The sequence below is a fragment of the Pantoea sp. USHLN256 genome (assembly GCF_037149875.1).
Lineage (GTDB): Bacteria > Pseudomonadota > Gammaproteobacteria > Enterobacterales > Enterobacteriaceae > Pantoea > Pantoea nemavictus.
Window position 1 is genome coordinate 1 of the sequence record NZ_JBBCQO010000004.1, and the last position, 229,874, is coordinate 229,874.

Consider the following 229,874-nt stretch of genomic DNA (forward strand, 5'->3'; position numbering starts at 1 on the left):
ACCATGGCTGTTTTCATCAGCCCAGACAGAGGTAATGACCGGCACTGGCGGGGCTGGCGGGGCATAGTAAATATCGTAAGGTTCGCTGGAAACACCCTGCGATTTCACCACGATCTGGTTGCGACCTTCACCCAGTGTGAGGTTATAAGACCAGTTGCCGAAATTATCGGCCTGAACGGTATCGATGCGTCGACCATGCTGCCAGATTTCCACCTCAGCAAAACTGCCGACGTTATGACCACGCATGAACAGTGTGTCGTCATCAGTGGTGTCACCATGAGCAATCTCACCATAGGTATTGTCGTCAGCCCAGACAGAAGTAATGACCGGTACCAGCGGGGCAGGTGGTGCATAGTGAATATCGAAAGGCTCGCTGGCGATTCCGCCGGCTTTTACCACGATCTGATTTAAGCCTTCGCTCAACGTCGGCGAATATGACCAAAAGCCTACATTGTTTGCCTGGGTTGTGGTAACAAAGCGGCCATTGATCCAGATTTCAACCTCAGCGAATGGACCGGCATTAATGCCTCGAAGTTGCGGAGTTGCGTCATCGGTGTTGCCACCGTTAACGATCTGACCATGACTGTGTTCGTCAGCCCAGACGTTGACGATGGCTGGCGCTGGCGTGGCTGCGGGATCAAAGTGAATCTCGAAGATCTCACTGGCGATGCCCTGCGTTTTAACCACGATTTGGTTCAGCCCTTCACGCAGCGTCGGCGTGTATGACCAACTGCCGTTGACGCTGGCAGCGGTGGTATCGACCAGTTGACCATTCAGCCAGATTTCTACCGAGGCATACTTGCCGGCGCCGCCGCTGATGACCGGAGTAGCATCATCGGTGGTGCCACCGTTAACAATTTGGCCGTAATTGTTTTCATCTGCCCAGACGGTGTGAATTTCGGGTGGTGTCAGGCTGGCGGCGGGGGCGTTCACCACCCATGGTGCGCTGCTGGCGTTTTCAGAGCGCAGCGTCAGGCTGTTTTCGCCCGGCAGCAGGTCAACAAAATAGGTCCAGTTGCCCTGGGCGTTAGGGATAACGTCAGTAATGAACTTATCACCTGACCAGAGCGACAGCATGGCGCCAGCAGGACCGGTGCCGCTAATGCGCACCTGCTGACCGGAGAGGGATCCGTTCTCATCAATCACCTCAAAGGTGTTGCCATCAAGGATCAGTCTGATTGCCAACTCAACTTCTGGGGCAGGCGTGTAGTTGACCTCAAAGATTTCACTGGCAACGCCCTGAGATTTCACCTGGAACTGGTTCAGGCCTTCGCTCAGCGTTGGCGAGTAGGTCCAGTCACCTGCACGGTTCGCCATGATGGTTTCGATGTGCTGACCGTTCAGCCAGATTTCAACCATTGCGTAACGGCCGACATTCACGCCTTGAATTTGCGGAGTGGCATCATCGGTGTTGCCACCATTCTCAATATTGCCGTAGGTGTTTTCATCGGCCCAGACTGCGGCGATTTCCGGTACGGGTAGGGCAGGTGCAGTGACAGTGATGGTCACCGGCTCACTCTGCTGGCCCGGAATGCGCAAGGTAATCGCGTTCTCACCGTGAGGCAGCGTCAGAACGGTTTGCCAGGTTCCGGTGCGACCTGCTGGCACGCTTTTAATAAAGGTGTCACCCGACCAGATCTCAATCAAGCGCGAGGCTGGACCAACACCGCTGAGGCGAATCTCGGTGCTGCTCGTGGAGCCATTTGGATCGATAACGTCACCGGTCATAAAATCGCTGATGCGCAAAATCGACAGTGGCTCGTCCACAGGCGGGGCTGGTGGCGCGTAATGCACTTCTACCGTTTCACTGGCGACGCCCTGAGTAACCAGATGAATACGATTCATACCTTCAGACAGGGTTGGCGAATAGTTCCAGTTGCCCAAATCATCGGCCTGCAAGGTATCCACATGCTGGCCATTCACCCAGACTTCAACTGTCGCATTGCGGCCGGCGATGCCGGACATCTGCGGGGTGTTGTCGTCGGTGCTGCCACCGTTGTTAATCAGGCCCGGTGTATTCTCGTCAGCCCAGATGCTGTGGATCTCAGGCGTTACCGGCACGGGAGCAGGGACAGTGATCATTACTGCTTCGCTGCGCTCGGTGCCGTTGCGCACGGTCAGCTCATGATTGCCCTGCGGAATGGTCAGCATCTGGCTCCAGTTGCCGTTCATGTCCGTAAAGACATAACCGATGAACTGGTTGCCGGCGTAGGCCATAAGGCGCTGATCGGCTGGGCCGGTACCGCTTAGCTGCACACTGTTACTGGTCGCGGCGCCGTTCGGGTCAATCTGTTCACCGCTCATCACATCACGCATAAACGTAATAGCCAGATCCGGTGCGACGGGTTCAACCGGCTCAGCAGCCGGCTGATAGAACACTTCCCACGGCTCGCTCTCTTCGCCGTTAGTGATCACGGTAATAACGTTGCGGCCTTCCTGCAGAGGCAGGTTCAGCGACCAGTTATTGAAGTCATTGGCAACGGTGGAAGTGACTTCCTGGCCGTTAATCAGCACTTTCACTTCTGAACCGGCCAGCGCGTAGCCACGTACGATAGGATCGGCATCGCTGGTGGTGGCAGCTTGATCAATGAATTCCCACGCATAGCTCACTTCGTCGTCATAAATTTCGTGAATAATCGGACGTGTTTCGATGGGGGCTTCAGTGCGGGTAAAGTTAAAGCTGTCGCTAAGGTCGGTTAATGGAATAGCGACTTTGATTTCAATATCGCCCACACGCGGCAAGTGGTGCGAAACCCAATTCCCCTCTCTGTCAGCGCGAACCTGGAAGCGCGTTTCATTGACATAAATGAAGAAAATCTCATTAGGAAGGGCAGTACCACGTACGGTGAATAAAACACCATCGGAGGTGCCGTTTTCTGTAACTACATCGTTATTGTCACCGTTCATTACAGTGACACTATCGATGCGGATAAAACGCTCACCTTCATTCAGAGGTGTCATGTTGTTTAGCGGCAGTGCACTATTTAACTGATGGGTTAAATCGCGATCTTTATTATTGTTCAATCCATTCATCCTTTTTACGGGGATTAACTATTACACGCTGTGCCGTGGCCGGTTCCTTGCGTGCAGACTTAAATCCCCGGCATTATCGAATAGCCAATTTCAATTCCAACAAGATGGGTCTTTGTTTGATGTTGTGGTGATTCAGGATATTGATATATATAGTTATATTGACGTGGTAAGTATAACTACGTAAATATGGCTGTAGTTAACAAATATAATTAATGATTGGTTGTTTTGGCGGGTATTCCTGGTGTTAATCAGCCATATCCTGGTTTGATCGTTTAGTGGCTTAAAACGATATAAAAAAGATGTTTGTGTTTCTTTTTTATAATCTAAAGAATGCGTTTTTGATGTGCGGTTTAGCAGTCTTGTCTGCTTGTCTTTACTAATTTAAATAAATGTAAATGGCCGGCGTAATAAAATGATGGCTTAAATCAGTAAATGTTATGTATTGACAGGTATTTCGGATGGGAGCCATTACGTCTTGCGTAAGATGTCACTTGCGGATATTCGTTGTCACTTGGCTATGGGGCATTCTTAACAAACCTGGTAAATAATCAGAAAACTCATTAAGAGTTATGCCGACGCGCGGAAGTCAATATGCGGGGCGGGCAATCAGTGCGGTGCCCACCCTTTTAAAGATCAACGTTAATCAGCATCCAGCGACAGTGACGATGACAAATCACGCAGCGCGTTAGCCTGTTCACCCAGTGATTTGGCTTTAGCTTCGAAGGTTTCAACTGCATCCGCGCCGGCCGCGAAACGCGCTGGTGGGTTCTCAAGCCTGGCAAGCTTAATAAGGGCCTCGGCTAATTTTTCCGGGTCGCCACCTTGTTTACCGTTCATGCCACGCCAGGCTGATTTTGTTGCCTGGGTTTCTGCGGCGTAGTCAGGAATGGACAATTCCGCATATTGGGTTGAGTCATCAGAAAGCAGTTCGGTGCGGAAGAATCCGGGCTCAACCAGCATGCTGTTAATGCCAAACTTCTTCACCTCCAGCGCCAGAGACTCCATCCAGCCCTCCACACCAAATTTTGCCGCACTGTACGCGCTGCAAAATGCGATACCCGTAATGCCCGCGGTCGACGATAACGTGATAATAAGACCTGACCGCTGGCTTCTCATCGCCGGTAAGACCGCTCGTGTGACGTTCATAGGGCCAAAGAGCAGGGTTTCCATCTGGTTGCGCACCTGGTTCTGGCTCAGCTCTTCAAAAAATCCGGCGTAAAAATTACCGGCGTTATTGACCAGCACATCAATCCGGCCGTACTTTTCAGTAACAGTTGACACGGCCTGTTCAGCGTCGGCAAAACGGGTGATATCCAGTTTCAGAGTGATGAGTGAATCATGTTCACCGAGTGCACTGGCGATTTTTGCCGGATCGCGCCCCGTCGCGACCACAGTGTGACCAGCGGCCAAGGCTACTCTGGCAATATCCAGACCCAGGCCGCGACCGGCCCCCGTAATCAGCCAAACTTGTTTATCTGTCATTAATGTCTCTCCATATAGAGTTCAAAAAACGGTAATTGCCGTTGCGTTCTTTTAGGTGTTTTACGTGCTCACTAAGCGTTTAGCTGCTGGCAAGATTTTGGCGAAAGAAGGGGGCAAGCTGACGGGCGGCTTTGTTAGCACCTTCACCATCATAAAGATCCATATGCGTGGCTCCGGGAATAATAAACAGCTGTTTGTTTGCCGATGCAGCGCTCTGGTTTAGCTGCTGGCTATGCCACAGCGATCCCGCTTCACTACCGGCCACCATGAGCAGCGGCTGCGTGATATAAACATCTGCGCCTGCAAAGCCGGTGAAAGAGGCGAGTGTGCTGATGCTGGTCATTAACATCTGATTGGTTGATGTCGGATAATGACCGCGAGGTGTTAAATAGTAGTCTGCGGCTTCCTGCAGATCGCGCGGAGCAGACGTATCCCCGAGCTTAGGCACATAATTAACGTAGACAGCGGCACCACCCGCCGCCTCAGACTCGCGCTGTTTAGCCACGGCTTCAAGGGTGGGAATCAGCTCAGATTCCGCGGTCTTCCCCTCCCAACCTTTACGAGTAGCGGCACCCACGTCTACCGCACTGACCGTCGCCAGCGCTTTAATCCTGCGATCGGTCATGGAGGCTTTGACGGTAATACCGCTGCCTGCGCACACGCCCAAAGCACCCATGCGGGTACTGTCGACATAAGGCAGCGTGGCGAGATAATCCACCGCGCTATAAAAATCGACGACCCTTTTCATCGGGTCATCAACAAAGCGTGGCAGGCCGCCGCTGGCTCCCTGGTGAGAAGCATCAAAGGCAAGAGTGATGAATCCTTCTGCGGCAAGTTTCAGCGCATAAAGGCCGGCGGTCTGCTCCTTAACGCCGCCGCCAGGATGGACCACCACAATGCCGGCGTAACGTCGGGCTGGGCTGAACGCTTTAGGCAGGTAGAGATTCCCGGACATCATGATTTCATTATTTCTGAACATGACGCTCTGAATGGTCACGCCGTCCACGCGTGTCGTCGTTCCGGAGAGCCGCGGCGTGGGAACCAGCGCAGCGCGTGTTTTCGCTGCCATCAGAAGCCCGGCGGAGGCGACTGAACCTGCAAAAATTAAATTACGGCGGCTTAGCCCGCCAGGGGTTTTGCTCATTGTCAGACTCCTTCAGGGATACGATGACGGCTTCACGACGGGGGGACGTTAATGTGTCGTTTCTGTCAGTCATCGTACTGCCTGCAGGATTAAGTGATTAGACGCTTAATTTTGCATGAGCTTAGAAGGCTATTTTCTTAATCCTGACCTGGACGGTGAGAATTAGCGCCTGCGGTAGCGCAGGGCGTCCAGCACCAGCTGGAAAGCGGGGGAGTGCTGCCGACGGCTGGGATAATAAAGATGATAGGCCGGTCGGGGCGGGCACCAGTCAGCAAGTACCCGGATCAGCTGACCCTTCTCAAGCAACGCCTCAACGCTATCCTCAGGAAGATAAGCGAGTCCGATCCCATCCAGCGCGGCCTGCAGCATCATATTGATGGTGCTAAACGTCCCCCGACCATTAACACGCACCTTGATCTCGCTGCCGTGCTGATAAAATTCCCATGCATAAAAACCGCCATGCGTCGGTAACCGTAAGCGGATACAGCTGTGGGCATTGAGATCGCGCGGAGTCAGCGGCAAGGGTTTATCAGCAAAATAAGCGGGCGAACCCACGACGGCAAAGCGGGAGTCTGCTGCGAGAGGGACAGAGATCATATCTTTATCGACCTGCTCACCGAGCCTTACGCCAGCATCATAACGTTCGGCGACAATATCTTTGAGGCCGTACTCACTGATGATTTCGATATTGATATCCGGATATTCCTGCAGCACCGGGGCAAGCCTTGGCCAGAGAAGCGTTTCGGCTGCATGCTCTACGGCGGTAATGCGTACTGTACCGGCTGGCTTTTCCCGCATTCCGCTTAGCGATGCAATTTCATATTCAATATCATCGAAATGTGGACCGATACGGTTGAGCAGGCGCTCGCCGGCTTCCGTCACAGACACACTTCTGGTGGTACGTGTCAGGAGGCGCAACCCTAAATGCGCTTCAAGCGTTCTGATGGTGTAGCTCAGAGCGGATTGCGATACGCCCAGCTGAGCCGCGGCTCTGGTGAAGCTTTGCTCGCGCGCAACGGCGATAAAAGCCTGGTAATCGCTGATATTCTTCCGGCGCATTGATAACCCTGTTTTGTTAATCTGCGCTGAATATACCATTCAATAATTTAATTGAGCGCGCTGATATTTATGATGGCTATGAATTAAAGCGTCATCACCCGATAAGTAACGTTATTGAAGAATTTATGTCCCCTCTGTAACGCCAGTACGCCTATTTCCCCGTTTGTGAAAGTCCGCGATGATGCGCCTCCGTTACGTTCCGGCCATAACGCATTGAGGTTACGTCCAGCTATTTGGCTTGCCTTTTTTCATTTGCAGTTCTTCCACAAGGGTATGTTATGCAAAATAAAAGCTCACTGCTTTTACTCGCGCTGTCTGTCGCCGTTTTCGGCGTGATCACCACCGAAATCGCCATCATTGGCCTGTTACCAAAACTGGTCTCACAGCTGCACGTGACGCCCACGCAGGTCGGCTTCCTCGTCAGTATTTATGCCATCATCGTGGCCATCACCGGACCGTTTATTACCCTGATGCTGTCAGGTTTTAATAAGAAAACGGTGCTGCTGAGCATTCTGGTGGTGTTCATTATTTCCAACCTGATCTATGCCACCACCGACGTGTTTAATCTGATGCTGCTATTTCGCATTCTGCCGGCGCTGGCGCATGCGGTTTTCTTCGCCGTTGCGCTGGTGGTGGCCGCCAGCTCGGTGCCGAAAGAAAAAGCCGCTGGCGCAGCTGCCAAGGTATTTGCCGGGGTGGCGATCGGTCTGGTGCTGGGCGTTCCGCTGAGTTCACTCATTGCGGATCATCTTTCGCTGGCGGCCGCGTTCTACTTCGGCGCCGCTGCCTGTGTAGTGGCTTTCGTTGGCGTCCTGCTCTTCATGCCTTCAATGCCGGCGAAACATAAAGTGTCTTATGCCAGCCAGGTTTCCGTGCTGCGCAATGGCAAGCTGTGGCTGACCATCTCCACCGTTACGCTGGTGTTTGCCGCGATGTTCTCCGGCTTCAGCTACGTTGCTGATTATCTGGCGCGAGTGACGCATCTCAGCAATAACGCCATCAGCGCAATGCTCATCCTGTTTGGCCTGTGTGGTTTCACCGGTAACTTTGTCTTCAGCAGCTTGCTGCAGAAAAACGTGGTGAAAACCACCCATGTCTATCCGCTGCTTTACACGCTGGTTTTCCTGCTGGTGTGGTTGCTGGGCTTTTCGCCGCTGGCGATGTGTCTGCTGACCGTATTCTGGGGTGCATTTCACTCATCCGGGCTGGTGGTCAGCCAGACCTGGCTGATGCGTGAAGCCAGCGAGGCCCCAGAGTTTGCTAACAGCCTGTACATGTCATTTTCTAACCTGGGGATCACGCTTGGCTCGCTGACGGGCGGATGGTTTATTGCCCGCCTCGGTACCCACTCCGTGGTGCTCAGCAGCGTGATCTTTGCTCTGCTGGCGTTCGCCAGCATCGTCATCAAGCACCGCGCTGATGTGAAAACGGCACCTGTTGCGCAAGAGCTGGCGTAAGCATAGCCGCATTAATGTAGAACTTATGGAACATCTGTTCGGAACAGACAGGTGTTCCCTAACCTGCTCACGGCACCCATCATGGAGGTGTCTACTGAAAGGAGCAAAATATGGACAAATTGTTTACCTCATACCCGCTCGGTGACATCACGCTGAACAATCGGGTGGTGATGGCCCCGATGACACGTTCACGGGCAAGGGCGGGGGATACCGCTGACGAGTTGACGGCGAAGTACTATCAGCAGCGGGCCTCGGCGGGCCTCATTATCACCGAGGGGGCGCAGATCTCCGTGCAGGGTCAAGGCTATCTCTTCACGCCGGGCATTTTTAATGACGAACAGGTGAAGGGCTGGGAAAAAACCACCCGTGCCGTGCACGCGGCGGGCGGCAGGATTTACCTGCAGCTCTGGCACGTTGGGCGCATCTCTCATACCAGCCTGCAGCAGGATGGTCAGCTCCCCGTCAGCGCTGTTGCCGTCAGGGCAGAAAATTCAACCTGCTATGCGCGCGATGAGCAGGGAAATGCCGGTCCAGTGCCGGTGTCTTCGCCGCGTGCGCTGACCCCGGCAGAAATCAGCGCTGTGGTTCAGGACTACGTCAACGCGGCAAAAAATGCCATCCGCGCGGGCTTTGACGGCGTTGAAATTCATGCCGCCAACGGCTATCTGCTGGAGCAGTTCATTAACGGCGGACTGAACACCCGAACCGATGAGTACGGCGGCCCGCAGCATGAAAACCGTCTGCGCTTCGTGCTTGAGGTAACCGACGCGGTACCGCAGGCCATTGGCGCAGATAAAACCGGCATCCGGCTGGCGCCTTTTGGTCGCCTGTTTGATATGCACGCCTTTCCGGGTGAAGAGGAGACCTGGCTGCTGCTGGCTAAAAACTCAGCAGCCGTTCTCTGGCCTATGTGCACCTCAGCGATCAGCAGACGCTGGGTGAGCAGGCCATCCCCGCCGGTTTCATTGAGAAATTCCGCGCCGCCTATGACGGCACGCTGATCATCGCCGGCGGCTTTGATAAGGCGCTTGCCGAAAGCTACCTGCAGCAGGGCAAGGCCGATCTGATTGCATTCGGGCGGCCTTATATTGCCAACCCGGATCTGGTGGAAAGGATGGCGAACGGCTGGCCACTGAGTGAAGTCAACCCGGCTACGATGTACGGTGGTTCGGAAGAGGGCTATACCGACTACCCTGCGTACCAGCAACTCGCCTGATCAGTCGAGCGCGCCGTCTTCTGCCGCCTGAACCAGCGTGTCCACGACATAGCGGATTTTAGGCAGCAGCTGACGGCTTTTTGGCCAGAGCGCGCTGATGGGCATCTCTCCACCGGAGTGGCCCGGCAGAACTTCCTGCAGTTCGCCACTTGCCAGATAGTCACCGACCAGCCATATCGGCAGCTGCGACAGACCACATCCCGCCAGGGTGGCGGTCAGCATCGCATCGCCGTCGGCAAATTCATGGGTGGCAGGCGGTATGAACCGCGTTATCTCTCCCTCCGCGTCCTTCAGCAGCCAGGAAATGGGCTGATTGCGGCGAAACCCGACCACGCACTGATGTTCGCTTAACGCGTCCGCCGTGACCGGCGTGCCATGATAAAGCAGGTAGTCTGGTGAGGCGCAGATCACCAGTTTCTGGGTCGTCAGCCTGCGGGCGACCAGACCGCTGCTGTCGGCCAGCTCACCAATGCGAATAACCAGATCAATGCCTTCCTCGATAAGATCGACAAACCGCTCGCTGAAGGTCACCGTCAGGGCGAGCTCAGGATAGTTGCGCGTAATCTGCAGCAGGACGGGCAATATACGCTGCCGCCCGAAGGCGGCGGGTAAATCCACCCGGAGTCTGCCGGCGGGCTGGCAGATATGAGACGTCAGCTCGGCCTCCGCCTGCTCCAGAATATCAATGGCGTTCTGGCAGCTGTTCAGAAATCGCTCGCCGTCCGGCGTCAGGCTGAGGCGGCGCGTGGAACGCTGAAAAAGCTTAAGGCCGAGGCGATCCTCAAGCCGGCTGACGCTTTTGCCTACCGCGGATTTGGTCAGCCCCAGACGCTCAGCGGCAGCGGTAAAGCTGCCCAGCTGCGCCGTGGTGACAAATGCGGTGATCCCGCCCAGATGATCGGTTTTTCTCATGGTTTATCTTCGTGTCTCTGACAGGTTTGCCTGGTTTACCGACGCTACCATACACCGAATGTCGTCGGTTAATTATAGAATCTATGTCTACACAGATCCGAGTGAAAGCGGATTTATCATCATGGGGAAAACAATCATAGTGATTTCCGAACTTACTGTTTCGCCACGTAACCACTGAAACGAGGCTAAGGAAATCTTCATGAAAGACGCGAACATCCCTCTGTCACTGCTGGATCTGGCTCCGATTACCGAAGGCCACAGCCTGGCTGACGCTATCCACAACAGCGTGCGTCTGGCCAGAGCGGCTGAAGACGCCGGTTATCATCGCTTCTGGATGGCCGAACATCACAATATGGTGGATATCGCCAGCGCCGCCACAACGGTGATCCTGAGCCACATTGGTGCCCGCACCGATAAAATCCGCATCGGCTCGGGCGGCATTATGCTGCCGAATCACGCGCCGCTCGTCGTCGCTGAACAGTTTGGTACGCTTGAAACCCTTTATCCGGGCCGCGTGGATCTGGGGCTGGGACGCGCGCCCGGTACCGATCAGGAAACGCTGCAGGCGCTGCGGCGTGAGAGTCGGGCAAGAGGTCTGGACTTCCCCGACATGCTGGAAGAGCTGCAGCATTTTCTCGCCGAGCCGCGTCCCGGCCAGCGCGTGACGGCGGTACCGGGTGCCGGACTGCGTATTCCGCTCTGGCTGCTGGGTTCCAGTACTTTCAGCGCTCAGCTGGCGGCACAGAAAGGTCTGCCGCTGGTTTTCGCCTCTCACTTTGCGCCCGATGCCATGCTGGCAGCCATTGATACCTATCGGGCCGGTTTTAAGCCGTCAGAAACCCTCAATGCGCCTTACGTCATGGTGTGCGTAAACGTTGTGGCGGCGGAAACGCAGAAAGAGGCTGACCGGCTGGCCACCACCGAGTTGCAGAAGTTCGTCAACCTGGGACGCGGCGTAGATATGAAGCTGCCCAAACCCGTTGATGACATGAATACGCTATGGCACCCGACCGAGGCGCAGCGGGTGCTGACTCAGTTACGCGAATCGATATGGGGCACGCCTGATGTGGTGCGTGCCGGACTTCAGGATCTGGTGCGCCGCACCGGCGCAGATGAAATCATGGTGAACTCCTGGATCCACGACGCCGATGCGCGTATCCGTTCGCATCAACTGATCGCGGGCTGTTGGAATAGCTGAGGAGGGGGAGCTGTGCCTGCGTCAGCCTCACAGCAGCGTTAGCTGAGCGGTAAGTCAGTAATTTAATTCAGTCGCTATCAAACATTAATCTCTCAGGAGAACGTTATGACACCCACTAAAGGTTTTAAGCACGTCGGCTTTATCACCCGTAAAAAAGGACAAAGCTTTGAAGAGTTCATAAAGTACTGGGATGAGGTTCATACCGAAATTGCCCTGCGGCTGCCGGGGCTACGCGGCTATGTTCTGAATCCTGTGGATCGCGAAAAATATCCTGACTCACCCGTCGATGGATTTTCAGAGTTATGGTTTGACTCGCTTGAAGACGCAATCGCTGCGTTCAGCTCCCCGACAGGTATCGAAGCCTATGAGGACGTGCCCAACTTCGCCGACCACGTCGCCGTTACTTACATTACTGAAATCAGAAAGCGTTAATGTTTATCGTACTGCTGATAATGGACAGGGAAGGGTGTGGCGCAACGCTTACTTTTGCTTAAAAGCAGTAAGGAGAGTGTCGTCCCTGACAGGTTCTCCGGCCGGTATACGTTCGCACGTAACCGATGAGGTCATTCGCTTCGTCGTTTTCCGGCCGGAGCCGGACTACTTCCTATGGCATCAGTTCGTTAACGGTTAGTTCAGCGCTCAGTTCAGGCCCGCAAGGGTCTGCAGATACGGCACCTGCTTTTCGGCGACCTCGGGTGAATCAAAACTCATCAGCCAGTCTCTGGCCTTATAGATCTGCTGCAACCTTAAGGTGCTGTTCTCCGATTTCGCCATGCGACCAAGCTGCGCGAAAAGTGATGCAATGCTGATCTCTTTCTCGCACAGGGCCAGGCTCAGTGCCGCTTCGCCAATAATGGCGTGACCTTTCTCGTGGTTTTGAAATAACACAGAAATTCCTCCATTAGTACGAATGAATAATAACCTCACCCGTGACTGTAGACGTTCGCGGGGGAATCGCACGGCGCTTAATCCTAAAAGCTCAGGATTTACCGTAATTAATCAGCACTATTATGTATGCGGCGAAATTCAGTTGGCGTGAGAATGAATCGTTGCGTAAACGCCCTGCTGAAAGATTCGGGTGAATTAAAACCATTGCGCTGCGCCACGGTGCTGAGACTGTCTGCGGTTTGCAGGAGTTCTGCATACGCTTTTTCCAGACGCTGATTGCGGATATACGCAATCAGCGTTGTCCCTTTAACACGCCGAAACATTCTCTGCAGATGCCATTTTGTATAGCCCGATCGAAGGGCGATCTTGTCAATGGTGAGAGGTTTACTGAGACGGAGATTGATCCAATCCGTTAGCCCTTCAATAATTTTCTGCGAATTAACCACGGGATGTTCTCGCTTCTCAAATAAATTCCATCAATCTGCACTGAGATTAACTGGCTGATAAGTAGATGAATTAAATGCGGATGAGCCCTCATTCCTCAGAGGTGACCGGCTGCGTAAGGATATGCAAAAGTGTGATCTACCTAAATGTAACCTATAAAGTAATCGATTACATTCTTGCCTTACCTAAATGTAATCGATTACTTTTCTCTGGGAAGGTTCACCATGTCGACATCACAAAGTACCGAAGTTGTTATCGTGCAGCACCGGCTTTTGGTTCCCCGGCTCTCTCTCATGATGTTTATGCAGTTCTTCATCTGGGGCAGTTGGTCAGTCACGCTCGGACTGGTGATGACGCAACACAACATGTCGCTGCTGATCGGCGATGCGTTTTCGGCCGGGCCGATCGCCTCCATCCTCTCACCGTTTGTACTGGGAATGCTGGTAGACAGGTTCTTCCCGTCGCAAAAAGTGATGGCGGTGATGAACCTGGCGGGGGCGGTGATCCTGTGGTTTGTGCCCTCTGCGCTGGCGGCTGAAAACGGTACGCTGCTTATCGCGCTGCTGTTTGGCTACACGCTGTGTTTTATGCCGACCTTAGCGCTGGCCAATAACATCGCCTTCCACAGCCTGAGCAACAGCGATAAAAGTTTTCCGGTGGTCAGGGTATTCGGCACCATCGGCTGGATTGTGGCCGGCATCTTTATTGGTTTCACCGGCATTTCTGCCAGCACCTCAGTCTTTATCGTTGCGGCCATCTGCTCTGTGGCGCTGGCGATTTACAGCCTGACGCTGCCACATACGCCGGCACCGGCGAAAGGTATGCCACTGAAAGTGCGCGATCTGTTCTGCGCAGATGCCTTCGCACTGCTAAAAATCCGCCACTTTTTTGTCTTCGCACTCTGCGCCACGCTGATCTCCATTCCGCTCGGCACTTATTACGCCTATACCGCGTCATGGCTGGCCGATGCCGGTGTAAGCAACGTCAGCACCGCCATGTCCTTCGGTCAGATGTCTGAAATCTTCTTCATGCTGGTGATCCCGCTGCTGTTCCGCCGTCTGGGCGTGAAATACATGCTGCTGGTCGGCATGCTGGCTTGGTTTGTGCGTTACGCGCTGTTCGCCATGGGCATGGGCGACGAGGGCCGTGCGCTGATCTATCTCGGCATTCTGCTGCACGGCGTCTGCTACGACTTCTTCTTCGTGGTGGGCTTCATCTACACCGACCGCGTCGCGGGCGAAAAGGTGAAAGGGCAGGCGCAGAGCATGGTGGTGATGTTCACCTACGGCATCGGCATGCTGCTGGGCTCGCAGATTTCCGGCGCACTGTATAACCGCCTGATCGCCGGCCAGGCCAGCGCAGAAAACTGGGCAACTTTCTGGTGGATCCCCGCCGTTGCGGCGGCGGCGATCGCCATTCTTTTCCTCTTCACCTTTAAATATCGGGATGAAGCGGCTTGATTAACTGGAGGTGTACGTGAAAACGTTAAAAGGACCGGGTATTTTTCTGTCGCAGTTTATCGGACAACAGGCACCGTTTAATTCGCTGGAAGGTCTGGCGCAATGGGCGTCGGCACTGGGTTACAAGGCTTTGCAGATCCCCTGCAATCATCCGGCGATTTTTGACCTGGATCGGGCGGCAACCAGCCAGACCTATTGCGATGAGGTCAGCGGATTGCTGGCAACCTACGATCTTCAGGTGAGTGAGTTATCAACCCATCTTGAAGGGCAGCTGATTGCCGTGCATCCGGCGCATGACGTGGCCTTCGACGGCTTCGCGCCGGCGCAGGTGCGCGGCAATAACGGCAGGCGCACGGCGTGGGCGATTGAGACGGTGAAAAAGGCGGCGGCGGCATCGGCGAAGCTGGGGCTGCGCGCGCACGCGACCTTTTCGGGGTCGCTTGCCTGGCCTTATCTCTATCCGTGGCCGCCACACAATCCGGCGCTGCTGGAAGAGGCGTTCGCCGAGCTGGCGCGCCGCTGGCTGCCGGTGCTGGACGAGTTTGATCGTCACGGCGTTGACGTCTGTTATGAACTCCATCCGGGCGAAGACCTGCACGATGGCGTGACCTTTGAACGTTTTCTTGCTGGCGTGAATCATCATCCACGCTGCAACATTCTGTTCGATCCCAGCCATCTGCTGCTGCAGCACATTGATTATCTGCAGTTTATTGATATCTACCATCAGCGCATCAAAGCATTCCACGTAAAAGACGCCGAGTACCTGACTAACGGGCGCAGCGGCGTGTACGGCGGCTATCAGCGCTGGATCGATCGCGCCGGGCGTTTCCGTTCCCTGGGCGATGGCCAGGTCGATTTCAAAGGGATCTTCAGCAAGCTGGCGCAGTACGACTACGACGGCTGGGCGGTGCTGGAGTGGGAGTGCTGCTTAAAAGAGAGCGAAACCGGCGCGCGTGAAGGCGCCGAATTTATTCAGCGCCACATTATACCGGTGGCCGATCGCGCCTTTGATGATTTTGCCGCGCAGGGCGACCAGCAGGCGAGCGTGCGGGCACAGCTGGGTCTGGAACAGGGGAGTGTTAAATGATCAACGTAGGCATAATCGGCACCGGCTTTATTGGCCCCGCGCATATTGAAGCGCTGCGCCGCCTCGGCAATATCAACGTGGTGGCGATATGCGATGCCAGCCAGCGTGGCGCTGCCGCGCGTGCGGCAGAACTCAATGTGCCGCACGCCTACAGTGACGTGGCGACGTTTTTACAGCATGAAGGGCTGCACGCAGTACATAACTGCACACCGAACCATCTGCACGCCGCTATCAACCGGCAGATCATTGGCGCCGGTAAGCATGTGTTCTCGGAAAAGCCGCTGTGCATGACCATGGATGAAGCGCACGAACTGGTAGAACTGGCCGAAAAGGCGGGCGTGGTACACGGCGTCAGCTTTGTCTACCGCCAGTTTGCCATGGTGCAGCAGGCGGCGAGCATGGTGCGTTACCAACAGCTGGGGCAACTGTTCTCAGCGCAGGGCAGCTATCTGCAGGACTGGATGCTGGAAGAGACCGACTACAACTGGCGGGTGGATGCGGAGAAGGGTGGTGCATCCCGCGCGGTGGCGGATATTGGTTCGCACTGGTGCGATACCATCCAGTTCGTCACCGGACGCAAAATTGTTGAGGTGATGGCCGACTTATCGATTGTCTGGCCGACGCGCAAGGCCAGCCTTGCCGGTGCTGCCACCTTCGGCGCGCAGGGTGACGAAACGCAATATGAATCGCGCCCGGTGACCACCGAGGACATGGGCTTTGTGCTGTTCCGGTTTGACGACGGTAGCAAAGGCAGTTTCAGCGTGTCGCAGGTGTCCGCCGGGCGTAAAAATCGCCTTAGCCTGGAAGTTAACGGCAGCCTGGGCGCGCTGGCCTGGGATCAGGAAACGCCGCAGCAGCTGTGGCTGGGACATCGCCATAAAGCTAACCAGCTGTTGTCGGACGATCCCGCGCTGATGAATCCGGATGTGGCGGGCCGGGCGCGTTTTCCCGGCGGACACATTGAAGGCTGGCCGGATGCGTTCCGCGCGATGATGCAGCAGTTTTATCAGGCGGTGGAGCAGGGCAAATCGCCCGCAACCCAGGCGGCTGGGTTTGCCACCTTCCACGATGGGGCGCAGGTGATGGCGATTGTTGATGCCATTGTGCAGAGCCATCAGCAGCAGCGCTGGGTGCGCGTCAGCGCCTGACGCTTAGCCCGAACGGCAGCGCGCTGGTCGGGCTAACTTATTGTTCACGCAGATTTATGGTAGCCTGCGTGTCATCTGATTTCGTATGAGTTGCTGCCATGTCCATTCAAAAAATCGCTCGTCTGGCGGGCGTTTCCGTCGCCACGGTGTCACGCGTGTTGAATAACAGCGACACGGTTAAAGACAAAAATCGCGAGAAAGTGCTGCAGGCGATTAAAGAGAGCAACTACCAACCCAATCTGCTGGCGCGCCAACTGCGTACTGCTCGCAGCTCGATGATTCTGGTGATGGTCTCCGACATCTCGAACCCGTTTTGTGCCGAGGTGGTGAAAGGTATCGAAGAAGAGGCGGAGAAGAACGGCTACCGCATTCTGCTGTGCAACTCCGGCTCGGATATCGAGCGCTCGCGTTCCAGCCTGCAACTGCTCTCCGGCAAAATGGTCGATGGCATCATCACCATGGACGCCTTCAGTAAATTACCGGAATTGAGTCATCTAATAGCCAGCACGCCGTGGGTGCAGTGCGCCGAATATGCCGATGCCGGAGAGATCTCCTGCGTGGGCATTAACGATAGCGATGCGTCTCAGGAGGTGGTGCGCTATCTGGCGGATAAAGGGCGAAAACGTATTGCGCTGATCAATCACGATCTCAGCTATAAATATGCCCGCCTGCGCCAGCAGGGATATCTGCAGCAGCTGGAACAGCATCAGCTGGCGTGGCAGGCAATCGGTTATGCCAGCGAGCTGAGCTTCAACGCCGGTAAACACGCCATGATGGCACTGTTAGCCGGTGAGGAACGCCCGGATGCGGTGTTTGCGGTGTCAGACACGCTGGCGGCTGGGGCGATGGCGGCGATTCAGGCGGCAGGACTCAGTGTGCCTGAGGATATTGCCGTGGCTGGCTTCGACGGTACCGAACTGGCCGAGATGGTCACGCCGCCGCTGACCACGCTGGCGCAGCCTTCACGCGACATTGGCCGCCAGGCCTGCAGGCTGGTGCTGCACAAAATTGACCAACCAGATTCCGCACCGGAACGGGTGATTATGCAGGGGCACCTGATTGAGCGTGCCAGTGCCTAAAATAGCTTAGTGCGGCAGCGTTTGCAGCGCTGTGCGCAGGTTGCGCAACGATGTGGTGATTATGCTCCACGCATCTTTGGGTTTGTCATGTTCGATGATGAACCATTTCACCCCGCTAGCCTTTGCCGCAGGCAGAATTGCTGACCAGTCCAGCAGACCCTCACCCAGTGGCGCGAAGTTCATTTCATCATCACGGATACCGATCGAAGCATTGTCCTTGGCGTGGATGGCGTAAATCCGGCCCGGATATGCCCGCAGAAAACGCACCGGATCCTGACCACCGCGCGATACCCAGGCGGCATCCATCTCCAGCTTCAGGTTGTCACGCGAAGTGTGATTCAGGATGATTTCCAGCGCGGTTATGCCAGCATACTTTTTCATCTCAAAGTTGTGATTATGATAGCCCAACTGTATGCCGTCGTGGCGCAATCTGGCGCCCATTGCGTCCAGGCGCTGGGCATAATCTATCCAGCCTTGTGTGCTGTCTGGGCGATCTTCCGGTTCAATCCACGGCACGATGATGGTGCGGTTGCCGACCGATTTATTAAAGGCAACGGTCTGCGCATAATCGTTTTCCAGGGCAGCGAGCTGAACGTGCGATGACGTGACGGTGAGGTGATTTTTCTCCAGCAAGGCGCTGAGTTGTTTAGCGCTCAGGGCATGGGTGCCGACGATTTCGACATGTTTAAAGCCAGCTTCATGCGCCATCGCAAACTGCTTCTCGGCCGGACCAACGTTGCGCAGGGTATACATCTGCAGGGCAATTTCGTTATCCACCCCAGCGGCCGCTGCAGAAAACGAGCAGAGCGCAGCGGACGCCACCAGGCAACTACTGATAAGTAATCGGGCTAACATAATCTCTCCATAAAGTTAAAAGTAATCGATTACAAAGCTACAATAGAAAGTAATCGATTACTTTTAAATCGTCCTCAGTTTTTGCAAAAATGTGATGGAGTTCAAATCAGCCTGATTGAAACGACATGGCGTTGTGAAAGAGTGTAACTGATTCAATTTTAACGATTGATAAGGGAGAGAATTCGCTGAAAAGGATGGCTTAAGTACGCCCAGCTTCAACGTTTTTGAAGAGAATAGGCAAAAAAAAAGTCTGAACGTAAGTTCAGACTCTTCTTTAGAATGTGGCGGTGAGAGGGGGATTGATTCGCTACGCTCACCCTGCGGGCAGCGTCGCAGGCTCCGCTGTCCAACTGGCTGCGCCAGTTGTCGAACCCCGTCGGGGCTTCTCACCCCCTCTCTCTGCAGAATATGCAAAAAAAAAGTCTGAACGTGAGTTCAGACTCTTCTTTAGAATGTGGCGGTGAGAGGGGGATTCGAACCCCCGATACGTTGCCGTATACACACTTTCCAGGCGTGCTCCTTCAGCCACTCGGACACCTCACCACATTTTTTTGCCAACCGCGCTGGGTCAACGGGGCGCTACTATAGGGAGATCGCTGAAAAGGGTCAAGCGCTATTTTCTCCTTTTGTTCTATCCGCTTAAGCTCTGAGCGGATTGCCTTTACCCTGCTCAGAATGTCGATTCTGTCATCAAACTATTCCTTTTCCGTCACAAAAATGTCACCGCATTGTCGCAGACTTGTCTGCGGAAACATTTGGTTATATCTATGGATAAGGATGCTTATAAATGAAACACATACCTCTCTTTACGGTTACGCTGCTGGCTTCTCTGGTCGCGACGTCAGCAATGGCAGAAGAGTCCAATTATTCACGCGCCGCCACCGGTGATGTGACCGAACACGGCGGGGCGCGTCGTCTTACCGGCGATCAAACCGAGGCGCTGAAAGCCTCATTAATCAATAGCACCGCGAAAAACGTGATTTTGCTGATTGGTGACGGCATGGGCGATTCGGAAATCACTGCGGCACGCAACCAGGCGCGCGGCGCTGGCGGTTTCTTCCCCGGCCTGGATGCATTGCCGCTCACCGGCCAATACACCCATTACTCGCTGGACAAGAAAACCCACAAGCCTAATTACGTGACGGATTCAGCTGCGTCGGCCACCGCGTGGGCTACCGGCACCAAATCCTACAACGGTGCGATTGGCGTCGATGTTAATGGCAAAGATCAGGTGACGATTCTTGAGTTGGCGAAAGCCGCCGGTAAAGCCACCGGCAACGTCTCGACCGCTGAACTGCAAGATGCCACGCCAGCTGCGTTAATGGCGCATGTCACCTCGCGCAAATGCTACGGCCCGGAGAAAACCAGCGAGCTGTGCCCCGGCAACGCGCTGGAGCAGGGCGGTAAAGGATCGATTACTGAACAGATGCTGAAAACCCGCCCAGATGTCACGCTGGGCGGCGGTGCGAAATCCTTTAGCGAAACCGCGAAAGCCGGCGAGTATCAGGGCAAAACCCTGCGTGAACAGGCGCAGGCGCTGGGCTATCAGTGGATTGATAATCTGCAGGACATGAATGCCATTCAACAGGCCGATCAGAGCAAACCGGTTTTGGGTCTGTTCGCCGATGGCAACATGCCGGTACGCTGGCAGGGACCAAAGGCCAGCTATCACGGCAACATCGATAAACCGGTGGTGACCTGCGAGGTGAACAAAGATCGTCCGGCTTCCGTGCCGACGCTGGCGCAGATGACCAAAAAAGCCATCAATCTGCTGAGCACCAATGACAAAGGTTTCTTCCTGCAGGTGGAAGGTGCATCGATTGATAAGCAGGATCACGCGGCCAATCCGTGCGGTCAGATTGGTGAAACCGTCGATCTGGATGAAGCGGTGCAGGAAGCGCTGGCGTTTGCGCGCGAACACGGCGATACGCTGGTGGTAGTGACCGCCGATCATGCACACAGCAGCCAGATCGTGGAAAACGGCACCAAAGCACCGGGCCTGACGCAAGCGGTGAATACCAAAGATGGCGCGGTGATGACCATCAGCTACGGCAATTCAGAAGAGGATTCGCAGGAGCACACCGGAACGCAGGTGCGCATCGCGGCGTACGGTCCGCATGCGGCGAACGTGGTGGGATTAACCGATCAGACCGATCTGTTCTTTACCCTGAAGGACGCAATGGGACTTAAGTAACAGCTCAACGATTCAATAACCGCACATTCCGTAGCGGCGCGATTCATCGCGCAATAAATTGCGCCGCTACAATGTGTGCTTTCGCTGGCATAGACTGCGCGAAAGACGAACCTAAAATCACAATCCACGTTTCGCCATCAGGCGCGCTAAATCCACCAGACGATTAGAGAAGCCCCATTCGTTGTCGTACCAGGCGAGGATTTTCACCAGATTGCCGCCAATCACCAGCGTGGAGAGTCCGTCGATAATCGATGAACGGGCATCGCCCTGATAATCGCTCGAAACCAGCGGTTCATCGCTGTAGCCCAAAATCCCTTGCAACGGCCCTTCCGCCGCCGCGGCTTTAAAGGCGTTATTCACCTCTTCTGCGGTGACATCGCGTTTCAGCGTCACGGTTAAATCGACAATCGATACCACCGGCACCGGCACGCGCAGCGAATAGCCGGTCAAACGACCATCCAGCTCAGGAATCACCCGTCCCAGCGCCTTCGCTGCACCACTGGAGTAAGGCACAATCGACAGCGCCGCCGCCCGCGCACCGCGCAGATCTTTCTCTGGCTGATCGTGCAGCACCTGGCTGTTGGTGTAGGCATGGGTGGTGTTCATTAACCCGTGCTCGATACCAAATGTCTGATGCAGCACCGCCGCCGCCGGCGCCAGGCCGTTAGTGGTACAGCTGCCGTTACTCACCACAAAGTGCTGCTGCGGATCGTAGCGTTGATCGTTAACGCCCAGCACAATCGTCAGGTCGTCATTTTTACCGGGCGCGGAGATAATCACGCGTTTGGCGCCGCCGCTGGTGATATGCACGGCGGCTTTGTCGCGCTCGGTAAAGAAGCCGGTGGCTTCAATCACGATATCGACGCCGACATCCTGCCAGCGAATATTGGCCGGATCGCGCTCGCTGAAGACGCGCACAGATTTGCCATCAATACGCAGTTCGCCTTCACCCGCTTCTACTTCAGCGGGCAAGCGGCCGAGCAGCGAGTCGTGTTTCAGCAGATGGGCGAGGGTTTTGCTGTCAGTGAGATCGTTAATGGCGACGATTTCAATATCGTCGCTGCCGAGTGCTGCGCGAAAAACGTTACGTCCGATACGGCCAAAGCCGTTAATGCCGATCTTAGTCATGATTGACTCCTTTTCCGAAGATGCTGGAGTCACTCTAGGCCGATGGCGCGTTGGCGTAAACGCCAAATAACGATCACTTTACGCCAACTTTTTGCAGTGAAAGCGCTGGCGATATTCGCCTGGCGTGAGATGCAGCTGACGTTCAAAGCAGCGACGTAGATTGATGCTGCTGCCAAAGCCGGTCGCCAGCGCGATGCGTTCCAGCGTGTCATGAGTTTGTTCTAAACACTCACGCGCGGCGGCGAGGCGCGCTTCCGCCACATAGCGCGCGGGCGGTGCGCCGGTTTCGCGGGTAAAAACGCGGGTGAAATTACGCGGACTCATGGCGACGCGCTCGGCCAGCTTCTCCACCGCCAGATCTTCGGCGAGGTTGGCGCGGATCCAGCGTTGCAGTTCACTGATTGGGCCAATGCCGCTCGGCGTTTGCAGATGGAAGCGGCTGAACTGCATCTGCCCGCCGGGACGGCGCAGATACATCACCATGTCCTGCGCAATATTGCGCGCTACGCTGAAGCCGAAATCTGCTTCCACCAGCGCCAGCGTCAGGTCAAAGCCGGAGCTGACGCCGCCGGAGGTCCAGATCGGACCATCCTGAATATACAGCGGACCGCCCTCCACCTGGATCTGCGGAAAACGCGCTTGCAGGGTATCGAGCAGGCGCCAGTGCGTGGTGGCGCGGCGACCCTCCAGCAGGCCCGCTTCGGCTAGCAGCATCGCGCCGCCGCACACCGAAACCACGCGGCGCGCCTGCGGTGCCGCCAGCTTAATGAAATCGACCACCATATTGCCCTCTTCAGCGCTGTCGCCGCGTCCAGTGATCATAATGGTGTCCCAGGCGGTGCGCGGATCAACGTCCGCCAGTTTTAGGTCGGCTAACAGGTTGAGGCCGGATTGACCGTGGATCACCTGATGCGATTGGGTGGTGGCGAGGCTAACGCGATAGCGTGGTTGATCGACGCCCGCCGGTAAATGCTGATTGGCGCGCATCAGAATATCGGCGATGCCCGCCGCTTCGAACAGCATGCCGCCGTCGGGCACAATAATCAGAAAAGTTTTCATGGCGTAAAAAAGACACTTTAACGGAATAAGCCAAAGTGTCGCATGAAGTCAATCTTTTGCACAATCTGTAGCGGCGCAATTTATTGCGCAATAAATTGCGCCGCTACGGGATGATGAGGTTATCAATATCGATTAGACAGCGGAATTATCCGCCACACCAATCCGCCACTGCTCCGGCGGTAGAGTGCCATTCACCGCAAAATCCCCGACGATGCGATCTTTGTAAATACGTGGATTGTGTGACGAAAGGGTACGTGCATTGCGCCAGAAGCGATCCAGTGCCAGCGGTTTCAGCGTCGCGGATGCGCCTAACGCATCGAACAGCGTCGAGCTGGCATTAAGCAGCAGATCGCTCACCACATTGAGCGACTGCGAGACTTCCAGCTCGGCAATCGCCACCGCCTGGTTTTCCTGTTCCTGATCGCCGCTCAAGTGCGCATCAAACGCGCGTTGCACCGCGCTGGCGGCGTGCAGCACTATCGCGCCGCTGCTGTAGGCCGCACCGCGCAGGCGTCCAACCACCTGTAAAACCTGCGCATCCTGAGCGGCGCGCGGCGCATTACCGTTACTGTAAGTGCGCGTGCGCGCAGCCACCTGCAGCGCCACTTCGCCGCTTTGCGCGCGGCCAATGCCGGCCAGCGTTGCCAGATGGATCAGCTGGTAGAACGCCGGTGAATAGCGGAAATGCACCTCTTCGTTGAGGTCATCGGCGCCGATGGCCACCTTGTCGAAAATCGCCGTGCCGCTGGCGGTCAGCGTCTGGCCAAAGCCATTCCAGTCATCCAGCACCGTCACGCCAGGCGCGTTGCGCGCAACGGTTACCGACACGCCTTTGCCATTTTCATCGGTGATGCCAACGTCGATCCAGTCCGCATACAGCGAACCGGTGGTGTAAAATTTCCGGCCGTTTAGCTGCCAGCGGTCGTCGTGGCGCTCGATGCGCGTAGAGAATTCAGACTGGCGCGCATCGCCGGTTTCGCTCCACGCCGGGCCGACAATTTCGCCACGTCCCAGTCGTGTCAGCCACGTCTCCCGATAGCTGCCGCTGGCGCTGTTCAGCACATTTTCGACAAAGCCGAGATGACCGCGAATCGACTGCACCAGATTGGAATCCGCCTCGCCGAGTTCTATCAGCAGATTAAACAGTTCCGGCAGCGTGGCGCCAAGTCCACCGGCGCTCTCCGGCACCCGCAGCGCGGTGAAGCCACTCTGCTTTAGCCAGGCGATCTGCTCCAGCGGCAGTTGACGCTGCAGTTCACGCTCAATCGCGCCTGCACGGATTTTCTCAAACAGCGGACGGAAGCGCTCCGCCAGCTGTTCATAACGGGATGACGGACCCGCCCCCCAACCTGATTCGATTTGCGACATGACGCGGCTCTCCAGCAAAGAAATTTGCCTTCACTATGTCATCGCCGTCGGGCGCTAAATAATGCTTTTTCTCACTAAGCTATTTCACTGGCTAGCTATCAAAACGCTATTTCACTATGTGGAACAATAAATCCGCTTTCGCATATTCACTGCCGATATTGTTATTTGCCGCGCTGATTATCTGTGCTCTATTCAAACGCTATTCCAAAAAATACCCATTAAATTTCCAGATAATATCATTTCACGCGGAATAGGTCCGCGGGGGAAATAGATGATTGGCTTGCATTAGGGAAACGGTAGCAAAATGATCTCAAAGCCCATTCAGCGATTAATCATTCCAATAATGGCGGCACTCAGCGGTGCGGCGCTGCTGCATAACGCCAGCGCCGCGACCTCGGCACCGACCAGCAGCGACGGTACATTAGTCTATCTGCACGAGCAGGAGCCGCCTTGCTTGTGGGGCGGATGGGTGCAACAAGCGTATTTGTCGCGTCAGGTATTTGATTATTTAGTCAGTTATGACAACGGACAAATTCGGCCGTGGCTGGCTTCCAGCTGGAGTGAATCCGCCGATCGTAAAACCATTACTTTTCATTTACGTCATGACGTGAAATTTACCGATGGCGATATATTTAATGCCGATGCGGTGATAGCTAATTATCCAGCGTGGCAAAAAGGAATTGGCTGGCACGGATTCACTTATATGACCGGATTTACCAAAGTCGATGATTATACCGTGGCGCTGCATTTATCTGAGCCCAATCCGGAAATATATAATGTTCTGGCAAATGGTCATTATGGTTTTCAATCGCCGGATTCGCTGGCGCATAACAGCAGCGAACAGAAGTGTTTACGCCCGGTGGGCACCGGCCCCTGGAAAGTGGCGCGCTGGGTACGCGGCGAGGGTATCAGCTTTGTGCGCAACGATGATTATCGCTGGGCGCCGCCGAATGCGCACCACAACGGCCCGGCCTATATCAAACATCTGGAGTGGAAATTTGTGCCGGATGCCACCACGCGCTGGGGCGCGCTAGTCAGCGGCGGTGCGGATGTCATCTATCAGCCGCCGTCGGCGCAGTGGCAGGCACTGCAGCGCCAATATCAAACGCTGTCGTATGTCGCCACCGGGCGGCCGCAGGCCTTCTCCTTTAATGTGCAGCGCGGTCCGTTCACCGATCGGCGCGTGCGCCAGGCATTTGCCTACGCGCTGGACCGCAAGCAGATCGTCAAAACCGTATTTAAAGGCGCGGTGCCGTATGAGGGCAACGGCTCGCTGAGTAAAAGCACGCCGCTCTATCTGAATGTTGACGATCGCTACTCGCTGAACATTGCCAAAGCCAATCAGCTGCTGGATCAAGCGGGCTGGACCGGGCGCGATGCCGCCGGTTATCGCACCAAAGACGGTCAAACGCTGGATGCCCGTTTGCCATTTATCCAGGCGATTATCGACCAGGAGGGCGCGCTGATGCTGCAGGCGGTGCAGGATCAGGTCAAGCGCGTCGGCATCAAGCTGGATCTGCTTCCGCTGACGCAAACCGAAGGTTTTGCCGGTGCGCGTTCGCGTCCGGCGGATAAGGAAATCAGCTTTGGCTACTGGGTGTGGCCATCGCCCAATATCCTCGACATCGTCTACAACCATGCGCTGAACGGCGCGTTCAACGGCAACAACACCAGCTTTTTCAACAATCCCGAGGTGGAAGCGCAAATCCTTGATGCACAGCGCGAGCCCAATCCCCAGCTGCGCCAGCAGAAGTTCGACGTGCTGCAAAAGTGGTTTGACGATCAGGCGATTGCCATCGGCGGCTACAACTTCACCTACAACGTCGCCATCGCCCATAACATCCGCGGGCTTTGGCAGGATCAGGGCAACGGATTGCTGAACTTTAACGATGCGTACTTCGTGCAGGAGAAGCCATGAGTGAATTAACGTCCGCGCCGCAGAGCAGCGCTAGCCGGGTTGAGGATCGGGCCGCAGCGCGCAGCCGCAGCGTGACACTGTTGCGCAGCGTAAGCGTGCGCATCGCCTCGGCGCTGTTTGTATTGTGGGGCACTATCACCGTGACCTTTTTGGTGCTGTCGGTGCTACCGGGCGATCGCGCCACCATCCTGCTGAATATCACCTCCGGGCAGGTGATTGAACGCACCCCGGCGGAGCTGGCGCCCATCAACGCGCAGTACGGTTTCGATAAGCCGATCGCTGAGCAGTATCTGCACTATTTCTGGCAGCTGCTGCACGCCGATTTTGGTTTCTCATTCGAGTTGCAGCGCCCGGTGGTGCACATCATCGCCGAGCAGCTGCTGCCGACCTTTACGCTGGCGATAGCCGCGCTGCTGCTGGCATGGATGATCGCCATTCCGTGGACGCTGCTTACCGCCGGGCGCCATCGTCGTCTGGCGGCGTTTGGCTCGGCGCTGGAAACCATCATGGCCGGATTGCCGCAGTACTGGATTGGCATCCTGCTGCTGATTGTCTTCGCCATCGGGTTACGCTGGTTCCCGGTGGTGGGCGGCACCAGCCTGCTGGGTACGGTGCTTCCGGCGATCACGCTGGCGATTCCATTGGCGGGCTTTCTTGGTCACGCGATTCGCGACGAGTTTGAGCGCAGCATGCAGCAACCGTTTGTGCTGTCGGCGCGGGCGCGCGGCATGAGCCTGGCGGGCGTGCGATGGCGTCACGTGTTGCGCCACGCGCTGATTCCCGCCATCACCTTAAGCGGCTGGGCGATTGGCAACCTGCTGTCGGGTGCGGTGCTGGTAGAAGCGGTGTTTGCCCGCCCGGGACTCGGCAACGTGCTGGTCAATGCGGTTAGTAATAAGGACTTCGCGCTGGTCTCCGGCATCGTGATTCTTATCAGTTTCCTCTACATCGTGATTAACCTGGTGGTTGACCTGATTTACCTGATCGTCGATCCCCGTCTGCGAGGTCGTGTATGACGACTCATCTCACTGCATATGCTGGCGCGCAGACACAACGCGCCCGCTGGCAACTGCCGCTTTCGGTGCTGCTTTCCGCCGTTGTGGCGCTGTTCTTTATTCTCGCGGCGGCGGTGCCCGGCGTGTTGGCGACGCACGATCCGTTCGCCACCGATCTCTATCGTGCGCTGCAAGCGCCTTCGTGGGCCAATTGGCTCGGCACCGATGATATTGGCCGCGATCTGTATAGCCGCATTATCTGGGGCACGCGCCAGTCGTTGCTGATTGGTATCGGCGCCATGGCCATCGCGCTGTTCGGCGCCATTCTGTTGGGCTTCAGCGCCGCGCTCGGTCCGCGCTGGCTGGCCGAGCCGGTGAATCGCCTGCTGGAGATTTTGCTGGCGTTTCCCACCCTGCTGCTGGCGCTGCTATTTGTCGCCTTGCTGGGGCCATCCGCCAGCAGTTTGCTGATCTCGGTGGGCATTGGCACCGCGCCGGGCTATGCGCGTTTAGTGCGGGCGCAGGCGCTGCAGGTGAAGCAATCCGGCTACGTCGAAGCGGCGCGTGCGCTTGGTCATCCGTGGCATCGGCTGTTTCTTCAGCACATCGCGCCCAACGTGTTCCGACCGCTGTTCTCGCTGGTGGCACTGGGCATCGGACAATCGGTGGTGTGGGCATCCGGCTTGTCGTTTCTCGGTTTAGGCGTGGTGCCGCCGTCGCCGGAGTGGGGCGCGCTGCTCGAAGCCGGAAAAATTAACGTCACCGTGGCGTGGTGGCTGGAAGTGTTGCCGGGCATTGCGATTGTGCTGGTGGCGCTGTCGTTTACGCAAATTGGCCGCTACATCCAGCAGCGAGCTGAAGGAGAGAAGCGCTGATGAGCCATAACGTGATTGAAGTCCGTGATCTGAATATCTGGGCGCGCGCTGAGAACAGCGCGCCGCGCCATATTGTGAAGAACGTTAGCTTTGCGCTGCAACGGGGCCAATGTCTGGCGCTGGTCGGTGAATCAGGTTCAGGAAAAAGCGTCACGGCGCGCGCCCTGGTGGGATTAGCGGGCGATCAGCTGCAGGTGCAGGCCGACACGATGAACCTCAATGGTGAGACGCTGCTTGGGCGCAGCGACGGCTGGTGGCGACGCGTGCGCGGCAGCAAAGTCGGTTTTATTTTGCAGGATGCGCTGGTGTCACTCGATCCGCTGCGACCGGTGGGTAAAGAGATTGCCGAAGCGCTGGCGCTGCACGGCTGGGGTAACGCCGTCAGCCGTCAGCAGAAAGTGCACGCGCTGCTGGAAGAGGTCGGCGTGCCGCAGGCGGCGTATCGCGCCAGCCAGCGACCGGGCGAGTTGTCTGGCGGCCTGCGCCAACGCGCGCTGATCGCTTCGGCGATTGCGTTGCATCCGCAGGTCCTGATCGCCGATGAACCGACCACCGCACTGGATGTGACGGTGCAAGCGCAGGTGCTGGAGGTGCTGCGGCAGATGCTGGATCGCGGCACCAGCGTGATTCTGATCAGTCACGATCTGGCGGTGGTGGCAAAAATTGCCGATCGGATTCTGGTGATGCAGGGCGGTGCGATTGTGGAAGCGGGCGCCGCGCAGCAGGTGCTACAACAGCCGCAACATCCGTATACCCAGGGTTTGATCAACGCCATTCCCAGCGAGCACACCAAAGGGCAGCGCCTTTCCGGCAGCGTCCCCGGCGCACCGGCGCCAGCGGTGGCGAAATCGGCGGAGGTGCTGCTGGAAGCGCGCCATATCGTGAAGCGTTTTCGCGGGCACAGCGCGGTAGCCGATGTTTCGTTTACGCTGCGACGCGGCGAAACGCTGGGCATTGTGGGTGAATCGGGTTCTGGCAAAACCACCTTGTCACGCATAGCACTGGCGCTGGAAACGCCGGACAGCGGCGAGGTGCGGTTTGCCGGCCAGCCGTGGAGCCACGCGTCCGCCGCCGCTCAGCGTGCGATTCGCCGCCAGATTGCCGTGGTGTATCAGGATCCGCTGTCATCTTTCGACCCGCGCTGGCGGGTAGCCGACATCCTGCTGGACGCGATTGCCTTAGATCAGCATCCGGCAACGCACACCCCGCATGAGCGCGCCATCAGCCTGCTGCAATCGGTTGGACTCGGCGCGGAACATCTTAACCAATGGCCGGCGCGCATGTCGGGCGGCCAGCGTCAGCGCGTGGCGATTGCCCGCGCCATCGCCACCCATCCGCAGGTCATCGTGCTGGATGAGGCGGTCTCGGCGCTGGACGTCACCATTCAGGCGCAGATTCTTGATCTGCTTAGCGATCTGCAGGCGCAGCTTGGCGTCAGCTATCTGTTTATCTCGCACGACCTCGGCGTCATTCATCACATGAGCGATCGCGTGCTGGTGATGCAAAACGGCCTGGCCGTCGAGCAGGGCGCCGCCGATGAGGTGTTCTATCGCCCGCGTCATCCCTATACCCAGAAGTTACTTGCCTCGCTGCCACGTCTGGCCGCGCGCGAAATCGCCTAACTTTGCTACTGGAGCGAACATGTCACGCGAACTGATTTATAACGGATTTTTGCACCTCACGCCCAATCACCACAGCCACGGCTACTGGCGCACGCCGGAAGGCCAGGTGCAGTACGGGTACAACCAGCTTGATGCCTACGTGAAGACGGTGAAAACCCTGGAGAAAGGGCTGTTTGATACCTTGTTCATTGCCGATGTGGTGGGGGTGTATGACATCGAGTATGGCGATGGCAAAACCACCATCAGCGCTGGCACGCAGTTCCCCGAACCCGATCCAATCACCATCCTCTCGGCGCTGGGTCTGGCCACGGAGAACCTGGGACTGGTGGTGACCAGCAACGTGATTCAGGCGCATCCGTTCTCGTTTGCGCGCCAGATCTCCTCGCTGGATGAGTTTACCCGCGGGCGCATTGGCTGGAATATCGTCACTTCGTATCTCTCCAACGGCTTTCGCAACTACGGCTATCAAGACATTGTGCCGCACGACGAGCGCTACGAGTGGGCGCAAGAGTATCTGGATGTGGCGTACAAACTGTGGGAGCTGTCGTGGGAAGAGGGCGCGGTGCTGCACGATCCCGCCACTAATCGCTTTTTCGATGCCGATAAGATTCACAAAATTAACCACGTCGGTAAGCGCTATCGCGTGGAGGGGCCGCATATTGTTGAGCCGTCGCCGCAGCGCAGCCCGGTGTTCTTCCAGGCCGGCAACTCCGACGCTGGACGACGCTTTGCCGCACGCAATGCCGAAGTCACTTTCCTGCCGTCACAAACGCCGGATACCGCGCGCAAAGATATCGCCATCCTGAATCAGGATGTGGTGGATTACGGTCGCCAACCGGAAGATTTGAAAAAGCTGGTGATGCTGTCAACCGTAATCGGATCCACCGAGGAGGAGGCGAAGCGCAAGCAGCAATATCTGTTCGACAACATCGATATCAACGCGCTGCAAGGGTTCTACAGCGGCGGTTCCGGCATCGATCTGGCCAATATCGATCCCGACACGCCGCTGACTGAGCTCAGCCGTCGCGAGGCGTTCAGCCAGCATATGCGCTCGAAATTCCGTATCGCGGTAGATGCAGATTACGGCCAGGGCCGCGTACTGACGTGGCGTGAATACCTGATCCAGCACGCGTTGTTGCCGGGCCGTTTTGCCGGTACGCCCGAGCAGATTGCCGATCGCGTGCAGCAATTTGCGGACGCCGGTGTTGATGGCTTTAACGTGGTGCCCGTTACCACGCTCGGCTGGTGGGATGAGTGGGTCGAGCATGTGGTGCCGGTGCTGCAGAAGCGCGGTCTGGCGCAGACGGCGTATAAGCCAGGCACGCTGCGCGAGAAGATTTTCGGCAAAGAGAGCCGGCTGCCCGCGTCGCATCCGCAAAGGAAGTTGACGTTGGGTTGAGTGGCGGCTTTAGTCAAAATGTGCTGGCTATCCCCTCCCGTCCGTGCGGGCTGTCCCCCTCCTCGGTCCTCCCCCACAAGTGGGGGAGGAAGATGCTGTTATATGTTAGTTCTGAAGCTGCATGTCGCAGCGTCTCCTTCCCCCAGTTGTGGGGGAGTAAGATGCTGCTATATGTGAGTTCTGTAGCTGCACGTGGCTGCGTCTCCTTCCCCCACCTGTGGGGGAAGGCCGGGATGGGGGACAGCCAGCACGGACCGAGGAGGGGGACAGCAGCACTATCCATTTATGGCGACCGCTAATTAATGAATCCTACTCATAGAGCCAATCCTCTTTCAGGCCATTATCTTCACTATCCCATCCGCTACTATGGGCGAATTCGATCTCTCTGGAATTCAACATGGATCACGCTTCAACGCGTTCGCAATCCTTCACCGTCAAATCAAGCGGTTTGCCCTTTATCCTCATTCTCAGTGCGTTGATGGCGATCACCTCGTTATCCACGGATATCTATCTGCCCGCCATGCCGCTGATGGCGCAAGAGCTGCACGGCGACGCCGAGCTGACCATTACCGGATTTCTCATCGGCTTCTGTATTGCCCAGCTCATCTGGGGACCGCTCAGCGATCATTTTGGCCGCAAAGTGCCGCTGTTTATCGGATTGGTGCTGTTTGTGATGGGTTCTGTCGGCTGTGCGCTCTCCAGCGACATTACGCAGATTGTGTTCTGGCGGGTGTTTCAGGCGCTGGGTGCCTGTACCGGGCCGATGCTGGCACGCGCGATGATCCGCGATCTCTTTGCCCGCACCCGCGCTGCGCAGATGCTCTCCACGTTGATGGTGGTGATGGCGATTGCACCGATTGCCGGGCCGCTGCTGGGCGGGCAGATGATCAAAGTCACCTCGTGGCACACGATTTTTTGGCTGCTGGCGGCCATAGGCTGCGTCATGTTGATACTGATGTGCTGGTTGCCCGAAACCTTACCGGCGGACAAGCGGGTAAAGGCGTCGCTCACCGGGGCATTTAGCAACTATCTTGCCCTGCTGAAAAACCGCCATTTCATGCGCTTTACGCTGTGCGTGGCGTTCTACTACGTGGCGGCTTACGCCTTTATTACCGGTTCGCCGTTTGTCTACATCACCTATTTCGGCATTGATGCGCAGCATTATGGCTGGCTGTTCGCGCTGAATGTGGTGGGGTTAATGGCGGTAAGCATGGTGAACCGGCGTTTGGTGCACCGCTATCCGCTGGAATCCCTGCTCAAAATGGCGGTGACCACCGCCACCCTCGCTGCGTTAATTTTGGCGCTGAGCGCCAAACTGGACTTCGGCGGCATCCTGATGATTATTCTGCCGGTGTTTGTGTTCTTCTCGATGAACGGCATTATCGCGGCAACTTCCACGGCCGCCGCCATGGATACCGTGCCCAATATGGCGGGTTCCGCCTCAGCGCTCATCGGCTCGCTGCAATACGGCAGCGGCATTATCTCGTCGTTGCTGCTGGCGCTACTCAGCGATGGCACGCCCTGGACCATGGCGTGGATTATCGCACTGTTTACCGTGGCAAGCGCGGTGATGGCGCTCAGCGCCGCCACGGTAAAATCTCTCGGTTAAATGTTTTGGTCGAAGAACGGATCGAGTTGGCCCATCGCCTGATCGACATAACGCGGTACCCAATACGTCTCGATGTGCGTTGCGCCTTCAATCAGATACAGCTTTTTGTTGGTGGTGCCGGTGGCTTTGCTAAACGCACTTTGTGTCATGTACAGCGAATCAGCTTTGCTGCCCGCCATCATCAGCAACGGCTGATTAATCAGGTCCATGTTGCTTTGAGCGTCAAAGCGCATCAATTCCAGCAGGCTGCTGGTGGTGTAGCGGAAGGTTGAATTCGGATGTGCATGGGTTTTCCAGTAGTACTCGTAGCCCTGGCGATAGAGATCGAACGGCAGTTTAGCGATCTGCTCATCTGTCAGATTGGCATCGCCGGAGTAGGTGACTTCACCGGTGGTGGCTTCTTTGCTGCGTGCCTCGGTTGCTGCCCGCAGGCGATCCTGAATCGTCGCGAGCTGTGAATCCTGATAGCCGTTACGCCGCACCTGGCCGGAATCAAACATGCTCAGGGTGGCCAACGCTTTAAAACGTTTATCGGTCTGCGCGGCTTTGAGGGCATAGCCGCCGCCACCGCAGATACCCAGTAAACCGATGCGTTTCGCATCCACGCCGGGATAGCGACTCAGGTAATCCGCCATGCCGTGAATATCTTCGATACGGTTAGCCGGTTTATCTACGCTGCGCGGCATGCCGCCACTGGCACCTTGATAGGCGGCATCGGCGGTGATGGTGATGTAGCCGTGCTCGGCAAGACGCTGCGCGTAGAGGCCGGCAACTTGCTCTTTCACACCGCCGTTAGGATGAGCGACCACGATGGCCGGATAGTGTTTCGCCGGGTCGTAATTGGCGGGTGTATAGACGTTGGCAGCGATTTGCAGCCCGTGCAGATCATACTTCACCGGATGGATGTTGACCTTGCCCGCCATGTTTTGCGTGATGGCGCCGTGATAAACCAGGGTGAAAGGGTTCTGTGGGTCGTTAGCGGCCTGTGCACTTACGGACATTGCCGCGATCAGCAGGGCATGGATAGCAGTGAGTTTCATCTTCGCTCCCGGAGAAAAGTCGCGGCCTGCAAAGTGGGCTCGCGAGAGTGATATCGTCGGGTGAGCTTAAGGCGCCCAGGCTGTCAGCATCATGACCAGAAGATAACAACCCTGTCAGTTTCACCGGTGCGTTGGCTGACAGCGTTGTCAGCAAATTGTCAGGTTACTGTTGGTAAGCTGCCGGCAAAATACCGTTCAAAGGTTTACATAAGGAAGCCCCCGCGATGCGCATATTGTTGGTTGAAGACGAAGAGAAGACCTCCACTTACCTGAGCCGGGCGTTGGGTGAATCGGGTTTTACCGTTGATGTCTCAGCCGACGGCGCAGAAGGCCTGCACTTTGCGCTGGAGTTCGATTATGACGCGGTGATTCTTGATGTGATGCTGCCGGGCATCGACGGTTACCGCGTGCTTGAAGGGATTCGTAGCAGCAAACAGACGCCGGTGCTGATGCTCTCGGCGCGCGGCTCGGTGGATGAGCGGGTAAAAGGGCTGCGGCTGGGGGCGGATGATTATCTGCCCAAACCCTTTTCGCTGATTGAGCTGGTGGCGCGCATTCAGGCGCTGGTGCGCCGTCGCAGCAGCGATGGCGCCGACATCACGCAACTGCAAATCCATGACCTGCATCTCGATCTGCTGGCGCGGCGGGTTTTTCGCCACGGCAATCGGCTTGAGCTGACGGCAAAAGAGTTCGCGCTGCTTAGCCTGCTGGCGCGGCATCAGGGGGAAATATTGTCGAAAATGATGATCGCCGAGCAGGTGTGGGACATGAATTTCGACAGCGATGCCAACGTGGTGGAGGTGGCCATTAAGCGGTTACGCGCCAAAATTGATGCACCTTTTACTATTAAGCTGCTGCACACCGTGCGCGGCATGGGTTACGTGCTGGAAGTGCGGGAGCCTCACCATGATTAAACGTTCCATTTCCGTACGTCTCGCACTGATGTTCGTGCTGAGTATTGTGCTGATCGTGTTGACCATCGGCTTGCTGCTGCGCGCTTCACTGCATGACTCATTGCAAAAGCAGATGCATAACGAACTGCTGTTTCGTGAATCCTTAATGAGTCCGTGGATCACGGCGCGCACCTCAGACGATGGCTGGGCGACGTTGGCCCGAAAATTTACCGATTTAACCAGCGCCGAAGGCGAACGCGTGCGTTACTGGATTTTGAGCGATGATGCGCGTTTTAGCCTCGGCGGCGCGCCGCCGTTGGGCGTGGATTGGGCTTCCTTGCGGGAAGGGTTTAATAAAGTGCCCGGCGCAACGGATGACGCCTGCTCACTGTTTCTGCTGGTCAAAACCCTTGCGGCTCGCGGTGAGCGACCCGCGTTGCGCTACGTGGTGGCCATCGACTCAACGCCTTACATGGGTACGCTTGATGCTTTCACGCGTACCTTGCTGATCGTTTCGTCCATCGGCGTATTTATCGTGGCGCTACTGGGCTATGCCGTATCCCGTATTGGTTTGCGTCCGGTTGGTGCACTGAGCCAGCAGGCGCATCAGCTGGCACCGGGCGATCATACGCAGCGACTGGATACCGACAGGTTACCGGATGAGCTGCAGCCGCTGGCTGCCGCCTTTAATGGTGTGCTAGAGCGGCAGGCGATTGCCTGGCGACAGCTGGAGAGTTTCAATGCTGATGTCGCACATGAATTGCGCACGCCGCTCACCAATTTGATTGGTCAGACGCAGCTTGGGCTAGCGCGCCGACGCTCGCCGGCAGAGCTAGAGGATCTACTTGGCTCCAACCTCGAAGAGCTGGAACGCATGACCTCTATCGTCAACGACATGCTATTCCTGTCGCATGCGCATGCCGGGGAACATGCTTCACAGCTGACGCGCGTTTCCCTGCGCGCAGAGACAGTGAAAACCGCCGAATATGTTGAACCCTCCTTCGCCGAAAAACAGTTGAAATTGCAGATCGAAGGCGATGTTTGGGTGCATATCGACCGCCGCTTATTCCACCGTTCGCTGGCGAACCTGCTGGAGAACAGTGCGCGACATGCGGCACCGCACAGCACCATTAGCGTTAACTTCAGTGAAAACGCCGGTCAGGCGGTGGTTGCGGTCACCAATCCCGGCGCCGCCATCGCGCCCGAACATCTGCATCGACTGTTTGAACGTTTTTATCGGGTTGACTCTGCGCGCGCCAAAAGTACCACCCATCACGGGCTGGGGTTATCGATTGTGCGCGCGGTCGCCATCATGCATCGCGGTGATGTGTTCGCGCGCAGTGAAGGTGGAATGAATACCTTTGGGCTGACCTTTGCCTTAACGCCTGAGCGTAAGCCGCTGTCAGCTGCCGCTCGCGATGTCGCAGCGATCAAAACTGACAGCATTGTCAGCAACCCGTCAGCATGACGACATCTGCGCCTCGTTAGAATCGATGCCTCGCAGCATCCACGTTCAATAAATAAAGGACGCATTGCATGACAGCAAAATCGGGCTTTCTGGGGCTATTACTGCCCCTTGCTTTCTCATCTTTTGCTGCCGAGCCGGTAGTAAAGATTACACCGGCCGGCAGCCAAGCGGCGCTTTCGGGTCCGGCGCAACATTTTACCGGCCAGGTACGCGTTGATCCGCTGTTTGTGGCGGATGACCAGATCAATGCTTCGGCTGCTTATGTCACCTTCGAACCGGGTGCGCGATCGGCCTGGCATACCCATCCCGCTGGTCAGCGCCTGATTGTCACCTCGGGCGTAGGGTTAACCCAGCAGGAGGGGCAGCCGGTGCGCACTATTCGCGTTGGCGATGTGGTGTCGTGCCCGCCAGGCGTCAAGCACTGGCACGGTGCCAGCGCCGAGAGTGCCATGACGCACCTCGCGGTAACCGGCAGAGTGGATGGCAAAAGTGTGAGCTGGCTGGAGAAAGTGACTGATGAACAATACCGTGCCGATTAAGTCCTTCACCTTCGCCATACTCATGCTTTTTGCCGGTAACCTGACAACCTATGCTGCAACTCACCAGGGAGTAACACCTGCAATGAATGAGTCATCGAATCAGTCCGAAACCCTCTCCGCACGACAACAAGCCATTCCTCTGATGGCGGTATTTATGGCAACCAGCAATATGAAAAAACTCGATGCCGCGCTGAATCAGGGGCTGGATGCTGGCTTGACGGTCAGTGAAGCCAAAGAAATTCTGGTGCAGCTGTATGCCTATACCGGATTTCCACGCAGTCTCAATGCGCTGAGCGCGTTGATGAAAGTGACCGAAGCGCGTAAGCAGCGCGGCATTAAAGATGAACCGGGTAAAGAGCCGGTGCAGCCCATTCCGGTGGGGGATGCGCTGCGTCAGCTAGGCACCGCTAACCAAACCAAAATTTCTGGCGCGCCAGTGCAAGGACCGCTGTTTGATTTTGCGCCGGTGATCAACCAGTTCCTGCAAAGTCATCTATTTGGCGATATTTTTGCCCGTGACAACCTTGACTGGCAAAGCCGCGAACTGGCGACGGTAGGTGCCTTAGCCGCCACGCCGGGTATTGAAGCGCAGCTGCTATCGCATACCCGTGCCAGTTTGCGAGTAGGGCTAACGCGTGGGCAGCTGCAGCATCTGGCGCAAATTTTACGTGCCAGCGGGGAAGAGCAGGCCGCTGCGCGCGCGGAAGCCGCACTGCGCGCGGCACAAGATACGCCATAAATTTCATGTCAGAGGAGCGAAGTCATGTCAGATGCGCATGATGCTAACCGCAGAGTGCTACTCAGCGCGCTGGCGGGCGCGGCGTTTTCCGCTGCCGTGCTTAAGCCGGCGTTGGCTAACACCGTGCCCGGGCAAAATAACCGCGCGACGCTGGTGGTGTATTTCTCCCGCAGTGGCAACACGCGGGTACTGGCAGGTGTTATTCATCGTCAACTCAACAGCGATATTTTTGCCATTGAACCGGCAGTGGCCTATCCCGAGGACTATTTTCAAACGGTTGAGCTGGCGAAAAATCAGCGCGATCGGCAGGTGAAACCGGCGTTAAAAAACCGCGTTGCGGACTTTGATCGCTACCACACGATTTACCTGGGCTTTCCGATTTGGGGCACCACGGTGCCGCCGGTGGTGCAATCGTTTCTCAGCAGCCATGATTGCCGTAATAAACGCATCATTCCGTTTATTACCCACGGTGGTTACGGCATCGGCGACAGTGAAGCGATTCTCGCTACGCTGGCTGCGGCGGCGCAACGAGAAAAACCGCTGGTGCTGGAGTGCGATCAGGAGAGAAGAACCACCGAGACCGTCACCCATTGGTTAGCGACGGTTGGCAGCTAATACACAACATAAAAGAGGGACAGCGTGTGAAGAGAACGGTAAAAATCTGGGGTGTAGGTTTGCTGGTGGCGGGGTTTATCGCTACCAGCCACGCCGAACCGTTAGTGATTCAGGCACAAGGCAGCTTCGCTGCGGGCGGCACGGTGGTGACAGCGCCGGGACAATTTGATGCCAAAAAACCGCTGGATGCGGCGGGCCAGACCTATCATGGCGACCACGCCGCGGTGTTTTATCAGATTCCGCAACATCCGCATAAATACCCCATCGTGATGCTGCATGGTGCCGGACAGTTCTCGCGTACCTGGGAAAGTACCCCGGATGGACGCGAAGGTTTTCAAAATATTTTCCTGCGTCGCGGATTTGCCACCTATCTGGTTGATCAACCGCGCCGGGGTGCGGCTGGTCGTAGCACGGTAGCCACCACCGTCACACCAAAACCGGATGAACAGCTGTGGTTTAACCAATTCCGCCTGGGCGTATGGCCCACCTTCTTTAAAGGCGTGCAGTTCTCTCAGGATAAAGAGGCGCTGGACCAATACTTCCGCCAAATGACCCCTAATACGGGGCCGTTTGACGTCAACGTCATCTCCGATGCGATGTCCGCGGTTATCGACAAAAGCGGTCCCGCCATTCTGTTTACCCATTCACAGGGCGGCGGGCCTGGCTGGTATACCGCGATGAAAAACAGCAAGGTTAAAGCCATTGTCGCCTTTGAACCGGGCAGCGGCTTTGTGTTTCCCGAAAACGAATTACCGGCCCCGATGCCCAGCGCGTTCGATACGCTGAAAGGCGAGCCGGTGGCGCTGGACAAGTTTATGGCGCTGACCAAAATTCCGATTCTGATTTTCTATGGCGACAACATTCCGGATAAAGCGAGCAGCATGCCGGCGCAGGACAGTTGGCGGGTAAGGCTGGCGATGGCGCGCCAGTGGCGAGATGTGGTCAATAAACACGGTGGCGATGTGCAAGTGATCCATCTGCCGGAGATTGGCATTAAAGGAAATACGCACTTCCCGTTCTCCGATCTGAATAATGTGCAAATTGCTGACCAGGTTAGCGCGTTTTTCCAACAGAAGAATCTGCAGTAGCTGGCCAGCAGGGTTGATTGATTCATGAATTGAATTAATAAACCCTAGCTGATTACCGGGTCTAATCAAAACAATCCTCAGGCGTTATGCTTTCGGAAACTAACGAAAGGATAACGCCATGCAAAACATAAAACTGAATAACGGTCTCGAGATGCCGCTGCTGGGCTTTGGTGTATTTCAGATGACCGATGCTGCGGAGTGTGAGCGCGCGGTGATGGATGCCATCGAAACCGGCTATCGGCTGATTGATACCGCCGCCTCATATCAAAACGAAACTCAGGTTGGCAATGCCATTAAGCAGAGCGGTGTGGCACGTGACGCGCTGTTTGTCACCACCAAGCTGTGGCTGCAGGACACCAGCTACGAAGGCGCCAAAGCGCAGTTTGAGCGTTCGCTTAATCGTCTGCAGATGGACTATGTCGATCTCTATTTGATTCACCAACCTTACGGCGATGTGCATGGCGCCTGGCGTGCCATGGAAGAGCTGCATGCAGCCGGCAAAATTAAAGCCATTGGCGTCAGTAACTTCCAGCCCGATCGCCTGGCCGATCTCATCGCGTTCAATAAAGTGGTGCCGGCGGTGAATCAGGTTGAAGTTAACCCCTTCAACCAGCAACTGCACGCGGTGCCGTGGATGAAGAGCCGCAACATTCAACCTGAAGCCTGGGCACCGTTTGCCGAAGGCAGAAACGGGTTGTTCCAGCATCCTGTCCTGACGGCGATTGGCGAGAAATATGGCAAAAGCGTCGGGCAGGTGGTGCTGCGCTGGATCTTCCAACGCGGCATTGTTTCGCTGGCCAAATCGGTCCGCAAAGCGCGCATGGCAGAAAATATTAATGTGCTGGACTTTGCACTCAGTGACGCCGAAATGCTGCAAATCACCGCGCTGGATAGCGCGACCAGCGCCTTCTTCTCGCACCGCGATCCAGCCATGGTTGAGTGGCTCACCGGCCGCAAACTTGATGTGTAATTACGCACCCTAAAACCTAATGGAGTGACACATGCAAAATCGTTATCTCGGCAACGCCAAACTCGAAGTTTCCGCGCTGGGCCTGGGCTGCATGGGGCTCAGCCATGGCTATGGTCCGGCCACAGACCGGCAGCAGGCGATTAAGTTAATTCACGCTGCAGTAGAGCGCGGCGTGACTTTTTTCGATACCGCGGAAGTGTACGGGCCGTATCTAAATGAAGAGGTCGTGGGCGAAGCTTTGCAGCCTTACCGTGACCAGGTGGTGATCGCCACAAAATTTGGCTTCACCTTTGGCGACGATAATAAGCAGCAAATATTGAACAGCCGTCCCGAGCATATCCGTCTGGCGGTTGAAGGTTCACTGCGCCGTCTGAAAACTGACGTGATTGATCTGCTGTATCAGCATCGCGTAGATCCTAATGTGCCGATTGAAGATGTGGCCGGCACGGTTAAGGATCTGATCAATGAAGGCAAGGTTAAACATTTCGGTTTATCGGAAGCGGGTGCCAATACCATTCGTCGCGCCCACGCCGTGCAGCCGGTCACGGCGCTGCAAAGCGAATACTCAATGTGGTGGCGTGAACCGGAGCAGGAGATTCTGCCGCTGCTAAACGAATTGGGTATTGGTTTCGTGCCGTTTAGCCCGCTAGGCAAAGGCTTTTTAACCGGTGCAATTAAATCAGGCACCACGTTTGGCGAGGATGATTTCCGCAGTAAAGTGCCACGTTTTACTGCTGAAGCGCTGGCCGCCAATGAACAACTGGTGACCTTAGTGGCGCAGCTGGCGGCGGAGAAAGGCGTGACGTCGGCGCAGATCGCGCTGGCCTGGCTGCTGGCGCAGGCGCCGTGGATTGTGCCGATTCCGGGCACTACCAAGCTGCATCGTCTGGAAGAAAACCTCGGCGCCTCTGACATCGCGCTCTCCTCTGCCGAGTTACTCAAACTGACGCAGGCTTTGGAAACCATCAAGGTGATCGGTGAACGTTATCCTGCTGCGCTGCAGGCGCGGGTAGGCGGTTAACCTCAACCACTTTTGCGGCGCGTTCCTCGCGCCGCAAGCCATTCTTATGATGTAGTTTCGATTGCATCGACGCTTTTTTATATTTGATGTTTTTTACTCATTGGGTATGCTCTGCGCAGTCAGGATCCTCCGGCCAGGGTTGGTTTAGACGGTGACAGAGAGCCCATGAAAAACAGTAATGACAAACAGTTAAGTGACGTGGTGATCGGTGATGCGGTGATTGAGTTATTCACTCACGATGCCGCAATTTCGCGTACTACGCTGATCGCCCAGTTAGAGAAGATGATTCAGGCGGGTGGAACGCCAGAGCGTATTCGCGTTGCCAGATTAGCCTTAGCAGAGGTTAACCGCAGCAGCCAATGCGATGAAGAAGAGTCAGACGAGGGTGTGATCAACATGTTGGCCAAAAGCGCGGTGGCGGACGACAGCACCAAACACTGATTGAGGCATGCCGGACAGGGGTTGTCCGGCACGTTCGAGCGGTTTACCAACGGTATTTATTGGAATCTTCCCACTCTTTTACTTCTTTTTCCGCGCGGTCTTTTTCATAACCATAGCGTTCCTGAATTTTACCGACCAGCTGATCGCGTTTCCCTTCGACCACGGTCATATCATCATCAGTCAGGTCGCCCCATTTTTCCTTCACTTTTCCCTTGAACTGCTTCCAGTTGCCGCTAATACGATCTTCGTTCATTGTCGATCTCCCTATTTAGTCGTTACCGGTTACTGAATGATCACCGTTTGGCCGCATGCCAACGGATGTATTAATTCTGGCACAGAATTTGCGGTTTGCTGCGCTGCGGTGTGAGCTGACTCAAATATCTGATATTGAATAGTAGGGTGATTGCATAACCCTCTGTGATATAAGGTGTTATTCTCGCCTGGGTATACAGACTTGTCTCTGCTGGTATATAGTGAACGCCGAGATGATTTTCAGTCAATTTTTTTTGGAAACCCGCACTGCCTGATGTATCCGCTATGAGCAAAAAGTTAGCCACAGAAACGAAAAACCGCGAACGGGGCCGCCCAAGAGAATTTGATATCGAACAGGCTCTGGACAAAGCCATGATTGTTTTTCGGCAAAAGGGTTTTCATGCCGCTTCGCTGAGTGATTTGGGTGAGGCGATGGGGCTAACCGCGGGCAGCATTTACAAGGCTTTTAAAGATAAGCGCAGCCTGTTTCTGCTGGTATTTGAGCGCTATCTTTCGGTGCGCAATGCCGACCTGCGCCAGCGGCTGGCGCAGTTCACCACCGGGCGCGAAAAGCTCACCGAACTGCTGCAGTTCTATCTCGATTCTGCCCGTGCGGTTGAAGGCCGTACCGGTTGTCTGGTGGTGGGCAGTACGGTGGAGCTGCAGGTGCTGGATGAAGATCTGTCGCAGTTAGTGAGTGAAGCGGTGATCCGCAATAAAAACTTTCTCGCTTCTCTGCTGAAACTCGGCCAGGAAGATGGCTCGGTCACACAGCATCTGGATATTGACAGCGCAGCGGGCTTGATACTCTGTATTGCCTTTGGCATGCGCGTAGTGGGCAAGATCACCGATGTAAAAGATGAACCCGCGACAATCAAGCTGGTGATGAAGCTGCTGGACTAAAATTTGTCTAATTAGGAGGTGGATACTTCCTAAATAAGCGAAGCGTGAAGCCGGAGGGCAAGTGAAAGACGAAGATTCAGACATTACGGAAGAGATTCGCGCATTGGTGGGGAGAGTGGTGACACGCATTCTCCGTCCTGATGAAGCGCTTACCGTTCAGGAACTGATTGGCGCGCTGTATCGCCTGAGTTTGCGCTCAACAGACAGCAAAACCAAAAGTGCCTGCGAGAAAGCCATTCGTATCCTGGCGAAAAAAATGCATTAATTCGGTCGCGCGTGCCGCGCCGTATTACTCCTCTCTGCGAAAGTCTGGCAATCCCTCGCCAAACAAAACCCGGGTGATTACAGCGGTCGATGCGCTGTTTCTTTCGCTTTCCACAGCGCGAACAGCGTAATCAGTAACGCCAGGCTGACGTACAGTGACACCCACAGCGTGCTACCCATCTCTTTGTAGAGCGAAGTAATGATCAGCGGAGCAAAACCGCCACCGATAATCCCCGCCAGCGTATAAGCCAGCGACGATCCGGCATAGCGCACATGGCTGGGGAACTGCTCCGTGACAAACGCCGCCTGCGGTCCGTACATCACCGCATGAATCAACAGCCCGCCAATCACCGCCAGCACAATCAAAATCGGCTGCGAGCTATCGAGCAACACAAAGAACACAAACGACCAGACGATGGCCAGCAGCGCACCGCCGATATACACCGGCCGACGGCCTAACTTGTCGGAGAGCGCGCCAAACATCGGTACGGTAATCGCATTACCAATCGCGCCCAGCATGGTGGCCATCAACGCCAGCGGACGCGGCAGCTGCAACACCGTGGTGACGTAAGTCAGGGTGAAAACCACCACCAGCGCATACAGCACATCCGAACCGATGCGTGAGCCGCCGGCAATCAACAGCTCGCGCGGATAGCGCACAAACACCTCTTTCAGCGGCGTATGGGTGGTTTTCTCTGCCTGCTGCATCGCCACAAAGGTCGGTGTCTCTTCGACGCCGCGACGCAGCCAGAGGCCAAACATCACCAGCAGCAAACTTAGCAGGAACGGAATGCGCCATCCCCATGCCTGGAACTGCTCGCCGCTCAAAGCCACCGTCACCAGCGTGATGAAGCCGGTGCCAATCAAGGTACCGCAAGATGGACCCACCTGGGCAAACGAAGCGTTGCGACCGCGCTTATCCGCGTCGCCATGCTCCATCGACAGCAGCACCGCGCCGGCCCATTCGCCGCCGAGGGCAATGCCCTGAATAAAGCGCAGCGCCACCAGCAGCACCGGACTCCAGATGCCCCACACCGCATAGCCCGGCAGCAAGCCCATCAGCGCGGTGGTCACACCCATAATCACCAGCGTGGTGATCAGCACCGCTTTTCGTCCGGCGATATCGCCAAGATGGCCGAAGATCAGGCCGCCCACCGGACGCGAAACGTAACCGACCGCATAGGTGGAAAACGCCAGAATGGTGCCGACCAGCGGATCGAAACTCGGGAAAAACACATGGTTAAACACCAGCGCCGCCATGATGTTGTAGACCGTAAAGTCATACCACTCCAGCGCCGTGCCAATCGAGCTGGCCGCTGCGAGGCGACCGGTTTTGGTATGGCTGGCTGGCTCGCCAGTGGCGTGCTGCAATGTCGAATCGGTATTAGCCATGAGCCATCTCCTGTTTCGTTAACTGCCAGCTGAGGGCATAAAGTTGTACATCCGCGTTGAGGATGGCGGCGGCAGCGGCGGCCAGCGTTTTGCACACCTGCGCATCGCGACAGGTCAGCAGCAGCATCGGCTGCATCGGGCGGCTTTCGCGATTTTCGCGCGGCAGCGGTGAGCTCAGCGTGGTGTCGGGCGTCAGCAAACGTGAGGCGATGTAGCCCGGCGTGTGCTGCACGCTGCTTTGCCAGTCGCCCAGCAATGCAACATCCGTACCGGCTGGCAACGTCAGCACCGCCAGATGGCTGCCGTTGCCTTGACCATGCTGGTGAGAGATGGCGCATACCCGGCGCATCGGGTTGATCATCTTGTTGAGGTTTTTCACCGACCATTCGGTCTGGCGCGTGAAGGCAGCGTGATAATCGGCGCTGGTAAAGGCTTCCAGCGATGCGGTCTCATACAGGCCGAGATACTTACGCTCGGCATCGATCGACTGATAGCGCGTGCCGCTGAGAAATCCAGCGATCGCCACGCGCTCTTCAACGTGCTCATGGTCATACCATTGGTTGAAATCCGCTTCATCTGCAGCATCGATATTGGTGGCGACAAACAGCATGCCGTGGGGTTGAGTCATGATCAGCTACTCCGTTTCAGGGTGGTTTCAAGCGCGGCAGCCCAGCTGAGTAATGCAGCATCGTTGCCATGGGTTGAGGACAGCATCAGGCCAACCGGCGCAGCGCCGGGTTGATGACAAGGCAGAGAAATTGAGCAGCCATCGAGCATGTTGATCACGCTGGTGTTACGCAGCATCAGCATGTTGACCTGCATGTAACGCGCAGGGTCGTCGAGTTCGGCAAGGGTAGGGGCGATCAGCGGCACCGTCGGCATTAAGATACCGTCGAACGGCGCCACGGCGTTTTCCACGCGCTGCTGCCAGTCGGCGCGCCGCTGATAAAGCTCGGCGGCATCCTCGGCATTCAGCAAGCTGCCGCGTTTGATGCGCGTCAGAACCTGCGGATCGTAGGCGTCAGGCTGGGACAGCGCGTACGCCTGATGCCACTGCCAGGCTTCCCAGGCGGTAATTCCGCCGCGCGCGTTCAACGTATCCAGCTCCGCCAGCTCATCGAGCGGCAGTTCGGTGAGCTGCACACCCTGGGCGCGCAGCACCTCGAGCGCGCGTAGCCAGGCCGCACTGACGTGCTGGTCGAGCCCCGCCAGCACGCGCGTTTGTGGAATGACGAAATGCGCATCAGAGAGTTCACGCTGATCCATCACCAGTGGTTGGTCGGCAATCACACTATCGAGCAGCCAGCAGCTGCGCACGTCGTGCGCAATCACGCCGATGCTGTCGAGCGACGCCGCCAGCGGCAGGGTACCGCGCTGGTCGATGCGGCTGGCGCTGGGTTTAAAGCCGGTTAATCCGCACAGCGCCGCAGGAATACGCACCGAACCACCGGTATCGGTGCCGACTGCCGCCAGACACATGCCATCGGCCACCGCCACCGCCGCGCCCGACGAGGATCCGCCCGGAATACGCTTCTCAGCACGCTGCCACGGATTGGCGGGCGTGCCGTAGTGCGGATTGATGCCGAGGCCGGTAAAGGCGAACTCGGTCATGTTGGTTTTGCCGACGAGGGCCGCGCCGGCCTGTTGCAGCCGTTCAACCATGCTGGCGTTGGCTGCGGCCGGAGTGCCGTTGCTGAGTAAATGTGAGCCGGCGAGCGTCACTTCTCCGGCAACGTCAAACAGATCTTTGATGCTGATCGGCAGGCCATCAATCGGGCTGCGCGCCTGACGCTGCTGCCAGCGCGCGCTGGCCTGTTCCGCCTGCTGCTGCGCCTCGGCGGCATACACGCGGGTGAAAACTCGCTGACCTTCGCCGGGTTCGGCGGCGATGGCACTCAGCGCATCCTGCGTCAGTTCTGCGGCAGAGCCTTGTCCGGCGAGCAGCTGCTGGCTCGCTTGCCATAACGTCGTCATAAAGAATCCTTATCAGGCGATGACCGGCAGCGCGCCGGTAATGTAGGTGTGTTCCAGCGTGCGATTCAGCACCGGATCGTGCAGTGCCATGCGGAATTCACTCGCTGGACGAATGCCGCCGATGGCGCTCAGCGTGCCGCACGACATGGCAAAGCCTTCCTCCACCTGGCGATCGGCGAAATAGCGCTGCAACAGATCGATTGGCGTGAGCAGCGATGACAGCGCACCCTGTTGATAGGTGACCCAATCGCCTTTCACTCTGATCCAGGCGCGCAGTTCCAGCTGGTCCCAATGCGCTTTCACTTCGGACATGCGCCAGGCATGACCGGCCACCGGCTTGATGCACGCCTGTTTAGATAGCGCCACGCTGAAGGTTTCCAGATGGCGATCGGTGTGATCGGAAATCAGCGAAACCCAGTATTCGCCGCGGTGGAAAAACACAAAGGGTTCGGCTTCGCCAGAGGTCTGTTCGCCGACCACTTCCAGCCGGGTTTGCTGAGTGAGCTGGTTAGTGGCGACGCGGTAAAACAGCGGCACTGCACCAGGAGCGGGCACGCCAAGTGCCTCGAGCTCCCTGATATGGTGCAGTACCGCAGCCTGATCGCGGCCAACCCAGCCGGCAATCACCAGCGCATTAACCTCTACATCCAGCACTGCGGCGTCTGCGTAATCAGTCGTGAAGCGTAATTGCATGGGCTAAATCTCCAGAGTTGAAATGCGTGTGAAATTTCACAGTAATTTCAATCTAGCCATTTTCATGCCAGGTTTTTGTGTAAGATGTCTCAGTTACCTAATAAGGATGCGCGTGATGAGTAATGATATTGCTGAAAATGTGAGCTCGCCGACCCAGCCGAAGAGCCTTTCTCTCAACGAACGGGCGTATCTGGCGTTCAAGCACCGGCTGATCACGCTGCGTTACAAGCCCGGTGACTATCTGAATATCGCGCAGGTGATGGATGACCTTGAGATGGGCAGAACGCCGGTGAATCAGGCGGTGCATCGGCTGGAAACGGAAGGGTTACTGCAAATTATTCCACGCAAAGGGGTGATGGTTTCACCGCTATCGATTGATGATGCGCTGGAGTTAATTGAGGTGCGTTTAGTCAACGAGGCGCTGTGTTTGCGTTTGGCCTCGCAGCGCGTTAATCCGACGCAGATTGCTTATTTGCGCGCAATGAATCAGCGCATTGCCGACGCCAGCGCGGCGCGCGACCGGGAACAGATGATGTTGCTGGACCGCGAATTCCACCAGCTGCTGGCGGACATCGCCGCCAATGGACGCCTGGCCGATATCCTCAGCATTATCCATGCGCAGGCGCAGCGTTTCTGGGCGACGACGCTATCCAGCGCTGCGCATATGAATGAAGTGATCGCCGAACATGAAGCGATTATCGCCGCGTTGGAGCAGGGCGATGCGGAGCAAGCGGAAGCCGCCGCGCGGGTGCACATCTATTCGTTTAAGCAGGCGCTGCTGAATAATTGACGGTGTTTGTGCGCGGATTAACGCTGAGATCAATACTCTGCTTCTTCGCCTGGCAAAGGCACCGAGAGTTCCATGCCCGCAACGCCGGCATAGAAAATAATCAGCTCGGCACTCTCATCGGTAGTGAATCCGCGATGCGCGATGTCGATGGATTCATTAAATGCCTCGCCGGCACGGAAGGTTTTACTTTCACCATTGTCTTTGTCCTCAATGGTGAGCGATCCCGACAAAATATAAGCGCTGTTAGGCATCGGATGGGTATGCCACGGTAACTCAGAGTGAGCAGGAATGGTCATCTTCATCACGGTAATTTCCGGCTGACCCGTCGGATAATTTTCTAATCGCTGACCATTCCAGGCATGCCCGCTCTGGAGCAAGGTTTCCGCTGTATTGTGGTGGTGGTTGTCAGAACGGCTCATTGGCACTCCCGCGCAAGTTAGTGATAAATTCCTTATGCACAGGATAGTGGAAATTGACGTGGCCGCTTATTCAGTCAAAAAGTGATTAATCGCTACGCGTTACCCGCAATCCTGCGGGTAAACTGTTGCTCGGTCAGTGAGCTTCCCCACTGATCGCTTTACAGATTTGTCAGCGGGATTAAGGAATAGTTGAGATTTGATGAAATAAAAAATCCACGCAATTGCGTGGATTTGAGGGTGTTTGTCAGCCTGAAGGAGATTCAATGAAATCTCATGCGACCGCTGCGGCCATTTAGACGTTGAACAGGAAGTTCATCACATCGCCATCTTTAACGATGTACTCTTTACCTTCTGAACGCATCTTGCCGGCTTCTTTCGCGCCTTGTTCGCCTTTAAAGGCAACAAAGTCATCAAAGGCGATGGTCTGCGCACGAATAAAGCCTTTCTCGAAGTCTGTATGGATTTTACCGGCTGCCTGCGGCGCAGTTGCACCCACTGGGATGGTCCATGCACGCACTTCTTTCACGCCAGCGGTGAAGTAAGTTTGCAGGTTCAGCAGTGCATAACCGGCGCGAATCACGCGGTTCAGGCCCGGCTCTTCCAGACCCAGTTCAGCCATGAACTCGTCGCGCTCGTCATCTTCCAGCTCGGCGATGTCCGACTCAACCGCAGCACACACCGGAACGACGACAGAACCTTCGGCTTCGGCAATGGCACGTACCTGATCGAGGTACGGATTGTTTTCGAAACCGTCTTCGTTGACGTTAGCGATGTACATGGTCGGTTTCAGCGTCAGGAAGCTGAGGTAGCGAATCGCCGCTTTCTCGTCAGCATCCAGCTTCAGTGCGCGCAGCATGCCGGCTTCAGACAGATGCGGCAGGCATTTTTCCAGCGCAGCCAGTTCAGCTTTAGCATCTTTGTCGCCGCCTTTGGCTTTCTTCTGGCAACGCTGAATAGCACGTTCGCAGGTGTCGAGATCCGACAGCGCCAGCTCGGTATTGATGACATCAATATCTTCCGCCGGGTTAACTTTGCCCGCAACGTGGATGATGTTGTCGTTCTCGAAGCAGCGCACCACGTGGCCGATGGCTTCGGTTTCACGGATGTTGGTCAGGAACTGGTTACCCAGGCCTTCACCTTTAGATGCGCCTTTTACCAAACCGGCGATATCGACGAATTCCATGGTGGTTGGCACCACACGCTGTGGTTTAACAATCTCGCTCAGCTGATCGAGGCGCAGATCGGGCATTGGCACCACACCGGTGTTTGGCTCGATGGTGCAGAACGGAAAGTTGGCTGCTTCGATACCCGCTTTGGTCAGCGCGTTGAACAGGGTGGATTTACCGACGTTCGGCAGGCCCACAATACCGCATTTAAATCCCATGGTCTGATTACCTTTCTCACTGAGTGCGCAGCGCTGCAGAGCAGCGCCGACAGATTCAAAAAATTTCGCGCATTATACACAGAATTGCCCTGCGCGGCGCGGGAATTGGCCTTAGCCAGCCTTGAAGGCGTGCAGGCGGTTCATCGCCTTAATCTTGTCTTCTTTCAGCCACAGCTCGGTGCAGCGCACCGCTTCATCCACGGCATCGTCGATCAGCTTTTGTTCGCTGGCCGGCGGTTTGCCCAGTACAAAACCGGTCACTTTATTGCGATCGCCCGGATGGCCGATACCGACGCGCAAACGGTGAAAATTATTGTTATTGCCCAGTTTGCTGATGATATCTTTCAGGCCGTTGTGACCGCCGTGGCCGCCGCCTTGTTTGAACTTTGCCACGCCCGGCGGCAAATCCAGCTCATCGTGCGCCACCAGAATCTCCTCCGGCGCAATGCGATAAAACGTCGCCAGCGCCGCTACGGCTTTGCCACTCAAATTCATAAAGGTGGTGGGCACCAGCAGGCGCACATCTTCGCCCGCCAATGATAAGCGCGCGGTGTAGCCGAAGAATTTGGGTTCATCTTTTAACGACTGATTGTTACGGCTTGCCAGTAAATCCACATACCAGGCTCCGGCGTTATGGCGCGTTGCGGCGTACTCGGCGCCCGGATTGGCTAACCCTACAATCAGTTTAATGCTGCTCACGATGTTTATCCTGCCTTGCTGCGGAAAGGGCGATAGTTTACTGCCTGACGACACGGATGACAAAGGCCACAAACAGCAGATGATGCCGCTGTGTGACTAATCAATTTCTATCGAAATCAAGGCGCTGGCAGTAAAGATTTGTCAAAGGTTGTGAAGGATCTGTGATCCTGTACGCAACTTAACCGGCAGGTATTGCCTAAGCTTATGGCTAGTTAACCATATGTGCTGTTTTGCTTTTTATAAGGATGGAGGTGGATCATGAAACGTCAAAAATGCCGCGTGGTAGGTAATGGTTTGATGTGTCTGGGTTTACTGACGATGGTGCTCGGTGTCGGTTATTCCATTATTAATCAGCTCCCTTCACTTAACCTGCCGCAATTTCTCGCGCACGGCGCCATGTTCAGCATCTTTGTTGGCGCGTTGCTGTGGCTGGTGGGTGCCCGCGTCAGCGGACGCGAAAGAGTTGAAGATCGTTATTACTGGTTGCGTCACTACGGCGACAAACGCTGCCGTCGCAATCACACTTCACACTAAGTGAGAGCGGTTTCCTGGCGTGGCTGTAACTGTGCAAGATAACGTTCGATACGGTTACGGCCGCTGGCTTTAGCGTGATATAGCGCTTCATCAGCCAGCGCCAGCAGCGGTGGAAAAGGTTGGCCGGGCTGCAGAGCAGTGGCGAAACCAATACTTACGGTGTAGCGCACGTCGTTAGGTTGCGACAGCTGCGTTGCCAATCGGATACGTTCACACACCCGCTGCGCCTGCTCGGCATCGCCTGGAATAATTGCTGCAAACTCCTCACCGCCCAGACGGGCAAAATGACCTTCCTCCGGCAATAACGCCTGTACCACCTGACAAAAATCGACTAAAACCTGGTCGCCTTGCTGATGCCCAAAGCGATCGTTGATGCTTTTAAAATGGTCCAGATCGAAGAGCACCGCGCTGTAAATAAATGGCTGTGACTGACGTGCGCTGCGTAGCACCATTTTATCGGCCTGTTCGAACAGCGCGCGGCGGTTCCACACGCTGGTGAGCGGATCGTGCATCGAGGCCAGCTTATGGGCGATTTGCGTGCGTTCATTGACCATGGCCAGAATGGTGAAGGTGAGGCCGATGACAAACAAAATCGATTCAAGAATCACATACACCGAGAAGCTGGAGCCGCCAATGGCGCCGCGTACCGGTGAAGCCACCGCATCATCGAGAAAGATGCGCGCCACGTGAAACAGCAGATGAATCCACAGCAGAATTTGTGCGGGCCAGAAGGTAACGGTTAACGACGCGCGTACGCGCCACAGCAAGCGGATCAGCGCTCCGGTATAGATGATGCACAACAGGCACACCACCAGCACGCGCTTCGGCTGGCTGTAATAAAACTCGGGGAATAGGCACAGAATGGCCCACAGCAATCCGCCGCCTAACCAGCTGAGTCCAAGGGGTTTTGCACAAAAAATACGGAAGGCATTCAGTAGATTACCGTAGGCAAGCAGCAGCATCACATTGCCAAGCGCCACCGGCAAAAAATGCAGACCAGCGCTGCGTAAACTGCTGAGAAGCACCGCGGCAAAGGTTAAAACCAGCGCCAGCGTGGTACAGCCCAGCACGCGATCGTATTGCGCACCGACCCAGGCAAAAATCAAAATGATACTTAAAAACCCCAGCACATAGAGCTCGCAAACAAACAGTGTGTAAATGTCGAGAGTCATAGTGGTCGGAGCTCTTAGCTAAAGTGTGGAGAAAAATACCATTAATCATTGGACCGCTAAAGGGCAGCAATGCGCGTAGGCAGAAAAGAGTGGATGGCAGCGAGAATAGCGGATTTTAACGAAATTTATCGCGGAAATATCAGCGGGGAAAGTGGCTTAATCGGTGAGTAAAATGATGGCGAGCAGGCAAAGAAAAACCGGGCACAGGGCCCGGTTTCACACGATGAATTAATGCTCAAACATCGCGGAGATGGATTCTTCGTTGCTGATACGACGAATCGCTTCGGCCAACATGCCAGACAGCGTCAAAGTACGCACGTTTGGCAGTGATTTCATCTCTTCCGACAGCGGAATGGTATCGCAGACAATCACCTGGTCGATCACCGATTTACGCAGGTTTTCTACTGCATTACCGGAGAAGATGGGGTGAGTGGCATAAGCGAATACGCGTTTCGCGCCGCGCTCTTTCAGCGCTTCAGCCGCTTTGCACAGCGTACCGCCGGTGTCGATCATATCGTCGACCAGTACACAGTCACGGCCGGCAACGTCGCCGATGATGTGCATCACCTGAGAAACGTTCGCACGCGGGCGGCGTTTGTCGATGATAGCCATATCGGTGTCGTTGAGCAGTTTGGCGATAGCGCGAGCGCGCACTACGCCACCAATGTCTGGGGAAACGACAATCGGATTTTCCAGACCAATCTGCAGCATATCTTCCAGAAGAATTGGGCTACCAAATACGTTATCCACCGGAACATCAAAGAAGCCCTGGATCTGTTCAGCATGCAGGTCAACGGTGAGAACACGGTCAACGCCTACGCTTGAAAGGAAATCGGCAACCACTTTGGCGGTGATTGGCACACGAGCAGAACGCACACGGCGATCCTGACGCGCATAGCCAAAGTAAGGAATTACAGCAGTAATACGACCAGCAGAAGCCCGACGCAATGCGTCGACCATCACAACCAGCTCCATCAGATTATCATTGGTGGGGGCACAGGTGGACTGGATGATGAAAATATCACCACCGCGTACATTTTCGTTGATCTGTACACTTACTTCACCATCACTGAAACGGCCAACAGCGGCGTCTCCGAGGCTAGTGTAAAGGCGGTTGGCAATACGTTGTGCTAGTTCCGGGGTGGCGTTACCAGCAAATAGCTTCATATCAGGCACGAGAAGAACCTCAGGCTTGGCGTCCAGAGAATGAACGGCTCTAGAGTAACCGGCGAATACCAAAGAGCATGTTCATACGGGTGTGTTAATGCGCAACGTGCAGTATCTGGAACGTGTGACACTGTCACGGAAACGCTTATAGCCCAGAAAGTGTGCGCTGCAACGGCGAGATATTAAGCCCGCGCGCCACAAATCCGCAAATCCATTTCGGGGCAAGCTCCAGCACCTGACGTGCGGCGGACTCGGTGTCAAATTCAGCAAACACACAAGCTCCGGTCCCAGTCAGGCGCGACGGCGCGTATTCTAGCAGCCAGGAAAGCAGCTCATCAACCTTACGAAAACGTTTTCTTGCCACAGCCTCACAATCATTGTGAAAAGGACGCTGCAACAGTTCATCTAATGTGCGGATTGGTGAATCACGCGTCAGATCGGGATCGCGAAACAGATCGGGCGTGGCGATGCTAACGCCGGGATGCGCCACCAGATACCATTTTTCCTCAGGTGTCGCGGGTTGTAACTGTTCGCCAACGCCCTCGGCAAAGGCGGCGTGTCCGCGCACAAACACTGGCACATCCGCGCCCAGTTTGATGCCAATCGTTGCTAAGTCATCCACGCTCAACTGGGTGTGCCACAAATGGTTGAGCGCTACCAGCACCGTGGCGGCATCAGAAGAGCCACCGCCTAATCCGCCGCCCATTGGCAGCACCTTCTCCAGCGCAATGGTTGCGCCGGCATGCACTGGCAAGGTGCCGCGGGCGGCAGCGAACTGTTTCAGCGCCTGGGCGGCACGCACAATCAGGTTCTCTTCATCCGGCACGCCATCCAGCGGCGTGAGCAGCGTAATCTTGTCGCTGCTATCGGCTGCAATCTGTAACGTGTCGCCGTAATCAAGAAACTGAAACAGCGTTTGCAGGTTGTGATAGCCGTCTGGACGACGGCCGGTGATGTATAAAAACAGATTCAGTTTTGCTGGCGCAGGCCACGTGGTGATCATTGGGTGGTCCAGCTATCCATGCGCAGTTTGATACGTTGACCGCCTTCAGTCAGCTCCAGATTCGCCGGCAGTGGCGGGTTAACCTTGCTGTCGTAATCCGAGATATTCACCTTCCACTGCTGGCCATTGCGGCTGTAGTTCAGGCTTTGCAGCTGATAGTGGCTGTTGAGCTGATAATCGCTGGCATCGCCGGGCAAGCCCATCATCCACTGACGCAGATTGGCGAGCGGGATATCCATGCCGGTAAGCTGTGAAATCATCTTCTCAGCATCGTTGCTCACGTAACGCTTGCCTTTATTATCGACGATCTGCACCACCGAGCCCTGCGCATCAAGCTGCAGTTCGGTGCTGCCGAGCGGATTGGTCAGCAGTAGGCGATAGCGATCGGCGGCGGTTTGCTGCCAGTTAAAGCGCGCATACACCTTTTGTTTATCAGAAAGATAAGCGAACGCACCGCGCGTCTGATACTGGCTGATTTTGGTTACAGCCTGCTGGTGCTGCTGCCATTGGGGTGACGTGGTGCTTGGGCCCGGACCTTGTGGTTTGTTAATGGTACATGCAGCCAGTAACACGCTGGCAAGGGGTAAAAGGCGCAGTAACTTGCGCGGGGGCAAATGCATCACGTGGTCATCTCCTCAGACACGTTTTTACTTCGTAACCGGTAACGCTAACCATCCGCAGGTAAGCCGTCAATGCTGTTATGGCAATAATTGCGCACGATCAGTTTAATCTTATTACAGTCATAGGCTTTGTATGGCTTTTCTTGACCTGTGGCATCTTGTAGAATGCGCAGCACAAAACCCTGACAACTATTGGGATATCCCAACCCGAATCACATGACGCTGCTTGCACTCGGAATCAACCACAAAACTGCACCTGTTGCGCTACGCGAACGCGTTGCGTTTACACCAGACACGCTGGAACTGGCGCTGAATAGCCTGCTGTCCCAGCCGATGGTGCAGAGCGGTGTGGTCCTTTCGACCTGCAACCGTACTGAACTCTACCTCAGTGTAGAGCAGCAAGCCGACCTGCAGGAGAAGCTGGTGCGTTGGCTGTGTGACTACCACGATCTGCGTGAAGAGGATGTGCGTAACAGCCTCTACTGGCATCAGGATAACGCGGCGGTCAGCCATCTGATGCGCGTTGCCAGCGGGCTGGATTCGTTGGTGTTAGGTGAACCGCAGATTTTGGGTCAGGTAAAGAAAGCCTTTGTTGACTCGTCACGTGATCATGCGTTGAGCAGTGAACTGGAGCGCATGTTCCAGAAAACCTTCTCCGTGGCCAAACGCGTGCGTACCGAAACCGAAATCGGCGCCAGCGCGGTGTCCGTGGCCTTCGCCGCCTGTTCACTGGCACGCCAAATCTTTGAATCGCTCAGCACCGTTAACGTGCTGCTGGTCGGCGCCGGTGAAACCATCGAGCTGGTGGCGCGTCACTTGCGCGAACATCACGTGAAAAAGTTGATGATTGCCAACCGCACCCGCGAACGTGCGCAGCTGCTGGCCGATGAGGTTGGCGCGGAAGTGATTGGCCTGGCCGATATCGAAACGCGCCTGGCCGATGCCGACATTATTATCTCTTCTACCGCCAGCCCGCTGCCGATTATCGGTAAAGGGATGGTGGAGCGCGCGCTGAAGGCGCGTCGCAATCAGCCAATGCTGCTGGTCGATATTGCCGTACCGCGCGATGTCGAGCCTGAAGTCGGCAAGCTGGCGAATGCCTATTTGTACAGCGTCGACGACCTGCAGGCGATCATCGAGCAGAACATGGCGCAGCGCAAAGCGGCTGCCGTGCAGGCTGAAAGCATTGTGGTGCAGGAGAGTGGCGAATTCATGGCCTGGCTGCGCGCACAAAGCGCGGTAGAAACCATCCGCGAATATCGTTCACAAGCCGATGAAGTGCGTGCCGAACTGCATGAGCGCGCCTTGATGGCGTTGCGTCAGGGCGCTGACGCGGAAAAAGTATTGCAGGAACTGGCCCACAAGCTGACCAACCGTTTAATTCATGCACCAACCAAATCACTGCAGCAGGCCGCGCGCGACGGCGACAGCGAACGCCTGCAGATCTTACGTGACAGCCTCGGTTTAGAGTAATCTGGTCAGTCACGACCTATCACTGGGATACCCGCTATTACATGAAGAGCTCTATTGTTGCCAAGCTGGAAGCGCTCCAGGAACGCCACGAGGAAGTGGAAGCGTTGCTGGGCGATGCCGGCGTGATTGCCGATCAGGATCGTTTCCGCGCGTTGTCACGCGAATATGCCCAGCTTAGCGACGTCACCCGCTGTTTCCGCGAGTGGCAGCAGGTGCAGGAAGATGTTGAAACCGCCGAAATGCTGCTGGAAGATCCGGAAATGCGCGAAATGGCGCAGGAAGAATTGAAAACGTCACGCGAGAAGCGTGAAGAGTTAGAGCAGCAGCTACAAGTGCTGCTGCTGCCGAAAGATCCCGACGATGAACGTTCGTGCTTTGTCGAAGTGCGCGCCGGCACCGGCGGTGATGAAGCCGCGATTTTCGCTGGCGATCTGTTCCGCATGTATAGTCGTTACGCAGAAGCGCGTCGCTGGCAGGTGGAGATCATCAGCACCAACGAAGGCGAACACGGCGGCTATAAAGAGGTGATCGCCCGTATCAGCGGCGACGGCGCTTATGGCCGCTTTAAGTTTGAATCGGGCGGCCACCGCGTGCAGCGCGTACCGGAAACCGAATCGCAGGGGCGTATTCACACCTCAGCCTGTACCGTTGCGGTGATGCCGGAACTGCCAGAAGCTGAAATGCCGGAAATCAACGCGGGCGATTTGAAAATCGACACCTTCCGTTCTTCCGGTGCCGGTGGACAGCACGTTAACACCACCGATTCCGCGATTCGTATCACCCACTTGCCAACCGGTATTGTGGTGGAGTGTCAGGATGAGCGCTCACAGCATAAAAATAAAGCCAAAGCGTTGGCGGTGCTGGGCGCGCGTATTCATGCCGCTGAAACCGCCAAGCGTAATGCCGCTGAAGCCTCCACGCGTCGTAACCTGCTGGGCAGCGGCGATCGTTCTGATCGCAACCGCACCTATAACTTCCCGCAGGGCCGCGTCACCGATCACCGCATCAACCTTACCGTTTATCGCCTCGACGAAGTGATGGAAGGCAAGCTGGATGCGCTGATTGAGCCGATTGTGCAGGAGTATCAAGCCGATCAGCTGGCGGCACTGGCTGGTCAGGACTAATGATCATTCGTCGCTGGCTACAGCAGGCTGTGGTAACGCTCTGTGGCGGCGACAGCCCGAAGCGCGATGCGGAAATTTTGCTGGGTTTCGTCACGGGCAAGACCCGCAGCTGGCTGGTGGCGTTTGATGATGCGGAACTGGATGCGGCGCAGCAGCAACTGCTGAATACGCTGCTGGCGCGGCGTGTTAACGGTGAGCCAATTGCGCATCTGGTGGGCGAACGTGAGTTCTGGTCGCTACCGCTGCGCGTCAGCGATGCCACGCTGATCCCGCGTCCGGATACCGAAGTGCTGGTGGAGCAGGCGCTGGCGCATCTGCCAACCACCGCCCGCTCCGTGCTGGATTTAGGCACCGGAACCGGTGCGATTGCGCTAGCCTTAGCCAGCGAGCGGCCAGCGTGTCAGGTTATCGGCTGCGATCGCATTGCAGCGGCGGTGGAACTGGCGCAGGACAACGCGCAGCGCCTGCACATCAATAACGCCACCTTTATTCTCAGCCACTGGTTTGACTCACTTCCCGCCCAACGTTTTGACCTGATTGTCAGCAATCCGCCCTACATTGATGCCGCCGATGAACATCTGCAGCAGGGTGACGTACGCTTTGAGCCGCTCAGCGCGCTGGTGGCGGACGATCAGGGTTTAGCCGATTTACGATTCATTATTCACACCGCACCGGGCTGGTTGCAGTCTGGCGGCTGGCTGCTGTTGGAACATGGCTGGCAGCAAGGCGCAGCCGTGCGTGCCATCATGCTGCAGCAGGGTTACCAGGCGGTGAGTACCGTTGACGATTACGGCGGAAATCCGCGCGTCACGCTAGGACAATTTTTAATTAAGGAATAACGATGGCGAGCTGGTATCCCCTGATCAAACATTTTCATCTGCTAACCGTGGCCCTGACCATCAGCCTGTTTTTGCTGCGTTTTTACTGGCAGTGCACCGGCTCAGCCATGCTACAGCGTCGCTGGGTGCGGATTGCGCCGCACGTTAACGACACGTTTTTGCTGTTAAGCGGTGCGCTGTTAGTGATGATTACCCACTTTTCTCCGTTCACCCCGCAAGGAAGCTGGCTGACGGAGAAGCTGTTAGCGGTTATTATCTACATCGCCTTAGGTTCCGTGGCATTGAGCCGTCGCCCACGTAAAATGGGGACACGTTGGATCGCCTGCCTGATTGCAATCGTAGCTTTACTGTTTGTGATTAAGCTGGCGATGACCAAAATGCCGTTATTGGGGATTGTATGACCTCGCCAGAGCAACTCGATTACAGTGAAACACCGTTGAGTGAAGCGGTGATTGGCGCCACATGCGCCATACGCAATGATTTTTCTGCGCCTTCTGTGCAACAACAGTTGGCCGCGCTGGTTGATGAAGCCCGTGAGTTCGTTAGCAGTGAACAGGACGCCGATCTGCAGCTGGGTAAGCTGTTGGAACTGTTCTATCGCCAGTGGGGATTTGGCGGCGCCAGCGGCGTCTACAATCTCTCCGATGCGCTGTGGATTGACAAAGTATTGAAGAGCCGCCAGGGCACCGCGGTATCGTTAGGCGTGATTCTGCTGCATATCGCCGATGAGCTGGAGCTGCCGCTGATGCCGGTGATTTTCCCCACTCAGCTGATTCTGCGTGCCGACTGGCTCGACGGCGAAATGTGGCTGATCAATCCGTTCAACGGCGAGACGCTGGATACGCATACCTTGGAAGTGTGGCTAAAGGGCAACATCAGCCCAACCGCCAAGCTGTATAACGACGATCTCGATGAAGCCAAGACCATTAACGTGATGCGCAAGATGCTCGACACCTTGAAATCCGCGCTGATGGAAGAGAAGCAGATGGAACTGGCGCTGAACGTCAGCCAGGTGCTGCTGCAGATTGATCCGGACGATCCTTATGAAATCCGCGATCGCGGGCTGATATACGCGCAGTTAGAGTGTGAACACATCGCCCTGACCGACTTGACCTATTTCGTTGAGCAATGTCCTGAAGACCCGGTCAGCGAAATGATTAAAGTGCAGATTCACGCAATCGAACAGAAACAGGTGACGCTTCACTAAGCGTCACAAGATATAAGGAAAGATCATGACACAGAAAGTAGTGAATATTGGCGATATCAAGGTCGCAAACGATCTGCCATTCGTTCTCTTCGGCGGCATGAACGTGCTGGAATCGCGCGATCTCGCCATGCGCATCTGCGAACATTACGTTAAGGTCACCGATAAACTCGGTATCCCCTACGTGTTCAAAGCCTCTTTTGATAAAGCAAATCGCTCTTCCATCAAGTCTTATCGCGGTCCAGGCCTGGAAGAGGGCATGAAGATTTTCCAGGAGCTGAAGCAGGCTTTCGGCGTGAAAATCATCACCGATGTGCACGAAGCTTCACAGGCGCAGCCGGTGGCTGACGTGGTTGATGTCATCCAGCTGCCCGCTTTCCTCGCACGCCAGACCGATCTGGTGGAAGCGATGGCGAAAACCGGCGCAGTTATCAACGTGAAGAAGCCTCAGTTTGTTAGCCCTGGCCAGATGGGCAACATCTATGACAAATTCGTCGAAGGCGGCAACGATCAGGTTATTCTGTGCGACCGTGGCAGCAACTTCGGTTACGACAACCTGGTGGTCGACATGCTCGGGTTCAACGTGATGAAAAATGTCACCCACAACAGCCCGGTGATCTTCGACGTCACCCATGCGCTGCAGACCCGTGACCCGTTCGGTGCTGCGTCCGGTGGACGTCGTGCGCAGGTTGCTGAGCTGGCGCGTGCCGGTATGGCGGTTGGCATCGCGGGTCTGTTCATTGAAGCGCACCCAGAGCCAAACAGCGCCAAGTGTGATGGCCCATCCGCGCTGCCGCTGGACAAACTGGAGCCGTTCCTGGCGCAGATGAAAGCGATTGACGATCTGGTGAAGCGTTTCCCAGAGCTGGATACCAGCAACTGATTGTTATCAGATGTGAAAAAGGCGCCGCTGGCGCCTTTTTTATTGCCTGGTCGCCAGCAAGGGCGATCGGTCACTTACAGCATAATCGTCAACAAATACCCGGCAAACAGCGCCAGATGCGCGGCCCCGTTCAGCACGTTGGTGCGTCCGGTTGAGAACGAAATATGGCACAGAATCAATACGGCGCTCATGATCACCATTTGTGGCGGCTCAAGGCCGAACACCAATTGCTGGTCGGTCAGGGTGGCAATAATGGTAACCGCCGGAACGGTAAGAGAAATGGTCGCCAGCACCGAACCGAAGAACAGATTCATCGCGCGCTGCACCTGGTTCATCAACACGGCTCTAATCGCGCCTAAACCTTCCGGCGACAGAATCAGCAGCGCCACCAGGAACCCGGTAAACTGCGCCGGTGCGTTCAACTCGGTCAGCAGGCTTTCCAGCGGGTTAGCGTTCATCTTGGTGACGGTGATTACCGCAATCAGATGCACAATCAGCCACGCGGTATGCCACAGCGAACTGTGCGCTGACGGCTTGCCGTGGTGCGGATCGTCACCATCATCTTCGTGCTCATATACAAACAGACTTTGGTGAGTTTTGGTTTGTATCAGCAGGAACACGCCATACATCGCCGCAGAGATGGCCGCAATAATCAACGCCTGCGTAGTGGTGAAATTACCGCCCGGTAACGCATTGGGAAACACCAGCACCAGAATCGCCAGCGGGAAAATGGCGATCATGTACTGCTTAACGCCCGCCAGGTTGACGTACTGGGTAGCAAACTTGCGGCCTCCCAGCAGCAGGGCGAAGCCGACTAAACCGGCGGTCACTATCATGATGATGGAGTAGAGCGTATCGCGCATCAGCGCAGGCGCGGCATCGCCGGTGGCCATTAGCGCGGAGATAAGGCTAACTTCAAGAATCACGACCGAAAGGCTGAGAATCAGCGAGCCGTAAGGTTCACCTAAACGGTGCGCCAGTACGTCGGCATGACGTACAACGCTAAAAGCGCTAAAGAGGATGGCGACCAGCGCCAGCAGGTTGATGCCGATCACCGGCAGAAGCGCTGTCTGGTTGCCAAAGAAGCTCAGCACCGCCAGCGCAGCAACGGGGAAAATCAGTGAGTACTCTGTGTGACGGGTTTTCTCATGTGCAGGCATTTACCATCCTCTCCGGAAAAAAGAACCAAGCAGGCAATCATTGCCTGATAAATATAATGAGTTTTCTGACGCAACGCAGTGTAACTTTTCATCAGCTGTGCTGCTGTGACTTTACGCGATTTTACTAAAAGCGGTTATCAAACATAACACGACAAAAGAGTGAGTTATTGCAGGATTACGTCACATATTCATTGTGTTGCGATAGTGACAAACTCACTTATTAACGATATTCATCCCGTTAATTCTCCTTCATGCTCTGTTTTATAGTGGTTTAACCCTCTTTTATCGTTGTTGCCAGTAAAAGTGTGGGTTTGCGTTTTAGCGCAGATGTTCCAGGCTTAACGCTTAGGGTTGAAACAGGAGGAACTATGCCTTATTCAGCAAACCGTGAGCTGCCGGACAGCGTGCGTCATGTCTTGCCGAGCCACGCGCGAAGAGGTTGCCCATAAAGTCGCCTGGTCAGCGGTAAAGCAAGAGTACGCTAAAGGTGAAGACGACAAGTGGCACCCTAAACATTAATTTCCCCTGCGGGCTAATGCGGCCCGCCGCGCCATTTCCCCTCATCATTCAAGTTCCCCGCCAGGCAGCCGATGCTATTTACACAGAATTTCCCTTTTGTGATCGGGGTCAATCTTGAAATTTTTGTTAAAAATGAATTAATGTCTTCTCTTAAGTCGATGCAACGCGCGTCGCCTGTAGACATCAGTTTTCAGCAAACACACCGGCAAGATGTCAGTGCAGCAGAGGAGGTACAGTGTTAACGCGGGAATTTTTATTAAAAGCAGATTGTAAAACATCATTTGGCGATATTGATGAAGCACTGTTCTGGAGTTGCGAAAAGCGTGCGGCATCGCTCTCTGCCACGCTTGCCTGTCGCCCTGACCAAAGTCCGGTGTGGATTTTTGGCTACGGTTCGCTGATGTGGAATCCGATTTTTGAAGCGGCCGAAGTCGCACCGGGCCGGTTAGAAGGCTGGCATCGCGCCTTTTGTCTGCGTCTGATTGCCGGACGCGGCACCGTTACCGCACCCGGCCGCATGCTGGCGTTGAAAGAGGGCGGTTCAACCAGCGGACTGGCGTTCCGTTTGCCGGAATCGCGTCTGCACGATGAACTGGAGCTGCTGTGGAAGCGTGAGATGATCACCGGCTGCTATCTGCCCACCTGGTGCGAACTGCAGCTGGAGGATGGTCGCAACGTTACCGCGCTGGTGTTCATCATGGACCCGCGTCATCCGCTGTATGAAACCGACTCCTGCCGCCGCACCATCGCACCGCTTATCGCGCAAGCCAGTGGCCCGCTGGGCACCAACGCACAGTATCTGTATGCGCTGGAGCAGGAGCTGGGTAATCGCGGGATGCAGGAAGAGGCGCTGACGCGCCTGGCGGCAGAAGTCAGAGCGCTGCAGAGTTCCGCAGCGCGCTAAGACTTATTACTGTGCGGGGTTGATCAGCCAGGTTCCAGGCTGATCGATGGTCAGTGATTGGCTATAAACCTGGTTGCCGTTACGCACTTCGATGCGATAGTTACCGGCAGCCAGATTCAGCGAGGCAAATCCGCTGCTCGAGGGTTTCACATCTTTGGCTTCCCCATTTAGCATCACATTCTCGCCCGCCTGCAAGCGCAGATAAACCGTTGCCACCGTGGGCGAACTGCTCACCGCACTACTAACTTGCGCAGCAGGCGCTGCCGGAGCGGTGGTAGCCGCGACGGGCGGCGCTTCGCTGTGACGATTCGCTTTCCATACCACCACCACCACCGCCAGAATGGCAATCGCGGCGGCTGCCACTAATCCAGGCGATAAGCGGCGCACGTTGCGCGGGGTTAAGGGCTCAACGGCTGCTGCAGCGTGATTGACCGCCAAAACCTGCGGTTCCGTTGTGACCATGACCGGCTCTGCTGGCGCAGGAGGCTCAGCCACCGTCGGTAAAGTTGTCGAGAGCGCTTCGACATCGCTGACCGGCAGGTCGATCAAACTGGCAAAGGCATCAATGCTTTGCGGACGATCCTCGGGCTTCATCGCTAACGCGCAGTCAATGGCGTGCAGCAACGGCAGCGAATAGCCTTCCGGCTGGCGCTCTACCAGCGGTTGATAGTTATCTTCGATACAGCGCACCACGCTGACCGGCGGCGCATGACCGGTGATCAGATTGTGCAGCACCGCACCGAGGGCGTAAATATCGGTCCACGGACCTTGCTCGATTTCGCCTTCTTCACTGTATTGTTCGATCGGGGCAAAGCCGGGCTTCAGCATGATCTCAGTTTCGTCGGAAAGGTTGCCAATCTCTTTGCGCGCCGAACCGAAGTCGAGCAGCACCGGCAGCTGATTTTCCTGAATCTGGATGTTATCCAGCGAGATATCACGGTGCAGATAACCGGCGGTATGGATGGTATCAATCGCCCCAAACAGCGGCGGGAGCAGACGACGGATCCAGCTTTCATCGATGCTGTCCGGGCTGGTGATCTGCCACTCTTTCAACGTCATACCGCTGTAATAGAGCGTGCCCATATAAGCGGTACCGTTCTCTTCCCAGAAGCGCAATACGTGCAGCAAGCCGGGATGATTGAAGCGCGCCAGCAGGCGCGCCTCCTGAATAAAGCTGTTGCGTCCTGCGGTAAATAACTTATGGAAACGCTCACCGCGCAGTTCCAGCGACATATCCGCCGCACGTACCGCCAGCGACACCGGCATGTACTCTTTGATGGCGATAGTGCGCTCCAGCTGATGATCCCAGGCACGGTAAACAATGCCAAAGCCGCCGCCGCCAATCACTTCCTTGATTTCAAATTCATTAAACCGGTAGCCCGCAGGAAGGGCGTTAGGTGTATGGTTTTCGTTTGCCGACATAGTGAACTCTCTGAACACGTCCTGAAGCGCCCCGTCATACGATTGACGGCAGGCAACGACCGCTAATTAATTAATGTTACGCCAGGCACCAATCGCCGGATCGGCGAGATCCGCATGCAGGGTGTCAATCAGTAACACAGTCACTTTTTGCTGTGGCATAAACTGCGGCGACCAAACGCCGCGTAATGTTTCAACCCGCTTCTTCAGAACATCGTTATCCTGGTCAGCGGTTTTGTCCATCTTCACTAATAGCGTGCCGCTAAAGCGCCACACATGTTGTTGGGCATCAAAGGGCAGCACCAGCCAGCTATCATCGGCATCCGGACGCGTAACAATCATGCGCTGGTTATTGACCGAAACCACTTCCAGCGGCGGACCGCTCATTTTCAGGTCAACAATGGGATAGCCCTGATAGAAGTTGAGCGCCACTTTGTGCGCTTTGCCTGCGCTCATCAGCGTCATGTCGCTGGGGCCTTCCAGCCAGCCTTCCGTAGAGCAGTGCTGTTGTGGATTATCCGGAATAAACAGCGATTCGCCTTTATCGTCCCACCAGGTACGGAAGTGGCAGCCGCCGGGCAGCGCAAAATGCTGCAGCGGTGTGCTATCCGCCGGGCGCGACAAATCGAGTGGCGCCGCATTAGTACTGGTGGCGCTGACGGTGGCATCGTTTAACACGATCGGCCGCCAGTTCTGCAGTTTGGCCGCGCTGCCGTTTGCCAGCACGCTGCCCTCTTTGTTGGTCATCTGCCACGGCAGCTCATCCAGCAAACCGCACTGATTTGCCAGCAGCGTACCGACGCGCGGCAGGAAGCTGGTTAAAATGCTGGAGTCGGTACTTTTGCCGGAAACGATGCGCAGCGGCAGCGTCTCTTTACACCAGTCATTGGGCGCCTTACTGGCCACGTCATCGATATAGACTTCCAATGACAGGCTCGGGGAATACACCACGCGATAATCTTCTGCCTGCGCATTTAAGGCCAGCAACAGGGTTGCGAAGCCCGTCAACCACACTTTCATAAGAATCCTTGGATCAATAACGTGACGGCAGAAAACGTGCCGCATCAGCCTGGGAGTAAAGCAGCGTCGCTTCCTGCGGTTCGCCAATCCAGACTGCAAGAGCGCTGAGATTGTCGCTTTTCACACTGCGGTTAACGGCTTGTTCCATCAAAGTCAGCCACTCTTCGCAGGCATTTACCATGCGCAGTGCCAGTTCCATTTCGTGGGTGGTGAGATTGAGCCAGAATCCGTCGCTGCAGACGAGAAACGCGTCGCCATCGGTGAGTGAAATAACCTCACTAAACGTGGCCGGGCGTGCAGGCTCCACACCGAGCGCATTATAGAGTAAATTACTGTTAATGCCGGTATTTTCATAGCCCGCCTCACGTAACTGCTGGGCCAGACTGTGGTCACGCGTCACCTGATTCAGCACTCCATGACGGAAGTGATAAACCCGGCTATCCCCGGCGTGCGCCCACCATGCGCGCTGTTTTTCGCGGTCGATAAACAGCGCGGCGAGGGTGGTGCTCATGCGTGAAAAATTCGGATTTTTTCCCTGTGCCTCAATCAGCACCTGCTGGCAGTGTTCGATGGCGGCGCGCGTGCTTTCCGGGGTAAAGGTCTCGCTGTGCTGTAACTGCGACAGTAAGGTATCGCGCACCAGCTGAGCGGCGATATCACCGCCAGGCAGACCGGCAACGCCATCACACACCAGGAAACAGGCTTTGTGATCGTCCAGTTCGGCGCCGGTACGGTCCTGATTTTCGTCGCGCATACCTTGCTGGCAGCGGCTGGCAAACATCATCTTCATGCGTCTTCGGTCCGCGTCTGAGAATCTTTGTATTGATTCACTTCCATATCATAGGCATGCAGGAAGGCTTCGCCGAACAGCGTGTGGAAGTCATCTTCAATTTCACCGGCGGTGCGCTGATAGTGGCGCGAGAAATAATCCCACATTGCCGCTTTGCGACCGCTGCTGAACCCGAGCTTTGGCAACACGCCATCTTTACGCGCCTCCTCTTCAAGGCGCTGCGGGCTAAACGATTGCAACATCGCGGCGATAATGGCGCGGATACCGGCAATCATGCCAAGCTGATGCGCCTGTAAATCCACCAGCGCATCACGCACCGCCGGTTCCGGCGGCATAAAGCCGGGCATCTGGCTTTGATACATCTGCATCAGCACGGTTTTACCCGATGGCAGAATTTTAAACGGGTTATTGGCTTCATTGAGGATCATCGTCATGTCGGCTTTCACGCCGCGCTTCAGAATCGAGCGCGAGGAGAGCAGGGCGACGGTGCCTTGCGAGAACAGACTTAGCATGCGGCCGGTCACGCGCATCTGCTCTTCGGTGATGGTGGTTTGCTGGCCGTTGTTCAGCCCCATGCCTTCCAGCAGCGCGGCGATCAGCTTGTCCTGGCTGGCACCAGGCAACACGTTCGGTAACGTCGGCGCATCGCTTTGCGGGTCGATAGCCAGACGCGGATCGTTGCGGCGCTCAGCGCGGGCGACAGGTTCGGGGATGGCCTCCGGCTGCTGTAACATGCCAAGCGGATCGTCAGTGTTATCGGCAAAAAAAGCCAGCGGATCGCCCCGACTCGCGTTGAGGTTATTGGGATCGCGCACCTCAAGCCCGTACTCACCGATTTGTAGCGTATCACCATCTTGCAACGCCACTTGCGAACCGCGTTGCAGCGCGACGCCATTCAGCACCACCGAGGTGACGCTGCCTTGATTGGTTAAACGGCACTCGCCTTCTGGCGAAAGGTGTACCAGCGCCTGCAGACGCGATATCGCACGCGATTCGTCGGGCAGTACCAGATCGTTATCCTGACTGCGGCCGATGGTGCCGCCGGGCGGTTTGAAATCAACCGTTTTTGCCGGCACATCCGTATTGCACTGCACAATGGTAAATTGCATGAGTCTTCCCGTTAACAAGGCAAACGCTGCGGCCTATTCAAACATCGGTGGATAGAGGCCGTTGCGGCCCGGCTGTGCACCAGACGCCGGGTTAAACAATAACGTAAACAGTTGCGCAGTAAGCGGGCCACTGTGCTTATGCGTGGCATGGCTAAAACCGTCACTGCGATTACTCCACCAGTAGCTGATGTGCTGCTGCGGATCGAACCTGTCGGCCACTTCACGCCAGCTTAGCGTGCAGGGCAAATCCTCAAAACCAATCACGTCCATGATGTCGCTGCGCTGGGTATCCGGCACCATCAGCGGCGACAAATACTGCATTTGCTGCTCCAGTGCATCGGGGTTGAGCCGATCGCGTACCGCGTGCAGCAGCAGCGCGCCAAGCTCCTGAAACCAGTCGCCGGACATCGCCAGCTGTGCACTGTGCCAGTGGCTCAGTGGAAAACTACGCAGCGCCAGCAGCGGCCAGGCACGGCCCACGCGATCGCTCGAGGGCAGCAGACAGCCCATCTGCACCTGCTGGCGCAGCGGCGAAAGCGGTAAAACAAAATTCCACACCGGCGCCTGCAAAAACTGCGCGGTGCTGGCACCCGGCTGCTGATGCCAGTGCATCAATCCTTGTTGAAACCAGTGGCTCCACGGCGTCACGGTATGTTCGCTCAGACGCTGGCGCAAAAAATCGCCGGTAGCCGGTAACTTGCCGTACCAGCCCGGCGCAGTGTGTGTCGGCATCGTTACCTCACCATTACTCACTGTGTCTGGTCAATCGCTGCGCAGCGGCATGCGGCGCAATCGCCAGCGTATTGCTACTTTCACCGGCATTTTTCAGATTCTCCGCAAGCTTGCGCATCATTAATGCGTTATCGCGTGCATACGGCGAAGATTGAATCTGCTGATCCAGCAGCTGGCTAAGATGCCAGTCGAGCTGCTGCAAATCACGCGCGCTGACATCACTGGGCAGCGTACGCTGCAGGTTTTGCATCAGCCAGCCACGCAGAAACTCGCCGTCATAATTGCGCGGCTGATACAGCATCTGATAGGCACGCAGCGCATTGCGACTGTATTCGTTATCGTTGCCCGGATCGTCACGCAGCAAATTAGTGATCTGCTGGGCCACGCGTGGCAACAGGAGAGACTTAAGCGCATTTTGATAAAGCGCCCACGCCGCATCGCTTACCTGGGTACCACGATACAAACCCACGCGCATGGTAAGCGGTGGATTGTCGAGGGAAAAACGCTCAGACAACGGCAGTTTTACCAGGTTATTTAAGAAGGGTAGCAGATCAAAAATATTATCGGCGGGCTGATGAATCACCTGCTGACTTTGCACGGTGATCGGCGCAATGCGCTCAGCTACCTGATCCAGATAACGCTGATTCTGCACGTAGCTGGTGAGCCACAAACAGGAGAGTAGCAGCAGGGCGCCGGTGAGCACGCCATAGCCAATCCAGTGGAACAGGCGGTTACGGTATTCCCAGTGGCGATTGCTGCCTGCTAAACCACTTTCGCGAAACACCAGGTCACTCAGCAAATCACGGATAAAGAAACTCTGGCCTTTATTACCGGGAATCGGGCTGCTGCGATTGACGCTATCCCAGGCTGCCAGGCTGCTTTCGCCGGTATGCGGCAGCTGCAATTTGCGGTTCAGCTCACCCATGATGCGGTCAAACGGCAAACCTTCCTGGGTGCCGCTGGTAAAGAATAAACCGCGCGCCGACCAGGCAATCGGCTCCTGATGGCTGGAGAACACCACGTCGAGATACTCATTCAGCAGCGGACGCAGCGAGCTGAACTCCTGCGGGAACAGGAAGCTGTCGGCGCGCTGCGTCAGATCGCGTTCGCTGGCCATCACGTTGGCCAACTGCTGCTGCAAACGCTGCTCTAAGTGCTGATATTGCTGGCTAAAGCTGCGGTGCCAATCATCTTTATGCGGTTTGCCCGGTTCCCACGGAAAGGTAAAGCCCCAGATGGCATCGCGCTGCGGCTTGCTCTGGCTGCCGTAAAAGCTCATAAAACCTTTCAGCAGATCGGTTTTGGTCACCATCACGTATACCGGGAAATGAATGCCGGTGTGCTGATGCAGTTCCGCCATGCGCTCACGCAGCGCGCTGGCCTGCGCATGGCGCGCCTCCGCCGAATCGGTGAGCAGATCGGAGACGCTGATAGTCATGATCACACCGTTGATTGGCTGGCGAGTGCGATAGCGTTTCAGCAGGTTGATAAAGCTTTGCCATTCAGCGCCGTCGCGCGCGCGCTGACTCTCCTGCAAGGCGTAACGGCCAGCGGTGTCGATCAGCACCGCGCTGTCGGTAAACCACCAGTCGCAATGTCGCGTACCGCCGACGCCGCGGATGGCCGCTTTGCCGAGGCTGTCAGTCAGCGGGAACTCTAATCCGGCGTTGAGCAGCGCCGTGGTTTTACCGGCACCCGGTGCGCCAATCATCACGTACCACGGCAACTGATAAAGGTAGTGACTCTGAAAGCGTGCCAGCCAGCTCTTCTGATGACGACGACCAAATTGCGTGCGCTTGAGGCGCAGTGCTGCTTCGCTGAAGCGCTGCGCCAGCAGCGTTTCGGTGGCCTGACGATCGGATAACTCTTCCTGGCTCATCTGCTGCAAGCGATTAAGCAGCTTGCTGTTGAACCAGCCGCGCCACAGCGCCGGAATAAACTGGAACAGCAGCCACAGCAAGAACAGCAGACCCACCACCAGCTGACGCGGCAATACCGGCTCGAGCGGCCGCGTATCGCCCCAGCTCCACAGCGGGCCGAGCATCCACAGCACGCAGCTGAGCGCGGTGACGCCAATCAGGCTCCACAGTAAGCGATGGGTTAAGAGATGTTGCAGTGATGCGCGCATCATTGGCCTCCCTGATGATTGCCGAGGGTTTCCGGTGTCGCAAACAGGGTGATTTCCACCCGGCGATTGCGCGCGCGGTTTTCATTGCTGTCATTCGGCAGCAGCGGATTACTGTCGCCGCGACCTTCCGCTTTCACGCTGTGGCCTTCAGCTAACTGCGGATTAAGCAGCTGCGTCACCGCGCGTGCGCGGGCAAAAGAGAATTCGTAGCTTGAGGCGAAACGGCCGTCGACCGGGCTATTATCGGTGTAGACCGAAACCAGCACCGTGCCTTTCACCGTCTTCATCGCGCTGGCAACGTGGGCCAAAAGCGCGCGACCCACCTGATTCACCACGGTGCCATCACTGGAAAACAGTTTATCGGCGGGAATGATCACTTTGCTGCCGAATGCGCCGTCGCTCACTTCCAGCTGGCCGGCGGCAATTACATCATTAAGGCGTTGATGGAGATCGAGCAGCGCCTGCGGCGAAGTAGGGCGACGACCGGGCGTGATTTGGGGCAAGGGAGTTTGATAGATAGTACGTAACAGCGGTTCAGCCGCGTTGCCCAGTCGCCAGTTCAGTCCGCTATAAATCAGGCTAGCCACCAGGGTCGCTAAGGTCACGCAGGCCCATAGCGGCACCATCGGACGCGTTAAGGTGCTCACCAGCGGATGCACTTCCACCAGCGGTACCGCGGCATTCGCGCTCGACGGGCGGTTTTCAGCAATCAGTTGCGCCAGACGTTTCCGGATGGCTTCGCACTGCACGCGGCCATTCTCACTGCCGCGATAGCGCCCTTCATAGCCGAGCAGCAGGCAATAGTGGATCAGTTCCAGCAGCCAAAGATGCTGCTGTGGGCTTTGTGACACGCGCGAAAGCAGCTGGAAAAATTTCTCGCCGCCCCAGCTTTCATTATGAAAAGTCACTAACATGCCGTTACCAGACCACACGCCGCGCGTGCCCCACGGCGTTTGCGCCGCGGCTTCATCCAGCACGCTGCACAGGCAGTAGCGCGCGCCGATGATCATCTCAAACGGCAGCCCCGCTTGTTTACAGCGCTGCTCAAACTGACGGATCTCTTCGATCAGTAACTGACGCAAACCGGCAGGATCGTCATGCGTGGCGGCCTGCCGTATGCGGACGACGGCATTCAGAATCGGTGCTGCGGCATTAAGCAAAAGGTTATCATTGCCCGCGACAATGCCATCGCGAGCAAGGGAATCCTGAGTCATTAAATCTTGGTTATCCAGGCAAGGGCGAAAATCACAGCCATATCAACAAGCACTGTGCGCCGGATTGCATTATCAGTCTAAGATCCAGGTCGCGGTATCGTTAGTGCGACAAGCTTTACTGGCGCCCCCAACGGCCACACAGACCTGTTTGCTGTTACGGCGAGGACGTGGACGATCGCTACGGATGGTCGCGTCATAACGGCTGCTCTCCACGCCGGCTTTTGGCGGAATATAGCCGATCAGCTGACCATTCGGCTCATCAGCCACCGCAAGCCAGCTGTGTTCAACACGACCCAGAACTTCAAACGGTTTGGCGTTATCGAGATAGCGCACCACCTTGCCACCAAAATCAGGCGTGGTCATCACGGAAGCCGCATACAGTGCGCGATAGCTCTCATTAACCGGCGTGAACTCAGCAGGTGCTGCCACCGCATGACGATGGACCAGTTGCACGCCATTCACTTCGCTGGTTACCAGTGTGTCATCAGTAACGGGCGGCGGTGGCGCTTTACAAGCAGCCAGACTTAACACCGCGAGTAAGACAAGCACGAGACTCTTATTCACCATGATCCTCAAATTTCATCAGATTAGCTGCAGAGTAATCTGCGGCACGGGCCGGTTAGGCAGGCAGATTAGGCAGCAAGAAAGCCATCAAAAAAACAGACAGATTACAGAAAGATAGTGCTGAACTAAGTCTACCTAAGACTTTTGAGAATTCAAACCATTGCACCACGAGAAATCCCGTGCTAGCGGGCGAAAAAGCAGCGCAGGCCGATGATATAAAACACATAGTCACGGTGATAGATAAGCTCAGTTAATTTATTCGGTGCGGTAAGCGATACACGTTGGCGTAACGGCTTTTAGTGGCTGCTAGTGCCAATCATAAATGGTAAATAAGATTAATCTATTTATGTGAAATAAAAAAGATTGCCCAGGGAAACAATTTTCTCAATTTCGGAATTTCCGCGCCCGATTCTGCCGTTTTTTATCCTGGTACGGCACGGGTTTTGCTTAATCTCTCATTTCAACGCCAACCTTAGCTTTGCACAATTTATGTGCATCCTACGCCTTCAGACAGTGCAAATTGGCGGCTTACTGCCCGTTTTAGCCGTGATCCGGCGGAAAGTTAAGGCAAAATCATTGGCACACCGTTTGCAATATCCCACTGACATTGCGCATTTGCTTCACGTTGCTGCTGAGGCGAGTGCTTTGGATAAAGGCGTCCTACCCATGTTGAACTCATGGCACAGGACGCCTTTTTTTATGCCTTTATCACAACGTCCGCTGGCGCTGGCTGCACACAATTTCACTTATGGCTAAATAAACTCACATTTCTCCCCTTTAATCCGCGCTTTAGCCTGAGCGGGTTTTGGCATTCTATGCTCAGAATTCCTGCCAGCTGAGGTGCGTTGTGGCTGAAGAGAGTAACGAGGACAAAACAGAATCGCCCACACCCCACCGACTTGAAAAAGCGCGTGAGGAGGGGCAGATTCCGCGTTCGCGCGAGCTGACTTCAGTGATGATGCTGTTGATTGGGCTGCTGATTTTGTGGGTCGGCGGTAACAGCATGGCGGAGCGCCTGGCGAGCATGGTGGCCACCGGTTTTCGTTTTGATCACGGCATGGTGAACGATGACAAGGTGATTATTGGCCACATTGGCAGCCTGATTAAACAAGCGGTGATTGCGCTGCTGCCGCTGATGGGCGGTTTAGTGGTGGTAGCCCTTGCCGGACCGATGGCGTTGGGTGGTCTCAACTTCAGCGGTAAATCCATCAAGTTCGATCTCAAGAAGCTCAATCCGTTAACCGGCATCGGCCGCATGTTCTCCGGACAAACCGCAGCCGAGCTGGTGAAGTCGATCATGAAAGCGGTACTGGTTGGCGTGGTCGCCGGTTGGTACATCTGGAGCCATTGGGAAGAAATGCTGCGCCTGATGAGCGAATCGCCGGTCAACGCGCTGCACCACGGTCTAACGCTGATGGCAGCCTGCTGCGGGCTGATCATGCTGGGATTGTTCCCGATGGTCGGTTTTGACGTGTTCTGGCAGCTCTACAGCTACTTCAAAAAACTGAAGATGACGCGACAGGAAATCCGCGACGAGCATAAGCAAAACGAGGGCGATCCGCACGTCAAAGGGCGTATTCGTCAGGCGATGCGGGCCGCCGCACGTCGCCGCATGATGGCCGATGTGCCCACAGCGGATGTCATCGTCACCAACCCGACGCACTACTCGGTGGCGCTGAAATATCAGGAAGGCAAGATGAATGCGCCAAAAGTGGTAGCGAAAGGCGCGGGCGATATCGCACTGAAAATTCGTGAATTAGCCAAAGAGCACCGCATCCCGATTCTGGAAGCGCCGCCGCTGGCGCGTGCGCTGTATCGACACACGGAAATAGGTCAGTTCATTCCCGGCGCGCTGTATGGCGCGGTGGCAGAAGTGCTGGCCTGGGTTTGGCAGCTACGACGCTGGAAGCGTGAAGGCGGCCTGATTCCAAACAAACCAAAAAACCTGCCGGTTCCGGCAGACATGGACTTTGCAGGAGAGAACAGAAACGATGGCTAATTTAGCCGAGAAGCTGCGTTTACCGGGCAACTTTAAAGACACGCAATGGCAGGTGCTGGCGGGGCCGGTACTGATCATGTTGATCCTGTCGATGATGGTGCTGCCGTTACCCGCATTCATTCTTGACCTGCTGTTCACCTTTAACATTGCGCTGTCGATCATGGTGCTGCTGGTGGCGATGTTTACCCAGCGCACGCTGGAGTTCGCCGCATTCCCGACCATTCTGTTGTTCTCGACGCTGCTGCGTCTGGCACTGAACGTCGCTTCCACGCGTATCATCCTGCTGGAAGGCCACACCGGCGCCGATGCCGCCGGACGCGTGGTGGAAGCCTTTGGTCACTTCCTCGTCGGCGGCAACTTCGCTATCGGTATCGTGGTGTTCATCATCCTCGTTATCATCAACTTCATGGTCATCACCAAAGGTGCTGGACGTATCGCCGAAGTCGGCGCGCGTTTCGTGCTGGATGGTATGCCAGGTAAGCAGATGGCGATCGATGCCGACCTTAATGCCGGTTTGATTGGTGAACAAGAAGCCAAACAACGCCGTACCGAAGTGACGCAGGAAGCCGATTTCTACGGCTCGATGGACGGTGCGAGTAAGTTCGTGCGCGGTGATGCCATCGCCGGCATCCTGATCATGGTGATTAACATCATCGGCGGCCTGCTGGTCGGCGTGGTGCAGCACGGTATGGATCTCGGTCACGCCGGTGAAACCTACACGCTGTTAACCATCGGTGACGGCCTGGTAGCGCAGATCCCCGCGCTGGTGATTTCCACCGCGGCAGGTGTCATCGTGACGCGCGTGGGCACCGATCAGGATGTCGGCGAGCAGATGGTGACCCAGCTGTTCAAAAATCCGCGTGTGCTGATGTTGAGCGGCGGCGTGATTGGTTTGCTCGGTCTGGTGCCGGGCATGCCGAACCTGGTGTTCCTGCTGTTCACCGCTGCGCTGTTGGGCCTGGCCTGGTGGCTGCGCGGTCGTGAAATGCAGCCGAAGAAACCGGCAGAATCCTCAGGTTTGGTCAAACCGCAGGAGACGCCAGCCACTGTGGAGGCGTCATGGACCGATGTGCAGCTGGAAGATTCGCTGGGGATGGAAGTGGGCTATCGTCTGATTCCGATGGTCGATCACCTGCAAAACGGCGAACTGCTGGGCCGCATCCGCAGTATACGTAAGAAGGTGGCGCAGGAGGTCGGTTTCCTGCCGCCGGTGGTGCATATCCGTGACAACATGGAGCTGCCGCCCGCGCGTTATCGCATCCTGATGAAAGGGGTGGAGATTGGCAGCGGTGATGCCTATCCGGGCCGCTGGATGGCGATCAACCCAGGCACCGCCGCCGGTTCGTTGCCGGGTGAGCCGACCGTCGATCCGGCCTTTGGTCTGGCGGCGATCTGGATCGATAGCGCATTGAAAGAGCAGGCGCAGATTCAGGGCTTTACCGTGGTTGAAGCCAGCACTGTGGTAGCAACCCACCTTAATCATCTGATTGGCCAATACGCCAGCGAGCTGTTTGGTCGTCAGGAAGCGCAGCAGCTGTTGGATCGCGTCACCCAGGAGATGCCGAAGCTGACCGAAGATCTGGTACCGGGCGTCATTACCCTGACCACGCTGCACAAAGTGCTGCAAAACCTGCTGACCGAACGCGTATCGATTCGCGACATGCGCACCATTATTGAGACGCTGGCAGAACATGCGCCGGTGCAGAACGATCCTCAGGAGTTAACCAGCGTGGTACGCGTGGCGCTGGGACGAGCCATCACCCAGCAGTGGTTCCCGGGCAACGGCGAAGTGCAGGTGATTGGCCTCGATGCCACGCTGGAGCGTCTGCTGCTGCAGGCATTGCAGGGCGGCGGTGGACTCGAGCCGGGTCTGGCCGATCGCTTACTGGTGCAGGCGCAAGGTGCGCTGCAGCAGCAAGAGATGGCGGGCGCGCCGCCGGTATTGCTGGTGAATCATCCGCTGCGTGCGCTGCTGGCGCGCTTCCTGCGCCGCAATCTGCCGCAGCTGATCGTGCTGTCGAATATGGAACTGACCGACAACCGTCAGATCCGCATGACCGCCACCATTGGAGGCAAGTAATGCGCCGCTGGTGCTGGGCATTAATGATGTTGCCGATAATGGCGATGCCGCTCGCGGCCAACGCGGCCAGTGGTGCCTGGACCGCCAACGCCAGCGGCCCCAGCCTCGGCGTGCGCGGTAACTGGCTGAAGACGCCGGCGCTGCGTGCGCCGTCATCCGCACCGGGCACTATTTCTGTGGTGAACTGGCGCTATCAGCTCAGCCGTCCTGCGCCGTCGGGTTTGCTGGTGCGCTTATGTGCCGCCGATCGCTGTGTCGAAATCGAAGGGGCCAGCGGCAGTACGCGGGGTTTAGCCAACGTCGCCGCAGAAGAGACGCTGCATCTGGCCTTTGGTTTTCAGGGCAAGGGCGCATTGCCGCCGGGCTTGCGCGTGGTGAGCAGTGAAGTGACGGTGAATTATCAGTAACCATTAAACTATCGGCGACGCTTATGGCGCCGCCGATAGTCTCAATTAAGGTTTATCCCCCTGACTGAAGAGGGGTGGATAAGCCAGCTTTGCATCCTGCCTTAATTCCTTAACCTGCTTCGCACTCACCTTGGCCGCTGCCGGATTACCAAACTGCTGACTGACAAAGTTACTGACGTCAGCCACCTGCTGATCGCTCAGCTCCGGCGCAAAGGCGGGCATAAACACGTCGCCTTCCGTCATGTGACGATGCACACCATTGAGGATCACTGACACCACGTTGGGTGCATCTGTCGCACCGGTGCTGGTGTGGTGGAACAGCGATGGATAAGCATGGAAGCCCGTGCCCGATCCCGCACCTTCCGCACCGTGACAGCTGGCGCAGTTGCCGGCAAACAGCACCGCGCCGGGCTGCGCGTTGCGCGTTGCGTCATCTGCGCCGCGCAGTGCAATCAACGCGGTTGACGCTTGTCCCCAGCTATCACGCGGCTTGGTTTGCTGCTTATCCGCCTGTGGCTTGACGCTGCGCAGATAGGTAGCGATATCTTGCAAGTCACTGTCCGGCAGATATTGCAGGCTGTGCTCAATCGCTTCGGCCATCGGGCCGGAGGCGCTGGCTTTGTTAGCGACAAACCCGGTTTTCAGGTAGGTCACCAGCTGCTGCTGGCTCCAGTTACCAATGCCTGCCTGCTTGTCCGGCGTAATGTTGTACGCCGTCCAGCCACCGAGATCGCCACCGGCCAGCGCGTGATCGCTGTCCATGCCCATGGTCAAATTACGTGGTGTGTGACAGGTGCCGCAGTGCGCCAGCGCTTCGACCAGATAGCGACCGTTATTCCACTGCGCGCTCTGCTGCGCATCGTTCTGTAATTCGCCCTTATCGAAGTTAAACCACTTCCAGAAGCGCATGCCCCAACGCTGGTTGAATGGGAACGGCAGGTCGGTTTGGGGTGAGGCCTGATGTACCGGCGGCATCGACAGTAAATAGGCTTTAATCGCCAGCACATCGTCGCGCTTCATTTTGGTGAAGGAGTCATACGGCATTGCCGGATAGAGCTGCTCACCATTTTTGCCAATGCCGTCGCGTACCGCGGCAACAAACTGATCGTCACTCCAGCTACCAATTCCGAACTGCTTATCGGCGGAGATATTGCTGCCCCAGATCTGACCGAAAGGCGTACTGACGGCAAAGCCGCCGCCAAACAGCGGACCGTTGGTGGCGGTATGGCAAGCGGTACAGTCGCTGGCGCGTGCCAGATATTCACCGCGTTTAATCTGCGCGGCGTTGTCTGCCGCCTGAGCCACGGCACACTGCATCAGGACCAGCGCGATAGCGGCCTGAAGAAATACAGGTTTCATCGGGTAATCCTTATAAGCTTGCCAGCACGCTGTCGGCCATGCGTAGCGCCAGCGCGGTGCCGGTCAGGGTGGAGTTCACCGTCGACGCTGAGGGCATAATGCCGGTGCCGGCGATAAACAGGTTCGGGTGGTCGTGAGTGCGGCAGTGGCCATCCACCACCGAATCCTGCGGATTGCTGCCCATGATCATGGTGCCGGTGATGTGCTGATTGTTGTCGTAAACCCCGCGTGGGCTGTAAATCGCCTCGGTTCCGCCCATCTGTTTAACCATGCGCTGGAAGTCGACCATTGACTGGTCATAGCCGCGATGCACGTATTCCGGGAAGCTGTAATGAACCTCGAGACGAGGAATGCCCCAGGCATCCTTTTCCGTTTTGCTCAGGGTGACGCGGTTCTGCGGTTCCGGCAGCATCTCCAGCAGGCACTTCAGCTGGACAAAACGCTCGGCCTGGAAAGCCAGCTTGTCATTGAGCGCCTGGCCGTAATAACCCTGACGCACCAAGCGTTCGGTGAGATAGCGCACCGGCGAGGTGTTGGAGAGGTCGATACGCAGCGCCGAACGTTCAGCGCGGAAATCACCGTCACGCAGATTATTGATACTGCCGGGACGCATTGGGCCACGACCAAACCACACTGGCTCATCGGCGTAGAACTCCACCGACGATCCTGGATGATCCATCAGATTACGCCCCACCATACCGGAACGATTGGCGATGCCGTCCGGATAGCGTTCGCTGGCGGAGAGCAGCAGGATTTTCGGGCTCTCGATGCCGTTCGCCGTCAGGACAAACTGTTTGCCGGTGACGCGATGGCGCACTTTGTTTTGATCGAGGTAATGCACCGCCTGAATGGTGCCTTTATCGTCGGCTTCAATGCGAAACACTACCGCGTTGGTGACAATTTTCACCCCGGCATCCAGCGCCTTGCGTGCCGCTATGCCGCCGTGATACTGCGCATCAATCGGGCACACTGGCATGCAGTTATTATTGCCGCAGCAGGCTGGACGACCGTCATAGGCGATGCTGTTGCGCGCCTGTGGACCAATGCCAACCTCATAACTCAGCGGACCGAGACGCTGCTTCAGGCGATCAAAACCGTACGGCAGCGGGATGCCTGGCAGCGGGTAAGGGCGTGAGCGTGGAGAAGCCAGATCGCTGTCGCCGGATACGCCCATCTGATACTCGGCGTCACAGTAATAAGGCTCCAGCTCGGCATAGCTGATCGGCCAGTCACGACCAACGCCGTACAGCGACTGAATACGCATATCGTTGGGTAACAGGCGGAACGCCTGGCCAGCCCAGTGCCACGTGGTGCCACCGGTACCGCGCAGATACTGGGCGCGATAGGGATCGGGGCCTTTCTGGATCAGATAGTTATTATCACTGGGAATAAATTTTGGCTGCGGTGCCCACGGCTGCGGCGGATAGGGTTCAGTGAAGTCGCCTTTAAACGGCGAGTTGCGGAAATATTCCACCGCGCGATCGCGTTTGATCTCCGGCCCGGACTCCAGTATCAGCACCGACGCGCCGGCGTTAGCCATCTTCAGTGCCGCCAGAGAACCGGCAATACCGGCACCAATCACCACCACATCGGCGCTTAATGAATCAGACATGTGCTCTCCTTGCTGGCGGTTGCGTCCAGAAGTTAGGTTGCCCCGGCGCGTAGCTCGGTGGTAACAGCCAATCGCGTACCCGCTGATAGCTGACAATATTTTCGAAGGCGATGCATTGCGGCCGTGGCAGCGGGCCGACGACGCCCAGATACCAACCGGAAACCAGCGCCTGATAAAGGTCGTTCAATGCCTTGGGCTGGGAGCTCAACAGCGTCAATAGCGTGCTGCCGTTGGCGGCGGGCTGCTGCTGCAATAGCGTGCTGAGTGTATCGAGTTGGCTATCAAGCTGCGGGACATGCTCGTGCAGCCAGCTGTACAGGCGCTGGGCCAGTAGAGCATCCGGCTGTGCCAGCCCGGTGAGGGTGACGGAAATTGCGCGAAAACTGGCGGAGGGCGCAACCGCGGCGGCCAGCGGGGGTGCCGCGAAAGCGAGGTTGCCGGGCAGCACCTGCGTCAGGACGCCAGCCACCAGCAGGCCCGCCGTGCCGGTCAATAGCCGGCGGCGTGAAAGAGTCATCAGAAAAGGTTCCTTGAAGTTACTTCAGCGCCTGAGCGGCAGCCTCTGAAGCCTGATTATCCAGTTCCTGTTTGGGGGTGCTGACGCCGACGGCGCCGACCACTTCACTCTGCAGCTGGAGCGGGTAGCCCCCGCCGAGTGCGACAGTATGCGGGATCGCGAGAACGGTGGTTTCACCGCTCTGCAGACGCTGCATAAATTTCAGTGAGGGGACGTGATACAGCGCCGAGGTGCGGGCTTTACCTATTGCGGCATCCACACAACCCGGCGACGCGCCGTCAAGGCGCTGGAAGGCCAGCAGCGTGCCGCTGGCATCGACCACCGCCACGCAGCCGGTACTGTGTTGCGCGCTGATGCTATTTTTCACACTGGTCATGACCTGGTTGGTGTGGCTGGCGTCCAGCGCGGCGGCGCTGGCCTGGCCGATACCCGCTGCCAGCAGCAGGGAAAGGGCGACAGATGCTCTACTCTTCATTTTTTGCTTCCGATATTTATTGTTTTAAACCTGCTTCTCGTCTCGCTTACGCTACGCTGTTGCAAAAATGTAAACAATTGCCGATAAACAAAACGCATACCTCTATCCGTATAACTCATTGAGGTGAATAGATCTTATCCAGCGTCTCTTGCCAGATGAACGGTGTCAGTTGTTGATAGCGCAGGGAACGTGCGTTTAACGCATCAATCAGCCCTTGCTGTGTCGCAACAATTGCTGCGCTCATCGCGGCTGGTACGTTGACGTCTTGCAGCGTTTTCACCACTTCCTGCATCTCTTCAGCGCGGCGCTGGCCGTGTTCCGCCACGCGGCTAATCAGGTAGTGCGGCAGCTGATCGTTCCAGCCAAGCGAAGGAAAACTGGCGTGCAGCGAGTCGAGCACCGCTTCTTCAACGCCGTACTGCCGCGCCGCACTCAGACATTCGGTGGTCAGCGCTTCCAGTCCTTTAATCATGACGCTGCGGCACATCTTAATCGCCGAGGCTTCACCCACTTCGCAACCCAGCAGGCGGCTGTTGCAACCGAGTTGTTGCAGCAGCGGCTGCACTTGAGCAGCCTGAACGCCGCCAATCAACAGCGGCGTGGCCAGGCGCTTTGGCGGTACCGGCGCCATCACCGCCACGTCGACGTAGCTGGCATCGCTGGCGCTAATCACCTCCGCCGCAACGCGTTTGGTATGCGGTGCCACGGAATTGAGATCGAGAAAATGCTGGCCATTGTGTAATAGCGCTGCGGCCTGCTGCGCCACGTTCAGTGCCTGCGATGCGGTGACCGTGGAGAACACCAGCGCGGCATCCTGCAGCGCTTCAGCCAGCGAGTTGGCTAACCGCACGCCGCTGTGCTGCGCTTTTTGCCGCAACGCGGGCAGGTTCTCCGCCTCAAGGGCTTTGCGATCCCATACCGTCACCGAATTGCCCTGCGCCTGTAAGTCATGGGCCAGAATGCCGCCCGCTTCACCAAAACCGATAAACGTGATGTTCATCCATTACTCCTTGCTGAATGGCCAAATCGCCGCCGGAATCAACACCTCACCGGCAAAAATGGCGCGCGCGGTGCGCAGCAGACCGCAGCCCGCCAGCGGGTTATCACCGCTGCGCTGCAGCAGCACGCTGAACTCACCGCTCGGATGTTCCACGCTCAGACGCTGCTGAGGCGCATCGCTGGTACGCGCCAGGCCGTCGGCGACGCTACCCGGAATCAAACAGGCGCTGGCGACACTCACCGCGCCGAGCACGCCAATCGAGGCGTGGCAGCGGTGGGGAATAAAGGTGCGTGAGCTGATCGCACCGCCGTGACGTGCTTCAGCCAGCAGGGTCACTTTCGGCACCGTGCGCTGGCTGACATCACCCAGATTCATGCACGGCCCAGCCTGCAGGCGAATCGACTCCAGCCGCTGTTTCAGCTCGCTGTCGTTATCTAATTCGTCGCGGCTTTCATAGCCGCTGCGATTGACATCCGCAGCTCGCACCAGGATCACCGGCATACCGTTGTCGATGCAGGTGACGTCGATGCCGTCAAAGCGATCGCGCGGTTGACCGGTCGGCAGCAGGGCGCCACAGCTCGATCCCGCAATATCGTTGAAGGTGAGGGCGATCTCGCCCGCCGTGCCCGGTACGCCGTCAATGCGCAGTTCGCCGTCATAGTCGACTTCCCCGCCGGGCGTGGCGAACGTTGCTTCGGCAATTTGCCCGGTGTTGTGCATAAAAATGCGCACCGTGGTGCATTCACGGCCCGCCGCAACCAGCCAGCGCTCGACCGCGAAGGGCCCAACGGCAGCAAGAATGTTGCCGCAGTTTTGCCCGTAATCGACGCTGGGGCGATCGACATTGACCTGGGCAAACAGATAATCGACATCGGCATCGTCGCGGCTGGACGCGCTGACGATCGCCACTTTGCTGGTCAGCGGATCGGCGCCGCCCAGGCCATCTATCTGACGGATATCGGGCGATCCCATCACCGCCAGCAGCACCCGGTCACGCGCTGTGGGATCGGCTGGCAGATCCTGAGCCAGAAAGCAGGCGGCTTTTGAGGTGCCGCCGCGCATCAACAAGCAGGGAATGCGACGCTGGCGCATGGTTTACTCCTCCAGTTGCTCAAGCGTGTCGAGATAGCGCAGGCCTTTCTCCGCCAGGCGCGGGCGCATCTGGTAAATATCCAGCCCCAGTTCACCGTCTGCCAGGCGGGCACGTTTGCTCTCCTCCAGCGCTTCACGCTGACGCGCTTTTTCTGCCACGCTGGCGGCGTCACTGCGCGGCACCACCACCACGCCGTCGTCATCGGCCACGATCACGTCACCAGGCCAGACCAGCTGTCCGGCGCACACGAGCGGGACATTGACCGAACCGAGCGTCTCTTTCACGGTGCCTTGCGCATATACCGCACGCGACCAGACCGCGAAACCCATTGCGCGCAAGGTGCGGCTATCACGCACCCCAACATCCGCCACCAGTCCGCGTACACCGCGCGACTGAAGCGAGGTTGCCAGCAGATCGCCAAAAAAGCCGTCGCTGCACGGTGAGGTGGGCGCTACCACCAGCACATCGCCCGGCTGACACAATTCCACTGCCACGTGGAACATCCAGTTATCGCCTGGTGCCACCAGCACGGTGATCGCACTGCCAGCAATGCCACAATCCTGCTGAATGGGGCGAATGGCGGGATCGAGCAAGCCTGTGCGCCCCTGCGCTTCATGCACGGTGGCGACACCTGAACGGGCCAGGGCATCGATATCCACCGCAGCAGCACGTTGAATATGGCGTACCGCCACGCCTTTTTTACCGATGAGGCTCATGCCAGATCCTCCGTTACGCGCGGGAAGATGCTTTGATAACCTTCGCCATAAACGATATCGCGCTGACTGGTGATCCCGACGTTACGCTTGGCCTGCACGCCACGCTGCTGCGCGACGCGCGTGTAGTATTCCCACAGATGTTCCTGCCCGGCCATGCACTGAATCGCCTGATATTTTTTATCCCACACCGAGGTGATATCCAGCAGCACATCCGGTTTCCAGTTGCACTGCTCTGGCTGGTGCGGTTCGAAGCAGTAGACCGGCGGTGCACCGACGATTTTTTCGCCCGGACGATAACCTTCAGCCTGGGCAATAATGCGTGCTTCCTGCGCCAGATGCGTGGCCATCGGGTGATCGTAGTTGTAGGGATCCTGCAACGAGTGCGTCAGGACAAAGTGCGGCTGCACCCGGCGATAAACGTCGGCCAGGCGGAACAGGGTTTCTTTGTCGGCGCGCAGCGGATAATCGCCGAGGTCAAAAAATTCGATGCTGGCACCCAGAATGTCGGCCGCCGCCTGCGCCTCGCTGCGCCGGGCCGCTTTCACTTTCGCCTCACTCATCTCACCTTTACGCCACAGCTTGGCCGATTCACCGCGCTCGCCAAATGAGAGACAGACAACGTGAACCTCATAGCCCTGCGCATGATGAAGCGCGATGGCGCCACCCGCGCGCCAGACGAAATCCGCTGAGTGAGCGCTGACCACCAGCGCGGTTTTTTTTGGGATGTTATCAGTCATGGCATACTCCTCCGCTGTTTTTTCCATGCTGTCACTGCCGGCGCGGTGCGGATAATTCATTTGATTGCAGCGGGTATGCGTTTTATTTATATTGCGACATCGATCGGTGGAGAAAGTGGGCAGGGAAAGATGGCGGAAAATGCGAGTCAGGAACTGACAAACCTGATGCAAATCAGAGCCTTTTGTCAGGTGGTAGCGCAGGGCAGTGTTTCTCGTGCGGCAGATGAATTATTTCGCACCCAGTCGGCGATTACGCGTGCCATTCGCGACCTGGAACTCACGTTAGGCGTCACGCTGTTTGAGCGCCACGCTGGCGGCATGATGCTAACTGACTTTGGCAAATGTGTTCTGCCGCGCGCCTTACGCGCGATTGAGGAGTTGCATCAGGTACCGCAGCGCCTGGCAAAACTACAGGGGCGCGGCGCACAACGTAACGATGCGGAACCGCTGTGGCTGTTTAACGTGCGTCGCCTGCAAATTTTTATCACCTTGTGTCAAACGCGGCATATGCAGACGGTGGCGGCGCGTCTCGGACTCAGTCAACCGGCGGTGAGCGCCGCGCTGCGCGTGCTGGAGAATGGCGCCGGCCTCGCGCTGCTGGAGCGTACGCCACATGGCATGATGCCCTCGCTGGCCGGGCGTGAAATCGAGCCTTACGTACGGCGTGCTCTGAATGAACTGCGCCATATTCCGGCCGATATTGCCGCGCGTAGCGGGATTCTGGAGGGGACCGTACGCGTTGGTGCGCTGCCGCTGGGACGTACGCGCATTCTGCCGCAGGCGATCGTGATGCTGACGGCGCGTTATCCGGGCGTGCGCGTGGTGACCAGTGAAAGTGCCTTTGGCGTATTGGCCGCAGAAATGCGCTCTGGCGATATTGATTTTATCTTTGGTGCGCTGCGCCGTGATGAAGACGCGCTGGACGTCACGCGCGAAACGCTGTTCTCCGAGCGTATGGTGTTGCTGGCGCGCCACGATCATCCGCTGGTGGGACGCGAGATTGCTACCGACGATCTGCGTGCTGCGCGTTGGGTTCTGCCGCGTTCGGCAACGCCAGCGCGCTATCTGCTGAATAACAGTTTCCAGGCGATGGGCATTCCGGCGCCCGATCCGCTGGTGGAAACCGGCGATCTGGCACTGGTGCGAGGCTTGCTAATGCAGTCGGATATGCTGGCGGCGGTCTCCGCTCATCAGCTGGAAGTTGAGCTGGCATCCGGCGCGCTGGTGGCGTTGCCGGTGCCTTTACCGGATACCGAACGCGCCATCGGGCTGACGGTGCGCGCGGGCTGCCTGCACTCTCCGGCAGCGGATGCGTTGATCCGCTGCCTGCGTGAAGTGTGCGGGCAGGGCGAATAATTAGCCTGCGCGTGCTGCTTCCATCAACGCATAGCGATAGCCGCGAATGCCGTAGCCGCAGATGACACCCTGCGCGACGTCCGAAAGATAGGAGTGGTGACGGAAGGGCTCACGTTTATGCACGTTAGTGATGTGCACTTCCCATAGCGGCAGCGCCACGCCGGTGACCGCATCACGGATCGCCACCGAGGTGTGCGTCCATGCCGCCGGATTGATCACCAGCGCCTGCGCCTGCAGGCGTGCCTGCTGGATCCACTCGATCATTTCACCTTCGTGGTTAGTCTGACGAAACTCAATGGCAACGCCCAACTCTTCGGCCGTCGCCCGGCACAGCGCTTCCACGCTCTCGAGCGTATCGGCACCGTAAGTTTCCGGCTCACGGGTACCCAGCAAATTGAGGTTCGGGCCGTTCAAAACGTAGATGGTTCTCATCGTGACTCCTGTGATTCAGTAAAACCAAACAGCCGCTTTGGCGTGTGCCACAGCACCTGGCGGCGGCTCTTTTCGTCGGGGATCAGCTGTTCGATGAGCAGCAGTTGCGTGCCCATATCCATGCGTTCGCTGGCGCGCAGGAAGGGCCAGTCGGATCCCCACAGGCAGTTTTCGGCACCGAACGCCTGCAGCAGTGCCAGCAGATAGGGATGACCATCGCTGAAGGGATAAGGCTGGCGGGAAAATTTCGCCAGCCCGGAGAGTTTCACGCTGGTGCGCTGCTGATCGGCCAGCGACAGCAGCGCCTGAAACGCCGGTTGCTTCAGGACTGCGCTGACGTCCGGTCGACCTGAGTGATCAATCAGCAGGCGCGCGCGGGTCCGTGACAGCAGCGGCATCAGTGCCAGCAGCTGGTCGTTCTGCACCTGGATTTGGGCAAACAGATCCAGCTCCGCTAGCCTGCCCATCAGGCCATCCAGCTGGATAAACGGTTCGGTGCCCAGCATCGCCACGTTAAGCGCGATCCCGACAATGCCCTGCGCTTTCAGGCTGGCGAGCGTATCGCTATCGACATCACGCGGCGTGACCGCAATCCCCTTGAAACGGCCTTCACCGCGCTTGATGGTATCCAGCAGGCAGCGGTTGTCGGTGTTGTAACCCGAGGTCGGACCGACAATCAGCGAATGGCGGATGTTGTAGGCCTGCATCACGGCGCGATAGTAATCTGGCGTCGCCAGCTCGTGCCCGTCCGGGTTATAGGCGCTTTCGGGCGCCCAGGGAAAGTTTTTGGGATCAAAAACGTGGTGATGGCAGTCAATGACCGGTTGCGTAAACATCAGTCTGCTTTCCCCGCCACAGAGTAGAGCACCTGTTGATTGCGCGTCTGCTGGAACTGCTCCAGCGTTTCGCCACGCATCGCCGAGTAGATATGCAGGTTAGACACGCCGACCACTGCACCCAGTTTTTCCAGCAGGAAGAAGCTGACGCCGTAGTGGATCATGCCACGCCAGTCGAGCTGGGTGATGAGCGCCTGCTCTTCAGCGGTCAGCCCGGCTTCCTGATACAGCGCCTGCGGCTCCTCGCGGAAACGCTTACGCCATTCCGGTTGAATCATGCGGTGCAGGAAGCGGTTGATTCGCAGCGCTTTCAGGCTGCGCGCCTGAGTAAAGGGATAGGTGCCTGGCAGTTTTTCCACCCCGCTGAGCTGCAGGTTGATCTTATCGCGCTGGCGCTGATGCACATCTACCGGTGCCTCGCGCGATTGGTTTTCGAGGATCAGCGTGGCGATGCCGGTCATTGACGGCAGATAGTAGTCCTGATGCAGTTTCTCAACGTTAGCCGACAGCGCACCGCGCATGATCAGCCACATGATCACTTCGGCGCCTTCCAGACCACCGAGCGTGGCGTATTCCGCCAGAGTGATTTCGGTCAGACGCTCAGGGTCGTTGATCAGCAGATCGATAAACTGGGCATCCCATTCTGGATTGTTGAAGCCGCAGCGCTCGCCGTGTACCTGATGTGAGACGCCACCGGTCGCTACCACGGCAACCTTCAGGTCTTCGGGGAAACTCTCCACCGCGCGTTTCAGCGCCTGGCCCAATTTATAGCAACGGCGTGCCGTTGGAATCGGGAACTGTAAAACGCCCACCGCCAGCGGAACTACCTGCATTGGCCAGCCGCCTTGCCACGGCGCCAGCGCCGACAGCGGAGAGAACAGGCCGTGATCCAGCGCTTTGTCCTGGAAGAATGACATATCGAACTCATCGGCCATCAGGCTGGCACCAATATGTTGCGACAGCGCCGCATGGCCTTTTACCGGCGGCAGATCGCGCGCGCCACCCCCCTCATCGGCGACGGCATAGTCGTCATCAATGCCCAGTACAAAGGCTGAGTAGTGATCGAAAAAGAACGAGGTGACGTGATCGTTAAACACATACAGCAGCACGTCCGGTTTCTTCTCCTCCAGCCAACGCTGCATTGGCGCAAAGCCATCGAATATCGGTGCCCAGGCACCTTCCTGCTGCTTGTTGTGATCGACCGCAAAGCCAATGGTAGGTGTATGAGAAACTGCCAGACCGCCTATGATTTTAGCCATGAGTTGTGACCTCTATTTCATCGATTATTCAGGGTACGCGACAGGGACGGCAGGTCATTAAGGTCGATGCCTTTGACCTGACGGGCCACCTGCGCAGGGTGATGTCGGGTGATGGAGAGTGCCGCCAAAACTGCCGGGAGCGACAAAACGATAAAAATAGCTGTTTGCCCAGGAAATACGCCGAGCAGCACGCCGCCCAGAGAGGAGCTGATAATGGCACCGCTGCGGCCAATACCGTGCATCCAGCACACGCCAGTGGCGCGCATTTCGGTGGGGTAGAAAGCCGGAGAAAATGCCTGTAAGCCGGTTTGCGCCCCGTTGATGCAGATACCTGCCATGAAGACCAGCAGTGCCAGCAGATTAGGGCCAAAGCCCCAGATTCCCTGCGATACCAGGCAGAAGCTGCCGAGTAGATAGAACAGGGCAATAACATATTTAGCTTTAAAACGGTCCATCAGCCCACCGACCAGCAGGCCGCCAACCGTTCCACCCAGCTGGAATAAGCCGGCAACAATTGCAGCGCGCTCCAGCGTCACACCGCCGGACCGCATAATGGTCGGCAACCAGCCGTTGAGCAGGTAGATGACAAACAGTCCCATAAAGTAGGTCAGCCACAGCACCAGCGTACCGCCCGCATAACCACGGCTGAACAGTTGCAGCACCTGGGCTTTCTTCGGGATCACCGGTGCATTAAGCACAAAGGCGGTCCCTGCGGCAAACTCACCGCCAAGGCGCTTAAGCACGGCGGCAATTTTGTCGCGACTGACCTTGCGTACCACCATATACATGGCCGATTCGGGTAACAGCCACAGCAGGAGGGGTAACATCAGCAGTGGCAGCAGGCCGCCAAAGCCCAATACCGCTTGCCAGCCATAGTGCGGCAGCATGCCAGCAGCAATGAATCCGCCCAGCCCGGAACCAATATTAAAGCCGCTGTACATCACGGTGATCATCAGGCTGCGGCGGCGCTCCGGCATATATTCCGACACCAGCGTAACGCAGTTTGGCATCACCGCACCCAGACCCAGACCGGTGAGAAAACGTAACACACCCATTTCCAGCGGCGTGCGGGCGAATGCGCTCAGCAGGCTGAAGCAGGCAAACACGGCAATCGACAGCAGCAGCACGCGCTTGCGCCCCAATTTGTCCGACCACGGCCCAGCGATCAGCGCGCCAATCGCCACGCCAAACATGGCGGCACCAAGAATAGGTCCCATTTCCGCATGACTAATGCCCCAATCTTCAATCAGGGCCGGTGCAATGAAACCCATTGCTGCCGCGTCGTAGCCATCAAACATGATGATGATGAAACACAGGGCGAGGGTCAGCCACTGGTATCCGGTGATCGGGCGGGCGTCGATCCAGCCTTTTACATCGATAATGTCGTGATTGCTCATAGGGTACGCTCTGATTTTTTTATTAATTACGTCGCCGGGTTAAGACTTTTCTCTGCGCTAATGGACATCAACGGCATCACTTTAACCCGACAGCAGGGAGAGTTATTATTATTTTTTGCTGTTAAAACAGCTTGTTAAAGGTATTTTTGTTTCGACTTCGATTACCAAATTAGGGGGGGAGCGTAAGTTTGTCTGCCATAAAATGGTTATCAAGGTATGAGTTTTGTTTATTTGGTGAGCTGTGTCGTAAATTTTGGCATTGGCAAATTCACGGGGAAATTGCCAATGACGGGCGGATAAAAGCGGGTCAAAAAGGGTATTGAGGAAAGTGGACTATCGGCTGGGAAAGTGAGGATAAAGCGTAAGGCGTTGGCGGTGAGTTTGAAATCGAAATGGGCGGGTGGGAAACAAAAGGTTAGCGGAGAATGTCCTTAGACACGCTCCGCTAAAAAGGTATTACATGCGCTCGACGGTTTTAATGCCCAGCGTATCCAGACCTTGCTTCAGTGTCTTCGCGGTTAAGGCGGCCAGCTGCAGGCGGCTGTTGCGAATAGTCTCATCTTCGGCGGAGAGAATAGGGCAGTGCTCATAGAAGCCAGAGAACTGACCGGCCAGCTCATACAGGTAAGCACACATCACGTGTGGCGTGCCGTCGCGTGCCACCTGAGTAATCACCTCTTCGAACTGCAGCAAGCGGGTGGCCAGCTGCGCTTCGCGCTCTTCAGTCAGTACCATGTCGCCGCTCAGGCTATCGGCATCAATGCCGGCTTTGCGGAACACCGATAACACACGCGTGTAGGCATACTGCATGTAAGGCGCGGTATTGCCTTCAAATGCCAGCATGTTGTCCCAGTCGAAGATGTAATCGGTGGTGCGGCTTTTTGACAGGTCAGCGTATTTGACCGCGCCGATACCGACCACTTCTGACAGATCTTTCAGCTCTTGCGCCGACATCTCTGGATTCTTCTCGCTTACCAACGCATGCGCGCGCTCAACGGCTTCATCCAGCAGGTCCGCGAGGCGAATGGTGCCGCCGCTGCGGGTTTTGAACGGACGGCCATCTTTGCCCAGCATCATGCCAAACGCATGGTGTTCCAGCGGAACCGATTCTGGCACATAACCGGCTTTGCGCACGATGGTCCACGCCTGCTGCAGATGCTGATGCTGACGCGAATCGATGTAGTACAGCACGCGATCGGCATGCAGGGTTTCGAAGCGGTATTTGGCGCAGGCGATGTCGGTGGTGGTGTAGAGATAGCCGCCATCTTTCTTCTGAATGATCACGCCCATCGGTTCGCCTTCCTTGTTTTTAAACTCATCAAGGAAAACCACGGTGGCGCCTTCGCTGGTAACCGCCAGACCTTTTTCACGCAAATCAGCGACGATGCCCGGCAGCATGTCGTTGTACAGGCTTTCGCCCATCACGTCTTTGCGCGTCAACGTTACGTTCAGGCGGTCGTAAACCAGCTGGTTCTGACTCATGGTGATATCGACCAGCTTCTTCCACATGCTGCGGCAATACTCATCGCCACCTTGCAGTTTCACCACGTAGCTACGCGCGCGTTCCGCAAAGGCTTCGTCGGCGTCATAGGTGATTTTAGCTTCGCGGTAGAAGGCTTCTAAATCGGCCAGCGCGATCTCTTCGTGATTTTCATTCTGCTGCTTTTCCAGATAGGCAATCAGCATGCCGAACTGCGTGCCCCAGTCACCGACGTGGTTGGCGCGAATCACCTTGTGACCGAGAAACTCCAGCGTACGCACGGCAGCATCACCGATGATGGTGGAGCGCACGTGACCGACGTGCATCTGCTTCGCCACGTTCGGCGCGGAGTAATCCACCACGATAGTTTGCGGCGCAACGGTGCTTACGCCCAGGCGCGGCAGCTGCAGGGCCTGCGCGGTTTGCGCCGCCAGCCATGCACGGTCCAGAAAGATGTTGATAAAGCCGGGACCGGCAATTTCGACCTTGCTGGCGATGCCGATGAGGTCCAGGTGCTGAATCACTTGCTCAGCCAGTTGGCGCGGTGCCTGACCCAGTTTTTTCGCCACGGCCATGATACCGTTGGCCTGGTAATCACCGAACTGCACTTTCGCAGACTGACGAACCTGAGGTTCGCAATCGGCAGGCGCACCCGCCGCTACCATTGCCTGACTGACTTTGTCGGAAAGAAGAGCCTGAATATTCACCGCGTTACCTTCATATGCTGAAAAGGCCCGCCTATTGGCGGCGAGCCGATGTCGTCATCCCGCAACTGCGCGGCGGGACGGAAAAATAGGAGGGGAAGTATACGTGAAATGTTAAAGTGAGTCAGCTTTTCGGTATGCTGTAAGGCGCAACATCGGGCCCTCAGCGCCGATTAACGGCGCCGTGGGTGACGACGAGGATTTTTAACGCTTTTGTCTTCACGCACCTTCCAATGGCGGGAAATTGCAAATCCCATTAATGCAATCAGGACCGCGACAACAATGAGCATAGACATAAGGCCGTTCCTTGTAGTTGTGAAACCCAAATTTATAAGAAAGGGTTTCTGGCTGCAATTGTTTGCAACTTAAATAAGAGTTATCTCATTGTATTAACTATTTTCAATAATAACAGTAGTTTAAGTCACTTTCATAAAGTAACTGCTGGACCTGATTTGACGATAAATCCGAAATGAATGGGCAATTTATGCGGTTTTGAGCCTTTTTGATGCGGAAATCGGATGAATCCGACAATTTTGTCAAGCGGAATCAATACTTATCAATTTTCAAAACGATTAATAAACCTGAACAGATGTAGAGGTAAAAGCGTGACGCAGACCAACTTTCCTATGGAACTGGATGATTTAAAACAAGACTTGACTCATTTTGAGCACTCTTTGCAAGATTTTGCAGAACGCTTAGGTATTCGGTTGGCTGAACATGAGGCCGATCACGTTGCGGTGCGCTGCCATCAAATCGCCACGGCGGAGCGCTGGAAAGCGGGATTTTTGCAAATTGGGAGCCAATTCTCTGAAGCGATCATCAATGGACGCCCAATCTGCCTGTTTAAACTGCATCAGCCATTGCAACTGGCGGGATGGCAAGTCGATGTGATTGAGCTGCCGTGGCCGGGGGAGAAACGTTATCGCCACGAAGGTTGGGAGCATGTGGAGATTGTGTTGCGCGGCGAACCGGAAACGCTTGGCATGCGCGCGATGGCACTGCTGTCAGATGACGCTTTGACACAGCCTGGTATCTCTTTCAAAACCAGTGCGCCAAAAGGGGAGAATGAGCGGTTGCCCAATCCGACGCTGGCGGTGACGGATGGGCAAACCACGATAAAATTTCATCCGTGGCGACTGGAAGAGATCGTCGCCAGCGAACAAGCTTAACGCTGCGCGGCGACCGCGCGCTGCAAGCGCGTGACCGCTTGCTCTAGCGTGTCGCGCGTACAGCCAAAGTTGAAGCGTACGAAATGATCGTCACCAAAATCATGGCCAGGCGAAAAGCCGAGTCCGTGCTGTTCAAAGTAGAGCGCGGGGCTGGCGACCGCTAACTGGCTGGCATCTATCCAGCCAAGATAAGTCGCTTCAGGCACCGCCATTCGCAGCTCCGGCAGGGCATTAACCTGCGCGACCAGAAAGTCACGGTTGGCGCGCAGATAATCCAGCTGCGCCGTTAGCCAGGCTTCGCCATCACGCCACGCCGCTTCCGCCGCCACTAACGCCAGAATATCAACGCCTGGCACGATACCTTCACGTACGCGTTTGAAGCGCTGGCGTAATTCCGCATTGGGTATAATCGCCATCGAGGCGCCTAATCCAGCAATATTGAAGGTTTTCGAAGGAGATAGCAGCGTAATGCTGCGCTGCGCGGCATCTTCACTCAAGGCGGCAAAGGGAATGTGCTGCACTTCCGGGGATAACAGCAGATCGCAATGGATCTCATCAGAGCAGACGATCAAATCATGTTGCTGCGCAAAGGCCAGCTGGGCTTCCAGCTCCTCACGGCGATAAACCGTACCACCGGGATTTTGCGGATTACACAACATCAGCAGGCGCTCATTGCCCTGCATCTCCGGAGCGTTGAGATCCATTACCCAGCGGCCGTCCTGTAAACGCAGCGGCAGGTTCACCTGCGCGCGATCGGCTAATTTTGCCGCGCCGCGAAACGGTGGATAGATTGGCGTGGGTGCCACCGTCGCTTCGCCTGACTCTGTGAATGCGCGGACCGAAAGATTCAAACCGCACACTACGCCAGGCAATAACACAATCCATTCCGGCTGAATATGCCAGTTGTAGCGCTGCGCTAATCGGGAAAGGGTGATATCAATCAAGCCGGTTGGTGTTGCGCCATAGCCAAAAACACCGTGTTCGGCGCGCTTTTTTATGGCCTCAATCACGCACGGCGGTGAACGAAAATCGCTGTCCGCCACCCAGAGCGGCAGCACATCACGATCGCCATATTTGTGCCATTTCAAACTATCGCTGTGACGACGGTCTATCCATTGATTAAAATCGAATGCCATTGTGCGAGTTCCACGTAAACTATCCAATTGAGCAGACTAACTGAAGCATTCCTCCCGAGCCAGAAGTCATGAAAAGGAGCAGGGTATGACGATACTGGAAATTTGTTGCTACGGCATCGACTGTGCAATGACTGCGCAGCTGTCCGGTGCCGATCGCGTGGAGCTGTGCAGCGCACCGCGCGAAGGTGGGTTGACGCCTTCAGCTGGCGTGCTGGAAGCCGCACGACGTGAAATTTCGATCCCGGTGCATCCTATCGTCCGTCCGCGCGGCGGCGATTTTTGTTACACCCACCATGAATTTGAATCGATGAAATCCGACGTTGCGCTGATGCGTGAACTGGGTTTTCCTGGGCTGGTCATCGGCATGCTGGATGAAGACGCGCATGTTGATATCGCCCGCATGCAGCAAATTATGAAGCTGTGTGATGGCATGGCCGTCACTTTCCATCGCGCCTTTGATTTGTGCCACAGCCCCAAACGTTCGTTAGAGGTGCTGGCTGATTTAGGCATCGCGCGTATTCTCACTTCCGGACAGCAACAGAGTGCCGAAGCAGGAATTGCATTATTACGGGAACTAAATGAACACAGCACGGGTCCGATTATTATGGCGGGTGCGGGCGTACGTTTGAGCAATATCCAGAAGTTCATTGACAGTGGATTGCAGGAAGTTCACAGCTCCGCCAGCCGATTAGTCGCTTCGCCGATGCGCTACCGTAAAGCCGGTGTTTCTATGTGCTCCGAAGCGGAAACCGATGAATTCAGTCGCTACTGCGTTGATGGTGATGTTGTTGAAGCCATGAAAAGCATGACGCAGTTGACCACCGTCCGGGTAGCCTGATTTCACGCCGATTTTGCCGCGCAGCACGCCAGTTCTAATGACGTGATGTTTGCAAGTACCAACCCCAGTTATTCTAACTGGGGTTCTTTTTGCCTGGCATCTTCATACTTCAAGTTACAGATGCGTTGGCTGCGTGCGTTCGCTCCAGTCACTTCCGGGTGTAATCACCTGGGGATTTGCGCACTTGCCGCCTTGCTGTCGTTCGCATTATTTTGGCGAAAGAGTTCACGTCGGCATAGCGTATTCCAGCAAACGATGCTTTGATTACTTATGGCTTCGTACGGATAACCTTCATGAAATCCTTCCCTTGTGCCGTTTTAGTGCTGCTTCTGCCTTACTGCGGCGTCGCGCTGGCGGTCAGCACTGCGTGTCCACCGATGAGCACAAACATTACCAGCAGCAATAACTGGATCATGCTGGGTGGTGATGCCAAAGGCGCGGTACGTCAGGTGGTGGCGGGCGAATTCGGCAAAGATGTGAACTCGCAAAAGCGCGTGCTCGGCCAGTTTGATCAATGCGGCGACTTGATGGTGGCCGATATCTCCTATGACAAAAATGAAGGCAACGTCATGCTGACGATGGAGCAGCATATTGCTCGCGTACAGCGCGGTTGGGTGGCGGAGTATGCTTATATCGTCAAAGTGATCAAGGCAGGGCAAGAGGAAGTGGTCGACAACCGGCAGGGCACCATTAGCTGGCAAATCGGACAGCATGGCAACATTGTTAGCTCGTCTGATAAATTTACCAGCATGGGTAAAGACGGCTTTACCGATACCACTTATCGTTACGATAAGCAGTTCCGAGTGGAAAAAAGCGTGGCTCGCGGCAGCGATACCATGACCAACGGCGAAAACAGCTGGCGCTGGAATCCGCAAGGATTGGTCACCTCATCCAGCAGCGCGCGCAGTAAAGATACTTACAGCTACGATAACCAGTGGCGGGAACTGCGCCTGAATGGCACGTCGACCACGCCGGTTAGCACGTTGCGCTCGGTCGATGAGTGTCAATTGTGGGATGAAGTGGGCAACTGCACATTGAGTTATCTGCATGAAACTGAAGTGTTTGCTAAAGGCACCATTGAACGCCATCTCAGCTCAGCTTATAAATACCAATACTGGAATTCGCCAGACGAATCAGCCACCCAGGATTAACGCCAAACGCACCGGAGTAAGAGAGAACATCGCATGACACTTATCCTTTCATTCCTCTTCGCCATCACCATTCTTACGCTTACACCCGGCTTTGATACTGCATTAGTGCTTCGTTCCGCCGCCGCGCAAGGCTGGAGACGCGCCTCGGTAACGGCGCTGGGCGTCACGCTGGGTTGTCTGGTGTGGGGCGTTGCGGTGGGACTGGGTTTGGGCGCGCTGCTGCTGGCCTCGGAAATGGCTTATAACCTGCTCAAATGGGTTGGCGCGGCTTATCTGCTCTATCTCGGCATCAAACTGTTAATCCATCCGCGCACACAGGCGGAAGAAGGCCAGCGCACCCAGAGCAAAGAACAACGTTATTTCGCCTGCTTCACGCGCGGTTTATTTGGCAACCTGTTAAATCCCAAAGTCGGTGTGTTCTACGTCACCTTCCTGCCACAGTTCATTCCAGCGGGCGCTTCGGTGCCGCTGTGGTGCACGCTAATGGCGCTCACGCATATGCTGATTGGTTTGGTGTGGAATGCGGTGCTGATTGGTAGCAGCCAGTACTTTGCCACGCATCTGCGTCGCCCGGCGGTGCTGAAAGTGATGGATCGCCTAACCGGCTGCGTCTTTATTGGTTTTGCCGCGAAGCTGGCGCTGTCGCGGCGTTAAGCGTTACGGCTTGCGGGCGACGAGCACCGCGCGCAGCGGCGCGGGATAACCTTCGATGGTTTTGCTGCTGTCATTAGGATCAAGGAATTCGGCCAGCGACTCGCTGGTCATCCAGCTGGTACGTCGCTGCTCTTCCACCGAGGTCACCGCATAATCGACAATGCGCACATCGACAAATCCACACTTCTCCAGCCAGCTTTTCAGGGCCGCCGCAGAGGGAATAAAGTACACATTTCGCATCTGCGCATAACGTTCACCCGGCACCAACACCGCGTTCTCGTCGCCTTCAATCACCAGCGTCTCCAGCACCAGCTCGCCTTCACTGACTAACTGATTTTTCAGCTGCATCAGGTGATCAAGTGGCGAACGACGGTGATAAAGCACGCCCATGGAAAATACGGTATCAAACGCCTGCAACGCCGGTAACTGCTCAATACCCAGCGGCAGCAAATGCGCCCGACGATCGTCGCCCAGCAACTTACGTACCGCTTCAAACTGGCACAAAAATAGCTGCATGGGATCGATGCCCACCACCAGCTTGGCTCCCGCGCCAATCATACGCCACATGTGATAACCGCTGCCGCAACCGACATCCAGCACCGTGCGATGCTGCAAAGGAGAAATGTGCGGTAACACGCGATCCCATTTCCAGTCGGAACGCCATTCGGTGTCGATCTCGGTACCGTACAGCGAATAAGGGCCTTTACGCCACGGCATCAAATTGCGCAGCAGATTCTCAATGCCAAGGCGTTGACGATCGGTCAGATCGTCAACATCAGCGCTCACGCTGTGCAATAAATCCAGCTTCTGTGGAGTCAGCAGCGGCAGATAATCGACCGACTTCTCCCAATCGCGAAACTTGCCGTGCAGGTTTTCACGCTGCCATGCGGCGACCTGAGCAGGTAATACTTCCAGCCAACTGGCGAGCGGGCCGGTGGCAATCTGCTGATAAAAACGGCCAAACTCAATCATTTCAACGCCACCAACGAACCAAAATTAAAGCACTGGAACCACAGCTCCGCATGTTTGAAACCGGCGGTTTTCAGCCGCGCTTTATGCGCTTCTACGCTATCAGTCAGCATCACGTTCTCCAGCATGCTACGTTTCTGGCTGATCTCCAGCTCGCTGTAACCGTTCGCGCGTTTAAAATCGTGATGCATATTGAACAACAGCTCGCCGACCTCGGCATCCTCAAAGCTGAACTTCTCTGACAGCACCAGCGCACCGCCTGGGTTCAGCCCTTGCACAATCTTCTTCAGCAGCGCGAGACGTGCCGGCGGTTCTAGGAATTGCAGGGTAAAGTTCAGCACCACCAGCGAGGCGTTCTCAATGTGGATATCCTGAATATCGGCTTCAATCACCTGCACCGGCGTATCCGCGCGGAAGGCGTCGATGTGACGACGGCAGCGCTCAACCATCGCCGGCGAATTATCGACGGCAATAATCTGGCAGCCCGGCACATGAATATTGCGGCGAACCGACAACGTGGCGGCACCCAGCGAGCAGCCGAGATCGTAAACCTGGCTATTCGGTTGAACGAAGCGTTCTGCCAGCATGCCAATCATCGAAATGATGTTGGAGTAACCCGGCACCGAGCGCTGAATCATATCGGGAAAGACTTCAGCCACGCGCTCGTCAAAGGTCCAGTCGCCCAGCTTATCGATGGGCGCGGAAAATAGCGTATCGCGATCAGACATAATGAAAGGTCCGGAGAGAAAACGGAAAGGGCGCTATTTTGGCAGAAACGCGGGCAGGCTGCACCCTTTGCGTTGCGTCTAGAACAGGCTCGACTGCTGCGGCCAATCGGGCAGATCGCGCAACGAGGGTTCCAGCTGCTGCAACTGCGGCCACAGCGCCTGAATCAGGGGAAACACCTCGCCCATATCTGGCGTGTGAATAAACAGCATCGGATCACATTCAGCCTGCCACGCGGCGATTTTGCTGTGCCACGGCTGAAACAGCGGCACGCTCTCCGCCACGCTATCGCTGCCGATAAAACGCACCATGGGTTGCGAGCCGGTTTGCACCGCATGTGGCGGCACGCGCGGCTTCTTCGCTCTGGCCTCAACGGCGGCGGCGGTTTGTGAAGTCGAGGCATGTACCGGGCGGCTATCCAGAATCACCCGATTCACCCCGCGCTGCAGCAAACCGCGATTCAGCGCGCGCTCGGCTTCACCTTTGGCAAAAAACGCCGGATGGCGCACTTCAACGCCGTACTGAAAGATACGCGGCAAACTATCAAGAAATGCCCATAAATCGCTGAGCTGCGCCGGTGAGAATGCGGCGGGCAGCTGTAACCAATATTGGCCGATGCGGTTGCTGAGTGGATCGAGCATGCGGAAAAATTCCGTCAGCAGCTCATCGCAGTTTCGCAGCGCGGCTTTGTGGCTGATGCTATCGGGAAACTTAAAGCAGAAGCGGAAATCGTCATGAGTCATATCGCGCCAGCGCAGCACCACTTCCGGCTTCGGCAGCGCATACAATGTGGTGTTGCCTTCAACGCAGCCAAACAGCTGTGCGTAATCGGCTAACGTCGCTAAACCGAACTGTTTCCAGTGCGCATGCTGCCATTGCGGTAATCCAATGCGAAGTGTCAAACGCGAACTCCTGAATCCTTTTGGGCGGGAAAGGGCGGCTTAATGTAACCTGTTTTCATGTCGGCAGGAAAAACAGCGCGATAAAACATAATGTTTTGTCCGCTTTGATCTGGCTCCACTTATCCTGCCTGGGTTTTTCCATTATAATAGCCGCCTTTTTTGCGACAGCATCTCAGAAGGTTACGCGGCCTGATGCTGTCTGGCAGCAGCGGCGAAGTTAAAAGGATACGTTATGCGTACAGAATATTGCGGACAGCTCAATCTGTCTCATGTGGGTCAGCAAGTCACTCTCTGCGGCTGGGTAAATCGCCGTCGCGATCTGGGTAGCCTGATTTTTATCGATATGCGCGACCGTGAAGGTATCGCACAGGTGTTCTTCGATTCCGACCGTCAGGACGCTTTCCAGCTGGCATCTGAGCTGCGTAACGAATTCTGTATCCAGATCACCGGCACCGTTCGTGCACGTGACGAAAAGAACAAAAACAGCGACATGGCGACTGGCGAAGTGGAAGTGTTTGCCCATGAGCTGAACATCATCAACCGTGCAGAACCGCTGCCGCTGGACTCAAACCAGACCAACAGCGAAGAAGCGCGTCTGACGTATCGCTATCTGGACCTGCGTCGTCCGGAAATGGCACAGCGTTTAAAAACCCGCGCTAAAATTACCAGCTTCGTGCGTCGCTTTATGGACGACCAGGGATTCCTTGATATCGAAACCCCGATGCTGACCAAAGCCACGCCAGAAGGTGCGCGTGACTATCTGGTGCCGAGCCGCGTGCATAAAGGTAAATTCTACGCGCTGCCGCAGTCGCCACAGCTGTTCAAACAGCTGCTGATGATGTCGGGTTTTGACCGCTATTATCAAATCGTTAAGTGTTTCCGCGACGAAGATTTGCGTGCTGACCGTCAGCCTGAATTTACCCAGATCGACGTTGAAACCTCTTTCATGACTGCCGAGCAGGTCCGTGAAAAGATGGAACGTCTGATTCGTGAATTGTGGATTGACATCAAGGGCGTCGATCTCGGTGACTTCCCGCAGATGACCTTTGCCGAAGCGATGAACCGTTACGGCTCCGATAAGCCAGACCTGCGTAATCCTATGGAGCTGGTGGACGTTGCTGACCTGCTGAAAAACGTTGAGTTCCAGGTGTTTGCGGGTCCAGCCAACGATGCGAAAGGTCGCGTTGCTGCGCTGCGTGTACCGGGCGGTGCAGCGCTGACGCGTAAGCAAATTGATGAATACGGCAAGTTCGTTGAAATCTACGGCGCCAAAGGTTTGGCGTGGATGAAGATCAACGAGCGCGCGAAAGGTTTCGAAGGCGTACAGAGCCCGGTAGCGAAATTCCTTACTGCAGAGATCGTTGAAGCGATCCTGAACCGCACATCCGCACAAGATGGCGACCTGATCTTCTTCGGCGCCGACCGCGCTAAAGTGGTCGCCGATGCGCTGGGCGCACTGCGTCTGAAGGTTGGCCGCGATCTGCAAATCACGGATGACAAAGCCTGGGCGCCGCTGTGGGTGATCGACTTCCCAATGTTTGAAGAAGATGAAGAGGGCGGCCTGGCAGCGATGCACCATCCGTTCACTTCGCCGAAAGAGATGAGCGCTGAAGCGCTGGCGACCGATCCGGTACAAGCGGTAGCCAACGCTTACGATATGGTGATTAACGGTTACGAAGTGGGTGGCGGTTCGGTACGTATCCACAGCGGCAAAATGCAGCAGACGGTATTCAGCATTCTCGGCATTACCGAAGAAGAGCAGCGTGAGAAGTTTGGCTTCCTGCTTGATGCGCTGAAATACGGCACGCCGCCACACGCGGGCCTGGCGTTTGGTCTGGATCGTCTGACCATGCTGCTGACCGGCACCGATAACATCCGTGATGTGATCGCGTTCCCGAAAACCACCGCCGCAGCGTGCATGATGACCGAAGCCCCAAGTGAAGCTAATCCAGCGGCGCTGCTGGATTTAGGCATTCTGGTGGCACCGAAGAAAGAAAAGTCAGAGAACAAGTAATGGGCTTTAAACATCCGGTATCGGTGCTGGTGGTGATTTTTGCGCGAGATACCGGCCGGGTGTTAATGCTGCAGCGACGTGATGACGATAGCTTCTGGCAATCCGTAACCGGCAGCCTGGAAGCGGGAGAAACCCCGCGCCAGGCGGCGCTGCGTGAAGTGTTAGAGGAGCTCGCCATCGACATTGCCGATGAAAAGTTAGTGCTGGACGATTGCCACAAACAAATTGAGTTTGAAATCTTCCCGCACTACCGTCATCGCTACGCACCGGGCACCACGCACAATCGCGAACACTGGTTCAGATTGGCGTTACCTGCAGAGCGCGACCTGCTGCTCACTGAGCATCTCGCCGCGCGCTGGCTCGATCCCGTCGCTGCCGCAGCCCTCACCAAGTCCTGGAGTAACCGCCAGGCAATTGAAGAATTTATCTGAATGCTCGCCGCCGCGCGTTATTCCAGCGGCGAATGATTTAAATTCTATGAATCGGGTGAGTTTTCAATAAACGCACCGAACAATATCGAACAGTCAGGCGTAATCGGCGCCGCGAGGTTGTCCACCGCCAGCGCACAGCAACCGGAGCGTACTTATGTACGTGAGGATTGCGAGCACTGCCGGGGGACAAGATCGCAAGTAAGATAGCCTGCACCCAGTAAAAGATCGGAGAATATGCAAGATGGCTGGACACAGTAAATGGGCGAACACCAAGCACCGCAAGGCTGCTCAGGACGCTAAGCGCGGTAAAATCTTCACCAAAATCATTCGCGAGCTGGTGACCGCCGCGAAACTCGGTGGCGGCGATGCCGGCTCCAACCCGCGTCTGCGCGCCGCAATGGACAAAGCGCTGTCTAACAACATGACGCGTGACACCATGAACCGTGCGATTGCACGCGGCGTGGGCGGTGAAGATGATTCCAACATGGAAACCATCATTTATGAAGGTTACGGTCCGGGCGGCTCAGCGGTGATGATTGAGTGCCTGAGCGACAACCGCAACCGTACCGTGGGCGAAGTGCGTCATGCCTTCACCAAAACCGGTGGCAACCTCGGAACTGACGGTTCAGTTTCTTACCTGTTCAGCAAGAAGGGCATTATCTCCTTCGCGCCTGGCCAGGACGAAGATGCGGTAATGGAAGCGGCGCTGGAAGCCGGCGCAGAAGATGTCGTTGCCTATGACGACGGCGCGATCGATGTGTTCACCGCGTGGGAAGAGATGGGTGCGGTGCGTGATGCGCTGGAAGCGGGCGGCCTGAAAGCGGATAGCGCTGAAGTTTCAATGATCCCTTCAACCAAAGCCGAAATGGATGCTGAAACTGCGCCGAAACTGCTGCGTCTGATCGACATGCTGGAAGACTGTGATGATGTGCAGGAAGTTTACCATAACGGTGAAATCTCTGATGAGATCGCAGAAACGCTGTAATGGCGTTGCTTAAAACCCCCATCACCGGAGACGCGCTGTGGCGATAATTCTCGGGATCGATCCCGGCTCGCGCGTCACCGGTTACGGTGTCATCCGCCAAACCGGCCGCCAGCTTACCTATTTAGGCAGCGGCTGTATCCGCACTAACGTCACCGATCTGCCGTCACGTCTCAAACTGATCTATGCAGGCGTCAGCGAAATTATCACGCAATTCTCACCCGACTACTTCGCTATTGAGCAGGTATTTATGGCGAAGAATGCCGACTCAGCGCTTAAGCTGGGCCAGGCGCGCGGCGCGGCGATTGTCGCCGCGGTGAATCATGATTTGCCGGTGTTTGAATATGCGGCGCGTCAAGTTAAGCAAACCGTGACCGGAACCGGTGGCGCAGAGAAAAGCCAGGTGCAGCATATGGTGCGCACCTTGCTGAAACTGCCGGCCAATCCGCAAGCCGATGCCGCTGATGCACTGGCCATTGCCATTACGCATTGCCATATGAGTCAAAACGCTGCACGTATCAGCGATAGCAAATTGGTGATGACGCGTGGTCGTATGCGGTCGGGTTAGCGGAAACCTAATACACAGCGAAGCTGGATATTCATCCAGCTTTTTTTATGGTATATACACAGGCTTACTTATCAGATTAAGGAACTGCTCAGGTGATTGGTCGTTTACGAGGCAATATTCTGGAAAAACAGCCGCCGCTGGTGTTAATTGAGGCGCACGGTGTCGGTTATGAAGTGCACATGCCAATGACCTGCTTTTACGAGCTGCCGGAAATTAATCAGGAAGCGATCATCTTTACCCAGTTTGTGGTGCGTGAAGATGCGCAGCTACTGTTCGGTTTCAATAACAAGCAGGAACGCACGCTGTTCCGCGAGTTAGTGAAAGTAAATGGCGTAGGACCAAAACTGGCGCTGGCGATTCTGTCTGGCATGTCGGCACAGCAATTCGTTACTGCGGTTGAGCGACAAGAGATTGCATCACTGATTAAACTGCCGGGCGTGGGCAAAAAAACCGCCGAACGTTTGATCGTGGAAATGAAGGATCGCTTCATCGGTATGCATGGTGATCTGTTTGGTGGTGATTCAACCTTTACGTTAACGACGCCATCTGCTGCGCAGGATAACAATGATGCTGAAGCGGAAGCGGTTTCGGCGCTGGTTGCCCTTGGTTATAAACCACAGGAAGCCAGCCGAATGATCAGTAAAGTGGGTAAACCGGATGCGGATTGCGAAACCCTGATTCGTGAAGCCCTGCGCGCAGCTATTTGAGGTAAAGCATGATTGAAGCCGATCGCCTGGTCTCGGGCAGTTCCTTTAATGAAGAAGAAACGCTCGACCGCGCCATTCGCCCTAAGCTGCTGACGGAATATGTTGGCCAGCCGCAGGTGCGCGAGCAAATGGAGATTTTCATCCAGGCCGCGAAATTGCGTGGCGATGCACTCGATCATCTGCTGATTTTCGGCCCACCGGGATTAGGTAAAACCACGCTGGCCAACATCGTGGCCAACGAAATGGGCGTTAACCTGCGCACCACTTCGGGGCCGGTGCTGGAAAAAGCCGGCGATCTTGCGGCGATGCTCACCAATCTTGAACCCCACGATGTGCTGTTTATCGATGAAATCCATCGCCTGTCGCCGGTGGTGGAAGAGGTGTTGTATCCGGCGATGGAAGATTATCAGCTAGATATCATGATCGGTGAAGGTCCGGCTGCGCGTTCGATCAAGCTCGACCTGCCGCCGTTTACCCTGATTGGCGCCACAACGCGCGCCGGTTCATTAACCTCACCCCTGCGCGATCGTTTCGGCATCGTCCAGCGCCTTGAGTTCTATAACGTGCCCGATTTGCAACACATCGTCGGTCGTAGTGCGGCTTGTCTGGGACTCGCGCTGAGCGAAGAGGGTGCGTTAGAAATTGCGCGTCGCGCGCGCGGTACGCCGCGTATCGCCAATCGCCTGTTACGCCGTGTACGTGATTTCGCTGAAGTTCGCGCCAACGGCAACCTGAGCGGTGAAGTGTCAGCCAGCGCGCTGGATATGCTTAACGTCGATAGCCAGGGCTTCGATTATATGGACCGCAAGCTGCTGCTGGCGATTATCGACAAGTTCTCGGGTGGTCCGGTTGGGCTTGATAACCTGGCGGCGGCGATTGGAGAAGAGCGGGAAACCATCGAAGATGTGATTGAACCCTTCCTCATCCAGCAAGGGTTCATACAGCGCACGCCGCGCGGCCGGATGGCAACGCAGCATGCCTATAAACATTTCGGTATCAGTCGCGAAGAGTAAACCGGCGCTAGGCCGCCGGTTTTTTTGCCATGCTAAAGATGAACAGCACCGCAGCGCATAACACCACTGAAGGTCCGGCTGGCGTATCGTAATTAGCGGAGAAGGTCAGTCCGCCGGTGACGGCGATAATACCGATAATCACTGCGTAACCCGCCATCTGTTCCGGCGAGCGCGAGAAGCGCCGTGCCGTGGCTGCCGGAATAATCAGCAACGAAGTAATGATCAACGCACCAACAAACTTCATGGCTACACCGATGGTTAACGCCGTCACTAACATCAGCATCAAGCGTGTGCGTTGAATATTAACGCCATCCACCTGCGCCAGTTCCGGACTGATCGTCATTGACAGCAGGGAGCGCCATTGCCACGCCATTACTGCCAGCACAATCGCCACGCCGCCGCCCATCATCCAAAGATCATCTGGGGTTACCGACAGCAGGTCACCAAACAGATAGGCCATCAAATCCACACGCACTCCTTGCATCAGGCTAACCACCACTAAACCCAGCGAAAGCGCACTGTGCGCCATAATGCCGAGCAGCGTATCAATAGCCAAATGCGGACGACGTTCCAGCCACACCAATCCTAACGCCAGACACACGGTAACCATAATTACCGCGTAATAGGGATTAACGTTGAGCAGCAAACCAAACGCCACGCCAAGCAGCGATGCGTGGGCGAGGGTATCGCCGAAGTAGGACATGCGGCGCCAGACGACAAACGAGCCGAGCGGACCGGCCGCCAGCGCCAGCAAGACGCCGCCCAGCCAGCCAGGTAATAACAGTTCAATCATGACGAGCCATTTCCTTTGCGCAGAACAATACGTCCCTGTAAATCGTGACGATGATTATGGTGATGGCGATAGATCGCCAACTGCTGCGCGCCGCGTGGGCCAAACATCGCGATGAATTCCGGATGCTGTGACACCGCTTCCGGCGTGCCGGAACAGCAGATGTGATGATTGAGGCACAATACCTCGTCGGTTTTCGCCATCACCAGATGCAGGTCGTGTGAAACCATCAGCACGGCACAGTTCAGCTCGCGACGCAGCTGGTCGATCAAATCGTACAGCGCAACCTGGCCATTGACGTCAACGCCCTGCGTCGGCTCATCCAGCACCAGCAACTGAGGTTCATTAAGCAGGGCACGCGCCAGTAAAACGCGCTGGGTTTCACCGCCGGACAGTTTTTGCAGCGGCGCATTGAGCAGATGCCCGGCCTGCACGCGTTTTAGTGCGGGTAAAATGGCATCGCGCTTGGTACCGCGTGAAAGATGCATAAAGCGCTCAACGGTGATGGGGAGAGTGGGATCGATATGCAGTTTTTGCGGCACATAACCGATGCGCAAATCAGCGGCTCGCTTGACGCTACCGCTGGTAGGTTTAAGCAACCCGAGCACCGCACGCACTAGCGTAGATTTGCCGGCGCCATTTGGGCCAAGCAGCGTGAGAATTTTTCCCGGTTCGAGTGTCAGGCTAACGCCTGCAAGCACCGGACGCTGGGAGAACTTCACGGAAATGTTTTCAAGGGTAACAAGTGGCGACATGATATTTACGGTTGCATTGAATTTCGAATGTTATAATATCACATTCCATCACCGGGTCACGATGGAATGACGTATTATGTTACACATTAAAAAGCACCTTGTTTTCACCCTTACTGCTGCGGCAATCGTTGCCTCAAGCGCACTGCCCGCGCGTTCAGCGGTAGTGGCATCAATCAAGCCAATCGGATTTATCGCAGCCGCCATCGCTGATGGCATTACGCCTGTTGAAGTATTGCTGCCTGATGGCGCATCAGAACATGATTATGCCTTACGTCCTTCCGATGTAAAACGTATAAAAAACGCAGACTTAGTCGTTTGGGTTGGACCAGAAATGGAAGCCTTTTTGACCAAGTCAGCGGCAGAATTACCCGCCAATAAAAACCTCGAAATTGCTGCTTTGCCAGGCATAAAAACTCTGTTGATCAGCGGCGATGAAGATGATGATGAACATGAGCACGATCACGATCATAACCATGCCTCAGAAAATTCTGAAGACCAGGACGCGTCTCATGCACATCACCACCATGGGCAGTTTAATATGCACCTGTGGATGTCACCTGACATGGCCATACAATCTGCGGTTGCAATCCATGGAAAATTATTGGAACTTATGCCGCAAAGCAAAGCCAAACTTGACGCTAATCTGCAGGAATTTAAGGCAGAATTAGCCGATGCAGACAAACACATCGGCGCGCAACTCGTGCCTGTGCGGAACAAGGGTTATTTCGTTTTTCACGACGCTTACAGCTACTTTGAAAAACATTACGGTTTGTCGCCTTTAGGGCATTTTACCGTTAATCCTGAGATTCAGCCGGGCGCTCAGCGTTTACATCAAATACGAACACAGTTGGTTGAGCAGAAAGCAGTATGCGTTTTTGCTGAGCCACAATTCAGACCGGCCGTCATCGATGCCGTGTCCCGTGGCACTAGCGTGCGTAAAGGTACGTTAGATCCGCTGGGAACAGACATCAGCTTATCTAAAGACAGCTACGTGAAGTTTCTCACAGAGTTGTCGAGCCAGTATGCGAGCTGCCTGAATGGAGCATGAGGAATAAGTAAAAGTGCAGCAGATAGCCCGCTCTGTCGCCCTCGCATTTAATAATTTGCCGCGCCCCCACCGCGTTATGCTGGGTTCATTAACCGTAGTCACTTTGGCCGTCGCTGTATGGCGGCCTTACGTTTATCATCCTCGTGATGTTGCGCCCATCGTGAAAACCATCGCGCTGGACAAAGACGAACTACGTACACTGTTGCCGGAAGCCAGTGAACCGATCGATCAAACCACGGAAGAGCCGGAAGAAGATATTCCTGCTGACGACATTGATAAAGATGTCCCGGACAATCCTAACATCCACGATTACACCATTTCTTCGGGTGATACGCTAAGCAGCGCCCTGAATCAGTACGGCATTGAGCTGGGTGATATCAACGCGTTGGTAAGCAGTGATAAAGATCTGCGTAATATGCGCGTCGGTCAGCAGCTGAGCTGGACGTTGGATGCGGATGGCCAACTGCAAACCTTCAGCTGGGAAATCGATCGTCGTGAAACCCGTACTTATCAGCGTGCAGATAACGGCAGCTTTAAGATGCAGCAAGAGCTGCAAAAGGGTGAATGGCAGAACAGCGTGCTGAAGGGTGAAGTGCGCGGTAGCTTTGCTGCCAGCGCTCAACGTGCAGGCTTGAGCAGCGCTGAGACCAGTAACGTGATCAAAGCGATGCAGTGGCAGATGGATTTCCGTAAACTGCGCGCCGGCGACGATTTTAGTGTGCTGATGTCGCGTGAAATGCTCGGTGGAAAAAGTGCGCAAAGTCAGCTGCTGGGCGTACGTTTACGCTCCGGTGGCAAAGATTATTACGCTTTCCGCGCCGAAGATGGCAAGTTCTACGATCGTAATGCATCGGGTCTGGCACGCGGCTTTATGCGCTTCCCTACGGTTAAGCAGTATCGCGTTTCCTCAAACTTCAATCCACGCCGCCTCAATCCGGTGACGGGCCGTATCGCACCCCATAAAGGTGTCGATTTTGCGCTGCCGATTGGTACGCCAGTGTTGGCCGTTGGCGATGGTGAAGTGGTGATGGCGAAGAACGGCGGCGCTGCCGGTAACTACGTAGCGATTCGTCATGGTCGTCAGTATATGACGCGTTACATGCATCTGAGCAAAGCGCTAGTTAAACCGGGGCAAAAAGTGAAGCGTGGCGATCGCATTGCGCTTTCAGGTAACACCGGACGTTCGACCGGTCCACATCTGCACTACGAAGTGTGGATCAATAACCAGGCGGTGAATCCACTGACGGCGAAGTTGCCGCGCATGGAAGGCCTGACAGGTAAAGATCGCAGCACGTATATGGCGCAAGTCAAAACCTGGTTGCCGCAGTTAACGTTGAAATAACGCATCATTGTGCGCAGACGGGAAAAACCGACGGATTCTTCGTCGGTTTTTTGCTATCTGGCGCATGAAGATTGCAAATTTAATCATCGTCACTATTATTGACCGGTCATTGACAGAGGCGAGTGCATGGAAACCCGAAAGAAAAATAACAGTGAGTTTATTCCCGTTTTTCAACGTTCATTTTTAAAGCCGAAATACTGGGGCAGCTGGTTAGCGGTTGGCGCGCTGGCTGGTATGGCATTACTTCCCGCCAGCGTGCGCGATCCGATTCTGGGCGGATTGGGCAAGTTCGCCGGTAAGCTGGCGAAAAGTGCGCGGCGTCGTGCGCTGATCAATCTCTACTATTGCCTGCCGGAACTGAGTGAGGCGCAGCGCGAAGAGATTGCTGATCGTATGTTTGCTACTGCACCGCAGGCGATGGCCATGATGGCCGAGCTGGGCCTGCGCAATCCTGAGCATGTGCGTAAGCGTGTTGAGTGGCACGGTAGGGAAATTATCGAGCAACTGCAGGCAAATAAAGAAAACGTCATTTTCTTAGTGCCGCACGGTTGGGGCGTGGATATTCCGGCTATGCTGCTGGCGTCTGAAGGCCAAATGATGGCGGCAATGTTCCATAACCAAAGCGATCCGTTAATGGATTACCTATGGAACACGGTGCGGCGTCGCTTTGGTGGTCGCATGCATGCACGCAATGATGGCATCAAGCCGTTTATCGCGTCCGTACGTCAGGGATATTACGGCTATTATCTGCCCGACCAGGATCACGGCGCAGAACATAGTGAGTTTGTCGATTTCTTTGCTACTTACAAAGCCACATTGCCTGCCGTTGGGCGCCTGATGAAAGTGTGCCGCGCGCGCGTGGTGCCGTTATTCCCGGTGTATAACAGCAAAACTCATCGTCTGGAAATCTATGTGCGTCCACCTATGGACGATCTGCTGGATGCCGATGACCACACATTGGCACGCCGTATGAATGAAGAAGTGGAAGTCTTCGTGCGTCCACATCCTGAGCAGTACACGTGGATTTTGAAGCTGCTAAAAACGCGTAAGGAGGGAGATATTGAACCTTATGCGCGTAACGATCTTTATCCACGCAAGAAATAAGAAAAGGGGCCGTTTGGCCCCTTTCTCATTCTACCTCTGCGACATGACTGCGACGTTTACGTTCCCGCAGGAACAGCGTCACCAGCGCAAACCACAGCACGCCAGCCGCAAAGTTAATGCCGCTAAACCAGGGTGTTCCGCCGCTGAAGTAGCCACTTTTTGCCAGTTCAATGCCGATCGCTAACGTCAGGATACTGATCATGCCAAGCATCGCCGCAACGCTGCCTTTGCCTTCATTACTGGAGTAGAGCGTCAGGCGATACAGACCGGCGTTTACCATGCCTGCGCCAAATGCGTACAGGCTTAAACCGGCGGTGAGCAGCAAATAAGTATGGCTGTCGAGCAGATTGGCCAGCAGTGAAATGCTTAGACCAATCAGAATTGGCCAGGCGGCAAATTTCACCGGTTGCTCAATGGGTACGCGACCCGCCAATTTACCCAGCGTGATATTGCCGGCAATCATTGCCAGAAATACCGGCAGCTGTAGCAGCGCGTACTGCATCCGCGATAATCCTTCATCGTGCATTAAAATCACTGGCGAAAGCGCCACCCACGTGAGGATCGGGATAAATACCAGGCCGATCGCGAACGATCCGTACATCACCTGGCGATCGCGTGCTAAGCGGGCATAGCCGCGCGCCAGGGTCGGCAGGGCGATAGAGTGGCTGCGGTCGCCAGCGGTTTCGGGCATTACGCGCCACAACAGGGCAAAAGCAACCACGCTGCAAATGGCAAACAGCCAGAACATGCTGCGCCACTCGCCAACGGTAAGCCACGCCGCTCCGGCCAGTGGTCCCGCTAAAGGTGCCAGCAGCGCAACGTTAGCCATCAGCGCCATCATGCGTACCGCCAGGGCTTCCGCAAAAGCTTCCTGCACTGCCGCGTAGCTGACTGCGCCAATGAAGCACAGGCTAATGCCCTGAATGAAGCGTAGCGCGACGAACTCTTCAATGCTGCTAACCCAGGTGGTCAGAATGCAGGCGGCTGCAAAGAACAGAATGCCAAACAGTAATACCGGGCGGCGGCCATATTTGTCAGAAAGCGGGCCCAGCAGCCATTGCAGTACCACGCCGCCCATGAGATAGGCGGTCAACGAAGTGGATACCCATTCGGGGCCGACGCTGAATTCAGAGGTAACCAGCAGCATGCCGGGCTGAATCATGTCATGCGCGATATAGGTCGCAAATTCAAACAACACCAGGGCGAGCGGAAACAGCAGCACGCGCCCGGTAAGTTGGGTTATAGGTTGATAGCGGGCCATTTGGCCTCCTTGTCAAAAAAATAAAAACGCGACTGCCAGGCAGTCGCGTTTGTCCATGTTGTTACAGCCGCTGTCAGACGTGCGTATTAATCTACGCGCAGCACACGGCTGGTATTGGTGGTGCCGGTGGTCGACATCACGTCGCCTTGGGTGACAATCACCAGGTCGCCTGAAACGAGGAAACCTTTTTCGCGCAGCAGGTTCACTGCATCGTGCGCGGCGGCAACGCCATCATTATTGCTGTCGAAAAATACTGGCGTAACGCCACGGTACAGCGCGGTTAGATTCAGCGTACGTTCGTGGCGTGACATAGCAAAGATCGGCAAACCCGAGGTGATACGTGAAGTCATCAGCGCAGTGCGGCCCGATTCGGTCATGGTGATGATGGCAGAAACCCCTTGCAGGTGGTTGGCTGCATACATCGCCGACATGGCAATCGCCTCTTCAACGTTATCGAACTGCACCTCAAGGCGGTGCTTAGAAACGTTAACGCTCGGGATTTTTTCCGCACCAAGGCACACTTTTGCCATCGCTGACACGGTTTCTGCCGGATATTGACCCGCTGCGGTTTCTGCTGACAGCATCACCGCATCCGTACCATCCAGCACGGCGTTTGCCACGTCCATGACTTCTGCACGCGTAGGCATCGGATTGGTGATCATCGATTCCATCATCTGCGTTGCGGTAATGATGGTGCGGTTCAGCTGGCGCGCGCGACGAATCAAAGCTTTCTGAATACCGACCAGTTCAGGGTCGCCAATCTCCACGCCCAGGTCACCACGCGCCACCATCACCACGTCAGAAGCCAGGATGATGTCATCCATCGCTTCCTGCGAGGCAACCGCTTCAGCACGTTCAACTTTAGCCACCAGCTTAGCGTCACAGCCCGCATCACGCGCCAGGCGACGCGCATAATTCATATCCTCGCCATTGCGCGGGAAAGAGACGGCCAGATAATCAACGCCGATTTTGGCGGCGGTAATAATATCGACTTTGTCTTTCTCCGTCAGCGCATCTGCTGAAAGACCACCGCCGAGTTTGTTGATGCCTTTATTGTTGGAAAGCGGGCCGCCGACGGTGACTTCGGTGAACACTTTTACGCCCTGAACTTCCAATACTTTCAACTGAACACGACCATCATCCAGCAGCAGGATATCGCCCGGCACCACGTCTTCTGGCAGGCCTTTATAGTCGATACCGACTTTCTCTTTATCGCCTTCGCCTTTGCTCAAATCGGCATCCAACAGGAAACGATCGCCGACGTTGAGGAACACTTTGCCTTCTTTGAAGGTCGATACGCGAATTTTAGGACCCTGCAGGTCACCCAGAATCGCCACGTGGCGGCCAAGTTTTGCGGCAATTTCACGCACTTTATTGGCACGCTGCTGATGATCTTCTGGGGTGCCGTGGGAGAAGTTGAGTCGTACAACGTTTGCACCTGCCGCGATGATTTTTTCGAGGTTGTTGTCGCGATCGGTAGCTGGGCCGAGGGTTGTAACGATCTTGGTTCTTCTGAGACGTCTGGACATGAAGGACTCCGTTAGCAAAGTATCGTGTCGCTCTCAAGTGACACGTAGTGTTCATCTATTCTATATGATCGATGGGCTGTGATTCGACTCACATTGTGAATGTGATGTTAATTATTTTCCTGCACCTGCTTTTCCAGGCGCGAATCTTTCAGCGCTTCTTTGACCCGTTTCAAATTCTCACGGAAAGAGGCGCCGCGCTCAAGGGTAAACCCTGTCGCCAGAACATCCACCACGGTTAATTGTGCCAGGCGGGAAACCATCGGCAGGTAGATATCGGTATCTTCAGGCACATCCAGCGTCAATGCCAATGTGGCTTCCGCCGCCAGCGGGGAACCTGGAGAAGTGATAGCCAGCACAGTGGAAGCGTTTACACGCGCCAGGCGAGCCAGTTCTATCATATTTTTGGTGCGGCCAGTATGCGAGATGAGAACAAATACATCATTTGGTCCACTATTTATGCAACTCATGCGCTGGATCACAATATCCTCTGACCAGATGACCGGCAGATTAAAGCGCAGAAATTTGTTGGTGGCGTCGTGTGCCACCACGGCTGACGCACCAAGGCCGAAGAAGGCGATTTTATGTGCCTGCGTCAGGGCCTGAACGGCCTGACGAATGACCTGTGAATCGAGTTGCTGGCGGACGCGACTCAAACCCGCCAGCGCGGAATCAAATATTTTATGGCTGTAACTTTCGACACTGTCATTTTCTTCCACATCGCGGCTGACCCAGTTCGGACTTTTGACCAGGCTCTGCGCGAGCTGCAGTTTGAAATCAGGAAAGCCGCGCGTTCCCATGCGGTGACAGAAGCGGTTTACCGTTGGTTCGCTCACCTCGGCAGCACGCGCCAGCGTGGCGATGCTGGAGTGCATCGCCTGTTGAGGCGCGGCAAGAATTTGCTCTGCCACTTTGCGTTCTGATTTACTCAGCGCGTCTAATTGCGCCTGAATCTGTTCCAGCATGGTTTAACCTAATGAGCGTCAATCACTTTTCAGCGTTCATCAATCAATGAAATCGCTGCCAATTGACAAGAATATACCGTGTAATAGCACCTCGCACGCAGCGGAGGACAAATGTAAACGCGAATTTTTTGCGATACTTTGATCGCTGACGTGTTTTGCCTCGACAAATATCGAAACAGAAAATGTGGCCAAATGGCACGCGACACCACACTTAACACCTTTATTACGTTCACAGTTAACGCCAGCAAAGCGCCGTGTTCGGGTTGTCCTGGCGCGGCGAAAAACGTACATTGTGCTGTAAGAAAATTACAATAAGGACCCGGCGTGATGAGAACGCTCAAGCCGGGTATATCCTGCAACGAGGAGAGGAAAATGGCGGTTACACAAACAGCCCAGGCATGCGATCTGGTGATTTTCGGTGCCAAAGGCGATCTTGCACGCCGTAAACTGTTGCCATCACTGTATCAGCTGGAAAAAGCCGGTCAGATTCATGAAACCACTCGCATTATTGGCGTGGGACGCGCGGACTGGGACAAAGACGCGTATACCAAAGTGGTGCGTGAAGCGCTGGAAACCTTCATGAAAGAGAAGATCGATGAAGCGCTGTGGGATACGCTCAGCAGCCGTCTCGATTTTTGTAACCTCGACGTTAATGACACCTCGCATTTCACCAAACTGGGCAAAATGCTTGACCAGAAAAATCGCGTCACCATTAACTACTTCGCTATGCCACCCAGCACCTTTGGGGCGATTTGCGACGGACTGGGCGCGGCTAAGCTGAATGCTAAACCGGCGCGCGTGGTGATGGAAAAGCCGCTCGGGACGTCATTAGAAACCTCGCAAGAGATCAATGACAGCGTGGGCAAATACTTCGAAGAGAGCCAGGTATTCCGTATTGACCACTATCTTGGTAAAGAGACGGTGCTCAACCTGCTGGCGCTGCGTTTCGCCAACTCTATCTTCGTGAATAACTGGGATAATCGCACCATTGACCACGTGCAAATCACCGTGGCAGAAGAGGTCGGCATCGAAGGCCGTTGGGGTTACTTCGACAAAGCCGGTCAGATGCGTGACATGATCCAGAACCACCTGTTACAGATCCTCACCATGATTGCCATGTCGCCGCCGTCCGATCTCAGCGCCGATGCGATTCGTGATGAGAAAGTAAAAGTGCTGCGTTCACTGCGCCGTATTGATCAGACCAACGTGCGTGATAAAACCGTGCGCGGCCAATACACCGCAGGCTTTGTGCAGGGCAAAAAAGTGCCGGGCTATCTGGAAGAAGAGGGCGCGAACAAGCAGAGCGCGACCGAAAGCTTCGTTGCTATCCGCGTGGATATCGACAACTGGCGTTGGGCTGGCGTGCCGTTCTATCTGCGCACCGGCAAACGCTTGCCGACGAAATGCTCTGAAGTGGTGGTTTACTTCAAGAATCCAGAGATGAACCTGTTCAAGGATTCGTACGCTGAGCTGCCACAGAACAAGCTGACCATTCGTCTGCAGCCGGACGAAGGCGTGGATATCGAAATCCTGAACAAAGTGCCGGGACTCGATCACAAGCATAAACTGCAGACCACCAAGCTGGATTTGAGCTACTCCGAAACCTTTAACCAGTCGCATCTGGCCGATGCTTATGAGCGTCTACTGCTGGAAACCATGCGCGGTATTCAGGCGCTGTTTGTCCGCCGTGACGAAGTTGAAGCGGCGTGGGGCTGGGTCGATTCCATCATTGACGCCTGGAACGCCGATGCCGAGGCGCCGAAGCCATATCAGGCCGGCACCTGGGGGCCGGTTGCCTCTGTCGCGATGATTACGCGCGATGGCCGTTCCTGGAACGAGTTCGAATAAGCGCACCAAACCAAGCCCGCCGAATGTGCGGGCTTTTTTTCGTCCAAAATTCATTTTTCTGAAAAGTGAACCCGGGTTTCAAAAAATTTTGATATCCGATGGACGCCGCTCCAGCCAATCTTGTATGGTAGAGCCCAATTATTGACAGCGTGGCCGTGCGCCGGGCTGATGCAACTAAGGAAACGTGATGAAGAACTGGAAAACAAGTGCTGAACAGATCCTGAAAACGGGCCCGGTCGTGCCGGTCATCGTGGTTAATAAGCTGGAACACGCGGTGCCGATGGCAAAAGCGCTGGTGGCTGGCGGCGTGCGTGTGCTGGAAGTGACACTGCGTACGCCGGTAGCGATGGATGCGCTGCGTGCGATGATTAAAGAAGTGCCAGAAGCGGTAGTAGGCGCTGGTACGGTGATTAACACGCAGCAGCTCAAAGAAGTCACGGATGCGGGTGCGCAGTTTGTTATCAGCCCAGGTTTGACTGAGTCGTTGCTAAAGGCAGCGGTGGAAGGTCCGGTACCCTTAATTCCAGGTATCAGCACGGTGTCAGAATTGATGACCGGTATGGATTATGGATTGCGTGAGTTCAAGTTCTTCCCGGCGGAAGCGAATGGCGGCGTAAAAGCGCTGTCGGCGATTGGTGGCCCGTTCCCACAAGTGCGTTTCTGCCCAACCGGCGGCATCTCGCCGGCCAATTATCGTGATTATCTGGCGCTGAAAAGCGTGCTGTGCATTGGCGGTTCGTGGCTGGTGCCGAATGATGCGCTGGAAACCGGTGACTGGGATCGGATTACGCGCCTGGCGCGTGAGGCGGTTGAAGGAGCAAGAACGTAGCGTCATTTAACAGGTGCGCAGGGTATGCGCACCTTACGGCTTCGGGTCGCCACGCATGGCGACCTGTTAACCTAACCTTCCACTCTCACTGCTGCCGCACTGGCAACAGCGCGCGCGATAGCGTCATCGGTGCTTTCACCGGTCGCTAATGCGACACCCAAGCGACGCTGACCTGCGATTTCCGGCTTACCAAACAGGCGCAGCTGCAAACCTGCACCCAGCGCGGCTTCGATATTAACAAACTGCACGTTCTGGCTGTTCAACTCCGGCAGGATAACGGCCGAAGCCGCCGGGCCATATTGACGAATGCCGCCAATTGGCAGGCCGAGGAAGGCGCGTACATGCAGCGCGAACTCCGAAAGATCCTGCGAAATCAGCGTTACCATACCGGTATCATGCGGACGCGGTGACACTTCGCTGAAGATAACCTCATCACCGCATACGAACAGCTCCACGCCGAACAGACCGTAACCGCCGAGCGCTTTCACCACCTTAGCGGCGATATCCTGTGCGCGTTGCAGCGCCAGTTCACTCATCTGCTGCGGCTGCCACGATTCACGATAATCGCCATCTTCCTGACGATGACCAATCGGTGCACAGAAGTGGATACCATCTACCGCGCTGATGGTCAGCAGGGTGATTTCGAAATCAAACTTCACCACGCCTTCGACGATGACGCGGCCCGCGCCGGCACGTCCGCCTTGCTGGGCATAATCCCAGGCTTTATCCAGCTGGCTGGCTTCGCGGATAAAGCTTTGGCCTTTCCCGGATGAGCTCATCACGGGTTTTACGATGCACGGGAATCCAATGGCATTCGCCGCAGCGACAAAGTTCGCTTTGCTATCGGCAAACTGGTAGGTCGAGGTCGGTAGGGACAACTCTTCCGCCGCCAGACGACGAATGCCTTCGCGGTTCATGGTCAGCCGTGCAGCGCGCGCGGTGGGCACCACTTTCTGGCCTTGAGCTTCCAGTTCCAGCAGTTTTTCGGTGGCGATAGCTTCAATTTCTGGCACCACAAAGTGCGGCTGTTCCTGCGCAATCAGCGCGGCCAGCGCATCACCGTCCAGCATATTGATTACGTGGCTACGATGCGCAACGTGCATGGCGGGCGCATCGGCATAACGATCCACCGCGATCACTTCCACACCAAGACGTTGGCACTCCAGCGCCACTTCTTTGCCTAATTCGCCTGAACCTAACAGCATGACACGCGTAGCGGCAGGGCGCAGCGCGGTTCCGAGAGTCGTCATAATTTCACCTTAGCAGTCAAAATGCGCGCGCAGTATAAACGAAAACGTTTGCGTACTCACGCTTTCAGCTTCATCAGGTTTGCCATACTTTTCTCGCTCTGACGTTAACTGACACAGCCTGCGGCAGCATGGTGAGCGGAAATTTAAACGGGAGTTAAACAATGAGCAATTGGCTGCAGCAAATTCAATCGGTGCTGGCGAAAAAGAGTGGTGAGGGAAAATCCGGTGGATTGAGCGATATGTTGGCACCTGGCGCGTTAGGCGGTCTGGCGGGCTTGCTGGTCGGCAGCAAATCCACGCGTAAGCTGCTGACCAAATACGGCGGCAAAGCCTTGCTACTAGGCGGCGGAGCGGCGGCTGGTGCGCTGCTGTGGAATAAATATAAGCAGCGTATCCGGGAAACTCATCACGATGAGGCCGGTTTCGGCCAACTGCAAACGCCGATGGATCAACGCGCTGAACGCTTAGTGACGGCGCTGGTTTTCGCGGCAAAGAGCGACGGTCATATTGACGATGCCGAGCGCGCGGCGATTGAACAAAACATTCAACAAGCCGGCTATGGCGCACAAGCCGAAGCTTTGATTCAGCAGGCGATGAACCGTCCGCTGGATCCTCACTGGCTGGCGGCAGATGTTAAGAACGAAGAAGAGGCGCTGGAACTCTATTTCCTAAGCTGTGCAGCTATTGATGTCGACCACTTTATGGAGCGCAGCTATCTCTCCGCGTTAGGTGATGCGCTAAAAATTCCGCAAGATGTACGCGATGGTATCCAGCGCGATATCGACGCGGAAAAAGCCGCGTAATATGCTGCAAAGGCTGCGTTCGCAGCCTTTATTTTTGCTGGTTGGTTTATCCTGCGCTGGGTGATGATGCTTGCAGCTTGGCATCATGCGCGATTAGTGCCACGCTTGCTGGATATTGTCTTTCAGGGAGAAGAGCCTAAATGAATCAGCCCAACGCGAAAAAAATTCCCCATGTGATGAGCCTGCACGGTGAAACGCGCACCGACAATTATCACTGGTTGCGCGATGACGATCGCGAAAATCCTGAAGTGCTTGCCCACCTGCACGCTGAAAATGATTATGGCCGCGCGATGATGGCCTCGCAAAATTCGCTACAGGATCGGGTGCTAAAGGAGATTGTCGATCGTATTCCCCCGCAGGATCACTCGGTGCCGTATGTGAAGAACGGTTATCGCTATCAAAGCCGCTATGAAGTGGGTAACGAATATCCAGCCTATTTCCGTCAACCGATTGAGGCACCGCTTGATGAGCCGTGGCAACTGCTGCTTGACGGCAACCAACGTGCGTCCCACAGCGACTTTTACACCATGGGGGCGTTGGCAATTACGCCGGATAACCAGGTGATGGCGCTGGCGGAAGATTTCCTTTCGCGCCGTCAATACGGCATTCGTTTCCGTAATCTGCAAAGCGGCAGTTGGTATCCGGAAGTGCTGACGAATGCTTCCTCCAGTGTGGCCTGGGCCAACGATTCGCGCACGCTCTATTACGTGCGTAAACACCCGAAAACCCTGCTGGCTTATCAGGTATGGCGTCACGAATTGGGGCATCCGCAATCTGACGATCAGCTGGTGTACGAGGAAAAAGACGATACTTTCCATCTTAGCGTGCACAAAACCACGTCAGAGCACTTTATTCTGGTGGCGTTGTACAGCACCACCACCAGTGAAATCCTGCTGATCGATGCGGAATATCCCGATGCGCAGCCGCAAACGTTTTGTCCGCGGCGTCGCGATCACGAATACAGCATTGACCACTACAACCACCAGTTTTATATCCGCTCGAATCGGGATGGCAAAAACTTCGGCCTATACCGCAGTGCGTGGCTGGCCGAAGCGCGCTGGCAAGCGTTAATTCCAGCGCGGGACAACGTAGTACTGGAAGATTTCCAGCTGTTCCGTCATTGGCTGGTGGTGGAAGAGCGCCAGCACGGCGTTAATACCTTGCGTCAGATTAACTGGGAGAGCGGGGAGAGCTTCGGCATCGCCTTTGACGATCCGGCGTACGTGACCTGGCTGGCGTATAACCCTTCGCCGGAGAGCGACACGCTGCGCTACGGCTATTCATCGATGACCACGCCGACGACGCTGTTTGAGTTGAATATGGAAACGGGCGAACGTCGCGTGCTGAAACGCACGTCGGTGCCGGGCTTTAAATCAGAGGATTTCAAAAGCGAGCATCTGTGGATCACGGTGCGTGATGGTACGGAAGTCCCGGTTTCGCTGGTGTATCACCGCAAGCACTTCCAGCGTGGCAACAATCCGCTGCTGGTTTATGGTTACGGCGCCTATGGCAGCAGCATGGATGCCAGCTTTGGCACCAGCCGCATCAGCTTGCTCGAGCGTGGTTTCGTCTACGCGATTATTCATGTGCGCGGCGGCGGTGAACTCGGTCAGCAGTGGTATGACGGTGGCCGCCTGAAGAACAAAATCAACAGCTTCACCGACTTTATCGATGTCACCGAAGCGCTGGTGGCAAAAGGTTACGGAAATCCACAGCGGCTGTACGCCATGGGCGGCAGCGCCGGAGGGTTACTTATGGGTGGTGTCGTGAACATGGCACCGAATCTGTTCCACGGTGTGGTGGCACAGGTACCTTTTGTGGATGTTGTGACCACCATGCTCGATCCATCGATTCCGCTTACTACCGGCGAATACGATGAGTGGGGCAATCCCGAGCAGGAAGAGTTTTACCACAGCATCCGCCAGTACAGCCCGTATGACAACATCGAAGCAAAAGCCTATCCACACTTGCTGGTTACCACCGGGCTGCACGATTCTCAGGTGCAGTATTGGGAACCGGCCAAGTGGGTGGCGAAACTACGCGAGTTAAAAACTAACGATTCGTTGCTGTTACTGTGCACCGAGATGGATTCCGGCCACGGCGGTAAATCGGGCCGTTTCAAAGCCTATGAAGGCGTGGCGCAGGAGTTTACTTTCCTGATAGGCCTGGCGCAGGGGAGCTTGCCAGACCGTACCGATTACTGATCGCTTTTAACGTACTTGCGAAGCGCCTGCCGCAACGGTGGGCGCAAATCGCGCACATTTTCCAGCACCCAGCGCAGATAGCCGGGATCTTTACGCGCAATGCTGCCAATGCTTTGACCGCGATACTTCCCGAACGGGAACACATCACCACTCACGGCTGCCGGTTGGCACAAGTTCGCCATCTGCTCGGCGTTCCAGCCCGACGTTTCCATAATGCGGATCAGTAGCGCGGCGGTGACGTAGCAGTCATACAACGCGCGGTGTGCATGCAGCTCGGCTGGAGGTGTGACGTCCAGCTTCAGGCTATGACGCAATGCTTGATTGCCGTATTTGATGCCTGGCCACAACTGACGCGCCAGCGTCATGGTGCAGATCCATTCGCCCGGCATGGTTGGCAGCATACGGCGATCAAAACTGGCATTGTGCGCGACATAATGCGGGCTGCCGTGATAGCGGCCAATCGCTTCTTCGATAGTCGGTTTGCCAACCACCATCGCTTCAGTAATACGATGCACCGCCATCGCCTGGCGGCTGATCGGGCGGTCCGGGCAGATCAAATCACTCATGGGATTGACGATTTGACCGTCAATGACATCCACTGACGCCACTTCAACCACGCCGCCTTGCAGGCCACAGGTTTCGGTATCGATAACACGTAACATAGATTACTTCTGCTTAGGTTCGTAGGGCAGGCGTGACAGGCTGAGCGATGCCTGGCGGTAGTTCATCAGACGTTGACGAAACCATTCACGCAGCGCCTCTGGTTGCTCGCGCTCCACCATTTCGGCAATCACGGGCATATTGTAGCGCTCTTTAAAAGCCACGCCCGCGGCGGCCAGATCGACATTCACTTTGTCTTTCTCTTCCTGCGACAGCAAGGCAAGGTTTTGACTCATACTTTCCTCCTGATAATCAGGGGCAAAAGTAATGGTTTCGGACCGAGGGATCAAGGAAATTGGATCGCACCGCCAGTCTCGACACCTGCGGATCGGCGGCGTATCCTGCTGCCACGTTTGCGGTGCACTGCCGCAGTTAAAAGGGAAGAAGTGATGAAGAAAACTGCGTTTACCCGAGTTGTGGCGCTGTTGCTGGCGTCATCAACGCTGGCCTTCAGCCAGTTTGCGCTGGCTCATGCTCACCTGAAAACGCCGGTTCCGGCGGATAAAGCCGTGGTGGAGCATTCCCCGCAGAATTTAACGCTGACCTTTACTGAAGACGTTGAAGCCGCGTTTAGTGGCGTAGAAGTGCTCAACGCGCAACATCAACCCATGCCGGTGGGGAAGGCCAGGCTTAACGACAAACAGCACGATCAGCTGATTGTACCGATCAGCCAACCGTTGCCGTCGGGCAACTATCAAGTGAACTGGCATGTGCTGTCTGTTGATGGCCACAAAACCAAAGGCAGCTACGCATTTAGCGTGAAGTGATCAATGAGTTTGAGCACGCTGTGGATTGGCCTGCGGGCGCTGCATTTCTTGTCGGTGTTACTGCTCGCTGGCAGCGCCTGCTACACCGCGCTGCTGGCACCGCGTCGCTATCGCCTGGTGCTGGCGCAGCGTTTAGATTTTATTTTACGTACCAGCGCGCTAGTGAGTTTGCTCAGCGCCGTGCTGATGTTAGCGACACAAACCGGTTTGATGAGCGGTGACTGGCGAAACGTTAGCGATAGCGAGACGTGGCGCGCTGTGCTGAATACGCGTTTTGGCATGGTCTGGCGCTGGGAAATTGTCTTCGCACTGCTTGGCACGCTGGCACTATTGCTACGTGGCAGCCTGCGTCAGCAATTGCTGCTTGTTAGCGGTGTATTGCAACTGATCGCTCTGGCAGGCGTAGGACATGCAGCAATGCGTGATGGCTGGGCCGGCATGCTGCAGCAAGCAAACCATGCGCTACATCTGCTTGCCGCCGCGTTCTGGGCGGGCGGTTTACTGCCGCTGCTGTTACTGATGCGTGAAGCACGACAGATCGAATTCCGTGCCGATGCTATTCGCTGCATGATGCGATTTTCCCGCTACGGACATTTAGCCGTTGCGCTGGCGTTGTTCACTGGAATCGTTAACAGTCTGCTAATAGCCGGTTCACCGCGCGATTGGCAAGTTACACCGTGGAGCGAGCTGCTGGTGGTGAAAGTGCTGCTGGTATTGTTGATGATCGCTATCGCGCTGACCAACCGCTATCTGCTGGTTCCGCGTTTCCGCCGGGCGGCCAGTCATGCATCGCATCTGTTTATTCGCCTGACGCAGCTAGAGCTGCTGCTGGCCATTATTGTTATTGGGTTAGTGAGCGTGTTTGCCACACTCTCACCGGCCTGAATGTGTCATTAAAGAAGATGAAATGAGGTCGATATTTTGCTGAAGAAACTGATTCCAGCTTGCGTATTGATGGCGCTGTGCAGCCAGGCGATGGCCGCACAGATTATTACCGTCAGCCGTTTTGAGATTGGCAAGGACAAATGGCCCTTCACCCGTGAAGAGGTGATGCTGACCTGCGAAAAAGACGGAGCGCTGTTTGCTATCAATCCCGGCACGTTATTGCAGTATCCGCTCAACGATAAAGCCTACGCGCGCAAGACCGCCGGGCAGGGCACGCTGCAATCCATCGACACCATCGTGGCCGAAGACAAAGCGCATCCAGGTCAGAAAATGAGTCTGCAGCCGATCGTCGATCGCGCACAGCAACTGTGCGGCAAGTAATCTCGGTATAAATCAGGCGTGGCGCACATTTCTTCCGCTACGCTTGTTCTCAGGTTATGTCAACGCGATCACAGAGTTGATACCTTTGCTTACCGAACAGCGCAGTTGGCTGGAAAACCACCAATCCTGGTCTACCATTAAATGGCAAGGCGTCCTCGCCTGCAAAAATGCCAACTTTTAGCGCACGGCTCTTAAAGAGCCATTTCCCTGGACCGAATATAGGAATCGTATTCGGTCTTTTTTTATGTCTTTGATTTATAACGTAAAATTAAGGGGTGTCCCGAAATTTTCCCGAAATAATCATATCCGGCCTATACCATTACATATTCTTGACCGCGGGAATCCAAATACTTTTTGGTCATTGCGATGTTTTTATGACCGAGCAATCTTTGCGCAAAATCCTCTTCATTTCCTACAGCGTATAACCGACTTGCACATCAACGCTTAAACCTGAATACGACCGTGCACTGTCCCAATCTTCCAGAATGTTGTGGAGCAGGTATTGTTCGCCAACTTTAATTTCTTCAAGTTCTACACGTATTACTTGTACTGTGATTTTCATCCATCGCCCTCTTGTCAGTGTTTACTGGCCTAGCGCCTCACCGATATCCCGGTTCATGCCGAAGTATTTTGCTGTTGTCATTCTCGGTCGTCCGTTCTGCTTCCGCCGCGCTGCACACCGCCGTGATGTTGTTCATCCATAACAACGCTATTTGAGTCAAATTTCCCGCCACTGTGCTCGACGTCACCGATCATCTTTCCGCCCCATGTAAACTCAAACGTTCTGGCTTTCAGATGCGCTGAGCATTCAACCTCTGGCGTACTCAGCAGGATTTATACTGCAGACGCATTTGTTGTGGTCTGAATACCGATTGCTTTGAGCGCACCCGTGTCCGGCTCGTACTCAATCACCTCGCCGTGATTGAGCGACCAGTTCACCGCGTCAGCAGATGCGGATGTGGCGGGTTTGTCTTCAGAGAAGATAGATGCCAGGCAGCACAAACCCGGTATCGAATTCGCTGCCGAGACACAAAACAAGCACCTGCTCACTCACCGATGGCGTATTCGACGAGCGGATTTTACCCGCACGGGCGGTAAGCCAGTGAAGCCAGCCGGTAGTGTTATTCCCTGTATCCACGCGGCATAACCCATCGTCCAATTTTAAGGCGGACACGGTACCAATGCGGATCAGGCTGCGCAGCAGGTGCAAGATTTCAGGAATTTGATCGAGTGTATTCATGTAGGTAGGATGAATGCGGCAGCAAGTAATGACAATATTGCGCTGTCTGCTCATAGCTGAACGAATAAACTTGATAAATTTGACTCAAGGACGCGATAGATATGGAAACAATACACAACATTTCCGGTTTTAATAAAAATGAGAAAATTGAAAAAGCTTTCCATTTTTTCTCAGAAATGAAATCAACCAAAAAACATTTCACCGTCGCTGAAGTGACCAAAAGAACGGGCTGGGGAAAGAGCACGGTTCAAACTTATTTAACGAAAAAGTGGTCTACCTTCATCATTAGAGATAATGACGGGCTATTTGTTTCAGCAAAATTCGAAAACTTTAGCCTTACTTCTTTTATTAAGCATCATAGCCAAAATGAAAATATTCCAAGGAGTTTTTACGAGAATATTTTGGAGAAATCCATATCTGCTTGCATCACTGCCATTGAAGTTTACAATAAACCGGACTTCAAATTCAGAGAAGAAAGCTTTTCAATCTTAATGATTAATGCTTGGGAGCTGATATTAAAGGCAAGAATACTATCCCTCAACGGAGATGTAAAAGATTCAATATATCTTAAATCAAAAGGTGCTGTCGAAACCACAGAGTCTGGCTCACCAAAAACGATAAGTATATCCAAAGCCATCAATATTCTCAGTGCAAATGGAAATATAAAAAACATTGTAGTTGATAATATTAAACTATTAATAGAAATTCGCGATCATTCAGTGCATTTTATCCATGATGATATGTCCTTAAGCACAAAGATTCAGTGCATAGGAACTGCATCGCTAAAAAATTATATGACATTAGCTATGGAATGGTTTGACTACGATTTTAGAAAATATAACTTCTTCCTCATGCCAGTTTCTTTATACCATTTGAGTGACATAGAAAGCTTCAGTGTTTCTAACAACTCAGCCGAAAACCTTAAGTCTTATTTAGATAAGATGGAAGAATCGCATAAGGATGATAACGATCCTAACTTCAGCATATCATTACGATTATCGACAAAATTAATTAAAACGTCATCCGATGAATCAATCGAATTCATGATGACTAACAATCCCAAAGCAACATCCATAACTTTCACTGAAGAGGACATTCTCAAAAGGTATCCTCTCACTTATGACGCGCTCACTAATAAGTTAGGTATCAGATATAGCGACTTTTTAAGAAATTCAAAATTCTTTGAGTTACTAAGACAAGTTAAATCTGAAGGTGAAAAATATTGTCGAGAGCGTAGATTAGATCCATCCAATCCAAATAGTGTTTTCAAGTTGTTCTATAGTGAAGCAACGTTCACTTTTATGGATGCTCACTATAAAAAGGTCTAAATGGAATTTAGTGAGGTATGCTATGAGATGTTCCTCAATCATCTGCAAGTCGTATTTATTAATACTTGGCAGCAGTCGCTGCTCATAATGTACTTCTTTGCCGTTACGGGAAGGTCGACGCACCACCCGGTCAACGAACTCAACTACCGCCTCATCGGAGGTCGCCCGCGCTTTTATGTATTTTGCGGTGCGGAATTTGACGAACATCTCGCGCTTCACCCGTCCCTTCTTGTTGTTTATCGGTTGCGACTTAAGCAGTTTAAACGGCGTGCCGTCAGGTGCCTGCTGGTGTTTGATATTCTGCTGATGGCTGGCGCGCAGTTTCTTCGCAATGCTGCGCGCCATCTCATTACGCGAAGATGGCGAAAAATTGCCAATCAGCGCATTCAGCCGGTCATTGACCTGTTGCAGGTCGTTCATGGTTTACACTCGCTGATAAACGCGCTTGGCGCATACAGACAGATGAACCGGCCGCGCGCGAAATCAAATATTCGCCGGAGGTGAAAACCGCGATGGTGATGGAAGCGAAGGTCATCATCAGCATCGGACGATCCGAATACGACGCGAGCTAGATGGATATCACACAGTCGTTTATGGCGATCCGCAAAACCATGACCACCAGCGGCGGCGATAGCCCTTCATTAATAGAATTCTACTGATGAGCAAACGCAAAGGCCGCAAGTGTTTACCGCTACAACACAGCACGCACATAACGCGCCGAAAACACAGCAGCCTTTTGAGACGTTCAGCTTCGGTGAGCCGACGGTAGTACTGGATAAGTGCGACATCATGGATTACGAAGAGTGTATTCACAACGGCCGCTGTTACGAGCCGCCGGTCAGCTTTCACGATCTGGCTAAAAGCCTACGCTCGGCGGTGCATCACAGTTCACCGCTGTATATGAACCGCAACATTCTGGTTTCAACCTTTATCCCGCACCTGCTGCTAAGTCAGCAATAGTTCAGTAAAATTGCACTGGATTACCTGGTGTTTGGCAACGCATTTGCCGAGCTGCGCTGTAACTCTCTCAGTCAGCCGCTGCGTCTGGAAACGTCATCAGCTAAATATACGCGTCGCGGAGTAGAAGAGGGCGTGTACTGGTTTTTGAATGAGTTGAAGGAGGCGCACCAGTTTGAAGCGGGTCAGGTATTCCATCTTATCGAGCCGGATATTAATCATTTGGGCAGGTCGTCTCTCTGCCCAACCAACTAAATTATCTGAAAATTTAAATATCAATAATTCAGTTTTTTTCGCTTCTTAAACCGGAAAATAAATTTTTTCTAAGATCATTTTTTTCCTCTTCACTCATGATCCTATATTCATCCGAACCAATTGCTTTAAGTATTCCGTTCCGTAACTCCATGATATCACCCAATTGTGAAGAAAACTTATCTAGATCTGAAAAGTCAAACCTAAAATATGGCAGTCGATCTATTAGTAATTCAGCCTTATGTTTAGAAAATGCGCTTAGCTTTTTATCACTTGAATTTATATCGATCTCGATTTTCTCCACGTCCTGCCAGATATCACTTAATTGCTTATCGAAATCATTGCCAGCAAAACCAATGTTTACATGTGCGCCGATAAGCTTTACACCTTGGCTTTTTTCTTTAATTTGTTTGGTAACTATTTTTAATTCTATCAATAAAGACGAGATGGATTTCTTTATTCTCTCATAGTTATTTTTTTGATAATCAAAGTCGATTCGACTGAAATTTAAATTGATTATCTGTGCTGAAATAACGTCGTCATCAAGTGAAACGTTTTCCCAGCTATGAGAAAATTTATTTCTAACTTTCCTTAAGATTTCCAAGTCTTTATATTGTTTTTCATCTATTAAACCCAGTGAAAAACAAGCTTTTATCCTGGATGAGAAGGTGCCTAAAGGAGCATTGAAACCTTCAATTAGCTCTTTTGAGGCTTTATTTTTAAGCATAAATCTCGCCAGCATTTTTCCTAGTGAATCCTCTGAAAAAGCAGCTAAAGACAAAACTAGCCCTCTTTCATCTAGGTTACCAAGATTCTTGTTTAGTTGATTCAGGTCAGCAAAAACATCATCTTTGTCGTCCTCAACATACTCCATGAATATACTCCAGTTTCAATTTTTAATAGTTTGAATAAGTAACTATTCCATTATTCGGCACAATTTCCAATTTAAAACTACCGTTCACTTAAGATTTTAGCTTGTATATATGTTTCCACATCTCGCGCGCAATGCTTTCCCCGCCACGCCTGCCCGCTTTGTGCATCGTTTTTAATGCATCTGCGTGCCTCACCTCATACTGCGCCAGCCGTGGGCAGAAGGGCGATAAGCGATCCTGTTTGGATCATGCAAAATCACGCCTCTACATGCGTTCTGCTGCAGCATCAAAAAAGCCACCGAAACGGTGGCTTAGTCGCAGTGCTGAAACTACTAGCGATCATTCTACCTGGCAGTAAATAGCGTCCTGATAAAGTGAGGTGTCAATCGAACCGGCCATGTCACTGATCATCGACAGTGCCATTTTTAATTAATCTTCCTTGCAGTGTGCGATGAGTGATACGTCGGCTACAAATTGGATTCTGGCAACTGTCTCGCTCAGATTATCGATGCCCATCAGCTAATTAACTCCTTATCAATAAATATACTGTATGTATAAACAGTATCCTGGCGTTAAGGAATCGTAAACAATCGCATGGCACGGATTTGTCCGACCGATGGATTATTGAACATTACAGCTTTTTCGATGCTGGGCGGCCAATGCCTCGAACCGCTGCAGGGCATTAGAAGGTTTTCTACGTTCAACGAAAAGATGGCCGCTTGTTCCACTCCAGAATATTTGCGCGCCAACTTTGGGCTTATGCCCCATCATCATGCGTGTAACTTCGCCTTCGGAAAGGGTAAGACATCATAAAAGCTGTCTTTGAGCTGTGCAGCAAATGAAATCATGACTGCACCTCAAACCACGACAAACGACGCGCTAAGACCGCTGATCGCATCGACTGTTGAAGACAAAGCCGAGATAGCCTATCTGCGCGCCTGAACGGCCAGAGCGGTCAGGGTTAAACAACGAATGCCACTGTTAACATTTTGCAGCAGGCTACGTTTGCAGCTAGCGCTCAATTGCTTAGTCGAGATCGCGCCAGCCGCTAACTGACCAACCTCAGCGGTGATTTTCATCACACACAGCGGCAGCTCGTCGTCTTCCATGTCGTGTGATGAAGCGAATTTACGGCAGGCATCGTCATAATGCGCAAGGGTAGAAACCTTGAAATCAAACATGTTTGAGATGCTCTCAACTTGCAAAATAAAATTAGGGTTTGATGTAGCGACATTTTATTGCTTGTTGGCGATTCCTCTCGCGCCAAGCAGCGACATTGATTAGCGGATTGCCATGTTTGGTCATGGTGGTTTCAACCACTTCACCGGTCTTCTTGTTAGTGCGGTTCTGCGTATATGTGAAAGATGGGGTAGGAGCGAGTAGCACAGCGCCATTAGCAATCCATTTCTCAACTACTGACAGGCTCATGCGGTTGGCTGAGGCGAAGTCTTGCTTAGACATGGTCGGTGAAGTGGCAAGCGTGACAGCTTTGTTCACGGCGTCATTAACCACTTCACTAAGTGCTGGCATTAAAATCGCGGCGACATTGGCAATAAAATCTTGAGATTGCACTAAGTCAAATGCGTTCTGGCTGTTTGCATTTTCAGTATGCATAACGCAGTATCTCCAGTAGTTAAGTGTGTTCTACGGTGTTACATGTGGTCTGTACATACGTTAGATCACAATTGTGCTCATTTAAACTACTTTTGTGGTTGGTTATGTATGTCTAACTTCGAGTCGAATGCTCAAGATGTGATTGAGAGACTGCTTTCAGCCTATGGCGTAATGACACAACGTGCCTTGGCTAAATCTCTTAATGTCCCGTCAAATAACGTAAGTGCGTGGTCTCAACGTAACAGCGTACCGGGTAGTGCAATCATCAAGTGCGTACTTGATACCGGCGTAGATCTTCAATGGCTTGTGAATGGGGAATTTGCAAAAGCAAACTATGAGCGAGAGGTTGAACTGCCTTCTGGTGAGCGTCTTTTGAATGAAATCACCTCTAATGGAGGAAAAGCGGTGTTGCGCAGAATCTTGGATGCATACGGATTCTCACTTCAAAAACAGCTTTGCGAGCTTCTTGGAATTTCATCGGGGACGGTTAGCACTTGGGTAAGAAGAAACTATTTTCCCGGTGACGTCGTAGTGGCGTGCGCATTAGAGACAGGTGTCGATCTTCAATGGCTAGCGACAGGAAAGGGCAGGCGGTATACAGACACTAAAAAACAATCAATTAGCAATGCTATTCCGCGCAAAAATTTAGCAGCTGGCATCCTGCAAGATGCTGGTCTGTGGGAAATTAATCTCGGCTTTATCTCTCATAATCTTATTGAACCGGTCTTCATATCGTGCAGCAACTCTGCATGGGTCGTTGACATGAATGTTGGCGAGATTAGCAACGGACGTTGGCTGTTGGGGATTGATGGTAAATACGATGTTTACGATATTGCTCTTTTGCCCGGTCATAAAATTAGCGTCACCAATAAGGGTACAAAATTTATTAGCGGTGCAAATGAGGTAAAAACATCGGGTAAAGTCGTGTGTACAATTGAGTTTAATTATTAATAAGAATCAGTTTGAGAGAAGTCTGCGTAAGCTCCTAAAGATGGGCATTACAATTTTCAAATAAGTTAATTTTTAGTCTTGTGGTGGGGTTATGGCTGGAAAAAGACATCATTATATTCCTAGGTTTTTGCAGCGTGGTTTCCTAAGCAGCAGTTCAAAAAAAGAATATACTTATGTATATCTGATTGATGGGGGAATTAGACCGTCTAACATAAATAATGTTGGCGTAGAGGGTTTCTTTTATTCAGTGGATGGAGAAACTGATTTAGACGATTTATTCACTGATCTAGAAAATGTTTATGCCACGACTATAAATAAAGCAAGGCACTCACCATTAGGTGATATAAATGATATTGACTTAGCAAATATTATTTCTCACCTGGAAATACGAACCAATAATTTGAGAGAAAGTTTTTATACTTCAAGCAAAGAGTTTTTAGAGAAGATGGTTGATTCTTATGTATCAATAGATATCATTAAGCCATTGATATTAAAGGAAATAGAAAGGCGTGCTTACACTGGCGGTGCTATAGATGACCTATTTGAAAAAATGGGTATTCCTGAACAATTCCGGCAAACGATGTTTGATGTAATTAGGCCGCTGTTGGAATCAAATTTAGAACATCACTTGAATTCATGTATGGCTCCAATCAGGGAATCATTTTCTTTAGCGATAAATACACAACTGAAAAACGTCATAAAGAAAGGTCATGTCAGTGGAATGATTAACTTTCCTCAAGATAATAAAAAATTAGAAATATATAAAGACCTTGATTTTCAGATCATTAAAACTGATTTCGATATGATCTTAGGTGATTCAATAGTTCTTTTTGAATTTGATAACATGGAAGAGTTTAAACCTTTTTTTGATATTAAGAATTCATTAAGGGCGATATATTTTCCAATTTCATCAGATATTTTAATTTATGCTTCAAAAAATAATTATCAACCGAAGTTAAATATTTTGAATGAGATGTCTGCAAAATGTTCAAACGAATTTTTTATAGCTGCTGAAAATAATCCTTATTTTGCAAAATTTCAAAGTCTCATAGGGACAAACTGCGCTCTTTTGACAGATGCTGAGATGCAACTGATTCTTGCTGAAGTGATTCAAGAGGAAGCATCTAAGTATCCGATGTAGCCATCCCATCGCCAATTTCTTTTGTAATTAATTGATTTTATTATGGTTGTTAAGTATTTGGTCTTTTTTTTCTGCATACCTTTGCCATCATTTATCATTCATTAAAATTAAAAAAATATTATCGCTTGCTTGTGGCATGGATAAATGCGTTAATGCTCCGTCGGTCTGAATAGCAGACAGTTAGAAGGTTAGTTCCCATTGTATTTCTCATCCCAGTTAGTGCCGCTTCAAGCCCTTTCTCTTTGAGTCTTATCCTAAGTTCTGATTCGTATCTGCAACTCGGCCCTTACGCCAATAGGCTCATTTAAAAGGTAAAAATTATGTCTAACAAAATTCTTGGAACGGTAAAATGGTTCAACTCAGAAAAAGGCTTCGGCTTTATTTCTCCTGAAAATGGCAGCAAGGACGTTTTCGTCCACTTCTCAGCCATTCAGGGCACAGATTATCGCTCACTTGATGAAGGTCAGCGTGTTGAGTTTTCAGTTGAAGATGGTCCAAAAGGTCCGTCAGCAACAAATGTATTAGGTCTGTAATTATTCGCATTTATAATCGTTTAAGATGTCCGCATTGCCAGAGTTCACAATATCGCACCTCCGCGTTCGATATTACTAAAATGAACCCCCATGGCGCTAAATGTATTTTCTGCAAATCATCAATGATTGTGTTGAAAACTGCATAATAATGGATTATCTCTCCTGATTTTATATTGGGAGTTGTCAGGCGATTGCCTGATATAAGTATCACTAGCACTGCTTCGGCAGTGCTTTTTTTTGCGCTAAATACCGCGCTTTAGCACACTTATTCCTCTGATCGCTCTCGCCTTCACGTGATACATTCCTTGCCATCAAGTTACTTCACCTCAAATCAATGAGAATTAAGAAGATGCTTAAGCCTATGGCTATAGTCGCCATGCTGATGCTTAGCGGTTGTGCACTAAAACAGTATCCGCAATCCGCCAAGGTGAGCGATGCAGAAGCGCAAACTTATGACTGCGCAACATTGAACCAGGAGATAGCAAAATCTCTTAGCGTGCAGCAACAGATTGATAAAACAGGCGAATTTGATGCGCTGACGGTGCTCGGTTTCGTGGGTGATTTTGGCATCGGTAATGGCATTGCCAAAGCCAGCGCTAAGCATAACGCCGCGGCGCGATTATCACAGTTACAGGCGCTGAAATCGGTGCGTTGCCCGTCTAATGGTGCCTAATTATCACCAGCCAGACAGATAGCCCGTAGAAATGTGAGGCCAAAAAGCTGCAGTCAGCATGCGCAAAAAATGGTATAACGTTGGCGCATCTGCTTTATTGCCGGCTAATAAGGACCCTTCATGGCAAATACACAATATCTTCTCTGGGTAATGATTGGCACATTAACGCTGCTGAGTATCTTTATTGGTGTGGTCGTGGGTCGGGCAAAAACCCCGCGCATCGGCACAATAACCTTCGCCGGTTTATTAGCCTTTTTCTTGCTGGCAATTTTCCTGATCACGCGTTAGAGCTAAAACAGATAAATGCCACACGTCAGTTGTGGCAATGGTTTGGCGTTACGGGGCAGGATGCAGAGCAGCGCGGTGTTGAGCAATGAGTTGTTCCGCCAGAGAGCGATCTTCTTCATGTTGTGAAATGTAATGCTCATACGGATCTTTCACGCCCAAACTTTCAATATAATCGAGATGAGCCTGTTTTATTTCCCGGTTGATATATTGAATCACCTCTAAACCTGACTCATCGGCATAGGCCGGCGCTTTGCTTTTAATTGCGCGAATTAATTCCACGTTATTTTGCATAAACACTTCCAGATCAATTTTATAATAGTCTTTCATTGGCTCGCTCCTGTAGACATCATCAATATCTAACCTTAGCAGAGCATTATCATCGATTGTGACTATCCATGCGCAACATCCCAGCCGCTGCCATTGCGAATGTGGCCCCAGCAAGGAGTGATGTCCTGTTCTAACTGATAAATCAGAGCCAATATCAAATTCAGGTTATAGCGGGTTACTTCGTTATGTTGTGTGATGCACGGCGATGCGGACTCGATCAAATTGAAGTTACGGTATTTCTGCAACAGCGCCAGGTTGGGTAAAATTTCCTGTTCACGTTGGTAGTCGGCAAGGGCAGTGAAAAGATAGATATTTTTATCTGTCTGGCGATCGCGTCGTAGGGTATTTGGCAATAGCTTATTTAATAAGGTCACTGCTGCGGGGGTAATGGTGCCCATCATGGCTTCGCCTACTTTTGGCCACATAGTCTCCGCATAATCACCTAGATAAAATTGTGGCACGGCAGTAATGATGTTTTTAATGTTATGCCGGACGCCAAAGTAGAGTGCCGCACTGCCGCCTTTAGAGGCGCCGAGTATCGAAACATTTTCCGGTGTGGTCAGTTCTATTACCGAACGAATCAGTTGGCTCACGCCATGCTCAATATCGAAGTTCATATTGTTGCACAGGTAGTAAGCGGGCAGCCCCTGGAAATCATCTTTGATCCACAACACCGCCGATCGTGTATGTTGCAACAGCGTAAAGTCGTAGATGGTGGGATCTGGCAGGTTAAAACCCGACATGACGATCAATAAATGCCGATTATCATCGGCTGCCGGTTTATAGCGATAATGGATATCGAGAGCGGGACGAAAGTTAAAGATGTAGTCAGTCAAGGTAAGCGGCTCAGAAAAGGAGTTCACCGATCAAAGACGACACTTATGCTGGATAATTAAATGACTTGGGTGAGCGGCAGAAAAGCTTTAATTGGGGCTGCAGAGCGCAGCCACTTTTGGAATCTAACGAGGTTTACGCGCAGCCAGTAGAAACATCATTGGGCGATCGCGCTCTTCTGCCAGGGCAGGATTCTGTGCTAACTGTGCTTCATCGGGTCCCCATTCATCAAGATGGACGATCTCAAATCCTGCGGCAATCAGTGCATTAATCCAGGTAGCCAGTTTGCGATGCTGTTTTTTTACGCCATCGGCAAACCAGTTGCTGATGCGCTCACCCTCCTGCTGATAGTGATTTACCGGCCAACTACGCTGCTGTTGATCATCAATTATCCACTGCTGCGCCGTTGGCGCGGTGTATATCGGATGTTCGCAAGAGAACACCAGCGCACCACCTGGCGTTAAGGCATTGAACAGGGTGGCGAAGAGCGTATCAATGTTGCTGAGATAATGCAGCGCCAGCGAGCTGTAGGCGAGATCAAAGGTTTCGCTGAGTTGCAGCGTTTCTAAATCGGCACGCTGATAGCGAATGCCCGTTCCTTGAGTCATGGTCGCGGCTTGCGCCAGCATCTTCTCTGAGACATCGAGCCCCAGTACCTCACGCGCGCCTTGCTGTTGTGCGTAACGGCAAAACCAGCCATAGCCACAGCCGAGATCGAGAATGCGTTTGTCATCCAGATCGGGCAGTAATGCGCGCAGTGCGGGCCATTCCGGTGCGCCGTCCAATCCCTGCACTGAACGTGGCAGCGTGGCATAGCCGGCAAAAAAATGCGGGTCGTCGTAAATATTCTGGCTCATACAGGCTCCTTTATATGATGCGCAAAGGAGTTTAGGCGTTTAGCGAGGAAAGTAAAGCTGCGTAATTATCCCACAAATAACAGATGCACCAGGCGAGCCAGCGTTTCTAGCAGCAGCAAGCTGCCGATGAAGATAACGATCAAGACACCAATAAATTGTTTACGGCCGCTCATGCTGTTCCCTCCGCTGGCTAAACCTGACCGGACTATACTTTAAGCCGGGCTCACTAAACTTCCAGTCAACCGGGGAAGATTACATGCTTTACCAACGGTTAAGTGCGCAAATGTGGCGAAACATTTGGGTGGTGGGCGATTTACACGGCTGCCGCGCCCAGCTTGATGCGCAGCTCCTCAAGCGGGATTTCGATAAGCAGCAGGATTTATTGCTGTCGGTGGGCGATTTGATTGATCGCGGGCCAGACAGTCCCGGCTGTTTAGCGCTATTGCAAGAACACTGGTTTCGCTGTGTGCGCGGCAATCACGAACAGATGGCGCTCGCCGCGCTGGATGGGCGCGATCAGACCTTGTGGATGATGAACGGCGGCGAATGGTTTTGGCAGTTGAAGGGCGCAAAGTTAATCGCTGCGCGCCATGCGTTGAAACGCTGCGCCGATTTACCGTTGGTTTTGCATCTGGAATTCGGTGACCGCGTGGTGGTGATTGCTCACGCCGATTATCCTGCCAGCTATTATGCACTGGGGCAGGATGTCGATTGGCAACAGGTGGTGTGGAGTCGCGATCGGCTGGGACGCCATCAACGTGGCGCTTCAGCAAACATTGCGGGCGCCAGCGATTTTTACTTCGGCCACACGCCGTTGGAGCAACCGCTGCATGTGGCGAATCAGCATTATATTGATACCGGCGCGGTTTTCGGCAACTGTCTCACGCTGGTAAAATTGCAGTAATGCTTAGCGGAACAGACGCCCGTCGCGCACCAGCTCACGCGGATAACTGTTTTTGATCCGATTGCCGACTTTTTTGGCCAATCCTAAAGGTTGTGACTGATAGGTCACAATCACCTCATCGCGATTCGGTAGCGACTCAGGATGAATATCCTGACCGCGATACCAGGTTTCTGCCTCCGCATCGGTAAGGGCAAAATCCAGCGCGCTGCCTGGCTTACTCAACGCGACAACGGCTTCATGCTGCCAGCGATAACCTTTCGGGAAGGTTTCTGCCAGCTTAAGGCCGATACGCGAGAAGCGCACTTTACCCAGCCAACTTTCCAGCGCTGCCGGGAAGAGCCACAGCTCTTTATCGCGCTGCCACAGCGTGTGATTGTCATCCCATTGCAAGCCTACTTTTGCTGCTGCCTGCTGTACCTCGGCGCTGAGCTTACGGCTGGCCGGTGAGAAGGGCAGTTTGCCCACTTTATAGGTCGGTGCGGGCAACCCGGGAATGCTGGCGGTTTTACGCAGGCGCGCCACAAAGAAGCCTTCGCTATCGAAAATTTGCGGGAACACGTGCAGGAAACCTTCCGGTGTTAAAGCCTGATCGGCGCCAGCAAATAGACCATTCAACGGCACAATTTCTACCGCATCGGGATAACGCTGTTGCAACCAGTGAATCACCTGCTGGTTTTCAATCTGATTGAGCGTGCAGGTCGAGTAGATCAGCGTGCCGCCGGGTTGTAATGCATGGAAAGCGCTGTCAATGAGATCGCGCTGGGTTTCAGCGATCGCTTCGGTGCTGGCCAACGTCCAGTTACGCAGCGCATCGGCGTCCTTACGCACCACGCCTTCGCCAGAGCAGGGCGCGTCCAGCAGAATGGCATCGAAACGTTCCGGCAGCGCCGCGCCAAACACCCGACCATCAAAATGGGTGAGCGCCACATTGCTCACGCCGCAGCGGCTGATATTGGCGTGCAGCACTTTGACGCGACTGGCGGAATATTCGTTGGCAAGGATGGCGCCTTCATTGCGCATCAGCGCGGCCATCTGCGTGGTTTTGGAGCCTGGTGCTGCAGCCACATCCATCACCTGACGCGCATCGGGTGCGGCGTCGAACAGTGCGGTAACCGGCAGCATCGAGCTGGCTTCCTGAATATAAAACAGCCCGCTAAGGTGCTCCGCAACGCTACCTAGCGGCAGCGACTCATCGTCACGCTCAATCCAGAACCCTTCGGCGCACCACGGAATGGGTGACAACCGCCAGCCATAATCAGCGGTGCGGACGAGGAAATCATCCACGCTAATTTTTAAGGTATTAACGCGTATGCTGCGGCGCAGCGGTTGCTGGCTAATGGCGAGAAAGCGTTGCAATTCAGCGTCATCAGCGAGGCTGGCGCGCATTAGCGCGAGGAAATCTTCGGGAAAGCGATCGGACACGGGCATCTACCGGGAAACAAAATGAGCGCGAAGTGTAACATGCGAAAAAGAATCGGGCAGCCAGGCTGCCCGATTTGCTTAAGGTTGATTAGGATCCGGAATCGCCGTGCCCCAATTGCGCCACTCTTTTGGCGCTTCATCCTGCAGCAGGAAGTGTTTGTTGGCGCCGGCCTGTGGTGCTAACGGTACCGTTGGCGGCGTTGCAAACTGCACACCGCCGCGAATGAATTGCTGGAAGGTACCGGTTTTCAACACGCCGCCGATCAGGCCGAAATCGAAGTTATAACCGGAAGCCAGCCAGAACACCGAGTTGTTACGTACCAGATGCTGGTATTTCTTGCTGATACGCAGCGCGATCTGTACGCGATCGGCCATGTTACCCAACGACGTGCCGGTCACGGTACCGACTTCAACGCCACGGAACAGCACCGGCGTTCCCACCGACAGCGATCCCGCGTCAGCGGCATCGACATAAATCGTTAAGCCGTTAAGGTAACGAGAATCGGTGATAGTGCTTTCCTGCAGTTCAAAGGTGCGCGCCGGAGAACCTTTGCCCGGATCGACGTTGAGGTAAGGCTGCAGCAGCGTTTCGATATGATTAACCCCTGCGGCAGAAATCTCCGGCGACACCACCGAGAAGCGGCTGCCGATGCGCGCGAAGTCCTGCACGTATTCCGGATAGAGCACCGCTTTTGCTACCACCTGATTGTTATCAGAACTCAGCGCCAGCGATTCAACCTGACCGATGTTGATGCCGAGATAGCGGATCGGCATACCCGCAGCCAGTTTGCTGGCATCGAAGGTGTGCAGCGTAATCTGACTGCCGACGGCACGCGCCACGGTTTCTGAAGAGTACAGCACGCGCTTCACGCCTTTCACCGCCTGCGCTCCAGTCAGATTATCAAAACTGATCGCACCTTTAAGGGCGCGGTTGAGCGGAGATGCCTGCACCGTCAAACCGCTGCCGTTGAGCTGCACTTTGGCACCACCTTCGGCCCAGAATACGCTCTCGCTGGTAAGTAACTTGCGATACTGCGGCTGAATGTGAATCGAGATTTCAAAGGCATCCGCGCGCGGCACGACATCAACCACTTCACCCACCTGGAATTTGCGATACAGCAGCACCGAACCGGCCTGCACATCTGGCAAGCTGTTGGCGGTCAGTTTTAGCGTGGTCGGTGGCTGTTCGCCGACAATACCTTCCTCCGCACGTTCCGCATCGGCATATAAAGGATAACGACTGGACGGATTGCCTTTCGCGCCTGGAATCAGGCGAATGCCGCCATCGACCCACTCGCGTGCGCTGGCACCCAGCACCTGCATACCATCAAGGCCAAACTTCACGTCGAGGCGGCTATTCACCACAAATTTACTGTCGGCGTGCACCAGCTTGCGGTGTTCAGGATTAATGGCGGCGACGAAGCTGATGCCATTCTCATCCAGCGTACGGGAAATCACCTGACCAATTTTCATGCCATACAGCATCACCGGCTGGCCCGCATCAATGCCATAGGTTTCCGGCGCGCTGAGTTTTACCGTCAACACATCGGGCTTTTGCAATAGCGTTTCGCTGGCGGGCAGCACGGTGAATTGATCCTGCGGCTCGCCTTCTCCGGGCACCAATTCGAGGGTGTTGCCGGTCAACAGGCTGCTAAGGTTGGTATCAGTCAGGCTAATTTTCGGTGTGCGCATTTCAATGCGCGTGCCGCTGCGCATCAAACTGGTTACCGAAGGGTCAACCGTGAGTTCGCCAGTGACTTTACCGCCATCCTGCAGGTTAAGTTTGGTCAAGGTGCCGACTTCCAGGCCCTGATACATCAGCGGCGTGCTGTCGGCTTTCAGATTGTCGCCGCTCGGTAAATCAAGTTTGACCTGAACCCCGCGCTGACTGCGCGCTAAATCCGGGTAGAGTTGATAGGTGGCATCGACGTTAGCCTGCTGCCCGTCATTGGGGGAATCAAAAGCAATCGCGCCATTAACCAGGGCGGCAAGGCTTTCCAGTTTCACCTTGGCACCGCTCAGGCTGACATCCGCATCAACGCCGGAAACGTTCCAGAAGCGGCTCTGCTTTTTCACCAGATTGATGAAGCGACGCTCAATCAGCACATCGATGGTCACGCCATCTGTGCTGTTATTCAGGCTGTAATCGTAAACACGACCCACCGGAATTTTGCGGTAATAGACCAGTGAACCGGTATTGAGTGAGCCAAGGTCCGGCGCGCGCAGATGAATCAGCAGTTCACCGGTATTGACGCGATATTTCGGTTGGGTATCTAACGCGGTAAAGCGTTCGCTCTCTTTGCCTTTGCCCGGCATCATGCCGATGTAGTTACCGCCGACTAATGCATCAAGTCCGGACACGCCGGCCAGTGAGGCTTTTGGCGTCACCAGCCAGAACTGCGTGTCTTCACGCAGCGCATCGCGCATATCGCTCTTGATACTGGCTTTGATCTGGATGCTGCGATAATCATCGCTCAGCACGATGCCTTGCACCGTGCCCACTTCCACGCCCTGATATCGAATCGGCGTGCGGCCGGGCACGATGCCGTCGGCGGTCTGGAAGTTAATGGTGATCGTCGTACCGCGCTCTTCATAATTGGTCCATAACAGCCAGCCTGCGATCAGCAAAGCGATAATGGGCAATAACCAGAACGGCGAAATCTTGCGCTTATTGCGCAGATTGGCGCTAGTCGGTGTAGTCGGCGTTTCCTGTTGCATGTGCATCCCAGATCAGGCGGCTATCAAGCCACTCTACAGCCATAATGGTCAGGACAACGGCAGCGCCAAAATAGAAGGCGGCCGGTCCCATGGTAAAAGCCAGTAACTGATCACGATTGACCAGCGACATGGTTAACGCAATCACGAACAGATCCAGCATTGACCAGCGACCCACCCAGGTAACGGCGCGCAGCAGACGAATGCGGGTTTTTAAGCCCTGTTCGCATTTAAAATGAATACTGATCAGTAATGTCAGCATCACTAATACTTTGGTAAACGGCACCAGAATACTGGCAATAAAGACCACCGCAGCGACCGGCACATTGCCGGATGCCAGGCCCAGAATGCCGGAGAAAATGGTGTCTTCGCGGCGTGCACCGTTAACGTAAACCACCGAAATAGGCAGTAGATTGGCAGGAATCAGCAGCACAATTGAGGCGATCAGCGCCGCCCATGACTTCTGCAAACTGTGGCGACGGCGATAGTCGAGTGGTGTATGACAACGCGTACAGCGCCCACGCGCATCGGGCACGCCAGTTTGATGGCAGTTGAGGCACACTTGCCACTCTTCCGGCGGCGAAGTGGGCATGGCTTGCGGATAATAGTGTTCCCACAACTGCTCGACGTTAAGGTGAATCAGCGTCAGCAGGCTGAGTACCGTCAGCGCTATATAGGCCACTAAGCCATAACCCACTTCCAGCGCGGCGTAATCCTGCACCTTTATCGATGCCACTGCCACGCCGACCAGATAGATATCCAGCATTACCCACTCTTTCAGCTTATCGAGCATCAGCAGGACCGGACGCAGGTTCATACCGAGCGCGTTACCCACCCACAGATAGAGAATGCCCGCCACCAGCGTGACCGGCGCGCCGATGGTACAGAACGCGACCATCGAAGCGGTCAGCGTGTTGCCCTGCTGTGCCATCTGAATCACACCTTCCAGCAGGCTCGCGTTAATACGCATTCCGAGCAGGCGAATATCGACCAGCGGCAAGCTGAAGGCGAACGGCATCAACACGATCATCACCACCGCCATGGCGGTGAGGCGGGTCATTGACCAGTCACGTCCGCTCTGTATTTGTGCATGACAGCGTGGGCAATAGGCCGTCTGATGCGATTTCACATCCGGTAAGGAAAAAAGGGTATCGCATTGCGGACAACGCTGATAACGTGCGTGGGGCAACGTCTGGCTGATAGCGTGAATTTTCATAGGTGACGCGAGTGCCCATCGTTCGTTACGTTTACCGGCATGCTGAGTAGAGCCATTCTGCCTGCAATAATCGGTGGTACAAGAATATCCTTCATCACCGACTGCTAAGGGTATAGTAACTAACTCAATGATTCACCTTATGCGCCTGGATTATTAGTGCTTATTTTAACAACTGAGTGACAACAAGGTCACCACAGTGACGAGTTATGGTTGAACAATGAACAAAAAAGCTTTTTACGAGGATTTAAATCGTGATGTCCGCGCCCTGTTGGCGGGTGAAACCTCGTTCCTCGCAGCGCTCGGCAATTGCAGTGCGCTGTTATTTGAACGCCTGGAAGGCGTGAACTGGGCTGGATTCTATTTGCTGACTGAGCCGAATACGCTGGTGTTAGGTCCTTTCCAGGGCAAAATTGCTTGCGTACGCATTCCGGTGGGTAAAGGTGTGTGCGGTACCGCAGTGGCTGAGGACAAAGTGCAACTGGTGGAAGACGTGCATGCGTTCCCGGGCCATATCGCTTGTGATGCTGCAAGCAACGCCGAAATCGTGATTCCTCTGAAAGTGAATGGCACTCTGGTGGGTGTTTTAGACATTGATAGTACGGTTTATTCTCGCTTCGATAGCGAGGATGAAGCGGGGCTGGTGGCCCTTACCGACGGGCTTTGTGAAGTGCTGGCGGGCAGCGACATCGTAAAATTTATTCAGCTGACGCACAGCTAATCGACTGGATCACATAGCATTTGGCGATGTTGTCATTATAATGTCGCCTGTTCATGCCTGCTCTGGTCGGCAAATCCGTTGTAATCAGGAAATTTCATGGAAAATCAACCTAAGTTGAATAGCAGTAAAGAAGTCATCGCCTTTTTGGCGGAGCGTTTTCCGCAATGCTTTAGCGCCGAAGGCGAGGCGCGTCCGCTCAAAATCGGCATTTTTCAAGATCTGGTCGAGCGTGTTCAAGGCGAACTGAGCCTGAGCAAGACGCAACTGCGTTCTGCCTTACGTCTATATACCTCTAGCTGGCGTTATCTTTATGGCATCAAAGCAGGTGCCATTCGTGTTGATCTCGACGGTAACGCCTGTGGCGTGCTGGATGAGCAACACGTAGAACATGCGCGCAAGCAACTGGAAGAAGCCAAAGCTCGCGTTCAGGCGCAGCGCGATCAGCAGAAAGCGAAGAAGCGTGAAGCCGGTGAAGAGACCGCTGAACGTCGTCCGCGCAAGCCTGCTCCGCGTAAAGCTGCCGAAGGTGATGCAACGCGTAAGCCGCGTCCACAGGCTCCGCGTGCGGCCTCTGCTGAACGTAGTGCTCCGCAGCCACCGCGAGCCAAACCTGTCACTGATACCTCAACGCTGCAGCCTGGCCAGAACATTAAAGTGACTGCAGGCAAAGGTGCAATGGACGCTACCATTCTTGAGATCACCAAAGATGGCGTTCGGGTTCAGCTCGCTTCCGGCATGGCAATGATTGTGCGCGCAGAACATTTGCAGTTCTGAAACGGAGGCTGACCCTGGCATGAACAATTTTTTAAAGATCGGTATGATCGCGGGCCTGCTATTAGCAGGCCCCACCTTTGGCGCAGACAACATTACCCGCGCCGACCAGATTCCCCAATTGCATGAAGATCCACAGCATCCCACCGTTAGCGAACGCGTTACGTCACGTTTCACCCGCTCTCACTATCGCCAGTTCGATTTAAATCAGGACTTTTCTGCGAAAATCTTTGATCGCTACCTGAATCTGCTGGACTACAGCCACAACGTGCTGCTGGCATCGGATATCGCGCAATACACCGATAAAAAAACCACCGTTGGTGATGAGTTCCGCAGCGGTAAGCTGGATGTGTTTTACGATCTCTACAATCTGGCGCAGAAACGCCGCTTTGAGCGCTATCAATATGCGCTGAGTGTGCTGAGCCGCCCAATGAATTTCACCGGCAATGACACCATTGACATTGATCGGGCAAAAGCGCCCTGGCCGAAAAGCGTGGATGAGCTTAACGCGCTTTGGGATGCCAAAGTTAAATATGACGAACTGAGCCTGAAGTTGGCCGGCAAAGATGAGAAAGAGATGCGTGAAACGCTGACCAAGCGTTACAACTTTGCCATTCGTCGTCTGGCGCAAAGCAACAGTGAAGATGTGTTCCAGCTGGCGATGACCGCGTTCGCGCATGAAATCGATCCGCACACTAACTATCTTTCACCGCGCAACACAGAACAGTTCAATACCGAAATGAGCCTGTCGTTGGAAGGTATCGGCGCCGTGCTGCAGATGGACGATGATTACACGGTGATCAACTCAATGGTGGCGGGTGGACCGGCTGCGAAGAGCAAATCGATCAGCGTGGGCGATCGCATTGTTGGCGTTGGCCAGCCAGGCAAGCCGATGGAAGACGTTATCGGCTGGCGTTTGGACGATGTGGTTTCAAAAATCAAAGGACCGAAAGGCAGCAAAGTACGCCTGGAGATCCTGCCAGCCGGTAAGGGTACCAAAACCCGTACTGTAACGCTGACGCGTGAGAAGATCCGCCTGGAAGACCGTGCCGTTAAAGGCACCGTACATAACGTGGGCAAAGAGAAAGTCGGCGTGCTCGACATTCCTGGCTTCTACGTTGGTCTGACTGACGATGTGAAAGTACAACTGCAAAAACTGCAGAAGCAGAACGTCGACAGCGTAGTTATCGATCTGCGTACCAATGGTGGCGGTGCATTGACCGAAGCGGTTTCACTGTCCGGTCTGTTCATTCCGAGCGGTCCAGTGGTGCAGGTTCGTGATAACAACGGTCGTGTGCGTGAAGACAGCGATAACGATGGCATTGTTTACTACAAAGGTCCGCTGGTGGTGCTGGTTGATCGCTTCAGTGCTTCGGCATCGGAAATCTTCGCCGCTGCGATGCAGGATTACGGCCGTGCGCTGATCGTCGGTGAACCCACCTTCGGTAAAGGTACCGTGCAGCAGTATCGTTCTCTAAACCGCATCTACGATCAGATGCTGCGTCCGGAATGGCCAGCGTTAGGCTCGGTGCAGTACACCATTCAGAAGTTCTATCGCATCAACGGTGGCAGCACCCAGCGTAAAGGCGTAACGCCTGATCTGCTGATGCCTACCGGTGTTGAAGCGGCAGAAACCGGCGAGAAGTTCGAGGATAACGCGTTACCTTGGGACAGCGTGAATGCGGCAAGCTATACCAAAACGGGCGATATTGCCCCGCTGGTACCGCAGCTGACCAAAGAGCATGCCGATCGCATCGCTAAAGATCGCGAGTTCCAGTACATCATGAAAGATATTGCGCGTTTCGACGCAATGAAGGACAAGCGCAATATCGTGTCACTCAATCTCGCGCAGCGTGAGAAAGAGAATCATGAAGATGATGCACTGCGTCTGGAGCGCATTAATGCGCGCTATCAGGCGGAAGGCAAAGCACCGCTGAAGAGCATCGAAGATCTGCCAAAAGACTATAAAGAGCCGGATCCTTATCTGGATGAAACGGTGAAAATCGCTAATGACATGGCGCAGCTGGAGAAATCTCAGCCAGCTGCTCAGGCCGCGAAATAGCTCCTCGGCATCTGAAACAGCACCGCTTCGGCGGTGCTTTTTTTTACACTCAACTTGTTGTTAAGACCTGCTAACGCACGGTATCGCGCTCTTTACGACTCAATGTAAAGTTATGTCTTTTTAGGCACTTAAAGATTAAGGTTGCTTGAAAAGCGCGGCAATGACCATAGGATAGATATCCGCGCATAAGCGCGTGCACAACTGAGGAAGATTAACGTTTATGATGCGTATTGCTCTTTTCCTGCTCACCAACTTAGCGGTGATGTTGGTTTTCGGACTGATCTTGAGTCTGACAGGAATCCAGTCAAGCAGTGTTCAGGGTCTGATGATTATGGCAGGTCTGTTTGGCTTTGGCGGTGCGTTTGTTTCACTGCTGATGTCCAAATGGATGGCGTTGCGCTCTGTCGGTGGTGAAGTGATTCAACAACCCCGTAATGAGACGGAACGCTGGCTGATGGAAACCGTCGGCCGCCAGGCACAACAGGCTGGCATTGCGATGCCGCAGGTGGCGATTTATCACGCGCCCGATATTAACGCTTTTGCGACTGGCGCGCGCCGCGATGCGTCGCTGGTTGCCGTTTCAACCGGACTGTTGCAAAACATGAGCCGTGATGAGGCGGAAGCGGTGCTGGCGCACGAAATCGCCCACATTGCTAATGGCGACATGATCACCATGACGCTGATTCAGGGTGTGGTGAACACCTTTGTGATCTTCATCTCACGTATTCTGGCGCAGATCGCCTCGGGCTTCCTCTCCGGCAATCGCGACGGTGAAGAGAGCAGCAACGGTAATCCAATGGTTTACTTTGCGGTGTCGATGGTGCTGGAGTTGCTGTTTGGTTTCCTCGCCAGCATCATCACCATGTGGTTCTCGCGCCATCGTGAATTCCACGCCGATGCAGGTTCAGCCAAGCTAGTAGGACGCGAGAAGATGATCGCTGCACTGCAGCGTCTGAAAACCAGCTACGAGCCGCAGGAACCAAGCAGCATGATGGCGTTCTGCATCAACGGTAAAAACAAATCGTTGAGCGAGCTGTTTATGTCGCACCCGCCGCTCGATAAACGTATCGAAGCGCTGCGCAGCGGTGAATACCTGAAATAGTTGTGAGACACAGCATAAACAAGGGCGCCTGATGGCGCCCTTGTTATTTCTACGATTCAGCTGGCTGACGGGATTGCGTCATGCGCGCCAGACTTACCACGGCAGCGACGGTGGCAAAGCTACCGGCTAACACCAGCGATGCATGCGTACCGCTGTCGTTGAACAAATTAAACATCAGCGCCACCAGAGCTGCGCCGCTACTTTGTCCGACCAACCGTGCAGTGCCTAACATACCGCTGGCGCCACCGCTGCGATTACGCGGTGCAGCGGAGATAATGGTGTGATTATTCGGTGACTGGAAGAGGCCAAAACCGGCACCACATAGCATCATGCGCCAGATAATATCGGCATCGGTTGGCTGAGTGGGCAGCAACGCCAGCAGGAACAGACCGGCAGCGAACATGGCTAATCCCAATCCGCCCAAAAGCCCGGCATGGAATTTTTCGATCAGTCGACCGGCAATCGGCGCCATTACCATTGTCGCTAACGGCCACGGTGTGAGAAGCAAGCCAGTTGCCACTTCATCACGACCCAATACATTCTGCAGGAAGAATGGCAGTGCGACCATCGCCAGCATTTGTGCGCAAAACGAGCAGATTGAGGTGCCAATTGAGAGAGAGAAAATTGGAATGCGCAGTAAATCGACCGGCAGCAGCGGCACCGGCATCGATAACTGACGACGAACAAACACCACACCAACCAACACTAACGCCACCAGTTCCGCCACGATCAGCCAGCCATTTTGGCCCTGAGAGAAACCACTGAGTGCAGAAATCAACAGACCAAAGAACAGCGCATTCATGATGGCACTCGGCATATCAAATTTTTGCTGCTTAGCTTTCTGAGTGTTATCTGGCAGGAAGCGCAGCGCCAGCCACAATGCCAAGATGCCCAGTGGGATGTTGATGAGGAATAGCCATTTCCAGCTGGCGACAGAGAGAATCGCCGCCGCCACGGTTGGCCCTGCAGCGCTGGAAACGGCAACAATCAGTGAGTTGATCGCCATACCGCGCCCGAGAAAGCGCTGCGGATAGATGATGCGTATCAGCGCGGTGTTGACGCTCATGAGTGCAGCACCACCAAAACCTTGCAGTACACGCGCCACCGTCAGCATATTCAGTGACGAGGAGAGGGCGCAAAACAGGGATGTGGCGATGAACAGCGCCAATCCGACCTGATAGATGCGGCGATAGCCGAGCATATCACCGAGAAATGACAGCGACAGCAGCGAAATTACGATAGCAATTTGATAAGCGTTAACGATCCAAATCGATTCGGCCGGACTGGCGTTAAGTTCGCGTGCAATGGTCGGCAAGGCAACGTTAGCGATAGCGCCGTCCAGCACCGCCATCATGATGCCCAAAGCGATGGTGATAATCGCGCCATAACGCTGCGGAAGAGGTAATCCATCCTGAGAAACGGTAGCAGACATAAATAGGATAAGTGAAGGAAGTGAATATCATCATGCTAATCAATTCGCTGCGGAAAAGCACCGCATTCATTGACATAAAATTACGTGTGGATGTGTCACTTAACCTGAGTCGTTGCTGCAAACCTGCTGAAACGCATATACTGCCATTTCTGTTCCGTTTTTTTTGAAACACCGTTGAAAAAGGATATGCATCATGGCGAACAATGATAACGATAAACAACCAGACTCCGTTTCATCGGTGATGAAAGTGTTTGGCATTTTGCAGGCGCTGGGTGAAGAGCGCGATCACGGCATAACCGAATTATCCCAACGGGTAATGATGTCCAAAAGCACGGTTTATCGCTTCCTTCAGACCATGAAATCGCTTGGCTACGTGGCGCAGGAAGGGGAAAGTGAGAAATATTCGCTGACGCTGAAGCTGTTCGAGCTCGGTGCCAAGGCCCTGCAGAACGTTGATTTGATTCGCAGTGCCGATATCGAAATGCGAGAACTTTCACGCCTGACCAAAGAGACCATTCACCTCGGCGCGCTGGAAGAAGACAGTATCGTTTACATCCATAAAATTGATTCGCTCTATAACCTGCGTATGTATTCACGCATTGGACGCCGTAATCCGCTGCACACCACCGCCATTGGTAAAGTGTTACTGGCGTGGCGCGATCGAAGCGAAGTGCAGGAGATCCTGAGCGAGGTTGAATTTCGTCGTAGCACGGCGAAGACCATCGTTAGCGCCGATGCGTTGCTGGTAGTGTTAGATCAGGTCAAAGTGCAGGGATTTGGCGAAGATAATGAAGAGCAGGAAGAGGGCTTACGCTGCATTGCAGTACCGGTTTTTGATCGCTTTGGTGTGGTCATTGCGGGGTTGAGCATCTCGTTCCCAACCATCCGCTTTTCAGAAGAAGGGAAAAATGAATACGTTGCGATGTTGCATCGTGCTGCACGCAATCTGTCAGAGCAAATGGGCTATCATGACTACCCTTTTTGACAGGAATAACGGGCTGTTGCCAGCCCGCTTAAACACTTAATTGTCGACCACTTCACCACTTTTCTTCAGTAACGGACAATCCGTTACGCCAACGATGCCGCTGTCTGTGTGCAGATACTGCGCCGTGATCATGCCGCGCGCGGTCAGATAGCTGCACTGCAGCCCCAATCCCGCCGCATTCTTATTGCTGCCGGTAAGCACGCCATAGCCTGTCAGCAGCATGGCTAACCAAACCAACACAACCAGCATAATTGTCCGAATGAGTAGTTTCATCTTCTCTCCTTGTGATACATAACGCAGCTCTCCCGTAGTTGCTGCCAGACCTACTGTAGCAGCATGCCTCGCTTTAGCCATCGAATCGATCAGAGATAACTGAAAGAGCGGGCAGGGCGGGATATTCTGCTTTCAGCGGCTACCCATTATCTTTTGCGCTAGCAACGAGTAGAATCAGCGGCGGAGTAGATGTTTGATTTTTGACTATAGAGGCAGTTATGAACGAATTAGCCGCAAACACCAGTCCGCTGTTCACCTATGGCGTCCTGGCCATCATCATTATTGTGGCCTTTATTGCCTGGTTTTTCGTCAATCGGGCTAGCGTGCGCGCCAGTGAGCAGATCAGCCTACTGGAAGCGTTAATAGAAGAGCAAAAGAAGCAGAACGCGCTGCTGCGACGTTTGGTAGAGGCTCAGCCATCTACAGCAAAACCCAACGCGGATGAAGACGCGGATGAAAAACACGATTTTATTCGGATGATACCGGAACGTTAAGCATTAAGTAATACGCTTCAGCGGTGATAACGGCGATCGCTTGCGCACTGAAATGGTGCGCAGCAACCTGAGTTAAAGTAATTGAGCAGGGTGTTCTAACAGCAAAGCGTTGCGGTTTAGCCTGGATGGTGAATATCAACCAGGATTAATCCTAAGGTGATTTTGTTAAATCAAGCTCAATGATGTTTTTTTTAACATTTAATTGTTGGCTGCATAGTTAAAAATGAGATAAATGCCACGTAATGTTAATGCGTTTAAATGGGGCGTATATTATTCCGGCCTCCTGATTTTGGTGCAAAACAATTAATAACTTATACCGGTCAAATCTATTTGTACAAGATTTGTACAGGGCGGGGTTGTTGTGCAGCAGGGGGAATTTTTAGTGGAATATTTTATTGATGCCATATTAGTGCAATATTTTTAGCGTAATGTTAACCGCTTAAATTGTACCGAATTAACTGTTACCGCTGCGCTTGACGAAGCAACATTCTGACGCTAAGTATACTGACTGATAACCCTTTTTTTGGCGGTTAATGCAGGTTGCGGCATTATCTACGTGAGTAAGTCGCTCGATGTATTAACTAATTATGTGCGTCACGTCGATCACTGTTTAAAAATGGCTTGCCATTAATTTGCGGATATGTGATAACAAATCGTGGGTCAAACGAGGTACAGTTCTGTTTATGTATGGCATCTTCAGTAAAGAAGTTACGAGTAAAGACGTTGACGTTGAATACCGCTTCCTTGCCGAACCTTAAATTAGTGCCTCATTCAGTAATGTCTCTGGTTTATCTGTAAGTCTGCCTGCGGGCAATATAATCATTGAAAGGAAATTTGCGAAATGGCAAAGATTAAAGGTCAGGTTAAGTGGTTCAACGAGTCTAAAGGTTTTGGTTTTATTACTCCTGCTGACGGCAGCAAAGATGTGTTCGTTCACTTCTCTGCAATCCAGGGCAATGGTTTTAAAACGCTGGCCGAAGGCCAAAATGTTGAGTTCGAAATCCAGGACGGCCAGAAAGGTCCTGCTGCGGTCAACGTTACCCCAATCTGATTTCGCCCTCAGGCTCGGTGCCATGCACCACTGAAACGAATCTTAAAGCCCTGTTCAATGAACAGGGCTTTTTCTTTAGGCTTTCTGTCGTCAAACGATCAAGGTAAACTGCGCCGCGTAAAGCTAACCCGGAGTTGTCTATGTCGTTGATTTGCCCACTTTGTCAGCAGCCACTATTACAGCAGGCCAACAGTTTCCGCTGTGATGCCGGCCACCAATTTGATCAGGCCAAAGAAGGGTACGTCAATCTGCTGCCGGTGCAGCATAAAGGTTCGCGTGAACCGGGTGATAGTGCAGAGATGCTGCAGGCTCGTCGCGCATTCCTTGATGCCGGACACTATCAGCCTCTGCGCGCTGCCGTCGCGGGAATACTTACTCAGCATCTCAGCGGGCAAGCCGCGCAGGTATTAGATATCGGTTGCGGTGAAGGCTATTACACTGCAGCGATGGCGGAAGCACTGCCTCAGGCACAATTATGGGGTCTTGATGTGGCGAAGGCGGCGATTCGCATGGCATCCAGGCGCTATCGCGAGGTGAAATTTTGCGTGGCGTCCAGCCAGCGCTTACCCTTTGCGGATGCGTCTTTAGATGGCATTGTACGCATCTATGCGCCCTGTAATGAAGATGAATTGCGCCGTGTGATTAAGCCTGGCGGATTGCTGATAACCGTTACGCCTGGCCCGCAGCATTTGCAGCAGTTTAAGGCGCTGATTTATCGCGAGGTACAGCTGCATGCGGCGGAAGAGAAAATGTACCCTGGCTTTAAGCAGGTCGTTCAACAAAACCTGCATTACGCTATGACATTGAGTGGGACAGCGGCAGTGAGCTTATTGCAGATGACGCCGTTTGCCTGGCGTGCGCGTGAAGAGGTGTGGCAAAACCTCGCGGCATCCAGCACGTTTAATTGCGATGCCGATTTTACATTGACCTTGTGGCAGCGTGATTAACGCGCTTCCACCAGCGTGTGGTAAATTTTCTCCAGATCATCCAGTTGTTTGACGGCAATCAGCAGGCGGCGTTTTTCGAGCTGCATCACCAGAATGCCGTCCTCCGAAAGATTCATACTCTGAATACGGCGATAATCGATCCACACGCCGCCAAAAAATAGCCCCTCATCCTTCATCAGCAGTTTTGGACTGCGAATCCAGAATAACCAGATCGACATAAAGCACAGCACCATCAGCAAATTGGTGGTGAGTTGCGTGCCATGGTTATCGATGTTGTTCCACAGCAGTATAAGCAGCAGGACCACGAAAATGGCGCTATCGATCTTATGTCGGCGACGCAACGCCACGCGAAGTTTGGTTGGGCCATTGCGGCGTGGCAGAATCGCTTCATCATAAATGGCGAAAAGTACCAGGCCGGCAATCAGCACGGCAATAAGGGCGTCAGTCAGTGACATTAGGTGTTCTTCCTCAACCGAAATTACCTCAACGTGGGCGCTCAGGTAATGCCGTTCGAAAATAGCCGGGAGACACGCTCCCGGCTTGATGATTACAGACCGAGCAGGCCGATCCAGTAACCGAAGATCCCGATGGCGAAGAAGCCAACGATAATCCACAACGCGTTAACCTTACGACGCAGCAGCCACATACAACCAAAGGTTAGCAGCAGCGGAATCAGTCCCGGCATCAGCTGATCGAGAATGGATTGTACCGTGGTGACGGTCGTTTTACCGGTCTGGTCGGTAATCCGCGAGACCACCAGTGGCACATTCACATGCGTCCACTTGTTGACCAGCGCCCCCATGACAAAGAGGCCGAGAATCGACGCGCCCTCCGTCAGTTTCTGTAGGAAACCACCGCCCATATCGCTAACGATATCGACGCCTTTACGGTAGCCGTACGCCACGCCGTAATAACGCGTCAACAGACGTACCGCGTTAAACAGGATGAAGAACAGCAGCGGACCCAGCAGGCTGCCACTCATTGCGATACCTGCACCGAGAGCGGCAAATACCGGACGAACCGTACCCCAGAAGATCGGATCACCCACACCCGCCAGTGGGCCCATCAGACCCACTTTAATACCGTTAATTGCGGCATCGTCAATTGGCGCACCGTTAGCACGCTGTTCTTCCATCGCCATGGTCACGCCAAGTACCGGCGCCGCCACATACGGATGCGTGTTGAAGAACTCGAGGTGACGTTTAATCGCCTGTTTACGCGCGTCGTTGTTTTCCGGATAAAGACGGCGAATCACCGGCACCATTGAGTAGCAGAAACCCAGCGCCTGCATGCGTTCAAAGTTCCACGAACCCTGAAACAGGTTAGAGCGCAGGAACACACCGCGGACATCGCCAGGGGTGAGCTTCTTAGGAGTATTCGTTGTATCAACCATGATTTCACCTGTTCCTAGTCGAGTTCGTTATCGAGGTCATTGTTAGCAGGACCGGCGTTTGCAGCGCCTGCAACGCGGTTATATTTCGGTGCCAGCTGGATATACAGCACCGCCATCACCACGCCAATCACGCCGAGCGCGACCAGGTTGAAGTTGGTGAAGGCTGCAGTAACGAAGCCAAGGTAGAAGAACGGCATCAGGTAGCCTGCGCGCATCATATTGATGACCATCGCGTAACCGACTACCACGATCATGCCGCCAGCGATATTCAAGCCATTGGTGACCACTTCTGGGATGGAGTTCAGCAACTCCTGCACGATGCTGGTGCCGACGGAAATCGCCACAATCAACGCTGGAATGGCAATACGCATCGCCTGCAACACCAGCGCCGAAACGTGGATCCAGCTAATTGCGCTCAGATTGCCTTTCTCCGCAGCTTTGTCAGCGGCGTGCTGGAAGGCGACGGTGATGGTACGCACGATGATGGTCAGCACCTGTCCCGCGGCTGCCAGCGGAATGGCCAGTGCGATACCGGCACCGACGCTTTGACCGCCGGCAATGACCAGAATGGTCGAGATGATAGAAGCCAGCGCCGCATCGGGTGCAACCGCTGCACCGATGTTCATCCAGCCCAGTGCGATCATCTCCAGCGTACCACCGATGATAATACCGGTTTTCATGTCGCCAAGAACCGCACCAATTAAGGTACAAGCCACCAGCGGACGGTGGAACTGGAACTCATCAAGAATCGATCCCATCCCGGCGATACAGGCCACAATAAATATCAAAATGATTTGTAGCGTGGTTATCTCCATTGCATTTCTCCTCTGCAAGGTCTGTAAAATTCGCCCACGTATGCAGGCAAAGGGCGAACTACGGATTGACCTTGGCGATCAGGTCCATCATTTTCAGTCGCTGATCGCTGGACACTTTACGCACTTCCAGTTCGATACCGCGCTCGTTAAGTTTGCGGAACGCGGCGATATCTTTTTCATCAACCGATACCGCGTTGTTTACCTGGGTTTTGCCCTGGCGGAACGCCATGCCGCCAATATTGACTGACTTGATGTCCACGCCTTGCTCAACAATCCTCACTACATCGGTCGGATTGGTGAACAACAGCATCACTTTGTCATGACCATATTTTGGGTTATTCCAGACACGCACCATTTTGTCGACATCCACCACGTGCGCGGTAACGCCCGGCGGTGCGACTTGGGTGAGCAACGTTTTACGCACATGATCGTTAGCCACTTCATCACTGACGACGATGATGCGGGTTACGTTGGTCTCTTTCGTCCAGCGCGTTGCCACTTGTCCGTGAATCAAGCGGTCATCGATACGCGCAAGGCCGATTTTCATATGATCGCCCGGAGCCATTGGCTGTTGCGGCTGAGCAGGGGCTTTCGCCACCACCGGTGCCGCAGCCGCAGCCGCAGCTGCAGCTGCTGGAGCAGGCGTTTCGGTTTTAAGGGCTTTAACGCCTTCACGACCGGCTTCTACCGCGATGTGAATCAGTTCTTCCAGCGATGGGTTGTCATCGCGTCCCATCAGCGTTTCCACCAGCATCGGGATGTTGACGCCAGCGATAACGTCGTAGCCAGGCTTATCCACCACAATACGGCTTGCCGCATTAAACGGACTACCACCCCAGGTATCGACCAGGAACAACACGCCCTTTGACGTGTCGAGATCTGCCAGCCGCGCCTGATACTTTTCGATTAGCGTTTCTGCATTTTCGCCGGGAACGAAATCAATCCATCCGACATTTTCCTGCTCACCCAACAGCATTTCTGCTGTTTTAAGCAACTGTTCTGCCGCCCAGCCATGTGTACCAATTACAATAGCAATGGTCACTTGCTACCTCCGTTCGCGTGAGAGATTCTCTGGCATTGCCGGGAATCATTGAAAATTACGGTTAGTGTTTCAGGTGGATCGTTAGGTCTAAGATGAAGAAAAGCATCAATAAATAAAACGAAACTATCCGCTGCACAGCGATAAGGTCGCGATTTATTTTAGTGATCGAAAAAATAAATTATGTGATGTTTGTCAGCTATTGAGAGCGTAACGGCGCTAATATGCACTTTTGTTCGTTATTCATGCGATTGCGTAGATATTTGTAAATGTAATAAATTTTTTTGACGTCGTTGATGTAACTGATACATTAGCCATCTGTTTATTACTCAGGAGTACCGGGCTTCAGCTCACCTTTATGGACCGTCACCGACGTCGCTCAACATGTTCTCTGCGCGTTCCTGCGCACGTTTCCACGCTCTCCAGCGTTATCACCGCCTGCAACGATCCTTCGTCTCGCCCTCTGGCGCAGACTCAATTTCGTGCGCCCGTTAGTTCGGCAAGGAGTCATTGATGGAATTTCTCTTCGACCCCTCAATCTGGGCGGGTTTGCTCACGCTGATCGTGCTGGAGATTGTTCTCGGCATTGATAACCTGGTGTTCATCGCCATTCTCGCAGACAAATTGCCGCCGAAGCAGCGTGATAAAGCCCGTCTTATCGGCTTGTCGCTTGCACTGGTAATGCGTCTGGGCCTGCTGTCGCTCATCTCATGGATTGTTACGCTGACGCGGCCCCTATTCAGCGTAGGCGATTTCAGCTTTTCTGGACGAGATTTAATTCTGTTGTTCGGTGGTTTGTTCCTGTTATTCAAGGGAACCATGGAACTGCATGAGCGACTTGAGAGCCGCGGGCATGAACATCAAGGCAATAAGAGCTATGCCAGCTTCTGGGCGGTGGTGATTCAAATCGTGGTGCTCGATGCAGTGTTCTCACTCGATGCGGTGATTACCGCCGTCGGTATGGTGAACCATCTGCCGGTAATGATGACCGCGGTGGTGATTGCGATGGGCGTGATGTTGCTGGCCTCAAAGCCGCTAACGCGCTTTGTCAACGAACACCCAACGGTGGTGGTGCTGTGTCTGAGCTTCCTGTTGATGATCGGTTTGTCGCTGGTGGCCGAAGGTTTTGGTTTCCACATTCCGAAAGGTTATCTGTACGCTGCGATTGGCTTCTCAATTATTATCGAGCTGTTTAACCAGATTGCGCGCCGCAACTTTATTCGCCATCAGGAACATCGCCCGATGCGTGAACGCACCGCCGAAGCGATTCTGCGTCTGATGGGTGGACGCCAGCGTAAGCAGTCAGCCACGACAGAAGAAAATGCGTTGACCGAAGCGATGCCGCAGGAAGCGTTTAAAGATGAAGAGCGCTACATGATTAACGGCGTGTTGACGTTATCGCAGCGTTCCATCCGCAGCATCATGACGCCGCGCGGTAATATTTCGTGGGTGGATGTATCGCGTCCGCTGGATGAAATCCGTATTCAACTGCTGGATACGCCGCACAGCTTGTTCCCGGTATGTCGCGGTGAGCTGGATGAAATTATCGGTGTGGTGCGTGCGAAAGAGCTGCTGGTTGCGTTGGAACACGGTATGGATGTCGCAACCTTTGCTGCTAACACGCCGGCGATCGTGGTACCTGAGACGTTAGACCCGATCAATCTGCTGGGCGTGCTGCGCCGTGCTAAAGGTAGCTTCGTGATCGTCACCAACGAGTTTGGTGTGGTGCAGGGTTTAATCACGCCGCTGGACGTACTGGAAGCGATTGCCGGTGAGTTCCCTGACGAAGATGAAACGCCAGATATTATCGCCGATGGTGACGGTTGGTTAGTGAAGGGCGGGACCGATCTGCACTCGCTGCAGCAGTTACTGGATCACCACGAACTGGTGAAAGCCGATGAAGATCACGCGTCGTTAGCCGGTTTGCTGATAGCGCAAAAAGGCCAGCTGCCGCTGCCAGGTGAGGTGATCGATCTGCCGCCGCTGCATTTCCAGGTGATTGAGGCGACCGATTACCGCATCGATCTGGTGCGCGTGACCAAAGATAAGCCCTTCGATCATGAAGAGCATGAAGAGTAAGTAACGCGCTTGATATGAACAAAAACGGCCATTCCGCAAGGAGTGGCCGTTTTTTTATGGGTGAAATATGTGGAAAAGTTTAGGCGCTCAGCTGGGCCTGATGTTGCGCCAGCCACAGCGGAAAATCTTCAATCGGCATTGGACGCGCGTAGAAATAGCCTTGTAAATGATCGACGCCGCGCTCACGCAGATAATGCGCCTGCTCGGCCGTTTCTACACCTTCGGCAACCAGCGAAATATTCAGGCGTTGCGCCAGTGAAATCACCATATCGGTGACGGTGGCGTTAATCGCATCAGTACCAATCGCGGCGGTAAAAATTTTGTCGATCTTCAAGACATCCGGCTTGAGATCTTTCAGATAAGCCAGCGAGCTGTGACCGGTTCCGAAATCATCAATCGCCAGGCGCACGCCAATATCATGTAGCTGCGCTACCACCGATTGATCGATCACCGGCAAGGCATCGCGTTCGGTCAGTTCGACCACCAGCTTGGGCATTGGATTGGCAGGCCACCAGATACTCTGCAGATCCTCAACTATCGCGCGGTCGCGGAAGTGGCTGGCGGCAACGTTAATCGCAATGTGGAACGACGGACATTGCGGCAGATTCGGCAGCTCATTAACCACTTTCGCCAACACAAAGCGCGTTAATGGGGCAATCAGGTTTTGTCGCTCGGCCAGCGGAATAAACACGTCCGGCGCAACCCAACCCTGACGCTGGTTATGCCAACGTAACAGCAACTCCATGCCATCGCACTCACCGCTTTTAGCGTTTATTAACGGCTGGCAGTAGACCATAAATTCGTTGGCCGTGATGCCATAGCTTATCTGCCAGCTAAGACTCATGCGGTTGGCCGTCGCCAGCCAGACGATGTAGCCGATTAACAGGCTGAGCATTAGCGCCAAAGGCAGCTGCGACGGTAAGGTGTTCAGTGCCAGGCGCGCCGGGGAAGGGCCGTATAAGGTGATGCTGAAGGGGTAACGTAGTGATGCCTGATCGTAAGCCACTTCATCTTCAGAAGGCTCGGTCTGCTCAATCAGCGGATTACCATATTCAAGGCTTTGTCCGCCGACATTGAATATGGCTCGCTCAACCCAGGGCAGCTGCGGCTCCAGTAGGTAATCGGTCATCAATTCAATATTGATGACCTGCAGCAATCCATCATGATTATCCAGCGATTTGGGCGTCCAGAGCAGCAGCACCGGCGATCCTTTTAACAGATCGTCGTCGGTCGCCAGCATCATGCGCTGGTTGTTGAGCGCCAGCTCAGGATAGGTTTGGCTGAAGGAGAGATTCAGTGGACCAAAAATGCTTGAGCAATACAGCGTATCGTCTTGCACCAGCAGCACGGTGCGCACGGTTTGCAGTGCGGCGATTTTCTCAATCAGCGGATAGCGCACTTGTGCGCAGGGCACACCGACCAAACCGAGGGTGTTATTGGCCGAAACATCCAGTGGCGAGAACATGCGATCGAAACGTTCAATCGCGCGGCCGGCGAAATTTAATGACTGCTGCTCAATACGTGATTTCTCTTCGATGTAACGAAAAGTCAGCGTCAGAACCAGAACCAGCGAGGCGATCACTAACGCAATAAGCAGACGCTTACGGCGAAATTGACCCACAAATTGCTGGGGAATGAGCATCAGTAACCACCTTGCAAGACAAAGATTGAAGCCAAATTAACGTGAAGGTTATCGGCATTGAGGCGGCCAGGTTTAGTGCGGCAGAATAAAAAATCGGCACTAAAAAAAGCGCGGCCACTCAGGGCCGCGCTCGAAATCAATGTATCTGGTTTACTCAGTTGGAGGTAGCAACGGATGAAGAAAAAATTTCAACTGTTGCTTTAATCATCAATGAAGCGATGAGCAATGACTAATCGCACTGGACCTTAATCGCCAGTCCGCCGCGCGAGGTTTCACGGTATTTGGCATTCATGTCTTTGCCGGTTTCGTACATGGTCTCAATCACTTTATCCAGTGAAACGCGCGGTTCACTGGTACGGCGCAGCGCCATGCGCGCCGAGTTAATCGCCTTAACGGAAGCAATAGCGTTACGTTCAATGCACGGCACCTGAACCTGGCCCGCGACAGGATCGCAGGTCAGTCCCAGATTGTGTTCCATACCAATTTCCGCCGCGACACACACTTGTTCCGGGCTGCCGCCCAGCAGTTCCGCCAGACCCGCCGCGGCCATTGAACAGGCGACGCCAACTTCGCCCTGACAGCCCACTTCAGCACCGGAAATAGAGGCGTTCATTTTATACAGCACGCCAATTGCACCCGAGGCAAGGAAGTAGCGGATAAAGATGTCGGGCGTGACGGGTTCAATAAAGTGATCGTAATAGGCCAACACTGCCGGCACGATGCCGCAGGCACCGTTAGTTGGCGCCGTCACCACACGACCACCCGCCGCGTTCTCTTCATTGACCGCCAGCGCAAACATATTCACCCAATCGATCACGTCCATCGGATCTTTCGAGTGTTTAGTCGATGACACCAGCAGACGACGCAGTGAGGCCGCTCGACGCGGAACACGCAATGGACCCGGCAGCACGCCTTCAGTATTAAGGCCGCGATCGATGCATGCCTGCATGGTTTGCCAGACGTGACCAAAATAGGCGTAAATCTCATCACGACTATGCAGCGCCAGCTCGTTTTTCATCACCAAACCCGACAGCGACAAACCGCTTTCACGACAGTGGCTAAGCAGCTCTTTGGCGGAATTAAACGGCCAGGGAACAGTCACTTCATCCAGCACCGGCTGACCGAAATGTTCTTCATCGACGATAAATCCGCCGCCAATGGAGTAGTACGTTTTGCTCAGGATCAGTAAATCACCCGCGAAGGCGAACACCGTCATGCCGTTTTCGTGCAGCGACAAGTTTTCGCTACGAAACACCATGCCGCCTTCGCGCGGGAAATCAACTTCACGTGCGCCGTTGGCTAACAGCAAACGTTCGCGCTGCTCAACATCTTTTATGAATGCAGGAATGCCGTCGATATCAACGGTGGCCGGTTCGAAACCCGCCAGACCCATGATAATGGCAATATCGGTGTGGTGACCTTTGCCGGTGAGCGACAGAGAACCATAGACGTCGACCGCCACGCGCGTTACGTCTTGCAACTTGCCTTGTTCGGCCAGCAGGTCAACAAACTGCTTACCCGCTTTCATCGGGCCAACGGTATGCGAACTGGAGGGACCGATGCCCACTTTAAACATGTCAAAAACACTAATCACAGGTGACACTCCTCACAAATCTTATTCTGCACGGCACAAGCCGTTTATGCGGCTAATAGTAATCGCCTGTGCCCTATTACGAGCAGCTTTTCGCATGAAATAAACTAATTATAAACCACAGAAATTGTTATCCGGCTGTACAGTTGTGAAGCGGATCGATTTTCGTGATGAAAGGCTAACGAAACGGGGGGATTACGGCAGCGCGATTTGCTGACCCAGCGCGCGGATGATGCCGGCCGTCATGCCCCAGATAAAGTAATCCTCATACCATGACAACCACACCTGATGTTGGCGATGGCCACGGCGTAGCGTGAGGTCACTATAACGGCTGAGGCGTAGCGCTTCAGCCAGCGGCATGGCAAAGGCACTTTCGACTTCGTCAGGATTGAGAGACAAAGCAAGATCGGCGGGAATGATTCCCACCACCGGAGTAACGGCAAAACCAGTGCTACTGGTCACCGGCGGCAGAACGCCAATAATCTGTACCTGCTCCGGCTGAATCCCCACTTCCTCCTGCGCCTCGCGCAGCGCGGTGTGGATCAGCGAATGATCGGTGGCATCCTGCATGCCGCCGGGGAAAGCAACCTGACCAGCGTGCTTCCGCAGATGAGAAGATCGACGTGTTAACAGTAAGCCAGGTTCAGCACCGTTAATCACCGGAACCAGCACTGCTGCGCGCCGTCCACTGATGGCGCTTTTGGTGGTCTGCAGCGGCGGCTGCAAGACAAAGCGGCTAAGAAATTGGTCCAGCGTTAAATTCATCTCAATTCTCATCGCGCAGGCTAGGCAGAATGCGGTTCACCTTGTGGAAGGTTTCCTGATATTCGGCGTGGAGTTCGCTGTCCGCCACTAATCCGCCGCCAGCGGCGCAGTAAAGTTGGTGGTTTTCAGCAATCAAGGTACGAATGGTGATGCTGGTGTCCATGCGACCGCACAGGCTGATGTAACCGATGCTGCCGCACCACGCATTTCGGCGATGCGGCTCTAACTCTTCGATAATCTCCATCGCGCGGATTTTTGGCGCGCCAGTAATGGAACCACCGGGGAAGCAGGCGCGCAGCAGATCGGTGGCGGTGAGCGTGGCAGGTAAACGCGCGCGAATAGTGCTAACAAGATGATGTACTGCCGGGAAAGGCTCCACCACAAACAGTTGTGGAACACTGACGCTGCCGGGTTCGGCAACGCGACCAATATCATTACGCAACAAATCAACAATCATCAGATTCTCAGCGCGATCTTTCTCTGAATTGGCGAGTTTCTCCGCCTGCAGGCGGTCGGCTGCTGCGTCAGAGAGGCGCGGCAGCGTACCCTTAATCGGACGTGTTTCAATCTCCTGCTGCTGTAAGGAGAGGAAGCGCTCAGGCGACAAACTCAGCAGCACGCTGTTTGGCAAGCGCAGGAAAGCGCTAAACGGGGCGCGATTAGCCTGGTTCAGGCGCAAAAATGCCTGCCACTCATCGCCGCGATAGCCAGCCTGAAAACGCTGTGCCAGGTTCACCTGATAGCAATCACCGGCTTGAATATACTCCTGCACCGCATGAAATCGCTGCGCATACTGCTCAAAACTGAGATTGGATTGCCACTCGCTGGTCAGGGCGAAAGGCTCCGTTTGCGGCGCGGTTTGTGTTTGTAGCCATTGCCAGCGCTGTTCCGCATCGGTGAGCGAGACCAGCGTCAGTTTTTGCTGATGGTGATCGGCGATCAACGCCCAGTCATAAATCCCCACCGCCATATCCGGCGTAGTGAGATCCTGCTGCGCGCGCTGTGGCAGGGTTTCAAAGCGACGCCCCAGATCGTAGCCAAAAAGTCCGATGGCTCCGCCCTGAAAAGGTAAATCAGCATCAAAATCTGGCGTGGCACCGAGCTCAGCACATTGCTGCTGTACCAGCAGGAGCGGATCGGCCGCAGAGAGCATCACCTTATCGCCACAGACAATTTCGGTGCTTGCGCCACGTGTGGTTAGGGTAGCGCGCGGATCGGCAGTCAGGATATCAAAGCGGTTATCCGCATGATCGGCCTGGCCAGAGGTCAGCAACATCGCCCAGCACTGCTGAGCAAGCGGAGCGAAAAGGTGTAACAGCGTTTCGGGCGTATACTTCAGAACGAGGCTTTTTACCATCATGGGACAAATCACTTCAGCAAGCAGGTCGCTAGCCTGGCATATTTTTTTGTTGCTGGCACCCGTTTGTTCCACGTGGTAATAATGCGTCCCCCTAGCATCAGGAGTGAATTATGTTTACAGGTCTTCCAGCGTTATCTCACGAACAACAACAACAAGCGGTTGAGCGCATCCAGGAATTGATGGCGGGTGGTATGTCGAGCGGTCAGGCGATTGCGCAAGTGGCGCAGGAGATCCGCCAAACCTATAAAGGGGAAGGCATTCGGGCGATGTTCGAAGACGATGAGGATGAAGAAGACGACGACAACGAATAACGCCCGAACAGATTTATAGCGCGGCGATAATTTTAATTTCGACTTTATACTTCGGATTCATCAAACCGGCCTGCACGGTGCAACGCACCGGCGCATTGCCCGGGGAAACCCACGCATCCCAGGCGCGGTTCATTGCCGGGAAGTCAGTTTTCTCGACCAGGAAAATCGTCGCGTCGAGAATTTTACTTTTATCCGACCCCACCCGCGCCAAAATGGCGTCAATCACCGCCAGCGCGTTGGCGGTTTGCGCTTCTGCATCGTCATCCAGATTTTCCGGTACGCTGGTGTAATACACGGTTTGGTTATGTACTACCGCTTCTGACATGCGGTGCTCCGCATCGATACGCGTAATGGTCATGCTGTTCTCCTTTAGTTTTGCTGCGCTAGCCTGCCATATCCCAGGGGCGAATGTCATCTGTTGTGGTTGGCAGGCGGGAATCCTGACATAATTACAGTGGTTTTTAACGATGATGTGAGGAAGTGTGGCAGACGATTTTGCAGCTGATGGCGCGCTAGCGCAGGCGATTCCGGGCTTTAAACCGCGTGAAGCACAGCGCCAAATGGCACAAGCGGTCACCGAGGCGGTTAAAAAAGGTGGCGAGCTGGTGGTTGAAGCTGGCACGGGAACCGGTAAAACCTATGCCTATCTGGCCCCGGCGCTGCGCGCGAAGAAAAAAGTCATCGTCTCAACCGGTTCAAAAGCGTTGCAGGACCAGCTGTACAACCGTGATTTGCCCACCATTGCGCGAGCCTTGAAGTTCAGCGGTAAAACTGCGCTGCTGAAAGGGCGCTCCAACTATCTCTGTCTTGAACGTCTGGAACAACAAAATCAAACCGGTGGCGACCTTAGCGTGCAGGCGCTGGGTGATTTGATCAGCGTGCGCGGCTGGTCGTCAGAAACCAGTGATGGCGATGTCAGCAACTGCAGCGGCGTGGCAGAAGACAGCCCAATCTGGCCTTTTGTCACCAGCACCAATGACAACTGCCTCGGCAGCGATTGCCCGTTGTATAAAGATTGCTTCGTAGTGAAAGCGCGAAAAAAAGCCATGGACGCTGATGTAGTGGTGGTGAACCACCACCTGTTTCTCGCCGATCTGGTGGTGAAAGAGGGCGGCTTTGGCGAACTGATCCCGGAAGCCGATGTGATGATCTTCGATGAAGCGCATCAATTACCGGATATCGCCAGCCAATATTTCGGCCAGCAGTTATCGAGCCGGCAACTGCAGGATCTCGCCAAAGACATCATCATTGCCTATCGCACCGAAGTGCGCGATGTGCAGCAGTTGCAGAAATCCGCCGATCGTCTGGCGCAGTGCGCGCAGGATTTCCGGTTGACGCTGGGCGAGCCCGGTTTTCGCGGAAACCTGCGCGATCTGTTAAGCGATAACAACATTATGCGTATGTTCACTCTGCTGGATGATGCGCTCGAGCTCTGTTACGACGTTATCAAGCTGTCGCTCGGCCGTTCAGCGCTGCTGGATGCCGCGTTTGAGCGCGCGGCGCTGTATCGCACACGTTTGAAGCGTTTGCGCGCCATTAATGAACCGGGCTTCAGCTACTGGTATGAGTGTAACAGCCGCCATTTCACGCTGGCGCTTACGCCGCTGTCGGTGGCGGAACGCTTCCGGGAAGTGATGGATAACCGCAAAGCTGCGTGGATCTTCACCTCGGCAACGCTGGCGGTGAATGAGCAGATGAGCCACTTCTCAAGCCGGCTGGGCGTGGATAACGCCACCACCTTGATTCTCGACAGTCCGTTTGACTACACCCAACAAGCGTTGTTATGCGTGCCGCGCAACATGCCAGAACCTAATCATCCCGGTGGTGCGCGTCAGCTCGCACGCATGATGAAGCCGCTGATTGATGCCAACAAAGGCCGCTGCTTCTTCCTTTGCACCTCGCACAAGATGATGCGTGAGTTAGCGATAGAGTTTCGTGCTTCGATGACATTACCGGTGCTGCTGCAGGGTGAAACCAGTAAAGGACAGTTACTCAAGCAATTTCTCGAAGCCGGTAACGCGTTGCTGGTGGCGACCAGCAGCTTCTGGGAAGGTGTTGACGTGCGCGGCGATGCGTTGTCGCTGGTGATTATCGATAAGCTGCCTTTTACCTCACCTGAAGATCCGTTGCTGAAAGCGCGCATGGAAGATTGTCGCTTACGCGGTGGCGATCCCTTTAATGATGTGCAACTGCCCGATGCGGTGATCACCCTGAAACAGGGTGTTGGCCGCTTGATTCGCGATACCGACGATCGCGGTGTGCTGGTGATTTGCGATCAGCGTCTGGTTTCTCGCCCTTACGGCGGCCTGTTCCTCAACAGTTTGCCGCCGACGCCGCGCACACGCGATATCGCGCGCGCCATCGAGTTTGTCCGCCAGCCAGTGGATCACTAATTTGTGCCAGGCTGTGATAAGATGCGCGCCATTTTGACTCTCTGAGGTTGTTATGTCCGTCCGAATTTTAGCCCTGGACACGGCGACAGAAGCCTGTTCTGCCGCGCTGCAAAATCTGCAGCAGATTGATGCCCGCTTTGAAATCGCCCCGCGCGATCACACCCAACGTATTCTGCCGCTGGTTCAGGAGCTGTTGCAGGCGCAGCAGCTGGAGCTGACCGCGCTTGACGTACTGGCATTTGGCCGCGGCCCGGGCAGCTTTACCGGTGTGCGTATCGGCATTGGTATTGCGCAAGGACTGGCGCTGGGGGCGAATCTGCCCATGATTGGTGTTTCCTCGTTAGCGACCATGGCACAGGGCGCCTGGCGCTTAACCGGTGCGACACGCGTGTTGGCGGCAATTGATGCGCGGATGGGCGAGCTCTATTGGGCCGAGTATCAGCGCGACGAACATGGCGAATGGCAGGGCGTGGAAACCGAAGCGGTGATCAAACCGGAAGTGGCGATGGAGCGTATTGCCGCGTTGAGCGGTGACTGGATGACCGTCGGCACCGGCTGGCAGGCTTACCCGCATCTTATGACCGCGCCGGGCGCACACCTTATCGCCTCAGAGGTTTTACTGCCAGCGGCTGAAGATATGCTGCCGCTGGCGCTCAGCGCCTGGCAGCGTGACGAAGCGGTGGCGGTAGAGCATGCCGAGCCGGTTTATCTGCGGAATGAAGTGGCATGGAAAAAGTTGCCGGGACGCTAAGCGGCGCGCAACTTATCTGCACCGGTTCAGTCTAATCAGAGAAATAACAGGAGAAGTGCTATGCCAATAAGTCGTAAAGGGATGTCTGGCGCTCTGTTAGCCTGCGCGCTGCTGCTCAGCGGCTGTGTTTCGGTGCCAGATTCTATTAAAGGAAGTTCTGAGCTGCCACAGCAAGATTTACTGCGCGTGATGAACGCGCCACAGCTGTATGTCGGTCAGGAATCGCGTTTCGGCGGCAAAGTGGTGAAGGTCACCAATCTTAACGGCTTAACCCGGGTAGAGATTGCCACCCAACCGCTGGATGATAGCGCGCGTCCGCGCTTAGGTGCCGCTTCGGTTGGCCGCATTTTTGCCGATATTCGCGGCTTCGTGGATCCGGTCGATCTGAACAATCAATACATTACGGTGCTGGGTAACATCAAAGGCATCGAAAAAGGGGATATCGGCAAGGCCAGCTACAACTTTGTGGTGATCGATGTACGCGGTTATCAGCGCTGGCATTTGACGCAGCAGGTGATGACACCGCCACAACCGATCGATCCCTATATTTGGTATGGTCCAACGCGCCATCGTGCGGGATATTGGGGGCCTAATCCTTATTGGGGCATGAACCTCGGCCAGCCGGCGCAGGTGCAAACTATCCTCACCGAATAACGCTTTATCATTTAATTTACGGCCCGGTCGCGGTGCTTGCGAGCGGGCCTTTTTATTGGGCGCGCAACCGATGCGCGAAATTTAGTGATGCGCTTCGCAACCTGAAAATGCCGAAACAGGCAAACTGGTACAATCAGTTAAAATATTGTTAACAACACTGATTGTCGAGGCGGCGATGGCTACACAACAAGAATATCGGGGTGATTCTTTGAACAAGGTTTGGCTCAAACGCTATCCGCCAGATGTCCCAGCGGAAATTAGTGCCGATCGTTATACTTCTCTGGTCGATCTTTTCGAACATGCTACTCAGCAATATGCCGATCAGGTGGCATTTATCAATATGGGCCAGCCGATGACCTATCGGCAGCTGGAAAAGCAGAGCCGCGCCTTTGCGGCCTGGCTGCAGCAGGGTTTAGGCTTGAAGCAGGGCGATCGTGTGGCGTTAATGATGCCCAATCTGCTGCAATATCCGGTTGCCCTGTTTGGCGTCCTGCGCGCCGGCATGGTAGTCGTCAATGTCAATCCGCTCTACACGCCGCGCGAACTCAAACACCAACTGATTGATAGCGGGGCCAGCGCTATTGTTATCGTGTCGAACTTTGCCCACACGCTGGAAAAAGTGGTGGCCGAGACGCCAATCAAGCATGTCATGCTGACGCGTATGGGCGATCAGCTGGCACCGGTGAAAGCCACGCTGGTCAATTTCGTGGTTAAGTATGTGAAAAAGCTGGTGCCAAAGTATCACCTGCCCGGCGCCGTGCCGTTCCGCAGCGCGCTGCAGCAGGGCGAGCAGATGACCTATCAGCGTCCTACCGTCACCAATGATGATTTGGCCTTCCTGCAATATACCGGTGGGACCACTGGCGTTGCCAAAGGCGCGATGTTGACCCACCGCAATATGCAGGCCAACCTGGAACAGACGAAAGCTACTTACGGCAAGCTGTTGCGCCCGGGTAAAGAGCAGGTGGTGACTGCGCTGCCGCTCTATCACATTTTTGCGCTGACGGTGAACGGACTGCTGTTCCTCGACCTCGGCGGCACGAATCTCTTGATTACAAATCCGCGCGATATTCCGGGCTTCGTTAAAGAGCTGAGCAAGTTTCCGTTTACTGCCATCACCGGCGTGAATACCTTGTTCAATGCGCTGCTGAATGATGCCAACTTCAATAAACTCGATTTCTCTACGCTGCGCCTGTCCGCTGGCGGTGGCATGGCGGTGCAAAAAGCCGTTGCTGAGCGTTGGGAAAAACTCACCGGTCACTATCTGCTGGAGGGTTACGGCCTGACCGAGTGTTCGCCACTGGTGTCGGTGAATCCGTATGATATTACCTGTCACACCGGCAGCATTGGTTTACCGGTGCCTTCCACCGACGTGCGCATTGCGGATGATGAAGATAAAGAGGTGCCGCCGGGTGAGCCGGGCGAGCTGTGCATTCGTGGTCCGCAGGTAATGACCGGCTACTGGCAGCGCGCCGATGCCACCGATGAAGTGCTGAAAAATGGCTGGCTGCATACCGGTGATATTGTTACCGTTGATAGCGAAGGCTTTATTCGCATCGTCGATCGTAAAAAAGACATGATTCTGGTGTCGGGCTTTAACGTGTATCCTAACGAGATTGAAGATGTGCTGATGCAGCACGAGAAAGTGCGTGAAGCCGCGGCGATTGGCGTACCGAGCGATCTGTCAGGCGAAGCAGTAAAAGTGTGCATCGTGAAGAAAGATCCGTCATTGACGAAAGAGGAAGTGCTGGATCATTGCCGTCGCCAGCTCACCGGCTACAAAGTGCCGAAGATTATCGAGTTTCGTGACGAGTTGCCGAAGACCAACGTGGGCAAAATATTGCGCCGCGAATTGCGTGATGAGGCGAAGCGAGAAGGGCAGTAACGCGCCATTCTCCTCAGGTTAACGCCGGCACAGTCCGGCGTTTTTATTGCTTTTAACATGGAGCGCTGCGCGTAGTTTGCCGCAGCGAGAAAGACAACGTGAATTACACCCTGATCGACCAAAATGACCAACTGGCCGCCGTGTGCGAGAAAGCACGCCAACATGCTGCCGTGGCGCTGGATACCGAATTTGTGCGCACCCGCACCTACTATCCGCAGCTCGGCCTGATTCAGCTGTTTGATGGCGACCAGCTGATCCTGATCGATCCGCTTAATATCAGTGACTGGACGCCGTTCGTGGCGTTGCTGCAGGATAAGCAGGTCACCAAATTCCTCCACGCCGGTGGAGAAGATCTTGAGGTGTTCCTGCATCGCTTCAAGTGCCTGCCCGATCCGATGATCGATACGCAAATACTGGCAGCCTTCAGTGGTCAGGCGCTGTCATGGGGCTTTGCCTCGATGGTGATGCACTTTAACCAAATCGAGTTGGATAAAAGCGAATCGCGCACCGATTGGCTGGCGCGTCCGCTGACCGAGCGTCAGTGTGAATATGCCGCTGCCGATGTCGCTTATCTGCTGCCGATTGCCCATCAGCTGGTTGCGCAGACAGAAGCGGCCGGCAATATGGCGGCGGCGCTGAGCGAATGCGACACGCTGTGTCAGCGCCGTCTTGACGTGCTGCAACCCGAAGAAGCCTGGCGTGACATCACCAATGCGTGGCAGTTGCGCCCACGCCAGCTGGCAGCCTTGCAGCGTCTGGCGGCGTGGCGTCTGAATATTGCGCGCCAAAAAGATATGGCGGTGAACTTTGTGGTGCGCGAAGAGAATCTGTGGAAAGTGGCGCGCTTTATGCCGGGCAGCCTTGGCGAGCTGGATCATTTAGGGCTGAACGGCCATGAGATCCGTTTCCACGGTAAAGCGATGGTGGCGCTGGTGGCTGAAGCACAGGCGCAGGATGAAGCTACCTTGCCGCAGCCGCTGCCGAATCTTATCGATCATCCGCACTATAAGCAGGCCTTCAAAGCCATTAAAGCGCTGGTGCAACAGGTGAGCGAGGAGAGTGGATTTAGTCAGGAGTTGCTGGCATCACGCCGCCAGATCAATCAGGTGCTGAGTGTTTATTGGGGATTGAAGAACGCATCGCGCACACCTGAGCTGCTAACAGGTTGGCGAGGTGATTTGCTGAAGGCGGGTATCGACGAGATCCTGCAGGCGCTGTAAGTGCAGCATTTTCCCCTGCGCAATACCGCAGGGGAAAATCAGGAAACCGCTTTAATCATTTAGGAACGTCTTCCGGCTCCGGCAGCGTTACGTTGAGCTCAAGGATGGAGATATCATCCCCTTTCTGATCCAGCTGAACGGTCACCATATCCGGGTCAATTTTTACGTATTTACAGATCACTTCCAAAATATCGCGCTTCAGTTGCGGCAGGTAATGGGGCTCACTGTCGCCCCTTCTGCGTTCGGCTACGATAATCTGCAGCCTTTCCTTGGCTATATTGGCTGTGTTCTTCTTACGGGATAAAAAGAAATCAAGTAATGCCATTGGTTATCCCCCGAACAGGCGTTTAAGGAAACCCTTCTTCTCTTCTTCAATAAAGCGGAAGGGGCGTTCTTCGCCAAGCAGGCGATCTACGGTATCAGCATAGGCTTTACCGGCGTCAGCGTTTGCGTCGAGGATCACCGGCTCACCCTGGTTAGAAGCACGCAGCACAGATTGATCTTCCGGAATCACACCAACCAGTGGAATGCGCAGAATTTCCAGCACATCTTCCATGCTCAACATATCACCGCGGGTGACGCGGCCTGGATTGTAACGGGTCAGCAGCAGATGCTCTTTCACCGGATCCTGGCTGTTCTCGGCACGACGTGATTTAGACGAGATGATGCCAAGAATACGGTCCGAGTCACGAACTGAAGAGACTTCCGGGTTGGTGGTGATGATGGCTTCATCGGCGAAATACAACGCCATCAGCGCACCGGTTTCAATGCCCGCCGGTGAGTCACACACAATGAAGTCGAACTCCATCGCCGCCAAATCATTCAGCACTTTCTCAACGCCTTCACGAGTCAGCGCATCTTTATCACGCGTTTGCGAGGCCGGCAAAATGTAGAGTTGCTCAGTACGCTTGTCACGGATCAGCGCCTGGTTCAGTGTGGCATCACCCTGAATAACGTTAACAAAGTCGTACACCACGCGGCGTTCACAGCCCATGATTAAATCCAGGTTACGCAGGCCGATATCGAAATCGATGACGACCGTTTTTTTGCCTTTCTGCGCTAACCCGGTGGCGATGGCCGCGCTTGACGTGGTCTTGCCAACGCCCCCTTTACCCGATGTAACTACAATAATGCGTGCCATAAATGTTGATTTCCTTAACGAAAGAAAAGGGGCTTAATTAAGTGTCTGAATGGTAAGCGCGCCCTCTATCAGGCTCAGGCGTGCCGCTTTACCAAAGAATTCCGCCGGGATCTGATCGATCATCCAATATTCCCCGGCAATTGAGACCAACTCTGCGGCGAGGTTGGTACAAAAAATCTGGCTATCGCTTTGGCCACCTACGCCGGCCAACGCACGGCCACGCATCATGCCATAGATATGGATATTCCCGTCGGCAACCAGCTCGGCACCGGCGCTGACGCTGTTGGTGACGATGAGATCGGCATTACGCGCATAAATCTGTTGGCCCGAACGCACTGGCGTATTAATGATGCGCGTTTTACTGACGGCTTCTGCCGTTACCGCGGGAAGCACGGGGGCGGCTTCGACAACCGGAGCACTCGCCTGTTTGCGACTCTCTTTACCTTCAGAGAGTACCGGCAAACCTGCGCGGGCAATCATTTTTTTCAGGGCTTCATCTTTGCAACCGCTGACGCCAACGATACGTAAACCCGTCGCCATCACCGCTTGTTGCATCTGCTTCCAGTTAATGTCGCCTGTCAACGCTGATACATTGAGCACCACGGGCGCATTCAGTAAAAAGGCCGGTGCCTGATCGATTTTTTCCTGGAGCGCCTGACGAATCACCTCGGGTTGCGAATGATGCAGATGAACGACTGACAGGGTAAAACTGCTTCCCTTGAATTCGATTGGCGTTTGCGACATCTTTGCTGACTCAGTCCTGTTTTACGACCTTTAAATGTACGTCGATAAAATCGGCAATAACATCAAACGGTCAATATTCGAAGTTCTGCAAGCATGTTATAGTTACTGCTATATTCAGGCAAGTGACGCCATCGGTTAATTCGAGTAAAAAATATGTTTTGTGTGATCTACAGAAGCCCGCAACGTGAACAGACTTATCTGTATGTTGAAAAAAAAGACGATTTCTCCCGCGTACCAGAAGAACTGCTGCGTGGCTTCGGCAAACCCCAGCTGGCCATGGTGCTGTCGCTGGATAAGCGTGACAAGCTGGCTAACGCGGATATCAATAAAGTTAAGCAAGGTTTAAGCGAACACGGCTATTATTTACAAATTCCACCACCGGTTGAAAGTCTGCTCAACATTCATCTCGATCAGGGTAAAATAGATTAATTCAGATTCATCTGTAAAATATATCCTGTAGAAATAATCAGTGCTATTTGCGTTAATTAACTGCCCGCGTTAACCCTTTATTGCGGGCAATTATCCAGGCATTTGCAGATTTTGTTGTATACGATTAACGACTTTTGACAATTTCCACCACGCCTGCCGCCACAAACCCGCTAATATATTCCCTCTCAGCCTGCCGCGTTCCGGCACTGAATTCGACTTACTCGCCAGTCGCACTGGCGGCAAACACAACTCAAGCAGGGGAATAGCATGTATCAGCATCGTAACTGGCAGGGCGCTCTGTTGGATTATCCGGTCAGCAAAGTGGTTTGCGTCGGCAGCAACTATGCTAAGCACATAAAGGAAATGGGAAGTGCCACGCCAACCGAGCCTGTGGTGTTTATCAAACCGGAAACCGCGGTCTGCGATCTGCGCCAGCCGCTGTCGATTCCGGCAACCTTTGGTGAAGTGCATCATGAAGTGGAGCTGGCGGTGCTGATTGGCTCGACGCTGAAGCAGGCGAGCGAAGAACATGTCGCTAAAGCAATTGCCGGTTACGGCGTCGCGCTGGATTTAACCCTGCGCGATGTGCAGGCGGGTTTGAAGAAAGCGGGTCAACCGTGGGAAAAATCGAAAGGCTTTGATAATTCATGCCCGCTGTCAGGATTTATACCGGCGGCAGAATTCGGCGGCGATCCACAGAATACCGAGCTGAAGCTGATCGTGAATGGCGAGGTGCGTCAGCACGGTACGACTGCCGATATGATCCACAAAATTTTGCCGCTGATTGCCTACATGAGCCAGTATTTCACGCTGCGCGCAGGTGACGTGATCCTGACCGGAACGCCTGAAGGCGTTGGCCCGATGCGCTCTGGCGATAAACTGGAAGTATCACTTGCCGGTCACGGTATTTCCACGCGCGTACTGTAAAACTTGCATCACCGCACCTGAAGCTTTATAAGGTGCGGTCTTATTATCAACCCGGACCGCCATCATGACTGAACAACCTTTCTGGCAGACTAAACGCCTTGACCAAATGAACGACGCAGAGTGGGAATCCCTGTGCGACGGCTGTGGCCAATGTTGCCTGAATAAGTTGCAGGATGCGGACACCGATGAGATCTACTTCACCAACGTCGCCTGTAATCAGCTGAACATCAAAACCTGCCAATGTCGCAGCTACGAGCGTCGTTTTGAGTTAGAAGAGAACTGCATCAAGCTGACGCGCGAAAATCTCACCAGTTTTGAATGGCTGCCGCGTACCTGTGCCTATCGCGTATTAGGGGAAGGGAAAGCCTTGCCGGCCTGGCATCCGCTGATCGCCGGCTCTAAAAAAGCGATGCATGCCCAGCGCATTTCCGTGCGTTTTATTGCGGTGCGTGAGAGTGAAGTGCGCGATTGGGAAGAGCATATAATTGATCGACCGGACCGTAACGGTTAAACATAAAACAGGCAGCTACGGCTGCCTGTTTTGTTTGTGCTTATCGTCCGAACAGATCGCGGCGTTTAGGTTTAAACGGTTGGGCAATTAACACCAGCAGCGCGACCAACAGATACGCCGCGAAAATCACGATCATCCACTGCGGCATGCTCCAGGTCAGGAAAGTCCAGCCACGTTCGGCGCAGTCGCCGCTGGCGACAAACACCGAGGGCAGCCATTTATCCAGCGGCAGCCAGGTGGGGAAACGCGCCGCAAAATCGCAGGTGACAAATGGATTGGGGTGCAGCTGAATCATGGTGTGGTCGTAGGAGAGGCGAACCCCTTCAATGGCGCTATAAATCCAGATCAGGATCGCCGCCCAGCGCAGCGGCGTTTTTGGCGCGATGGCACCCACGATGCCTGCACCCATCACACCAAACAGTGCGCAACGCTCATAAATACACATCACGCAGGGTTGCAATCCCATCACGTGTTGAAAATACAAAGCCGTCAATTCAAAAGCCAGAGCCGTTAGGGCCAGCAAAAGCCAGGCACCTCGTCCACGCGAGCATTGATTCAAATATCGCAACATATTGCTTTTCCTGTAACCGTTAATGTTTCGCAGTGTAAACCAAAAGCGCACCCGTGCCAGCCAGGCAGCGGGAAAAAATCATGTACAAAAATGACTTAAGTCTGGTTGAAGTGAAAAAAGAGTGGACTCAAAAGGCGAGAGAAAATCTGTCGGCAACAAGCGCAGCGCAAACGTATGCTTTGTCGCACTAGCGTGTCTGAAAACACAGCTGAATTTTGCGCCAGCGCGCGCTTTTAATCGTTTGGCAGGCTATTTCCGCTATAGCCGCTCTGGTATGATGAGTCGTATTACGATAAAGAAAGCAACGAGAAATAAATGCTATGGTGATTAAGGCGCAGAGCCCTGCGGGATTTGCTGAAGAGTATATTATTGAAAGCATCTGGAACAGTCGTTTTCCGCCGGGATCCATTCTACCTGCCGAACGTGAGCTTTCTGAACTGATTGGCGTGACTCGCACCACGCTGCGTGAAGTGTTGCAGCGCCTGGCACGTGATGGCTGGTTGACCATCCAACATGGCAAGCCGACACGCGTAAATGATTTCTGGGAAACCTCTGGTTTAAACATCCTCGAAACGCTGGCCCGACTCGACCACGATAGCGTGCCGCAGCTGATTGATAATTTGCTATCGGTGCGTACCAACATCTCTTCCATTTTTATCAGCCGTGCACTGCGCCATCATCCAGAAAAAGCGCGTGAAGTGTTGGAAAATGCGCTGAGTGAGGAGGATAAAGCAGAGGCTTACACCGAGCTCGATTATCGTGTGTTTCGCGGTTTGGCGTTTGCGTCCGGTAACCCGATTTATGGTTTGATTTTGAATGGCCTGAAAGGGTTGTATACCCGTGTGGGTCGTCACTACTTCTCCAGTCTGGAAGCCCGTGAACTGGCGCGTAACTTCTATCGCCAACTGGCCGATCTGTGCGTGGCAAATCCTTCGCAGGAGCAGATTGTCGATAGCGTACGTGAATACGGTCGACGCAGCGGTGAGATTTGGCACAAGATGCAGAAAAGCATGCCGGATGATTTAGCCAGCAAGCGATAACCAGCGATAAAAGTAAAACCGGACGTTAACAGTCCGGTTTTTTGTTTTATAGCGTTGGACCGCGCGTGGGCGATCGATCCAGCAACTCGACGCTACCGTCTTCATTCTGCTGTTCCAGAATCACGTCAAAGCCCCACAAACGATGCACATGCTTCAGGACCTCTTTGCGGCTTTTATCGAGCGGCGCCCGCTGTTGCGGCACATAACGCAGCGTCAATGAGCGATCGCCACGTAAGTCGACATTATAAACCTGAATGTTCGGTTCCAGATTGCTCAGATTATATTGTGCCGACAGCTGCTGCCGAATGGCGCGATAACCCGCTTCGTCATGAATGGCCGCAATTTCGAGGAAATTGTTGCGGTCATCGTCCATCACCGTAAATAACCGGAAATCACGCATCACTTTTGGCGACAGGAACTGGCTGATGAAGCTTTCGTCCTTGAACTCACGCATGGCAAAATGCATGGTTTTCAGCCAGTCGGAACCGGCAATGTCAGGGAACCAGTAGCGGTCTTCTTCGGTAGGTGTTTGACAGATGCGCTTGATGTCCTGGAACATCGCAAAGCCCAGCGCATACGGGTTGATGCCGTTATACCACTGACTGTTATAGGGCGGCTGATACACCACGTTAGTGTGGCTATGCAGAAACTCCATCATAAAGCGTTCCGACACTTTGCCCTCGTCATACAGATGATTAAGGATGGTGTAGTGCCAGAATGTCGCCCAGCCTTCGTTCATCACCTGCGTCTGTTTTTGCGGATAAAAATACTGGCTGACCTTACGCACAATACGCAGCACTTCACGTTGCCACGACTCCAGCAGCGGCGCATTTTTCTCCATGAAATAGAGCAGGTTCTCCTGTGGCTCAGAGGGATAGCGCGATGCCTGGATGTGCACCGATTCCTTCTCTTTACGCGGCAGCGTGCGCCAAAGCGTATTTACCTGGCTCTGCAGATACTCTTCGCGGCTCTGCTGACGGGCCTTCTCTTCCTGCAGCGAAATTTTTTGCGGACGTTTATAGCGATCAACGCCGTAATTCATCAACGCGTGGCAGGAATCGAGCAGGCGCTCAACTTCCTCGACGCCATAGCGCTCTTCGCAATCGGTGATGTAATTTCTGGCGAATAACAGGTAATCAACAATCGAACTGGCATCGGTCCAACTGCGGAACAGATAGTTATTTTTAAAGAAAGAGTTGTGGCCATAACAGGCGTGCGCCATCACCAGCGCCTGCATGGTCATGGTGTTCTCTTCCATCAAATAGGCGATACACGGATTGGAATTAATCACGATCTCATAAGCCAGGCCTTGCTGACCGTGCTTATAGCGTTGTTCGGTTTCGATGAATTTCTTGCCAAACGACCAGTGTGCATAGTTGATCGGCATACCCACGCTGGAGTACGCATCCATCATCTGTTCGGAGGTGATCACTTCGATTTGGTGCGGATAGGTTTCCAGTCCGTAGCTTTTCGCTACGCGGTCAATTTCCGCCAGATAATCATCCAGCAGTTCGAAGGTCCAGTCTGGGCCGTCACTGAGTCGTTTACTGTTGCGGGTCGGCTCGTCAAAGATTGTCGTCATAGCGCACCTCTGTTTTGCAAGCGGCAGGGATCACCTGTCACGATCGTTTAAGGCCTCATCCTGAGTAAAGATGGCCCAATAAAACTGAGCGAACACTTCAATGATAGTCCACTGTCGCCTATCCGAAACTGAATCTCAATTGAATTCTTTTGGCAGAAAATCATTCAAAAAGCGTCAGTTAAGCGGATACTTATGGTAAGTGTTGGTTTTATTTCAAATGTCAGGATAATATTCTGTTTATAAGTGCATTGTATGACTGCGGCGCTTTCTCCTGAAAAAAGGTAAAACCCCTACCTGACGCATAATAAATGGCTGATTAAGCGATTAAAGGCATAAAAAATCCTGATTTTTGATGTGATGCATGATTTCAGTGTGCAGTTAGGTGAAAAACATGTGAAATATGGCGGTCGAATGTAAGATTTGATGGGTGGTGAAATTATCCTGCCCTGGGCTTGGTTAATAGTTAATTATTCTTTTGCTGCGACGAGGGGCTTATGCGCGTAGTAATTCTTGGTAGTGGTGTGGTTGGGGTAGCAAGCGCATGGTATCTGGCACAGGCTGGGCATGAGGTGACGGTCATCGATCGTCAACCCGCAGCGGCGCTGGAAACCAGCGCCGGTAATGCCGGACAGATCTCGCCGGGCTACGCTGCGCCCTGGGCGGCGCCGGGCGTTCCGCTCAAAGCTGTCAAATGGATGTTTCAACGTCACGCGCCGCTGGCGGTGCGTTTGGACGGCAGCAAGTTCCAGCTGGCATGGATGTGGAATATGTTGCGTAACTGCGACATGCAGCACTATCAAGAGAATAAAAGCCGCATGGTACGCATTGCGGAGTACAGCCGCGACTGCCTGAAAACGCTGCGTGCCAGCACCGGTATTGCTTACGAAGGTCGGCAGGGCGGAACGCTGCAACTTTTTCGTACTCAGCAGCAGTTTGCCAGTGCCAGCAAAGATATTGCGGTGCTGCGTGATGCTGGCGTGCCTTATGAGTTACTCGAGGCGCATCAACTGAAAAATGTCGAACCGGCATTAGCGGCGACCGCCCACAAGCTTACCGGCGGTTTACGCTTGCCCAACGATGAAACCGGCGATTGCCAGCTGTTCACCCAACGACTGGCAGAGATGGCGGCGGCGGCGGGCGTCACTTTCCGCTACAACACATCGGTCGACCAACTGCTGCGCGAGGGCAACCGCATTTACGGCGTGAAGTGTGGCGAGGAAGTGATTAAAGCCGATGCTTACGTAGTGGCGTTTGGTTCCTACTCCACGGCGTTACTGAAAGATATCCTGGCGATCCCGGTGTACCCGCTGAAAGGCTATTCGTTAACCATTCCGATTAAAAATGCTGATGCTGCACCGGTTTCCACCATCCTTGATGAAACCTACAAAGTGGCGGTGACGCGCTTTGACGATCGCATCCGCGTGGGCGGCATGGCAGAAATTGTTGGTTTTAACACCAAACTGTTGCCGGCACGACGCGAAACGCTGGAGATGGTCGTCCGCGATCTTTATCCTGAAGGCGGATATGTCGAACGGGCCACGTTCTGGACCGGCTTGCGTCCGATGACGCCAGACGGTACGCCGATTGTGGGGCGCACGCCGCTCTCAAATCTCTATCTCAATACCGGTCACGGTACGCTGGGATGGACGATGGCTTGTGGTTCCGGTCAGCTGTTGGCCGATTTAATTTCCGGTCAGAAACCGGCGATTGCCGCAGATGATTTGTCAGTGCTGCGCTACCTGCCGGGTTTTGAGCCACATGCGTCGCCATTGCGTAACGCCAACGCGGCGCGTTGAAACCTCAGGGAGAGTACAAGCATGTCACGTCCAACCGGTGCCACCATCAGTCGCCAGGCACTGCGTCATAATCTGGCCACTGTGCGTCAGGCGGCTCCTCACTCGCACGTCTGGTCAGTGGTGAAAGCCAATGCGTATGGCCACGGCGTGGCCCGCGTGTGGCAAAGCCTCGCCGAAACTGATGGTTTTGCGCTGCTGAATATGGAAGAGGCGATTTTGCTGCGTGAGCAGGGATGGAAAAAACCGATCCTGCTGCTGGAGGGCTTCTTCCATGCCGACGATTTAGTGCTGATCGATCGCTATCGTCTCACCACCAGCGTACACAGTAACTGGCAGATTCAGGCGCTCGCCAAGGCACATCTGTCGGCACCAATCGATGTCTACCTGAAAATTAACAGCGGCATGAATCGCTTAGGTTTTCGGCCTGAACTGGCGCAGGCGGCGTGGCAAAAACTGCGCGCATTGCCTAACGTCGGTGAAATGACGCTGATGGCGCACTTTGCCGATGCCGAAAACCCGCAAGGCATCATTGAGCCGATGAAGCGCGTTGAGCAGGCAGCGGAAGGGCTCGATTGTCCACGCTCCTTGTCGAATTCTGCTGCCACGCTGTGGCATCCGGAAGCGCATTTTGACTGGGTGCGTCCTGGCATCATCCTGTATGGCGCATCGCCGAGCGGTGACTGGCAGGATATCGCCAGCACCGGATTGCAGCCAGTGATGACACTCCACAGCGAGATCATTGGTGTACAGCAATTGAATGCCGGTGATGGTGTCGGTTACGGCTATCGCTATCATGCTGGTGCAGCGCAGCGTATTGGTATTGTTGCCTGTGGTTACGCCGACGGCTATCCACGTCATGCACCCACCGGAACGCCGGTCAGCGTTGATGGCGTGCGCACACAAACGCTGGGCGCGATATCCATGGATATGATGATGATCGATCTGGAACCCTGCCCGCAGGCCGGAATTGGTTCGAAGGTTGAGCTATGGGGGAATCAGGTGAAGATTGATGAAGTGGCAAAAGCTGCCGGAACGGTGGGCTACGAGCTGATGTGTGCGCTTGCGCCACGCGTTCCGGTTGAGGTTATTTAAGCGCGGTCACGCTGCCGTGCATCTTCTTGCTGCAGCGCCAGGCGATCAGAGCCAGCGCTGCACCTGTCAACATCATTAACGCCAGCGATGATTTCTCTGCAACGGGCAGTGCCACGATTGCCATGCTGCCACCTGCGCCACACGCCATCTGAATAAAACCTTGCAGGGCCGCGGCAACACCCGCTTGCTGCTGATAGGGCTCCAGCGCGTAGCTGGTGGCCGGCCCCACCGTAAACGCCAATCCTGCTACAGAAACCGCTACCGGAATCATGTATAGCGCCCAATGGTTTTGCCATGCCGCGGGTAGCAGCGTGGTGCCCATCATCAGCAGAATCGCGCCAATCAGCATCGTGGCAAAGCCCATCGCCAGGCAGAACGGACGTCCGGCTTTGCGAATCGTTTTATTCACGAAGGCGCTCACCAGCATGATCCAGAAGCCGTTGGCACCAAATGCGAAGGAGAACTGCAGCGGCGTGAGGCCACCTTCGGTCATCAGCACGTGCGGCGCTAACGAAACATACGTCAGCACCATGCCCAGCGCGCCCGCATTGGCAAATGCGAAGGCGAGGAAGCGCGGTTCACGCGCGATCGCAGCATACTGCGCTAGCGGTAAACCTTTGACGCGCAGCGTGTCCGCAGGACGCGTTTCCGGCAGCCACAGCAGTACGATCAAACCGATAACCAGCGCATAACCGCACAGGAACCAGAACGGCATACGCCAGCCGTAGGCTTCAGCCAGAATCCCGCCCAGTAGCGGTGCCAGCGCTGGCACGATATTCAGTGCGCCGTTGAGAAAGCCATAGGCGCGCGCGGCATCTTCGCCACTGAGGCGATCGCGCACGCCGCTGAATGCCACCACCGCGGTGCAGCACACGGCACAGCCCTGAATGATACGTGCGAGGAAGAACACCGGCCAAAGCGTCGCAGTGGCAGCAATCGCGCTGCCGATGATATAGAGTCCCAGGCCGATCAGCGCGATCGGTTTACGGCCAAAGTTATCCACCAACGGTCCGGTGACCAGCTGACCAATGCCCATCACTAACAAAAACAGCGGAATGGTGATCTGGATAAGACTCACCGGGCTGTTCAGTCCATCGGCGATTTGCGGCAGAGTAGGGAGGTAAAGATCAATACCAAGCGGCGCCAGCAGCACCAGGCTTAGCAGAATTAAGGTGAATTTTTGCATTACGAACCGAACGACCTGTTAAACAAGCGGGAAGGGTAATGACTCTGCGGGGAAAAAGAAAGGGATAAAAAAATGCGATGCCTGCCAACGTGCACAGGCACCGCGTCGAGGGTATTAGTAAGCGCCGTCGCGACGTACCACGACACCTGCGGTTTTAAACAGAATGGCGATGTCCGTCCACAGCGCCCAGTTCTTCACGTACCAGGAGTCGAAGTAAACGCGCGTATCGTAGTCGATGTCGTTACGGCCGCTAACCTGCCACAGACCGGTCATGCCCGGCTTGGCCATCAGGTAGTAATCAACATCGCCGGCATAGCGCTCCAGTTCCGCTTCAATCACCGGACGTGGACCCACCAGGCTCATTTCGCCGCGAATCACGTTCCACAGCTGTGGCAACTCATCAAGGCTGGTTTTACGCAGGAAGTTACCAATTTTGGTGACGCGCGGGTCGTTTTTCAGTTTGAAATCACGATCCCACTCGGCACGTGCCTCCTCGCTGGTCGCCAGCAGGTTTTGCAGCGCTTCCTGCGAGTTGGTGACCATTGAGCGGAACTTCAGGCACTTGAACTTCACGCCATCTTGTCCCACGCGTTCATGGCCATAAATCGCATTGCCACCATCGCGTTTCACCATCGCACACAGCAGACCAAACACCGGTCCGAGGAACAGCAGCAGTAGCGAGGCCACCACGATGTCGAAAGTACGTTTCAGGAAGCGGGAAGAGCGTTTCGCCAGGTTATTGCTCACGCGCAAGATCATCACTTCATGACTGAAGATAAATGACATGTCGGTGCCATACAGCGGCACACCACGCAGCGTAGGGATCACGGAAATCGAACGGCACTTCATTTTGGACAGGAACTTCAGCCATTTATCGCGCACCACTTGCTGCTCAAACTCGGTGGCGACGATAAATTGCGTGTTGTCACGGTCCATGGTCTGCCAGTTAATATCTTTCCAGGTAATTACCGGCACGCCATTCACTTTTTCATGCTGTTGGTCATCATCCAGCGAGATAAAGGCCTGCACGTTATAACCCAGGATCTCTTCACTTTGCAGCGCCGCATAAGCTTCCATCGCATTTTTGCCGGAACCAATGATGATGGTTTCCTTCTGCCATTGGCCCGCGCGGTTGATTGCGCGTTTCACTACCGCGCGCATCAACGGCAGCAGCAGCAGGGCGTAGGTCCAGCTAAATACCCAAACCATGCGCGAGAAGTCCCATTTCGAGAAGGCAATCAGCGCCAGATCGAGCAGAGAGAAGACGAACAGCGTCTTGATGACTTCTTTCAATTCAAACCAAAACGGCTTGCGGTAAGTGTAGTGACGCATGCGTACCCAGAACCAGGCGGTACAAAGCACCGAAAGGCCTAATTGGGCAATAAACCGGTATTCAATCTGCTGTGGCGGAATAAAGGTATCCAGTTCGCCCCAAATACCTTGAACGGTAGCGGCAGATAAAAACAATGCCAGATTTAACGCAATTAAATCCGATAAGCTAAGTGCGACTTTTGCGATGAGATTTTTGCGCAGTCCGCTCCACGAGCGGGTTGCGCTATTCATTATCAAAGTACTTGCCATAAAACCTGCTCTCTTTTCTTAAGTAAAAGATGGCCTGACCAGAATCAAGTACGCGCTCAGGAGTGGTCCGCTGAAAAGCAGAAAAAATAATATTTTCAGCGAGATATAAGTCAGTGCTGCCATAAGCGCTGCAAGGAAAGGACCGTTTGAGACGTGATGCACGTCACGAAAAGCTGCAGCAACGTTTAAGAGTATGCAGGAGTTATTTGACAGAGTTAATATGGAAATAGTCTGAAAAGGAAATAAATGACTAAAGAAATAATTGGCTAATTATTTGAAATATAAGGTTAAAAGTAAAATAAACTGCAATATGACGCTTCATTTTAAGACAACTTTTCGGAATGACCGCCATTGGCTCAATGGCGGTGAGAAACAATCAGGCAGGTTTTTTTAGGACCCACAGGTCCTGCTGTTTGTCATAATGTCCGATTTGCAGATCGACCGCCTCGCCATCAATCCACGCCGGTACACTGGTTTCCACATCCCAGCCGTCGAGTTGGTCACTCAGGCCGGGATTGGTGTGGCAGGGAATACTCACAGTATCGACATTGTCAGTATTGAACTCTGCATCAACAATTTCATAACGACCAATCTTCACCACGTGTCCCATAACATTCTCCCGTATTTGCTGGGTTGAGTAGTGAGCATAGTCGTTCACACGCCTTTTACGAGCGGTAAAGACTCGGATTATTCCTTGTCTTCACTCACGCGCACGCCAATTTTCACGATTTGATTGTCCTCTTTTTCGGCTACTGTCCAGGTGAGTTGATTCCATTCCACCTGATCGCCGACCACCGGCGTGCTGCCTAACAGGCTCATCACCAGCTGACCCAGCGATTGCTGATCGTTGGTCTGCTCATCCAGTTCCAGCCCGTAAATTTGGGCGACATCGCGTAGGCGCGCCTCAGCATCAAGAATAAAGTCGCCGAAGAAGCGCTGATCGAGCGATACCGGAGGCGACTGGCTGAACATCTTGCCTAACGCCGGCAAATCGCGCTCGCGGCCGATGACGCACAGTACATCGCCTTCTTTAAGACGCGTATTGCCGTTCGGATGCATCAACGCGTTATCGCGGAACAGCGCGGCGATGCGGGTTTCACGCGGCATCTGTAAATCGCGCAGCGCGGCGCCGACGCACCACTTATCGGCGCTCAGTTGATAGATGAACTGCTCCCACGGATTTTCCGGATGGATATCCAGCCCAACGCGACTGATTGGCGAGGCGGTCGGCGGCACCACCACTTTGGCGCGTTTGGCGGCATAACCGAGCGAGGTGCCTTGCAGCATCAGCGAAACCAGTACCACAAAGAACGCGATATTAAAGTAGAGCTTGGCGTTTTCCAGCCCAGCCATCATCGGGAAAACGGCGAGGATGATCGGCACCGCGCCACGCAGGCCGACCCAACTAATAAAGATTCGTTCGCGCCCGGTGAAGCCTTTAAAAGGTAACAGGCCAACGAGGATGGAAAGCGGGCGAGCCACCAAAATCAACCATAGTGACAGAATCATCGCTGGCACCGCGATGTGCCAAAGATCGGACGGCGTTACCAGCAATCCCAGCACGATGAACATGCCGATTTGGCTCAGCCATGCCATGCCGTCAAAGGTTTGCAGGATGCCGTGGCGGTTACGAATGGGGCTATTACCCAACAGGAAACCGCAGAGATAGACCGCCAGGATGCCGCTGCCTTCCATTACTGTGGTGAGGGCAAATACGATGATGCCGCCGCTTACTGCCAGCAGCGGATACAAACCCTGCGCAAGGTTAATGCGGTTAATCAGCTGCTGTAGCGCCCAGCCGCCGCCGAGGCCTAACACAATGCCCAGACCAAACTGCTGAACCAGATGAACCACGAACATCCAGCTTAATCCAGACTGGCCTTGCTGAATCATGTCGATCAGCGTGATGGTAAGAAACACCGCCATGGGATCGTTACTGCCGGATTCGATCTCCAGCGTTGAGCTAACACGTTCATTCAGGCCTTTATCGCCCAGCAGTGAAAACACCGCCGCGGCATCGGTGGAACCGATAATCGCGCCAATCAGAAAGCCCTGCATCAGGTCGAGTTTAAATAACCAGGCTGCAGCGACGCCGGTTAATCCGGCGGTGATCATTACGCCGACTGTCGCCAGCGATAGCGCTGGACCGAGCGCCACTTTCAGTGAGGACGCTTTAGTCCGCATGCCGCCATCCAGCAGGATAATGGCTAACGCGAGGTTAGAGACCAGATAGGCAACCGGATAGTTATCGAACGCGATGCCGCCAATGCCGTCAATGCCGGCCAACATGCCGAGAGCAAGGAAGATCACCAGAATAGGAATGCCAAGGCGGGATGAAAAGGAACTGAGCAAAATACTTGCTGCTACCAGCACGGACCCAATAATGAACAAACTGTAAATCATGCTGGCATTCAACGGCATTCTCCTGCGGCGGGAACAAAAAAGACAAACTGCGGGGGATTCACACAGACAAGGTGAAAAGATAATGCCTTATCAATAGCTTGTCAGCGCTTAATTGCACATTTTTTCATTCTGTGGGGCCGTATCCCATATACGGCTACATTTGTATGAAAATTCAACAGGAATTGGCAAGGATTGAGGTTTGCTGCTGATAAGAAAAAGCCGGTCAGTGACCGGCTTATACATTCAGGCTTCAGCCGCCTGTTTGTGGAAAAGCTCTCTAAATACCGGATAGATATCTTCTGGCTCACGAATATGCTGGATTGCAAAGTTATCAAACATCGCCTGCAGGTGTTCATACTCGCGCCACAAGGTCTGGTGGGCGCGGCGCGTAATTTCAATGTAGCTGTAATAACGCACAACCGGCAGAATATGCTTGGCTAAAATCTCGTGACAGAGTGGGGAATCATCGGCCCAGTTGTCACCGTCTGAGGCTTGCGCCGCATAAATGTTCCACTGCGCCGGGTCATATCGCTCTTTTACCACTTCATCCATCAGCTTGAGGGCACTGGATACAATAGTGCCGCCCGTTTCCTGCGAGTAGAAGAACTCCTGTTCATCAACTTCTTTCGCCTGGGTGTGATGGCGAATGTAAACCACATCAACGTTCTTATAGGTGCGGCTCAGGAACAGATACAGCAGGATATAGAAGCGCTTCGCCATATCTTTAGTGGCTTGATCCATCGAACCTGACACGTCCATCAAACAGAACATCACGGCCTGGCTGGACGGTTCTGGCCGCTTCTCGAAGTTTTTGTAGCGCAGATCAAAGGTATCGATAAACGGCACACGCTCAATGCGCGCGCGCAACTCAGCGATCTCTTTACGTAGGCGTTCTTCTTCCAGCAACTGGGCTGGTTCACTGTTTTCTACTTCCGTCAGCGTCGCTTCCAGCTCGTTTAGCATGCGGCGTTTACCCGCCGTCATCGCTGTACGACGCGCCAGCGAGTTCTGTAGCGAACGCACCACGCTGATGTTAGCCGGCGTACCGTTTGAGGTGTAGCCAGCGCGATGGGTTTTGTACTCGTTTAACTGACGATGCTGATTCTTACGCAGGTTCGGCAACGCCAAATCTTCGAACAGCAGATCGAGATATTCATCTTTTGAGATCTGGAAGACGAATTCATCCTGACCATCACCGTCCTGGCTTGCATTCCCCTGGCCGCTGCCACCGCCGCTGCCGCCACCTTGTGGGCGCTCAATGCGGTCGTTTTGTACGAAGTGATCGTTCCCGGGGTGAACGCGATGGCGATTACCGCCGCGGCCCTGGTGGAAACTCGGCTCATTGATATCGTCAATTGGAATCGAGACCGATTCGCCGCTCTCGACATCGGTCACCGAACGCTTATTGATGGCCTCGGAGATCGACTGCTTGATTTGCGACTTATAACGGCGCAGAAAGCGCTGCCGATTGACGGCGCTTTTATTCTTACCGTTGAGACGCCGATCGATAAAATAGGCCATAAAACTCCCCCAAGCTGCATTGTAAGCTTAGGCCGGGATCACCCGGCCTCCTGTTGCAGCACTCAAGCGCTGCGTCGCTTACAGGTAACGATTATGACGACTTACGCACGCGCAGATACCACTCACACAGCAGGCGTACTTGCTTGCGGGTATAGCCTTTTTCCATCATGCGATCGACAAAATCGTCGTGTTTTTTCTGCTCGTCCGTTGAGGTTTTGGTATTGAACGAAATGACTGGCAGCAACTCTTCGGTGTTGGAGAACATTTTCTTCTCGATGACCGTGCGCAGTTTTTCGTAGCTGGTCCAGTTCGGGTTGCGACCGCTGTTTTGCGCACGTGCTCGCAGCACAAAGTTCACAATCTCGTTGCGGAAATCTTTTGGGTTACTGATCCCGGCAGGTTTCTCGATCTTTTCCAGTTCGGCGTTCAGCGATTCACGGTCAAACAGTTGTCCGGTGTCGGGATCACGATATTCCTGATCCTGAATCCAGAAATCGGCATAGGTGACGTAGCGATCAAAGATGTTCTGCCCGTATTCAGAGTATGACTCCAGATACGCGGTTTGAATCTCTTTACCAATGAACTCTGCGTATTTCGGAATCAGATAGCCTTTAAGATGCTCCAGATACTTCTCGGCTTGATCCTGTGGGAACTGCTCACGTTCGATTTGCTGCTCCAGCACGTAAAACAGATGTACCGGGTTGGCCGCCACTTCAGCATGATCAAAGTTAAACACGCGCGACAGAATTTTGAAGGCGAAGCGAGTGGAGAGGCCGTTCATACCTTCATCAACGCCGGCGTAATCATGATACTCCTGCCAGGATTTCGCTTTTGGATCGGTATCTTTCAGGCTCTCACCATCATAGACGCGCATTTTCGAGTAAATGCTGGAGTTTTCCGGCTCTTTCAGGCGTGACAGAATGGAGAACCTGGCCAATGTTTCTAACGTACCCGGTGCACATGGCGCGGTGGTCAATTCACTGTGATCCAACAGTTTGTTGTAAATCTTGATCTCTTCGGAAACGCGTAAGCAATAAGGCACTTTGACAATGTAGACACGGTCAAGGAACGCCTCATTATTCTTGTTGTTCCGGAAGGTGACCCATTCTGATTCATTGGAGTGCGCCAGAATGATACCGTTAAACGGCAGGGCAGAGATGCCTTCGGTACCGTTGTAGTTACCTTCTTGTGTCGCGGTCAGCAGGGGATGAAGCACTTTAATAGGTGCTTTGAACATCTCAACGAACTCCATCACACCTTGGTTAGCACGGCACAATGCACCGGAGTAGCCATAAGCATCAGGATCGTTTTGCGCATGGTTTTCCAGTTTACGGATATCCACTTTACCGACCAGCGCGGAGATATCCTGGTTGTTCTCATCGCCTGGTTCTGTTTTGGCAATGGCAACCTGTTCAAGAATCGATGGCCACACCTTAACGACTTTGAAGCGGGTAATATCGCCGCCAAACTCATGCAGGCGTTTTGCCGCCCACGGCGACATGATGGTGCCGAGGTAACGCCGCGGCACGCCATACTCTTTTTCCAGAATATTGGCGTCTTCCTGCGGGTTAAACAGACAGAGTGGATGATCGTTTACCGGGCTGCGCTCGCCGTCGGCGCTCAGCACATAAATAGGAACGCGCTGCATCAGTGCTTTGAGGCGTTCAGCCAGCGAAGATTTACCGCCGCCCACTGGACCCAGTAAATAGAGAATTTGTTTCTTCTCTTCTAAACCCTGCGCGGCATGTTTCAGGTAAGAGACGATTTGCTCAATCGCCTCCTCCATACCGTAAAACTCTTCAAAGGCAGGGTAGCGTCCCATGACGCGGTTGGAGAAAATTCTGGAAAGGCGTGGCTCTTGCGCAGTGTCAACCATCACCGGCTCACCGATGGCCATTAATAGTCGCTCGGCAGCGTTGGCGTATGCACTGCGATCCTGTTTACAGATGGCGAGGAATTCCTGCAATGTGAACTCTTCGTCCTTGGCAGCTTCATAACGCTGACGATAGTGATCGAATATATTCATAGCGATGCCCGTCCTTTCGTTTTTAGCACAGGTAAAGGAGCGTAATAAAATTGTCTAGCTGCTCCCGGAAGATATTCTTTAATGAGTACAGCAACCCTTATGCCAACCTGACGTTTTTTTATCGGGATACACAATTCTTTTGGTTACTCTGCTCGTACAAAAAGTCTCGTCTTACATTTAACTGTAGAAGGCATTCAGAAAACCTGCTGCCACTTTTCTCCTTATTCAGCGATATATCAATAACAAAGTCTCATAAGCACTGAGGCTTTCAACCTAAGCAGGTAGGGCAACCAGGCGCCTCAGATAATTCTGTTGCGCGGTTGCGAGAGCATCATTAAACGTTAACCGATGGCAAAAATTTGGTTAGACTCTACGTGTGATTGTTATATTAATGGACTGAACAAATTGTGAACCAATTCAAACTTAAAGCGCTTGCTGTTGCTATTCCTTGTTATTTTGCGGCGTTCGGCACTCATGCAGAACCCTTATCTCTCGGTGCTTCGGTCATTTATGCACAGTCACCTTATCGTGGTGGTCAAGACCGTTACCTGCCGATCCCAGTGATTAATTACGAAGGTGAAAATTTCTGGTTCCGCAGCCTGCAGGGTGGCTATTACCTGTGGAAAGACCCACAGAATCAGCTGTCGCTGACTGTGCTGGGATCGCCACAAAAGTACGATCCTAAAGATAACGATTTGGGTGATATGAAGGGGCTGGATAAGCGCCGTATGACGCTGATGGCGGGTGCCAGCTATCGTCATGTCGCCGACTGGGGCATTGTGCGCACCTCATTGCTTGGCGATGTGCTTAATAACAGCAATGGCATGCTCTGGGATATCACTTATTTATATCGCTTTGATTTCGGTGCGTTCAGCCTGACACCGGGTATTGGCGCGCTGTGGAACAGTGCCAATCAGAACCGCTACTATTATGGTGTTTCTTCACATGAAAGCGCGCGTACCGGTATTTCTGAATACCACCCAGATGATAGCTGGTCGCCGTATGTCGAGATGAATGCCAGCTATAAAATCAGTGACAGCTGGAACGCCAGTTTGTCAGGACGCTATACGCGTTTTGACAGCGAAATTAAAGACAGTCCAATGGTCGATAAAGATGGCCAGTTCACACTCTGGACTGGCGTAAGTTATAGCTTCTAAAAACTAAAATTAACGCCTCGTATTGAGGCGTTTTTTTTACATTGCACGTTTTGCGAGCCCCAATTTAGCGCAGCCGGAGGAGTAATGAAGACCATTAAATTTTACGGTGAATCTGCCTTACCCGCTATCGGCCAGGGCACCTGGTATATGGGCGAAAACGCCGCGCAGCGCGGTCTGGAAGTGGCGGCATTACAGGCCGGGCTCGACCACGGCTTAAAAGTCATTGATACCGCCGAAATGTATGCCGAAGGTGGTGCGGAAGACGTTGTTGGAGAAGCGCTGCGTGGACGTCGCGATCAAGCCTGGCTAGTGTCCAAAGTCTACCCCTGGAACGCCGGTGAAGTTGACGCGTTTGAGGCCTGCGAGCGCAGTTTGCGCCGCCTGCAAACCGATTATCTGGATCTGTATCTTCTCCACTGGCGCGGCAATGTGCCTTTAGAAGAGACCATTCGCGCGATGCAGTCTTTACAGCAGCAGGGCAAAATCCGCCACTGGGGCGTATCGAATTTTGACCATGACGATATGCTTGAACTGTGGAATGAGCCAGGCGGCACTGCCTGTGTAACCAACCAGGTGCTCTACCATTTGGCCTCACGTGGCATTGAGTATGATTTGTTGCCGCTGTGTCAGCAACGCGAGGTGCCAATCATGGCTTATTGCCCTCTGGCGCAAGCCGGCCGACTGCGTCAGGCATTATTTGAAGATGGGCAATTGCAGCAGATTGCACAACAGAAGGGCATCAGCGTAGCGCAGGTTATGCTGGCCTGGGTGATCCTTCAGAAAGGGGTTTTAGCCATTCCTAAAGCCAGCAGTGTAGCCCACGTACAGCAGAATGCCGCGGCGTTAACCATCGATTTAACTCACGAAGAGCTCGCCATAATTGATCGCGCATTCCCTGCGCCGCAGCATAAAACCGCACTGGATGTGGTTTAGCGGCGCTAACGCGCCGCATCATCTTATTTGTTAACGACGCGAATCGTGGTGCCGAGGCGAGCAGGTGATTCGCCAGCGCTCTTAAGCGGCTTATTAATACGCGCGGTTTCGACGCAAACCATGGTTTTATAGCCTTCATTGGGCATATCGCCCATGCTACAAGACAATTCAGGCCCTGGGTTCCACGTGACAACGTCACTTTGATAGTGATGGTAGACTTCGATCTGGCGTCTGCCGCCTCTGTCATGAATGACGCTACAATCATCAGCAGCGGTGTGGATACGATCCACACGGTTCGGGTAAGTCTGTTTACCCTCCGATGCGCCAATGGCATTATCGTTAACCTTATCGATATAGCTATTGCCTAAACCACTGACTTCAACTTGTGCGATATCGGCAATATGGAAATAGCTGTGGAGCGCTGCCGTGGCTTCATAATCGCCGTAGGCTTCAAGCTCGATTTCACAATGCTCAGCGATACGGAAACGGGCAAGTAAGGTGAAATCATGCGGCCACAGCTTTTTAGTTTGTGCATTGCTTTCCAGTGTAAAGGTGAGCAATACCGCATCTTCGTTTTCATCGTGAGCAGTTAGCGTCCAGGGCATATTGCGTGCAAAACCGTGCGCTGGTTCGCCCGCCGGGCCAAACCATGGCCAGCAAATTGGCACGCCACCGCGAATGGCTTTACCGCTAGTGAATGGCGTCTTTTCACTGAGCCAAATCACCGGCTGTTGTCCGCTGGGCTGCCATGACAGAAGGTGGGCGCCCTGTAACGCAATTGCGGCGCGCACTTTAGGATGGCTGATTACCACGATCGGTAAATCACCTTGCTGCCGTTGTGACAGATAAGGGGTGATTTGATTGACTACCGGCAGGGTATAAAGCGTATCTTGCATGGTCAGACCTTCTCATTATTCAGTCGAAAAAAAGGGGCGACCGAAGTCACCCCTTGTCTGTTTCACAGATTAGCTTACTTAGAAGCTACCAGTGCAATCAGGTCCAGAACTTTGTGTGAGTAACCGGTTTCGTTATCGTACCAGGAAACCAGTTTCACGAAGTTGTCGTTCAGAGCGATACCTGCTTTAGCATCGAATACTGAAGTCAGGGTTTCGCCGTTGAAGTCGGTAGAAACGACGTCGTCTTCGATATAGCCCAGCACGCCTTTCATTTTGCCTTCTGACTCAGCTTTGATCACTGCACAAATTTCTTTGTAAGTGGCTGGTTTTTCCAGGCGAACAGTCAGGTCAACAACAGAAACGTTCGGAGTAGGAACGCGGAACGCCATACCAGTCAGTTTGCCATTCAGTTCTGGCAGTACAACGCCAACTGCTTTAGCTGCACCGGTAGAAGATGGGATGATGTTCTGAGCTGCGCCGCGGCCGCCGCGCCAGTCTTTGTGAGACGGGCCATCAACGGTTTTCTGAGTTGCTGTGGTAGCGTGTACAGTGGTCATCAGGCCTTCAACAATACCGAAGTTGTCGTTGATGACTTTAGCCAGTGGTGCCAGGCAGTTAGTGGTGCAAGACGCGTTAGAAACGATGTCCTGGCCAGCATACTTGTCAAAGTTAGCGCCACGAACAAACATTGGGGTGCTGTCTTTAGATGGACCAGTCAGAACCACTTTCTTCGCGCCAGCAGTGATGTGTTTACGTGCAGTTTCGTCGGTCAGGAAGATACCGGTCGCTTCAGCAACAACGTCAACACCCACTTCGTCCCATTTCAGGTTAGCCGGGTCTTTCTCAGCGGTAACACGGATTTTCTTACCGTTAACAATCAGTGCACCGTCTTTCACTTCTACAGTGCCGTCAAAACGACCGTGAGTAGAGTCATACTTCAGCATGTAAGCCATGTAATCGGCGTCCAGCAGATCGTTGATCGCGACGATTTCGATGTCAGAACGCTGCTGCGCAGCACGGAAAACGATGCGACCGATACGGCCAAAACCGTTGATACCTACTTTGATAGTCATATATTCCACCAGCTATTTGTTAGTGAATAAAAGGTTGGCTGTAAAATTACAAAAACCTTACCAGGCGTCAAGCGGAATCGTGTCAATTGTTGCGACAGGTCAATTCCAACGCCAGGAATAATTCGTTGCGCAATCGCTTACGCAGCACCCTTATTGCGCGCCTATGTTACGCCGAATGCGGGCTGAAAAGGGATGACTTTTACAAAGGGTGATCACCATCACAAAATCGAGCTATGGCAGAAGGGTCGGATGCGTTAGCACGAAATAAGACCCGATAGATGTTGTACGTTTGTTAGAATACTAGTCGATTTTTTCAGAATGACACTCCGGAACTCAATATGGCTAAAGACACCGCACCCGACGCAAAAATCGCACAGCTTTCAGAAATGCAGCGCTATGTCACTCAGCATCGTGGAACGGAGCCCCCTTTCTCGGGCGCCTTGCTGCACAACAAACAGGACGGTATCTACCACTGCTTAGTCTGTAACTCACCCCTGTTTCTGTCTGAAACGAAATATGATTCAGGTTGCGGCTGGCCAAGCTTCTATCAACCCTTCAATGACGACGCGATCCGTTATCTGGAAGATGATTCACACGGTATGCATCGGGTGGAAATTCGTTGTGGCAACTGTGATGCCCATCTTGGCCATGTTTTCCCGGACGGCCCACAACCGAGCGGCGAGCGCTACTGTGTGAACTCCGCTTCGCTGAACTTCACTGATGAGCAGGGCAATCAGCAAGAGGGCTAAGTATGAAACAGGAACTGGAAGCGATGCTGGCGGCAATGACGCCGGAAGTGTATGAGCGATTGTCTACCGCAGTTGAAACCGGTAAATGGCCGGATGGCGTCGCCCTGACGCAAGAGCAGAAGGATAATTGCCTGCAGCTGGTCATGTTGTGGCAGGCGCGCCACAATGACGATCCACAGCATATGACCATCAGCAAAGGTGGGGATATGGTGATGAAGTCGAAAAAACAGCTGAAAGAAGAGTTCGGTATCGAGCCCGATGTCACGCGCATCAACCTGCACTAAAAGCAAAAGGGCTGGTTGCTGCCAGCCCTCATTTTCAGATTAATACCGCGCCTTGCGCTGCCATCTGTGCGAACGCAATGTCGCTATCATCCGGATTCAGGTTCACGCCGCGGCAGCCCTCTTTGACGACCTCAACGTTATAGCCCAGTTCTAACGCATCCAGCACGCTGTACTTGACGCAGTAATCGGTCGCAATGCCCAACATCACTAAATCGCTGATACCACGCTCGCGCAGCCAGCTATCGAGTTCAGTTTTACGGCGGTGGCCATTATCAAAGAAGGCACTGTAGCTATCCACCTCGACATCGCCGCCCTTATGGAACACGGCATCGATCAAAGATCGATCGAGGTCAGGGTGGAAATCCGCACCGACAGAGTTTTCAATACCATGATCGGGCCACCAAATCTGCGCTAAACCGTTTAATTCACCCAAAGTGTAAACCGGTTCGCCGGAGATTGAGGCGAAGCTGCCGTGATTGGCGGGATGCCAGTCCTGCAAAGCCACCACGCACTCGCCGCGCTCGTGAAACTCACGCGCGTAACGGTTGGCCACGGCCACCGTTTGGTCGCCATCACGTACCGCCATTGGGCCGCCGGGGCAAAAGTCGTTCTGAATATCGATAATTATCAATGCCCGCTTCATTACTTTCGCTCCGTATCAATCTTCGGTCAGTTCGCCGCGTAAATTTTGCTGCATTTTGGCACGAATTTCCGTGCTGGTAAGGTCCTGACTCAATAAAAAGTGCAGTTTTGTTAATGTTGCCTCAACGGTAAGATCAAAACCGCTGATCACGCCGGCGTGTTCCAGGGCATTTCCCGTAGCATAGCCGCCCATATTCACCTTGCCGGACATACACTGCGTTAGGTTAACCACAACAATGCCGCGATCGCTGGCTTGCTGTAGCTCCGAGAGGAACTCGGCATTCTGCGGCGCATTACCCACGCCATAAGATCGCAGAATCAATGCCTTTACCGGTTGACGCAGGAAGTTACGCACTACGTCAGCGGAAATACCCGGATAGATCGTCACGACGCCAATGGGCTGCGGCGTAATCGGATGCACAATCAGCGCGCCTTTACCTTGTGGTGCCGGCGGAGTATTCAGCCGACGAATGTGAATTCCAGCTTCGAGTAGCGGTGATAGATTCGGGGAAGCGAAGGCATTAAAGCCATCAGCGTGTGCCTTGGTGGTACGATTGCCACGGAATAGCGTGTTGTTGAAGAACAGGGCGACTTCACTGATTGGATAATTCGCTGCGACGTACAGCGAGTTCAGCAGATTTTGCTGTCCATCGGAACGCAGCTCCGCCAGTGGAATTTGCGAACCGGTAACGATGACCGGCTTAGCGAGGTTTTCCAGCATAAATGAGAGCGCCGAAGCGGTGAACGCCATGGTATCGGTGCCATGCAGAATGACAAAACCGTCATAAAGGTCGTAGTTTTGCTGAATATCATTAGCAATCGATTGCCAATCCTGCGGCGTCATGTCCGAGGAGTCCATCAGCGGCTGATATTCATGGATAGTAAAATCGGGCATTTCAGGCCGGTGGAATTCGGGCATGTTTGCCAGCTGCTGCTGTAAATGACCGGAGACCGGAATGTAGCCCTGCGCAGAGCGCTGCATCCCGATGGTGCCGCCTGTGTAGGCTACATAGATATTTTTCTTTTGCATGATGAAACTCAGACTTGCCGTAAAGCGCGCAGTATAAGGGGATTGCGAACGAAAAGCAGCCCGACCAGCGGCCGGGCTGTAAAGATTAGCGTACGTTGCCGCAGTTGAGGCAGAAAGCGTAGCGATTTTGCGGATCGTTGAGATTATTAAGCAAGCCAGGCTGCTGTTTAACCGCGCTCATCACATCAAGCATCGGAGCAGGTAGCCAGACTTTCAACGCTGCGGGCAATACCGCCTGCACCGAAGCGTTCATCTGATTCAGCAATAAATCGAGCATGCCCGGTTCATCCTGATACCAACTCAGTTCCGGTTTCGCGACTTTCGCCAACTCGGCGGCTTTTGCCACGGCGTCGTCAAAGTCTCCCAGCGCATCAATTAAACCATTAGCTTTGGCATCGCTGCCGGTCCAGACGTGGCCTTGTGCAATAGCATTAATTTGCTCAGGCGTTTTATGGCGTGAAGTGGCGACCAAACCGACGAAGTTGCGATAACCATTCTCGATGGTGAGCTGCATCAGCTGTTGTACTTCAGGCGGCAGAGCTTTGGTGGTCGCGACATCCGCCAGTGGTGAAGTCGCGACACCGTCAGTGTGCACGCCAACCGAGCTCAGGCTGTTTTCCACGGTATTAATCACGCCAAAGATACCGATCGAACCGGTAAGCGTGCTCGGTGCCGCCACGATGTAATCGGCAGGTGTGGAAATCCAGTAACCTCCTGAAGCCGCCATACCACCCATGGAAACCACTACCGGTTTGCCGGCATCGTGGGCTGCCGCCAGCTCTTCACGAATCGCTTCTGATGCCGTTACGCTGCCGCCAGGGCTATTAACACGCAGTACAATCGCTTTAATTTTCGGGTCAAGACGCGCATCGCGAATCTGCGATGCAGTGGTATCACCACCGACATTCCCCGCGCTCTCTTCACCGTCCATGATGGCACCGCTAGCGAGGATTACCGCGATGTTCCCATCCTGACTTTGCGGCGGTTGTTTAACGTTATAGTCGTAGATACTTACGCTACGATAATCGTTATTCGCTTTGTCCCAGCCGAACGTTTTGACCAGCTCCTGATCGGCGGCTGCGCGTGTATCAAGCACATCGACTAATTTATTGTTCAGCGCGTATTTTGCCGTATCGCCCTGAACAGCTTGCAGGCCACTAATAATGCCAGCCGCACCAGGGAAGAGCTGATCGGCGGTAATCTGGCGATTGGCTGCAACGGTGTTCAGGTAGTTCTGCCACAGCTGGCCCACCCAACGGCCGTCGGCGTCACGCGCTTCAGGTGACATATCGTCACGCAGGAACGGCTCAACCGCAGATTTATAAGTACCCACGCGGAACACGTGCGAGCTGACTTTCAGCTTATCCAGCAGGCTTTTGTAATACAGGCCGTTAGTCGCGAAACCGTGTAAATCCACCGTGCCTTGTGGCGACAGGTAAACTTTGTTGGCGTAGCTGGCGATGTAGTATTGCGCCTGGCTGTAGCTGTCGCCGACCGCATAAATCGGTTTTCCGGCATCACGGAATTCACGCAGCGCTTTACCGACATATTGCAGCGAAGGTTGATCGCCACCGGCGAAGTCACGTAACTCCAGCACAATACCGGTAATGTTTTTATCGGTTTTCGCCTGGCGAATCGCATCCACCACATCAAACAGTGAGTTCTCCTGCAGGCGATCGCCATTTGCGCCTAATAATTGGCGACTAATACGACTCAGACGATTGCTGACCGAAGGTTTGTCGACCAGCACGCCGCTCAGATCGATTTTCAGCGCGCCTTGCTGAACGGGCTCACTGTTGCTGGAACTGGAAACTTGCATCCAAATCCCAACGCCCGCCAGGATCAATACAATAAGAAATAAATTAAGAATAAATTCCCGAATAAAATTCAGCACCCGCCACGTCCAGCGGAACAGACCGGAAATAATTCGCCACAATGTGCGCATAAACTCTCCATATTCACGTAACAGGGCAGCCAGCACGCGGTCTGCCCCGATGTCGGGTTCATCCTAAAGAGCGGCGTGCGAAATGTCAGCAGGAAATCGCGCCAGACTGTTACAAAAGATCGTGCTGTGCCAGGATTAGCCCACGCTTTTTATTCATGGGAGAAGAATAATGGATGCACTGGACTTATTAGTTAATCGCCGCTCGGCATCGCGTCTGGCAGAACCGGCCCCAGCGGGCGAAGCGCTGCAAAATATTCTGCACGCAGCGTTACGCGCGCCGGATCATGGCACGCTGCAGCCGTGGCGCTTCATCATTATCGAAAATGAAGGGCGCGACCGCTTTGGCAAATTGCTGGAACAAGCCGCACGTGACAGCAATCTTGAGCAGAAAGCCATCGACAAAGCAGCGGCTGCGCCATTTCGCGCGCCAATGATCATCACCGTGGTGGCGCATTGTGAAGAGAACGCCAAAGTACCGCATTGGGAACAGTTGGCTTCTGCCAGTTGCGCGGTGATGGCAATGCAAATGGCCGCCGTGGCACAAGGCTTCAACGGCATCTGGCGCAGCGGTCCCTGGACCGATCATCCATCAGTACGCCAAGCCTTCGGCTGCCGTGAACAGGATGCCATTGTCGGCTTCCTCTATCTGGGCACGCCGCAGTTGAAAGCCAACACTACCGTAGTGGCGCCTGACACGGCGCAGTTTGTCAGTTATTTCTGACAGAAAGCAGCAGGCTTTTGCGGCACGTTAAGCGCTGTTGCAAAGATTGCACAGAGCCTGTGCGAAAGATCGAGGTTAGGTCGTGCAGCACTTACCACCCGCGAACAGCCAGGCTAACATAGCGCTTTCTGATCAGCGCATAAGGACGTCGCCATGAGTGAACCTCTTCGTTTAACGCAATACAGCCATGGCGCTGGATGCGGTTGCAAAATTTCGCCGCAGGTATTGGAAACCATTCTCCGCAGTGAGTTGACTCCGTTCCACGATCCGCAACTGCTGGTGGGGAATGAAACGCGCGATGATGCTGCGGTATACGATCTGGGTAACGGTACGGCAGTGGTTAGCACCACCGATTTCTTTATGCCGATCGTCGACGATCCTTTTACCTTTGGCCGTATCGCCGCCACTAACGCCATTAGCGATATCTACGCAATGGGCGGAAAACCGATCATGGCGATTGCCATTTTAGGCTGGCCGGTGAATGTGCTAAGTCCGGAAGTGGCGCAGCAAGTGGTCGACGGTGGGCGGGCAGCCTGTCAGGCTGCGGGTATTGCGCTGGCTGGCGGCCATTCGATTGATGCGCCTGAGCCAATTTTCGGCCTGGCCGTGACCGGCATTGTTGATGTGGCGCGCGTGAAAAAGAACAGCGCGGCGCAGGCCGGATGTCAGCTGTTTCTCACCAAACCGCTGGGCATCGGCATCCTCACTACCGCTGAGAAAAAAGGCCTGCTGCGGCCTGAACATCAGGCGCTGGCAGCGGATGTGATGTGTCAGCTAAATAGCGCCGGGGCGGAATTTGCCAAACTTGCTGGCGTTAGCGCCATGACTGATGTGACCGGTTTTGGCTTACTGGGTCACCTCAGCGAAATCTGTCACGGTTCTGGATTGCGAGCCGAGGTGAACGCGGCAAATGTACCGCGTTTAGCGGGTGTTGATGATTATATTGCCGCTGGAGCAGTGCCGGGCGGCACCAGCCGTAATTTCGCCAGTTACGGTGCGCATGTTTCACTAATCGATGATGCCACCCGTGCGCTGCTGTGCGATCCGCAAACGTCCGGCGGCCTGCTGGTGGCGGTTCAACCCAGCGCTATCGAGGCGTTCACGCGCTGTGCCGCAGAAGCAGGCGTGCAAGTTGCGTCGATTGGTGAGCTATTTGCCGCCGAATCTGCTCGTCCTTTGATTACCGTAGTTACCTGACGTTAAGGAACGACGCCATTCATGCGTTTGTTTATTGCCGAAAAACCCAGCTTAGCGCGTGCGATTGCCGACGTGTTGCCGAAGCCGCATCGACGCGGCGACGGCTATATTGCCTGTGGGAATGACCAGGTTGTGACCTGGTGTGTCGGGCACCTGCTGGAGCAGGCGCAACCCGACAGTTATGACAGCCGCTATGCGCGCTGGAATCTGGCCGATTTGCCGATCATTCCGGAAAAGTGGCGCTTGCAGCCGCGTCCCTCGGTGGCGAAGCAGCTGAAAGTTATTGAAGGATTGTTGCAGCAAGCCAGCATGGTAGTGCATGCGGGTGACCCCGACCGTGAAGGGCAACTGCTGGTGGATGAAGTGCTGGATTATCTGCAACTCGCGCCAGAAAAACGCCAAACGGTACAGCGTTGCCTGATTAACGATCTCAATCCTTCGGCAGTGGAGCGTGCCGTCGGACGCTTACGTGAGAACCGTGAATTCATTCCACTCTGTGTGTCTGCGCTAGCGCGGTCGCGTGCTGACTGGCTGTATGGCATCAATATGACCCGCGCATGGACCTTGCTGGGGCGTAATGCCGGTTACGATGGCGTGCTGTCGGTCGGCCGTGTACAAACGCCGGTACTGGGTTTGGTGGTGCGGCGTGATGAAGAGATTGAGAACTTTATCCCGAAGGATTACTTCGAAGTCAAAGCGCACATCGTTACGCCAAAAGAAGAACGTTTTGTTGCCAGCTGGGTGCCGAGCGATGCCTGTGAACCCTGGCAGGATGAAGAGGGGCGGCTGCTGCACCGTCCGCTGGCAGATCATGTGCTAGAGCGCATCAATGGCAAACCTGCGCTAGTCACCGGATACAACGATAAACGTGAATCCGATACCGCGCCGCTGCCTTTCTCTCTGTCTGGCCTGCAGATTGAGGCGGGAAAGCGTTATGGCCTCAGTGCGCAGAATGTGCTGGATTGCTGCCAGCGCCTGTACGAAACCCATAAACTGATTACTTACCCACGTTCCGATAGCCGTTATCTGCCCGATGAGCATTTTGCCGGGCGCCATGCAGTATTGAACGCGATTCAGGCCCATCAGCCTAATCTGACACCGCCAACGGACTTCAACCCCGATCAGAAGAACCGCTGTTGGGATGATAAAAAAGTCGATGCACACCACGCCATTATCCCCACCGCGCGCGCCAGTAAGGTTAATCTGACCGAAAATGAAGCCAACATTTACGGCTTGATAGCGCGCCAATATCTCATGCAGTTTTGTCCCGATGCGGTGTTCCGCAAGTGCGTTATTGACCTCGATATTGGCGGCGGCAAGTTTATTGCCAAAGCACGTTTTCTGGCAGAAGCCGGCTGGCGCGCATTATTAGGCAGCAAAGAGCGCGATGAGGAGAATGATGGCACGCCCTTGCCGGTGGTAAGTAAAGGTGATGAGTTGCTCTGTGAGCGCGGCGAAGTGCTGGCCAAACAAACGCAACCGCCACGCCCGTTCACTGATGCCACCTTATTATCAGCTATGACCGGTATTGCACGCTTCGTGCAGGATAAAGAATTAAAGAAAGTCCTGCGCGCAACCGATGGTTTAGGTACGGAGGCGACGCGAGCAGGTATTATTGAATTACTGTTTCGCCGCACTTTCCTGGTGAAAAAAGGTCGCTATATTCACTCGACAGAGGCGGGCAGGGCGCTGATTCATGCGTTGCCTGAAATGGCTGCGCGGCCGGATATGACGGCGCAGTGGGAATCGACGCTGACGCGCATCAGTGAAAAAGCCTGCCGCTACGATGAGTTTATGCAACCGCTGGTCAGCACCTTAATCGGGTTGATTGGTGAAGCACGCCAGCGTCCGTCGCTACAGGCCTTTCGCGGATTGACTGCGCCTGGGCTAAAAAAGAGAGCTAAACCGAAAACGGCTCGTCGCAAAACCAAGGAGACAGAGTGATGCGTTATGCAATGTTGCTGCTGAGCGGACTGTTGTTATGCAGTACCTCTGCGCTGGCCAACCGCCAGCCGGAGAGTAATCGTATGGGCAATACGGATGTGGTGGTGGATATGCCTGACGAAGTGTGGACGCAGGGCAAAAACAGTCGCCAAAGCGACTGCATGCAGTGCTGTACCTATGAGAATCGTAGCTATTCTGAAGGTGCGGTGGTGAAGGCGGAAGGTGTGCTGTTGCAATGTGGACGGGACGAAAAAGTCTTGGGCACAAATCCACTCATCTGGAAGATCATCAAATAAAAACAGCGTGGCGATTTACCGCCACGCCGTTTCCTCACAGCTTAAACGTCGACCAAACGGGCGCGTGATCAGACGGTTTTTCCATACTACGGATGTCGTAATCGATACCGCTCTCAATACAACGTGACGCCAGTGGCTGGCTCGCTAGTAACAGATCGATGCGTAACCCACGATTATCATCAAAGCCTTTTGAGCGGTAGTCAAACCACGAGAAGCGGTCGTTGGTTGCCGGGAATTTGTCGCGCCAGGTATCAACCAACCCCCACTGCAGTAAGCGATCCATCCATTCACGCTCTTCTGGCAGGAACGAACATTTACCGGTGCGCAGCCAACGCTTGCGATTCTCTTCACCAATGCCGATATCAAAATCGGTGCTGCTGATGTTCATATCACCCATGATCAACACCGGTTTATCGACGGCTAATTGCTGCTCAAGATAGCTTTGCAGATCGCGATAAAACTTCTCTTTGGCGGGGAATTTGGTGGGGTGGTCACGGCTTTCTCCTTGTGGGAAATAGCCGTTAATTACGGTGATATCGCCTATCGGGCTGGGGATTTCCGCCATGATCAAACGACGCTGCGCATCTTCTTCATCGCCGGGGAAACCACGGCTCACGCTTATCGGCTCCGCTTTCGTCAGCAGTGCGACACCATAATGACCTTTTTGCCCGTGATAAAATACGTGATAGCCCAGTTTGCTGACGTCCTCGAGCGGGAACATATCGTCATGCACTTTGGTTTCCTGCAAGCCGATAACATCGGGTTGATGCTGCTCAACCAGCGCTTCTAATTGATGAGGGCGCGCACGCAAGCCGTTGATGTTGAAAGAGACAAATTTCATTTCGCTGCCATTTCTATCCGCAAAAGTATGGCGCGATGGTAACGAGTTTTTAGGTAAATGTCATGATGTGTAGAGAGAGAAAACAAGGATTAAAGCTGAGATAGGAGAATATTCGGTGGTGGTGGGAGAAGGATTCGAACCTTCGAAGTCTGTGACGGCAGATTTACAGTCTGCTCCCTTTGGCCGCTCGGGAATCCCACCAGGGATGTTGCTTGTTGTGGCTTCAGAGAGACGATTCAGATGGTGGTGGGAGAAGGATTCGAACCTTCGAAGTCTGTGACGGCAGATTTACAGTCTGCTCCCTTTGGCCGCTCGGGAATCCCACCACTGGCCTGAATCATTGCGTCTTAAAGCGGGGCGCATCATACCAAATGCACTCAGCCTGTAAAGCGCCGTCACATAAAATAAAAATCGTTTGTCCACTTTTTACGCGTGGCGCTGAAGAGTTGAACAGCTCAGCGCCAAAGTGGTTAAAGAATGATCGTGCGATTGCCGTAAACGAATACGCGTTGGCCCAGAACTTTATACAGTGCGCGGCTCAACACATTTTTCTCAACGTCACGTCCAGCACGCATCATCTCTTCTGCGGTATAGCTGTGATCGACGTTAATTACGTCCTGCATGATGATCGGACCTTCATCAAGATTATCATTTACATAGTGCGCGGTTGCGCCAATGATTTTCACACCACGCTCGTACGCCTGATGATACGGACGCGCACCGATAAACGCTGGCAAGAAAGAGTGGTGAATATTGATGATCTGGTTTGGATAGCGCTGAACGAAGGCTGGCGTTAATACACGCATGTATTTGGCCAATACCACGTAATCCGGCTGATAGCGGTCAATTTCGTCCGCCATACGGTTATCGTGCTCTTCACGCGTGTGACCTTCGTGGCTAACCAACACAAACGGAATGTCGAAACGTTCAACCAGCGAGCGCAGGGTTTCGTGGTTACCGATGACCGCTGCAATCTCCATATCGAGACCGCCAAACGCACTTTTCATCAGCAGGTCGCCAAGGCAGTGTGCCTCTTTGGTTACCAGAATCACCACACGGCGGCGTCCGGCACTTTGCAACTCACGGACTGAACCGGTTGGCAGCGCGCTATCGAGATCGGCCAACAAGGTGTTGTCGTTGAAAATCCCTTCCAGCTCTGTGCGCATGAAAAAGCGCCCGGTACGGTGATCGACAAACTCATTGTTCTGCACAATGTTAAGTTCGTGCTTGTAGCAAATGTTGGTGATCTTGGCGATCAGACCTTTCGCATCAGGGCAAATGGTTCGTAAAACTTTTCGTTGGATGGTTTGCGCTTGCATCTCGATCAGAGTCCTGTCAAAGCGATGAATGGTAAAGCCGTTGTGTATCTGTCCAGATTAGCCACAACATTTTTTGTATTTTTTATCGGAGCCACAAGGACAGCGATCGTTACGTCCTAACTCAGGCGTTGTTCCGTCAACATAGTACCAGCGTTGATCCTCGCGAAGAAAGCGCGAACATTCATAGATCGCTGAAGTACGGCCTTTTTCGAGGTAACGCGCAAAAAACGTTACAAAGGCTTCATTCTCATGGCTTCCATCATTACAACGAGTTACATTCAAACCCAGCCATTCAGTACCGGAAAAACTTTCAGATAATAACGTTTCAAGGTCGGCCACGCGTTTACTGGAGTGCCAGGTCGCAGCCAACCACGCAGCATTTTTAACGACATAGGCACTGTAACGTGAGCGCATCAACTGTTCCGCGCTGGACGGGTTCGCTTGGCCATTCAGATAGGGTTGGCAACATAAGCTATACTCCTTTCCGCTGCAGCAAGGGCACTTTTCAGACACGTCATCTCCTGGAAGTGATTAAAGTAAATTAAAGCGTGCGCTATGGTAGCCGACTGTCAGGCGTGATGCTACGTACCAGGCTAATCACGAGGTGAGATGAGAAAAGTCAGGATTGGGCTGGCACTAGGTTCAGGTGCCGCTAAAGGATGGTCACACATCGGCGTAATTACTGCGCTCGAGCGCGCGGGGATTGAAATCGATGTGGTGGCGGGTTGTTCAGTGGGTGCGCTAGTTGGCTCGGCCTACGTAAATGGTCGGCTGGGCGTGATGGAAAAATGGGTGAGCGCATTTCGTTACTGGGACGTTATCCGCTTGATGGATCTCTCCTGGCAGCGCGGCGGGTTGCTGCGCGGCGATAGGGTGTTCAGCCATATTCGACAGCTCATTCCAAATGAACTTATTGATGACTGCGGTAAACCTTTTGGCGTAGTGGCTACCAATTTGAGTACCGGACGAGAAGTGTGGTTGACCGAGGGCGATTTGCATCAAGCTGTGCGCGCGTCCTGTAGTATGCCAGGCTTATTACCACCTATCGCTTACAATGGGTATTGGTTAGTAGATGGAGCAGTGGTTAATCCTGTGCCAATCTCACTAACCCGTGCGTTGGGTGCCGATATTGTTATTGCTGTTGATTTACAGCACGACGCGCACCTGATGCAGCAGGATCTACTATCAGTAACGCCGCAAAGCGGTGAAGAAGCGGCGGCAGTTGAAGCGCTGAGTTGGGGTAAAAAATTGCGTCAACGCATTGTGGGTTTGACGCATCGCCGAGCTAATCAAACGCCGGGTGCGATGGAGATTATGTCTACATCCATTCAGGTACTGGAAAATCGTCTGAAACGTAACCGCATGGCGGGCGACCCGCCGGATGTGCTGATTCAGCCGTTTTGTCCACAAATTTCCACACTGGACTTCCATCGTGCAGAAGAAGCCATCGCGGCAGGCAAGGCCGCCGTTGAGAAGAAAATGGATGAACTATTACCGCTGGTCCGTGGCAGATAGTCAGGTTGTTCATTCACAAGTGTTGCTACTTCAGTCGATTCTGAAAGGCGCAACTGCATTTTATGAACCACTATTGAATTATCTGGTACGCAGGGGGAGAGAATGGAAAAACCGCTAATCGGCAAAAAGATTCTCATTGTCGAAGATGAGGTCGTTTTCCGTTCATTGATAGACAATTTACTGACAAGTTTGGGCGCAAGCACGCTTGAAGCTGGTGATGGCCTTGATGGTTTGACCTTACTGTCCGCACAGTCAGTTGATTTGGTTATTTGCGATCTTGAAATGCCGCGCATGGGGGGCATTCCGTTTGTTGAACGCATTCGTACGCGCGGCAACAACGTGCCCATTTTGATTATCTCTGCCACACAAAATATGGCGGATATTGCGCATGTATTGCGATTGGGCGTTCAGGATGTGTTGTTGAAACCGCTTAAAAACCTTGAACGCTTCAGAGAGGCCGTATTCGAGTGTCTTTATCCATCGATGTTCACTTCAAAGGTGGAGGAAGATGAGCAGCTTTTTCAGGATTGGGATGCTCTGGTAAGCGATCCATTGGCCGCGTCGAAATTACTCAAACAATTACAGCCGCCGGTTCAGCAAACTATCGCCAATTGCCGTATTAATTATCGTCAGCTCACCATGGCTGAACAGCCAGGGTTAGTGCTGGATATTGCGGCATTATCTGATAACGATCTTGCATTCTACTGTCTTGATGTGACACGCGCTGGAGATAACGGTGTATTAGCCGCGCTGTTACTGCGTGCATTATTTAACGGTTTATTGCAGGAACAACTCTCTGGACAAAAGCAGCGATTGCCAGAGTTAAATGGTCTGCTGCGTCAGGTCAATATGCTATTGCGGCAGGCCAATCTCAGCGGTCAGTTCCCTTTGCTGGTGGGTTATTACCATCGACAATTGAAAAATCTGATACTGGTTTCGGCCGGTTTGAATGCCACGCTGCATATTAATACCCACCAAATTCAACTCAGTAACGGCGTGCCCCTCGGTACAATGGGCAGTACCCATCTCAACCAAATCAGCCAGCGCGCAGATGCATGGCAGTGTCATATTTGGGGTGCCGGCGGCAGGCTACGTTTGATGCTATCAGCTGAAGAATAATCAACCGGATTTAAATTTTCCGCGGGTTAAAGACAGGACCAGGGGCAAGCTTTACACTTGGGTAATAGTCTTAATTTCCGCGGATTAGCTCCATCCAGGATAAATCCGCCTGATAGTAACTGATATACTCATTTCGTTTTTAAACCGACATATCAAGTATTAACTTGAACGGCCTATTAAGAGAGGTATTTAGATGTCTGCCTATAAGACTAAAGTAAAAAAAGCGGTAATCCCTGTTGCAGGTCTCGGTACGCGTATGCTGCCTGCTACTAAAGCTATTCCAAAAGAGATGTTACCGCTGGTCGATAAGCCGTTGATCCAGTATGTCGTGAATGAGTGCATTGCAGCAGGCATTAACGAGATTGTGCTGGTTACACACTCTTCTAAAAACGCCATCGAAAACCACTTTGATACCAGTTTTGAACTGGAATCCATGCTGGAAAAACGTGTTAAACGTCAGCTGCTGGATGAAATCCAGTCAATCTGCCCACCACACGTAACCATCATGCAGGTTCGTCAGGGTATTGCCAAAGGTCTGGGCCATGCGGTGATGTGTGCACATCCACTGATTGGCGATGAGCCTTTTGCCGTTATCCTGCCAGACGTCATCATTGATGAATACGAATCTGACCCAACCAAAGATAACCTGGCAGAGATGCTGACTCGCTATGAAGAGAGCGGTCGTAGCCAGATCATGGTTGAACCTGTAGCTGATGTTACCGCTTATGGCGTGGTTGACTGCCAGGGCGCTGATCTTGCACCAGGCCAGAGCGCGCCAATGGTGGGCGTAGTTGAGAAGCCTAAAGCTTCAGAAGCTCCATCTAACCTGGCAGTAGTGGGTCGTTACGTGCTGTCTGCTGATATCTGGCCGCTGCTGGCTAAAACCCCTCCAGGCGCAGGTGGCGAAGTTCAGCTGACTGACTCCATTGCAATGCTGATGGAAAAAGAGACCGTTGAAGCTTATCACCTGAACGGCGTAAGCCATGACTGCGGTAACAAACTGGGTTACATGCAAGCCTTTGTTGAGTACGGCGTTCGCCATCCAGTATTGGGTAAAGATTTTACCCAGTGGCTCGAAGGCGCTGTAGGCAACAAAAAGTAACTCAATAAACACAGGATAATTCAATGAAAGTCACTGTATTTGGTATCGGCTATGTCGGTCTGGTTCAGGCTGCGGTGTTAGCCGAAGTCGGACATGACGTTCTCTGTATTGATGTCGACGAAAAGAAAGTCGAAAATTTAAAGAAAGGCCATATTCCGATTTTTGAACCAGGCCTGACGCCACTCGTAATGTCTAACTATGAGTCGGGTCGCCTTAAGTTCAGCACCAATGCGGAAGAAGGCGTTAATCATGGTGTGATGCAGTTCATCGCTGTGGGTACTCCACCCGATGAAGACGGTTCTGCCGATCTGAAATATGTGACTGCAGTTGCGCGCACCATTGCACAGCACATGAACGATCATAAAGTTGTTATCGACAAATCTACTGTGCCAGTGGGTACAGCGGATCGTGTTCGTGCGGTAATGACGGAAACGTTGCAAAAGCGCGATGTGAATATCGCTTTTGACGTGGTTTCAAATCCGGAATTCCTCAAGGAAGGCGCCGCAGTTAATGACTGCATGCGTCCGGAGCGTATCGTTGTCGGTACGGATAACGATGAAGTGGTTGAGCTGTTACGTGAACTGTACGAACCGTTCAACCGTAATCATGATCGTATGATTTTAATGGATATCCGCAGTGCAGAGCTGACGAAATACGCGGCAAACTGCATGCTGGCAACCAAAATCAGCTTCATGAATGAGATCTCCAACCTGGCAGAACGTCTGGGAGCCGACGTCGAGAAAGTCCGCCAGGGTATTGGTTCCGACTCGCGTATCGGTTACCACTTCATCTATCCAGGTTGTGGTTACGGCGGTTCTTGTTTCCCGAAAGACGTGCAGGCGCTGATTCGCACTGCTGAGTCTATCGGCTACACACCGCGCCTGCTACAAGCGGTAGAAGACGTTAACGATTCTCAGAAGAGCAAGCTGCCGAACTTCATCAAGCGCCATTTCGGTGACGATCTGCGCGGCAAGACCTTCGCTCTGTGGGGACTGGCATTCAAACCCAACACTGACGACATGCGTGAAGCTTCTAGCCGTGTGCTGATGGAAACGCTGTGGGAAGCGGGTGCAACGGTTCAGGCGTTTGACCCGGAAGCGATGGATGAAGCCCAGCGCGTTTACGGTCATCGTGATGATCTTAAGCTGATGGGTACTAAGGAAGCCGCGCTGCAGGGTGCGGATGGCTTAGTTATCTGTACTGAATGGCAAAACTTCCGTGCGCCAGATTTCGATGTCATCAAAAATGCGTTAAAACAACCCGTGATTTTTGATGGTCGTAACCTGTATGATCCAGAGCGTATTAGCAAACGCGGCTTCACGTACTATGCAATCGGCCGCGGAGCGTCAATTAAAACCGTAGAATAATGAGGGATGTATGAAGTTTCTGGTCACCGGCGCGGCAGGTTTTATTGGATTTCACGTTAGTCAGCGCTTGCTGGCCGCTGGTCACCAGGTTGTCGGTATCGATAACCTGAATGACTACTATGATGTCAGCCTGAAACAGGCCCGATTGGATCAGAACACTCAACATCCTGATTTTATTTTCGTAAAAATGGACCTGGCGGATCGCCAGGCCATTTCTTCTTTATTCGCTGAGCATGCGTTTGAACGCGTAATCCATTTGGGCGCTCAGGCCGGCGTACGTTATTCGATTGAAAATCCACATGCCTATGCTGATGCTAACTTAATCGGTCACCTCAATATTCTTGAAGGTTGCCGCCATCATAAGATCGGCCATCTTTTATATGCATCATCCAGTTCAGTATACGGGCTCAACCGTAAAATGCCTTTTTCAACGGACGACTCCGTTGACCATCCTGTTTCACTTTATGCGGCCACTAAAAAAGCCAACGAATTGATGTCGCACACCTATTCTCATCTTTATCAATTACCCACGACTGGGTTACGCTTCTTCACCGTTTATGGACCCTGGGGCCGTCCGGATATGGCTCTGTTCAAATTTACCCGTGCGATGTTAGCGGGTGAGCAAATTGATGTGTATAACAACGGGCAAATGACGCGCGACTTCACCTATATTGATGATATTGCAGAAGCGATCGTGCGTTTGCAGGATGTCATTCCGGCATCAGATGATAAATGGACAGTTGAAGCGGGTTCTCCAGCAAGCAGTTCAGCTCCCTATCGTGTTTTCAACATCGGTAATAGCCAACCTGTAAGTTTGATGACTTACATTGAGTCGCTGGAAAAGGCGCTGGGAATTGAGGCAAAGAAAAATATGCTGCCAATGCAACCTGGCGATGTGCTGAGCACCAGTGCTGATACCCAGCCGCTGTATGAAGCAATTAACTTCCGGCCACAAACGGGTGTGGAAGAGGGTGTGAAGCATTTTGTTGAATGGTATCGCCACTTCTACCAACAATAACTGAGCATAAAAAAAGGAAGCCTATGGCTTCCTTTTTCTTACCTGGTGGAAAGTGAATGCACAATTTGCTATTCACAATTCGAAGCACTGAAATGATTACAGCAGGAAATCGTCCAGTTGTTTTCCTTGTTCTTTAATTGCTTTTTTAATTACTGCAGGCGTCCGACCTTGACCAGTCCAGGTGCGGTTTTCACCGTTTTCGTCGACATATGAATATTTAGCAGGACGAGCAGCACGCTTGGCTTTACTGGATGTTTTGGTCTCAGATAATGCCTGCAACAATTCATTCGGATCGATTCCGTCTGCAATTAACATCTCACGATACTGTTCAAGCTTGCGGTTACGTTCGGCATTTTCCGTTTGTAGATGCGAATCTTCTTCGCGACGCTCATTGACTACAACTTCGAGTTTTTCCAGCATCTCTTCCAGCGTTTCCAGAGAGCATTCCCGAGCTTGTGCGCGCAATGTACGGATATTATTAAGAATTCTAAGTGCTTCGCTCATTGTCCTAATCCAAAATATATTAAATGGGAGTGGTTCTGCCGTCTCATAATAGTGGTGCGAAAAAATAACTGCAATAGCCAGATTTAAAAGCAAAATGTAAATTAAAAAATAAAGCGTGATTTTAGAACGATACACAAAATATATTTACGCGTTCAGTGATCTTTTTAAGCTGAGCCTTTGTACCGCATGCATTACCATCAGCTATTCCTAACACTTCACCAGTAATAGTAATGAATAAAATATCGGCATAAGTTGTACTTTGCCAAAACGTGCTTTCTTAGTATTGTTGCAGCGAAACGGCGCTTACTAACGATGTTAATTTGAGCAGATGATAAAAAGAATGCATCGCTACAGCTATACAACTTTATGCTAGACTGCGGCGCAACAGATTCAGGCTGCGATGAGATTTTGCTTATGGCTCAACTTTATTTTTATTACTCTGCGATGAATGCGGGCAAATCAACGGCTTTGCTTCAGTCTTCCTATAATTATCACGAACGCGGTATGCGTTCGCTGGTTTATACCGCTGAAATTGATGATCGCTTTGGCGCGGGCAAAGTCAGTTCACGCATCGGCCTCTCGTCTCCTGCGTTTTTATATAACGCAGAGACGAAGCTGGATCAGGATATTGCCGCCGAGCATGCTAAACAAGCGGTGCACTGTGTGTTGGTCGATGAAAGTCAATTCCTCACGCGTGACCAGGTTAAAGCGTTGTCTGATGTGGTAGATAACCTTGATATTCCGGTACTGTGTTACGGATTACGTACCGATTTTCGTGGAGAGTTGTTTGTTGGTAGCCAATACTTACTGGCGTGGGCGGATAAACTGGTTGAGTTAAAAACCATTTGTCATTGTGGCCGTAAAGCCAGCATGGTTTTACGTCTCGATGCAAACGGCAAACCTTTCAGTGAAGGCGAACAGGTCGTTATTGGTGGTAATGAGCGCTATATTTCGGTGTGCCGCAAGCACTATAAGCAAGCGATTGATGAAGGTTCGTTAAACGCGATATATGGGTCCCAACAGCCGCATGCATAGCCAACATGCCGGATAAAAAACTAAAAAACCCGCCGGAACGGGTTTTTTAGTTAAAACAATTTAAACTTTCTTCGCTTTTTTCTCGATCTTAACTTCTAGTTTAGTCTCTTCAACTCTATCGCTATAAGATTCTGAAAACTCACGTCCGTAGAAAGTATCCAGCATGATTTGTTTAAGTTCAGCAATCAGCGGATAACGTGGGTTAGCGCCAGTACATTGATCATCAAATGCGTCTTCAGCAAGTTTATCGACTTTCGCGAGGAAATCAGCTTCCTGTACACCGGCTTCGCGGATAGAAGTTGGAATGCCCAATTGGGTTTTCATCTCTTCAATCCAGGCCAGCAGTTTCTCAATTTTCTGCGCGGTACGATCTCCAGCCGCTGAAAGTCCCAGATGATCGGCAATTTCAGCATAACGACGGCGCGCTTGTGGGCGATCGTACTGACTGAATGCTGTCTGCTTAGTTGGATTGTCATTCGCGTTATAACGAATTACGTTTGAAATCAGCAGGGCATTAGCCAGTCCGTGTGGGATATGGAACTCAGAACCCAGTTTGTGCGCCATTGAGTGACATACACCTAAGAAGGCGTTAGCGAATGCGATACCCGCGATAGTTGCCGCATTATGTACACGTTCACGTGCCACAGGATTTTTAGCGCCATCGCGATAGCTGGCGGGCAGATTTTCTTTCAGCAGTTTCAGCGCTTGCAGCGCCTGGCCGTCAGAATATTCATTCGCTAATACCGACACGTAAGCTTCAAGCGAGTGCGTAACTGCATCCAGACCGCCGAAGGCGCAAAGTGAGCGCGGCATGTCCATGACCAGGTTGGCATCAACAATCGCCATATCCGGGGTGAGGGCATAGTCCGCCAATGGATATTTTTGACCAGTAGCATCATCGGTTACCACGGCAAACGGCGTTACTTCAGAACCGGTACCAGACGTGGTGGTAATAGCAATCATGCGTGCTTTGACACCCATTTTCGGGAACTTATAGATACGTTTACGGATGTCCATAAAGCGCAGCGCCAGCTCTTCGAAATGGGTTTCTGGATGTTCGTACATCACCCACATGATTTTTGCTGCATCCATCGGTGAACCACCGCCAAGCGCAATAATTACGTCCGGTTTAAAGCTGTTCATTTGCTCAGCACCTTTACGAACGATACTGAGCGTTGGATCTGCTTCTACTTCAAAGAAAACTTCTGTTTCGATGCCATGTGACTTCAGTACACGGGTGACTTGATCGGCATAGCCATTATTAAACAGGAAACGGTCGGTGACGATAAAGGCGCGTTTAGCACCATCAGTTGCGACTTCTTCAAGGGCAATTGGCAGTGAACCGCGACGGAAGTAGATAGACTTTGGAAGTTTATGCCACAACATATTCTCAGCTCGCTTGGCCACGGTTTTCTTGTTAATGAGATGTTTTGGTCCCACGTTTTCAGAAATGGAGTTACCACCCCATGAACCACAGCCGAGCGTCAGTGACGGAGCCAGTTTAAAGTTGTACAGGTCTCCGATACCGCCTTGTGAGGCCGGTGTGTTGATCAGAATACGTGCGGTCTTCATTTTGTCGCCGAAATAGTGCACGCGTTCAATCTGGTTATCCTGATCGGTATACAGACAGGATGTATGGCCGATACCGCCCATGGTCACCAGTTTTTCTGCTTTATCGACAGCGTCGTAGTAATCCTTCGCGCGATACATCGCTAATGTCGGTGACAGTTTTTCATGGGCAAATGGCTCAGATTCATCAACCAGCTTCACTTCACCAATCAGAATTTTGGTATTAGCCGGAACGCTAATGCCTGCCAATTCGGCAATCTTCGCCGCAGGCTGTCCAACTATTGCAGCGTTCAGGGCACCATTTTTCAGGATGATGTCCTGAATCGCTTTCAGCTCTTTACCTTGCAATAGGTAGCCGCCGTGGCTTGCAAAACGTTCACGCACGGCGTCGTAAGCGGAATCAACCACAATGACGGACTGTTCAGATGCACAAATGACGCCGTTATCGAAGGTTTTTGACATCAGGATAGAAGCGACAGCACGCTTGATGTCGGCCGTTTCATCAATAACGACAGGCGTATTACCTGCCCCCACACCAATTGCAGGTTTACCTGAGCTGTAAGCCGCTTTAACCATGCCCGGACCACCGGTTGCAAGGATTAAGTTAATATCCGGGTGATGCATTAATTGATTCGAAAGCTCAACCGAAGGCGCATCGATCCAGCCGATAATATCCTTTGGCGCGCCTGCTGCAATCGCCGCTTGTAGCACGATGTCTGCGGCTTTATTGGTCGCGTCTTTTGCACGTGGATGCGGGGAGAAGATAATACCGTTGCGGGTTTTAAGGCTGATCAACGCTTTAAAAATGGCGGTTGAGGTCGGGTTGGTGGTTGGCACTATGCCGCAGATCAAGCCAATCGGTTCAGCAATGGTAATTGTGCCGAAGGTATCATCAGTGGCGAGAATGCCGCAGGTTTTCTCATCTTTATAGGCGTTGTAAATGTATTCAGATGCAAAGTGGTTTTTGATGACTTTATCTTCAACAATACCCATGCCAGATTCAGCGACGGCCAGTTTGGCCAGCGGGATTCGTGCATCTGCAGCGGCGAGGGCTGCAGCGCGGAAAATTGCATCAACTTGTTCCTGACTAAAATTAGCGTACTCACGCTGTGCCTTTTTTACACGCTCAACCAGTGCATTAAGTTCGGCAACATTAGTAACGGCCATAGTGCTCTCCTGAAGGAAGTTAAACTCTTTTAGTAAACAAGCCTGAATCCAGAAGTATAGTCTCGCGATGCTTAACTATTGGTCAGGTTGGCGACAATTTGCCTTTGCTTACTAAAAGGGTTTCCTGGTCAAGATGCTTGTAAATCAGGAAATGCTTTCGATGCGGTAAGATTACCCCTGATGGGGTAGGTGAATTTTGATATAGATCAATCCAGACCCAAGCTGACACCTTTCAGCACGAACTTTCGCAAGTAAAGTTAGCGCGATGTGCCACACATTCTGAATCCGTAAGCTTCATCCACATAACCTGACATTAACCGTAGTTGAATAAACTGATATATAGCGAAAAAAGCAGCATAAATTTCTGCTCCTGGCACTGGTTTTCTGCCCGGCTTTTGCTCTACATTAAGCGCGATTTTCTTCTCACACCTTACCGGAGCTTCCTTTGAACCCCGTGCTACTCGACCTTTCCGGCTACATTAAATTTTTTGTCGGCTTGTTTGCCCTGGTGAATCCGGTAGGCATCATCCCGGTCTTTATCAGCATGACCAGCTATCAGGCTGTAGCAGAGCGCAATAAAACCAATCTCACGGCCAACCTTGCCGTGGCCATTATTCTCTGGACGTCACTGTTTCTCGGGGATGGCATCCTGCATCTATTTGGCATCTCGATTGATTCTTTCCGCATCGCAGGCGGTATTTTGGTTGTTACCATCGCGATGTCGATGATTAGCGGAAAACTGGGCGAAGATAAACAGAATAAGCAGGAGAAGTCAGAAAGCGCCATTCGCGAAAGCATTGGCGTGGTGCCACTTGCCTTGCCCTTAATGGCAGGCCCAGGTGCCATTAGCTCAACGATCGTTTGGAGCACGCGTTATCACAGTTGGCAGAACTTAATTGGCTTCACTATTGCGATTGCGATTTTCGCCTTCTGCTGCTGGCTGCTGTTTCGTGCAGCACCCTTAATGGTACGCGTACTGGGTCAAACTGGGATTAACGTCATTACCCGAATCATGGGATTATTACTGATGGCGTTGGGAATTGAATTTATTGTCACCGGCATGAAATCGATCTTCCCCGGATTACTCAATTAATCAGGTTATTTTCAGATTTTAAATGGCGATTGAACCAAAATGGTGCGCTCTGACATTTCATTGCACCATTTTGGTAATTTTATTCATGTTTCTTAACTCATTCCGTATAACATCACTTTTACTACTTACATCCCTCTGCGCATCTCAAAACTCACATCTTATTGTGATTATTGTCACAGTTTAATGCTCTGAATAATCACGTTGAATTAGAATTCATGAAAAGCGAATTACTTAATTAAAGGCAATTTATGCGTGTTTTTGTTCATTTCGCAGTTAAATGGGTAAAAACTATAAGCTAAAGATAATAATGAATAAACTTGCAGCATTAAAATCATTTAATGATTTTCAATCAATAGGTTGCATGATTTTTTGGTTTGAAAATTAACACTTCTCCTTACCTACTGAACGTGATAAAAGAGAATCTGCTAACATTTTTGCAGTTTAGCTTTGGCGTGCGGGCATCAGTTCTGATAATTTTCGGCACATCACAAATTTTTTATCTGATAGCGACAAATGTGTACGCTTTTTGCTTAAAGGCTATCGGGCTTATGATTAAGGTTGATATTTGTTGATGAAATGCATGGTAGCGCAAACGGCCGCACGTTCACTTATTGCGTTGTGCCTAACGGGAGTTTTGGTACAAAGTCAGGCAGCACAGGTACCAGCGGGTACGCAGTTATCAGATTCACAACGAATAGTGATCAATAACGGTAGCGAAGTTGCAACGCTGGACCCACAAAAAGCGGAAGGTGTGCCTGAGTCCAATGTGATGCGTAATCTGCTGGAAGGGTTGGTTGAAACCGATAATAACGGTCAACTCGTGCCGGGTGTGGCTAAGCAATGGCAAAGTAATGAAGGGCGCATCTGGACTTTTACGCTGCGTGACGATGCGCGTTGGAGTAACGGCCAGCCCGTTACAGCACAAGATTTCGTTTATAGCTGGCAGCGTCTGGCTGATGCAAAAACAGCCTCACCTTATGCCAGCTATTTGCAGGCGGCTCATGTCGCGAATATTGATGCCATTTTATCGGGCAAAGCGGCTCCCATTGATCTTGGCGTTAAAGCCTTAGACGATCATCATCTGCAAGTAACGTTATCCGAACCCGTTCCCTATTTTGTTGCCATGCTGGCTCACAGCGCGATGAAACCGGTCTATCGTCCGGCGATTGAGCAATGGGGCGAGCAGTGGACGCAACCGCAGCATTATATTGGCAATGGCGCTTTTACGCTGAATGAATGGGTAGTGAATGAAAAAATCACGGTTAAGCGCAACCCATTCTATTGGGATAATGCCCACACAGTGATTGAAGAAGGGGTGTTTTTACCGATCTCTTCGGAAAACAGTGATATTAACCGCTATCGCAGCGGCGGCACTGATATGACTAATAGCGCGGTGCCGCCTGAAATGTTTAATAAATTACAGCAGGATCTTGGGGATGAAGTCAAAATCAGCCCGCTGCTGTGTACCTTCTATTACGAAATCAATAATAAAAAAGCACCGTTCAATGATGCGCGGGTGCGCACCGCATTAAAATTAACGCTCGACCGCGACATTATTGCCAAAAAGATCATGGGACAAGGGCAGATTCCTGCCTATGGTTTGACGCCGCCATTTACCCAAGGCATTACACTTTCTCCTCCCGCCTGGGCGCAACAAACCCAGACAGCACGCAATGCCGCCGCCAAACAATTGTTAGCTGAAGCCGGTTTCAACGCGCAACATCCACTGCGATTCACGCTGCTGTATAACACCTCAGAACAGAATAAAAGGCAGGCGATTGCGGCGGCATCTATGTGGCAGAAAAACCTTGGCGCGGTGGTGACGTTGCAGAACCAGGAGTGGAAAACGTTGCTGGAAACGCGACATCAGGCGCAATACGACGTGGTTCGTGCCACCTGGTGCGCGGATTACAACGAGCCCTCAACTTTCCTCAACATGTTGCTGAGCGGCTCATCGATTAATACCGCATTTTACCAAAGCTCTGCTTTTGACCAACTCATGAAGCAAACGCTCTCTACTACGGATGAAGCTAAACGCGCCTCGCTTTATCAACAGGCTGAAGCTCAACTGGATAAAGACTCGCCGATAGTGCCGGTCTACTACCGCGTAAGCGTGCGGCTGGTGAAACCTTGGGTGGGTGGATTCACCGGTAAGGATCCGCAGGACATGCTGGCGTTGAAATACTATTACATAAAGAAACATTGAGTAATGTGGCGATCCGGCGCTACAGTCGGGCGGCACTTTACCGTGGTAAACCCTGAAGGGTGATTAGGGTCTTCGTACAGACAGGCGGAGTTCACCTGGAAACGGGGTACGCCGGGCGTTTAATCGACCTGGTGAAGATAATAAAACTGGAGCGTAATAATGAACAACATCACGAAAAAAAGCCTGATTGCTGCAGGCGTATTGGCAGCAATCGGCGCGCTGGCAGGGAATGCCGCGCTGGCAGCAACAGTGCCAGCAGGCGTTGAATTGGCAGCAAAACAGGAATTGGTTCGCGGTAACGGCGATGAAGTACAGTCGCTTGATCCACATAAGATTGAAGGTGTGCCAGAAGATAACATCGCGCGTGATCTGTATGAAGGTCTGATCACCAGCGACAGCGATGGTAAACCGGTACCGGGCGTGGCGGAAAGCTGGGAAAACAAAGATTTCAAAGTCTGGACTTTCCACCTGCGTAAGAATGCCAAATGGTCCAACGGCGAGCCGGTTACGGCACAAGATTTCGTTTACAGCTGGCAACGTCTGGTCGATCCGAAAACCGCATCGCCTTATGCCAGCTATCCGCAATATGGTCACATTGTGAATGTCGATGACATCATCGCCGGTAAAAAACCGACGTCCGAGCTGGGTGTAAAAGCCATCGACGATCACACGCTGGAAGTGACGCTGAGCGAGCCGGTACCGTACTTCTATAAGCTGCTGATCAACTCCGTTATGTCGCCGGTCTACAAACCAGCAATCGTTAAATTTGGCGACCAGTGGACCCAGCCGCCGAACTGGGTGGGCAACGGCGCTTTCAAACTTGAATCACACGTCATCAACGAACGCGTTGTGCTGGTGCGTAACACGCAGTATTGGGATAACGAACATACCGTACTGAACAAAGTCAACTTCCTGCCAATTAACTCTGAAGTCAGCGACGTTAACCGTTACTTCTCTGAAAATGGCAGCGATATTACCTACAACAACATGCCAATCGAGCTGTTTAAAAAACTGCAGCGTGACAACGGTAAAGAGTTGATGGTGAAGCCGTACCTGTGCACCTATTACTACGAAATCAACAACCAAAAAGCGCCGTTCACCGATCCACGCGTACGTACCGCACTGAAACTGGGTCTTGATCGCGACATCATGGTGAATAAGGTTCTGGCACAGGGCCAGCAACCGGCTTACAGCTTCACGCCGCCGGCTACCGATGGTATGGAACTGCTGCCGCCGGATTGGTTCAAGTGGGATCAGAACAAGCGTAACGAAGAGGCGAAAAAGCTGCTGGCCGAAGCGGGTTATACCGCTGATAAACCGCTGACCTTTAACCTGCTCTACAACACCTCCGATCTGCATAAGAAACTGGCGATCGCGGCGTCTTCCATCTGGAAGAAAAATATCGGTGTGAACATCAAGCTAGAGAACCAGGAGTGGAAAACCTTCCTGGATACGCGTCATCAGGGCAACTTTGATGTGTCTCGTGCAGCATGGTGTGCGGATTACAACGAACCTACATCGTTCCTGAATATCATGTTGTCTGATAGCAGCAGTAACACCTCGCACTATAAGAGCGCTGACTTCGATAAAGTTATCCACGATGCAGTTAAAGCTGCCGACGATAAAGCGCGCGTAGCGGATTACCAGAAAGCTGAGCAGATTCTGGATAAAGACAGCACCATTGTGCCAGTTTACTACTACGTTAACGCACGTCTGGTGAAACCTTACGTGGGTGGTTATACCGGTAACGATCCGCTGGATAAAACCGTCGATAAAAATCTGTATATCATTAAACATTAATAGCACTCAGGCTATCGATAGTGGCGGTGCTGCGTCACCGCCTTTTTACTTTGTGAAGCAACAGCCTGGTAGGTACGGCAATGTTAAAATTCATCCTGCGTCGGCTCCTGGAAGCCATCCCGACGCTGTTTATCCTCATCACCATCTCATTCTTTATGATGCGACTGGCACCCGGCAGTCCATTTACCGGCGAACGTGTGCTTTCGCCTGAAGTAATGGCCAATATCGAAGCGAAATACCATCTCAATGACCCGATTGGGAAACAGTATCTCAGCTATCTGGTCCAGCTGGCACATGGCGATTTTGGTCCATCGTTTAAATATAAAGATTATTCAGTGAACTACCTGGTAGGCCATGCCTTCCCGGTTTCAGCCAAACTCGGCCTGGCGGCATTCTTCCTTGCCGTGATGCTGGGCGTGACGGCGGGTGTCATCGCTGCCTTAAAGCAAAACAGTTTGTGGGACTATGCCGTGATGGGGGTCGCGATGACCGGCGTGGTGATCCCCAGCTTTGTCGTTGCACCTTTACTGGTGCTGGTCTTCGCGATCACTTTACGCTGGCTGCCCGGCGGTGGCTGGAACGGCGGCCAATGGAACTACATGCTGCTACCGATGGTCGCGCTCTCGCTGGCCTATATCGCTAGTATTGCGCGTATTACCCGCGGCTCGATGATTGAAGTCATGCACTCAAACTTTATCCGCACGGCACGCGCCAAGGGTTTACCGTTGAGTCGTATCGTACTGCGTCATGCGCTCAAGCCCGCCATGCTGCCGGTTCTTTCCTATATGGGACCTGCGTTTGTCGGCATCATCACCGGTTCTATGGTCATTGAATCCATCTATGGTTTGCCGGGCATTGGCCAGCTGTTCGTTAACGGGGCACTGAACCGTGACTATTCGCTGGTGATGAGTCTGACCATTCTGGTTGGCGTGCTGACCATTCTGTTTAACGCGATCGTTGATGTGCTGTACGCCGTGATCGATCCGAAAATCCGTTACTGATTGTGGAGCTCGCCCATGATGTTAAGTAAGAAAAACAGCGAAGCTCTGGATGCCTTCAGTGAAAAACTGGAAGTCGAAGGGCGCAGCCTATGGCAGGATGCGCGTCGCCGCTTTATTCACAACCGTGCTGCGTTCATCAGTCTGTTGGTGTTACTGGTGATCACGCTGTTCGTGGTGTTTGCACCGATGTTGTCGCAGTTCAAATATGACGATACCGACTGGGCGATGATGTCTGCCGCGCCGGATACCGTTTCTGGCCACTGGTTTGGTACCGACTCATCGGGACGCGATCTGCTGGTGCGCGTCGCGATTGGTGGCCGTATCTCACTGATGGTCGGCATTGCTTCCGCCTTGATCGCGGTACTGGTGGGCACGCTCTATGGCTCATTAGCCGGTTATCTGGGCGGTAAAATTGACTCAGTCATGATGCGTATCCTCGAGATCCTCAACTCCTTCCCGTTCATGTTCTTCGTCATCCTGCTGGTAACCTTTTTCGGTCGCAACATTCTGTTGATCTTTGTCGCGATTGGCATGGTGTCGTGGCTGGATATGGCGCGTATTGTGCGCGGTCAGACATTAGGCCTGAAGCGTAAAGAGTTTATCGAAGCGGCGCAGGTTGGCGGGGTGAGCACCTTCAATATCGTGCTGCGTCACATCGTGCCTAATGTGCTGGGCGTGGTGGTGGTGTATGCCTCGTTGCTGGTGCCGAGCATGATTCTGTTCGAATCATTCCTCAGCTTCCTTGGCCTTGGTACGCAGGAACCGCTCAGCAGCTGGGGCGCACTGCTCAGCGACGGCGCCAACTCAATGGAGGTGTCGCCGTGGTTGCTGATGTTCCCGGCAGGTTTCCTGGTGGTCACGCTGTTCTGTTTTAACTTTATCGGCGATGGCCTGCGTGATGCCCTCGACCCGAAAGATCGTTAAGGAGTTTCCCGATGACCATTCATGAATTTCAGCCAGCAATGGCTGCGCGTGCGGGAAACAGTAACCTGCTGCTTGATGTGAAAGATCTGCGCGTCACCTTTAGTACCCACGACGGTGATGTCACTGCTGTGAACGACCTCAATTTTTCACTGCATGCCGGTGAAACACTGGGCATTGTCGGTGAGTCCGGATCGGGTAAATCACAAACCGCGTTTGCCTTGATGGGCCTGCTGGCAAAAAATGGTCGCATTGGTGGTTCAGCCAAGTTCAACGGCGCGGAGATCCTTAATCTGCCCGAGAGCAAGCTGAACAAGCTGCGTGCCGAGCAAATTGCGATGATTTTCCAGGACCCGATGACCTCGCTCAATCCATACATGCGTGTCGGCGAGCAGTTAATGGAAGTGCTGAAGCTGCACAAAGGGATGAACAGCGCACAGGCCTTTGAAGAATCGGTGCGTATGTTGGATGCGGTAAAAATGCCGGAAGCGCGTAAGCGCATGAAGATGTTCCCGCACGAGTTCTCCGGCGGTATGCGTCAGCGTGTGATGATCGCCATGGCGCTGCTGTGTCGCCCGAAACTGTTGATTGCCGATGAACCCACCACGGCGCTCGACGTCACCGTGCAGGCGCAGATCATGACGTTGTTAAATGAGTTGAAGCGTGAATTCAACACCGCAATTGTGATGATTACCCACGATCTCGGCGTGGTTGCGGGTATCTGTGACAAAGTTCTGGTGATGTACGCCGGTCGTACCATGGAGTACGGTCGCGCACGCGATGTGTTCTATCAGCCTGCGCATCCTTATTCCATTGGGCTGTTAAGCGCGGTACCGCGTCTGGATGCCGAAGAAGGTGAGTCACTGACCACCATTCCAGGTAACCCGCCAAATTTGCTGCGCTTACCGCAAGGCTGTCCGTTCCAGCCTCGTTGCGCCTACGCCATGGATATCTGTTCCAAGGCACCGCCGCTGGAGCCTTTTGCTGAAGGTCGTCTGCGTGCCTGCTTCAAGCCGGTGGAGGAATTAGTATGAGCACCGTAGTTGAAGAGAAAAAAGTTCTGCTGGAGATCGCCGATCTCAAAGTGCATTTCGAGATTAAAGATGGCAAACAGTGGTTCTGGCAACCGCCGCACACCTTGAAAGCGGTAGATGGTGTCAGCCTGCGTCTGTACGAAGGTGAAACGCTCGGTGTCGTCGGTGAATCGGGCTGCGGTAAATCGACGCTGGCGCGCGCTATCATTGGGCTGGTGAAAGCCACTGAAGGACGTGTAGCCTGGTTAGGGCGCGATCTGCTGGGGCAAAGCCAGGAAGAGTGGCGCCAGGCACGCAGCGACATCCAGATGATCTTCCAGGATCCGCTGGCGTCGCTGAATCCGCGTATGACCATCGGCGATATCATCGCTGAACCGCTGCGCACCTATTATCCGAAGATGCCGCGCCAGGACGTGAAGGATAAGGTGAAAACCATGATGATGAAGGTTGGGCTGCTGCCAAACCTCATCAACCGTTATCCGCATGAGTTCTCTGGCGGTCAATGTCAGCGTATTGGTATTGCGCGTGCACTGATTCTCGAACCGAAGTTAATCATCTGTGATGAGCCGGTATCAGCGCTGGACGTGTCGATTCAGGCGCAGGTGGTTAACCTGCTGCAGAAGTTACAGCGCGAAATGGGGCTGTCGTTGATCTTTATCGCGCACGACCTGGCGGTGGTGAAACACATCTCCGATCGCGTGCTGGTCATGTATCTCGGTCATGCGGTTGAGCTGGGTACTTACGATGCGGTGTATAACAATCCGCAGCATCCCTATACTCGTGCGCTGATGTCAGCCGTGCCCATTCCCGACCCGGATCTGGAGAAGAATAAGCAGATTCAGCTGCTGGAAGGGGAGTTGCCGTCGCCGATTAATCCGCCATCGGGATGCGTGTTCCGTACGCGTTGTCCGATTGCCGGACCAGAGTGCGCCAAAACGCGACCGCTGCTGGAAGGCAGCTTCCGCCACGCGGTATCGTGCTTAAAAGTCGATCCGCTCTAAAACAAAACGCCGGGCAAATGCCCGGCGTTTTTCTCTCTGTCGTCGCTTACTCGCGCCAAAGGATATGGCAGAGTTTATGATCTTTTTCACGGCACAGCAGAACACGCGCAAACACATCGGTAATCGGCTCGCCGTCAGCTTCACCTAATCCAATCACCACTTCAGCGAAGAAGTCAGGGTTAAGATCAAAATCGACATGTTCCTGCCAGTCTTCTGCAGGATCGAACAGTTCTGCGCCACCGCGCTCTTCAAACTGCAAATTGAAGAGAATAATGTCAGCGGGATCGAGGTTGTCGCCAGCCAGCTCAAGAAAAATATCGTAAGCCTGCTCCAGCGTTTCATCTTCAGTAAGGCGATTATTTAAATCCATGGTCATTCCTGCTTGCCTTGAGGCGGTAATATTTTCGCTCGTTTTACAGTAAAGGACTAAAGAAGTAAAACAGTCGTTCAACGATGCGTTGCCACCAGGCACGTTTCGCCCAGCGCGCACCATCCAGCAAACGTGAGCGAGCGATATAATCATCCTGTACGGTGGCGAGATCGCTGCCGAAGCCGTCATCATCAACCACCAGTGTGATCTCAAAATTAAGCCACAGGCTGCGCATATCCAGGTTGACGGTGCCGACCAAACTCAGTTGCCCATCAACCAGCACGCTCTTGGTATGCAGCAAGCCATCTTCAAATTGATAGATTTTTACGCCGGCTTCCAGCAGTTCGGTAAAGAAGGCACGGCTTGCCCAGCCCACCAGCAGCGAATCATTGTGGCGTGGCACAATGATGCTAACTTCCACCCCGCGCAAGGCAGCGGTACAGATAGCATGCAGCAAGTCATCACTCGGTACAAAGTAGGGCGTCGTCATGATCAATTGCTCACGCGCCGAATAAACCGCCGTGAGCAATGCCTGATGAATCATATCTTCCGGGAAGCCGGGGCCGGATGCGATCACCTGAATGGTATGGCCGCTCTCCTGCTCGAACGGCATCACATTGCCATCTGGTGCTGGCGGCAGAATGCGTTTACCGGTTTCAATCTCCCAGTCACAGGCATACACAATGCCCATTGTGGTCGCGACCGGACCTTCCATGCGTGCCATCAAGTCAATCCACTGGCCAACGCCCGCTTCCTGTTTGAAAAAGCGCGGATCGACCAGGTTCATACTGCCGGTGTAGGCGATGTAATTATCAATTAACACCACTTTACGGTGCTGCCGTAAATCCATGCGGCGCAGGAACACACGCAGCAAGCTGACCTGTAGCGCTTCAACCACATCAATGCCGGCATTACGCATCATGTTGACCCACGGACTGCGGAAGAAGGTGACGCTGCCTGCTGAGTCCAGCATTAAGCGGCAATGCACGCCACGGCGCGAGGCTGCCATCAGCGATTCCGCAACCTCATCGGCTAATCCACCGGGATGCCAGATATAGAACACCATCTCAATATTGTGGCGAGCCAGTTGAATGTCACGAATTAATGCGTGCATGACGTCGTCGGCGTTAGTCAGTAGCTGTAGCTGATTACCTTTAACACCCGCAATGCCCTGACGATGACGACACAAATCAAATAACGAACGCGCGACATCACTGTGTTCAGTAGCGAAAATATGGCGGCACTGTTTAAGATCGTTCAGCCATTTAGCGGTGGAAGGCCACATGGTTCGCGCGCGTTCGGCGCGTCGTTTGCCCAAATGTAGCTCTCCAAATGAGAGATACGCGATTATACCCACCAGCGGCAGTATGTAGATGATCAGCAACCAGGCCATTGCTGAGGTGACCGCACGACGTTTCATCAGAATTCGTAGCGTGACACCCGCAATCAGCAGCCAGTAACCAAACAGCAGCAACCAACTGATAAGGGTATAAAATGTGGTCATTAAGTGGACGTCCTGTTCGCGCTTTGTTGTGCAAAGTTTACGTGCTGATCACAGGTAGTGAAACCTTTAATCGTGAATGACGTTTCGATGAAGCTTTCGATTTGGCATTTGCTAACAGATCTTTATAATGCCTGCCGAGTTTAGCCGGTCTGAGAGGGTGTGATGAGACGCAGCAAAAATGAAGTGGCGCGCTGGAGAATGTTACGTCAGGTACACCGTCGTCGTTCTCGTTGGCTGGAAGGGCAATCGCGTCGTTATAAACGCATCCATACTATTCGTCATCAGGTGGCGCAGCAGCATCGCCGCTCCATCCTGTTTATCTCACAAATGGTGTGATTAACCTGCGCGGCCATCAAGCGCCGGCGCGTAGCACCAGCAGGACGTTGACCATCTGTACCGCTGCCGCCAGCACAATCATCATGACAATTTGCTGCCGAGCGTGGCGCCAGCTATGCCGGCGCCATACAACAAGTGCTCTGCCGATGAGTGCTAAAGCAAGCACCAGCAGTAAAACGGACTGCCACATAGATCAGAAGACGCGCTTGAACGGCTTAACCGCGACTTTCTCATACACACCTGCGGCAATATAAGGATCATCCTTGGCCCATGATTCCGCCACTTCCAGTGACGAGAATTCGGCAATGATCACCGAACCGGTGAAACCCGCCGGGCCAGGATCGTTACTGTCAACCGCTGGCAGCGGGCCCGCAGCAATCAGTCGACCTTCATCTTGCAACAGCTTTAAACGAGCAAGATGTGCGGGACGTACCGAATTGCGTTTTTCCAGTGAATCAGCGGTATCTTCCGCATAAATGACGTAAAGCACGATGGGATACTCCCGTTAGACTTGCCGAAATTGCGTGACACGTTAAGTGATCGTTAATCAGAGTGCAAACGAAAGATAAATACGCTGTCATTCAGCGCAATCAGGGTTAAAAAAGCCCTTTCTTACGGCGCTTGCACATCGCTTATTGAAACTGATTGCTATTTGCATTTAAAATCTGCGCTTCACTCAATGAACATGAATGATATGACCACGTTGACTACGCCTTTGCCTACACGTACCCCCATCGCTGTAATTTTATCCGTGGTACTTCACGGTTCGTTGATTGCTGGCATTCTCTATGCATCGTTTCATCAGGTAATTGAAGTTCCAAAAGCATCGCAACCCATCAGCGTTTCGCTGGTGGCGCCTGAAGTGCAACCCGAGCCCGCTCCAGCGGAGGTGATGCCACCGCCGCCAGAACCTGAGCCGGAGCCAGAAGTTGCGCCTGAGCCACCTAAGGTTGAGCCGGTGCCGATTCCTAAACCGGAACCCAAGCCGAAGCCTAAGCCTAAACCGAAGCCAAAGGTTGAGAAGAAGCCGGAGCCAAAACCGCGTCAGGAAGTGAAGCCGCAGGAAAATCCGGTGAAACAGGAAGCGCCAACCACGCAAACGCGCCCAACTACCGCGCCAAAAGCCAATCCGACCGCGACCCCCAGCGTTTCCGATGGGCCGAAGGCAATGAACGTCAGCAAGCCTGCGTACCCAGCGCGTGCATTTGCGCTCCGGGTTGAAGGGCGTGTGCGTGTACAGTTTGATGTGGATAGCGATGGACGTGTTGATAACGTCGAGATCCTCTCTGCCGAACCGCGCAATATGTTCGAGCGGGAGGTTAAGCAGGCGATGAAGAAATGGCGCTATCAGCCGGGGCGTCCTGGCAAGAATTTAACGATGAATATCGTGTTCCGCATCAATGGCGGCGCCAATATCGAATAAGCGTAGGCAGAGAATGGGCAAAAAAAAGCGGTCAACTGACCGCTTTTTCAGCGTTATAGATCACTCAAATTACTTCTGCCGGGCGGCAACGGGCGCGATTGACCGGTATTGTCGACCGCCACGTAAACAAACACGGCTTCAGTTGCGCAGTACGTTTGACCGATGGGTTCGGACGAGACTTTCTTAATCCATACTTCTACATTTATGGTCATTGAGCTGTTGCCGGTGCGAATGCAGCGGGCGTAACAGCTCACTACATCACCAACCGCCACCGGCTTCAGGAAGGTCATTCCATCCACGCGCACGGTGACTACCCGACCTTCGGCAATTTCTTTGGCCTTAATCGCGCCACCCATGTCCATCTGCGACATCAGCCAACCACCAAAGATGTCACCGTTGGCATTGGTATCCGCCGGCATTGCCAGGGTACGCAACACCATTTCGCCTTGCGGCGACTTATGTTTTTCGTCCATTGCTCAGTTCTTCTGCAGGTGAAGAGAAGCCCGACGATGTCGGGCGGAGTGTTATTATTTTTGTTCTTGTTGCGGCATCTGTCGCCAGATATAAACGCCGCTTAACAGGGTGAAGAGTAGAGTCAGGCCGGTCAGACCAAACACCTTAAAGTTAACCCAAAACTCTTGCGATAACCAAAATGCAACATAAATATTTGCCAGGCCGCAGGCGAGGAAGAAGATGGCCCAGGCAACGTTGAGGTTACGCCAGACGCCTGATGGCAGCTGCAGCTCTTTACCCAACATGGTTTGAATCAGCGGCTGCTTCATAAACCACTGGCTATATAGCAGCGCCACCGCGAACAGAGAATAAATGACCGTCACTTTCCATTTGATGAACTCATCGTTATGGAACACCAACGTCAGCGTGCCAAATACCGCAACCAGCACAAAGGTGAAAATGGTCATCTTTTCCAGCTTGCGGTAAAGCACCCAACTGACGACCAGCGCCAAGCCGGTGGCGACAATTAGCGCGCCGGAGGCCACAAAGATGTCGTACAGCTTGTAGAAGATGAAGAAAACCACCAGGGGAAGAAAATCGAGTAACTGCTTCATAGCGTTTCCAATTAGGGCAGGAGCGTACAGTTATGGCGCTCAAATGAGCGCCATAACGATTAACGTAACAGCATATACAGCCGGTACAGATAAATAATCAGCACAGCAGAGACCAGATTACCCAGCGCATTCAATACCACGGAGGCGATGTTAGCGGGCAGTACCGTCAGCGATGAAAAGAAGAACATCAACACAATCTTCGCCAGCAGCCATAACACAATCGCAGGCGCAATCACCTTAATATTCTTCCAGGCGAGGCGCATGCTAGCGCGCATGGCACCTATTACACCGAGCTTCTCATTAGCAAGAATCACTGGCGCCAGCGAAAACAGAATCGCCAGAATTACGCCTGGCACCATCAGCACCATAAAGCCCAGTTGCACCAGCAGGGTGATCAGGAAAGTTTGCAGCAGCAGCTTTGGCAGCATGGGTGCTGAAGCACCGATAGCGCGCAGCGCGCTGACGCGTTGTCCGCCTGACACCATCGGGATCAGCATTAGCATGCCGCCCAGCAGCAGCGTGTTACCAATCAACGCGGCAAATGTGCCTGCAGCAGAAGCGCGCAGCAGAATACGTTGCTGATCCGGCGACATATTTTGTACCAGCTCAAACAGCGATGATGCGCTGTCATCGGACTGGCTCAACAATGATAACTGGTCTTCACCTGGCGTTAACGCGTGGCCGACGATCACAGTAATGAACGATGTCAGCAGCGCCAGCAGTAAAATAGTAACCAACTGATGGCGCAAAAAATTTCCTGTGTCACGGTATAACGAGCTTGCCGTGATAGACATGTAAACTCCTTGAAAGAACCGGATTAATTAACCCGGCGATTGTACATGTTCTACTGGCGTGCTGGCACCCGCATTGCGATAACTTTCTGTCATGTCTGGTAAAGAAGGGTGAAAAAACGCAGTAAATGCGCAGCATGTTGGGGTTGCTAACGGATGCCGCGCTCATCCTAAGCTGAAAATGCAAACTCATTTCAGTTTGAAACCTTCACAGCATGATTACAAATTCACCGCGCAGGGCCAAAATTGATCTGAATCAATCCATTGTTTTTTAAGTAGTTAATTTGAAATGATGCAGATGATCTTTTAGCTAAAAAGAGGTAGATCTTGGGCCGCAAATAATTTTGAGACCCTACTTTTTCGCAAAGGAGTGATGATGAAACTGGCAAAATGTGCACTGCTGATAGCCCTGGCAATCCCACAACTGGCACTGGCTCATGAAGCGGGTGATTTTTTTATGCGCGCGGGTAGCGCCACCGTACGTCCGACCGAAGGCTCTGATAATGTGCTGGGTATGGGCGGCTTTAACGTCAGCAACGATACGCAGCTGGGGTTGACCTTTACTTATATGGCAACGGATAACATCGGCGTTGAGCTGCTGGCAGCCACGCCGTTCCGTCATAAAGTCGGCCTCGGTGCTACCGGTAATCTGGCTACCGTGCGCCAGCTGCCACCAACACTAATGGCGCAGTATTATTTCCTCGACAGTAAAAGCAAAGCGCGTCCATATGTGGGCGTCGGTATTAACTACACCACTTTCTATGATGCCAAATTCAATCAGACGGGCGAGGATGCCGGTTTAAGCGATCTGAGCGTCAAAGATTCATGGGGCATGGCGGGACAGGTGGGGCTGGATTATCAAATCAACCGCGACTGGATGCTGAATGCATCGCTGTGGTACATGGACATTGATACAGAAGTGAAATTCAAAGCGAACGGTGAGCAGCAGAACATCAACACACGAATCGATCCGTGGGTGTTCTTCTTCGGCGCGGGATATCGTTTCTAACTTACGTTTAGAAAGGAAGCGGGCGACCAAAAGGTCGCCCGTTGTGTTATTTAATCTGCATATTGTTGACCACAGATTTCACGCCAGCCACGCTACGCGTAACAGAAACTGCGCGATTAGCCATCTGCGGTGAACTGACAAAACCACTCAGCTGCACTTTACCCTTAAAGGTTTCCACGTTGATCTCGGTGGATTTCAGCGCTTCGTCATTCAAAAGCTGAGCCTTAACCTTGGTGGTTACAACGGTATCGTCGATGTATCCGCCTGTGCCTTCTTTGGTTGCTGTTGGAGCACATGCGCTAAGTGTCAGCGCCATTACTGCAGCCATCATAATTCCTGCAACGACTTTAAAAAAATTCATTGGTTATCTCCCTGTCTTAGATGATGTTTCGCCGCAATGGGGCGGCGCAGTTAATTGTGGTCTGGCGTTGCGAAATCGGCAAATCGCCGTGAGTGAAAAGATGAAAAATTTCTGATTTTTGCCACTTATTGATCCAATCATAGTGATTGCGGGGGCAGGGAAGGCTGAGAGTGCCAGAGAAAATGAGGGGAGAAAGGTTGGTGACGATAATAAAGGCCTTATCCGCGTCGGCGAAAAAGGCCTTGAAGGATTTTTAGCGGGTGGCTGCTTTCAGGTTGCTAACAAAAGCTTTCAGTTCGCTAAGCAGCGTGGTCGGATCATTCTGGTTACGCTCAATGATCTTCACAATCGCAGAACCCGAAATCGCACCGGCCGCGCCTGCAGCAATCGCCTCTTTTACCTGGCCGGGTTCAGAGATGCCAAAGCCCTGCAGCGGCGGCGCAGCATTGAACTCACGTAACTTTTCAATCAGGTGATGCAGCGGCAGGCTGGCGCGATTTTCCGAACCGGTTACACCGGCCCGAGACAGCAGATAGGTATAACCGCGACCCTGTGCAGCGATCTCACGCAGCAGCTCATCGTCGGCATTTGGCGGACAGATAAAGATCGGTGCCACATTATGGCGCATCGCGGCCTGACGGAACGGCGCGGACTCTTCCAGCGGCACGTCAGCAACCAGCACCGAATCGACACCCACCGCTTCACACTGTGCATAAAAGTTGTCAATACCTTTGCTGAACACCAGATTGGCATACATCAGCAGGCCAATTGGCAAATCGGGGTATTTCTGACGAACGGTCGCGAGCATTTCAAAACACTGCGCCACGGTGGTGCCCGAAGCAAAGGCGCGTAGCGTTGCCCCCTGAATGGTAGGGCCATCGGCCAGCGGATCTGAGAACGGGATGCCGAGCTCTAACGCATCAGCACCACCTGCCACTAAGGTATCAATAATTTTCAGCGACAGTTCAGGTGAAGGATCGCCGAGGGTGACGAAGGGGACAAACGCGCCTTCTTGCTGCGCCGACAGACGTTGAAACAGCTGGTTATAACGCTCCATCAGATCTCTCCCTTGGCTTTCAAAATATCGTGAACGGTGAAGATGTCTTTGTCGCCGCGACCGGAGAGGTTAACCACCAGTAGCTGCTCTTTTTCCGGATTCTCACGAATCATTTTCAGTGCGTGTGCCAGCGCGTGTGAGG

At 53.7% G+C, this 229,874-nt stretch carries 222 protein-coding genes, 3 tRNA genes, 1 other RNA gene and 6 pseudogenes (1 of these 232 running past the window's edge); 116 read left to right on the forward strand and 116 right to left on the reverse strand.

The genetic code is table 11. From position 1 onward, the window contains the following. The 4 genes from WFL93_RS11685 to WFL93_RS11700 form a co-directional block, all read right to left on the reverse strand. Positions 1-3,024 (reverse strand): hypothetical protein (locus tag WFL93_RS11685; protein ID WP_336778181.1); only part of this gene is annotated, 3,024 nt, incomplete at its 3' end. Positions 3,025-3,672: 648 nt separating this feature from the next. Beyond that, a complete protein-coding gene (locus WFL93_RS11690) occupies positions 3,673-4,515 on the reverse strand; it encodes an SDR family oxidoreductase (protein ID WP_336778182.1) in 843 nt (280 codons plus the stop codon). Between the two features lie 79 nt (positions 4,516-4,594). Continuing rightward, positions 4,595-5,659, reverse strand: a complete 1,065-nt coding sequence (locus WFL93_RS11695; protein ID WP_336778183.1) for an alpha/beta hydrolase — start codon at positions 5,657-5,659, stop codon at positions 4,595-4,597. Positions 5,660-5,821: 162 nt separating this feature from the next. Next, positions 5,822-6,718 (reverse strand): LysR family transcriptional regulator, encoded by an 897-nt coding sequence (locus WFL93_RS11700; RefSeq protein ID WP_336778184.1) that lies wholly within the window; start codon positions 6,716-6,718, stop codon positions 5,822-5,824. 278 nt (positions 6,719-6,996) lie between these two features. Between WFL93_RS11700 and WFL93_RS11705 the strand changes: the two genes are divergently transcribed. Continuing rightward, positions 6,997-8,175, forward strand: coding sequence for an MFS transporter (locus WFL93_RS11705; RefSeq protein ID WP_049852003.1), 1,179 nt, complete (start codon positions 6,997-6,999; stop codon positions 8,173-8,175). Positions 8,176-8,285: 110 nt separating this feature from the next. Next, positions 8,286-9,391, forward strand: a pseudogene (locus WFL93_RS11710) (alkene reductase). Here the strand turns inward: WFL93_RS11710 and WFL93_RS11715 are convergent. Continuing rightward, a complete protein-coding gene (locus WFL93_RS11715) occupies positions 9,392-10,303 on the reverse strand; it encodes a LysR family transcriptional regulator (protein ID WP_180822020.1) in 912 nt (303 codons plus the stop codon). Positions 10,304-10,502: 199 nt separating this feature from the next. Here WFL93_RS11715 and WFL93_RS11720 point away from each other — a divergent pair, with 199 nt between their 5' ends. After that, positions 10,503-11,501 (forward strand): LLM class flavin-dependent oxidoreductase, encoded by a 999-nt coding sequence (locus tag WFL93_RS11720; protein WP_336778185.1) that lies wholly within the window; start codon positions 10,503-10,505, stop codon positions 11,499-11,501. Between the two features lie 105 nt (positions 11,502-11,606). After that, complete coding sequence (locus WFL93_RS11725; protein ID WP_336778186.1) at positions 11,607-11,933, forward strand: EthD family reductase; 327 nt, start codon at positions 11,607-11,609, stop codon at positions 11,931-11,933. Positions 11,934-12,140: 207 nt separating this feature from the next. Here the strand turns inward: WFL93_RS11725 and WFL93_RS11730 are convergent, their stop codons facing one another. Next, positions 12,141-12,389, reverse strand: a complete 249-nt coding sequence (locus WFL93_RS11730; protein WP_007886457.1) for a hypothetical protein — start codon at positions 12,387-12,389, stop codon at positions 12,141-12,143. A 107-nt stretch (positions 12,390-12,496) separates the two neighbouring features. Next, positions 12,497-12,835 carry a helix-turn-helix domain-containing protein gene (locus WFL93_RS11735; RefSeq protein WP_336778187.1) on the reverse strand — a complete coding sequence of 113 codons (339 nt, stop codon included), beginning with the start codon at positions 12,833-12,835 and terminating at the stop codon, positions 12,497-12,499. 222 nt (positions 12,836-13,057) lie between these two features. Between WFL93_RS11735 and WFL93_RS11740 the strand changes: the two genes are divergently transcribed. The 4 genes from WFL93_RS11740 to WFL93_RS11755 all read left to right on the forward strand — a co-directional run bounded on the left by WFL93_RS11740 (position 13,058) and on the right by WFL93_RS11755 (position 17,607). After that, complete coding sequence (locus WFL93_RS11740) at positions 13,058-14,293, forward strand: MFS transporter (protein ID WP_336778188.1); 1,236 nt, start codon at positions 13,058-13,060, stop codon at positions 14,291-14,293. A gap of 16 nt (positions 14,294-14,309) precedes the next feature. After that, positions 14,310-15,380: a sugar phosphate isomerase/epimerase family protein gene (locus WFL93_RS11745; protein ID WP_336778189.1), complete on the forward strand. Its 1,071-nt coding sequence runs from the start codon at positions 14,310-14,312 to the stop codon at positions 15,378-15,380. Beyond that, on the forward strand, positions 15,377-16,528 hold the full coding sequence (locus tag WFL93_RS11750) for a Gfo/Idh/MocA family protein (RefSeq protein ID WP_336778190.1): 1,152 nt from the start codon (positions 15,377-15,379) through the stop codon (positions 16,526-16,528). The genes WFL93_RS11745 and WFL93_RS11750 overlap by 4 nt, the downstream gene beginning before the upstream one ends. Before the next feature lie 98 nt (positions 16,529-16,626). Continuing rightward, entirely contained in the window at positions 16,627-17,607 is a 981-nt protein-coding gene (locus WFL93_RS11755; protein WP_049852010.1) for a LacI family DNA-binding transcriptional regulator, read from the forward strand. Positions 17,608-17,613: 6 nt separating this feature from the next. Here WFL93_RS11755 and WFL93_RS11760 read toward each other — a convergent pair whose 3' ends face one another. The 3 genes from WFL93_RS11760 to WFL93_RS11770 form a co-directional block, all read right to left on the reverse strand. Continuing rightward, positions 17,614-18,462 carry a sugar phosphate isomerase/epimerase family protein gene (locus WFL93_RS11760; protein WP_336778191.1) on the reverse strand — a complete coding sequence of 283 codons (849 nt, stop codon included), beginning with the start codon at positions 18,460-18,462 and terminating at the stop codon, positions 17,614-17,616. A gap of 282 nt (positions 18,463-18,744) precedes the next feature. Next, positions 18,745-18,872, reverse strand: a non-coding RNA gene (locus WFL93_RS11765) — RtT sRNA. Positions 18,873-18,917: 45 nt separating this feature from the next. Next, positions 18,918-19,005 (reverse strand) — tRNA-Ser (locus tag WFL93_RS11770). A gap of 244 nt (positions 19,006-19,249) precedes the next feature. Here WFL93_RS11770 and phoA point away from each other — a divergent pair. Then, entirely contained in the window at positions 19,250-20,656 is a 1,407-nt protein-coding gene (gene phoA, locus WFL93_RS11775) for an alkaline phosphatase (RefSeq protein ID WP_336778192.1), read from the forward strand. 117 nt (positions 20,657-20,773) lie between these two features. On the opposite strand, the gene gap is transcribed toward phoA, so the two are convergent. The 3 genes from gap to WFL93_RS11790 all read right to left on the reverse strand — a co-directional run bounded on the left by gap (position 20,774) and on the right by WFL93_RS11790 (position 24,211). Beyond that, positions 20,774-21,784 carry a type I glyceraldehyde-3-phosphate dehydrogenase gene (gene gap / locus WFL93_RS11780; protein ID WP_336778193.1) on the reverse strand — a complete coding sequence of 337 codons (1,011 nt, stop codon included), beginning with the start codon at positions 21,782-21,784 and terminating at the stop codon, positions 20,774-20,776. Positions 21,785-21,862: 78 nt separating this feature from the next. Then, positions 21,863-22,843 (reverse strand): GlxA family transcriptional regulator, encoded by a 981-nt coding sequence (locus WFL93_RS11785; protein WP_336778194.1) that lies wholly within the window; start codon positions 22,841-22,843, stop codon positions 21,863-21,865. A gap of 132 nt (positions 22,844-22,975) precedes the next feature. Next, positions 22,976-24,211, reverse strand: coding sequence for an acyl-CoA dehydrogenase family protein (locus tag WFL93_RS11790; RefSeq protein ID WP_336778195.1), 1,236 nt, complete (start codon positions 24,209-24,211; stop codon positions 22,976-22,978). 304 nt (positions 24,212-24,515) lie between these two features. Here WFL93_RS11790 and WFL93_RS11795 point away from each other — a divergent pair, with 304 nt between their 5' ends. The 6 genes from WFL93_RS11795 to WFL93_RS11820 all read left to right on the forward strand — a co-directional run bounded on the left by WFL93_RS11795 (position 24,516) and on the right by WFL93_RS11820 (position 32,629). Further along, on the forward strand, positions 24,516-26,129 hold the full coding sequence (locus WFL93_RS11795; RefSeq protein ID WP_336778196.1) for an ABC transporter substrate-binding protein: 1,614 nt from the start codon (positions 24,516-24,518) through the stop codon (positions 26,127-26,129). After that, positions 26,126-27,145, forward strand: a complete 1,020-nt coding sequence (locus WFL93_RS11800; protein WP_336778197.1) for an ABC transporter permease — start codon at positions 26,126-26,128, stop codon at positions 27,143-27,145. Before WFL93_RS11795 ends, WFL93_RS11800 begins: the two co-directional genes overlap by 4 nt. After that, a complete protein-coding gene (locus WFL93_RS11805) occupies positions 27,142-27,999 on the forward strand; it encodes an ABC transporter permease (RefSeq protein WP_336778198.1) in 858 nt (285 codons plus the stop codon). Before WFL93_RS11800 ends, WFL93_RS11805 begins: the two co-directional genes overlap by 4 nt. Beyond that, the gene (locus WFL93_RS11810) at positions 27,999-29,621 is read left to right on the forward strand and encodes an ABC transporter ATP-binding protein (RefSeq protein WP_336778199.1); all 1,623 of its coding nucleotides are present in this window, start codon (positions 27,999-28,001) and stop codon (positions 29,619-29,621) included. Before WFL93_RS11805 ends, WFL93_RS11810 begins: the two co-directional genes overlap by 1 nt. A 19-nt stretch (positions 29,622-29,640) precedes the next feature. Then, positions 29,641-31,020 carry an NtaA/DmoA family FMN-dependent monooxygenase gene (locus WFL93_RS11815; RefSeq protein WP_049852027.1) on the forward strand — a complete coding sequence of 460 codons (1,380 nt, stop codon included), beginning with the start codon at positions 29,641-29,643 and terminating at the stop codon, positions 31,018-31,020. A gap of 397 nt (positions 31,021-31,417) precedes the next feature. Next, positions 31,418-32,629, forward strand: a complete 1,212-nt coding sequence (locus tag WFL93_RS11820) for a multidrug effflux MFS transporter (RefSeq protein ID WP_336778200.1) — start codon at positions 31,418-31,420, stop codon at positions 32,627-32,629. Here the strand turns inward: WFL93_RS11820 and WFL93_RS11825 are convergent. Continuing rightward, on the reverse strand, positions 32,626-33,669 hold the full coding sequence (locus tag WFL93_RS11825) for an alpha/beta hydrolase (protein ID WP_336778201.1): 1,044 nt from the start codon (positions 33,667-33,669) through the stop codon (positions 32,626-32,628). The two genes, WFL93_RS11820 and WFL93_RS11825, sit on opposite strands and share 4 nt — an antisense overlap. Before the next feature lie 224 nt (positions 33,670-33,893). Here WFL93_RS11825 and WFL93_RS11830 point away from each other — a divergent pair, with 224 nt between their 5' ends. The 9 genes from WFL93_RS11830 to WFL93_RS11870 all read left to right on the forward strand — a co-directional run bounded on the left by WFL93_RS11830 (position 33,894) and on the right by WFL93_RS11870 (position 41,443). Next, positions 33,894-34,583: a heavy metal response regulator transcription factor gene (locus WFL93_RS11830; RefSeq protein ID WP_049852031.1), complete on the forward strand. Its 690-nt coding sequence runs from the start codon at positions 33,894-33,896 to the stop codon at positions 34,581-34,583. Continuing rightward, positions 34,576-36,030 (forward strand): heavy metal sensor histidine kinase, encoded by a 1,455-nt coding sequence (locus WFL93_RS11835; RefSeq protein WP_336778202.1) that lies wholly within the window; start codon positions 34,576-34,578, stop codon positions 36,028-36,030. The genes WFL93_RS11830 and WFL93_RS11835 overlap by 8 nt, the downstream gene beginning before the upstream one ends. A 68-nt stretch (positions 36,031-36,098) precedes the next feature. Then, positions 36,099-36,569: a (R)-mandelonitrile lyase gene (locus WFL93_RS11840; RefSeq protein ID WP_007892944.1), complete on the forward strand. Its 471-nt coding sequence runs from the start codon at positions 36,099-36,101 to the stop codon at positions 36,567-36,569. Further along, complete coding sequence (locus WFL93_RS11845; protein ID WP_336778203.1) at positions 36,547-37,308, forward strand: carboxymuconolactone decarboxylase family protein; 762 nt, start codon at positions 36,547-36,549, stop codon at positions 37,306-37,308. The genes WFL93_RS11840 and WFL93_RS11845 overlap by 23 nt, the downstream gene beginning before the upstream one ends. Before the next feature lie 24 nt (positions 37,309-37,332). Continuing rightward, the gene (locus WFL93_RS11850; RefSeq protein WP_007892940.1) at positions 37,333-37,923 is read left to right on the forward strand and encodes a flavodoxin; all 591 of its coding nucleotides are present in this window, start codon (positions 37,333-37,335) and stop codon (positions 37,921-37,923) included. Between the two features lie 44 nt (positions 37,924-37,967). After that, the gene (locus tag WFL93_RS11855) at positions 37,968-39,011 is read left to right on the forward strand and encodes an alpha/beta hydrolase (protein WP_336778384.1); all 1,044 of its coding nucleotides are present in this window, start codon (positions 37,968-37,970) and stop codon (positions 39,009-39,011) included. 118 nt (positions 39,012-39,129) lie between these two features. Next, a complete protein-coding gene (locus WFL93_RS11860) occupies positions 39,130-39,981 on the forward strand; it encodes an aldo/keto reductase (protein ID WP_336778204.1) in 852 nt (283 codons plus the stop codon). A 31-nt stretch (positions 39,982-40,012) separates the two neighbouring features. Further along, positions 40,013-41,002, forward strand: a complete 990-nt coding sequence (locus tag WFL93_RS11865) for an aldo/keto reductase (protein ID WP_336778205.1) — start codon at positions 40,013-40,015, stop codon at positions 41,000-41,002. 165 nt (positions 41,003-41,167) lie between these two features. After that, on the forward strand, positions 41,168-41,443 hold the full coding sequence (locus tag WFL93_RS11870) for a hypothetical protein (RefSeq protein ID WP_007892933.1): 276 nt from the start codon (positions 41,168-41,170) through the stop codon (positions 41,441-41,443). Positions 41,444-41,486: 43 nt separating this feature from the next. On the opposite strand, the gene WFL93_RS11875 is transcribed toward WFL93_RS11870, so the two are convergent. Further along, positions 41,487-41,696, reverse strand: coding sequence for a CsbD family protein (locus WFL93_RS11875; RefSeq protein WP_007892931.1), 210 nt, complete (start codon positions 41,694-41,696; stop codon positions 41,487-41,489). 284 nt (positions 41,697-41,980) lie between these two features. On the opposite strand from WFL93_RS11875, the gene WFL93_RS11880 reads away from it, so the two are divergent. Together WFL93_RS11880 and WFL93_RS11885 are read left to right on the forward strand one after the other, a co-directional pair. Then, positions 41,981-42,598 (forward strand): TetR/AcrR family transcriptional regulator, encoded by a 618-nt coding sequence (locus WFL93_RS11880; RefSeq protein ID WP_049852040.1) that lies wholly within the window; start codon positions 41,981-41,983, stop codon positions 42,596-42,598. A 61-nt stretch (positions 42,599-42,659) separates the two neighbouring features. Continuing rightward, the gene (locus tag WFL93_RS11885) at positions 42,660-42,863 is read left to right on the forward strand and encodes a hypothetical protein (protein WP_007892927.1); all 204 of its coding nucleotides are present in this window, start codon (positions 42,660-42,662) and stop codon (positions 42,861-42,863) included. A 77-nt stretch (positions 42,864-42,940) separates the two neighbouring features. Here the strand turns inward: WFL93_RS11885 and WFL93_RS11890 are convergent, their stop codons facing one another. Genes WFL93_RS11890 through WFL93_RS11905 form a run of 4 tightly spaced genes read right to left on the reverse strand, consistent with a single transcriptional unit; the run spans position 42,941 to position 46,921 of the window. After that, positions 42,941-44,254: an MFS transporter gene (locus WFL93_RS11890; protein ID WP_336778206.1), complete on the reverse strand. Its 1,314-nt coding sequence runs from the start codon at positions 44,252-44,254 to the stop codon at positions 42,941-42,943. Beyond that, the gene (locus WFL93_RS11895; protein ID WP_336778207.1) at positions 44,247-44,882 is read right to left on the reverse strand and encodes a hypothetical protein; all 636 of its coding nucleotides are present in this window, start codon (positions 44,880-44,882) and stop codon (positions 44,247-44,249) included. Before WFL93_RS11895 ends, WFL93_RS11890 begins: the two co-directional genes overlap by 8 nt. Positions 44,883-44,884: 2 nt before the next feature. Then, on the reverse strand, positions 44,885-46,228 hold the full coding sequence (locus WFL93_RS11900; RefSeq protein ID WP_336778208.1) for an amidase: 1,344 nt from the start codon (positions 46,226-46,228) through the stop codon (positions 44,885-44,887). 12 nt (positions 46,229-46,240) lie between these two features. After that, a complete protein-coding gene (locus WFL93_RS11905; RefSeq protein WP_336778209.1) occupies positions 46,241-46,921 on the reverse strand; it encodes a DUF2848 domain-containing protein in 681 nt (226 codons plus the stop codon). 115 nt (positions 46,922-47,036) lie between these two features. On the opposite strand from WFL93_RS11905, the gene WFL93_RS11910 reads away from it, so the two are divergent. Continuing rightward, a complete protein-coding gene (locus WFL93_RS11910; RefSeq protein WP_336778210.1) occupies positions 47,037-47,711 on the forward strand; it encodes a GntR family transcriptional regulator in 675 nt (224 codons plus the stop codon). Positions 47,712-47,740: 29 nt separating this feature from the next. On the opposite strand, the gene WFL93_RS11915 is transcribed toward WFL93_RS11910, so the two are convergent. The 3 genes from WFL93_RS11915 to pth all read right to left on the reverse strand — a co-directional run bounded on the left by WFL93_RS11915 (position 47,741) and on the right by pth (position 50,213). After that, positions 47,741-48,130, reverse strand: a complete 390-nt coding sequence (locus WFL93_RS11915) for a cupin domain-containing protein (RefSeq protein WP_336778211.1) — start codon at positions 48,128-48,130, stop codon at positions 47,741-47,743. 292 nt (positions 48,131-48,422) lie between these two features. Then, positions 48,423-49,514: a redox-regulated ATPase YchF gene (gene ychF, locus WFL93_RS11920; protein WP_007892915.1), complete on the reverse strand. Its 1,092-nt coding sequence runs from the start codon at positions 49,512-49,514 to the stop codon at positions 48,423-48,425. A 111-nt stretch (positions 49,515-49,625) separates the two neighbouring features. Then, positions 49,626-50,213 carry an aminoacyl-tRNA hydrolase gene (pth, locus tag WFL93_RS11925; RefSeq protein WP_336778212.1) on the reverse strand — a complete coding sequence of 196 codons (588 nt, stop codon included), beginning with the start codon at positions 50,211-50,213 and terminating at the stop codon, positions 49,626-49,628. 258 nt (positions 50,214-50,471) lie between these two features. On the opposite strand from pth, the gene ychH reads away from it, so the two are divergent. Then, positions 50,472-50,747, forward strand: coding sequence for a stress-induced protein YchH (gene ychH, locus WFL93_RS11930; RefSeq protein WP_007892909.1), 276 nt, complete (start codon positions 50,472-50,474; stop codon positions 50,745-50,747). On the opposite strand, the gene WFL93_RS11935 is transcribed toward ychH, so the two are convergent. From WFL93_RS11935 to lolB, 4 genes are all read right to left on the reverse strand, one after another. Next, entirely contained in the window at positions 50,744-51,919 is a 1,176-nt protein-coding gene (locus WFL93_RS11935; RefSeq protein ID WP_336778213.1) for a GGDEF domain-containing protein, read from the reverse strand. The two genes, ychH and WFL93_RS11935, sit on opposite strands and share 4 nt — an antisense overlap. A 228-nt stretch (positions 51,920-52,147) precedes the next feature. Beyond that, positions 52,148-53,095 carry a ribose-phosphate diphosphokinase gene (gene prs, locus WFL93_RS11940; RefSeq protein ID WP_006118899.1) on the reverse strand — a complete coding sequence of 316 codons (948 nt, stop codon included), beginning with the start codon at positions 53,093-53,095 and terminating at the stop codon, positions 52,148-52,150. Between the two features lie 136 nt (positions 53,096-53,231). Further along, a complete protein-coding gene (gene ispE, locus WFL93_RS11945) occupies positions 53,232-54,089 on the reverse strand; it encodes a 4-(cytidine 5'-diphospho)-2-C-methyl-D-erythritol kinase (RefSeq protein ID WP_336778214.1) in 858 nt (285 codons plus the stop codon). After that, the gene (gene lolB / locus WFL93_RS11950; RefSeq protein ID WP_007892895.1) at positions 54,086-54,709 is read right to left on the reverse strand and encodes a lipoprotein insertase outer membrane protein LolB; all 624 of its coding nucleotides are present in this window, start codon (positions 54,707-54,709) and stop codon (positions 54,086-54,088) included. Before lolB ends, ispE begins: the two co-directional genes overlap by 4 nt. Before the next feature lie 216 nt (positions 54,710-54,925). Between lolB and hemA the strand changes: the two genes are divergently transcribed. The 6 genes from hemA to kdsA are packed head-to-tail and all read left to right on the forward strand — an operon-like array spanning position 54,926 to position 60,232. Then, the gene (gene hemA, locus WFL93_RS11955) at positions 54,926-56,182 is read left to right on the forward strand and encodes a glutamyl-tRNA reductase (RefSeq protein WP_007892893.1); all 1,257 of its coding nucleotides are present in this window, start codon (positions 54,926-54,928) and stop codon (positions 56,180-56,182) included. A 41-nt stretch (positions 56,183-56,223) separates the two neighbouring features. Continuing rightward, complete coding sequence (prfA, locus tag WFL93_RS11960; RefSeq protein WP_336778215.1) at positions 56,224-57,306, forward strand: peptide chain release factor 1; 1,083 nt, start codon at positions 56,224-56,226, stop codon at positions 57,304-57,306. Continuing rightward, on the forward strand, positions 57,306-58,145 hold the full coding sequence (prmC, locus tag WFL93_RS11965) for a peptide chain release factor N(5)-glutamine methyltransferase (RefSeq protein ID WP_336778216.1): 840 nt from the start codon (positions 57,306-57,308) through the stop codon (positions 58,143-58,145). The genes prfA and prmC overlap by 1 nt, the downstream gene beginning before the upstream one ends. A gap of 2 nt (positions 58,146-58,147) precedes the next feature. After that, a complete protein-coding gene (locus tag WFL93_RS11970; protein ID WP_336778217.1) occupies positions 58,148-58,546 on the forward strand; it encodes a SirB2 family protein in 399 nt (132 codons plus the stop codon). After that, positions 58,543-59,352, forward strand: a complete 810-nt coding sequence (gene sirB1 / locus WFL93_RS11975) for an invasion regulator SirB1 (RefSeq protein WP_007892883.1) — start codon at positions 58,543-58,545, stop codon at positions 59,350-59,352. Before WFL93_RS11970 ends, sirB1 begins: the two co-directional genes overlap by 4 nt. 25 nt (positions 59,353-59,377) lie before the next feature. After that, positions 59,378-60,232, forward strand: coding sequence for a 3-deoxy-8-phosphooctulonate synthase (gene kdsA, locus WFL93_RS11980; RefSeq protein ID WP_180821980.1), 855 nt, complete (start codon positions 59,378-59,380; stop codon positions 60,230-60,232). A gap of 74 nt (positions 60,233-60,306) precedes the next feature. Here the strand turns inward: kdsA and chaA are convergent, their stop codons facing one another. Then, the gene (gene chaA / locus WFL93_RS11985) at positions 60,307-61,392 is read right to left on the reverse strand and encodes a sodium-potassium/proton antiporter ChaA (RefSeq protein WP_007892878.1); all 1,086 of its coding nucleotides are present in this window, start codon (positions 61,390-61,392) and stop codon (positions 60,307-60,309) included. A gap of 368 nt (positions 61,393-61,760) precedes the next feature. Between chaA and WFL93_RS11990 the strand changes: the two are divergent. Together WFL93_RS11990 and WFL93_RS11995 are read left to right on the forward strand one after the other, a co-directional pair. After that, positions 61,761-61,911, forward strand: a pseudogene (locus WFL93_RS11990) (ChaB family protein). A 235-nt stretch (positions 61,912-62,146) separates the two neighbouring features. Next, positions 62,147-62,815 carry a gamma-glutamylcyclotransferase gene (locus WFL93_RS11995; protein WP_007892873.1) on the forward strand — a complete coding sequence of 223 codons (669 nt, stop codon included), beginning with the start codon at positions 62,147-62,149 and terminating at the stop codon, positions 62,813-62,815. A 6-nt stretch (positions 62,816-62,821) separates the two neighbouring features. On the opposite strand, the gene WFL93_RS12000 is transcribed toward WFL93_RS11995, so the two are convergent. From WFL93_RS12000 to WFL93_RS12035, 8 genes are all read right to left on the reverse strand, one after another. Next, a complete protein-coding gene (locus tag WFL93_RS12000; RefSeq protein ID WP_180821979.1) occupies positions 62,822-64,237 on the reverse strand; it encodes a serine/threonine protein kinase in 1,416 nt (471 codons plus the stop codon). Positions 64,238-64,303: 66 nt separating this feature from the next. Continuing rightward, positions 64,304-65,254 (reverse strand): hypothetical protein, encoded by a 951-nt coding sequence (locus WFL93_RS12005; RefSeq protein WP_336778218.1) that lies wholly within the window; start codon positions 65,252-65,254, stop codon positions 64,304-64,306. Between the two features lie 13 nt (positions 65,255-65,267). Continuing rightward, entirely contained in the window at positions 65,268-66,044 is a 777-nt protein-coding gene (locus WFL93_RS12010) for a PP2C family protein-serine/threonine phosphatase (protein WP_336778219.1), read from the reverse strand. Further along, a complete protein-coding gene (gene tagH, locus WFL93_RS12015) occupies positions 66,041-67,153 on the reverse strand; it encodes a type VI secretion system-associated FHA domain protein TagH (RefSeq protein ID WP_007892865.1) in 1,113 nt (370 codons plus the stop codon). Before tagH ends, WFL93_RS12010 begins: the two co-directional genes overlap by 4 nt. Positions 67,154-67,186: 33 nt before the next feature. Further along, positions 67,187-67,885, reverse strand: coding sequence for a type VI secretion system-associated protein TagF (gene tagF / locus WFL93_RS12020; RefSeq protein ID WP_336778220.1), 699 nt, complete (start codon positions 67,883-67,885; stop codon positions 67,187-67,189). A gap of 13 nt (positions 67,886-67,898) precedes the next feature. Beyond that, positions 67,899-70,013, reverse strand: a complete 2,115-nt coding sequence (gene tssM / locus WFL93_RS12025) for a type VI secretion system membrane subunit TssM (RefSeq protein ID WP_007892857.1) — start codon at positions 70,011-70,013, stop codon at positions 67,899-67,901. Beyond that, positions 70,013-71,227 (reverse strand): type IVB secretion system protein IcmH/DotU, encoded by a 1,215-nt coding sequence (icmH, locus tag WFL93_RS12030; RefSeq protein ID WP_007892855.1) that lies wholly within the window; start codon positions 71,225-71,227, stop codon positions 70,013-70,015. Before icmH ends, tssM begins: the two co-directional genes overlap by 1 nt. Before the next feature lie 72 nt (positions 71,228-71,299). Further along, positions 71,300-71,794, reverse strand: a complete 495-nt coding sequence (locus WFL93_RS12035) for an SH3 domain-containing protein (RefSeq protein WP_180821976.1) — start codon at positions 71,792-71,794, stop codon at positions 71,300-71,302. Positions 71,795-72,638: 844 nt separating this feature from the next. Here WFL93_RS12035 and flhB point away from each other — a divergent pair. Genes flhB through flhE form a run of 3 tightly spaced genes read left to right on the forward strand, consistent with a single transcriptional unit; the run spans position 72,639 to position 76,277 of the window. After that, entirely contained in the window at positions 72,639-73,790 is a 1,152-nt protein-coding gene (gene flhB, locus WFL93_RS12040) for a flagellar biosynthesis protein FlhB (RefSeq protein WP_007892843.1), read from the forward strand. Then, positions 73,783-75,870: a flagellar biosynthesis protein FlhA gene (flhA, locus tag WFL93_RS12045; RefSeq protein WP_180821968.1), complete on the forward strand. Its 2,088-nt coding sequence runs from the start codon at positions 73,783-73,785 to the stop codon at positions 75,868-75,870. Before flhB ends, flhA begins: the two co-directional genes overlap by 8 nt. Then, the gene (flhE, locus tag WFL93_RS12050) at positions 75,870-76,277 is read left to right on the forward strand and encodes a flagellar protein FlhE (RefSeq protein ID WP_007892839.1); all 408 of its coding nucleotides are present in this window, start codon (positions 75,870-75,872) and stop codon (positions 76,275-76,277) included. Before flhA ends, flhE begins: the two co-directional genes overlap by 1 nt. Positions 76,278-76,322: 45 nt before the next feature. Here flhE and WFL93_RS12055 read toward each other — a convergent pair whose 3' ends face one another. The 8 genes from WFL93_RS12055 to galB form a co-directional block, all read right to left on the reverse strand. Continuing rightward, positions 76,323-77,636, reverse strand: a complete 1,314-nt coding sequence (locus WFL93_RS12055; RefSeq protein WP_180821966.1) for a c-type cytochrome — start codon at positions 77,634-77,636, stop codon at positions 76,323-76,325. 10 nt (positions 77,637-77,646) lie between these two features. Beyond that, the gene (locus WFL93_RS12060; protein WP_336778221.1) at positions 77,647-79,248 is read right to left on the reverse strand and encodes a GMC family oxidoreductase; all 1,602 of its coding nucleotides are present in this window, start codon (positions 79,246-79,248) and stop codon (positions 77,647-77,649) included. Beyond that, positions 79,241-79,768 (reverse strand): sugar dehydrogenase complex small subunit, encoded by a 528-nt coding sequence (locus WFL93_RS12065; protein ID WP_336778385.1) that lies wholly within the window; start codon positions 79,766-79,768, stop codon positions 79,241-79,243. The genes WFL93_RS12060 and WFL93_RS12065 overlap by 8 nt, the downstream gene beginning before the upstream one ends. Positions 79,769-79,784: 16 nt before the next feature. Continuing rightward, positions 79,785-80,240 carry a GlcG/HbpS family heme-binding protein gene (locus tag WFL93_RS12070; RefSeq protein WP_336778222.1) on the reverse strand — a complete coding sequence of 152 codons (456 nt, stop codon included), beginning with the start codon at positions 80,238-80,240 and terminating at the stop codon, positions 79,785-79,787. 115 nt (positions 80,241-80,355) lie between these two features. Beyond that, complete coding sequence (locus tag WFL93_RS12075) at positions 80,356-81,240, reverse strand: NAD(P)-dependent oxidoreductase (protein WP_336778223.1); 885 nt, start codon at positions 81,238-81,240, stop codon at positions 80,356-80,358. 3 nt (positions 81,241-81,243) lie between these two features. Then, entirely contained in the window at positions 81,244-82,332 is a 1,089-nt protein-coding gene (locus WFL93_RS12080) for a 4-oxalomesaconate tautomerase (protein WP_336778224.1), read from the reverse strand. A 3-nt stretch (positions 82,333-82,335) separates the two neighbouring features. Then, on the reverse strand, positions 82,336-83,049 hold the full coding sequence (locus WFL93_RS12085; protein WP_336778225.1) for a 4-carboxy-4-hydroxy-2-oxoadipate aldolase/oxaloacetate decarboxylase: 714 nt from the start codon (positions 83,047-83,049) through the stop codon (positions 82,336-82,338). Then, the gene (gene galB, locus WFL93_RS12090; protein ID WP_336778226.1) at positions 83,046-83,786 is read right to left on the reverse strand and encodes a 4-oxalmesaconate hydratase; all 741 of its coding nucleotides are present in this window, start codon (positions 83,784-83,786) and stop codon (positions 83,046-83,048) included. The genes WFL93_RS12085 and galB overlap by 4 nt, the downstream gene beginning before the upstream one ends. 129 nt (positions 83,787-83,915) lie before the next feature. On the opposite strand from galB, the gene WFL93_RS12095 reads away from it, so the two are divergent. After that, positions 83,916-85,142: a LysR family transcriptional regulator gene (locus WFL93_RS12095; protein ID WP_336778227.1), complete on the forward strand. Its 1,227-nt coding sequence runs from the start codon at positions 83,916-83,918 to the stop codon at positions 85,140-85,142. Here the strand turns inward: WFL93_RS12095 and aroQ are convergent, their stop codons facing one another. The 6 genes from aroQ to WFL93_RS12125 form a co-directional block, all read right to left on the reverse strand. Then, complete coding sequence (gene aroQ, locus WFL93_RS12100) at positions 85,143-85,574, reverse strand: type II 3-dehydroquinate dehydratase (protein WP_049852062.1); 432 nt, start codon at positions 85,572-85,574, stop codon at positions 85,143-85,145. Further along, positions 85,571-86,410 carry an amidohydrolase family protein gene (locus tag WFL93_RS12105; protein WP_336778228.1) on the reverse strand — a complete coding sequence of 280 codons (840 nt, stop codon included), beginning with the start codon at positions 86,408-86,410 and terminating at the stop codon, positions 85,571-85,573. The genes aroQ and WFL93_RS12105 overlap by 4 nt, the downstream gene beginning before the upstream one ends. Further along, positions 86,410-87,669: a gallate dioxygenase gene (locus WFL93_RS12110; protein WP_336778229.1), complete on the reverse strand. Its 1,260-nt coding sequence runs from the start codon at positions 87,667-87,669 to the stop codon at positions 86,410-86,412. Before WFL93_RS12110 ends, WFL93_RS12105 begins: the two co-directional genes overlap by 1 nt. Before the next feature lie 17 nt (positions 87,670-87,686). Further along, positions 87,687-89,066: an MFS transporter gene (locus tag WFL93_RS12115; protein WP_007892813.1), complete on the reverse strand. Its 1,380-nt coding sequence runs from the start codon at positions 89,064-89,066 to the stop codon at positions 87,687-87,689. 456 nt (positions 89,067-89,522) lie between these two features. Beyond that, entirely contained in the window at positions 89,523-91,253 is a 1,731-nt protein-coding gene (gene argS, locus WFL93_RS12120) for an arginine--tRNA ligase (RefSeq protein WP_336778230.1), read from the reverse strand. 170 nt (positions 91,254-91,423) lie between these two features. Further along, positions 91,424-91,546 (reverse strand): hypothetical protein, encoded by a 123-nt coding sequence (locus WFL93_RS12125; protein ID WP_007889544.1) that lies wholly within the window; start codon positions 91,544-91,546, stop codon positions 91,424-91,426. Between the two features lie 330 nt (positions 91,547-91,876). On the opposite strand from WFL93_RS12125, the gene WFL93_RS12130 reads away from it, so the two are divergent. After that, complete coding sequence (locus tag WFL93_RS12130) at positions 91,877-92,419, forward strand: VOC family protein (protein WP_049852275.1); 543 nt, start codon at positions 91,877-91,879, stop codon at positions 92,417-92,419. On the opposite strand, the gene WFL93_RS12135 is transcribed toward WFL93_RS12130, so the two are convergent. Beyond that, a complete protein-coding gene (locus WFL93_RS12135) occupies positions 92,416-93,555 on the reverse strand; it encodes a MalY/PatB family protein (RefSeq protein WP_336778231.1) in 1,140 nt (379 codons plus the stop codon). The genes WFL93_RS12130 and WFL93_RS12135 overlap by 4 nt on opposite strands. Before the next feature lie 85 nt (positions 93,556-93,640). Here WFL93_RS12135 and cutC point away from each other — a divergent pair, with 85 nt between their 5' ends. The 3 genes from cutC to WFL93_RS12150 all read left to right on the forward strand — a co-directional run bounded on the left by cutC (position 93,641) and on the right by WFL93_RS12150 (position 96,198). Further along, on the forward strand, positions 93,641-94,393 hold the full coding sequence (gene cutC, locus WFL93_RS12140) for a copper homeostasis protein CutC (RefSeq protein WP_336778232.1): 753 nt from the start codon (positions 93,641-93,643) through the stop codon (positions 94,391-94,393). Positions 94,394-94,686: 293 nt separating this feature from the next. Beyond that, positions 94,687-95,544 carry a hypothetical protein gene (locus WFL93_RS12145; RefSeq protein WP_336778233.1) on the forward strand — a complete coding sequence of 286 codons (858 nt, stop codon included), beginning with the start codon at positions 94,687-94,689 and terminating at the stop codon, positions 95,542-95,544. A 33-nt stretch (positions 95,545-95,577) separates the two neighbouring features. Further along, positions 95,578-96,198: a LysE family translocator gene (locus WFL93_RS12150; RefSeq protein WP_007889549.1), complete on the forward strand. Its 621-nt coding sequence runs from the start codon at positions 95,578-95,580 to the stop codon at positions 96,196-96,198. A gap of 3 nt (positions 96,199-96,201) precedes the next feature. Here WFL93_RS12150 and cmoB read toward each other — a convergent pair whose 3' ends face one another. From cmoB to WFL93_RS12165, 3 genes are all read right to left on the reverse strand, one after another. Beyond that, positions 96,202-97,170 (reverse strand): tRNA 5-methoxyuridine(34)/uridine 5-oxyacetic acid(34) synthase CmoB, encoded by a 969-nt coding sequence (gene cmoB, locus WFL93_RS12155; RefSeq protein WP_007889551.1) that lies wholly within the window; start codon positions 97,168-97,170, stop codon positions 96,202-96,204. Then, positions 97,167-97,895: a carboxy-S-adenosyl-L-methionine synthase CmoA gene (gene cmoA, locus WFL93_RS12160; RefSeq protein ID WP_007889552.1), complete on the reverse strand. Its 729-nt coding sequence runs from the start codon at positions 97,893-97,895 to the stop codon at positions 97,167-97,169. Before cmoA ends, cmoB begins: the two co-directional genes overlap by 4 nt. 78 nt (positions 97,896-97,973) lie before the next feature. Then, entirely contained in the window at positions 97,974-98,795 is an 822-nt protein-coding gene (locus tag WFL93_RS12165; RefSeq protein ID WP_336778234.1) for a DUF72 domain-containing protein, read from the reverse strand. A 232-nt stretch (positions 98,796-99,027) separates the two neighbouring features. On the opposite strand from WFL93_RS12165, the gene aspS reads away from it, so the two are divergent. From aspS to ruvB, 6 genes are all read left to right on the forward strand, one after another. After that, complete coding sequence (gene aspS / locus WFL93_RS12170; RefSeq protein ID WP_007889555.1) at positions 99,028-100,809, forward strand: aspartate--tRNA ligase; 1,782 nt, start codon at positions 99,028-99,030, stop codon at positions 100,807-100,809. Next, positions 100,809-101,240 (forward strand): dihydroneopterin triphosphate diphosphatase, encoded by a 432-nt coding sequence (nudB, locus tag WFL93_RS12175; protein ID WP_007889556.1) that lies wholly within the window; start codon positions 100,809-100,811, stop codon positions 101,238-101,240. Before aspS ends, nudB begins: the two co-directional genes overlap by 1 nt. Positions 101,241-101,481: 241 nt before the next feature. Continuing rightward, positions 101,482-102,225, forward strand: a complete 744-nt coding sequence (locus tag WFL93_RS12180) for a YebC/PmpR family DNA-binding transcriptional regulator (RefSeq protein WP_336778235.1) — start codon at positions 101,482-101,484, stop codon at positions 102,223-102,225. 37 nt (positions 102,226-102,262) lie between these two features. Continuing rightward, complete coding sequence (gene ruvC, locus WFL93_RS12185) at positions 102,263-102,790, forward strand: crossover junction endodeoxyribonuclease RuvC (protein ID WP_007889558.1); 528 nt, start codon at positions 102,263-102,265, stop codon at positions 102,788-102,790. 92 nt (positions 102,791-102,882) lie between these two features. Then, positions 102,883-103,497, forward strand: coding sequence for a Holliday junction branch migration protein RuvA (ruvA, locus tag WFL93_RS12190; RefSeq protein ID WP_007889559.1), 615 nt, complete (start codon positions 102,883-102,885; stop codon positions 103,495-103,497). A gap of 8 nt (positions 103,498-103,505) precedes the next feature. Beyond that, complete coding sequence (gene ruvB, locus WFL93_RS12195; RefSeq protein ID WP_007889560.1) at positions 103,506-104,510, forward strand: Holliday junction branch migration DNA helicase RuvB; 1,005 nt, start codon at positions 103,506-103,508, stop codon at positions 104,508-104,510. A gap of 7 nt (positions 104,511-104,517) precedes the next feature. Here ruvB and znuB read toward each other — a convergent pair whose 3' ends face one another. Next, a complete protein-coding gene (gene znuB, locus WFL93_RS12200; protein WP_007889561.1) occupies positions 104,518-105,303 on the reverse strand; it encodes a zinc ABC transporter permease subunit ZnuB in 786 nt (261 codons plus the stop codon). After that, complete coding sequence (znuC, locus tag WFL93_RS12205; protein WP_336778236.1) at positions 105,300-106,055, reverse strand: zinc ABC transporter ATP-binding protein ZnuC; 756 nt, start codon at positions 106,053-106,055, stop codon at positions 105,300-105,302. Before znuC ends, znuB begins: the two co-directional genes overlap by 4 nt. Positions 106,056-106,131: 76 nt before the next feature. Between znuC and znuA the strand changes: the two genes are divergently transcribed. From znuA to lpxM, 3 genes are all read left to right on the forward strand, one after another. Beyond that, entirely contained in the window at positions 106,132-107,103 is a 972-nt protein-coding gene (znuA, locus tag WFL93_RS12210; protein WP_336778237.1) for a zinc ABC transporter substrate-binding protein ZnuA, read from the forward strand. Between the two features lie 13 nt (positions 107,104-107,116). After that, positions 107,117-108,445 carry a murein DD-endopeptidase MepM gene (mepM, locus tag WFL93_RS12215; RefSeq protein ID WP_007889564.1) on the forward strand — a complete coding sequence of 443 codons (1,329 nt, stop codon included), beginning with the start codon at positions 107,117-107,119 and terminating at the stop codon, positions 108,443-108,445. A gap of 126 nt (positions 108,446-108,571) precedes the next feature. Then, entirely contained in the window at positions 108,572-109,549 is a 978-nt protein-coding gene (gene lpxM, locus WFL93_RS12220; RefSeq protein WP_007889566.1) for a lauroyl-Kdo(2)-lipid IV(A) myristoyltransferase, read from the forward strand. 25 nt (positions 109,550-109,574) lie between these two features. On the opposite strand, the gene WFL93_RS12225 is transcribed toward lpxM, so the two are convergent. The 3 genes from WFL93_RS12225 to WFL93_RS12235 form a co-directional block, all read right to left on the reverse strand. After that, on the reverse strand, positions 109,575-110,810 hold the full coding sequence (locus WFL93_RS12225) for an MFS transporter (protein ID WP_007889567.1): 1,236 nt from the start codon (positions 110,808-110,810) through the stop codon (positions 109,575-109,577). An 86-nt stretch (positions 110,811-110,896) separates the two neighbouring features. Then, positions 110,897-112,339 (reverse strand): pyruvate kinase, encoded by a 1,443-nt coding sequence (gene pyk / locus WFL93_RS12230; RefSeq protein WP_007889568.1) that lies wholly within the window; start codon positions 112,337-112,339, stop codon positions 110,897-110,899. A gap of 107 nt (positions 112,340-112,446) precedes the next feature. Beyond that, on the reverse strand, positions 112,447-113,301 hold the full coding sequence (locus tag WFL93_RS12235; protein ID WP_049852073.1) for a MurR/RpiR family transcriptional regulator: 855 nt from the start codon (positions 113,299-113,301) through the stop codon (positions 112,447-112,449). A 372-nt stretch (positions 113,302-113,673) separates the two neighbouring features. On the opposite strand from WFL93_RS12235, the gene zwf reads away from it, so the two are divergent. Together zwf and WFL93_RS12245 are read left to right on the forward strand one after the other, a co-directional pair. Beyond that, positions 113,674-115,149 (forward strand): glucose-6-phosphate dehydrogenase, encoded by a 1,476-nt coding sequence (zwf, locus tag WFL93_RS12240; RefSeq protein WP_049852074.1) that lies wholly within the window; start codon positions 113,674-113,676, stop codon positions 115,147-115,149. A gap of 187 nt (positions 115,150-115,336) precedes the next feature. Next, complete coding sequence (locus tag WFL93_RS12245; RefSeq protein WP_336778238.1) at positions 115,337-115,978, forward strand: bifunctional 4-hydroxy-2-oxoglutarate aldolase/2-dehydro-3-deoxy-phosphogluconate aldolase; 642 nt, start codon at positions 115,337-115,339, stop codon at positions 115,976-115,978. Positions 115,979-116,049: 71 nt separating this feature from the next. Here the strand turns inward: WFL93_RS12245 and purT are convergent, their stop codons facing one another. Then, entirely contained in the window at positions 116,050-117,228 is a 1,179-nt protein-coding gene (purT, locus tag WFL93_RS12250) for a formate-dependent phosphoribosylglycinamide formyltransferase (RefSeq protein WP_336778239.1), read from the reverse strand. A gap of 161 nt (positions 117,229-117,389) precedes the next feature. On the opposite strand from purT, the gene WFL93_RS12255 reads away from it, so the two are divergent. Both WFL93_RS12255 and WFL93_RS12260 read left to right on the forward strand, forming a co-directional pair. Continuing rightward, positions 117,390-118,031, forward strand: coding sequence for a tellurite resistance TerB family protein (locus tag WFL93_RS12255; protein WP_336778240.1), 642 nt, complete (start codon positions 117,390-117,392; stop codon positions 118,029-118,031). Between the two features lie 140 nt (positions 118,032-118,171). After that, complete coding sequence (locus WFL93_RS12260) at positions 118,172-120,235, forward strand: prolyl oligopeptidase family serine peptidase (RefSeq protein WP_336778241.1); 2,064 nt, start codon at positions 118,172-118,174, stop codon at positions 120,233-120,235. Here the strand turns inward: WFL93_RS12260 and exoX are convergent. After that, complete coding sequence (exoX, locus tag WFL93_RS12265) at positions 120,229-120,897, reverse strand: exodeoxyribonuclease X (protein ID WP_007889578.1); 669 nt, start codon at positions 120,895-120,897, stop codon at positions 120,229-120,231. The two genes, WFL93_RS12260 and exoX, sit on opposite strands and share 7 nt — an antisense overlap. Positions 120,898-120,900: 3 nt before the next feature. After that, positions 120,901-121,131: a DNA polymerase III subunit theta gene (locus WFL93_RS12270; RefSeq protein ID WP_007889579.1), complete on the reverse strand. Its 231-nt coding sequence runs from the start codon at positions 121,129-121,131 to the stop codon at positions 120,901-120,903. A gap of 153 nt (positions 121,132-121,284) precedes the next feature. Between WFL93_RS12270 and copC the strand changes: the two genes are divergently transcribed. From copC to WFL93_RS12285, 3 genes are read left to right on the forward strand one after another with little or no spacing between them, the layout of a single operon-like run. Further along, on the forward strand, positions 121,285-121,662 hold the full coding sequence (gene copC / locus WFL93_RS12275) for a copper homeostasis periplasmic binding protein CopC (RefSeq protein ID WP_049852080.1): 378 nt from the start codon (positions 121,285-121,287) through the stop codon (positions 121,660-121,662). A 3-nt stretch (positions 121,663-121,665) separates the two neighbouring features. Further along, positions 121,666-122,547: a copper homeostasis membrane protein CopD gene (copD, locus tag WFL93_RS12280; protein WP_336778242.1), complete on the forward strand. Its 882-nt coding sequence runs from the start codon at positions 121,666-121,668 to the stop codon at positions 122,545-122,547. A gap of 33 nt (positions 122,548-122,580) precedes the next feature. Then, a complete protein-coding gene (locus WFL93_RS12285) occupies positions 122,581-122,928 on the forward strand; it encodes a YebY family protein (protein ID WP_036620970.1) in 348 nt (115 codons plus the stop codon). A gap of 639 nt (positions 122,929-123,567) precedes the next feature. On the opposite strand, the pseudogene WFL93_RS12290 reads toward WFL93_RS12285, so the two are convergent. After that, a pseudogene (locus tag WFL93_RS12290) lies at positions 123,568-124,168 on the reverse strand (phage baseplate assembly protein V). 101 nt (positions 124,169-124,269) lie between these two features. Here WFL93_RS12290 and WFL93_RS12295 point away from each other — a divergent pair. Further along, on the forward strand, positions 124,270-125,496 hold the full coding sequence (locus WFL93_RS12295) for a DUF3644 domain-containing protein (protein ID WP_336778243.1): 1,227 nt from the start codon (positions 124,270-124,272) through the stop codon (positions 125,494-125,496). Here the strand turns inward: WFL93_RS12295 and WFL93_RS12300 are convergent. Then, entirely contained in the window at positions 125,407-125,916 is a 510-nt protein-coding gene (locus tag WFL93_RS12300) for a phage virion morphogenesis protein (protein ID WP_336778244.1), read from the reverse strand. The two genes, WFL93_RS12295 and WFL93_RS12300, sit on opposite strands and share 90 nt — an antisense overlap. Before the next feature lie 47 nt (positions 125,917-125,963). On the opposite strand from WFL93_RS12300, the pseudogene WFL93_RS24295 reads away from it, so the two are divergent. Together WFL93_RS24295 and WFL93_RS12310 are read left to right on the forward strand one after the other, a co-directional pair. After that, positions 125,964-126,131 (forward strand): annotated as a pseudogene (locus WFL93_RS24295) (phage terminase large subunit family protein); the annotation flags it as partial. A 23-nt stretch (positions 126,132-126,154) separates the two neighbouring features. After that, a pseudogene (locus tag WFL93_RS12310) lies at positions 126,155-126,672 on the forward strand (phage portal protein); the annotation flags it as partial. 64 nt (positions 126,673-126,736) lie between these two features. On the opposite strand, the gene WFL93_RS12315 reads toward WFL93_RS12310, so the two are convergent. From WFL93_RS12315 to WFL93_RS12325, 3 genes are all read right to left on the reverse strand, one after another. Beyond that, positions 126,737-127,579 carry an MltR family transcriptional regulator gene (locus WFL93_RS12315; RefSeq protein ID WP_336778245.1) on the reverse strand — a complete coding sequence of 281 codons (843 nt, stop codon included), beginning with the start codon at positions 127,577-127,579 and terminating at the stop codon, positions 126,737-126,739. A 924-nt stretch (positions 127,580-128,503) separates the two neighbouring features. Further along, the gene (locus WFL93_RS12320) at positions 128,504-128,758 is read right to left on the reverse strand and encodes a phage regulatory CII family protein (RefSeq protein ID WP_336778246.1); all 255 of its coding nucleotides are present in this window, start codon (positions 128,756-128,758) and stop codon (positions 128,504-128,506) included. Between the two features lie 31 nt (positions 128,759-128,789). Then, on the reverse strand, positions 128,790-129,191 hold the full coding sequence (locus WFL93_RS12325; protein ID WP_336778247.1) for a hypothetical protein: 402 nt from the start codon (positions 129,189-129,191) through the stop codon (positions 128,790-128,792). A 108-nt stretch (positions 129,192-129,299) separates the two neighbouring features. On the opposite strand from WFL93_RS12325, the gene WFL93_RS12330 reads away from it, so the two are divergent. The 6 genes from WFL93_RS12330 (at position 129,300) to WFL93_RS12355 (ending at position 132,777) form a co-directional block, all read left to right on the forward strand. Next, positions 129,300-130,142 carry a phage repressor protein CI gene (locus tag WFL93_RS12330; protein WP_336778248.1) on the forward strand — a complete coding sequence of 281 codons (843 nt, stop codon included), beginning with the start codon at positions 129,300-129,302 and terminating at the stop codon, positions 130,140-130,142. 91 nt (positions 130,143-130,233) lie between these two features. Then, a complete protein-coding gene (locus tag WFL93_RS12335) occupies positions 130,234-131,283 on the forward strand; it encodes a DUF4238 domain-containing protein (RefSeq protein WP_336778249.1) in 1,050 nt (349 codons plus the stop codon). A 320-nt stretch (positions 131,284-131,603) separates the two neighbouring features. After that, positions 131,604-131,816 (forward strand): transcription antiterminator/RNA stability regulator CspE, encoded by a 213-nt coding sequence (gene cspE, locus WFL93_RS12340; protein ID WP_007889586.1) that lies wholly within the window; start codon positions 131,604-131,606, stop codon positions 131,814-131,816. A gap of 2 nt (positions 131,817-131,818) precedes the next feature. Next, complete coding sequence (gene ymcF / locus WFL93_RS12345; protein WP_101764610.1) at positions 131,819-131,962, forward strand: cold shock small protein YmcF; 144 nt, start codon at positions 131,819-131,821, stop codon at positions 131,960-131,962. Positions 131,963-132,165: 203 nt separating this feature from the next. Beyond that, positions 132,166-132,489, forward strand: a complete 324-nt coding sequence (locus tag WFL93_RS12350) for a hypothetical protein (protein ID WP_336778250.1) — start codon at positions 132,166-132,168, stop codon at positions 132,487-132,489. A gap of 120 nt (positions 132,490-132,609) precedes the next feature. Further along, entirely contained in the window at positions 132,610-132,777 is a 168-nt protein-coding gene (locus WFL93_RS12355; RefSeq protein WP_162838743.1) for a hypothetical protein, read from the forward strand. 48 nt (positions 132,778-132,825) lie between these two features. On the opposite strand, the gene WFL93_RS12360 is transcribed toward WFL93_RS12355, so the two are convergent. From WFL93_RS12360 to WFL93_RS12370, 3 genes are all read right to left on the reverse strand, one after another. After that, the gene (locus tag WFL93_RS12360) at positions 132,826-133,104 is read right to left on the reverse strand and encodes a hypothetical protein (protein WP_007889595.1); all 279 of its coding nucleotides are present in this window, start codon (positions 133,102-133,104) and stop codon (positions 132,826-132,828) included. 62 nt (positions 133,105-133,166) lie between these two features. Beyond that, a complete protein-coding gene (locus WFL93_RS12365) occupies positions 133,167-133,940 on the reverse strand; it encodes a hypothetical protein (RefSeq protein ID WP_336778251.1) in 774 nt (257 codons plus the stop codon). A gap of 123 nt (positions 133,941-134,063) precedes the next feature. Next, positions 134,064-134,795, reverse strand: coding sequence for a class I SAM-dependent methyltransferase (locus WFL93_RS12370; RefSeq protein ID WP_007889598.1), 732 nt, complete (start codon positions 134,793-134,795; stop codon positions 134,064-134,066). 256 nt (positions 134,796-135,051) lie between these two features. On the opposite strand from WFL93_RS12370, the gene WFL93_RS12375 reads away from it, so the two are divergent. Further along, on the forward strand, positions 135,052-135,699 hold the full coding sequence (locus tag WFL93_RS12375; protein WP_336778252.1) for a metallophosphoesterase: 648 nt from the start codon (positions 135,052-135,054) through the stop codon (positions 135,697-135,699). A gap of 3 nt (positions 135,700-135,702) precedes the next feature. On the opposite strand, the gene rsmF is transcribed toward WFL93_RS12375, so the two are convergent. From rsmF to yebS, 3 genes are all read right to left on the reverse strand, one after another. Next, complete coding sequence (rsmF, locus tag WFL93_RS12380; RefSeq protein ID WP_336778253.1) at positions 135,703-137,127, reverse strand: 16S rRNA (cytosine(1407)-C(5))-methyltransferase RsmF; 1,425 nt, start codon at positions 137,125-137,127, stop codon at positions 135,703-135,705. A 72-nt stretch (positions 137,128-137,199) separates the two neighbouring features. After that, on the reverse strand, positions 137,200-139,839 hold the full coding sequence (locus tag WFL93_RS12385; RefSeq protein WP_049852155.1) for a PqiB family protein: 2,640 nt from the start codon (positions 139,837-139,839) through the stop codon (positions 137,200-137,202). After that, positions 139,808-141,052 (reverse strand): membrane integrity lipid transport subunit YebS, encoded by a 1,245-nt coding sequence (yebS, locus tag WFL93_RS12390; RefSeq protein ID WP_049852156.1) that lies wholly within the window; start codon positions 141,050-141,052, stop codon positions 139,808-139,810. The genes WFL93_RS12385 and yebS overlap by 32 nt, the downstream gene beginning before the upstream one ends. A 217-nt stretch (positions 141,053-141,269) precedes the next feature. On the opposite strand from yebS, the gene WFL93_RS12395 reads away from it, so the two are divergent. From WFL93_RS12395 to htpX, 4 genes are all read left to right on the forward strand, one after another. Continuing rightward, positions 141,270-141,770: a GAF domain-containing protein gene (locus WFL93_RS12395; RefSeq protein WP_007889607.1), complete on the forward strand. Its 501-nt coding sequence runs from the start codon at positions 141,270-141,272 to the stop codon at positions 141,768-141,770. Between the two features lie 96 nt (positions 141,771-141,866). Beyond that, complete coding sequence (gene proQ / locus WFL93_RS12400; protein ID WP_336778254.1) at positions 141,867-142,544, forward strand: RNA chaperone ProQ; 678 nt, start codon at positions 141,867-141,869, stop codon at positions 142,542-142,544. A gap of 19 nt (positions 142,545-142,563) precedes the next feature. Beyond that, positions 142,564-144,603 (forward strand): carboxy terminal-processing peptidase, encoded by a 2,040-nt coding sequence (gene prc, locus WFL93_RS12405; protein WP_336778255.1) that lies wholly within the window; start codon positions 142,564-142,566, stop codon positions 144,601-144,603. Between the two features lie 220 nt (positions 144,604-144,823). Next, complete coding sequence (gene htpX / locus WFL93_RS12410; protein WP_007889611.1) at positions 144,824-145,705, forward strand: protease HtpX; 882 nt, start codon at positions 144,824-144,826, stop codon at positions 145,703-145,705. 49 nt (positions 145,706-145,754) lie between these two features. On the opposite strand, the gene WFL93_RS12415 is transcribed toward htpX, so the two are convergent. Beyond that, on the reverse strand, positions 145,755-147,137 hold the full coding sequence (locus WFL93_RS12415; protein ID WP_336778256.1) for an MFS transporter: 1,383 nt from the start codon (positions 147,135-147,137) through the stop codon (positions 145,755-145,757). Between the two features lie 193 nt (positions 147,138-147,330). Here WFL93_RS12415 and kdgR point away from each other — a divergent pair, with 193 nt between their 5' ends. Next, a complete protein-coding gene (kdgR, locus tag WFL93_RS12420) occupies positions 147,331-148,122 on the forward strand; it encodes a DNA-binding transcriptional regulator KdgR (protein WP_336778257.1) in 792 nt (263 codons plus the stop codon). A 36-nt stretch (positions 148,123-148,158) separates the two neighbouring features. Here kdgR and WFL93_RS12425 read toward each other — a convergent pair whose 3' ends face one another. Beyond that, the gene (locus WFL93_RS12425; RefSeq protein WP_336778258.1) at positions 148,159-148,395 is read right to left on the reverse strand and encodes a YobH family protein; all 237 of its coding nucleotides are present in this window, start codon (positions 148,393-148,395) and stop codon (positions 148,159-148,161) included. Between the two features lie 218 nt (positions 148,396-148,613). Here WFL93_RS12425 and WFL93_RS12430 point away from each other — a divergent pair, with 218 nt between their 5' ends. The 4 genes from WFL93_RS12430 (at position 148,614) to rlmA (ending at position 150,887) form a co-directional block, all read left to right on the forward strand. Beyond that, complete coding sequence (locus WFL93_RS12430) at positions 148,614-148,889, forward strand: YebO family protein (protein ID WP_007889620.1); 276 nt, start codon at positions 148,614-148,616, stop codon at positions 148,887-148,889. A 683-nt stretch (positions 148,890-149,572) separates the two neighbouring features. Then, positions 149,573-149,647 carry a DUF2627 domain-containing protein gene (locus tag WFL93_RS12435; protein WP_110866451.1) on the forward strand — a complete coding sequence of 25 codons (75 nt, stop codon included), beginning with the start codon at positions 149,573-149,575 and terminating at the stop codon, positions 149,645-149,647. 83 nt (positions 149,648-149,730) lie between these two features. Next, positions 149,731-149,940, forward strand: coding sequence for a transcription antiterminator/RNA stability regulator CspE (cspE, locus tag WFL93_RS12440; RefSeq protein WP_007889622.1), 210 nt, complete (start codon positions 149,731-149,733; stop codon positions 149,938-149,940). Between the two features lie 140 nt (positions 149,941-150,080). Further along, on the forward strand, positions 150,081-150,887 hold the full coding sequence (gene rlmA / locus WFL93_RS12445) for a 23S rRNA (guanine(745)-N(1))-methyltransferase (protein WP_336778259.1): 807 nt from the start codon (positions 150,081-150,083) through the stop codon (positions 150,885-150,887). Here the strand turns inward: rlmA and WFL93_RS12450 are convergent. From WFL93_RS12450 to manX, 4 genes are all read right to left on the reverse strand, one after another. Then, entirely contained in the window at positions 150,884-151,342 is a 459-nt protein-coding gene (locus WFL93_RS12450) for a DUF986 family protein (protein WP_049852162.1), read from the reverse strand. The two genes, rlmA and WFL93_RS12450, sit on opposite strands and share 4 nt — an antisense overlap. 92 nt (positions 151,343-151,434) lie before the next feature. After that, positions 151,435-152,280, reverse strand: a complete 846-nt coding sequence (locus WFL93_RS12455) for a PTS mannose transporter subunit IID (RefSeq protein WP_007889639.1) — start codon at positions 152,278-152,280, stop codon at positions 151,435-151,437. Positions 152,281-152,294: 14 nt separating this feature from the next. After that, a complete protein-coding gene (locus WFL93_RS12460; RefSeq protein ID WP_007889646.1) occupies positions 152,295-153,095 on the reverse strand; it encodes a PTS mannose/fructose/sorbose transporter subunit IIC in 801 nt (266 codons plus the stop codon). Between the two features lie 58 nt (positions 153,096-153,153). Further along, entirely contained in the window at positions 153,154-154,137 is a 984-nt protein-coding gene (manX, locus tag WFL93_RS12465) for a PTS mannose transporter subunit IIAB (RefSeq protein ID WP_336778260.1), read from the reverse strand. Between the two features lie 510 nt (positions 154,138-154,647). Between manX and WFL93_RS12470 the strand changes: the two genes are divergently transcribed. Continuing rightward, positions 154,648-156,213 carry a TerC family protein gene (locus tag WFL93_RS12470; protein ID WP_007889648.1) on the forward strand — a complete coding sequence of 522 codons (1,566 nt, stop codon included), beginning with the start codon at positions 154,648-154,650 and terminating at the stop codon, positions 156,211-156,213. A gap of 79 nt (positions 156,214-156,292) precedes the next feature. Here WFL93_RS12470 and WFL93_RS12475 read toward each other — a convergent pair whose 3' ends face one another. The 4 genes from WFL93_RS12475 to pabB form a co-directional block, all read right to left on the reverse strand. After that, positions 156,293-157,855, reverse strand: a complete 1,563-nt coding sequence (locus tag WFL93_RS12475; RefSeq protein ID WP_336778261.1) for an EAL domain-containing protein — start codon at positions 157,853-157,855, stop codon at positions 156,293-156,295. Positions 157,856-158,084: 229 nt separating this feature from the next. Continuing rightward, positions 158,085-159,449, reverse strand: coding sequence for an L-serine ammonia-lyase (locus WFL93_RS12480; protein WP_336778262.1), 1,365 nt, complete (start codon positions 159,447-159,449; stop codon positions 158,085-158,087). Between the two features lie 192 nt (positions 159,450-159,641). Beyond that, positions 159,642-160,211, reverse strand: coding sequence for a CoA pyrophosphatase (locus WFL93_RS12485; protein ID WP_336778263.1), 570 nt, complete (start codon positions 160,209-160,211; stop codon positions 159,642-159,644). A gap of 1 nt (position 160,212) precedes the next feature. Next, positions 160,213-161,571: an aminodeoxychorismate synthase component 1 gene (pabB, locus tag WFL93_RS12490; protein WP_336778264.1), complete on the reverse strand. Its 1,359-nt coding sequence runs from the start codon at positions 161,569-161,571 to the stop codon at positions 160,213-160,215. Between the two features lie 110 nt (positions 161,572-161,681). Between pabB and WFL93_RS12495 the strand changes: the two genes are divergently transcribed. Then, the gene (locus tag WFL93_RS12495; RefSeq protein ID WP_007889653.1) at positions 161,682-161,882 is read left to right on the forward strand and encodes a YoaH family protein; all 201 of its coding nucleotides are present in this window, start codon (positions 161,682-161,684) and stop codon (positions 161,880-161,882) included. A gap of 13 nt (positions 161,883-161,895) precedes the next feature. On the opposite strand, the gene WFL93_RS12500 is transcribed toward WFL93_RS12495, so the two are convergent. Next, positions 161,896-162,240, reverse strand: a complete 345-nt coding sequence (locus WFL93_RS12500; RefSeq protein ID WP_336778265.1) for a RidA family protein — start codon at positions 162,238-162,240, stop codon at positions 161,896-161,898. A gap of 124 nt (positions 162,241-162,364) precedes the next feature. On the opposite strand from WFL93_RS12500, the gene WFL93_RS12505 reads away from it, so the two are divergent. The 5 genes from WFL93_RS12505 to rnd all read left to right on the forward strand — a co-directional run bounded on the left by WFL93_RS12505 (position 162,365) and on the right by rnd (position 168,785). After that, complete coding sequence (locus WFL93_RS12505) at positions 162,365-164,275, forward strand: ATP-dependent DNA helicase (protein ID WP_007889655.1); 1,911 nt, start codon at positions 162,365-162,367, stop codon at positions 164,273-164,275. A 52-nt stretch (positions 164,276-164,327) separates the two neighbouring features. Beyond that, the gene (tsaB, locus tag WFL93_RS12510; RefSeq protein WP_336778266.1) at positions 164,328-165,026 is read left to right on the forward strand and encodes a tRNA (adenosine(37)-N6)-threonylcarbamoyltransferase complex dimerization subunit type 1 TsaB; all 699 of its coding nucleotides are present in this window, start codon (positions 164,328-164,330) and stop codon (positions 165,024-165,026) included. 60 nt (positions 165,027-165,086) lie between these two features. Continuing rightward, positions 165,087-165,680 carry a Slp family lipoprotein gene (locus WFL93_RS12515; RefSeq protein WP_007889657.1) on the forward strand — a complete coding sequence of 198 codons (594 nt, stop codon included), beginning with the start codon at positions 165,087-165,089 and terminating at the stop codon, positions 165,678-165,680. A 208-nt stretch (positions 165,681-165,888) separates the two neighbouring features. Next, positions 165,889-167,565 carry a long-chain-fatty-acid--CoA ligase FadD gene (gene fadD, locus WFL93_RS12520; protein WP_152929130.1) on the forward strand — a complete coding sequence of 559 codons (1,677 nt, stop codon included), beginning with the start codon at positions 165,889-165,891 and terminating at the stop codon, positions 167,563-167,565. Between the two features lie 98 nt (positions 167,566-167,663). Next, positions 167,664-168,785 carry a ribonuclease D gene (gene rnd, locus WFL93_RS12525; protein ID WP_049852169.1) on the forward strand — a complete coding sequence of 374 codons (1,122 nt, stop codon included), beginning with the start codon at positions 167,664-167,666 and terminating at the stop codon, positions 168,783-168,785. Between the two features lie 55 nt (positions 168,786-168,840). Here rnd and minE read toward each other — a convergent pair whose 3' ends face one another. The 3 genes from minE to minC are packed head-to-tail and all read right to left on the reverse strand — an operon-like array spanning position 168,841 to position 170,670. Further along, complete coding sequence (gene minE, locus WFL93_RS12530; protein WP_007889661.1) at positions 168,841-169,110, reverse strand: cell division topological specificity factor MinE; 270 nt, start codon at positions 169,108-169,110, stop codon at positions 168,841-168,843. Between the two features lie 3 nt (positions 169,111-169,113). Beyond that, positions 169,114-169,926: a septum site-determining protein MinD gene (gene minD, locus WFL93_RS12535; protein ID WP_007889662.1), complete on the reverse strand. Its 813-nt coding sequence runs from the start codon at positions 169,924-169,926 to the stop codon at positions 169,114-169,116. A 33-nt stretch (positions 169,927-169,959) separates the two neighbouring features. Continuing rightward, positions 169,960-170,670 carry a septum site-determining protein MinC gene (gene minC / locus WFL93_RS12540; protein WP_007889663.1) on the reverse strand — a complete coding sequence of 237 codons (711 nt, stop codon included), beginning with the start codon at positions 170,668-170,670 and terminating at the stop codon, positions 169,960-169,962. A gap of 153 nt (positions 170,671-170,823) precedes the next feature. On the opposite strand from minC, the gene WFL93_RS12545 reads away from it, so the two are divergent. The 3 genes from WFL93_RS12545 to WFL93_RS12555 all read left to right on the forward strand — a co-directional run bounded on the left by WFL93_RS12545 (position 170,824) and on the right by WFL93_RS12555 (position 172,537). Next, the gene (locus tag WFL93_RS12545; protein ID WP_336778267.1) at positions 170,824-171,099 is read left to right on the forward strand and encodes a YcgL domain-containing protein; all 276 of its coding nucleotides are present in this window, start codon (positions 170,824-170,826) and stop codon (positions 171,097-171,099) included. Between the two features lie 267 nt (positions 171,100-171,366). Continuing rightward, positions 171,367-172,026: a fumarylacetoacetate hydrolase family protein gene (locus WFL93_RS12550; RefSeq protein ID WP_007889666.1), complete on the forward strand. Its 660-nt coding sequence runs from the start codon at positions 171,367-171,369 to the stop codon at positions 172,024-172,026. Positions 172,027-172,090: 64 nt separating this feature from the next. Beyond that, entirely contained in the window at positions 172,091-172,537 is a 447-nt protein-coding gene (locus WFL93_RS12555; RefSeq protein ID WP_049852170.1) for a YcgN family cysteine cluster protein, read from the forward strand. 40 nt (positions 172,538-172,577) lie between these two features. Here WFL93_RS12555 and dsbB read toward each other — a convergent pair whose 3' ends face one another. Beyond that, positions 172,578-173,108: a disulfide bond formation protein DsbB gene (gene dsbB, locus WFL93_RS12560; RefSeq protein ID WP_007889668.1), complete on the reverse strand. Its 531-nt coding sequence runs from the start codon at positions 173,106-173,108 to the stop codon at positions 172,578-172,580. A 320-nt stretch (positions 173,109-173,428) separates the two neighbouring features. Here dsbB and fadR point away from each other — a divergent pair, with 320 nt between their 5' ends. Then, entirely contained in the window at positions 173,429-174,148 is a 720-nt protein-coding gene (gene fadR, locus WFL93_RS12565; protein ID WP_007889669.1) for a fatty acid metabolism transcriptional regulator FadR, read from the forward strand. A gap of 46 nt (positions 174,149-174,194) precedes the next feature. On the opposite strand, the gene WFL93_RS12570 is transcribed toward fadR, so the two are convergent. After that, positions 174,195-175,730: a SpoVR family protein gene (locus WFL93_RS12570; protein WP_007889670.1), complete on the reverse strand. Its 1,536-nt coding sequence runs from the start codon at positions 175,728-175,730 to the stop codon at positions 174,195-174,197. A 494-nt stretch (positions 175,731-176,224) separates the two neighbouring features. Here WFL93_RS12570 and WFL93_RS12575 point away from each other — a divergent pair, with 494 nt between their 5' ends. Further along, positions 176,225-177,526 carry a D-amino acid dehydrogenase gene (locus tag WFL93_RS12575; RefSeq protein ID WP_336778268.1) on the forward strand — a complete coding sequence of 434 codons (1,302 nt, stop codon included), beginning with the start codon at positions 176,225-176,227 and terminating at the stop codon, positions 177,524-177,526. Positions 177,527-177,547: 21 nt separating this feature from the next. Continuing rightward, positions 177,548-178,618, forward strand: a complete 1,071-nt coding sequence (gene dadX, locus WFL93_RS12580; protein WP_336778269.1) for a catabolic alanine racemase DadX — start codon at positions 177,548-177,550, stop codon at positions 178,616-178,618. On the opposite strand, the gene WFL93_RS12585 is transcribed toward dadX, so the two are convergent. From WFL93_RS12585 to yeaG, 6 genes are all read right to left on the reverse strand, one after another. After that, positions 178,611-179,804, reverse strand: coding sequence for a multidrug effflux MFS transporter (locus WFL93_RS12585; protein WP_007889674.1), 1,194 nt, complete (start codon positions 179,802-179,804; stop codon positions 178,611-178,613). The genes dadX and WFL93_RS12585 overlap by 8 nt on opposite strands. 114 nt (positions 179,805-179,918) lie before the next feature. Beyond that, positions 179,919-181,385, reverse strand: a complete 1,467-nt coding sequence (gene wbaP, locus WFL93_RS12590; protein ID WP_336778270.1) for an undecaprenyl-phosphate galactose phosphotransferase WbaP — start codon at positions 181,383-181,385, stop codon at positions 179,919-179,921. A 376-nt stretch (positions 181,386-181,761) separates the two neighbouring features. Beyond that, a complete protein-coding gene (locus WFL93_RS12595; protein WP_007889678.1) occupies positions 181,762-181,995 on the reverse strand; it encodes a DUF1480 family protein in 234 nt (77 codons plus the stop codon). A gap of 77 nt (positions 181,996-182,072) precedes the next feature. After that, positions 182,073-183,800 (reverse strand): potassium/proton antiporter, encoded by a 1,728-nt coding sequence (locus WFL93_RS12600; RefSeq protein WP_007889680.1) that lies wholly within the window; start codon positions 183,798-183,800, stop codon positions 182,073-182,075. A 231-nt stretch (positions 183,801-184,031) separates the two neighbouring features. After that, complete coding sequence (locus WFL93_RS12605) at positions 184,032-185,309, reverse strand: YeaH/YhbH family protein (RefSeq protein WP_007889682.1); 1,278 nt, start codon at positions 185,307-185,309, stop codon at positions 184,032-184,034. A 91-nt stretch (positions 185,310-185,400) separates the two neighbouring features. Next, entirely contained in the window at positions 185,401-187,335 is a 1,935-nt protein-coding gene (gene yeaG, locus WFL93_RS12610) for a protein kinase YeaG (RefSeq protein WP_007889683.1), read from the reverse strand. A 407-nt stretch (positions 187,336-187,742) separates the two neighbouring features. Here yeaG and WFL93_RS12615 point away from each other — a divergent pair, with 407 nt between their 5' ends. Both WFL93_RS12615 and WFL93_RS12620 read left to right on the forward strand, forming a co-directional pair. Next, positions 187,743-188,492 carry a MipA/OmpV family protein gene (locus tag WFL93_RS12615; protein ID WP_007889686.1) on the forward strand — a complete coding sequence of 250 codons (750 nt, stop codon included), beginning with the start codon at positions 187,743-187,745 and terminating at the stop codon, positions 188,490-188,492. Positions 188,493-188,576: 84 nt separating this feature from the next. Continuing rightward, a complete protein-coding gene (locus WFL93_RS12620) occupies positions 188,577-189,425 on the forward strand; it encodes an aldo/keto reductase (RefSeq protein WP_336778271.1) in 849 nt (282 codons plus the stop codon). A gap of 23 nt (positions 189,426-189,448) precedes the next feature. Here WFL93_RS12620 and WFL93_RS12625 read toward each other — a convergent pair whose 3' ends face one another. Together WFL93_RS12625 and gapA are read right to left on the reverse strand one after the other, a co-directional pair. Then, the gene (locus tag WFL93_RS12625; protein ID WP_336778272.1) at positions 189,449-190,321 is read right to left on the reverse strand and encodes a D-hexose-6-phosphate mutarotase; all 873 of its coding nucleotides are present in this window, start codon (positions 190,319-190,321) and stop codon (positions 189,449-189,451) included. Between the two features lie 74 nt (positions 190,322-190,395). Next, positions 190,396-191,394: a glyceraldehyde-3-phosphate dehydrogenase gene (gapA, locus tag WFL93_RS12630; RefSeq protein ID WP_007889697.1), complete on the reverse strand. Its 999-nt coding sequence runs from the start codon at positions 191,392-191,394 to the stop codon at positions 190,396-190,398. Between the two features lie 338 nt (positions 191,395-191,732). Here gapA and msrB point away from each other — a divergent pair, with 338 nt between their 5' ends. Together msrB and WFL93_RS12640 are read left to right on the forward strand one after the other, a co-directional pair. Beyond that, positions 191,733-192,143, forward strand: coding sequence for a peptide-methionine (R)-S-oxide reductase MsrB (gene msrB / locus WFL93_RS12635; protein WP_007889699.1), 411 nt, complete (start codon positions 191,733-191,735; stop codon positions 192,141-192,143). A 2-nt stretch (positions 192,144-192,145) separates the two neighbouring features. Next, positions 192,146-192,427 (forward strand): YeaC family protein, encoded by a 282-nt coding sequence (locus tag WFL93_RS12640; protein ID WP_007889700.1) that lies wholly within the window; start codon positions 192,146-192,148, stop codon positions 192,425-192,427. Between the two features lie 34 nt (positions 192,428-192,461). On the opposite strand, the gene pncA is transcribed toward WFL93_RS12640, so the two are convergent. From pncA to sppA, 3 genes are all read right to left on the reverse strand, one after another. Continuing rightward, the gene (gene pncA / locus WFL93_RS12645) at positions 192,462-193,070 is read right to left on the reverse strand and encodes a bifunctional nicotinamidase/pyrazinamidase (protein WP_007889701.1); all 609 of its coding nucleotides are present in this window, start codon (positions 193,068-193,070) and stop codon (positions 192,462-192,464) included. A 15-nt stretch (positions 193,071-193,085) separates the two neighbouring features. Then, positions 193,086-194,099 carry an asparaginase gene (gene ansA / locus WFL93_RS12650; protein WP_336778273.1) on the reverse strand — a complete coding sequence of 338 codons (1,014 nt, stop codon included), beginning with the start codon at positions 194,097-194,099 and terminating at the stop codon, positions 193,086-193,088. A gap of 85 nt (positions 194,100-194,184) precedes the next feature. Continuing rightward, positions 194,185-196,044: a signal peptide peptidase SppA gene (gene sppA / locus WFL93_RS12655; protein WP_336778274.1), complete on the reverse strand. Its 1,860-nt coding sequence runs from the start codon at positions 196,042-196,044 to the stop codon at positions 194,185-194,187. Between the two features lie 169 nt (positions 196,045-196,213). Between sppA and WFL93_RS12660 the strand changes: the two genes are divergently transcribed. The 4 genes from WFL93_RS12660 (at position 196,214) to WFL93_RS12675 (ending at position 200,202) form a co-directional block, all read left to right on the forward strand. Then, positions 196,214-196,765, forward strand: coding sequence for an NAD(P)H nitroreductase (locus WFL93_RS12660; protein WP_336778275.1), 552 nt, complete (start codon positions 196,214-196,216; stop codon positions 196,763-196,765). A 153-nt stretch (positions 196,766-196,918) separates the two neighbouring features. Beyond that, complete coding sequence (gene selD, locus WFL93_RS12665; protein WP_336778276.1) at positions 196,919-197,962, forward strand: selenide, water dikinase SelD; 1,044 nt, start codon at positions 196,919-196,921, stop codon at positions 197,960-197,962. A gap of 21 nt (positions 197,963-197,983) precedes the next feature. Continuing rightward, positions 197,984-199,906: a DNA topoisomerase III gene (locus tag WFL93_RS12670; protein WP_336778277.1), complete on the forward strand. Its 1,923-nt coding sequence runs from the start codon at positions 197,984-197,986 to the stop codon at positions 199,904-199,906. Further along, complete coding sequence (locus tag WFL93_RS12675; protein WP_007889714.1) at positions 199,906-200,202, forward strand: YnjH family protein; 297 nt, start codon at positions 199,906-199,908, stop codon at positions 200,200-200,202. The genes WFL93_RS12670 and WFL93_RS12675 overlap by 1 nt, the downstream gene beginning before the upstream one ends. A gap of 34 nt (positions 200,203-200,236) precedes the next feature. Here WFL93_RS12675 and xthA read toward each other — a convergent pair whose 3' ends face one another. From xthA to WFL93_RS12700, 5 genes are all read right to left on the reverse strand, one after another. Continuing rightward, the gene (gene xthA / locus WFL93_RS12680; RefSeq protein ID WP_180821911.1) at positions 200,237-201,043 is read right to left on the reverse strand and encodes an exodeoxyribonuclease III; all 807 of its coding nucleotides are present in this window, start codon (positions 201,041-201,043) and stop codon (positions 200,237-200,239) included. A gap of 116 nt (positions 201,044-201,159) precedes the next feature. After that, positions 201,160-201,244, reverse strand: a tRNA-Tyr gene (locus tag WFL93_RS12685). Between the two features lie 40 nt (positions 201,245-201,284). Then, a tRNA-Tyr gene (locus tag WFL93_RS12690) sits at positions 201,285-201,369 on the reverse strand. A 144-nt stretch (positions 201,370-201,513) separates the two neighbouring features. Then, positions 201,514-202,362 (reverse strand): formyltetrahydrofolate deformylase, encoded by an 849-nt coding sequence (gene purU, locus WFL93_RS12695; RefSeq protein WP_007892358.1) that lies wholly within the window; start codon positions 202,360-202,362, stop codon positions 201,514-201,516. 57 nt (positions 202,363-202,419) lie between these two features. Further along, positions 202,420-202,875 carry a YchJ family protein gene (locus WFL93_RS12700; RefSeq protein ID WP_336778278.1) on the reverse strand — a complete coding sequence of 152 codons (456 nt, stop codon included), beginning with the start codon at positions 202,873-202,875 and terminating at the stop codon, positions 202,420-202,422. A gap of 96 nt (positions 202,876-202,971) precedes the next feature. Between WFL93_RS12700 and rssA the strand changes: the two genes are divergently transcribed. The 5 genes from rssA (at position 202,972) to WFL93_RS12725 (ending at position 208,483) form a co-directional block, all read left to right on the forward strand. Next, positions 202,972-203,877 carry a patatin-like phospholipase RssA gene (gene rssA, locus WFL93_RS12705; protein WP_007892360.1) on the forward strand — a complete coding sequence of 302 codons (906 nt, stop codon included), beginning with the start codon at positions 202,972-202,974 and terminating at the stop codon, positions 203,875-203,877. Between the two features lie 102 nt (positions 203,878-203,979). Then, on the forward strand, positions 203,980-204,996 hold the full coding sequence (gene rssB, locus WFL93_RS12710) for a two-component system response regulator RssB (protein WP_007892361.1): 1,017 nt from the start codon (positions 203,980-203,982) through the stop codon (positions 204,994-204,996). Positions 204,997-205,189: 193 nt separating this feature from the next. Next, positions 205,190-206,098 carry a UTP--glucose-1-phosphate uridylyltransferase GalU gene (galU, locus tag WFL93_RS12715; RefSeq protein ID WP_007892362.1) on the forward strand — a complete coding sequence of 303 codons (909 nt, stop codon included), beginning with the start codon at positions 205,190-205,192 and terminating at the stop codon, positions 206,096-206,098. A gap of 23 nt (positions 206,099-206,121) precedes the next feature. Beyond that, positions 206,122-207,465, forward strand: a complete 1,344-nt coding sequence (locus WFL93_RS12720; RefSeq protein WP_007892363.1) for a UDP-glucose dehydrogenase family protein — start codon at positions 206,122-206,124, stop codon at positions 207,463-207,465. 10 nt (positions 207,466-207,475) lie between these two features. Continuing rightward, positions 207,476-208,483 (forward strand): NAD-dependent epimerase, encoded by a 1,008-nt coding sequence (locus tag WFL93_RS12725; RefSeq protein ID WP_336778279.1) that lies wholly within the window; start codon positions 207,476-207,478, stop codon positions 208,481-208,483. 96 nt (positions 208,484-208,579) lie between these two features. Here the strand turns inward: WFL93_RS12725 and hns are convergent, their stop codons facing one another. Then, positions 208,580-208,987, reverse strand: a complete 408-nt coding sequence (hns, locus tag WFL93_RS12730) for a histone-like nucleoid-structuring protein H-NS (RefSeq protein ID WP_336778280.1) — start codon at positions 208,985-208,987, stop codon at positions 208,580-208,582. A 414-nt stretch (positions 208,988-209,401) separates the two neighbouring features. Here hns and tdk point away from each other — a divergent pair, with 414 nt between their 5' ends. Then, on the forward strand, positions 209,402-210,022 hold the full coding sequence (gene tdk, locus WFL93_RS12735; protein WP_336778281.1) for a thymidine kinase: 621 nt from the start codon (positions 209,402-209,404) through the stop codon (positions 210,020-210,022). A 60-nt stretch (positions 210,023-210,082) separates the two neighbouring features. Here tdk and adhE read toward each other — a convergent pair whose 3' ends face one another. Then, positions 210,083-212,758: a bifunctional acetaldehyde-CoA/alcohol dehydrogenase gene (adhE, locus tag WFL93_RS12740; protein WP_007892370.1), complete on the reverse strand. Its 2,676-nt coding sequence runs from the start codon at positions 212,756-212,758 to the stop codon at positions 210,083-210,085. 445 nt (positions 212,759-213,203) lie between these two features. On the opposite strand from adhE, the gene WFL93_RS12745 reads away from it, so the two are divergent. From WFL93_RS12745 to oppF, 7 genes are all read left to right on the forward strand, one after another. Further along, entirely contained in the window at positions 213,204-213,851 is a 648-nt protein-coding gene (locus WFL93_RS12745) for a YchE family NAAT transporter (protein ID WP_007892371.1), read from the forward strand. A 571-nt stretch (positions 213,852-214,422) separates the two neighbouring features. Then, positions 214,423-216,057 carry an ABC transporter substrate-binding protein gene (locus WFL93_RS12750; protein ID WP_336778282.1) on the forward strand — a complete coding sequence of 545 codons (1,635 nt, stop codon included), beginning with the start codon at positions 214,423-214,425 and terminating at the stop codon, positions 216,055-216,057. 159 nt (positions 216,058-216,216) lie between these two features. Continuing rightward, complete coding sequence (gene oppA / locus WFL93_RS12755; protein WP_336778283.1) at positions 216,217-217,857, forward strand: oligopeptide ABC transporter substrate-binding protein OppA; 1,641 nt, start codon at positions 216,217-216,219, stop codon at positions 217,855-217,857. An 80-nt stretch (positions 217,858-217,937) separates the two neighbouring features. Beyond that, a complete protein-coding gene (gene oppB, locus WFL93_RS12760; RefSeq protein WP_336778284.1) occupies positions 217,938-218,858 on the forward strand; it encodes an oligopeptide ABC transporter permease OppB in 921 nt (306 codons plus the stop codon). Between the two features lie 15 nt (positions 218,859-218,873). Further along, on the forward strand, positions 218,874-219,782 hold the full coding sequence (gene oppC, locus WFL93_RS12765; protein WP_007892380.1) for an oligopeptide ABC transporter permease OppC: 909 nt from the start codon (positions 218,874-218,876) through the stop codon (positions 219,780-219,782). 11 nt (positions 219,783-219,793) lie between these two features. Next, positions 219,794-220,813: an ABC transporter ATP-binding protein gene (locus tag WFL93_RS12770; RefSeq protein ID WP_007892382.1), complete on the forward strand. Its 1,020-nt coding sequence runs from the start codon at positions 219,794-219,796 to the stop codon at positions 220,811-220,813. Then, a complete protein-coding gene (gene oppF / locus WFL93_RS12775; protein WP_007892384.1) occupies positions 220,810-221,814 on the forward strand; it encodes a murein tripeptide/oligopeptide ABC transporter ATP binding protein OppF in 1,005 nt (334 codons plus the stop codon). Before WFL93_RS12770 ends, oppF begins: the two co-directional genes overlap by 4 nt. 46 nt (positions 221,815-221,860) lie before the next feature. On the opposite strand, the gene WFL93_RS12780 is transcribed toward oppF, so the two are convergent. After that, entirely contained in the window at positions 221,861-222,190 is a 330-nt protein-coding gene (locus tag WFL93_RS12780; RefSeq protein ID WP_196761379.1) for an HI1450 family dsDNA-mimic protein, read from the reverse strand. 37 nt (positions 222,191-222,227) lie between these two features. Then, the gene (cls, locus tag WFL93_RS12785; protein ID WP_007892388.1) at positions 222,228-223,688 is read right to left on the reverse strand and encodes a cardiolipin synthase; all 1,461 of its coding nucleotides are present in this window, start codon (positions 223,686-223,688) and stop codon (positions 222,228-222,230) included. A 162-nt stretch (positions 223,689-223,850) separates the two neighbouring features. Between cls and WFL93_RS12790 the strand changes: the two genes are divergently transcribed. Next, the gene (locus WFL93_RS12790) at positions 223,851-224,024 is read left to right on the forward strand and encodes a YciY family protein (protein ID WP_007892390.1); all 174 of its coding nucleotides are present in this window, start codon (positions 223,851-223,853) and stop codon (positions 224,022-224,024) included. A 193-nt stretch (positions 224,025-224,217) separates the two neighbouring features. Here WFL93_RS12790 and WFL93_RS12795 read toward each other — a convergent pair whose 3' ends face one another. Continuing rightward, positions 224,218-224,514, reverse strand: a complete 297-nt coding sequence (locus WFL93_RS12795; protein WP_007892393.1) for a YciI family protein — start codon at positions 224,512-224,514, stop codon at positions 224,218-224,220. A 204-nt stretch (positions 224,515-224,718) separates the two neighbouring features. Between WFL93_RS12795 and tonB the strand changes: the two genes are divergently transcribed. After that, positions 224,719-225,447: a TonB system transport protein TonB gene (tonB, locus tag WFL93_RS12800; RefSeq protein ID WP_336778285.1), complete on the forward strand. Its 729-nt coding sequence runs from the start codon at positions 224,719-224,721 to the stop codon at positions 225,445-225,447. Positions 225,448-225,500: 53 nt separating this feature from the next. On the opposite strand, the gene yciA is transcribed toward tonB, so the two are convergent. From yciA to WFL93_RS12820, 4 genes and pseudogenes are all read right to left on the reverse strand, one after another. Continuing rightward, positions 225,501-225,920 carry an acyl-CoA thioester hydrolase YciA gene (gene yciA, locus WFL93_RS12805; protein ID WP_007892397.1) on the reverse strand — a complete coding sequence of 140 codons (420 nt, stop codon included), beginning with the start codon at positions 225,918-225,920 and terminating at the stop codon, positions 225,501-225,503. Between the two features lie 54 nt (positions 225,921-225,974). Further along, the gene (locus WFL93_RS12810) at positions 225,975-226,514 is read right to left on the reverse strand and encodes a septation protein A (RefSeq protein WP_007892400.1); all 540 of its coding nucleotides are present in this window, start codon (positions 226,512-226,514) and stop codon (positions 225,975-225,977) included. 59 nt (positions 226,515-226,573) lie between these two features. Further along, positions 226,574-227,308, reverse strand: a complete 735-nt coding sequence (locus WFL93_RS12815; RefSeq protein WP_049852189.1) for a YciC family protein — start codon at positions 227,306-227,308, stop codon at positions 226,574-226,576. Between the two features lie 27 nt (positions 227,309-227,335). Then, positions 227,336-227,428: pseudogene (locus WFL93_RS12820) on the reverse strand (YkgJ family cysteine cluster protein); the annotation flags it as partial. 250 nt (positions 227,429-227,678) lie between these two features. On the opposite strand from WFL93_RS12820, the gene ompW reads away from it, so the two are divergent. Next, positions 227,679-228,314 (forward strand): outer membrane protein OmpW, encoded by a 636-nt coding sequence (gene ompW, locus WFL93_RS12825; protein ID WP_162830416.1) that lies wholly within the window; start codon positions 227,679-227,681, stop codon positions 228,312-228,314. Positions 228,315-228,360: 46 nt separating this feature from the next. Here ompW and WFL93_RS12830 read toward each other — a convergent pair whose 3' ends face one another. The 3 genes from WFL93_RS12830 to trpB form a co-directional block, all read right to left on the reverse strand. Continuing rightward, positions 228,361-228,675 carry a BON domain-containing protein gene (locus tag WFL93_RS12830; protein ID WP_007892406.1) on the reverse strand — a complete coding sequence of 105 codons (315 nt, stop codon included), beginning with the start codon at positions 228,673-228,675 and terminating at the stop codon, positions 228,361-228,363. Between the two features lie 253 nt (positions 228,676-228,928). Further along, entirely contained in the window at positions 228,929-229,732 is an 804-nt protein-coding gene (gene trpA, locus WFL93_RS12835; RefSeq protein ID WP_336778286.1) for a tryptophan synthase subunit alpha, read from the reverse strand. After that, positions 229,732-229,874: the 3' portion of a tryptophan synthase subunit beta gene (gene trpB / locus WFL93_RS12840; RefSeq protein ID WP_007892408.1), read on the reverse strand. It continues 1,051 nt past the right edge of the window; 143 of the gene's 1,194 nt are visible here — the last part of the coding sequence; its start codon lies off the right edge, out of view; it ends in the stop codon at positions 229,732-229,734. The genes trpA and trpB overlap by 1 nt, the downstream gene beginning before the upstream one ends.

Excerpts from the sequence above, each read along its gene's own strand:
- WFL93_RS11690 (WP_336778182.1), bottom strand. The coding sequence starts at position 4,515 with ATGACAGATAAACAAGTTTGGCTGATTACGGGGGCCGGTCGCGGCCTG.
- WFL93_RS11695 (WP_336778183.1), bottom strand. The coding sequence starts at position 5,659 with ATGAGCAAAACCCCTGGCGGGCTAAGCCGCCGTAATTTAATTTTTGCA.
- WFL93_RS11700 (WP_336778184.1), bottom strand. The coding sequence starts at position 6,718 with ATGCGCCGGAAGAATATCAGCGATTACCAGGCTTTTATCGCCGTTGCG.
- WFL93_RS11705 (WP_049852003.1), top strand. The coding sequence starts at position 6,997 with ATGCAAAATAAAAGCTCACTGCTTTTACTCGCGCTGTCTGTCGCCGTT.
- WFL93_RS11715 (WP_180822020.1), bottom strand. The coding sequence starts at position 10,303 with ATGAGAAAAACCGATCATCTGGGCGGGATCACCGCATTTGTCACCACG.
- WFL93_RS11720 (WP_336778185.1), top strand. The coding sequence starts at position 10,503 with ATGAAAGACGCGAACATCCCTCTGTCACTGCTGGATCTGGCTCCGATT.
- WFL93_RS11725 (WP_336778186.1), top strand. The coding sequence starts at position 11,607 with ATGACACCCACTAAAGGTTTTAAGCACGTCGGCTTTATCACCCGTAAA.
- WFL93_RS11740 (WP_336778188.1), top strand. The coding sequence starts at position 13,058 with ATGTCGACATCACAAAGTACCGAAGTTGTTATCGTGCAGCACCGGCTT.
- WFL93_RS11750 (WP_336778190.1), top strand. The coding sequence starts at position 15,377 with ATGATCAACGTAGGCATAATCGGCACCGGCTTTATTGGCCCCGCGCAT.
- WFL93_RS11755 (WP_049852010.1), top strand. The coding sequence starts at position 16,627 with ATGTCCATTCAAAAAATCGCTCGTCTGGCGGGCGTTTCCGTCGCCACG.
- WFL93_RS11760 (WP_336778191.1), bottom strand. The coding sequence starts at position 18,462 with ATGTTAGCCCGATTACTTATCAGTAGTTGCCTGGTGGCGTCCGCTGCG.
- phoA (WP_336778192.1), top strand. The coding sequence starts at position 19,250 with ATGAAACACATACCTCTCTTTACGGTTACGCTGCTGGCTTCTCTGGTC.
- gap (WP_336778193.1), bottom strand. The coding sequence starts at position 21,784 with ATGACTAAGATCGGCATTAACGGCTTTGGCCGTATCGGACGTAACGTT.
- WFL93_RS11785 (WP_336778194.1), bottom strand. The coding sequence starts at position 22,843 with ATGAAAACTTTTCTGATTATTGTGCCCGACGGCGGCATGCTGTTCGAA.
- WFL93_RS11790 (WP_336778195.1), bottom strand. The coding sequence starts at position 24,211 with ATGTCGCAAATCGAATCAGGTTGGGGGGCGGGTCCGTCATCCCGTTAT.
- WFL93_RS11795 (WP_336778196.1), top strand. The coding sequence starts at position 24,516 with ATGATCTCAAAGCCCATTCAGCGATTAATCATTCCAATAATGGCGGCA.
- WFL93_RS11800 (WP_336778197.1), top strand. The coding sequence starts at position 26,126 with ATGAGTGAATTAACGTCCGCGCCGCAGAGCAGCGCTAGCCGGGTTGAG.
- WFL93_RS11805 (WP_336778198.1), top strand. The coding sequence starts at position 27,142 with ATGACGACTCATCTCACTGCATATGCTGGCGCGCAGACACAACGCGCC.
- WFL93_RS11810 (WP_336778199.1), top strand. The coding sequence starts at position 27,999 with ATGAGCCATAACGTGATTGAAGTCCGTGATCTGAATATCTGGGCGCGC.
- WFL93_RS11815 (WP_049852027.1), top strand. The coding sequence starts at position 29,641 with ATGTCACGCGAACTGATTTATAACGGATTTTTGCACCTCACGCCCAAT.
- WFL93_RS11820 (WP_336778200.1), top strand. The coding sequence starts at position 31,418 with ATGGATCACGCTTCAACGCGTTCGCAATCCTTCACCGTCAAATCAAGC.
- WFL93_RS11825 (WP_336778201.1), bottom strand. The coding sequence starts at position 33,669 with ATGAAACTCACTGCTATCCATGCCCTGCTGATCGCGGCAATGTCCGTA.
- WFL93_RS11830 (WP_049852031.1), top strand. The coding sequence starts at position 33,894 with ATGCGCATATTGTTGGTTGAAGACGAAGAGAAGACCTCCACTTACCTG.
- WFL93_RS11835 (WP_336778202.1), top strand. The coding sequence starts at position 34,576 with ATGATTAAACGTTCCATTTCCGTACGTCTCGCACTGATGTTCGTGCTG.
- WFL93_RS11840 (WP_007892944.1), top strand. The coding sequence starts at position 36,099 with ATGACAGCAAAATCGGGCTTTCTGGGGCTATTACTGCCCCTTGCTTTC.
- WFL93_RS11845 (WP_336778203.1), top strand. The coding sequence starts at position 36,547 with ATGAACAATACCGTGCCGATTAAGTCCTTCACCTTCGCCATACTCATG.
- WFL93_RS11850 (WP_007892940.1), top strand. The coding sequence starts at position 37,333 with ATGTCAGATGCGCATGATGCTAACCGCAGAGTGCTACTCAGCGCGCTG.
- WFL93_RS11860 (WP_336778204.1), top strand. The coding sequence starts at position 39,130 with ATGCAAAACATAAAACTGAATAACGGTCTCGAGATGCCGCTGCTGGGC.
- WFL93_RS11865 (WP_336778205.1), top strand. The coding sequence starts at position 40,013 with ATGCAAAATCGTTATCTCGGCAACGCCAAACTCGAAGTTTCCGCGCTG.
- WFL93_RS11870 (WP_007892933.1), top strand. The coding sequence starts at position 41,168 with ATGAAAAACAGTAATGACAAACAGTTAAGTGACGTGGTGATCGGTGAT.
- WFL93_RS11875 (WP_007892931.1), bottom strand. The coding sequence starts at position 41,696 with ATGAACGAAGATCGTATTAGCGGCAACTGGAAGCAGTTCAAGGGAAAA.
- WFL93_RS11880 (WP_049852040.1), top strand. The coding sequence starts at position 41,981 with ATGAGCAAAAAGTTAGCCACAGAAACGAAAAACCGCGAACGGGGCCGC.
- WFL93_RS11890 (WP_336778206.1), bottom strand. The coding sequence starts at position 44,254 with ATGGCTAATACCGATTCGACATTGCAGCACGCCACTGGCGAGCCAGCC.
- WFL93_RS11895 (WP_336778207.1), bottom strand. The coding sequence starts at position 44,882 with ATGACTCAACCCCACGGCATGCTGTTTGTCGCCACCAATATCGATGCT.
- WFL93_RS11900 (WP_336778208.1), bottom strand. The coding sequence starts at position 46,228 with ATGACGACGTTATGGCAAGCGAGCCAGCAGCTGCTCGCCGGACAAGGC.
- WFL93_RS11905 (WP_336778209.1), bottom strand. The coding sequence starts at position 46,921 with ATGCAATTACGCTTCACGACTGATTACGCAGACGCCGCAGTGCTGGAT.
- WFL93_RS11910 (WP_336778210.1), top strand. The coding sequence starts at position 47,037 with ATGAGTAATGATATTGCTGAAAATGTGAGCTCGCCGACCCAGCCGAAG.
- WFL93_RS11915 (WP_336778211.1), bottom strand. The coding sequence starts at position 48,130 with ATGAGCCGTTCTGACAACCACCACCACAATACAGCGGAAACCTTGCTC.
- ychF (WP_007892915.1), bottom strand. The coding sequence starts at position 49,514 with ATGGGATTTAAATGCGGTATTGTGGGCCTGCCGAACGTCGGTAAATCC.
- ychH (WP_007892909.1), top strand. The coding sequence starts at position 50,472 with ATGAAACGTCAAAAATGCCGCGTGGTAGGTAATGGTTTGATGTGTCTG.
- WFL93_RS11935 (WP_336778213.1), bottom strand. The coding sequence starts at position 51,919 with ATGACTCTCGACATTTACACACTGTTTGTTTGCGAGCTCTATGTGCTG.
- ispE (WP_336778214.1), bottom strand. The coding sequence starts at position 54,089 with ATGATCACCACGTGGCCTGCGCCAGCAAAACTGAATCTGTTTTTATAC.
- lolB (WP_007892895.1), bottom strand. The coding sequence starts at position 54,709 with ATGCATTTGCCCCCGCGCAAGTTACTGCGCCTTTTACCCCTTGCCAGC.
- hemA (WP_007892893.1), top strand. The coding sequence starts at position 54,926 with ATGACGCTGCTTGCACTCGGAATCAACCACAAAACTGCACCTGTTGCG.
- prfA (WP_336778215.1), top strand. The coding sequence starts at position 56,224 with ATGAAGAGCTCTATTGTTGCCAAGCTGGAAGCGCTCCAGGAACGCCAC.
- prmC (WP_336778216.1), top strand. The coding sequence starts at position 57,306 with ATGATCATTCGTCGCTGGCTACAGCAGGCTGTGGTAACGCTCTGTGGC.
- WFL93_RS11970 (WP_336778217.1), top strand. The coding sequence starts at position 58,148 with ATGGCGAGCTGGTATCCCCTGATCAAACATTTTCATCTGCTAACCGTG.
- sirB1 (WP_007892883.1), top strand. The coding sequence starts at position 58,543 with ATGACCTCGCCAGAGCAACTCGATTACAGTGAAACACCGTTGAGTGAA.
- kdsA (WP_180821980.1), top strand. The coding sequence starts at position 59,378 with ATGACACAGAAAGTAGTGAATATTGGCGATATCAAGGTCGCAAACGAT.
- chaA (WP_007892878.1), bottom strand. The coding sequence starts at position 61,392 with ATGCCTGCACATGAGAAAACCCGTCACACAGAGTACTCACTGATTTTC.
- WFL93_RS12000 (WP_180821979.1), bottom strand. The coding sequence starts at position 64,237 with ATGTCGGCAAACGAAAACCATACACCTAACGCCCTTCCTGCGGGCTAC.
- WFL93_RS12005 (WP_336778218.1), bottom strand. The coding sequence starts at position 65,254 with ATGAAAGTGTGGTTGACGGGCTTCGCAACCCTGTTGCTGGCCTTAAAT.
- WFL93_RS12010 (WP_336778219.1), bottom strand. The coding sequence starts at position 66,044 with ATGAAGATGATGTTTGCCAGCCGCTGCCAGCAAGGTATGCGCGACGAA.
- tagH (WP_007892865.1), bottom strand. The coding sequence starts at position 67,153 with ATGCAATTTACCATTGTGCAGTGCAATACGGATGTGCCGGCAAAAACG.
- tagF (WP_336778220.1), bottom strand. The coding sequence starts at position 67,885 with ATGCCGACACACACTGCGCCGGGCTGGTACGGCAAGTTACCGGCTACC.
- tssM (WP_007892857.1), bottom strand. The coding sequence starts at position 70,013 with ATGCGCGCATCACTGCAACATCTCTTAACCCATCGCTTACTGTGGAGC.
- icmH (WP_007892855.1), bottom strand. The coding sequence starts at position 71,227 with ATGACTCAGGATTCCCTTGCTCGCGATGGCATTGTCGCGGGCAATGAT.
- WFL93_RS12035 (WP_180821976.1), bottom strand. The coding sequence starts at position 71,794 with ATGGTGAATAAGAGTCTCGTGCTTGTCTTACTCGCGGTGTTAAGTCTG.
- flhA (WP_180821968.1), top strand. The coding sequence starts at position 73,783 with ATGGCTAATTTAGCCGAGAAGCTGCGTTTACCGGGCAACTTTAAAGAC.
- flhE (WP_007892839.1), top strand. The coding sequence starts at position 75,870 with ATGCGCCGCTGGTGCTGGGCATTAATGATGTTGCCGATAATGGCGATG.
- WFL93_RS12055 (WP_180821966.1), bottom strand. The coding sequence starts at position 77,636 with ATGAAACCTGTATTTCTTCAGGCCGCTATCGCGCTGGTCCTGATGCAG.
- WFL93_RS12060 (WP_336778221.1), bottom strand. The coding sequence starts at position 79,248 with ATGTCTGATTCATTAAGCGCCGATGTGGTGGTGATTGGTGCCGGTATT.
- WFL93_RS12070 (WP_336778222.1), bottom strand. The coding sequence starts at position 80,240 with ATGAAGAGTAGAGCATCTGTCGCCCTTTCCCTGCTGCTGGCAGCGGGT.
- WFL93_RS12075 (WP_336778223.1), bottom strand. The coding sequence starts at position 81,240 with ATGAACATCACGTTTATCGGTTTTGGTGAAGCGGGCGGCATTCTGGCC.
- WFL93_RS12080 (WP_336778224.1), bottom strand. The coding sequence starts at position 82,332 with ATGCGCCAGCGTCGCATTCCCTGCTTGTTGATGCGCGGCGGCACCTCA.
- WFL93_RS12085 (WP_336778225.1), bottom strand. The coding sequence starts at position 83,049 with ATGAGCCTCATCGGTAAAAAAGGCGTGGCGGTACGCCATATTCAACGT.
- galB (WP_336778226.1), bottom strand. The coding sequence starts at position 83,786 with ATGACTGATAACATCCCAAAAAAAACCGCGCTGGTGGTCAGCGCTCAC.
- WFL93_RS12095 (WP_336778227.1), top strand. The coding sequence starts at position 83,916 with ATGGCGGAAAATGCGAGTCAGGAACTGACAAACCTGATGCAAATCAGA.
- aroQ (WP_049852062.1), bottom strand. The coding sequence starts at position 85,574 with ATGAGAACCATCTACGTTTTGAACGGCCCGAACCTCAATTTGCTGGGT.
- WFL93_RS12105 (WP_336778228.1), bottom strand. The coding sequence starts at position 86,410 with ATGTTTACGCAACCGGTCATTGACTGCCATCACCACGTTTTTGATCCC.
- WFL93_RS12110 (WP_336778229.1), bottom strand. The coding sequence starts at position 87,669 with ATGGCTAAAATCATAGGCGGTCTGGCAGTTTCTCATACACCTACCATT.
- WFL93_RS12115 (WP_007892813.1), bottom strand. The coding sequence starts at position 89,066 with ATGAGCAATCACGACATTATCGATGTAAAAGGCTGGATCGACGCCCGC.
- WFL93_RS12125 (WP_007889544.1), bottom strand. The coding sequence starts at position 91,546 with ATGTCTATGCTCATTGTTGTCGCGGTCCTGATTGCATTAATGGGATTT.
- WFL93_RS12130 (WP_049852275.1), top strand. The coding sequence starts at position 91,877 with ATGGAACTGGATGATTTAAAACAAGACTTGACTCATTTTGAGCACTCT.
- WFL93_RS12135 (WP_336778231.1), bottom strand. The coding sequence starts at position 93,555 with ATGGCATTCGATTTTAATCAATGGATAGACCGTCGTCACAGCGATAGT.
- cutC (WP_336778232.1), top strand. The coding sequence starts at position 93,641 with ATGACGATACTGGAAATTTGTTGCTACGGCATCGACTGTGCAATGACT.
- WFL93_RS12145 (WP_336778233.1), top strand. The coding sequence starts at position 94,687 with ATGAAATCCTTCCCTTGTGCCGTTTTAGTGCTGCTTCTGCCTTACTGC.
- WFL93_RS12150 (WP_007889549.1), top strand. The coding sequence starts at position 95,578 with ATGACACTTATCCTTTCATTCCTCTTCGCCATCACCATTCTTACGCTT.
- cmoB (WP_007889551.1), bottom strand. The coding sequence starts at position 97,170 with ATGATTGAGTTTGGCCGTTTTTATCAGCAGATTGCCACCGGCCCGCTC.
- cmoA (WP_007889552.1), bottom strand. The coding sequence starts at position 97,895 with ATGTCTGATCGCGATACGCTATTTTCCGCGCCCATCGATAAGCTGGGC.
- aspS (WP_007889555.1), top strand. The coding sequence starts at position 99,028 with ATGCGTACAGAATATTGCGGACAGCTCAATCTGTCTCATGTGGGTCAG.
- nudB (WP_007889556.1), top strand. The coding sequence starts at position 100,809 with ATGGGCTTTAAACATCCGGTATCGGTGCTGGTGGTGATTTTTGCGCGA.
- WFL93_RS12180 (WP_336778235.1), top strand. The coding sequence starts at position 101,482 with ATGGCTGGACACAGTAAATGGGCGAACACCAAGCACCGCAAGGCTGCT.
- ruvB (WP_007889560.1), top strand. The coding sequence starts at position 103,506 with ATGATTGAAGCCGATCGCCTGGTCTCGGGCAGTTCCTTTAATGAAGAA.
- znuB (WP_007889561.1), bottom strand. The coding sequence starts at position 105,303 with ATGATTGAACTGTTATTACCTGGCTGGCTGGGCGGCGTCTTGCTGGCG.
- znuC (WP_336778236.1), bottom strand. The coding sequence starts at position 106,055 with ATGTCGCCACTTGTTACCCTTGAAAACATTTCCGTGAAGTTCTCCCAG.
- znuA (WP_336778237.1), top strand. The coding sequence starts at position 106,132 with ATGTTACACATTAAAAAGCACCTTGTTTTCACCCTTACTGCTGCGGCA.
- lpxM (WP_007889566.1), top strand. The coding sequence starts at position 108,572 with ATGGAAACCCGAAAGAAAAATAACAGTGAGTTTATTCCCGTTTTTCAA.
- WFL93_RS12225 (WP_007889567.1), bottom strand. The coding sequence starts at position 110,810 with ATGGCCCGCTATCAACCTATAACCCAACTTACCGGGCGCGTGCTGCTG.
- pyk (WP_007889568.1), bottom strand. The coding sequence starts at position 112,339 with ATGTCCAGACGTCTCAGAAGAACCAAGATCGTTACAACCCTCGGCCCA.
- WFL93_RS12235 (WP_049852073.1), bottom strand. The coding sequence starts at position 113,301 with ATGCTGGAACAGATTCAGGCGCAATTAGACGCGCTGAGTAAATCAGAA.
- zwf (WP_049852074.1), top strand. The coding sequence starts at position 113,674 with ATGGCGGTTACACAAACAGCCCAGGCATGCGATCTGGTGATTTTCGGT.
- WFL93_RS12245 (WP_336778238.1), top strand. The coding sequence starts at position 115,337 with ATGAAGAACTGGAAAACAAGTGCTGAACAGATCCTGAAAACGGGCCCG.
- purT (WP_336778239.1), bottom strand. The coding sequence starts at position 117,228 with ATGACGACTCTCGGAACCGCGCTGCGCCCTGCCGCTACGCGTGTCATG.
- WFL93_RS12255 (WP_336778240.1), top strand. The coding sequence starts at position 117,390 with ATGAGCAATTGGCTGCAGCAAATTCAATCGGTGCTGGCGAAAAAGAGT.
- WFL93_RS12260 (WP_336778241.1), top strand. The coding sequence starts at position 118,172 with ATGAATCAGCCCAACGCGAAAAAAATTCCCCATGTGATGAGCCTGCAC.
- exoX (WP_007889578.1), bottom strand. The coding sequence starts at position 120,897 with ATGTTACGTGTTATCGATACCGAAACCTGTGGCCTGCAAGGCGGCGTG.
- WFL93_RS12270 (WP_007889579.1), bottom strand. The coding sequence starts at position 121,131 with ATGAGTCAAAACCTTGCCTTGCTGTCGCAGGAAGAGAAAGACAAAGTG.
- copC (WP_049852080.1), top strand. The coding sequence starts at position 121,285 with ATGAAGAAAACTGCGTTTACCCGAGTTGTGGCGCTGTTGCTGGCGTCA.
- copD (WP_336778242.1), top strand. The coding sequence starts at position 121,666 with ATGAGTTTGAGCACGCTGTGGATTGGCCTGCGGGCGCTGCATTTCTTG.
- WFL93_RS12295 (WP_336778243.1), top strand. The coding sequence starts at position 124,270 with ATGGAAACAATACACAACATTTCCGGTTTTAATAAAAATGAGAAAATT.
- WFL93_RS12300 (WP_336778244.1), bottom strand. The coding sequence starts at position 125,916 with ATGAACGACCTGCAACAGGTCAATGACCGGCTGAATGCGCTGATTGGC.
- WFL93_RS12315 (WP_336778245.1), bottom strand. The coding sequence starts at position 127,579 with ATGGAGTATGTTGAGGACGACAAAGATGATGTTTTTGCTGACCTGAAT.
- WFL93_RS12320 (WP_336778246.1), bottom strand. The coding sequence starts at position 128,758 with ATGTTTGATTTCAAGGTTTCTACCCTTGCGCATTATGACGATGCCTGC.
- WFL93_RS12325 (WP_336778247.1), bottom strand. The coding sequence starts at position 129,191 with ATGCATACTGAAAATGCAAACAGCCAGAACGCATTTGACTTAGTGCAA.
- WFL93_RS12330 (WP_336778248.1), top strand. The coding sequence starts at position 129,300 with ATGTCTAACTTCGAGTCGAATGCTCAAGATGTGATTGAGAGACTGCTT.
- WFL93_RS12335 (WP_336778249.1), top strand. The coding sequence starts at position 130,234 with ATGGCTGGAAAAAGACATCATTATATTCCTAGGTTTTTGCAGCGTGGT.
- cspE (WP_007889586.1), top strand. The coding sequence starts at position 131,604 with ATGTCTAACAAAATTCTTGGAACGGTAAAATGGTTCAACTCAGAAAAA.
- WFL93_RS12350 (WP_336778250.1), top strand. The coding sequence starts at position 132,166 with ATGCTTAAGCCTATGGCTATAGTCGCCATGCTGATGCTTAGCGGTTGT.
- WFL93_RS12355 (WP_162838743.1), top strand. The coding sequence starts at position 132,610 with ATGGCAAATACACAATATCTTCTCTGGGTAATGATTGGCACATTAACG.
- WFL93_RS12360 (WP_007889595.1), bottom strand. The coding sequence starts at position 133,104 with ATGAAAGACTATTATAAAATTGATCTGGAAGTGTTTATGCAAAATAAC.
- WFL93_RS12370 (WP_007889598.1), bottom strand. The coding sequence starts at position 134,795 with ATGAGCCAGAATATTTACGACGACCCGCATTTTTTTGCCGGCTATGCC.
- WFL93_RS12375 (WP_336778252.1), top strand. The coding sequence starts at position 135,052 with ATGCTTTACCAACGGTTAAGTGCGCAAATGTGGCGAAACATTTGGGTG.
- rsmF (WP_336778253.1), bottom strand. The coding sequence starts at position 137,127 with ATGCCCGTGTCCGATCGCTTTCCCGAAGATTTCCTCGCGCTAATGCGC.
- WFL93_RS12385 (WP_049852155.1), bottom strand. The coding sequence starts at position 139,839 with ATGCAACAGGAAACGCCGACTACACCGACTAGCGCCAATCTGCGCAAT.
- yebS (WP_049852156.1), bottom strand. The coding sequence starts at position 141,052 with ATGAAAATTCACGCTATCAGCCAGACGTTGCCCCACGCACGTTATCAG.
- WFL93_RS12395 (WP_007889607.1), top strand. The coding sequence starts at position 141,270 with ATGAACAAAAAAGCTTTTTACGAGGATTTAAATCGTGATGTCCGCGCC.
- proQ (WP_336778254.1), top strand. The coding sequence starts at position 141,867 with ATGGAAAATCAACCTAAGTTGAATAGCAGTAAAGAAGTCATCGCCTTT.
- prc (WP_336778255.1), top strand. The coding sequence starts at position 142,564 with ATGAACAATTTTTTAAAGATCGGTATGATCGCGGGCCTGCTATTAGCA.
- htpX (WP_007889611.1), top strand. The coding sequence starts at position 144,824 with ATGATGCGTATTGCTCTTTTCCTGCTCACCAACTTAGCGGTGATGTTG.
- WFL93_RS12415 (WP_336778256.1), bottom strand. The coding sequence starts at position 147,137 with ATGTCTGCTACCGTTTCTCAGGATGGATTACCTCTTCCGCAGCGTTAT.
- kdgR (WP_336778257.1), top strand. The coding sequence starts at position 147,331 with ATGGCGAACAATGATAACGATAAACAACCAGACTCCGTTTCATCGGTG.
- WFL93_RS12425 (WP_336778258.1), bottom strand. The coding sequence starts at position 148,395 with ATGAAACTACTCATTCGGACAATTATGCTGGTTGTGTTGGTTTGGTTA.
- WFL93_RS12430 (WP_007889620.1), top strand. The coding sequence starts at position 148,614 with ATGAACGAATTAGCCGCAAACACCAGTCCGCTGTTCACCTATGGCGTC.
- cspE (WP_007889622.1), top strand. The coding sequence starts at position 149,731 with ATGGCAAAGATTAAAGGTCAGGTTAAGTGGTTCAACGAGTCTAAAGGT.
- rlmA (WP_336778259.1), top strand. The coding sequence starts at position 150,081 with ATGTCGTTGATTTGCCCACTTTGTCAGCAGCCACTATTACAGCAGGCC.
- WFL93_RS12450 (WP_049852162.1), bottom strand. The coding sequence starts at position 151,342 with ATGTCACTGACTGACGCCCTTATTGCCGTGCTGATTGCCGGCCTGGTA.
- WFL93_RS12455 (WP_007889639.1), bottom strand. The coding sequence starts at position 152,280 with ATGGTTGATACAACGAATACTCCTAAGAAGCTCACCCCTGGCGATGTC.
- WFL93_RS12460 (WP_007889646.1), bottom strand. The coding sequence starts at position 153,095 with ATGGAGATAACCACGCTACAAATCATTTTGATATTTATTGTGGCCTGT.
- WFL93_RS12470 (WP_007889648.1), top strand. The coding sequence starts at position 154,648 with ATGGAATTTCTCTTCGACCCCTCAATCTGGGCGGGTTTGCTCACGCTG.
- WFL93_RS12475 (WP_336778261.1), bottom strand. The coding sequence starts at position 157,855 with ATGCTCATTCCCCAGCAATTTGTGGGTCAATTTCGCCGTAAGCGTCTG.
- WFL93_RS12485 (WP_336778263.1), bottom strand. The coding sequence starts at position 160,211 with ATGAATTTAACGCTGGACCAATTTCTTAGCCGCTTTGTCTTGCAGCCG.
- pabB (WP_336778264.1), bottom strand. The coding sequence starts at position 161,571 with ATGATGGTAAAAAGCCTCGTTCTGAAGTATACGCCCGAAACGCTGTTA.
- WFL93_RS12495 (WP_007889653.1), top strand. The coding sequence starts at position 161,682 with ATGTTTACAGGTCTTCCAGCGTTATCTCACGAACAACAACAACAAGCG.
- WFL93_RS12500 (WP_336778265.1), bottom strand. The coding sequence starts at position 162,240 with ATGACCATTACGCGTATCGATGCGGAGCACCGCATGTCAGAAGCGGTA.
- tsaB (WP_336778266.1), top strand. The coding sequence starts at position 164,328 with ATGTCCGTCCGAATTTTAGCCCTGGACACGGCGACAGAAGCCTGTTCT.
- WFL93_RS12515 (WP_007889657.1), top strand. The coding sequence starts at position 165,087 with ATGCCAATAAGTCGTAAAGGGATGTCTGGCGCTCTGTTAGCCTGCGCG.
- minE (WP_007889661.1), bottom strand. The coding sequence starts at position 169,110 with ATGGCATTACTTGATTTCTTTTTATCCCGTAAGAAGAACACAGCCAAT.
- minD (WP_007889662.1), bottom strand. The coding sequence starts at position 169,926 with ATGGCACGCATTATTGTAGTTACATCGGGTAAAGGGGGCGTTGGCAAG.
- minC (WP_007889663.1), bottom strand. The coding sequence starts at position 170,670 with ATGTCGCAAACGCCAATCGAATTCAAGGGAAGCAGTTTTACCCTGTCA.
- WFL93_RS12545 (WP_336778267.1), top strand. The coding sequence starts at position 170,824 with ATGTTTTGTGTGATCTACAGAAGCCCGCAACGTGAACAGACTTATCTG.
- WFL93_RS12550 (WP_007889666.1), top strand. The coding sequence starts at position 171,367 with ATGTATCAGCATCGTAACTGGCAGGGCGCTCTGTTGGATTATCCGGTC.
- WFL93_RS12555 (WP_049852170.1), top strand. The coding sequence starts at position 172,091 with ATGACTGAACAACCTTTCTGGCAGACTAAACGCCTTGACCAAATGAAC.
- dsbB (WP_007889668.1), bottom strand. The coding sequence starts at position 173,108 with ATGTTGCGATATTTGAATCAATGCTCGCGTGGACGAGGTGCCTGGCTT.
- fadR (WP_007889669.1), top strand. The coding sequence starts at position 173,429 with ATGGTGATTAAGGCGCAGAGCCCTGCGGGATTTGCTGAAGAGTATATT.
- WFL93_RS12570 (WP_007889670.1), bottom strand. The coding sequence starts at position 175,730 with ATGACGACAATCTTTGACGAGCCGACCCGCAACAGTAAACGACTCAGT.
- WFL93_RS12575 (WP_336778268.1), top strand. The coding sequence starts at position 176,225 with ATGCGCGTAGTAATTCTTGGTAGTGGTGTGGTTGGGGTAGCAAGCGCA.
- dadX (WP_336778269.1), top strand. The coding sequence starts at position 177,548 with ATGTCACGTCCAACCGGTGCCACCATCAGTCGCCAGGCACTGCGTCAT.
- WFL93_RS12585 (WP_007889674.1), bottom strand. The coding sequence starts at position 179,804 with ATGCAAAAATTCACCTTAATTCTGCTAAGCCTGGTGCTGCTGGCGCCG.
- wbaP (WP_336778270.1), bottom strand. The coding sequence starts at position 181,385 with ATGGCAAGTACTTTGATAATGAATAGCGCAACCCGCTCGTGGAGCGGA.
- WFL93_RS12595 (WP_007889678.1), bottom strand. The coding sequence starts at position 181,995 with ATGGGACACGTGGTGAAGATTGGTCGTTATGAAATTGTTGATGCAGAG.
- WFL93_RS12605 (WP_007889682.1), bottom strand. The coding sequence starts at position 185,309 with ATGGCCTATTTTATCGATCGGCGTCTCAACGGTAAGAATAAAAGCGCC.
- yeaG (WP_007889683.1), bottom strand. The coding sequence starts at position 187,335 with ATGAATATATTCGATCACTATCGTCAGCGTTATGAAGCTGCCAAGGAC.
- WFL93_RS12620 (WP_336778271.1), top strand. The coding sequence starts at position 188,577 with ATGAAGACCATTAAATTTTACGGTGAATCTGCCTTACCCGCTATCGGC.
- WFL93_RS12625 (WP_336778272.1), bottom strand. The coding sequence starts at position 190,321 with ATGCAAGATACGCTTTATACCCTGCCGGTAGTCAATCAAATCACCCCT.
- gapA (WP_007889697.1), bottom strand. The coding sequence starts at position 191,394 with ATGACTATCAAAGTAGGTATCAACGGTTTTGGCCGTATCGGTCGCATC.
- msrB (WP_007889699.1), top strand. The coding sequence starts at position 191,733 with ATGGCTAAAGACACCGCACCCGACGCAAAAATCGCACAGCTTTCAGAA.
- WFL93_RS12640 (WP_007889700.1), top strand. The coding sequence starts at position 192,146 with ATGAAACAGGAACTGGAAGCGATGCTGGCGGCAATGACGCCGGAAGTG.
- pncA (WP_007889701.1), bottom strand. The coding sequence starts at position 193,070 with ATGAAGCGGGCATTGATAATTATCGATATTCAGAACGACTTTTGCCCC.
- ansA (WP_336778273.1), bottom strand. The coding sequence starts at position 194,099 with ATGCAAAAGAAAAATATCTATGTAGCCTACACAGGCGGCACCATCGGG.
- sppA (WP_336778274.1), bottom strand. The coding sequence starts at position 196,044 with ATGCGCACATTGTGGCGAATTATTTCCGGTCTGTTCCGCTGGACGTGG.
- WFL93_RS12660 (WP_336778275.1), top strand. The coding sequence starts at position 196,214 with ATGGATGCACTGGACTTATTAGTTAATCGCCGCTCGGCATCGCGTCTG.
- selD (WP_336778276.1), top strand. The coding sequence starts at position 196,919 with ATGAGTGAACCTCTTCGTTTAACGCAATACAGCCATGGCGCTGGATGC.
- WFL93_RS12670 (WP_336778277.1), top strand. The coding sequence starts at position 197,984 with ATGCGTTTGTTTATTGCCGAAAAACCCAGCTTAGCGCGTGCGATTGCC.
- WFL93_RS12675 (WP_007889714.1), top strand. The coding sequence starts at position 199,906 with ATGCGTTATGCAATGTTGCTGCTGAGCGGACTGTTGTTATGCAGTACC.
- xthA (WP_180821911.1), bottom strand. The coding sequence starts at position 201,043 with ATGAAATTTGTCTCTTTCAACATCAACGGCTTGCGTGCGCGCCCTCAT.
- purU (WP_007892358.1), bottom strand. The coding sequence starts at position 202,362 with ATGCAAGCGCAAACCATCCAACGAAAAGTTTTACGAACCATTTGCCCT.
- rssA (WP_007892360.1), top strand. The coding sequence starts at position 202,972 with ATGAGAAAAGTCAGGATTGGGCTGGCACTAGGTTCAGGTGCCGCTAAA.
- rssB (WP_007892361.1), top strand. The coding sequence starts at position 203,980 with ATGGAAAAACCGCTAATCGGCAAAAAGATTCTCATTGTCGAAGATGAG.
- galU (WP_007892362.1), top strand. The coding sequence starts at position 205,190 with ATGTCTGCCTATAAGACTAAAGTAAAAAAAGCGGTAATCCCTGTTGCA.
- WFL93_RS12720 (WP_007892363.1), top strand. The coding sequence starts at position 206,122 with ATGAAAGTCACTGTATTTGGTATCGGCTATGTCGGTCTGGTTCAGGCT.
- WFL93_RS12725 (WP_336778279.1), top strand. The coding sequence starts at position 207,476 with ATGAAGTTTCTGGTCACCGGCGCGGCAGGTTTTATTGGATTTCACGTT.
- hns (WP_336778280.1), bottom strand. The coding sequence starts at position 208,987 with ATGAGCGAAGCACTTAGAATTCTTAATAATATCCGTACATTGCGCGCA.
- tdk (WP_336778281.1), top strand. The coding sequence starts at position 209,402 with ATGGCTCAACTTTATTTTTATTACTCTGCGATGAATGCGGGCAAATCA.
- adhE (WP_007892370.1), bottom strand. The coding sequence starts at position 212,758 with ATGGCCGTTACTAATGTTGCCGAACTTAATGCACTGGTTGAGCGTGTA.
- WFL93_RS12750 (WP_336778282.1), top strand. The coding sequence starts at position 214,423 with ATGAAATGCATGGTAGCGCAAACGGCCGCACGTTCACTTATTGCGTTG.
- oppA (WP_336778283.1), top strand. The coding sequence starts at position 216,217 with ATGAACAACATCACGAAAAAAAGCCTGATTGCTGCAGGCGTATTGGCA.
- oppB (WP_336778284.1), top strand. The coding sequence starts at position 217,938 with ATGTTAAAATTCATCCTGCGTCGGCTCCTGGAAGCCATCCCGACGCTG.
- oppC (WP_007892380.1), top strand. The coding sequence starts at position 218,874 with ATGATGTTAAGTAAGAAAAACAGCGAAGCTCTGGATGCCTTCAGTGAA.
- WFL93_RS12770 (WP_007892382.1), top strand. The coding sequence starts at position 219,794 with ATGACCATTCATGAATTTCAGCCAGCAATGGCTGCGCGTGCGGGAAAC.
- oppF (WP_007892384.1), top strand. The coding sequence starts at position 220,810 with ATGAGCACCGTAGTTGAAGAGAAAAAAGTTCTGCTGGAGATCGCCGAT.
- WFL93_RS12780 (WP_196761379.1), bottom strand. The coding sequence starts at position 222,190 with ATGACCATGGATTTAAATAATCGCCTTACTGAAGATGAAACGCTGGAG.
- cls (WP_007892388.1), bottom strand. The coding sequence starts at position 223,688 with ATGACCACATTTTATACCCTTATCAGTTGGTTGCTGCTGTTTGGTTAC.
- WFL93_RS12790 (WP_007892390.1), top strand. The coding sequence starts at position 223,851 with ATGAGACGCAGCAAAAATGAAGTGGCGCGCTGGAGAATGTTACGTCAG.
- tonB (WP_336778285.1), top strand. The coding sequence starts at position 224,719 with ATGACCACGTTGACTACGCCTTTGCCTACACGTACCCCCATCGCTGTA.
- yciA (WP_007892397.1), bottom strand. The coding sequence starts at position 225,920 with ATGGACGAAAAACATAAGTCGCCGCAAGGCGAAATGGTGTTGCGTACC.
- WFL93_RS12810 (WP_007892400.1), bottom strand. The coding sequence starts at position 226,514 with ATGAAGCAGTTACTCGATTTTCTTCCCCTGGTGGTTTTCTTCATCTTC.
- WFL93_RS12815 (WP_049852189.1), bottom strand. The coding sequence starts at position 227,308 with ATGTCTATCACGGCAAGCTCGTTATACCGTGACACAGGAAATTTTTTG.
- ompW (WP_162830416.1), top strand. The coding sequence starts at position 227,679 with ATGATGAAACTGGCAAAATGTGCACTGCTGATAGCCCTGGCAATCCCA.
- WFL93_RS12830 (WP_007892406.1), bottom strand. The coding sequence starts at position 228,675 with ATGAATTTTTTTAAAGTCGTTGCAGGAATTATGATGGCTGCAGTAATG.
- trpA (WP_336778286.1), bottom strand. The coding sequence starts at position 229,732 with ATGGAGCGTTATAACCAGCTGTTTCAACGTCTGTCGGCGCAGCAAGAA.